The organism is Alkalimonas delamerensis, assembly GCF_030717955.1.
Lineage (GTDB): Bacteria > Pseudomonadota > Gammaproteobacteria > Enterobacterales > Alteromonadaceae > Alkalimonas > Alkalimonas delamerensis.
Map to the genome: position 1 here is coordinate 1 of NZ_JAUZVY010000004.1, position 230,686 is coordinate 230,686.

Annotated in this window: 200 protein-coding genes and 5 tRNA genes (1 of these 205 cut by a window edge); 81 read left to right on the plus strand and 124 right to left on the minus strand. The window is 53.6% G+C overall.

The features are described 5' to 3' along the window. Nucleotides 1–199: 199 nt before the first annotated feature. The 6 genes from Q3O59_RS10195 to Q3O59_RS10220 all read right to left on the minus strand — a co-directional run bounded on the left by Q3O59_RS10195 (nt 200) and on the right by Q3O59_RS10220 (nt 5,531). Nucleotides 200–406, minus strand: a complete 207-nt coding sequence (locus Q3O59_RS10195; protein ID WP_305945485.1) for a (2Fe-2S)-binding protein — start codon at nt 404–406, stop codon at nt 200–202. 274 nt (nt 407–680) lie between these two features. After that, complete coding sequence (locus tag Q3O59_RS10200) at nt 681–1,883, minus strand: ABC transporter permease (protein WP_305945486.1); 1,203 nt, start codon at nt 1,881–1,883, stop codon at nt 681–683. Next, entirely contained in the window at nt 1,883–2,689 is an 807-nt protein-coding gene (locus tag Q3O59_RS10205; RefSeq protein ID WP_305945487.1) for an ABC transporter ATP-binding protein, read from the minus strand. The genes Q3O59_RS10200 and Q3O59_RS10205 overlap by 1 nt, the downstream gene beginning before the upstream one ends. Nucleotides 2,690–3,087: 398 nt before the next feature. Continuing rightward, a complete protein-coding gene (locus Q3O59_RS10210) occupies nt 3,088–3,738 on the minus strand; it encodes a hypothetical protein (RefSeq protein WP_305945488.1) in 651 nt (216 codons plus the stop codon). Between the two features lie 86 nt (nt 3,739–3,824). Then, nucleotides 3,825–4,388: a hypothetical protein gene (locus Q3O59_RS10215; protein WP_305945489.1), complete on the minus strand. Its 564-nt coding sequence runs from the start codon at nt 4,386–4,388 to the stop codon at nt 3,825–3,827. Nucleotides 4,389–4,709: 321 nt separating this feature from the next. Next, nucleotides 4,710–5,531: a DUF3025 domain-containing protein gene (locus Q3O59_RS10220; RefSeq protein ID WP_305945490.1), complete on the minus strand. Its 822-nt coding sequence runs from the start codon at nt 5,529–5,531 to the stop codon at nt 4,710–4,712. A gap of 152 nt (nt 5,532–5,683) precedes the next feature. Here Q3O59_RS10220 and asnB point away from each other — a divergent pair, with 152 nt between their 5' ends. Beyond that, nucleotides 5,684–7,348 (plus strand): asparagine synthase B, encoded by a 1,665-nt coding sequence (gene asnB, locus Q3O59_RS10225; protein ID WP_305945491.1) that lies wholly within the window; start codon nt 5,684–5,686, stop codon nt 7,346–7,348. Between the two features lie 81 nt (nt 7,349–7,429). On the opposite strand, the gene Q3O59_RS10230 is transcribed toward asnB, so the two are convergent. From Q3O59_RS10230 to Q3O59_RS10250, 5 genes are all read right to left on the minus strand, one after another. Continuing rightward, the gene (locus tag Q3O59_RS10230) at nt 7,430–7,870 is read right to left on the minus strand and encodes a helix-turn-helix domain-containing protein (protein ID WP_305945492.1); all 441 of its coding nucleotides are present in this window, start codon (nt 7,868–7,870) and stop codon (nt 7,430–7,432) included. Between the two features lie 10 nt (nt 7,871–7,880). After that, nucleotides 7,881–8,222, minus strand: coding sequence for a DUF4258 domain-containing protein (locus Q3O59_RS10235; protein ID WP_305945493.1), 342 nt, complete (start codon nt 8,220–8,222; stop codon nt 7,881–7,883). A gap of 150 nt (nt 8,223–8,372) precedes the next feature. Further along, nucleotides 8,373–10,325: a methyl-accepting chemotaxis protein gene (locus Q3O59_RS10240; protein ID WP_305945494.1), complete on the minus strand. Its 1,953-nt coding sequence runs from the start codon at nt 10,323–10,325 to the stop codon at nt 8,373–8,375. A gap of 228 nt (nt 10,326–10,553) precedes the next feature. Continuing rightward, the gene (locus Q3O59_RS10245) at nt 10,554–12,587 is read right to left on the minus strand and encodes a S9 family peptidase (RefSeq protein ID WP_305945495.1); all 2,034 of its coding nucleotides are present in this window, start codon (nt 12,585–12,587) and stop codon (nt 10,554–10,556) included. Between the two features lie 66 nt (nt 12,588–12,653). Then, nucleotides 12,654–14,177: a fumarate hydratase gene (locus tag Q3O59_RS10250; RefSeq protein WP_305945496.1), complete on the minus strand. Its 1,524-nt coding sequence runs from the start codon at nt 14,175–14,177 to the stop codon at nt 12,654–12,656. A gap of 138 nt (nt 14,178–14,315) precedes the next feature. Between Q3O59_RS10250 and pabB the strand changes: the two genes are divergently transcribed. The 7 genes from pabB (at nt 14,316) to Q3O59_RS10285 (ending at nt 20,547) form a co-directional block, all read left to right on the plus strand. Continuing rightward, the gene (gene pabB / locus Q3O59_RS10255) at nt 14,316–15,695 is read left to right on the plus strand and encodes an aminodeoxychorismate synthase component I (protein WP_305945497.1); all 1,380 of its coding nucleotides are present in this window, start codon (nt 14,316–14,318) and stop codon (nt 15,693–15,695) included. Then, complete coding sequence (locus Q3O59_RS10260) at nt 15,692–16,291, plus strand: CoA pyrophosphatase (protein ID WP_305945498.1); 600 nt, start codon at nt 15,692–15,694, stop codon at nt 16,289–16,291. Before pabB ends, Q3O59_RS10260 begins: the two co-directional genes overlap by 4 nt. A gap of 66 nt (nt 16,292–16,357) precedes the next feature. Next, nucleotides 16,358–16,834, plus strand: a complete 477-nt coding sequence (locus Q3O59_RS10265; RefSeq protein ID WP_305945499.1) for a YqhA family protein — start codon at nt 16,358–16,360, stop codon at nt 16,832–16,834. A gap of 154 nt (nt 16,835–16,988) precedes the next feature. Further along, on the plus strand, nt 16,989–17,270 hold the full coding sequence (locus Q3O59_RS10270) for a CopG family ribbon-helix-helix protein (RefSeq protein ID WP_305945500.1): 282 nt from the start codon (nt 16,989–16,991) through the stop codon (nt 17,268–17,270). After that, on the plus strand, nt 17,270–17,545 hold the full coding sequence (locus Q3O59_RS10275; RefSeq protein ID WP_305945752.1) for a type II toxin-antitoxin system RelE/ParE family toxin: 276 nt from the start codon (nt 17,270–17,272) through the stop codon (nt 17,543–17,545). The genes Q3O59_RS10270 and Q3O59_RS10275 overlap by 1 nt, the downstream gene beginning before the upstream one ends. A gap of 199 nt (nt 17,546–17,744) precedes the next feature. Beyond that, a complete protein-coding gene (locus Q3O59_RS10280; RefSeq protein WP_305945501.1) occupies nt 17,745–18,965 on the plus strand; it encodes a dipeptidase in 1,221 nt (406 codons plus the stop codon). 205 nt (nt 18,966–19,170) lie between these two features. Beyond that, the gene (locus tag Q3O59_RS10285; RefSeq protein WP_305945753.1) at nt 19,171–20,547 is read left to right on the plus strand and encodes an L-serine ammonia-lyase; all 1,377 of its coding nucleotides are present in this window, start codon (nt 19,171–19,173) and stop codon (nt 20,545–20,547) included. Between the two features lie 59 nt (nt 20,548–20,606). On the opposite strand, the gene Q3O59_RS10290 is transcribed toward Q3O59_RS10285, so the two are convergent. The 5 genes from Q3O59_RS10290 to Q3O59_RS10310 form a co-directional block, all read right to left on the minus strand. Continuing rightward, nucleotides 20,607–23,777: an efflux RND transporter permease subunit gene (locus Q3O59_RS10290; RefSeq protein ID WP_305945502.1), complete on the minus strand. Its 3,171-nt coding sequence runs from the start codon at nt 23,775–23,777 to the stop codon at nt 20,607–20,609. Nucleotides 23,778–23,780: 3 nt separating this feature from the next. Beyond that, nucleotides 23,781–24,983 (minus strand): efflux RND transporter periplasmic adaptor subunit, encoded by a 1,203-nt coding sequence (locus tag Q3O59_RS10295; RefSeq protein WP_305945503.1) that lies wholly within the window; start codon nt 24,981–24,983, stop codon nt 23,781–23,783. A 250-nt stretch (nt 24,984–25,233) separates the two neighbouring features. Next, nucleotides 25,234–26,355 carry a beta-ketoacyl-ACP synthase III gene (locus Q3O59_RS10300; protein WP_305945504.1) on the minus strand — a complete coding sequence of 374 codons (1,122 nt, stop codon included), beginning with the start codon at nt 26,353–26,355 and terminating at the stop codon, nt 25,234–25,236. Nucleotides 26,356–26,447: 92 nt separating this feature from the next. After that, entirely contained in the window at nt 26,448–27,620 is a 1,173-nt protein-coding gene (locus Q3O59_RS10305) for a vWA domain-containing protein (protein ID WP_305945505.1), read from the minus strand. After that, nucleotides 27,620–28,459, minus strand: a complete 840-nt coding sequence (locus Q3O59_RS10310) for an AAA family ATPase (RefSeq protein WP_305945506.1) — start codon at nt 28,457–28,459, stop codon at nt 27,620–27,622. The genes Q3O59_RS10305 and Q3O59_RS10310 overlap by 1 nt, the downstream gene beginning before the upstream one ends. Before the next feature lie 176 nt (nt 28,460–28,635). Between Q3O59_RS10310 and cysK the strand changes: the two genes are divergently transcribed. Further along, nucleotides 28,636–29,604, plus strand: a complete 969-nt coding sequence (gene cysK, locus Q3O59_RS10315) for a cysteine synthase A (protein WP_305945507.1) — start codon at nt 28,636–28,638, stop codon at nt 29,602–29,604. Nucleotides 29,605–29,734: 130 nt separating this feature from the next. After that, nucleotides 29,735–30,175 (plus strand): hypothetical protein, encoded by a 441-nt coding sequence (locus Q3O59_RS10320; protein ID WP_305945508.1) that lies wholly within the window; start codon nt 29,735–29,737, stop codon nt 30,173–30,175. Nucleotides 30,176–30,196: 21 nt separating this feature from the next. On the opposite strand, the gene Q3O59_RS10325 is transcribed toward Q3O59_RS10320, so the two are convergent. Together Q3O59_RS10325 and ggt are read right to left on the minus strand one after the other, a co-directional pair. Beyond that, nucleotides 30,197–30,940 carry an enoyl-CoA hydratase gene (locus Q3O59_RS10325; protein WP_305945509.1) on the minus strand — a complete coding sequence of 248 codons (744 nt, stop codon included), beginning with the start codon at nt 30,938–30,940 and terminating at the stop codon, nt 30,197–30,199. Nucleotides 30,941–30,950: 10 nt separating this feature from the next. Continuing rightward, complete coding sequence (gene ggt, locus Q3O59_RS10330; RefSeq protein WP_305945510.1) at nt 30,951–32,690, minus strand: gamma-glutamyltransferase; 1,740 nt, start codon at nt 32,688–32,690, stop codon at nt 30,951–30,953. Between the two features lie 109 nt (nt 32,691–32,799). Here ggt and rrtA point away from each other — a divergent pair, with 109 nt between their 5' ends. Next, entirely contained in the window at nt 32,800–33,420 is a 621-nt protein-coding gene (rrtA, locus tag Q3O59_RS10335; protein ID WP_305945511.1) for a rhombosortase, read from the plus strand. Between the two features lie 12 nt (nt 33,421–33,432). Here rrtA and Q3O59_RS10340 read toward each other — a convergent pair whose 3' ends face one another. From Q3O59_RS10340 to Q3O59_RS10355, 4 genes are all read right to left on the minus strand, one after another. Then, nucleotides 33,433–34,230, minus strand: a complete 798-nt coding sequence (locus Q3O59_RS10340; protein ID WP_305945512.1) for an NF038132 family protein — start codon at nt 34,228–34,230, stop codon at nt 33,433–33,435. Between the two features lie 177 nt (nt 34,231–34,407). Then, nucleotides 34,408–36,924 (minus strand): S9 family peptidase, encoded by a 2,517-nt coding sequence (locus Q3O59_RS10345; protein ID WP_305945513.1) that lies wholly within the window; start codon nt 36,922–36,924, stop codon nt 34,408–34,410. Nucleotides 36,925–37,022: 98 nt separating this feature from the next. After that, nucleotides 37,023–37,691: an RluA family pseudouridine synthase gene (locus Q3O59_RS10350; protein WP_305945514.1), complete on the minus strand. Its 669-nt coding sequence runs from the start codon at nt 37,689–37,691 to the stop codon at nt 37,023–37,025. A 78-nt stretch (nt 37,692–37,769) separates the two neighbouring features. Beyond that, nucleotides 37,770–38,933, minus strand: coding sequence for a DcaP family trimeric outer membrane transporter (locus Q3O59_RS10355; protein WP_305945515.1), 1,164 nt, complete (start codon nt 38,931–38,933; stop codon nt 37,770–37,772). A 261-nt stretch (nt 38,934–39,194) separates the two neighbouring features. Here Q3O59_RS10355 and acs point away from each other — a divergent pair, with 261 nt between their 5' ends. The 3 genes from acs (at nt 39,195) to Q3O59_RS10370 (ending at nt 42,221) form a co-directional block, all read left to right on the plus strand. Continuing rightward, nucleotides 39,195–41,150: an acetate--CoA ligase gene (gene acs / locus Q3O59_RS10360; RefSeq protein ID WP_305945516.1), complete on the plus strand. Its 1,956-nt coding sequence runs from the start codon at nt 39,195–39,197 to the stop codon at nt 41,148–41,150. A gap of 152 nt (nt 41,151–41,302) precedes the next feature. After that, the gene (locus Q3O59_RS10365; protein WP_305945517.1) at nt 41,303–41,983 is read left to right on the plus strand and encodes a LuxR C-terminal-related transcriptional regulator; all 681 of its coding nucleotides are present in this window, start codon (nt 41,303–41,305) and stop codon (nt 41,981–41,983) included. Next, nucleotides 41,970–42,221 carry a DUF1289 domain-containing protein gene (locus tag Q3O59_RS10370; RefSeq protein WP_305945518.1) on the plus strand — a complete coding sequence of 84 codons (252 nt, stop codon included), beginning with the start codon at nt 41,970–41,972 and terminating at the stop codon, nt 42,219–42,221. The genes Q3O59_RS10365 and Q3O59_RS10370 overlap by 14 nt, the downstream gene beginning before the upstream one ends. Nucleotides 42,222–42,306: 85 nt before the next feature. On the opposite strand, the gene fabF is transcribed toward Q3O59_RS10370, so the two are convergent. The 8 genes from fabF to yceD all read right to left on the minus strand — a co-directional run bounded on the left by fabF (nt 42,307) and on the right by yceD (nt 48,545). Next, nucleotides 42,307–43,545 (minus strand): beta-ketoacyl-ACP synthase II, encoded by a 1,239-nt coding sequence (fabF, locus tag Q3O59_RS10375; RefSeq protein WP_305945519.1) that lies wholly within the window; start codon nt 43,543–43,545, stop codon nt 42,307–42,309. Between the two features lie 168 nt (nt 43,546–43,713). Next, on the minus strand, nt 43,714–43,950 hold the full coding sequence (gene acpP / locus Q3O59_RS10380; RefSeq protein WP_228590370.1) for an acyl carrier protein: 237 nt from the start codon (nt 43,948–43,950) through the stop codon (nt 43,714–43,716). 126 nt (nt 43,951–44,076) lie between these two features. After that, the gene (fabG, locus tag Q3O59_RS10385) at nt 44,077–44,820 is read right to left on the minus strand and encodes a 3-oxoacyl-ACP reductase FabG (RefSeq protein ID WP_305945520.1); all 744 of its coding nucleotides are present in this window, start codon (nt 44,818–44,820) and stop codon (nt 44,077–44,079) included. A gap of 20 nt (nt 44,821–44,840) precedes the next feature. Next, complete coding sequence (gene fabD / locus Q3O59_RS10390; RefSeq protein ID WP_305945521.1) at nt 44,841–45,776, minus strand: ACP S-malonyltransferase; 936 nt, start codon at nt 45,774–45,776, stop codon at nt 44,841–44,843. Nucleotides 45,777–45,825: 49 nt separating this feature from the next. Beyond that, a complete protein-coding gene (locus Q3O59_RS10395) occupies nt 45,826–46,785 on the minus strand; it encodes a beta-ketoacyl-ACP synthase III (RefSeq protein ID WP_305945522.1) in 960 nt (319 codons plus the stop codon). Nucleotides 46,786–46,791: 6 nt separating this feature from the next. Further along, nucleotides 46,792–47,832 carry a phosphate acyltransferase PlsX gene (gene plsX / locus Q3O59_RS10400; RefSeq protein ID WP_228590376.1) on the minus strand — a complete coding sequence of 347 codons (1,041 nt, stop codon included), beginning with the start codon at nt 47,830–47,832 and terminating at the stop codon, nt 46,792–46,794. A gap of 6 nt (nt 47,833–47,838) precedes the next feature. Then, nucleotides 47,839–48,003, minus strand: coding sequence for a 50S ribosomal protein L32 (gene rpmF, locus Q3O59_RS10405; protein WP_091340992.1), 165 nt, complete (start codon nt 48,001–48,003; stop codon nt 47,839–47,841). Between the two features lie 17 nt (nt 48,004–48,020). Continuing rightward, nucleotides 48,021–48,545 (minus strand): 23S rRNA accumulation protein YceD, encoded by a 525-nt coding sequence (gene yceD / locus Q3O59_RS10410; RefSeq protein ID WP_305945523.1) that lies wholly within the window; start codon nt 48,543–48,545, stop codon nt 48,021–48,023. A 133-nt stretch (nt 48,546–48,678) separates the two neighbouring features. On the opposite strand from yceD, the gene Q3O59_RS10415 reads away from it, so the two are divergent. Continuing rightward, nucleotides 48,679–49,275, plus strand: a complete 597-nt coding sequence (locus tag Q3O59_RS10415) for a Maf family protein (protein WP_305945524.1) — start codon at nt 48,679–48,681, stop codon at nt 49,273–49,275. Nucleotides 49,276–49,294: 19 nt separating this feature from the next. On the opposite strand, the gene Q3O59_RS10420 is transcribed toward Q3O59_RS10415, so the two are convergent. From Q3O59_RS10420 to Q3O59_RS10430, 3 genes are read right to left on the minus strand one after another with little or no spacing between them, the layout of a single operon-like run. Further along, nucleotides 49,295–49,978, minus strand: coding sequence for an HAD-IA family hydrolase (locus Q3O59_RS10420; protein ID WP_305945525.1), 684 nt, complete (start codon nt 49,976–49,978; stop codon nt 49,295–49,297). A gap of 1 nt (nt 49,979) precedes the next feature. Further along, nucleotides 49,980–50,933 (minus strand): 23S rRNA pseudouridine(955/2504/2580) synthase RluC, encoded by a 954-nt coding sequence (gene rluC, locus Q3O59_RS10425; protein ID WP_305945526.1) that lies wholly within the window; start codon nt 50,931–50,933, stop codon nt 49,980–49,982. Between the two features lie 51 nt (nt 50,934–50,984). Beyond that, nucleotides 50,985–51,197 (minus strand): hypothetical protein, encoded by a 213-nt coding sequence (locus Q3O59_RS10430; protein ID WP_305945527.1) that lies wholly within the window; start codon nt 51,195–51,197, stop codon nt 50,985–50,987. Between the two features lie 237 nt (nt 51,198–51,434). Between Q3O59_RS10430 and rne the strand changes: the two genes are divergently transcribed. After that, a complete protein-coding gene (rne, locus tag Q3O59_RS10435) occupies nt 51,435–54,737 on the plus strand; it encodes a ribonuclease E (RefSeq protein ID WP_369812384.1) in 3,303 nt (1,100 codons plus the stop codon). A 245-nt stretch (nt 54,738–54,982) separates the two neighbouring features. On the opposite strand, the gene Q3O59_RS10440 is transcribed toward rne, so the two are convergent. Continuing rightward, nucleotides 54,983–56,392, minus strand: a complete 1,410-nt coding sequence (locus Q3O59_RS10440) for a sodium-dependent transporter (protein ID WP_305945529.1) — start codon at nt 56,390–56,392, stop codon at nt 54,983–54,985. 158 nt (nt 56,393–56,550) lie between these two features. Between Q3O59_RS10440 and Q3O59_RS10445 the strand changes: the two genes are divergently transcribed. Continuing rightward, the gene (locus Q3O59_RS10445) at nt 56,551–56,850 is read left to right on the plus strand and encodes a YciI family protein (protein ID WP_305945530.1); all 300 of its coding nucleotides are present in this window, start codon (nt 56,551–56,553) and stop codon (nt 56,848–56,850) included. 9 nt (nt 56,851–56,859) lie between these two features. Next, nucleotides 56,860–57,885: a UDP-glucose 4-epimerase GalE gene (galE, locus tag Q3O59_RS10450; RefSeq protein WP_305945531.1), complete on the plus strand. Its 1,026-nt coding sequence runs from the start codon at nt 56,860–56,862 to the stop codon at nt 57,883–57,885. Nucleotides 57,886–57,888: 3 nt separating this feature from the next. Here galE and rluB read toward each other — a convergent pair whose 3' ends face one another. The 6 genes from rluB to Q3O59_RS10480 form a co-directional block, all read right to left on the minus strand. Continuing rightward, nucleotides 57,889–58,848: a 23S rRNA pseudouridine(2605) synthase RluB gene (rluB, locus tag Q3O59_RS10455; RefSeq protein WP_305945532.1), complete on the minus strand. Its 960-nt coding sequence runs from the start codon at nt 58,846–58,848 to the stop codon at nt 57,889–57,891. Continuing rightward, nucleotides 58,845–59,435: an SMC-Scp complex subunit ScpB gene (gene scpB, locus Q3O59_RS10460; protein ID WP_228590002.1), complete on the minus strand. Its 591-nt coding sequence runs from the start codon at nt 59,433–59,435 to the stop codon at nt 58,845–58,847. Before scpB ends, rluB begins: the two co-directional genes overlap by 4 nt. Then, nucleotides 59,432–60,259, minus strand: coding sequence for a segregation and condensation protein A (locus tag Q3O59_RS10465; protein WP_305945533.1), 828 nt, complete (start codon nt 60,257–60,259; stop codon nt 59,432–59,434). Before Q3O59_RS10465 ends, scpB begins: the two co-directional genes overlap by 4 nt. Before the next feature lie 9 nt (nt 60,260–60,268). Further along, the gene (locus Q3O59_RS10470) at nt 60,269–60,889 is read right to left on the minus strand and encodes an L-threonylcarbamoyladenylate synthase (protein ID WP_305945534.1); all 621 of its coding nucleotides are present in this window, start codon (nt 60,887–60,889) and stop codon (nt 60,269–60,271) included. A gap of 109 nt (nt 60,890–60,998) precedes the next feature. After that, complete coding sequence (locus Q3O59_RS10475; protein ID WP_305945535.1) at nt 60,999–61,868, minus strand: PHP domain-containing protein; 870 nt, start codon at nt 61,866–61,868, stop codon at nt 60,999–61,001. A gap of 316 nt (nt 61,869–62,184) precedes the next feature. Continuing rightward, nucleotides 62,185–62,853, minus strand: coding sequence for a hypothetical protein (locus Q3O59_RS10480; protein ID WP_305945536.1), 669 nt, complete (start codon nt 62,851–62,853; stop codon nt 62,185–62,187). A gap of 401 nt (nt 62,854–63,254) precedes the next feature. Here Q3O59_RS10480 and Q3O59_RS10485 point away from each other — a divergent pair, with 401 nt between their 5' ends. The 6 genes from Q3O59_RS10485 to trpA are packed head-to-tail and all read left to right on the plus strand — an operon-like array spanning nt 63,255 to nt 69,847. Further along, nucleotides 63,255–64,841, plus strand: a complete 1,587-nt coding sequence (locus tag Q3O59_RS10485; RefSeq protein WP_305945537.1) for an anthranilate synthase component 1 — start codon at nt 63,255–63,257, stop codon at nt 64,839–64,841. Then, entirely contained in the window at nt 64,838–65,431 is a 594-nt protein-coding gene (locus Q3O59_RS10490; protein ID WP_305945538.1) for an aminodeoxychorismate/anthranilate synthase component II, read from the plus strand. The genes Q3O59_RS10485 and Q3O59_RS10490 overlap by 4 nt, the downstream gene beginning before the upstream one ends. Next, nucleotides 65,428–66,438 carry an anthranilate phosphoribosyltransferase gene (gene trpD / locus Q3O59_RS10495; protein WP_305945539.1) on the plus strand — a complete coding sequence of 337 codons (1,011 nt, stop codon included), beginning with the start codon at nt 65,428–65,430 and terminating at the stop codon, nt 66,436–66,438. The genes Q3O59_RS10490 and trpD overlap by 4 nt, the downstream gene beginning before the upstream one ends. Continuing rightward, entirely contained in the window at nt 66,431–67,852 is a 1,422-nt protein-coding gene (trpCF, locus tag Q3O59_RS10500) for a bifunctional indole-3-glycerol-phosphate synthase TrpC/phosphoribosylanthranilate isomerase TrpF (protein WP_305945540.1), read from the plus strand. The genes trpD and trpCF overlap by 8 nt, the downstream gene beginning before the upstream one ends. Then, on the plus strand, nt 67,839–69,044 hold the full coding sequence (trpB, locus tag Q3O59_RS10505; protein WP_305945541.1) for a tryptophan synthase subunit beta: 1,206 nt from the start codon (nt 67,839–67,841) through the stop codon (nt 69,042–69,044). Before trpCF ends, trpB begins: the two co-directional genes overlap by 14 nt. Continuing rightward, nucleotides 69,041–69,847, plus strand: coding sequence for a tryptophan synthase subunit alpha (trpA, locus tag Q3O59_RS10510; protein WP_305945542.1), 807 nt, complete (start codon nt 69,041–69,043; stop codon nt 69,845–69,847). Before trpB ends, trpA begins: the two co-directional genes overlap by 4 nt. A gap of 62 nt (nt 69,848–69,909) precedes the next feature. Here the strand turns inward: trpA and recD are convergent, their stop codons facing one another. The 13 genes from recD to rppH all read right to left on the minus strand — a co-directional run bounded on the left by recD (nt 69,910) and on the right by rppH (nt 90,086). Continuing rightward, nucleotides 69,910–71,889, minus strand: coding sequence for an exodeoxyribonuclease V subunit alpha (gene recD / locus Q3O59_RS10515; RefSeq protein ID WP_305945543.1), 1,980 nt, complete (start codon nt 71,887–71,889; stop codon nt 69,910–69,912). Continuing rightward, nucleotides 71,882–75,646 carry an exodeoxyribonuclease V subunit beta gene (gene recB / locus Q3O59_RS10520; protein WP_305945544.1) on the minus strand — a complete coding sequence of 1,255 codons (3,765 nt, stop codon included), beginning with the start codon at nt 75,644–75,646 and terminating at the stop codon, nt 71,882–71,884. Before recB ends, recD begins: the two co-directional genes overlap by 8 nt. Then, nucleotides 75,643–79,302 carry an exodeoxyribonuclease V subunit gamma gene (recC, locus tag Q3O59_RS10525; protein WP_305945545.1) on the minus strand — a complete coding sequence of 1,220 codons (3,660 nt, stop codon included), beginning with the start codon at nt 79,300–79,302 and terminating at the stop codon, nt 75,643–75,645. The genes recB and recC overlap by 4 nt, the downstream gene beginning before the upstream one ends. A gap of 126 nt (nt 79,303–79,428) precedes the next feature. Next, nucleotides 79,429–82,311 (minus strand): ligand-binding sensor domain-containing diguanylate cyclase, encoded by a 2,883-nt coding sequence (locus Q3O59_RS10530; RefSeq protein ID WP_305945546.1) that lies wholly within the window; start codon nt 82,309–82,311, stop codon nt 79,429–79,431. Between the two features lie 270 nt (nt 82,312–82,581). Next, a tRNA-Arg gene (locus Q3O59_RS10535) sits at nt 82,582–82,656 on the minus strand. Nucleotides 82,657–82,704: 48 nt separating this feature from the next. Further along, on the minus strand, nt 82,705–83,322 hold the full coding sequence (locus tag Q3O59_RS10540; RefSeq protein WP_305945547.1) for a FlgO family outer membrane protein: 618 nt from the start codon (nt 83,320–83,322) through the stop codon (nt 82,705–82,707). Beyond that, on the minus strand, nt 83,322–84,035 hold the full coding sequence (locus tag Q3O59_RS10545; RefSeq protein WP_305945548.1) for a FlgO family outer membrane protein: 714 nt from the start codon (nt 84,033–84,035) through the stop codon (nt 83,322–83,324). The genes Q3O59_RS10540 and Q3O59_RS10545 overlap by 1 nt, the downstream gene beginning before the upstream one ends. Before the next feature lie 80 nt (nt 84,036–84,115). Continuing rightward, entirely contained in the window at nt 84,116–84,700 is a 585-nt protein-coding gene (locus Q3O59_RS10550; protein ID WP_305945549.1) for a FlgO family outer membrane protein, read from the minus strand. Between the two features lie 62 nt (nt 84,701–84,762). After that, complete coding sequence (locus tag Q3O59_RS10555) at nt 84,763–85,614, minus strand: thymidylate synthase (RefSeq protein WP_305945550.1); 852 nt, start codon at nt 85,612–85,614, stop codon at nt 84,763–84,765. Continuing rightward, a complete protein-coding gene (gene lgt / locus Q3O59_RS10560; RefSeq protein WP_305945551.1) occupies nt 85,611–86,420 on the minus strand; it encodes a prolipoprotein diacylglyceryl transferase in 810 nt (269 codons plus the stop codon). Before lgt ends, Q3O59_RS10555 begins: the two co-directional genes overlap by 4 nt. Before the next feature lie 16 nt (nt 86,421–86,436). Then, nucleotides 86,437–87,231 (minus strand): sulfite exporter TauE/SafE family protein, encoded by a 795-nt coding sequence (locus Q3O59_RS10565; protein ID WP_228592258.1) that lies wholly within the window; start codon nt 87,229–87,231, stop codon nt 86,437–86,439. 71 nt (nt 87,232–87,302) lie between these two features. Next, nucleotides 87,303–89,561: a phosphoenolpyruvate--protein phosphotransferase gene (gene ptsP / locus Q3O59_RS10570; RefSeq protein ID WP_305945754.1), complete on the minus strand. Its 2,259-nt coding sequence runs from the start codon at nt 89,559–89,561 to the stop codon at nt 87,303–87,305. A gap of 9 nt (nt 89,562–89,570) precedes the next feature. Further along, nucleotides 89,571–90,086 carry an RNA pyrophosphohydrolase gene (rppH, locus tag Q3O59_RS10575; RefSeq protein ID WP_305945552.1) on the minus strand — a complete coding sequence of 172 codons (516 nt, stop codon included), beginning with the start codon at nt 90,084–90,086 and terminating at the stop codon, nt 89,571–89,573. A 419-nt stretch (nt 90,087–90,505) separates the two neighbouring features. On the opposite strand from rppH, the gene mutH reads away from it, so the two are divergent. Further along, nucleotides 90,506–91,168, plus strand: a complete 663-nt coding sequence (gene mutH, locus Q3O59_RS10580) for a DNA mismatch repair endonuclease MutH (protein WP_305945553.1) — start codon at nt 90,506–90,508, stop codon at nt 91,166–91,168. Between the two features lie 32 nt (nt 91,169–91,200). Here mutH and Q3O59_RS10585 read toward each other — a convergent pair whose 3' ends face one another. After that, nucleotides 91,201–92,034, minus strand: coding sequence for a substrate-binding periplasmic protein (locus Q3O59_RS10585; protein WP_305945554.1), 834 nt, complete (start codon nt 92,032–92,034; stop codon nt 91,201–91,203). A gap of 71 nt (nt 92,035–92,105) precedes the next feature. Beyond that, complete coding sequence (locus tag Q3O59_RS10590) at nt 92,106–92,978, minus strand: sterol desaturase family protein (protein WP_305945555.1); 873 nt, start codon at nt 92,976–92,978, stop codon at nt 92,106–92,108. A gap of 75 nt (nt 92,979–93,053) precedes the next feature. On the opposite strand from Q3O59_RS10590, the gene Q3O59_RS10595 reads away from it, so the two are divergent. Both Q3O59_RS10595 and Q3O59_RS10600 read left to right on the plus strand, forming a co-directional pair. Beyond that, entirely contained in the window at nt 93,054–93,620 is a 567-nt protein-coding gene (locus tag Q3O59_RS10595) for a TetR/AcrR family transcriptional regulator (RefSeq protein WP_305945556.1), read from the plus strand. Between the two features lie 152 nt (nt 93,621–93,772). Continuing rightward, a complete protein-coding gene (locus Q3O59_RS10600) occupies nt 93,773–94,756 on the plus strand; it encodes a glutathione S-transferase family protein (RefSeq protein ID WP_305945557.1) in 984 nt (327 codons plus the stop codon). 5 nt (nt 94,757–94,761) lie between these two features. Here the strand turns inward: Q3O59_RS10600 and Q3O59_RS10605 are convergent, their stop codons facing one another. Genes Q3O59_RS10605 through Q3O59_RS10615 form a run of 3 tightly spaced genes read right to left on the minus strand, consistent with a single transcriptional unit; the run spans nt 94,762 to nt 98,811 of the window. Then, nucleotides 94,762–97,194, minus strand: a complete 2,433-nt coding sequence (locus Q3O59_RS10605; protein ID WP_305945558.1) for a putative bifunctional diguanylate cyclase/phosphodiesterase — start codon at nt 97,192–97,194, stop codon at nt 94,762–94,764. A 2-nt stretch (nt 97,195–97,196) separates the two neighbouring features. After that, on the minus strand, nt 97,197–98,414 hold the full coding sequence (locus tag Q3O59_RS10610; protein WP_305945559.1) for a YjjA family protein: 1,218 nt from the start codon (nt 98,412–98,414) through the stop codon (nt 97,197–97,199). Beyond that, nucleotides 98,401–98,811, minus strand: coding sequence for a hypothetical protein (locus tag Q3O59_RS10615; protein ID WP_305945560.1), 411 nt, complete (start codon nt 98,809–98,811; stop codon nt 98,401–98,403). The genes Q3O59_RS10610 and Q3O59_RS10615 overlap by 14 nt, the downstream gene beginning before the upstream one ends. Nucleotides 98,812–99,219: 408 nt before the next feature. Between Q3O59_RS10615 and hemH the strand changes: the two genes are divergently transcribed. Next, nucleotides 99,220–100,296, plus strand: a complete 1,077-nt coding sequence (hemH, locus tag Q3O59_RS10620) for a ferrochelatase (protein WP_305945561.1) — start codon at nt 99,220–99,222, stop codon at nt 100,294–100,296. A 17-nt stretch (nt 100,297–100,313) separates the two neighbouring features. Next, the gene (locus Q3O59_RS10625; protein WP_305945562.1) at nt 100,314–103,406 is read left to right on the plus strand and encodes a transglycosylase domain-containing protein; all 3,093 of its coding nucleotides are present in this window, start codon (nt 100,314–100,316) and stop codon (nt 103,404–103,406) included. Here the strand turns inward: Q3O59_RS10625 and Q3O59_RS10630 are convergent. From Q3O59_RS10630 to Q3O59_RS10640, 3 genes are all read right to left on the minus strand, one after another. Beyond that, nucleotides 103,381–104,385 carry a GGDEF domain-containing protein gene (locus tag Q3O59_RS10630; protein ID WP_305945563.1) on the minus strand — a complete coding sequence of 335 codons (1,005 nt, stop codon included), beginning with the start codon at nt 104,383–104,385 and terminating at the stop codon, nt 103,381–103,383. The two genes, Q3O59_RS10625 and Q3O59_RS10630, sit on opposite strands and share 26 nt — an antisense overlap. 62 nt (nt 104,386–104,447) lie before the next feature. After that, nucleotides 104,448–105,056 carry an HAD family hydrolase gene (locus Q3O59_RS10635; protein WP_305945564.1) on the minus strand — a complete coding sequence of 203 codons (609 nt, stop codon included), beginning with the start codon at nt 105,054–105,056 and terminating at the stop codon, nt 104,448–104,450. A 1-nt stretch (nt 105,057) separates the two neighbouring features. After that, nucleotides 105,058–105,465, minus strand: a complete 408-nt coding sequence (locus tag Q3O59_RS10640) for a cytochrome b562 (RefSeq protein WP_305945565.1) — start codon at nt 105,463–105,465, stop codon at nt 105,058–105,060. A 133-nt stretch (nt 105,466–105,598) separates the two neighbouring features. On the opposite strand from Q3O59_RS10640, the gene Q3O59_RS10645 reads away from it, so the two are divergent. After that, nucleotides 105,599–105,922 carry a ribonuclease E inhibitor RraB gene (locus Q3O59_RS10645; RefSeq protein ID WP_228594402.1) on the plus strand — a complete coding sequence of 108 codons (324 nt, stop codon included), beginning with the start codon at nt 105,599–105,601 and terminating at the stop codon, nt 105,920–105,922. A 116-nt stretch (nt 105,923–106,038) separates the two neighbouring features. Here Q3O59_RS10645 and Q3O59_RS10650 read toward each other — a convergent pair whose 3' ends face one another. After that, the gene (locus Q3O59_RS10650) at nt 106,039–107,274 is read right to left on the minus strand and encodes an Nramp family divalent metal transporter (RefSeq protein ID WP_305945566.1); all 1,236 of its coding nucleotides are present in this window, start codon (nt 107,272–107,274) and stop codon (nt 106,039–106,041) included. 268 nt (nt 107,275–107,542) lie between these two features. On the opposite strand from Q3O59_RS10650, the gene Q3O59_RS10655 reads away from it, so the two are divergent. The 10 genes from Q3O59_RS10655 (at nt 107,543) to Q3O59_RS10700 (ending at nt 117,234) form a co-directional block, all read left to right on the plus strand. Continuing rightward, complete coding sequence (locus tag Q3O59_RS10655; protein ID WP_305945567.1) at nt 107,543–109,555, plus strand: tetratricopeptide repeat-containing diguanylate cyclase; 2,013 nt, start codon at nt 107,543–107,545, stop codon at nt 109,553–109,555. 54 nt (nt 109,556–109,609) lie between these two features. Further along, nucleotides 109,610–111,148, plus strand: a complete 1,539-nt coding sequence (locus tag Q3O59_RS10660; RefSeq protein WP_305945568.1) for a bifunctional GNAT family N-acetyltransferase/carbon-nitrogen hydrolase family protein — start codon at nt 109,610–109,612, stop codon at nt 111,146–111,148. An 8-nt stretch (nt 111,149–111,156) separates the two neighbouring features. Beyond that, nucleotides 111,157–111,531, plus strand: coding sequence for a hypothetical protein (locus Q3O59_RS10665; protein ID WP_305945569.1), 375 nt, complete (start codon nt 111,157–111,159; stop codon nt 111,529–111,531). A 114-nt stretch (nt 111,532–111,645) separates the two neighbouring features. Next, nucleotides 111,646–112,377 (plus strand): carboxy-S-adenosyl-L-methionine synthase CmoA, encoded by a 732-nt coding sequence (gene cmoA / locus Q3O59_RS10670; RefSeq protein WP_305945570.1) that lies wholly within the window; start codon nt 111,646–111,648, stop codon nt 112,375–112,377. A gap of 7 nt (nt 112,378–112,384) precedes the next feature. Then, nucleotides 112,385–113,353 (plus strand): tRNA 5-methoxyuridine(34)/uridine 5-oxyacetic acid(34) synthase CmoB, encoded by a 969-nt coding sequence (gene cmoB / locus Q3O59_RS10675; protein WP_305945571.1) that lies wholly within the window; start codon nt 112,385–112,387, stop codon nt 113,351–113,353. A 31-nt stretch (nt 113,354–113,384) separates the two neighbouring features. After that, nucleotides 113,385–114,308 (plus strand): LysR family transcriptional regulator, encoded by a 924-nt coding sequence (locus Q3O59_RS10680; protein ID WP_305945572.1) that lies wholly within the window; start codon nt 113,385–113,387, stop codon nt 114,306–114,308. Further along, the gene (locus tag Q3O59_RS10685) at nt 114,290–114,697 is read left to right on the plus strand and encodes a hypothetical protein (RefSeq protein WP_305945573.1); all 408 of its coding nucleotides are present in this window, start codon (nt 114,290–114,292) and stop codon (nt 114,695–114,697) included. The genes Q3O59_RS10680 and Q3O59_RS10685 overlap by 19 nt, the downstream gene beginning before the upstream one ends. Before the next feature lie 70 nt (nt 114,698–114,767). Then, nucleotides 114,768–115,808, plus strand: a complete 1,041-nt coding sequence (purM, locus tag Q3O59_RS10690) for a phosphoribosylformylglycinamidine cyclo-ligase (protein WP_305945574.1) — start codon at nt 114,768–114,770, stop codon at nt 115,806–115,808. Between the two features lie 18 nt (nt 115,809–115,826). Beyond that, nucleotides 115,827–116,483: a phosphoribosylglycinamide formyltransferase gene (gene purN / locus Q3O59_RS10695; protein WP_305945575.1), complete on the plus strand. Its 657-nt coding sequence runs from the start codon at nt 115,827–115,829 to the stop codon at nt 116,481–116,483. After that, the gene (locus tag Q3O59_RS10700) at nt 116,458–117,234 is read left to right on the plus strand and encodes a DUF3108 domain-containing protein (RefSeq protein ID WP_305945576.1); all 777 of its coding nucleotides are present in this window, start codon (nt 116,458–116,460) and stop codon (nt 117,232–117,234) included. Before purN ends, Q3O59_RS10700 begins: the two co-directional genes overlap by 26 nt. On the opposite strand, the gene Q3O59_RS10705 is transcribed toward Q3O59_RS10700, so the two are convergent. Continuing rightward, nucleotides 117,231–117,995, minus strand: a complete 765-nt coding sequence (locus Q3O59_RS10705) for a class II glutamine amidotransferase (RefSeq protein WP_305945577.1) — start codon at nt 117,993–117,995, stop codon at nt 117,231–117,233. The genes Q3O59_RS10700 and Q3O59_RS10705 overlap by 4 nt on opposite strands. A gap of 195 nt (nt 117,996–118,190) precedes the next feature. On the opposite strand from Q3O59_RS10705, the gene fadE reads away from it, so the two are divergent. Beyond that, nucleotides 118,191–120,659: an acyl-CoA dehydrogenase FadE gene (gene fadE / locus Q3O59_RS10710; protein WP_305945578.1), complete on the plus strand. Its 2,469-nt coding sequence runs from the start codon at nt 118,191–118,193 to the stop codon at nt 120,657–120,659. 240 nt (nt 120,660–120,899) lie between these two features. Then, nucleotides 120,900–124,070, plus strand: coding sequence for an ExeM/NucH family extracellular endonuclease (locus Q3O59_RS10715; RefSeq protein WP_305945579.1), 3,171 nt, complete (start codon nt 120,900–120,902; stop codon nt 124,068–124,070). A gap of 30 nt (nt 124,071–124,100) precedes the next feature. On the opposite strand, the gene Q3O59_RS10720 is transcribed toward Q3O59_RS10715, so the two are convergent. The 8 genes from Q3O59_RS10720 to agaR all read right to left on the minus strand — a co-directional run bounded on the left by Q3O59_RS10720 (nt 124,101) and on the right by agaR (nt 135,389). Further along, nucleotides 124,101–127,154: an ATP-binding protein gene (locus Q3O59_RS10720; RefSeq protein WP_305945580.1), complete on the minus strand. Its 3,054-nt coding sequence runs from the start codon at nt 127,152–127,154 to the stop codon at nt 124,101–124,103. Between the two features lie 96 nt (nt 127,155–127,250). Continuing rightward, nucleotides 127,251–128,618, minus strand: a complete 1,368-nt coding sequence (locus Q3O59_RS10725; RefSeq protein ID WP_305945581.1) for a sugar MFS transporter — start codon at nt 128,616–128,618, stop codon at nt 127,251–127,253. Then, the gene (gene nagA / locus Q3O59_RS10730; RefSeq protein WP_305945582.1) at nt 128,615–129,784 is read right to left on the minus strand and encodes an N-acetylglucosamine-6-phosphate deacetylase; all 1,170 of its coding nucleotides are present in this window, start codon (nt 129,782–129,784) and stop codon (nt 128,615–128,617) included. Before nagA ends, Q3O59_RS10725 begins: the two co-directional genes overlap by 4 nt. Beyond that, a complete protein-coding gene (locus Q3O59_RS10735; protein ID WP_305945583.1) occupies nt 129,774–130,688 on the minus strand; it encodes an ROK family protein in 915 nt (304 codons plus the stop codon). The genes nagA and Q3O59_RS10735 overlap by 11 nt, the downstream gene beginning before the upstream one ends. Nucleotides 130,689–130,693: 5 nt before the next feature. Then, nucleotides 130,694–131,848, minus strand: a complete 1,155-nt coding sequence (locus Q3O59_RS10740; RefSeq protein WP_305945584.1) for an SIS domain-containing protein — start codon at nt 131,846–131,848, stop codon at nt 130,694–130,696. Next, nucleotides 131,845–133,146 (minus strand): D-tagatose-bisphosphate aldolase, class II, non-catalytic subunit, encoded by a 1,302-nt coding sequence (locus Q3O59_RS10745; RefSeq protein WP_305945585.1) that lies wholly within the window; start codon nt 133,144–133,146, stop codon nt 131,845–131,847. Before Q3O59_RS10745 ends, Q3O59_RS10740 begins: the two co-directional genes overlap by 4 nt. Before the next feature lie 77 nt (nt 133,147–133,223). Further along, on the minus strand, nt 133,224–134,591 hold the full coding sequence (locus tag Q3O59_RS10750; RefSeq protein ID WP_305945586.1) for a Gfo/Idh/MocA family oxidoreductase: 1,368 nt from the start codon (nt 134,589–134,591) through the stop codon (nt 133,224–133,226). Nucleotides 134,592–134,606: 15 nt separating this feature from the next. Next, the gene (agaR, locus tag Q3O59_RS10755) at nt 134,607–135,389 is read right to left on the minus strand and encodes a transcriptional repressor AgaR (RefSeq protein ID WP_305945587.1); all 783 of its coding nucleotides are present in this window, start codon (nt 135,387–135,389) and stop codon (nt 134,607–134,609) included. Between the two features lie 323 nt (nt 135,390–135,712). Between agaR and Q3O59_RS10760 the strand changes: the two genes are divergently transcribed. The 8 genes from Q3O59_RS10760 (at nt 135,713) to Q3O59_RS10795 (ending at nt 147,188) form a co-directional block, all read left to right on the plus strand. Next, entirely contained in the window at nt 135,713–138,511 is a 2,799-nt protein-coding gene (locus tag Q3O59_RS10760; RefSeq protein ID WP_305945588.1) for a TonB-dependent receptor, read from the plus strand. A gap of 158 nt (nt 138,512–138,669) precedes the next feature. After that, nucleotides 138,670–139,938 carry a sensor domain-containing diguanylate cyclase gene (locus Q3O59_RS10765; RefSeq protein WP_305945589.1) on the plus strand — a complete coding sequence of 423 codons (1,269 nt, stop codon included), beginning with the start codon at nt 138,670–138,672 and terminating at the stop codon, nt 139,936–139,938. Beyond that, nucleotides 139,935–141,848: a TonB-dependent receptor plug domain-containing protein gene (locus Q3O59_RS10770; RefSeq protein WP_305945590.1), complete on the plus strand. Its 1,914-nt coding sequence runs from the start codon at nt 139,935–139,937 to the stop codon at nt 141,846–141,848. Before Q3O59_RS10765 ends, Q3O59_RS10770 begins: the two co-directional genes overlap by 4 nt. Continuing rightward, nucleotides 141,845–142,348, plus strand: a complete 504-nt coding sequence (locus tag Q3O59_RS10775) for a YfiR family protein (RefSeq protein ID WP_305945591.1) — start codon at nt 141,845–141,847, stop codon at nt 142,346–142,348. The genes Q3O59_RS10770 and Q3O59_RS10775 overlap by 4 nt, the downstream gene beginning before the upstream one ends. Before the next feature lie 89 nt (nt 142,349–142,437). Continuing rightward, entirely contained in the window at nt 142,438–143,166 is a 729-nt protein-coding gene (locus tag Q3O59_RS10780) for an ABC transporter ATP-binding protein (RefSeq protein ID WP_305945592.1), read from the plus strand. Next, nucleotides 143,166–145,520, plus strand: a complete 2,355-nt coding sequence (locus Q3O59_RS10785; protein ID WP_305945593.1) for an ABC transporter permease — start codon at nt 143,166–143,168, stop codon at nt 145,518–145,520. The genes Q3O59_RS10780 and Q3O59_RS10785 overlap by 1 nt, the downstream gene beginning before the upstream one ends. Before the next feature lie 4 nt (nt 145,521–145,524). Beyond that, nucleotides 145,525–146,727 (plus strand): efflux RND transporter periplasmic adaptor subunit, encoded by a 1,203-nt coding sequence (locus Q3O59_RS10790; RefSeq protein ID WP_305945594.1) that lies wholly within the window; start codon nt 145,525–145,527, stop codon nt 146,725–146,727. A 134-nt stretch (nt 146,728–146,861) separates the two neighbouring features. Continuing rightward, nucleotides 146,862–147,188 (plus strand): TraR/DksA family transcriptional regulator, encoded by a 327-nt coding sequence (locus Q3O59_RS10795; RefSeq protein ID WP_305945595.1) that lies wholly within the window; start codon nt 146,862–146,864, stop codon nt 147,186–147,188. Nucleotides 147,189–147,196: 8 nt separating this feature from the next. On the opposite strand, the gene Q3O59_RS10800 is transcribed toward Q3O59_RS10795, so the two are convergent. Beyond that, a complete protein-coding gene (locus Q3O59_RS10800; RefSeq protein ID WP_305945596.1) occupies nt 147,197–148,087 on the minus strand; it encodes an MBL fold metallo-hydrolase in 891 nt (296 codons plus the stop codon). Nucleotides 148,088–148,198: 111 nt separating this feature from the next. On the opposite strand from Q3O59_RS10800, the gene Q3O59_RS10805 reads away from it, so the two are divergent. The 6 genes from Q3O59_RS10805 to Q3O59_RS10830 all read left to right on the plus strand — a co-directional run bounded on the left by Q3O59_RS10805 (nt 148,199) and on the right by Q3O59_RS10830 (nt 152,557). Continuing rightward, complete coding sequence (locus Q3O59_RS10805) at nt 148,199–148,948, plus strand: sulfite exporter TauE/SafE family protein (protein ID WP_305945597.1); 750 nt, start codon at nt 148,199–148,201, stop codon at nt 148,946–148,948. A 16-nt stretch (nt 148,949–148,964) separates the two neighbouring features. Further along, nucleotides 148,965–149,366: a rhodanese-like domain-containing protein gene (locus Q3O59_RS10810; RefSeq protein ID WP_305945598.1), complete on the plus strand. Its 402-nt coding sequence runs from the start codon at nt 148,965–148,967 to the stop codon at nt 149,364–149,366. Between the two features lie 9 nt (nt 149,367–149,375). Continuing rightward, on the plus strand, nt 149,376–149,777 hold the full coding sequence (locus tag Q3O59_RS10815; protein ID WP_305945599.1) for a YeeE/YedE family protein: 402 nt from the start codon (nt 149,376–149,378) through the stop codon (nt 149,775–149,777). A gap of 10 nt (nt 149,778–149,787) precedes the next feature. Continuing rightward, entirely contained in the window at nt 149,788–150,201 is a 414-nt protein-coding gene (locus Q3O59_RS10820; RefSeq protein ID WP_305945600.1) for a DUF6691 family protein, read from the plus strand. A 79-nt stretch (nt 150,202–150,280) separates the two neighbouring features. Further along, nucleotides 150,281–151,450: a cation diffusion facilitator family transporter gene (locus Q3O59_RS10825; protein WP_305945601.1), complete on the plus strand. Its 1,170-nt coding sequence runs from the start codon at nt 150,281–150,283 to the stop codon at nt 151,448–151,450. A gap of 72 nt (nt 151,451–151,522) precedes the next feature. Beyond that, the gene (locus Q3O59_RS10830) at nt 151,523–152,557 is read left to right on the plus strand and encodes a porin (protein ID WP_305945602.1); all 1,035 of its coding nucleotides are present in this window, start codon (nt 151,523–151,525) and stop codon (nt 152,555–152,557) included. 12 nt (nt 152,558–152,569) lie between these two features. On the opposite strand, the gene Q3O59_RS10835 is transcribed toward Q3O59_RS10830, so the two are convergent. Continuing rightward, a complete protein-coding gene (locus Q3O59_RS10835; protein ID WP_305945603.1) occupies nt 152,570–153,148 on the minus strand; it encodes a hypothetical protein in 579 nt (192 codons plus the stop codon). 127 nt (nt 153,149–153,275) lie between these two features. On the opposite strand from Q3O59_RS10835, the gene Q3O59_RS10840 reads away from it, so the two are divergent. From Q3O59_RS10840 to Q3O59_RS10855, 4 genes are all read left to right on the plus strand, one after another. Further along, nucleotides 153,276–153,719 (plus strand): nucleoside deaminase, encoded by a 444-nt coding sequence (locus Q3O59_RS10840; RefSeq protein WP_228591984.1) that lies wholly within the window; start codon nt 153,276–153,278, stop codon nt 153,717–153,719. A 30-nt stretch (nt 153,720–153,749) separates the two neighbouring features. After that, nucleotides 153,750–154,526, plus strand: a complete 777-nt coding sequence (locus Q3O59_RS10845) for a substrate-binding periplasmic protein (protein ID WP_305945604.1) — start codon at nt 153,750–153,752, stop codon at nt 154,524–154,526. Between the two features lie 78 nt (nt 154,527–154,604). After that, nucleotides 154,605–155,837, plus strand: a complete 1,233-nt coding sequence (locus Q3O59_RS10850; RefSeq protein ID WP_305945605.1) for a methyl-accepting chemotaxis protein — start codon at nt 154,605–154,607, stop codon at nt 155,835–155,837. A 126-nt stretch (nt 155,838–155,963) separates the two neighbouring features. Continuing rightward, complete coding sequence (locus Q3O59_RS10855; RefSeq protein ID WP_305945606.1) at nt 155,964–157,061, plus strand: DUF3083 family protein; 1,098 nt, start codon at nt 155,964–155,966, stop codon at nt 157,059–157,061. Nucleotides 157,062–157,118: 57 nt separating this feature from the next. On the opposite strand, the gene hemN is transcribed toward Q3O59_RS10855, so the two are convergent. The 5 genes from hemN to Q3O59_RS10880 form a co-directional block, all read right to left on the minus strand. Then, on the minus strand, nt 157,119–158,477 hold the full coding sequence (gene hemN, locus Q3O59_RS10860; protein WP_305945607.1) for an oxygen-independent coproporphyrinogen III oxidase: 1,359 nt from the start codon (nt 158,475–158,477) through the stop codon (nt 157,119–157,121). A 201-nt stretch (nt 158,478–158,678) separates the two neighbouring features. Then, nucleotides 158,679–159,863, minus strand: coding sequence for a hypothetical protein (locus tag Q3O59_RS10865; protein WP_305945608.1), 1,185 nt, complete (start codon nt 159,861–159,863; stop codon nt 158,679–158,681). Between the two features lie 364 nt (nt 159,864–160,227). Next, nucleotides 160,228–161,013: a LytR/AlgR family response regulator transcription factor gene (locus Q3O59_RS10870; protein WP_305945609.1), complete on the minus strand. Its 786-nt coding sequence runs from the start codon at nt 161,011–161,013 to the stop codon at nt 160,228–160,230. Further along, nucleotides 161,006–162,049, minus strand: a complete 1,044-nt coding sequence (locus Q3O59_RS10875; protein WP_305945610.1) for a sensor histidine kinase — start codon at nt 162,047–162,049, stop codon at nt 161,006–161,008. The genes Q3O59_RS10870 and Q3O59_RS10875 overlap by 8 nt, the downstream gene beginning before the upstream one ends. 60 nt (nt 162,050–162,109) lie before the next feature. Further along, nucleotides 162,110–162,859 carry a hypothetical protein gene (locus Q3O59_RS10880; RefSeq protein WP_305945611.1) on the minus strand — a complete coding sequence of 250 codons (750 nt, stop codon included), beginning with the start codon at nt 162,857–162,859 and terminating at the stop codon, nt 162,110–162,112. A 139-nt stretch (nt 162,860–162,998) separates the two neighbouring features. Here Q3O59_RS10880 and Q3O59_RS10885 point away from each other — a divergent pair, with 139 nt between their 5' ends. Both Q3O59_RS10885 and Q3O59_RS10890 read left to right on the plus strand, forming a co-directional pair. Further along, complete coding sequence (locus tag Q3O59_RS10885; RefSeq protein WP_305945612.1) at nt 162,999–163,229, plus strand: hypothetical protein; 231 nt, start codon at nt 162,999–163,001, stop codon at nt 163,227–163,229. Between the two features lie 53 nt (nt 163,230–163,282). Next, complete coding sequence (locus tag Q3O59_RS10890) at nt 163,283–164,062, plus strand: PhzF family phenazine biosynthesis protein (RefSeq protein WP_305945613.1); 780 nt, start codon at nt 163,283–163,285, stop codon at nt 164,060–164,062. 11 nt (nt 164,063–164,073) lie between these two features. On the opposite strand, the gene Q3O59_RS10895 is transcribed toward Q3O59_RS10890, so the two are convergent. The 17 genes from Q3O59_RS10895 to aspS all read right to left on the minus strand — a co-directional run bounded on the left by Q3O59_RS10895 (nt 164,074) and on the right by aspS (nt 177,312). Then, nucleotides 164,074–165,324 (minus strand): DUF418 domain-containing protein, encoded by a 1,251-nt coding sequence (locus Q3O59_RS10895; RefSeq protein WP_305945614.1) that lies wholly within the window; start codon nt 165,322–165,324, stop codon nt 164,074–164,076. A 164-nt stretch (nt 165,325–165,488) separates the two neighbouring features. Next, nucleotides 165,489–165,578 (minus strand) — tRNA-Ser (locus tag Q3O59_RS10900). A gap of 99 nt (nt 165,579–165,677) precedes the next feature. Then, nucleotides 165,678–166,736: a quinolinate synthase NadA gene (nadA, locus tag Q3O59_RS10905; protein WP_305945615.1), complete on the minus strand. Its 1,059-nt coding sequence runs from the start codon at nt 166,734–166,736 to the stop codon at nt 165,678–165,680. Nucleotides 166,737–166,831: 95 nt separating this feature from the next. Beyond that, nucleotides 166,832–166,907, minus strand: a tRNA-Lys gene (locus Q3O59_RS10910). 27 nt (nt 166,908–166,934) lie between these two features. Then, nucleotides 166,935–167,010: transfer RNA gene (locus Q3O59_RS10915), tRNA-Lys, on the minus strand. A 26-nt stretch (nt 167,011–167,036) separates the two neighbouring features. Next, nucleotides 167,037–167,112: transfer RNA gene (locus Q3O59_RS10920), tRNA-Lys, on the minus strand. 134 nt (nt 167,113–167,246) lie between these two features. Beyond that, nucleotides 167,247–168,014, minus strand: coding sequence for a tol-pal system protein YbgF (gene ybgF, locus Q3O59_RS10925; RefSeq protein WP_228592570.1), 768 nt, complete (start codon nt 168,012–168,014; stop codon nt 167,247–167,249). 26 nt (nt 168,015–168,040) lie between these two features. Further along, nucleotides 168,041–168,580: a peptidoglycan-associated lipoprotein Pal gene (pal, locus tag Q3O59_RS10930; protein ID WP_228592568.1), complete on the minus strand. Its 540-nt coding sequence runs from the start codon at nt 168,578–168,580 to the stop codon at nt 168,041–168,043. A gap of 39 nt (nt 168,581–168,619) precedes the next feature. Further along, nucleotides 168,620–169,969, minus strand: coding sequence for a Tol-Pal system beta propeller repeat protein TolB (gene tolB, locus Q3O59_RS10935; protein ID WP_305945755.1), 1,350 nt, complete (start codon nt 169,967–169,969; stop codon nt 168,620–168,622). A gap of 2 nt (nt 169,970–169,971) precedes the next feature. Next, nucleotides 169,972–170,880, minus strand: coding sequence for a cell envelope integrity protein TolA (gene tolA, locus Q3O59_RS10940; RefSeq protein WP_228592567.1), 909 nt, complete (start codon nt 170,878–170,880; stop codon nt 169,972–169,974). Between the two features lie 3 nt (nt 170,881–170,883). Beyond that, nucleotides 170,884–171,312, minus strand: coding sequence for a protein TolR (gene tolR / locus Q3O59_RS10945; protein WP_228592565.1), 429 nt, complete (start codon nt 171,310–171,312; stop codon nt 170,884–170,886). Then, entirely contained in the window at nt 171,312–172,004 is a 693-nt protein-coding gene (tolQ, locus tag Q3O59_RS10950; RefSeq protein WP_228592563.1) for a protein TolQ, read from the minus strand. The genes tolR and tolQ overlap by 1 nt, the downstream gene beginning before the upstream one ends. 636 nt (nt 172,005–172,640) lie before the next feature. Beyond that, nucleotides 172,641–173,648 (minus strand): Holliday junction branch migration DNA helicase RuvB, encoded by a 1,008-nt coding sequence (gene ruvB, locus Q3O59_RS10955; RefSeq protein ID WP_305945616.1) that lies wholly within the window; start codon nt 173,646–173,648, stop codon nt 172,641–172,643. Between the two features lie 3 nt (nt 173,649–173,651). Then, nucleotides 173,652–174,272, minus strand: a complete 621-nt coding sequence (gene ruvA, locus Q3O59_RS10960; RefSeq protein WP_305945617.1) for a Holliday junction branch migration protein RuvA — start codon at nt 174,270–174,272, stop codon at nt 173,652–173,654. A gap of 9 nt (nt 174,273–174,281) precedes the next feature. Beyond that, the gene (gene ruvC / locus Q3O59_RS10965) at nt 174,282–174,803 is read right to left on the minus strand and encodes a crossover junction endodeoxyribonuclease RuvC (RefSeq protein ID WP_305945618.1); all 522 of its coding nucleotides are present in this window, start codon (nt 174,801–174,803) and stop codon (nt 174,282–174,284) included. 2 nt (nt 174,804–174,805) lie between these two features. Next, entirely contained in the window at nt 174,806–175,549 is a 744-nt protein-coding gene (locus tag Q3O59_RS10970) for a YebC/PmpR family DNA-binding transcriptional regulator (RefSeq protein WP_305945619.1), read from the minus strand. 2 nt (nt 175,550–175,551) lie between these two features. Further along, nucleotides 175,552–177,312, minus strand: coding sequence for an aspartate--tRNA ligase (aspS, locus tag Q3O59_RS10975; protein WP_305945620.1), 1,761 nt, complete (start codon nt 177,310–177,312; stop codon nt 175,552–175,554). A gap of 153 nt (nt 177,313–177,465) precedes the next feature. Here aspS and Q3O59_RS10980 point away from each other — a divergent pair, with 153 nt between their 5' ends. Beyond that, nucleotides 177,466–178,323: a DUF72 domain-containing protein gene (locus Q3O59_RS10980; protein ID WP_305945621.1), complete on the plus strand. Its 858-nt coding sequence runs from the start codon at nt 177,466–177,468 to the stop codon at nt 178,321–178,323. 4 nt (nt 178,324–178,327) lie between these two features. Here the strand turns inward: Q3O59_RS10980 and Q3O59_RS10985 are convergent, their stop codons facing one another. Next, entirely contained in the window at nt 178,328–178,912 is a 585-nt protein-coding gene (locus Q3O59_RS10985; protein WP_305945622.1) for a class I SAM-dependent methyltransferase, read from the minus strand. A 229-nt stretch (nt 178,913–179,141) separates the two neighbouring features. On the opposite strand from Q3O59_RS10985, the gene Q3O59_RS10990 reads away from it, so the two are divergent. Beyond that, the gene (locus tag Q3O59_RS10990; RefSeq protein ID WP_305945623.1) at nt 179,142–180,125 is read left to right on the plus strand and encodes an amidoligase family protein; all 984 of its coding nucleotides are present in this window, start codon (nt 179,142–179,144) and stop codon (nt 180,123–180,125) included. Then, nucleotides 180,110–180,799 (plus strand): gamma-glutamyl-gamma-aminobutyrate hydrolase family protein, encoded by a 690-nt coding sequence (locus Q3O59_RS10995; RefSeq protein ID WP_305945624.1) that lies wholly within the window; start codon nt 180,110–180,112, stop codon nt 180,797–180,799. Before Q3O59_RS10990 ends, Q3O59_RS10995 begins: the two co-directional genes overlap by 16 nt. Nucleotides 180,800–180,849: 50 nt before the next feature. Here Q3O59_RS10995 and ltaE read toward each other — a convergent pair whose 3' ends face one another. Next, nucleotides 180,850–181,938 carry a low-specificity L-threonine aldolase gene (gene ltaE, locus Q3O59_RS11000; protein ID WP_305945625.1) on the minus strand — a complete coding sequence of 363 codons (1,089 nt, stop codon included), beginning with the start codon at nt 181,936–181,938 and terminating at the stop codon, nt 180,850–180,852. A gap of 153 nt (nt 181,939–182,091) precedes the next feature. Here ltaE and Q3O59_RS11005 point away from each other — a divergent pair, with 153 nt between their 5' ends. Then, nucleotides 182,092–183,156 carry an alkene reductase gene (locus Q3O59_RS11005; RefSeq protein ID WP_305945626.1) on the plus strand — a complete coding sequence of 355 codons (1,065 nt, stop codon included), beginning with the start codon at nt 182,092–182,094 and terminating at the stop codon, nt 183,154–183,156. Between the two features lie 71 nt (nt 183,157–183,227). Here Q3O59_RS11005 and Q3O59_RS11010 read toward each other — a convergent pair whose 3' ends face one another. From Q3O59_RS11010 to Q3O59_RS11020, 3 genes are all read right to left on the minus strand, one after another. Beyond that, nucleotides 183,228–185,744, minus strand: a complete 2,517-nt coding sequence (locus Q3O59_RS11010) for a bifunctional diguanylate cyclase/phosphodiesterase (protein WP_305945627.1) — start codon at nt 185,742–185,744, stop codon at nt 183,228–183,230. A 131-nt stretch (nt 185,745–185,875) separates the two neighbouring features. After that, nucleotides 185,876–187,474 (minus strand): ABC-F family ATPase, encoded by a 1,599-nt coding sequence (locus tag Q3O59_RS11015; RefSeq protein WP_305945628.1) that lies wholly within the window; start codon nt 187,472–187,474, stop codon nt 185,876–185,878. A gap of 114 nt (nt 187,475–187,588) precedes the next feature. Next, nucleotides 187,589–188,197: a hypothetical protein gene (locus tag Q3O59_RS11020; RefSeq protein WP_305945629.1), complete on the minus strand. Its 609-nt coding sequence runs from the start codon at nt 188,195–188,197 to the stop codon at nt 187,589–187,591. Nucleotides 188,198–188,343: 146 nt separating this feature from the next. On the opposite strand from Q3O59_RS11020, the gene Q3O59_RS11025 reads away from it, so the two are divergent. Then, complete coding sequence (locus Q3O59_RS11025) at nt 188,344–189,552, plus strand: iron-containing alcohol dehydrogenase (protein WP_305945630.1); 1,209 nt, start codon at nt 188,344–188,346, stop codon at nt 189,550–189,552. On the opposite strand, the gene Q3O59_RS11030 is transcribed toward Q3O59_RS11025, so the two are convergent. The 3 genes from Q3O59_RS11030 to Q3O59_RS11040 form a co-directional block, all read right to left on the minus strand. Next, the gene (locus Q3O59_RS11030; RefSeq protein WP_305945631.1) at nt 189,549–190,193 is read right to left on the minus strand and encodes a PA4824 family protein; all 645 of its coding nucleotides are present in this window, start codon (nt 190,191–190,193) and stop codon (nt 189,549–189,551) included. The genes Q3O59_RS11025 and Q3O59_RS11030 overlap by 4 nt on opposite strands. Before the next feature lie 57 nt (nt 190,194–190,250). Beyond that, nucleotides 190,251–191,867 carry a methyl-accepting chemotaxis protein gene (locus tag Q3O59_RS11035; protein WP_305945632.1) on the minus strand — a complete coding sequence of 539 codons (1,617 nt, stop codon included), beginning with the start codon at nt 191,865–191,867 and terminating at the stop codon, nt 190,251–190,253. A gap of 164 nt (nt 191,868–192,031) precedes the next feature. Continuing rightward, entirely contained in the window at nt 192,032–192,955 is a 924-nt protein-coding gene (locus tag Q3O59_RS11040; RefSeq protein ID WP_305945633.1) for a M14 family metallopeptidase, read from the minus strand. Between the two features lie 163 nt (nt 192,956–193,118). On the opposite strand from Q3O59_RS11040, the gene Q3O59_RS11045 reads away from it, so the two are divergent. The 3 genes from Q3O59_RS11045 to Q3O59_RS11055 all read left to right on the plus strand — a co-directional run bounded on the left by Q3O59_RS11045 (nt 193,119) and on the right by Q3O59_RS11055 (nt 194,874). After that, nucleotides 193,119–193,508 carry a glutaredoxin family protein gene (locus Q3O59_RS11045; RefSeq protein WP_305945634.1) on the plus strand — a complete coding sequence of 130 codons (390 nt, stop codon included), beginning with the start codon at nt 193,119–193,121 and terminating at the stop codon, nt 193,506–193,508. A 78-nt stretch (nt 193,509–193,586) separates the two neighbouring features. Next, a complete protein-coding gene (locus tag Q3O59_RS11050) occupies nt 193,587–194,429 on the plus strand; it encodes a hypothetical protein (RefSeq protein WP_305945635.1) in 843 nt (280 codons plus the stop codon). A 1-nt stretch (nt 194,430) separates the two neighbouring features. Continuing rightward, nucleotides 194,431–194,874: a hypothetical protein gene (locus tag Q3O59_RS11055; RefSeq protein ID WP_305945636.1), complete on the plus strand. Its 444-nt coding sequence runs from the start codon at nt 194,431–194,433 to the stop codon at nt 194,872–194,874. Here Q3O59_RS11055 and Q3O59_RS11060 read toward each other — a convergent pair. Continuing rightward, complete coding sequence (locus tag Q3O59_RS11060) at nt 194,871–195,599, minus strand: SIMPL domain-containing protein (protein ID WP_305945637.1); 729 nt, start codon at nt 195,597–195,599, stop codon at nt 194,871–194,873. The two genes, Q3O59_RS11055 and Q3O59_RS11060, sit on opposite strands and share 4 nt — an antisense overlap. Before the next feature lie 79 nt (nt 195,600–195,678). Next, on the minus strand, nt 195,679–196,965 hold the full coding sequence (locus tag Q3O59_RS11065) for a serpin family protein (RefSeq protein ID WP_305945638.1): 1,287 nt from the start codon (nt 196,963–196,965) through the stop codon (nt 195,679–195,681). 112 nt (nt 196,966–197,077) lie between these two features. Here Q3O59_RS11065 and gloA2 point away from each other — a divergent pair, with 112 nt between their 5' ends. The 5 genes from gloA2 to Q3O59_RS11090 all read left to right on the plus strand — a co-directional run bounded on the left by gloA2 (nt 197,078) and on the right by Q3O59_RS11090 (nt 203,940). Continuing rightward, entirely contained in the window at nt 197,078–197,461 is a 384-nt protein-coding gene (gene gloA2 / locus Q3O59_RS11070) for an SMU1112c/YaeR family gloxylase I-like metalloprotein (RefSeq protein WP_305945639.1), read from the plus strand. A gap of 149 nt (nt 197,462–197,610) precedes the next feature. Continuing rightward, nucleotides 197,611–197,940: a PadR family transcriptional regulator gene (locus Q3O59_RS11075; protein WP_305945640.1), complete on the plus strand. Its 330-nt coding sequence runs from the start codon at nt 197,611–197,613 to the stop codon at nt 197,938–197,940. Between the two features lie 2 nt (nt 197,941–197,942). After that, nucleotides 197,943–198,872, plus strand: coding sequence for a hypothetical protein (locus tag Q3O59_RS11080; protein ID WP_305945641.1), 930 nt, complete (start codon nt 197,943–197,945; stop codon nt 198,870–198,872). Between the two features lie 137 nt (nt 198,873–199,009). Then, complete coding sequence (gene sbcD, locus Q3O59_RS11085; RefSeq protein ID WP_305945642.1) at nt 199,010–200,251, plus strand: exonuclease subunit SbcD; 1,242 nt, start codon at nt 199,010–199,012, stop codon at nt 200,249–200,251. Further along, nucleotides 200,248–203,940 carry an AAA family ATPase gene (locus Q3O59_RS11090; RefSeq protein WP_305945643.1) on the plus strand — a complete coding sequence of 1,231 codons (3,693 nt, stop codon included), beginning with the start codon at nt 200,248–200,250 and terminating at the stop codon, nt 203,938–203,940. Before sbcD ends, Q3O59_RS11090 begins: the two co-directional genes overlap by 4 nt. An 11-nt stretch (nt 203,941–203,951) precedes the next feature. Here the strand turns inward: Q3O59_RS11090 and Q3O59_RS11095 are convergent, their stop codons facing one another. Next, nucleotides 203,952–205,046 carry a sulfite exporter TauE/SafE family protein gene (locus Q3O59_RS11095; RefSeq protein WP_305945644.1) on the minus strand — a complete coding sequence of 365 codons (1,095 nt, stop codon included), beginning with the start codon at nt 205,044–205,046 and terminating at the stop codon, nt 203,952–203,954. A 292-nt stretch (nt 205,047–205,338) separates the two neighbouring features. On the opposite strand from Q3O59_RS11095, the gene Q3O59_RS11100 reads away from it, so the two are divergent. The 4 genes from Q3O59_RS11100 to Q3O59_RS11115 all read left to right on the plus strand — a co-directional run bounded on the left by Q3O59_RS11100 (nt 205,339) and on the right by Q3O59_RS11115 (nt 209,703). Beyond that, nucleotides 205,339–207,096: a GGDEF domain-containing protein gene (locus tag Q3O59_RS11100; RefSeq protein ID WP_305945756.1), complete on the plus strand. Its 1,758-nt coding sequence runs from the start codon at nt 205,339–205,341 to the stop codon at nt 207,094–207,096. Continuing rightward, entirely contained in the window at nt 207,093–207,830 is a 738-nt protein-coding gene (locus Q3O59_RS11105) for a substrate-binding periplasmic protein (RefSeq protein WP_305945645.1), read from the plus strand. Before Q3O59_RS11100 ends, Q3O59_RS11105 begins: the two co-directional genes overlap by 4 nt. 110 nt (nt 207,831–207,940) lie before the next feature. Next, a complete protein-coding gene (glpK, locus tag Q3O59_RS11110) occupies nt 207,941–209,419 on the plus strand; it encodes a glycerol kinase GlpK (RefSeq protein WP_305945646.1) in 1,479 nt (492 codons plus the stop codon). A gap of 62 nt (nt 209,420–209,481) precedes the next feature. Next, a complete protein-coding gene (locus Q3O59_RS11115; protein WP_305945647.1) occupies nt 209,482–209,703 on the plus strand; it encodes a hypothetical protein in 222 nt (73 codons plus the stop codon). On the opposite strand, the gene hxpB is transcribed toward Q3O59_RS11115, so the two are convergent. The 9 genes from hxpB to Q3O59_RS11160 all read right to left on the minus strand — a co-directional run bounded on the left by hxpB (nt 209,693) and on the right by Q3O59_RS11160 (nt 219,329). Continuing rightward, entirely contained in the window at nt 209,693–210,358 is a 666-nt protein-coding gene (gene hxpB / locus Q3O59_RS11120) for a hexitol phosphatase HxpB (RefSeq protein ID WP_305945648.1), read from the minus strand. The genes Q3O59_RS11115 and hxpB overlap by 11 nt on opposite strands. A gap of 115 nt (nt 210,359–210,473) precedes the next feature. After that, nucleotides 210,474–211,061 (minus strand): DUF1294 domain-containing protein, encoded by a 588-nt coding sequence (locus Q3O59_RS11125; protein ID WP_305945649.1) that lies wholly within the window; start codon nt 211,059–211,061, stop codon nt 210,474–210,476. A 60-nt stretch (nt 211,062–211,121) separates the two neighbouring features. Next, entirely contained in the window at nt 211,122–212,444 is a 1,323-nt protein-coding gene (locus tag Q3O59_RS11130; RefSeq protein ID WP_305945650.1) for a DEAD/DEAH box helicase, read from the minus strand. A 44-nt stretch (nt 212,445–212,488) separates the two neighbouring features. Beyond that, nucleotides 212,489–212,797 (minus strand): DUF6172 family protein, encoded by a 309-nt coding sequence (locus Q3O59_RS11135; RefSeq protein WP_305945651.1) that lies wholly within the window; start codon nt 212,795–212,797, stop codon nt 212,489–212,491. A 187-nt stretch (nt 212,798–212,984) separates the two neighbouring features. Then, the gene (locus tag Q3O59_RS11140; RefSeq protein ID WP_305945652.1) at nt 212,985–216,029 is read right to left on the minus strand and encodes an efflux RND transporter permease subunit; all 3,045 of its coding nucleotides are present in this window, start codon (nt 216,027–216,029) and stop codon (nt 212,985–212,987) included. A 13-nt stretch (nt 216,030–216,042) separates the two neighbouring features. Then, a complete protein-coding gene (locus Q3O59_RS11145; protein ID WP_305945653.1) occupies nt 216,043–216,996 on the minus strand; it encodes an efflux RND transporter periplasmic adaptor subunit in 954 nt (317 codons plus the stop codon). A 107-nt stretch (nt 216,997–217,103) separates the two neighbouring features. Next, on the minus strand, nt 217,104–217,646 hold the full coding sequence (locus Q3O59_RS11150) for a TetR/AcrR family transcriptional regulator (protein WP_305945654.1): 543 nt from the start codon (nt 217,644–217,646) through the stop codon (nt 217,104–217,106). Between the two features lie 240 nt (nt 217,647–217,886). Further along, nucleotides 217,887–218,522 carry a GTP cyclohydrolase I FolE gene (folE, locus tag Q3O59_RS11155; protein ID WP_305945655.1) on the minus strand — a complete coding sequence of 212 codons (636 nt, stop codon included), beginning with the start codon at nt 218,520–218,522 and terminating at the stop codon, nt 217,887–217,889. A 24-nt stretch (nt 218,523–218,546) separates the two neighbouring features. Continuing rightward, the gene (locus Q3O59_RS11160; RefSeq protein ID WP_305945757.1) at nt 218,547–219,329 is read right to left on the minus strand and encodes a ferredoxin--NADP reductase; all 783 of its coding nucleotides are present in this window, start codon (nt 219,327–219,329) and stop codon (nt 218,547–218,549) included. 371 nt (nt 219,330–219,700) lie between these two features. Between Q3O59_RS11160 and Q3O59_RS11165 the strand changes: the two genes are divergently transcribed. Continuing rightward, a complete protein-coding gene (locus Q3O59_RS11165) occupies nt 219,701–220,519 on the plus strand; it encodes a substrate-binding periplasmic protein (protein WP_305945656.1) in 819 nt (272 codons plus the stop codon). A gap of 60 nt (nt 220,520–220,579) precedes the next feature. Here the strand turns inward: Q3O59_RS11165 and Q3O59_RS11170 are convergent, their stop codons facing one another. From Q3O59_RS11170 to Q3O59_RS11180, 3 genes are all read right to left on the minus strand, one after another. Further along, nucleotides 220,580–221,107: a cytochrome b gene (locus tag Q3O59_RS11170; RefSeq protein WP_305945657.1), complete on the minus strand. Its 528-nt coding sequence runs from the start codon at nt 221,105–221,107 to the stop codon at nt 220,580–220,582. Continuing rightward, nucleotides 221,100–222,095, minus strand: a complete 996-nt coding sequence (locus Q3O59_RS11175; protein WP_305945658.1) for a catalase family peroxidase — start codon at nt 222,093–222,095, stop codon at nt 221,100–221,102. Before Q3O59_RS11175 ends, Q3O59_RS11170 begins: the two co-directional genes overlap by 8 nt. 344 nt (nt 222,096–222,439) lie before the next feature. Further along, the gene (locus tag Q3O59_RS11180; protein WP_305945659.1) at nt 222,440–223,414 is read right to left on the minus strand and encodes a sensor domain-containing diguanylate cyclase; all 975 of its coding nucleotides are present in this window, start codon (nt 223,412–223,414) and stop codon (nt 222,440–222,442) included. 635 nt (nt 223,415–224,049) lie between these two features. Here Q3O59_RS11180 and Q3O59_RS11185 point away from each other — a divergent pair. After that, nucleotides 224,050–224,619, plus strand: coding sequence for a gamma-glutamylcyclotransferase (locus Q3O59_RS11185; protein ID WP_305945660.1), 570 nt, complete (start codon nt 224,050–224,052; stop codon nt 224,617–224,619). Between the two features lie 100 nt (nt 224,620–224,719). Here Q3O59_RS11185 and Q3O59_RS11190 read toward each other — a convergent pair whose 3' ends face one another. From Q3O59_RS11190 to gcvP, 6 genes are all read right to left on the minus strand, one after another. Next, complete coding sequence (locus tag Q3O59_RS11190) at nt 224,720–225,775, minus strand: peptidase M42 (RefSeq protein WP_305945661.1); 1,056 nt, start codon at nt 225,773–225,775, stop codon at nt 224,720–224,722. 90 nt (nt 225,776–225,865) lie between these two features. Then, the gene (locus Q3O59_RS11195; RefSeq protein WP_305945662.1) at nt 225,866–227,191 is read right to left on the minus strand and encodes a HipA domain-containing protein; all 1,326 of its coding nucleotides are present in this window, start codon (nt 227,189–227,191) and stop codon (nt 225,866–225,868) included. After that, on the minus strand, nt 227,178–227,447 hold the full coding sequence (locus Q3O59_RS11200) for a helix-turn-helix domain-containing protein (RefSeq protein ID WP_305945663.1): 270 nt from the start codon (nt 227,445–227,447) through the stop codon (nt 227,178–227,180). The genes Q3O59_RS11195 and Q3O59_RS11200 overlap by 14 nt, the downstream gene beginning before the upstream one ends. A gap of 325 nt (nt 227,448–227,772) precedes the next feature. Beyond that, nucleotides 227,773–228,072, minus strand: coding sequence for a HigA family addiction module antitoxin (locus Q3O59_RS11205; protein ID WP_305945664.1), 300 nt, complete (start codon nt 228,070–228,072; stop codon nt 227,773–227,775). 11 nt (nt 228,073–228,083) lie between these two features. Continuing rightward, nucleotides 228,084–228,362, minus strand: coding sequence for a type II toxin-antitoxin system RelE/ParE family toxin (locus tag Q3O59_RS11210; protein WP_305945665.1), 279 nt, complete (start codon nt 228,360–228,362; stop codon nt 228,084–228,086). Between the two features lie 108 nt (nt 228,363–228,470). After that, nucleotides 228,471–230,686, minus strand: the 3' portion of a protein-coding gene (gene gcvP, locus Q3O59_RS11215; protein ID WP_305945666.1) for an aminomethyl-transferring glycine dehydrogenase. The gene runs 679 nt beyond the window's last position; the window shows 2,216 of its 2,895 coding nt (coding positions 680–2,895); its start codon lies off the right edge, out of view; it ends in the stop codon at nt 228,471–228,473.

Sequence of the window (230,686 nt, forward strand, 5' to 3'; positions counted from 1 at the left end):
GAGTGACAAAGAGCAGAGCGTCGCCAGACGAACCCTTCGGGCAGCGCTTGGCTGGCATTTCTACTGCGTTAAAGCTTGTTTCATGTAGAATAACTACACCTTACAACCTTTGCCTTGTATAAATACCAGCCAAGCAGCTGCAAAAACAAACAACAAAGGTCAACACGCCCTCAAAAGAATAGAGTGCATTAGCACTCGGTTAGGCAACCTGATGTGCCAGTTCAATGCCTTGCTGCGCTTGCAGCAGGGTTTCGTTGTGCAGGATCTGACTGGCCTGACAGGTGCACTGACCACAATGACTGCCAAGGCCGGTGCAAGCACGCAGCTCTCGAATGGAGCGAATGCCCTCGGCTACATGGCGTTTAATGGCTTTGTCGGTCACGGCTTTGCACAAACATACGTACATAGGATCACCTCATCAGTTGATGGGGTGATCCTAATCTAATTAATAACTATTATCAATAGTATTTATTGATTAAAAGCGGTAACGGCAGCTATGCTGCCTGGTAACTAGTTGCCAAAGGCAACGGTCACTAACTGGCTTTGCCAGCAGTCACTGCAGCGCAGCTGCTTGTCACTAGCCGCAAAGCGGCGGTCACTAGTTGCCAACGGCAACGGTCACTAGCGGGCTTTGCCAGCGGTAACTAGCCGCTATCCGGCGGTAACCGCAGCTCCACTGCCTAGCGAAACAACACCTTCTCCTGCTGGAACCAGTGCACACAAAATGCCACCAGGGCACCGGCAATCACCACCGTCGAAGCAAAGATCATCATCAGCATGCCGTAATCGACGGTGCCTTTGATCAGTTCCTTGATGGCCAGCGCCACGTTGGTCAAAGGGATCATCGCTGTGGTGGTGGTTAAATTCACCCCGGGCAAAATCGCGGCGACCAGCGGCATCAGTACCACAAAGGACAATGGGCTCATGTAGTTTTGCGCTTCTTTGAAGGTTTTGGCGTAGATGGAAATCGCCAGCAACAAGGAGGCAAAAATAGCCGAAATCGGCAGCAGCATCAGGAAAATCAACAACAGATCGGTTACCGAGATGCTGGCCATCACATTGGTAATGACATCAAAGCCGGTGAAGGAGCTGACAACCGCTGTCCAGATGCCAAAACTCACCACTGTTATTAAGGTGGTAGCAAGGCCTGTGGTTAGCACGGTGAAAAATTTTCCCAACACAATGGCGGTGCGGGTGACCGGGCAAATCAGCAAAGTTTCTAAGGTGCCCCGCTCTTTCTCACCGGCTCCCATGTCGATTGCCGGATAAGACGCGCCCATCAGGCAAATGGGGATCAGGATGTACGCAATAAAAGCGCCAATTTTTTCACCAATGTTTTCCCGGGTGTCGGCGGTGTCGACCCGGCGCAGCTCTACCGGTGTTAAAATGGCCTGCAGCCGATCCGGGTCCACCCCCAGCTGGCTTAAACTGGTCATCTGCAAGTCTTCGGTGTAGCGGCGCATCAACTCGCTAAAGTACTGGTACATAAAATCCAGCTGCGAAGACTGGTTGTAAATCAGTTGCCATTCGCTTTGCTCTACCGCGGCCTGGCGGGCTTGAAAATCCTCCGGGATCACCAGAGCCACATCAAAGTCACCGGCACGAATGGCGGCGATCAGTTGCTCCGGTTCGGTGAGCCCGGAGTCCACCTTCCGAAAGTTTTTATGATAAAACAAGGCTTCAGCAAATTGCGGTGCCTGCTCCGCATTGACAATCACATAGCGGTGTTCTTGCTGCATGGCTTTGCTGGTGGTGCTGGTGAGCACCAGAGCCATTACTCCGAAGAGCACCGGGAAAATCAGAATGGGCAATAAAATCACGAAGATCAGCGTTTTTTTGTCCCGCATCAATTCCATCAGTTCTTTCACGTACACTTGCCACATCAGGCTGCTCCTTGTGCCACAGCCGTTTCTGGCTGGTTAATGACGGATAAAAAAGCTTCACGCAGATCGCCACTGGCAGAGCGCTGTCGAAACCCCTCAATACTACCGGAAAAAGTGCTGATGCCTTGATCGATTACCACCACCCGGTCGCACAAGGACGCCACTTCGTCCAGATGATGGGTGGAGAAAATCACCGGTGTGTTCAGCACTTTCAGCGACTTGATAAAATCCAGCACCGTTTGCACCGTCATGATGTCCAGGCCGGTGGTTGGTTCATCCAGAATCACCACCTTGGGGCTGTGCACCACGGCTCGGGCAATGGCGGTTTTTTGTTTCATGCCGGTCGACATGTTGTCGGCCCGACGGTTGGCAAAGTCGTGCATGTTCAGCAAGGTGAACAGCTCATCGATGCGGCTGCGTAGCGCCTTTTCTTTCATGCCGTACAAACGGCCGAAATAAGCGATGTTTTCAAAAGCGGTGAGTTTGCCGTACAGGCCGGTATCGGCCGACAAGAAGCCAATTTGCTGACGGGCTTTCAGTGGCTGTTTCAGCACATCCACGCCATTGATCAGCACACTGCCGCTGTCGGGTTTTAATGCGGTGGAAAGCATCCGCAAGGTGGTGGTTTTACCGGCACCATTCGGGCCCAGTAAGCCCAATACCTCGCCCTGGTCGCAATGAAAGCTGACATCGCGTACCGAATGAAAGGCCGTTTTGCTGTAGCGTACATCCTGTTTTTCGCTTTCAGACAGCTTGGAGCCCTTGCCAATGGCAAAAGCTTTGGCCAGGTTCTTAATTTCTATCATCCACGAGTCCTTCTGGGTCTGAGTGGCTGAACAAAGATGACTAGCGTCATTTCTGCTGGCACCATGCTTGGTCTAGTCATGTAAACAAGGCTGTATTATTAAAGAGGACGGCATGAATAGCAATTTGCTTTGGCTATTTTCCGACAGCAAAAATGTAAGCAGATTTTAGAAGTTGCGACTTGTGAGAAGTTAGAAGGCACCAATGCTGTCATGGTGCCCTTTGGATTAAAGGTATTTGCAACGGGTGAAACACAGAGGGCGAATGATCCGCCAAATGTGCGTATGTCGGAATGCAAATTAAATTGCAGCGCCTCCTTGCCAAGGTTAAATCTTAATTGGATGTTGAGAGCCTGCTATCAAGTCGTTGTATACTTATCTGCTTACCATACCATTTGAGATCATTCCAGACGGATCGGGTTATCTTGGTATCGCCCTGACCAATGCGTGTTGGGTAATGCAACACACCATTGCCAAAACTTATCACTCACCGCTTCAAATTGCTCCGACGTTAATGTTTGCTGATGCGTCTCCAATAAGCCAAAGAAATACAACACTACATCTTTATCCAGATACCGACCTTTCTGTGCTTTGTAGCTAGCGACACGATCATTGTAATTACGCATTAAAGTTGAGTTTTCGAAGTTATACCCAGCGGCAATGAGCCTCGCTTCCCTCGTGTTTTCATGACATTTTCTGATTTGCATCACGACATTTTCGTTGCTCGATACCTTCTCTAGCTTTGCATGTGCCGTATACATTGCTTGCCAACCAGTCTCTCCCCCCAGTAGCTCTGCTGGAAAGAAGTTCGGATGCGACCAGTGGATCGCATGTTCAGCGACCAGCTCAGCTGCGCTGGTATTCCTGGAACCTGCTTTAACATTGCCGGTTCTATTATCAGTCTCTGACACCTCATGCGCTGCTACCGAAGCACCATTCTGTTCTTGAGGCTTGTGTGCAACATTGCTATCACCACACGCACTAAGCGCTATACAACTTACACACAGCATAAGCAAGGTACCTAGACGAAGTGTTTTTAAAGTAAAAGTCATGCGGTTCTCAATCTATGTTATAAAATTTAATAATTTGCTGTAGCAGAGAAACTCTGCACATGCCGTATTTTGGTTGCGCAGGTCATTTATTTTTTATTCAAAGGCTCCCCTTCACGCAGAAACTCTCGCCAGTTCGCATCGCCATCAGCTCGCCGCTGTGCGGCTTGGGTAAACAGCCAAACATCCAGCGAAATTAAACAATGTGACCAGAACTCATTTCTAACGTGACGTAACGCCGGGTCATTGTCGTTTTCAGGGTCAAGAGAACCGTTGTAGGTCTGATAAATTTTCTCTGCAAAGTTGTATACCAGCCAATCGCTAACCACAACTGAATCAATTGGACTTCCTTCTTTCATATGCTCATCAGGTTCATGACCACCATCTTTAAACAAGCCAATCTGCTCCGGCAAATCATAAATTGTCATCGAAAGACAGGTCATCATTTTTTCGTACATATGCTCATACCCATTCAATCTTGACTGATACAACTCTTTACGCGGAACAGGTTTTGACCAGTGGAAGTTCTGGTAATAACTCATATCTTCCGGTTGCAGTGGCTGGAATCGCCCGGTTACCGTTTGACTTGCGTTTAATGACAACGATAAGACGGTTAGTATCGATAGCGCTAAGAAGACAAGGGTTTTAAGCATTTACATCTCCAATTGCACAACCAGGTTCGCTCACCTGGTGGCAAACTACTGTTACTATTGTTGTTAGTGCGGTTTATTGTTGCTGCGATTGTAACCAAAACATTCTTTCCATGCTAGCCTTACATCAACACAACTCACCAGTTCACTTAACCATTAAACACATACACGTTTTTTTTGATTAACACTAAAGATAGAAGCCAAGTGGATGTTCACCCGCTCATTTCAAGCTATACAGGTGCACTACAGACACAGGGAACTGGCATTGACTATGTCGAAGTTCGTTTAGCAACAGGCACTACAGATGACAACCGGCGGGACGAGCTAACGGTTTCTTTTTGGTCGAAAGTAATCCAGGTTTTGGTAAAACGACAGCTGTTGATTGTCGGCATACCAGCCTGGAACACCCAATAGGGGCAAGGGGGTTAGCTGTGTTTTTTGCAGTAAGCACTCGGGCTGCTTGCCGATGCACTGCGAAAGCTCTGCATCCAAATGGGCGTATTGGCTGATGAGTGGCGAGCCACAAAAATCGTCTGGCACCTCGATAAACCAGCATTTGGCGGTTAAACCAATAAAAGGCTGGGTTGCCATTTCGTAGATGGCATGGCCAAACACCACAGGCCGGACTTGCTGCCACCACAGCGCTCGCCGCTGCCAGAAAACGTCGGTCCACTGATGCTGTTGCAATTGCTGCACCAGGCTGCGCTGAGCTGGGGTGTAGGCAATCAGCACGCCGCATTCATCCAGCAGGGTGATTTTATTGCGCAGTGGTGTGCGTGGGCTATGCCCTGCCCGCTCTATTTCCTGAATATGCAGCTGGTTCAGCAGTGCTTTGGTGCGGGGAAACAAGCACCAAATCAGACCACCAAAGAAATCGTGCCAGTTTTCAGCCCGGGTTGGGATTTGCTGGCTTGCATAAATATAGTCTTCGTAATAACGCCCATCGCGCTCCAGCAAGGCATTGGCGACAAATTCATAGCTGGTATCGGTGCGCTGTTGATTCAACCAGTCAGGGGTGGGCCAGTCGCGGCACCGGGACGGCTGAAACAGCTGCTGCAGATCGGCAAAGATGGGATTGCTTTGAAACAATTCGGCTTGCCAATTCGTCGGTGGCTGAAAACGAGGTTTTATTCGGTTGGACTGCATAAGCTCACTTGGTTGTCGCTGGCACTGAAAGTTTACCATGAAACAAAGCTACAAAAAGCACTTGCTTTTTCTACTGGGCATGGCACATTCAGGGGGTACGGATAGCCGTACATACTGCCAAACGAAATTCAATTAATTCTACAGAGGTGAACATGTGTTCGATATTTGGGGTGCTTGACATCAAGACTGATGTGAAAGCATTGCGCCAGCAGGCGCTGCAGTTATCTAAGTTGTTACGTCATCGTGGTCCGGACTGGTCTGGGATCTGGAATGACAATAATGCCATCCTGGCGCACGAGCGTCTGGCGATTGTAGATACTGAAAATGGTGCCCAACCTCTGATTAATGATCAACGAAATCACATTCTGGCAGTGAATGGTGAGATCTACAATCACAAGCAGCTGGAGAAGAACCTGGTATCGCCCTACGGTTTTAAAACCAAATCCGACTGCGAAGTGATTTTGCCGCTTTACCTGGAGCATGGCGTCAATTTTGTCGATATGCTGCACGGCATGTTTGCTTTTGTGCTGTACGACGCCGAGCAAGAGCGTTACCTGATTGCCCGCGATCACATTGGCATTATTCCGCTCTATTACGGCTACGATGAGCATGGTCAGCTGTTTGTTGCTTCCGAGCTAAAGGCTTTGGTGCCGGTGTGCAAACAAATCAAAGAGTTCCCGCCGGGACACATCTTTGACAGCAAGGTTGGCAAGCTGGAGCCATACTACCAGCGTGACTGGCAAAGCTACGATGCGGTCAAAGACAACCAGGCCGATGTGAAAGCCTTGCGTGACGCGCTGGAGCAAAGCGTGAAAAGCCATCTGATGTCGGATGTGCCTTACGGTGTGTTGTTATCCGGCGGTCTGGATTCTTCATTAATTTCCGCCATTGCCCAGCAATTTGCCAAGCGTCGGGTCGAAGACGACGACCAGACCGAAGCCTGGTGGCCCCGCCTGCACTCTTTTGCGGTGGGCTTGCCTGGCTCGCCGGATCTGGTGGCAGCACAAAAAGTGGCCGATGCCATTGGCACTGTGCACCACAATGTGCATTTTACGGTGCAAGAAGGCATGGATGCGATCCGTGATGTGATCTACTTCCTGGAAACTTACGATGTCACCACCATTCGGGCTTCGACCCCAATGTACTTGATGGCACGCAAAATCAAAGCCATGGGCATTAAGATGGTACTCTCGGGCGAAGGCTCGGATGAGATCTTTGGCGGCTACCTGTACTTCCATAAAGCGCCGAATGCCAAAGAGTTCCATGAAGAAACGCTGCGCAAAATCAGCCGGCTGCACATGTTTGACTGCAACCGTGCCAACAAGGCGATGTCGGCCTGGGGTATTGAGGCCCGGGTACCATTTTTGGACAAAACCTTTATGGATGTGGCAATGCGGCTAAACCCGGAAGCCAAGATGTGCGGCAACGGCAAGATGGAAAAACACATTCTGCGCCAGGCTTTCGATGGCTTGCTGCCGGATGAGATCCTGTGGCGGCAAAAAGAGCAGTTCTCGGATGGTGTTGGCTACAGCTGGATCGACAGCTTAAAAGCCCATGCTGAGCATGAAATCAGTGATCAGCAAATGGCCACCGCCAGCTTCCGTTTCCCGGTCAATACACCGGATACCAAAGAAGGCTATTACTACCGGGTGATCTTTGAAGAGCATTTCCCGCATGCCGGTGCTATTTCCTGCGTGCCAGGGGGCAAATCAGTGGCTTGCTCGACACCAGAAGCGTTGGCCTGGGATGCCAAGATGGCGGAAATGACCGATCCATCTGGCCGTGCAGTTCGTGATGTGCATACCGAAGCTTACTAAACACGGTTTGAAATAGAACAAGGGCGCTGAATCAGCGCCCTTGTTCTATGGTATAAATGGCTGGTGTTCTGACTTGGGTGACTAGATTGCAATTGCCCAATGATCTTCAACCTCCTCCAGACGAATCTCTTTTGCAGCTACTTCAGCCTCAGTATCCGCAAGTAGATCAAGAAAATAACTGACTGGACTATTTTTCTGCAAGCTTTCCATATACAAAGATCTTAAAGCAGCATCTGTGGTACGGGGAATTTTTGTCTGGCCTTTCTCATAACGAGCAATAGTCTGCTCATCCACGCCAAAACGTGTTGCAAGCATTTTCTGAGAGACATTCAGCTCAATACGTAGAAACTTAAACTCTTCATGTGTGAGTGGTTTTCGACTCTCGACAACAGCCTGAGCTATTGTGCTGTGAAGACCGTTCATATCATCAATGCTGGTAAACTCTTCACCATCGATTATTTCAACGGTAAAACCATTCTTAAGATACACATTGGATAAACCGCTTTCCGCGTAGTGGTACATACCAACCTCTTTATTCGATCCAGACAGTTACCAGAACTGACAGCGGACTGTCATGATGATTCTTGAGTGCAACGGTCAATTCAATCACTTTGCCTGCAGATAGCCCCTTCAGGTTAAACTTCCAATCTCCGTTTGCTTCTGGATATGGGCCTTCTCTGAAAACTGAATGCTTACTTTTAAGTAGTGTGATGACCTGCCCAGTAGTCACCCCGCGCTCAATCATGCGCTCCTTTACATGCTTACTCCATCGGATCCTGTGGGAGTAATTTTCTGCCAGATCATTTATTAGCTTTCTGGCTGTTTCTTCCGTAAGTGGAAATTCGTTCACACCTTTAGGCTTGTTCTTTCCCATGAAAAACCTATCAACTTGACACCTATCATTTTGATAGCAAAAGTTAGCACTGTCAACCAGTGCTTTAAGTTCATCCAATAGCTGTAGTTAGCCATTGGATAGGAAGTGATAGCTGGCAACACTGACATCGATGCCAGCCATCGTGGCTAATCAGACTTTAAACTGAGCGACCGAGCGGCCCAATTGATTGGCCAACCCCAACAAGTCGCGGGTGCTGCCCGCCACCTGACTGATGGCGGTGCTGTTTTCTTCGGCCGAAGCGCTTAAACGGCTGATGCCTTCGGCCAGGGTGGCTGAGACGGTGGTTTGCTCCTCGGCGGCACTGGCGGTTTGCCCCATCAACTCTTTTAAGGTGGCCAGTCGCTGATCGATTTCTTCAGCGGAGTCGACCATCAGGCTGGCGTCTTCTGCCGTTTTGGCCGACTCGTTGGCACAAATTTCCGAATGTTTTGCCAGTGATTGCGACTGGCCACGAATGCCATGCAACACCGCTGAGATATCCTGAATGGCATCTTGCACTTTGCCAGCCAGTTGCCGCACTTCATCGGATACTACCGCAAAGCCACGGCCATGTTCACCGGCCCGGGCTGCTTCTATCGCGGCGTTTAATGCCAGCAAGTTGGTTTGCTCGGCAATGGCGTTGATGACCTCCAGTACCTGGCCTACTTTCTGGCTGTCGTTTTCCAGCGCCCGAACCTGCTGATGGATCTCCGCAAAGCTGTCCAGGGTTTTACGAAGACTGCGCTGGCTGCTGCCAAGGTTGTGCTGCAATTGCTCAGATGCACCTTTGCAACCTTGCAGCTCAGTTAAGGCTTTGCTGGTGTTTTGGCCAATTTCCGCCGCAGCATAACTCATTTCCTCGATGGCCGTTGCCAGCATGTCGGTTTCTTTTGCCTGCAGTTGAATGCTGCCATCGGCCTGGGTGATGGCGGCTGAGTTTTGCTCGGCTGTCATTTCCAGTTGCTGACCAACCCCAATCAGTTGTTGCACCAACTGCCGCAAGCTCTGCTGCATCCGAGCCAGCCACCCCATCAGATGTTTGTCTTTGTCTTGCGACTCCAGCGGTGTGGTTAAGTCCCCAGCAGCAATCACGCTGGTCAGGCGGCACATCAGCTCCGGCTCACCACCGAGCGGTCCCAACACAAAACGGCAAACCTGATGAGCCGCAACAAAGGCCAGCACAATAGCCAACAGACAAATCAGCACGCCAACCCACAGCATACGCTGCGCCGGTGCCAGCACTTCGGCCCGGTCAATTTCGGCCAACAGCGCCCAACGGACACCGAAAACATCGAGCGGAGCAAAAGCTGAAACCACCCAATTGCCGTTGTAATCGACCACCGCTTGAACCCCGCTTTGCCCTGCCAATGCAAGATGCACCACCTCGGTATCCACCCCATTGGCCTGCACTGTGCCGGCAAAGGATGCCTGCACCGTTCGTTGTTGTGGATCCAAAAAGGAATCGGAGCGCATGCGAAAATCACTGCCCACCAGGTAGGTTTCGCCGCTTTGCCCCATGCCTTCACGGATCTGCATCACCTGGTTGATTTTGTCTATCGACAGCTGCACCGCTACGGTATAGACGCCGTCATGCAGTTGAAGCTGACGGCCCAGAAAAGCCGCGGCTTCACCGTTGGAGGGAGCGTAAGGAGAAAAGTCTTCCATCACAATGCTGCTGTGCTGCTGGCTGCGCTGCAGCAAACGCGCCAAACCAGATTCCCGGTAAGGGCCGTGCCGCAGATTGGTCTGGTAATCGGATTCACGCTCGACGGTGTAGATAATGTTGCCCTGCGGATCTATCACAAAAATATCGTAAAAACCAAGCTGCTGGTTAAGCTGCACAAACAAGGCATGCTGTTGCTCGATGCCACTGAGTGTCTGCATGGCTTGCACTGTGGCAGCAACCACTTCCAGGCCATCAGCAAACTCCGTGAGCATCGACTGAATCTGTTGTTGCTTAATTTCACGCACGGACGTCAGGCTTGCTTCGGCTTGCTGATACAAAGCACTGTGTGCCAGGTAAGTAATCACGGCAGTGGCCATGATCATTGGAAAGAGCACTATAAACAGACTGATCCATTTGACTTTTGCTGCAAACGACATCGCGTTCTCCTTAAAATCCGTTTTTACCACCACAGGGTTGTGGAGGCTGTGTTTCAGGAACAGTCTGAATCAGGATGATGATTTCTTCTCTGCGGGATTATGATATTGTTATGATAAAAAACAGATAACATTGATATCACATTAGTTGCAATTTACCTAATAAAGAAAAAGCGCCCACAGGCGCTTTTGGTGTTTCCCTGTACCGCCAAGACGGCCGGGAGGAAGCGATTATTCGGCCGTAAAGCGTTTCATCCAGTCGAAGACCTCGTTGTACCAACGTACCCGATTGGCCGGCTGCTGGATCCAGTGATTCTCATCGGGGAAAATCACCAAGCGCGATTCGATGCCTTTGCGCTGCAAATTGGTAAAGGCGCCCAGTCCCTGTGCGTAGGGCACCCGGTAATCTTTTAAACCGTGGATCACCAGCATCGGCGTTTGCCAGTTGTCGGCATAAGCCGCCGGGTTGAATTTGGCGTAATCGGAGTCCTCATCCCAGGCGGTACCGCCCAAGTCAAATTCCGGGAAAAACAACTCTTCCGTGCTGCTGTAAAAGCTTGGCATGTCGTACAAACCGGCATGATTGACCAGACAGCGGAAAGCATCCGGCCATTTGCCGGCAAACCAGTTCATCATGTAACCACCGTAGGAAGCCCCCAGCGCACAGGCGCGGTCGCCATCAATCCAGGGGTAAGCGCTTTGCACGTATTCAAAGCCTTTTTGCAAGTCGACCAAGGGCTTGCCGCCCCAGTCGCGGCTGATGGAGTCGGTAAAAGCCTGGCCATAACCGGTGGAACCATGAAAGTCGACCATCACCACGACATAGCCCTGCGCTGCCCACAGCTGCGCATTCCAGCGGTAATGGAACATATTGCCAAAGCTGCCCTGAGGACCGCCGTGCACCAGGTACGCCAGCGGGTAGCGCTTGCTGGCGTCAAAGTTGACCGGTTTGACCAGGTAGCCGTAGACGGTGTTGCCTTCCCAGCCCGCAAAGCTAAATTGCTCAAAGTCGCCAAAGGCAATGCCTTCCAGCAAGGGGCCGTTGACATGGGTGAGCTGTTGCAAGCGGCTGCCATCGGGCTGAATCTGATAAATCTCCGTCGGCTGGTTCAGACGATGATTGCTAAAGACGATGCGATCAGCCGCCACATTTAAATGGCCGGCGGTACCATCGCCATACACCTTACGCACATCGCCAAAGCTGGTGTTGATGGCGTAAATACTGACCTGGCCGACATCCTGCGTGGTGACATAGATGGTGCGGTTATCGGGTCCAAACTGGTACGAATAGATGGAGCGGTCCCAATCTTCAGTCAGTACCGTGCGTTGATTGGTGACCTGATCGAGCAGCACCAGCCGGCGCCGGTCGGATTCCGCTTGCGGTGTGGTCATGGCCAGGTAGGCCATAAAGCGGCCGTCCGGTGAAAAGGATGGATGCGAGTCCCAGGCCGGGTTGTCGGCGGTGAGATTTTTCTTCTCACCCCCTTCGATGCTGACCTCAAAAATATCGAAGTTGGTGTGCCAGCTTTCATCCACACCCGGCATCTTGGCACTGAACACCAGATGCTGTTGATCCGGTGTGAAGGCCACTTCGTTGATGCCGGCAATGTCGCTGTTCCAATCGGGCATCAGGTTGCGTGCATCGGTCACCGGCTTGGTATCCAGGCTGGCAACAAAAAGGTGCGTGCGGTAGCCATCGAGCCAGCGATCCCAGTGCCGCACCATCAGCTGGTCGTACACCATGGCTGTATCGTCACGGGCGGCATCAGCCGCTTGTGCTTTTAAGGTGCAGGCAATATCGCCGCAGCCTGGCTTGTGCCGAAGCGCCAATGCCAGCAATTTACCATCGGCAGAGAGCTGAAAGCCCTGCACTGGCAACGGCAGATCGGTGACTTGCTGCGCTTCGCCCCCAGCTAAATTAAGGCGCCATACCTGGTTGGAGCCGGTACGGTCGGCCAAAAAATAAATAGCACTGCCATCGGCAGCCCAGCGCACCTGGTGCTCACGGCTGCTGTTTTGTGTCAGCCTTTGCACGCTGTTGTTGCGGCTAAAGTCCATCAGGTAGAGATCATGGCTGCTATCGGCCGGCTTAACACCACCGTTTTTTTGTGCAAACACCAGCTGATTGCCGCCCGGCGCCAACACAATATCGCTCAATTGATTGAACTGCGCCAGATGCTCCACCTGCAAGGGTGTTTTGGTGCTGGCCTGCAGACCAAAGCCGGCTATCAGCATGGCTGAGAGCGTCACGAAACTAATTTTCATAGTAGCTTCCCCTGGTTAAAAAAAACCTGCAAGCAAGGCTTGCAGGTTCGGATGCTTTGCACGCTTTTATTTCGCGTCAGCCATTTCTTCTATTTTTACTTTCCAAATCGCCGGGCCTTGTTTGTGCACATTGTTGCCCTGGCTATCCACCGCCACGGTCACCGGCATATCTTCCACTTCAAACTCGTAGATGGCTTCCATCCCCAAGTCTTCAAAGGCCACCACCCGGGCTTTTTTAATGGCTTTGGACACCAGGTAAGCGGCGCCGCCAACGGCCATTAAGTAGACAGCTTTGTGCTGCTTGATGCTTTCCACCGTGGCATCGCCGCGCTCGGATTTGCCAATCATCCCGAGCAAACCGGTTTGCGACAGCATCATGTCGGTGAATTTGTCCATCCGGGTGGCGGTGGTGGGGCCGGCCGGGCCGACCACTTCATCGCCCACTGCATCGACCGGGCCGACGTAGTAGATAAACTTGTTTTTCAAATCGACGCCTTCTGGCAAACCTTCGCCTTTATTTAAGCGATCGGCAATGCGCTTGTGGGCGGCATCGCGGCCGGTCAGCATCTTGCCGCTGAGCAGCACGGTTTCACCGGCTTGCCAGCTTTGCACCTCTTCCGGGGTGATGGTATCCAGATTCACCCGGCGCACATTGCTGCCAAGCTCCCAGGTCACTTGCGGCCAGTCTTCCAGCTTGGGCGGCTTGATATCGGCCGGGCCTGAGCCATCCAGGTGGAAATGCACGTGGCGGGTTGCGGCGCAGTTTGGGATCATGGCCACTGGCAAGGAAGCGGCATGGGTCGGTACGCTTTTGATTTTAATGTCCACCACTGTGGTTAAACCACCGAGGCCCTGAGCACCAATGCCGAGCTGATTGACTTTTTCGTACAGCTCTAACCGCAGTTTTTCTTCGGCGGTTTCGGCGCCTTTGTCAATCAGCTGCTGAATATCAACCGGGTCCATCAAGGACTCTTTGGCCAGCACGGCGGCTTTTTCTGCGGTACCACCGATGCCGATGCCCAGCATGCCTGGCGGACACCAGCCAGCGCCCATTTTCGGCAAGGATTCCAGCACCCAATCGACGATGGAGTCGGATGGATTCAGCATCACCATTTTGGTTTTGTTTTCCGAGCCACCGCCTTTGGCGGCAATCATCACTTCGACCTGATCACCGGCCACTAGATCGATGTGCACCACAGCCGGAGTGTTGTCGCGCGTGTTTTTTCGGGCGCCAGCCGGATCGGCCACGATGGAGGCGCGCAATGGGTTGTCCGGGTTGTTGTAAGCACGGCGGGTGCCTTCGTCGACCATTTGTTGCACCGTCAAATCGGTTTTGTCCCACTTGACGTCCATGCCGACTTTAACAAAGCAGGTGACAATGCCGGTGTCCTGACAAATCGGCCGATGGCCTTCGGCCGACATCCGTGAGTTAATCAGGATTTGCGCGATGGCATCTTTGGCCGCCTTGTTCTGCTCTTTGTGGTAGGCCTTTTCCAGCGCCTGAATAAAATCCAGCGGATGGTAGTACGAAATGTACTGCAATGCATCTTCAATGCTGTCGATAAAGTCTTGCTGGCGGATGACGGTCATCTGAAATCTGTCCTCTGTCGTAATCACTGCTTCAGGCAGTCGTTCTATCTTTGTTGGTCGGCTGGTATCATACAACGCATCAAAAACAGCGGCCAGAGTTTCATCGATACAACCTTGGTCGTGCAATGGGATATTTGCATGCAGCATTACCATATTATTGGCGACGCCCCGACCGATTTGCTGGATTTTTTTGCCCCGCTGGCCCAGCAGCCCTGGGCAATACTGCTGGATTCGGCAGGTCCGATCGGTAAAAACAACCGTTTTGATGTGCTGGCGGCAGAGCCGGTTTGCACCATCGAGGCCAAAGATGGCCATACAGTGCTGACCGATGCACAAGGCAGCCATCACTACCAGGAGCATCCATTAACCGTGGTCAAGGCCGCCCTGAAGTGCTACTTCCCTACCCCCGCCCCCAAACTCGACTTGCCCTTTCAAGGCGGGGCTTTGGGGTATTTCGGCTATGATCTTGGTCGCTACAGTGAGCAGATACCGGATACAGCGAGCAAAGATCTGCCGCTGCCGGATATGGCCATCGGCATTTACCTCTGGGCTTTGGTGCTGGATAAAGAGAAGCAACAGCTGTGGTACCTCGATTATCGCGGCGATGCCGAACAAAACTGGAGCAAACTCAATAACCGCCTTAGCCAGTACCCGCCCAATTCCACGCCCTTTGCTCTGACCAGTGATTGGCAGGCCAATATGGACAAAGCCGGCTACCAAGCCCGCTTTGAGCAAGTGCATCAGCACCTGCTGGCCGGTAATTGCTATCAGATTAATCTGGCGCAGCGTTTTAGCGCCGGTTATCAGGGCAGTGAATGGCAAGCATATCGAAAACTGCGTGCAGCCAATGCCGCGCCATTTTCTGCCTTTATGCGCTTACCCGAAGGCTGCGTGCTGAGTATTTCACCGGAGCGCTTTTTGCAGCTGCATGGCCGCAAGGTCGAAACCAAACCGATTAAAGGCACCAAACCGCGCCACAGTAATGCCAAACTGGATGCCGAGGCAGCGGAGGCGCTGCGCAATTCGCCAAAAGATCGCGCCGAAAACGTGATGATTGTCGATTTGCTGCGCAATGACTTAGGCCGGGTGGCTGAGCCTGGCAGTGTGCGGGTACCGGATTTGTTTGCCATTGAAAGCTACCCGGCGGTGCACCATCTGGTCAGCACGGTCAGCGCCGAGCTATCAACGGGGCTGGATGCCACCGATTTGCTGCTGGCCGCTTTTCCGGGCGGCTCCATTACCGGCGCACCAAAAATCAGCGCCATGACCATTATTGAACAGTTAGAACCGCATCGCCGCTCGGTGTACTGCGGCTCCATCGGTTACATCGACCAAAGCGGTGACATGGACACCAACATCGCCATCCGCACCCTAGTGGCCTGCAACGGCCAGCTGCATTGCTGGGCCGGTGGTGGCATTGTGGCCGACTCAGAAGCCGACAGCGAGTATCAGGAAACACTGGATAAAGTGCATAAAATTCTGCCTACCCTAAAAGCCACTGCGGAATCGCAGGCATGAATTACTCCACCGATTGGCTGCTGTCCCGCTTTGTCACTCAAATGCCGCCCAAGGCGGCTGTGGGGTTGCGCAATCAAGGCCAGGCTCAGCGGGCTGCGGTACTGCTGCCCCTGCTGGAAGGACCTAAGGGCTTGGAGCTGGTGCTCACCAAAAGAGCGGCACACCTTAAACATCACCCCGGCCAAATCAGCTTTCCCGGTGGTCGCATCGAAGCCGGTGAAAGCAGCAAAGCGGCGGCACTGCGTGAAGCCGAGGAAGAGGTAGGCCTTAATCCCGATGATGTCACCATTTTGGGCCAGCTGCCGCCTCAGGCCACCAGCACCGGCTTTGTGATTGAGCCCTGGCTCAGCCTGGTGCATGCTCCACCCCGCTGGCAGCTGCAACTGGATGAAGTGGCCGATATTTATCATGCCCCGCTGCAAGAGCTGTGGCAAACTGAACGCTGGCAAGCCTGGGATTGGCAGTACCGGGGCAAACGGCATCCGGTGTATTTTCTGCACTGGCAACAGCAGCTGATCTGGGGCGCAACTGCGGCTATTTTGCATCGGTTACGGCAGCAGTTGGGGAGTCCTGTGAGCAGTACTCATCCCCTCTAGGGAACCATGCGATTGGCGCACGTTCAAATCGGACAGTGCCGACGGGACAAATCAAAGGAGTTTTTGATGGAAAAAATTCTGCAAAGCAGCCGCATTCTGGTGATTTTGACCATTGTGGTCTGTGCCGCTTCGGCCTGTCTGCTCTATGCCGCCAGCGTTTCCATTGTGTATGGTGTGATTGTCGATACGGTGGTTCAAATCCCGGTCAAAGCGGATGAAGGCAAACGTTTGGCTGTCAAGCTGCTAAAAGTACTGGATACGCTGCTGATTGCGCTGACCTTTCAAATCATTGCCTCAGCCTTGTACAGACTCTTTTTAACCAAAACGGTCGAGCGGGATAAAGGCCTGCTAAAAGCACTGGACATCAAAAGCTTTCACGACTTAAAAATCACCCTGATGCAGGTCGCCTCGGTGATTCTGGTGATTTTGTTTCTGGAGCAAGCGGTGGAGGTGGGCGCAACACTGGAAACCCTGTATTTTGGCCTGGCCATCGGCTTTGTGGTGTTAACCTCGATGATTGCCGCCCGCTTGATGAATCATTAACGCTTGCTGTGAATGACCGGTTTCTGAGGATAAACCAAGGCCCAAACTACTTTCCAACTTAGGCTGAGATCGTTTTACCAGAGTCTATTGAACAAGAGTCGATGAATCACTATGATTAACTTTGAATCATAATTAATCAGCAGGGGCATGACTTATGAAAAGCAATAGCTCAACTTCAGAAACCAAGGTTTTGACAGCTCATGTGCCTTTACCGCTGGCAGAGAAAGTTGACCAACTGGCAAACCGACTGGAGCGTTCACGCGGCTGGATCATTAAACAAGCCCTGGCTGCCTGGGTTGCTCAGGAAGAAGAGCAGGATCGTCTGACACGCGAGGCACTGGCGGATGTAGATGCTGGCCGGGTAATTGACCATCAGGCAGTGCAGGCCTGGGCGGAAAGCCTTGCTACCGAGCACTCTTTACCTCTGCCCCGATGATGGAGCTGAAGTGGACCAGTAAGGCACTGTCTGATGTGGTGCGGCTGTATGATTTTCTGGCGCAAACCAATCCGCTCGCGGCGGCACGTGCAGTTCAGTCATTGACCGAAGCACCCTCTTGCTTACGCAGTAATCCTCGTCTTGGTGAACAGTTGTTTCAATTCGAACCTCGCGAAGTCAGACGAATATTTCTGGCAGAGTACGAAGTTCGCTATGAAATCCTTGATGCAACCATTTACATCCTCAGGCTGTGGCATACCAGGGAGCATCGCTAGCCAACAACTTTGGAACCGGCAGTACCCGCTGTACTTTGTGCGTTTACACAGCAACTGACATGCACAACCGCCAGCCCCTCACCCGGTTCAACCTTTGCCAACCGTAAATTATCCGATCTATCTGGTACTGCTTTTCCAGCAACGGTATGCTACCTCTGATTTTTTGCAAAATAACAACAATCAGGAACAGGAGCATTCTATGTCAAAACTCTTCAGCGCCTTAGCAGCCAGCTCGTTGCTGCTGATGGGCTCGGCGCTGGCCGAGCGTCAGCCGCGCGAGGTCAGTGAACGCGAAGCCTGGGAGCTGCATTCCCGCGTCATCACACTGGATACCCATGTCGATATTGGCCGCGGCTATGCCACACCACAGTTGGATCCGGGCGTGATGACCCGGGCTCAGGTCGATTTACCCAAAATGCGGGCCGGTGGTCTGGATGCCGCTTTTTTCATTGTCTACGTGGCCCAGGGCAGCTTAACCGAGCAAGGCTACGCCAATGCCCGCCAGCGCGCTGAAGACAGCTACCAGGCCATTAAACGGATGACCCGGGCCTATCGCGACCAAATCGGTCTGGCCCGCACCGCCGATGAAGTGGAAGCCTTGCATGCCGAGGGCAAGCTTGTGGCGCTGATTGGCATGGAAAACGCTTACCCGCTGGGCACCAGCGTCGATGAGATCCCACTTTGGGCCGAGCGCGGCGTCCGCTATGTCGGCATTACCCACATGGGCAACAATCAATTTGGTGGCAGCTCCAACCCACGGTTGGATCAAGGCGATAAACCGGATCAGGGCTTAACCGACTTGGGCCGTGAACTGGTTAAAAAGCTGAACGATTACGGCATCATGGTGGATATTTCCCATGTCGGTAAACGCAGCTCGCTGGAAGCCATGGCATTGTCCCGTGCGCCGGTCATTGCCTCGCATTCCGGCGTGACCGGTGTGCACCCAAACCTGCGCAACCTGGATGATGAGCAGCTTGATGCCATCAAAGCCAATGGCGGTGTGGCGCAAATGGTGGCGTTTCGCAGCTATGTTGCAGCAGTTGACCCACGCATTCAGCGCGGCCAGGACGAATTGCGGCAGCGCTATTTGTCAGCCGGCTGGAGCGGTGCCAGCGATGCCGATGTTCAGGCGTACATGGACGGACTGGCTGAGCTGCGCCGCACCTACCAGGATGTGACCTTAGCCCAGTTTATCGATCACATCGATTACGCTGTCGATCGCATCGGCATTGAGCATGTCGGCATTGTGTCGGATTTTGATGGAGGCGGCGGGGTTGAAGGCTGGGATGATGCCACCGAAACCATCAACGTCACCTGGGAGCTGATGCGCCGCGGATACAGCGAAGACGAGATCCGCGCACTCTGGTCCGGCAATGTGCTGCGGGTGATGCGGGCGGTCGAAGCCGCAGCCAAGCACTAAAAAGGCCCCCCTTGGATCGCGGGGAGACTGGTTCTCCCCGCTTTCAAAAAAATCATTAGAATATTTCATGTAAAGTCCAGCTGACAGTACTGGTGCGACTTTGCAGCCGTAACCTGCCCTGACCAGTTTCAGCATGACTTACAGCCTGACCACCTTTGGTATACAATCGGACTATTCTGTCTGAATTCACTTTATTTTACTTATGATTATCAGCGCCTTCGATATGTTCAGCATTGGCATTGGTCCATCCAGCTCGCACACCGTGGGCCCGATGCGGGCTGCCTACCAGTTCACCGAGCACTTAAAACAAGCTGGGCTTTTGTCGCAAGTCAGCCGCCTGAAAGTAGAGCTCTATGGCTCTTTGGGCCAGACCGGCATCGGCCACGGTACCGGCAAAGCAGTGATTCTGGGGTTAAGTGGTTTTTTGCCGGAAAGCATTGACCCGGACCTGATCCCGGCACTGCTGGAGCAGGTGCACAAAGAGCAAAGCTTGCAGCTGGGCCAACAGCAGGCGGTGAAGTTTCCACGTGAAGGCGCCATTACCTTTCATCGCCGCAAAACCTTAAAAGAGCACTCCAACGGCATGGAGCTGGTGGCCTGGGACGGCGACACCGAGTTGCTGCGCGAGGTCTACTTTTCCATTGGCGGTGGCTTTATTGTCAAGGCCGAGGACTTTGCCCGCGAAAAAGAAGCGGCCAGCCAGTTTGCTGCCGACAATCCGCCGCCCTTTCCGTTTGAAAGCGCCACCGAGTTGTTGGCTCTGTGCAAAGAACACGGTTTGTCGATTGCCAGCCTGATGCTGGAAAATGAAAAAGTGCTGCGCAGCCCGGAGCAAATCAAAAACGAGCTGTTTCATATCTGGCAAACCATGCGCGATTGCATTGAGCGCGGCATTCGCACCGAGGGCGTCTTGCCGGGTGGGCTTAAGGTAAAGCGCCGGGCGCCATCTTTGTACCGACGGCTCAGTGTGGAAAAAAGCTCGGATCCTTTGCAGGTAATGGATTGGGTGAATCTGTTTGCCCTGGCGGTGAACGAAGAAAACGCAGCCGGTGGCCGGGTGGTCACGGCTCCTACCAATGGCGCCGCCGGTATTATTCCAGCAGTCTTGATGTATTACGACAAGTTTATTCAGCCGGTCACTGCCGACATTGCCGTGCGTTATCTGCTGACAGCTGCTGCCATTGGTATTTTGTACAAAAAGAATGCTTCGATTTCCGGCGCCGAAGTTGGCTGTCAGGGCGAGGTGGGCGTGGCTTGCTCGATGGCCGCCGGCGCTTTAACCGAGATCCTGGGCGGCTCGGTCAGCCATGTCGAAAATGCCGCCGAAATTGGCATGGAGCACAATTTAGGCCTGACTTGTGATCCGGTTGGTGGCCTGGTGCAAGTACCCTGCATTGAGCGCAATGCGATGGGGGCGGTGAAAGCCATCAATGCCTCCCGGCTGGCACTGCGGGGCAGCGGCGATCACAAGGTATCGCTGGATAAAGTGATTAAAACCATGTGGGACACCGGCAAGGACATGCAAACCAAGTACAAAGAAACCTCGCGCGGTGGTCTCGCCGTGAACATTATTGAGTGTTAGAGCAACAAGCTCTAGTAAAAAAGCCCCTGAATTCAGGGGCTTTTTTGTACTGCCTATACTCAGCTAAGCTCTCCCAGCCGGGTATCGATTTTTTGCTCTTTGCTACGGAACAAATTCTTAAAGTCTTCCAGAATCACATAAAGCGCCGGGATCAGGATCAAGGTGATCACGGTGGCAAACAATATCCCAAAGGCCAGCGAGACGGCCATTGGCACCACAATTTGTGCCTGCAAACTGCGCTCCAGCACGATGGGGGTTAAGCCCAAAAAGGTGGTCATGGACGTTAGCACGATAGCGCGAAAACGCATGGTACCGGCTTCTTCTACCGCCTGACGAATGCTGTGACCAGCGGCTCTGGCTTTGTTGACAAAGTCCACCATAATCAGGCTGTCATTGACCACCACCCCAGCCAGGGCAATCAGGCCAAAAATCGACATGATGCTCATGCTCAGCCCCAGCAGCATATGACCGACCACAGCCCCAATCAAGCCAAAGGGAATCACGCTCATAATGATCAGCGGCTGACTGTAGGATTTGAGCGGAATGGCCATCAAGGCATAAATCAAGAACAGCGCCAACACCGCCGCTTTCATCATGTCACGCATCGCATCAATTTCATCCTGACTGCTGCCCTCCAGCGCCGTGGTCACGCCCGGGTAACGCAGTGGCAGCTCTTTCATAATGCCCTCACGTAGTTCACGGACGACCAGGCCAGGTTCAATCCGATCTTTGTCGGCGGCGGCAGTAATGGTCACCGCCCGCTCACCATTGACCCGGTTGATGGCATTAAAGGCCGGCTGCAGCTCGTAACTGGCGACCATGCTAAAGGGCACCTCGCCACCATTTGCTGTGCGAATGCGCATTTGCTCCAGATTGCCAAGCGAGCTGCGCTCGTCTTTCGGGTAGCGCACCATCACTTTGACCTCCTCGCCATCACGCTGCACCCGCTGCGCTTCGGCGCCGTAAAAGCCATAGCGTACTTGACGCGCTACATCGGAGAGGGTTAAGCCAAGCAAGTCGGCTTCGGGCTTGAGCAACAGCACCACTTCATCGTTGCCACCGCTCAAATTGTCCTGAATATCAAACACCCCTTGGTATTGCGCCAGCGCATGCTTGAGCTCTTCCGCGGCCGCTTCCAGCATCGCCAGGTTGTCGCCACGAATTTGCAGCGCGATATCGGCGCCTACACCACCGCCACCGGTCGAGGCATTGATGTTGATGGAGCGGACCCCGGCAATTTCTGGCATTTCCTCGCGCCACAGCCGGGCTATTTCAAAACCATCGATGTCACGGCCTTCGGCTTTTTCCAGCTCCAGTACCATTTGACCCCGGGTATCGCTGTTTAAAAACACCAGCCGGTGCTGAATGACATCGGCCTTGTACTCGGTTTTTAGCCGCTCGTTGGCGCGCAGCAATGCCCGCTCCATTTCATCCAGCGCTTGCTGGGTTTGCTGGCTGGAACTGCCCTCTTCCATCACAATGGACGCCTGAATAAAGTCACTGGGAATATCCGGGAAAAACACCCAGCGGACAAAGCCACCGCTCAGCAACCCGATCATCAACAGCATTAAGGAAAAGAAGGTCGCTAAAGTGACATAACGAAACTCAATGCAGCGCCGTATAAAAGGCCGGTAATGCTGATGAATTAGATGCTGCAAGCGGGCAGCGACCCACTCGCGAATGGTCCGTAGAAAGTTGCTAGCCCCCCGGCCGCTGGCATAAAACAGGCCGCGACGGTTGGGATCCCAGGGCTTGGTATCGATGTGGGCAATGTGGGTCGGCAAAATCAGTTTCGACTCAACAATGGAGAACAGCAAGCACAGGATCACCACCCAGGCAATGGATTCCCAAATTGGCCCCTGAGGCCCCCCCACCAGCAACATCGGCAAGAAAGCAGCAATGGTGGTTAGTACCCCAAAGGTTGCCGGCATCGCCACTTTTTTCGCCCCGGCAATCACCGAGTCCATCGATTTGCCTTTTTTCTCAATTTCGCTGTAGGCACTTTCACCGATGATGATGGCGTCATCGACCACAATGCCCAGCACCAAAATAAAGCCAAACAGACTGATCATATTGATGGAAACGCCAAAAGCCGGCAGCGGCATCAGGGCCAGAGCGCCCAAAAAGCACACCGGTATGCCAACCATCACCCAGAAGGCAATGCGGAACTCCAAAAACAGCGTCAGCGCCAGCAACACCAGCAAAACGCCGTACAGCAAGTTGCTGGTCATCAGCTCAATCCGGCCTTGCAGGTAGTAACTGCTGTCACCCCAGTGATCAAGGTAAATGCCCGCGGGCAGGATCTCCCGTTGCTCGTCAACGTACTCTTTCACCTGCCGGGCGATTTTCAGCGTATTGTCATCGCCAACGGCATCCACCCGAATCGAGACCGATGGCATGCCATCAAAGGTGGCCTCGCCATCGCGCTCAATAAAACCATCGTTGATCGCCGCAATGTCGCCCAACCGCAGTCGGGTGCCATCGTTAAAACGCAGCAGGGTAATGTCGGCAAACTCATGCCCACGGTAGGCCTGCCCACGGGTGCGTAGCAGGATATTGCCAGCATCGGAGCGGATGGAGCCACCAGGAATATCGACCGAACTGCTGCGGATGGCTTGCACCACCTGATCGAAGGTGAGTTGGTACTCGCGCAGCACGGCCTCGGACAATTCAATGGAGATTTCGTAATCCCGTGCCCCGACCACCTCAACCTGGCTGATGCCATAGCGCTTTTTCAATTCATCCCGAACTTGCTTGGCCAGCTCTTTCATGCTGCGCTCATCGGCATTGCCATACAAGGACAGCCAAATCACGTTGCTTTGAAAGCGCTGCCGGTAGACGATGGGCCGTTCAGCCTGCTCCGGAAAAGTGGCAATGGCGGACACCTGGGTGTTGATCTCTTCCATCACCTCCATGATGTTGTAGCTGCTGGAGATCTCTGCCCGTACCGTGGCCATACCTTCAACCGCCGTGGAGCGGATGCGCCGGATGCCGTTGACCGAGCGCAAGCGCTCTTCAATTTTATCAATCACCGCCGTTTCCACTTCTTGCGGCGCGGCACCCAGATACGGCACCCGAATGGTCACTTCATCCAGCGCTATCTCGGGGAAAATTTGTTTTTTAATGGTCAGTAACGACGCCACCCCGGCCAGGATCAGCACCACCATCAATAGATTGGCCGCCACATTGTTGCGGGCAAACCAGGCAATTATGCCTTTGTGGGTATCCATGCCTTAATCTCCCGCTTGTGCCGTTTGAGAGGTGCTATCGACCTCTTGCCATTCGCCATTAACCCGGCCAAGCCGCACCTGCATGCCCGCCAGTGGATTGGGTAAGGCCGAAACCGCCAAGTGTTCACCATCGCTTAAACCTGCACTGATGTAGGCGTAGCGCTCATCGGTACGCTGCACCTGCACAGTCCGAAACTCCAGCTTGTTGTCTGCATCGACCAGCAGCAACTGATTGCCAGGCCTTAGCAGATTGCGGGGCACCCGAAAAACTGCGCCGGAAGCGATCCCTTCGATATTGGCCTGGACAAAACGGCCAAAACGCAATGGCGAATCGCCTGGCCTCTGCAACTGGTAAGGGTCCTCAACTTGCACCACCGCGTAAATCACCCGGCTGCGCTCATCAAGCACGCCCTCGGTGCGCACCAGCTTTCCTTGCCATTGCTGCAGCTGCCCGGCAACTACCGCCGACAGCTCAACCGCTGGATAATTTGGGTTGTCGGGCCCTGGCAAGCGCATAAAAGCCAAGTCGTGATCGCTTAGCGGCAGGCGAATTTCCGCCAGGTCAGTGCCAAGAATGTTACCAAGCACCGTGCCACGGCTGATAAATTGCCCCAGGTTCACCGCTCTGCTTTGCAACAAGCCGGCATAAGGCGCACGAATTTCAGTACGGCTTAGATCGCGTACAGCACGCTCGAGCTCGGCTTCGGCCGAGCGCACATTGGCCAGCTCACGTGCCAGCTGCGGCCGACGCAGACCAAGCTCCGGTGCCAGGCCATCGGTAAAAGAGGCCCACTCTTCTTCGGCCACCCGCACCCGGGCCCGCTCTTCTTCCAGCGCCGCCGTTGCACGCGCCAGATTGGCTTCTGCCGCTTTAACCGCCGTTAAATAGTCATCTTGCTCGACTTTGACCAAGAGCTCACCTGCAGCAAAAAAGCCACCTTCGACAAAGTTGGGGGAGACTTCGGTAATGCGGCCGTTCACCTCCGATACCAGATTGGTCATCAGCTTAGGCCGCACCGTACCTTGCGAGCTAACCCGGTAAATCAACGACTCTTGCTGACTGGTTATGGTATCCACCAACACACCGGTTGGCAGGTCTTCACGCTGCTCTGCCGGCTGCCGCCCTTGTTTAAGCAGCATCATTAAGACAATGGCAACGGCTAAAATGGCAAGGGGCAAAATAATTTTGAGTTGTTTGGGCGTCATGAAGATCTCGAGCGCTTTTTATCAGTTATTTCTATACTAACGAAAAAAAGGTCCTAATGGTTGTGTTAAATGTTACAAATCACATCAAGCCGCCTGAGCGATAGCATGCATAACAAGTACGGAAAATAAATTTTTAAAATCAGATAATTAAATAAAAAACCGTCCATTAAAGGGACGGTTTTTGCGTAAAAAAGTGCTTTGTCGACATACTTTGTTACAAAGCAAACGGCTTAGGGCAATACAAGAGACCTTAGTTAAGCTGTTCCAGCACCAGACAACCTATCGAATAACCGGCACCAAAGGAGCACAAAATGGCTTTATCGCCAGCGGCTAAGCCCTGTTTATGCTGGTGAAAAGCAATGATGGAGCCAGCGGATGCGGTATTGGCATAGCGATCCAGCACCAACGGCGCTTCTTCCGGCTCAGGATCCCGCCCCAGAATCTTTTTGGCGGCAAAGATGTTCATGTTGATGTTGGCCTGGTGCAACCACAAGCGCTTCAGCTGATCCGGTGTCACCTGCTGCGCTGCCATTTCAGTGGCGATGACATCGGCCACCAGTGGCAACAGCTCTTTAAAGACTTTGCGGCCTTGCTGACGGAAGAAAGCGATCTCCGGCTCAGGCGTGTCAAAGCAATGCTCGGTGTAGCCAATATCGCAGCGAATGTTGTTGGAAAACTCGGTTTTAAGACGCATGCCCAAAATCCGAAAGGCCGAAGGTGCCTGACAGCTTTCTTCGGCTTCAATAATGGTGGCGGTGCAGACATCGCCAAAAATAAAGTGGCTGTCACGGCTACGGTAATTGACCTGCGGTGAAGCAAACTCCGGGTTCACCACCAACACCACTTTGGCCATACCACCGCGAATGGCATTGACCGCATTGCTAATGGCAAAGGTAGCCGAGGAGCAGGCTACATTCATATCAAAGGCATAACCGCTGGCACCCAGTTGCTGCTGCAGTTCGATGGACAAGGCCGGATAAGGACGTTGCATGTTGGAGGCAGCGCAGATGATTAAGTCGATATCGGCAGCGGTTTTACCGGCTTCGGCCATGGCCTCTTTGGCGGCGCTGAGCGCCATTTCAACCATTTCCGGGATCTCGCCCTCCCCCCGGCGCGGAAAGACCGGGTGCATCACGGCAGGGTCCAGAATGCCCTCTTTGTAGAGCACATGGCGCGACTTTATGCCGGAAGCCTTTTCAATAAAGTCGCAACTGGAGTGGCCTAAAGCCTCTAACTCTCCGCGTTCAATTTCAGCCGCGTGCGCTTGATTGAAGTTATCGACGTATTGATTAAAGCTGGCAACCAGCTCTTCGTTGGAAATGCTTTCACCCGGGGTAAAAACACCGGAACCACTGATCACAACATTTTTCATAATCCAACCTTGTCTTGGGCGACCTGTAGGGTCTGCTCTGTCTTTTATGGGCTTGTTCGATTATAGCGCTGTCAGCAAAGGCTGACAGCTGTTTAACTCAATAAAGTCCGCATTGCTTGCTGCAAACCGTCCAGGGTGAGCGGGTACATGCGCTGAGCCATGATCTGCTGAATAAGACCAATCGACTGATAATGCGGCCACCAGGTTTCGGGTTGCGGATTCAACCACACGGCTTTGGGGTACTGCGCCAGCAGCCGGTTGAGCCAGACATCGCCGGCTTCTTCGTTGTAGTGCTCGACGCTGCCGCCGGGCCAGGCGATTTCGTAAGGGCCCATGGTGGCATCGCCGACAAAGATAAGCTTGTAATCCGAGCCGTAGGTATGAATTAAATCCATCACCTTGGTTTGCTGCTCGCGCCGGCGCTGGTTGTGTTTCCAGACCCCTTCGTACACACAGTTGTGAAAGTAAAAAAACTCCAACTGTTTGAACTCGCTGCGGGCGGCGGCAAACAGCTGCTCGCACTCGTGGATGTAATCGTCCATCGAGCCGCCCACATCCAACAGCAGCAGTACTTTGATGGCATTGTGCCGTTCGGGTTGCCATTGCAAATCCAACAGTCCCCCCTGCTGCGAGGTCGCACGAATGGTTTCCGGTAAGTCCAGTTCCTGGCTGGCACCGGTTCGTGCAAAACGGCGTAATTGACGCAGCGCCAGCTTAATGCTGCGGTTGTTGAGCTCGGCATCGCTGTCGAGATCGCGAAACTCGCGCTTGTCCCAGACTTTGACGGCTCTGCGGGCACCGGAACCCTCCTGCCCCAACCGGATCCCTTCCGGATTGTAGCCGTAGGCACCAAAGGGCGAGGTGCCACCGGTGCCAATCCATTTGTTGCCGCCGGCATGGCGTTTTTGCTGCTCGGCTAAACGCTCTTTAAATTGTTTTAGCAGCTCATCCAGACTGCCAAGGCCTTTCAGGGCTTGTTTTTGCGCATCAGTCAGCTGACGGATCACATCGGGCTTCAGCCAGTCATCCGGGATGCTGCTGGCGATATCGACCGCCGCCACCCCTTCAAAGTACTCGGCAAAAGCGCGGTCAAACTTGTCGTAGTTGCGCTCGTCTTTGACCAGCACCAAACGCGCCAAATGGTAAAATGCCTCGGTGTCGGCAAAGATCACCTGCTGCTTTAAAGCGGCCAGCAAATCCAGCAGCTCCGTCAGGCTAACACTCAGACCATGCTTGCGCAGGGTTTGAAAAAACTGAACCAGCATCAGCGGCGACGCGCCATAAAGGCCAGTTTTTCCACCAAGGCAACGTCTTGCTCGTTTTTCAGCAAGGCACCAAACATCGGCATCAAACCGCCCTTTTGCTGTTTGTCGCGCAATACCTCGGCCGGGATCTCTTCCGCCAGCAGCAGCTTCAACCAATCCAGCAGCTCCGAAGTAGAAGGTTTCTTTTTCAGGCTGGGCAACTCACGCAGCTCAAAGAAGACTTCCAGTGCTGTGCTAAGCAGCTCGGACTGAATGGCCGGAAAATGCACTGAGACAATGTCGCGCAATAAGGCTTCATCCGGGAAGCGAATGTAATGGAAAAAGCAGCGGCGCAAAAAGGCATCCGGCAGCTCTTTTTCGTTGTTCGAGGTAATGATCACGATAGGCCGCTGTTTGGCGGCCACTTCTTCACCGGTTTCATGCACGTAAAAGGCCATGCGATCCAGCTCGTACAGCAAATCGTTTGGAAACTCGATGTCGGCTTTGTCGATTTCATCAATCAACAACACCGGACGTTTATCGGCAGTAAAGGCCTGCCACAGCTTGCCGGGACGAATGTAATTGGCAATGTCGTGTACCTTGTCGCTGCCAAGCTGGCTATCGCGCAAGCGCGATACCGCATCGTACTCGTACAAACCGTGCTGCGCCTTGGTGGTCGACTTGATGGGCCAGCTGATTAGCTCAGCACCCAGCGCTTCGGCCAACTCTTCGGCCAAGCGGGTTTTGCCGGTGCCGGGTTCGCCCTTTATCAATAGTGGTTTTTCCAACGTGATGGCGGCATTCACCGCCAGTGCCAATTCATCGGAAACAATGTAGTGTTCGGTACTTTGAAACGACATAAACAGACCTTTATTGCTCGCAGGCTGCTACTTTACCTTGTTGGCGCTGGTCGTGCCAGTGCTGACAAAGGCAACTCTGGTGCAGGCGGAATAACATATAGCAAAACGCTTCTTTGCTTTTGGCCATCCAGGCGTTAATTTAACGAAAATCTGCTAGCAAACCGGAGCATGCTGTTATGGCAAACATCTTTGAAGACAATTCCTTATCGATTGGCCGTACCCCCCTGGTCAAATTAAATCGTGTGACGGGTGGCAATGTCTACGCCAAAATCGAAGCCCGCAACCCAAGTTTCAGTGTGAAATGCCGTCTTGGCGCCGCCATGATTTGGGATGCCGAGCAAAAAGGCGTGCTGACCGAAGGCAAAGAGCTGATTGAGCCAACCTCTGGCAATACCGGCATCGCGCTGGCCTTCGTTGCCGCCAGTCGTGGCTACAAACTGACGCTGACCATGCCGGCGACCATGAGCCTGGAGCGCCGTAAGCTGTTAAAAGCTTTGGGTGCCAACCTGGTGCTGACCGAAGGGCCGAAGGGCATGAAGGGTGCCATCGAGAAAGCCAAGGAAATTCAAGCATCCAACCCGGATAAGTACGTCTTGCTGCAGCAATTCGACAATCCGGCCAACCCGCAAATTCATTTCGAAACCACCGGTCCTGAAATCTGGAACGATACCGATGGCAAGGTGGATGTCTTTGTTGCTGGCGTGGGGACTGGCGGTACCATTACCGGTGTCAGTCGTTACATCAAGCTGGAGAAAAAGCATCCGCTGACTAGCGTCGCGGTAGAGCCGACCGACTCGCCGGTAATCAGCCAGCAACGTGCTGGCGAAGAGTTAAAGCCTGGACCGCACAAAATTCAGGGCATTGGCGCTGGCTTTATTCCAGGCAACCTGGATCTGGAAATGATTGACCGCGTCGAGCAGGTCAGCAACGACGAAGCCATCGCCATGGCGCATCGCTTAATGAAAGAAGAAGGCATTCTGGCCGGGATTTCCTCCGGTGCTGCCGTGGTCGCCGCCAAGCGTCTTGCCGAGCAGCCTGAGTTTGCCGATAAGAACATCGTGGTGATTTTACCTAGCTCTGCTGAACGTTACTTGTCCAGCCCACTGTTTGCCGATGTCTTTACCGAGCAAGAGCTGCAGGCGTAAAAACTGCAGCGGCATTATTTAACGAATCAATCAAGGTCGCTTTGGCGGCCTTTTTTATTGCCTTTTTGCCTTTACAGCTTAGCGAGAAACAACCACACTTAAGCTTTACAGCTTGCTTGGTACCTCAATCATGGTGCGACAACTTTTCCTGCTTCCTTTATTGTTTTGGTTATTGGCCTGCACAGATTCGAATGACGCCCTTTCTGGCACCTTTCATGCGCCAGAGCATGCTGCCGCTGCTTTTTTTGATGCCATCTACAATAAAAATGATTTGGAGCTGGCGAAAAGCCTCAGCACCAAAGAGCTGGCTGAATTATTGGAGCACTACGGGACACCACGCCAAGTGGGCCGAACCCTGATCAATATGTCGTACGATGAAGTCACCATCAACGTCAATCGCGCCGGACAAAACCTGCGTGAACAATATGGCAATGAAACCAATGTGATGCTGGTATTTCACGGCCCACTGGCAGGCCGCGAAATCACTGAAATGCGCGAAGTACGAATGGTCCGGGTGCGTGGCCGCTGGTTGGTGGCAGAGATCAGACACGACCCTTATAGCCGCGGTTAACCGAATATACCCAAGTAACCTCTATCCGCGACGAAAGAACTGCTGTACTGCTTGCTTGCATTCGTCACTTTGCAACAACTGCTGAAACTCGTTCAGTTCTTCCCGCAGCGTATAATGCAAGGCTTCTTGCTGATTGGCCTTTAATAAGCGCTTGCTGGTCTGCACCGCCTGTGCAGGCAGCGCAGCTAACTGCCTGGCTTTTTCATTGGCGAAAGCCAATAACTCTGCCTTTGGAACTAATCGATTCACCAGCCCCATCCGCTCGGCCGTCTCCCCATCAAATGGCTCTGCCAACAACAGGTATTCACAGGCCCGGTGATAACCTATCAATTGCGGCAACAGCAAGCTCGAAGCTGCTTCCGGGCACAGGCCCAATCGGGTAAACGGCAGTTGGAAGCGGGTGTCTGCAGTGGCATAGACCAACTCGCAGTGCAGCAAAGCCGTGGTGCCAATGCCAATGGCAAGACCCGCCACAGCGGCGACTATGGGTTTCGGAAATTCAGCCAGTTGGTACAAAAAGCGCACCGTTGGGTGCTGCTGATTTAACTCGCCACCGGTTAAAAAGTCCTGCAAGTCATTGCCTGCAGTAAAGCAATCATCCTGCCCCTGCAGCAACACGACCTTGACGTCCGGATCGGTTGCGGCTTCTTTTAAAGCATCAGCCAGCTGCTGGTACATGGCTTGGTCCAGCGCATTTTTCTTTTCAGGTCGCTGCATGCTCAGTGTTAACACACCAGCTTGCCGTTGCTGCTCTACAGATGCCATTCGCTTTCCCTTAATGTCCAAGTACCTGGCCTTCCCGGCGTGGGTCGGCGCCCCCTTGCAAGCCGGATTCTAACAAGACGATACCGTGCAGGCCACTGTTTAGATCAATGACCCGGACCTGATGCCCAAGTTGCTGCAATGCGGCTTGTCGCTGTTCCAATTCGGTGCCTTTTTCCAGCGCCAGGAAGTCGTTGCGGTGCGTCACTCTTGGCAAGTTCATTGCGGATTGAATATCCAACTGCCAATCAATTAAAGCCACTAACGTATGGGCCACGTAGTTAATGATGCGACTGCCACCAGGGGAGCCCAGCACCATCCGAAGCTGCCCCTCAGCATCAAACACCATCACTGGTGCCATCGAGGAGCGCGGACGCTTGCCCGGCTCGACCCGGTTGGCGACCAAAGCGCCATCCGACTTCGGGTTCAACGAAAAATCGGTTAACTGGTTGTTCAGCAGGTAGCCATTGACCATCAGGCCAGAGCCAAAGACATTTTCGATGCTGGAGGTCAGACTGACCGCATTGCCGGCCGCATCCACCACTGAGAAATGGGTGGTAGCCGCCAGCTCGGGACTGTAAGTCGTTTGTCGGGACCACTCAGCACCAAACTCACCCGGAGCGACCTGTTGCAAGGCTCGCTCCAGGGTCAGCAGCTGGCTGCGGCTTTGCAAATAATCGGGCGCCAACAACTGGGCCACCGGTACTTTGACAAAATCACTGTCGGCGACATAGTGATCCCGATCAGCAAAAGCCAACTGTGACGCCATCGCAAACAGATGAATGGCTTCTACGCTATCGGGCGCATAGTTGGCAAGCTCAAAGGCTTCCAGAATCCCCAGGATCTGCAATACGGCAATGCCACCGGAACTCGGCGGTGCCATACCACACACCCGGTAACCGCGGTAGGCCCCACACACCGGCTCTCGCTCAACAACCTGGTAAGCCAATAGATCGGCGGTGCTCAACTGCCCGGGGTTGACCGGAGCCTGCTGCACAGCGCTGACCAGGGCTTTGGCGTTGTCGCCTTGATAAAAGACTTCGGCACCTTCCGCTGCCACCTGCCGCAAAATAGCAGCATAGGCTGGATTTTTAAGCTGTTGCCCGGCCTGCAGTGCTTCGCCATTGGGGAAAAAATACGCCATGGCCTCCTCACTGTGCTGCAATCCCTGGTTCCAACCAGAGGCCAGCTGACGCGCCAAACGATGCGACACCTCAAAACCGTCTTCGGCAAGCGTTATCGCATCCTGAAACAGTGCGGCCCATGGCAACACGCCGTAACGCTGATGCGCCTGCTGCATGGCGGCAAAAAGCCCCGGTACTCCGACAGACTTGCCTCCAACATTGGCTTCACGCCACGCCATAGCCTGATCACCCTGCATAAATAAAGTCTCATCGACGGCTGCAGGCGCGGTTTCACGGCCATCAAAGGAAGTCATCTGTTGCTGCTGCTGATCCCAGTGCAAAATAAAGGCACCACCGCCAATGCCAGAGCTTTGCGGCTCAACCAAACCAAGCACCAATTGCACCGCAATAGCAGCATCCATGGCGCTGCCCCCTTGCTGCAGAATTCGAAGCCCTGCCTTCGAGGCCAGAGGGTGGGCGGCAGATACCATATAATGCTCGGCTTCAACCAGCGACTGCTGATAGCGGCCAGTTGCCGCCTCCGGCTCGCGATCGGCCTGAACGGGTGTCGATGCATCGGCAAAGGATGCGATAAACAAAAAGGAGAAAAGTGGCAACAGAGTCTTCATACGAGCCTAAAACCTGAGGTTGTACCGAACTTTACCCTACCCAGAAGTCTGACAAAGATCAATCGTCAATCTTCATGACTTTCGTCGACAAGCTGGTTACACTTCTCAAATGCCTGCACGAAGTTTTTACCCGGCCTATTTCAAAAGCGCTGCCCTGATCGGTATTGCGCTTTTTGCGCTGCTTTGTCTGCTGCTTCTGAGTCTGCCCGATCATTGGCAACAGACACTGAACTACCAAATCAACCCCGTCAGGCAAGGCCAATTGTGGCGATTACTCACTGCCAACCTTTTGCATACCAACCTTTGGCATTTGTTATTAAACCTGGCCGGCTTGAGCCTGCTGTTGCTACTGCACCAGCAGCACTTTCAAAGCCGACTTTACCTGCTGTGGTTGCTTGTAGCTGGTGTGCTGACCAATGCCCTGCTGTTGCTGTTGTTTCCAGAGTTGGATCTGTTGGTGGGTTTATCCGGCGCTTTGCATGCCATGGTTGTATTGGGCGCTTTGGCCGACATCTGCCAAAAGGATAAAACCGGCTGGCTTTTGGTGGCTCTGGTGCTGGCAAAAGTCAGCTATGAGCAACTGTTTGGGCCTGATCCTGAACTGTCACAGCTGATTGCAGCTCAGGTGGCGGTGGATGCTCACCTGGCCGGCGTTTTTGCCGGTGCTTTGCTTTTTCCGGTTTGGTGGTTGCGAAAAAAAGGCAGGTCAAATGACCTGCCCTCTTCTTAAAAGCAAAGCGATTTACTTTTTACGCCGGGCCAGGCGTGCGCCTAACAAACCTAAACCCAACAAGCCCAAAGTGGCTGGTGTAGGCACTGGATTGGTATCCCCTATCGGTGCCCCTCCAACTGTGATGCCATCAAACGCCATGCCGGATTGATACAGGCTATCAGACCAGTTGACCACCCCAAACTCTAAGAAATAATTGCCAGTGCTGGCAATGTTATAGCTCGAGCTAATCCAACCGGTGTAACCACAGCCAATGTCAAAGCAACGACCGCTGTCACTGCCAAGAGGTGACCAAGTAGGTGCGCCCGGATTCATCAGTACTTCAACCGGATTTAAGGTCGCTGTTGGTTCTGGCATACCAAAGCCAGGAACAATACTGCCACTTGGTGTAGTACGAGCTGTGAATAAAATGGCCACTTCATCGTTCATTTCATTTAATAAACGAGCCCAGGCGTAATCCACGAATTCATCTGAGCCATCGGATGAGACGTAGTTGAAGAAAAAGTTAAGCTCATCACCGGCTTGCGCAGAGAATAAGCTTGAAGTCAGAGTTGAGCCTGTCGTGCCCGTTAAACCGGGCAGGCCAACCCCTGTAACGCCATTGGTGGAAGCAACATAACCGTATTGTGCAGCACCGGTTGGTGCCAATGTTACATCGCCATCCGCCCCCAAAGCGCCACAGGTGCCGACACAATTCCAGTCGGCAGGCAGCCCGCCTTCGAACAAAGATGCGCTGGCGGTCGAGCTTAGCATCAGAGCCGAGAACAAAGCGCTGCTATACAACATAGTTTTTGTTTTTTTCGTTAACATGAAACGTCCTTATCGTTATCAAACCGAAGCCGAAACCAAGCAACAACAATGCCACATAGCGAAATCCATATAAATCAATGACATAAAAAATTCTATTGATTGTAAGCAGGCTCTCTGTAAATTTTTGTGACATAAAAAAACCAGCTTGCGCTGGTTTTTTTTATTTTATGGCACTACTTAGTGGCTCAAGTGTTGCCACCAGTCCGGCTGTTCTTTTAAGTGCTTATCAAACCAGCCCAATAAGTGATCCCACCAGACATAGCGTTTTTCCCGGTCAATGATGTGATGATCTTCACCCGGTATGGTCACTAAGGCGACATCACGTCCCAACAGCTTCAGCGCTGTGTACATTTGGTGCGATTCCCCAGCCGGCACATTGACATCAGAGTCGCCAGTGATCAACAGCAAAGGGGTATTAATTTTGTCTGCCATGTAAAGCGGGCTTTGGCCAACATAAAGCTCATGGTTGTTCCAGGGGAAGCTACCACGGCTGGCAATGCCCGAGTACAAAAAGCCCCACCAGCCCTGACCCCAGTAAGAACTGAGCGCACTGATGCCGGCATGGGACACCGAAGCCGAGAACAAATCGGTTTGCGTTGCCAGGTACATGGTCATAAAGCCGCCGTACGAAGCACCAATGTTGCCGAGTCGATCACGGTCAATAAAATCGTGCGCTTCGACAAAGCGCTCGGTGGCATAGATGATGTCATCGGCGGTGTACTTGCCCCAGGCATTGACATGCAGCGCTGAAAAGCGCTGGCCATAGCCGATGGTACCCCGCGGTTGCACCACATAAACCACATAGCCATTGGCCGCCCAGTGATGGAAGGGGTAACGGCCGGTAAACTGACGGTTGACCGTGGTAGTGCCACCATAGTAGTAAACGATGGTCGGGTACTGTTTGCTGGCATCAAAGTCTGGCGGCAGGTAATAACGCCCTTCGATTCTGTCCCCTGTTGGGTTCTCAACATGAAAATCCCGCACTTCCCCCAGCTGAATGTGCCGATACAACTCACTGCTGCTGTGCAGCACCGTAGCGCGACGCTGTCCCGGCCGCACCATTTCCAGTTGCTGCGGGGTGGCCACACCAGTGCCGGCCGCCAAAACAGTCGCACCACGATCGTTAGCCAGAGCAAATTGTTCAATCACGTCGAACGATAAAGCCAGCTTCTGAAAACGCGAGCGATTCACATCCACACTGTACAGCGCAGAACGATCGCCTTCGCTGACATGCGCAATCACCTGACCTCGGGCATTGACCGCCACTGAGTTGATTGCCGGGTCAAAATTTTCCGACAAGGCCTGAATGTGCTGGCCTTCTTTGTCCATACGATACAGCTGGCCATCGTAATCGTTGGCAATGTACTCGTCGGAGGGAAGATTGATACCGGCACCATCGGCAAAGTTAGGGCCGCCGACCACCAGCAGCTGATCCCGGTGATAGCGCACCTGATTCAGGTGGGCAAAGGTGCCGATGTAACGGGACTCCAGACTGTTTAGATCCAACTCATACAAGGCGGTACGGGCATGCGGCGGCGCGCTGCGGTCATTCACGCGTTGGGTATACAACAAAGCGCGGCTATCGGAGCGAATATCGCTCAGAGCGGTGCTTTGCTCCTTAACAGTTAATGCGCGAACCAGGCCACTTTGAATGTCCAGCTGAAACAAACGACTGATGTCGCGGTAGCCACGCCAGCGGTCTTCCATCGACCGGTACACCTTGGCCTTGGCATTGTGCAAACTGGTGTCACGCTCGGTCCATTGCAGCACAATGCTGTTGCTATCCGGTGCCCAGCGGTAGCCGCCGATATCGGACTGATTCTCCAACAAGGTGCGCAATTCGCCGCTGGCAAGGTTCATCAGCCACAGTGTGTTGTCGGCGATGTAACTGAGCCACTGATTGTCCGGGCTAAAGGCAGCCCGGCTCAGTACCTGACCACTCCAGCTGTGGCGAATTTGATTGCGGCTGACATCGCGCAGCTCAGTACGTTGCAACGGCATATCGCTGGCATCCGTCCGCCCACTGAAGCTTAGCAACATCCAGTTGGTGTCATCCGACAGTGCCAGTTGATGGATGGTCTCGGCATTGGTCAGTAAGCGGTTATTCACCGGCTCCTTGGCCGACAATTTGAATTGTGCCGTGACGTCGTTGCTGCTGGTAAATGTCAGTGCAACGGCTTCATCGTCGCTGCGACCATCGCTGAACAGGATCAGCTGCTGATAGCCGGTTGCCAATGCCAGCTCGCTGCCAGCATGCACCGATTGAAAGTTCAGGTACAGCTGCGGCGCAGCCACGCCTGAAACCGACAAGCTGCCTTTGACAAAGGCCGGATGCTGCAACTGCACAAACCAGATCCCTGGCCCTGCTTCAGCAGCTTGCTCCGGGTTCAGCTGGCGCCATGCTAAGGTTTCGCCAAAGAGCTCAACCGAACGCCCGGCAACCGGCACCGGGTGACGCTCTAACAACCGCAGGACCTGCTGACGCTGCGGCCCGGCTTTGCCCGCTGCTTGCAGGCGCTCTGAAGCCAGCGCAGGTACAGGCCCCAGAAACAACACCGTTTTGGCTTCGCTTGCCGTTTTTTCTGCGCTTGGCGTTTTTGCTGCGCTTGGCTTAGCCTCGGCGCTTGCCGCTACCGGCATGGCCAGCCAGCACAACAACGCGAGGCTGAAAAGATGTACTGAAATTCGTCTCATGGCGTACTCTCAATCAAGGTGAAAACAATGCAAATGGATGGTAACAGTGAATGCAGAGCGGCTCAATCCAGCACCGACCAGCGGCAGCCAGACTGCGATTAAAAATCAGGCTCAGCGTCAAACGACAGCCGCTGCTGGCTAAGCGGATGGTCAAACTCAAGCCGTGCCGCGTGCAATAGCAAGCGATGACTTAGCGCCTGGATTTCGGGCGGTGCGTAAAAAGGATCGCCCAGAATGGGGTGTCCCTGCGCCGCAGTATGCAGCCGCAATTGATGCGAGCGGCCTGTCACCGGATCCAATGCCAGTCGGCTGCATTGCCGGCTGTGATCGATAGCCAGCACTTCAAAATCGGTGACGGAGGCCTTACCCTCGGGGCAAATCTTATAACGAGGACGCTGTGCGGCATCCGGCGCTATCGGCAGCTCAATCCTGCCCCGCTGCGGTTGCCAGAGGCCGGCCACCACGGCCAGGTAGCGTTTTTTCACGGTGCGAGCCTGAAACTGCTTGCTGATGGCAGAGAGAGCTGCCTTGGTCAGTGGCAACACCAGCAAGCCGCTGGTGTCGTAGTCCAGCCGGTGAACCACCGACGCCGTTGGAAAACGCTGCTGCACCCGACTGATCAGGCAATCCTGATTGGCGGGGTGGCGGCCAGGGACGGTCAACAGCTGGCAAGGCTTGTTGACCACCAATAGCGCATCATCCTGATACAGCAGTTGGTAGGCTTGGTCGGTTGCTGGCAAAACGGCAAGTTCAGTGGCAGTTGGCATCTACAGGCATCAAAAAAATAGCGGCATCAGCCGCTATTATTGCAGAAGGACCTGCCTTTTTAAATTGAAAAGCGGCTTTTAAAAATCATACTTGGCCATAAACTGCAGCCGGTTCAGATCGCCATCGGCCCCAGACTCCAGTTTACGGGTGGCATGACGAAACTCCAACCCGAACTGCAAATGCCGCGATGCCTGATAAATCATGTTGGCTGCCAGGCTCTCGGTGCTTTTGGTGGCCCCAGCGCCGGTCAGGTCGGTATCGTTGTCGACCCGCAAAGTGGCATAGATCAAGTTGGTACGCCAATGCGCATCCCAGACATGACGATAAGCGGCGGTAAAACCGGTTGATTTAATGGCATGCAGCTCACCATTGCTATCGAGCACAGCACCATTGACGGTGTTTAAGCCGATGTAACGCCCCAGGCCTTTGCCGGTATTAAAGGTAAAGCGAATGTCGTTGGTGTCGGTCAGCATCACTTTGCCCGTGACCGATAAACCATAGCCCATCACACTGTCATCAATTTGTAAGGCCCGGTCTTCATACGCCAACTGACGCAGCAAACCAGACACCGACAGCGAACCCCAGTCGGCCCGATGGTTGTAGCGTGCCACCAAATCCGGCATGGTGTTGTCGTCCGTCACCACACGGCCTCCGGTCGCATCCGGCGTGACCGTTGTTTCCGGGTTTTCAATCGCAAACTGGAAGTTGCCGTTGGTGTAACGGATTTGCGGCTGACGCACGAAAATTTGTCCATCGGTATTGCCAACAAAATCGACCGTTTCAGGCAAGGAGGTTAAATCCATAAAGGTCGACCAGGTCTGACCAAACAACCAGCTGTCGTAGGTGAAAAAGGCATGACGAATACCCGGTGAGTAACCGTTGGAAATGCGCTGATCGCCCCCGGGAGTCGACATCATATCAAACTCGAGCCGGGCACCTAAGGTCTTGCCATTTTCCAGTTGGGTGCTGGTGGTAAAGAAGAAACGTGACTGACGGGCATGCATGTCAAACTTGGTGCTTTCGCCCTCGCCTCCGACCGGTGTTAAGGATGGTACGTAAAAATCACGCCCAATATTGGTTCCTAAATTACCATCTGGTGTGTCGTTTAACAGCACATCCAGCTTGATAAAGCCGCCGAAGCTGATGTCGGTATTGCCGACGGTAAAAGAGGCCTGAGCCTGACTTAACCCAAGTGTCATGCTGGCAGCCAGCAAGGTACAGGCAAATGGTAGTTGTTTCATGCGGTGCTCCCTGGTGTTCTTGTCGTTGATGCTGTGATTATTTTCTAAACGATAAGCAAGTAGTGACAAGGTTGGTTTAGTGGCTGCAGTTGTGCAATTAGCCTTTAGTCGCATCAGCTGTTACAGTCATTGCATTCAATTTTTACTGCCATGTTGATCGGTACAATTGCCAAAGCTAGACAATGGTCTAATTTCTTTCCGCCCGGCAATTGGTTAGAACATTGGTACTATTTTTTTATAAAAACCAATGGGGACACAGTCATGACACAGCCAAGCCTTTATCCGGTACCAGCTGCCGCCGAATCGCGCTGTTTAATTGATAACGAAGCGTATCAGCGCCTCTACCAACAGTCGGTGCAGGACCCTCAGTCGTTCTGGGCTGAGCATGGCAAACGGATTGACTGGTTCACGCCTTACAGCAAGGTGAAAAACACCAGTTATCAGCCGGGCAATATCAGCATCAAATGGTTTGAAGATGGCGCTCTGAATGCCAGCTACAATTGTCTGGACCGTCATTTACCGCATAAAGCCAATGACATTGCCTACTATTGGGAAGGCGATGAGCCGGGTATCCAAAAAAATGTCACTTACCAGGAGCTGTACGAACAGGTCTGCCAACTGGCCAATGGCATGAAGTCGCTGGGTGTAGGCAAAGGCGACAGAGTGACCATTTACTTGCCGATGATCCCGGAAGCCGTGGTGGCCATTTTAGCCTGTGCCCGAATTGGCGCCGTTCATTCGGTGGTCTTTGCCGGCTTCTCGCCCGACGCACTGGGCAGCCGTATTCAGGATTGCGACTCCAAGCTGGTGATCACGGCCGATCAGGCCCCCCGTGGCAGCCGGTTAACGGCACTGAAAGACAATACCGATCTGGCACTGGGGCACTTGGGCAAAGCCAGCCCGGTGCAGCATGTGATCGTGGTGAAACATGTCGGTGAGAATGTCGATGAACATCCGGGGCGGGATATCTGGTACCACGAGTTGCTGGCCAAACAGCCAAAAAGTTGTGAGCCAGAGCCGATGAACGCTGAAGATCCACTCTTTATTCTCTATACCTCCGGCTCAACCGGCAAACCCAAAGGCGTATTGCACACCACCGGCGGCTACATGGTCTGGGCCTCGATGACCCATCAGTATGTCTTTGACTACCATCCGGGCGATATCTACTGGTGCGCCGCCGATGTTGGTTGGGTGACTGGCCACACCTACATTGTTTATGGCCCTCTGGCCAACGGCGCAACCAGTGTGTTGTTTGAAGGCGTACCCACCTACCCATCGGTGAAGCGGATGGCGCAAATCATCGATAAGTACCAGGTCAATATTTTATACACAGCGCCAACCGCCATTCGTGCCCTGATGGCGCATGGCGACGCGCCGGTTGAAGGCAGCAAACTTAACAGCCTTCGGACACTGGGCAGTGTCGGTGAGCCGATTAACCCGGAAGCCTGGAGCTGGTACCACGAAAAATTTGGCCATGGCAACTGCCCCATTGTTGATACCTGGTGGCAGACAGAGACCGGCGGCATTTTGATCACACCATTGCCGGGCGCTACCGCACTGAAACCTGGCTCGGCAACCCGCCCCTTCTTTGGCGTCAAGCCCGCCATTGTCGACAACGATGGCAAGGTGCTGGAAGGCGCTGCTGCCGGCAACCTGGTCATTCAGGACAGCTGGCCAGGCCAAATGCGGACGGTGTTTGGCGATCACGAGCGCTTTGAACAAACCTATTTCAGCACCTACCAGGGGACTTACTTTACCGGCGATGGCGCTCGTCGCGATGAAGATGGCTATTACTGGTTAACCGGCCGGGTCGATGATGTGTTAAATATCTCTGGTCACCGGCTTGGCACCGCAGAGATTGAAAGCTGTCTGGTGGCGCACGACGCCATTGCCGAAGCGGCCGTAGTCGGTTACCCCCACGACATTAAAGGTCAGGGTATTTACGTCTATGTGACCCCGCGTGTTGGCATTGAACCTTCTGAAGATTTAACCAAGGCCGTGCGCGCCTGGGTCCGGCAAGAGATCTCGCCGATTGCCTCACCCGATATCATTCAGTGGGCTCCGCAGGGCTTGCCGAAAACCCGCTCGGGCAAAATTATGCGGCGCATTCTGCGGAAAATCGCAGCCAATGAGCATGATCAGTTAGGTGATATTTCGACGCTGGCCGATCCATCGGTGGTTGATCAATTGATTGAAAACAGGTTAAATCGTTCCTAGAGGCAGCCACTGCCAGTTGTTTGTTTACCAGAGGCCGCAGATTGCGGCCTTTCGTTCTATACTTGTATCCAACCAGAAACGTGCAACGCCCATGATTCTGGAGCAACATTGCACCAATGCCATATAACAGATAATAAGAAAGACGAGGACTCATGGCTAAATTGATCGTGGCAGACGACCACCCTTTGTTTCGTAATGCGCTGATCAATGCCATCAGCAATACCTTTAGTACCAAAGCAACCATAGAAACAGACTCGTTCGACTCCACTTGCCAGGCGCTGGAACAGCACCCGGATACCGACTTGCTGCTGCTCGATCTGCATATGCCTGGTAATTGTGGCTTTTTAGGCTTGATTCAGCTGAGGAAAAACTACCCCAGCCTGCCCATCGTGGTTATTTCGGCCAGTGAAGAGCTGGATGTGGTCAAGCGGGTGATATCCTTTGGTGCCTCGGCCTACATTCCCAAATCGGCCAATCCGGCACAAATCAGCGAAGCCTTAAAGGAAGTTCTGGCCGGCGAGCTGTGGGTGCCACCATCGATGCAAAAAGCCTTGCACGAGCAAGCCAGTCAGGAGGAAGATTTGGATTTGGCAGCCAAGGTGGCGCAGCTGACCAATCAGCAGTACAAAGTCTTGTATTACCTGACCGAAGGCTGGCTGAACAAACAAATTGCCTACGATCTTAACATTTCTGAAGCCACGGTTAAGGCACACATCACCGCCATTTTCCGCAAACTGGGCTGCACCAACCGAACACAGGTGGTGATTCAGGCACAGCGTCTGACACTTGAGCCGCCGGTGAACAAAGCCCTGTCGTCGCATGAGCAGGATTGAATCGCCCTGCATTGCCTGCTGCAAGCTCGATCAGCACAAAGTCTGCATCGGTTGCTACCGGCACATCGCTGAAATCGCCAACTGGAACCGCAAAAGCGAGGCAGAGCTTGCCGCCATTATGCAGCAGGTCGCTGCGCGCAAGCAGCAGTATGCCCATCTGAACCACCAGACGATTGCAACCAGCCCCATTACCCAGGCGGAGTGGCAAGCTGCGAAAATCAAAGCCCGGTTAAGCTAGGGCGTGTTGACCTTTGCTCAGCAAGAACCGTCCCAAAACAAACAAGCCCGCTGAATGCGGGCTTGTGGTATAACGCTTGCTGGGGCTAGATTTTTTTAAACAAAATCGAGCCATTGGTGCCGCCAAAACCGAACGAGTTGCACAGTGCATACTCCAGCTTGGCATCCCGGGCGGTGTGCGGCACATAGTCCAAATCACAGCCTTCATCCGGGTTATCCAGGTTGATGGTGGGCGTGACCAGCTGATCGCGCAGCGACAAAATGGTAATGATGGACTCAACCGAACCAGCAGCACCCAACAAGTGCCCAATCATCGACTTGGAGGAGCTGACCATGATGCTGTCCTTGTTGGCAGCAAATACCGTTTTAATGGCGCGGGTTTCAGCCACATCCCCGGCATTGGTCGAAGTACCATGGGCGTTGATGTAGCCCACCTGCTCAGGATTGACCCCGGCATCGTTCAAGGCATTTTGCATCGCCATGGCGCCACCACGACCATCTTCCGGTGGTGAAGTCATGTGGTAAGCATCGCCACTCATGCCAAAGCCAGCCAACTCAGCGTAAATTTTGGCGCCACGGGCTTTGGCGTGCTCGTACTCTTCCAGCACCACTACACCGGCGCCGTCACCCAGCACAAAACCATCGCGGTCTTTGTCCCAGGGGCGACTGGCTTGCTCAGGCGCATCATTGCGGGTCGACAGCGCTCTGGCTGCACCAAAGCCGCCCAGCCCAAGTGGCGTTGACCCTTTTTCAGCACCACCGGCCAGCATCACATCGGCATCGCCATAGGCGATCATCCGAGCGGCCTGGCCAATGTTGTGTACGCCAGTGGTGCAAGCGGTCACAATGCTGATGTTTGGACCTTGCAAGCCAAGCATGATGGACAGCTGACCAGCAATCATGTTGATGATGGTCGAGGGCACAAAAAATGGCGATAAGCGCCGTGGGCCGCTGTTCAGCAACTTGGTATGATTTTCTTCAATCAGACCCAGGCCACCAATGCCGGAGCCGATGGCAGCACCGATGCGCCCAGCATTCTGTTCGGTGACTTCGATGCCGGCATCACGAAAAGCCTGGATCCCTGCCGCCACACCATACTGGATAAACAAATCCATTTTTTTGGCTTCTTTGGCCGGGAAATAAGGCTCAACATCAAAATCTTTCACCATGGCGGCGAACTTGGTGCTGTAGGCTTCGGTATCAAAGTGCTCAATCAGACCGGCACCGCTTTTGCCTTGTTGCAGAGCTTGCCAGCTGCTGGTGACATCATTTCCAACCGGGGTGAGTAAACCCAGCCCCGTCACTACGACTCGACGTTTTGACACTGCATCCTCCACAGGAGCTCACGAAAATACATTCCACTGCAGCATGCCCATGCTGCAGTGGAATGTATTCGTCCTTGATTGATTAAGGGCTTAGCCTGGCAGCCAGAAGCTGGCTTAGCCCCAAACAAAAAACGGGTAGCCAGGCTACCCGTTTTGAGCCAGAGCGGCTTACTCTGCGTTGGCTTTCACGTAGTCAATCGCAGATTGTACAGTGGTGATTTTCTCTGCTTCTTCATCAGGAATTTCAGTATCAAACTCCTCTTCCAGAGCCATAACCAGCTCTACAGTGTCCAGAGAATCAGCACCCAGGTCATCAACAAAGGAAGCTTCAGGCTTGACTTCTTCCTCTTTAACACCCAGTTGCTCAACAATAATTTTCTTAACGCGTTCTTCGATGTTGCTCATCTTTTCTTCCTTTTTTCATTTAAATCGCAACAGTTCGTGCAATTTTATGTGGCGCTAGTTTATGCGTAAGGCTGCGTTGTTGCAAGTCGTCCTACCGGCATTTTTTGCTGGTCTGACATGCAGCGCTTACACCATGTACATACCGCCGTTGACATGAATCGTTTCACCGGTAATGTATGCCGCAGGCTCCGAAGCCAAAAAGGCCACAGTAGCGGCAATTTCAGCCGGCTGCCCCAGACGGTTGGCAGGCACCTGACCGAAAATCGCTTCTTTTTGCTCATCCGACAGCTCTTTGGTCATGTCGGTGTCAATAAAACCCGGCGCTACCGCATTGACCGTTACGCCGCGGGAGGCCACTTCACGCGCCAATGACTTGGTAAAGCCCAATACACCCGCCTTCGCAGCTGCATAGTTGGTCTGCCCCGCATTGCCCATGGTACCCACTACGGAGCCAATGGTAATGATGCGACCATAACGCTTTTTCATCATGCTACGCAACACCGCTTTGCTCAGTCGGAACACCGAGGTCAAATTGGTCTGCATGATATCAAACCATTCCTCATCTTTCATGCGCATCAGCAGATTATCGCGAGTAATACCGGCATTATTGACCAGAATATCAATATCACCAAAATTATTTTTGATGCTGCCAAGGCAAGCCTCAATCGAATCGGTATCGGTGACATTCAGCACCAGGCCACAGTTGGGCCCTAGATAGTCCGCAATGGCAGCCGCCCCTTTCTCACTGGTAGCAGTACCAACGACGGTGGCGCCCTGGGCTTTCAATTGTTCTGCGATGGCGCGACCAATACCGCGGCTGGCACCGGTCACCAGAGCAACTTTGCCTTCTAAAGAAAATAAAGCGGTCATAAATAAGATCCTTTGTTGTGTTATTCGCCGGAAAGCGCCTGAGCCAGTGATGCTGTGTTATTGACGGAAGCTGCATGCAGCGATTTATCAATCCGCTTGATCAGACCCGACAAGACTTTGCCAGCTCCCAGTTCCAACACCTCGGTCACCCCCTGACTGGCCAACCATTCAATGGTTTCGGTCCAGCGTACCGGACTGTAAAGCTGACGAACAAGTGCGTCCTGAATGGCAGCGGCATCCTGACAAACGGCCACATCCACATTGTTCACCACACTAAGCTGTGGCGTTTGAAAATCAAGCCCGGCCATGTCGCGTGCTAAAGTGGCGGCGGCTGGCTTCATTAAGGCGCAATGCGAAGGCACGCTGACGGCAAGTGGCAAAGCACGTTTGGCTCCGGCAGCCTTGCAGGCTTCAGCAGCCCGCTCAGCGGCAGCCTTGTGGCCGGCAATCACGACCTGGCCTGGTGAGTTGAAGTTCACCGGCGCCACCACTTCGTCTTTGGCGACCTGAGCACAGCACTCAGCAACGCTTTGATCATCCAAGCCAATAATGGCATACATCGCACCAGTACCAGCTGGCACCGCTTGTTGCATGTAGCGGCCCCGGTTGGCCACCAGCACCACCGCATCGGCCAGGGATAAAACGCCGGCGCAGACCAAGGCTGAGTACTCGCCCAAAGAGTGGCCAGCCAAATAAGCCGGTGTGGCGCCGCCTTGTTGTTGCCACAAACGCCAACAGGCCACCGAGGCCGTTAATAAAGCAGGCTGGGTTTTATCGGTGGCATTCAGTTCCGCTTCTGGCCCTTCTGACACCAGCTGCCACAAATCGTAGCCCAGCGCCTGAGAAGCCTCAGCAAAAGTTTGCTGCACCACCTGGTGCGCAGCGTACAACTCACTCAACATCCCCAGGCTTTGCGAGCCCTGGCCCGGAAAAACAATGGCAATTTTTTTGGTCATTTTTCTATCCTGTCAAACCGTTATTATGGAGTCAAAAACCCGGCAAGGGTTAATAACGGACTAAGGCGGAAGCCCAGGCGAAACCACCACCAAAAGCTTCCAGCAATAGGGTCTGGCCTCGTTGGATCCGGCCATCACGAATGGCTTCGTCCAGTGCTGTCGGCACTGTTGCCGCCGAGGTATTGCCATAGCGGTCCAGGTTAATCACCACCTGCTCCATCGGCAAGTTCAGCTTGCGTGCTACGGCAGAAATAATGCGTAAATTGGCCTGGTGCGGTACCAGCCAATCAATTTCGGATTTGTCCATCTGGTTGGCTGCCAGCGTTTGCTCCACCACTTCAGACAACTTGGTCACGGCAACCTTGAACACATCGTTGCCTTTCATTGAGCCCCAGGAGTTGTGCACCGACTCGACATCGCCACGGATCGGGTTATCGACATAGAGCAGCTCAGAGTACTTGCCGTCGGCATGAATATGGGTCGATAAAATGCCTGGCTGTTCGGACGCTTCCAGAATGACAGCACCGGCGGCATCGCCAAATAAAATCACCATGCTGCGATCTTCGGGGCTCACCAATTGCGACAAGCAGTCCGAGCCTATCACCAGGATACGCTTGGCCATGCCGCTTTTGATGTACTGATCTGCCACGCTCAGCGCGTAGCAAAAACCAGCACAAGCCGCCGCAACATCAAAGGCCGGAATGGCCGGAATTTCCAGCTCGCGTTGCACTTCACAAGCCGAGCTGGGCAAAGAGCGCGCACCGCTGGTGGTGGCAACGATGATCATGTCCAGGGAGTTTTTATCAATATCGGCCGCTGCAATGGCCTGACGGGCCGCTGCTGCGCCCATGGTGGCCACAGATTCGTCTTTGCCGATAATACGGCGCTCACGGATGCCGGTGCGCTCGATAATCCACTCATCGGTGGTTTCGACCATGGTTTCCAGATCGGTGTTGGTTCTTACTTGAGACGGGAAATAACTTCCGGTTCCGATAATGCGAGAATACATGGCAACCTACGCTTTTCCAATTAATACCTGTTCCAGCCGATCTTTGATTTTGGCCGGGACCTGACGTTCAACTTCTCGAACAGCTTGCCGGATGGCACTAAAAAAAGCTTCTTTGGAAGCATTTCCATGACTTTTCACGACAATTCCGCGCAATCCTATCAGACTTGCGCCATTATACTGGTCGGGGTTCACGCCTTTGACCATGCTTTTCAGCCAGGGTTGCGCCAGTTTGCCTGCAATTCGACCAAGCAAGCTGCTGTGCAAGGTGGTGCGGATTTGATTGATGATGAGCTTGGCCACCCCTTCGCAGGTTTTCAATGCCACATTGCCGACAAAACCATCGCAAATAATGACATCGGCTTTGCCAGAAAAAATATCATTGCCTTCTATGTAGCCAATGTAATTGAGCTCTTCGCACTCGCTGAGCAGCAGCGCAGCTTGTTTGATTTGATCGGAGCCTTTAATTTCCTCTTCACCCATGTTCAGCAAGGCAACACGCGGCATCGACAAGGCTTCCACTTCTTCGGCCATCACCGAGCCCATCACCGCAAACTGAAATAAAGTATCGGCATCGCAATTAACGGTGGCGCCCAGGTCCAGCATGTAAACCGGTTGGGTCGCGGTGGAAGGCAAGGTGCTGATTAATGCCGGCCGCTCGACACCGGACAGCATCTTTAATACAAAATGCGCCATGGCAATCAAAGCACCGGTGTTGCCGGCACTGACACAGGCCGCAGCCTGTCCTTGTTCAACCAGGTCGAGCGCTACCCGCATTGAAGAGTCGCGTTTGTTGCGCAACGCAGAGCTGGGTTTCTCGCACATGCTCACTTGCTGAGAACAACCTTGAATACGTAAACGGGGGTGGTTGCCAAAGCCAGCCTGGCTTAAGCCTTGCTGCAATAGCGCAGCATCGCCGCACAGTGTGAGTAGCAGATGAGGGAATTCCTGCACCGCCTGAATGGCTGCAGGTAAAGTAACTGGGGGGCCATGATCGCCCCCCATCATATCCAGCGCAATGTGGATTTGTTTTGGCTGCACCAGGTGCATCCAGAGTTACTTGACTTTACGGCCTTTAAAGAAGCCGCTATCAGTCATGTGGTGACGACGATGCGTTTCACCAGTGGTAGCGTCGACAGACAGCGTAGGGCCTGTCAGGGCGTCGTGTGAGCGACGCATATCACGCCGTGAACGAGATTTTTTGTTTTGCTGAACAGCCATGGCTTTCTCCTAGTAAATCATTTCTTTTTCAATTCTTGCAACACTGCAAAAGGATTCGGTTTTTCTGGCTCATCTTGCACCTGGCCGAAGCTTTGAGGCTGATCCGTTGCAGCGCAAAAGCGCTCATCGTGCATTGGATACATCGGCAAGGTCAGGATAAGCTCATCCTCAACCAATTGCTGCAAATTCACTTCACCGTGTTCGTCAGTGACGACCACGTCGTAGCGCTCGGGAATATGGTCCAGCGCTTTAGTATCGCTGCGAACCGGGGTAAACGCAAACTGGCAGCTCAGTTGAACCGTCATGGGCTGCTGACACCGCTCACAGCGGACCTGCACCTCACAAGCGGCATCTCCTTGCAGCACAACCAGCTTTTGCTCGTCGATTTCGCAATCAATTCGAACGGTTACCTCACCGCTGGTATCCAGCAGTTGCTCACTCAGCCGGGCTAAGTTCTTTAGTGGCACAATGCCATCGTAGGATGACCGTTTTTGTGCCGACCGGACTGGGTCTAAGGTAACAGGAATTTTTACTTTTTGCATAAGGCGCGCATCATATAGATCCACCATCAAAGTGTCAAAGGATTCTGTGTGCTTTCAGGCTATTTTGTCGCATTTACTCAGCCTTTTCTTTATAGTGACGCTCAGAAGATTTGATTCGATGCAGAGTCCCCTGATGCAGACTACCCCTCAGGCCGAGCTATGGCTGGCCTCCAGCTCCCGATACCGCCAGCAATTGCTGCAAAAAACCGGCTTGTCTTTTCAGGTCGCGGTCCCTGCCATTGATGAAAGTCCCTTCCCCGGTGAAGCACCGGCCGAACTGGTGCAGCGCTTGGCACTGGCCAAAGCCAGCAAGATCGCGGGCACATTGAGCCAGGGGCTGGTAATTGGCTCGGATCAGGTCGCTGTGTTCAACGGCGCCATTCTTGGCAAGCCGCATAAAACCGAAGCCGCCATCGCCCAGCTTCAGGCCTTTAGCGGTCAGGAGGTCACATTTTTAACCGGGCTGGCGCTGGTTGATGCAGCCAGTGGCCAAAGCCAACTCTGTTGTGAGCCTTTTTCCGTGCACTTTCGGCAATTGACCGATGCTGAAATTGTCAATTATGTAGCGCTGGAGCAACCGCTGGACTGTGCTGGCAGCTTTAAAAGCGAAGGCTTAGGCATTGGTTTGTTTGAAAAGCTTGAAGGCAAGGATCCAAACAGCTTGATCGGTTTGCCACTGATCCGCTTGCTGGCGATGTTACGCCAGCACGGCGTCAACCCGCTGGCGTAAGCCAGAATAGCGCAGGGATTCAGACCGGAAACGCCATAGCCGGCTGCGTCAGTAAACGCTGCAACTGAGGTAAGTCATTGACCACAGCCACCGGCTGATACTGCGACAGCACCTCAGCACCATGCACGCCATGGGTCACCCCAATGCGCGGTATGCCGGCCTGCTCAGCCATTTTCATATCATGGCTGGTATCGCCAATCATCAGAGCTTGCTCAGGTTGCAAGCGGGTTTCCGCCAGGATTTGCAACAACATATCCGGATCGGGCTTGGATTTGGCATCATCGGCACAACGTGTGGTTGCAAAATAATGCGCCAGGCCGGTTTCGGCAAAAATTCGGTCCAGTCCTTTGCGTGCCTTGCCGGTGGCAACCGCCAGCTGTTTCTGTTGTTGCCGCAACTGGCCAAACAGGGCTTCGGCACCTTCAAACATCGGCGTCGGCGTCGGATCACGCTCGACATACTGCTCGCGGTAATGCTCGAATAACAATTGGTGCTGGGCCGCAGTCAGCTTTGGAAACAAAGTAGTAAACGCCAGATCCAGGCTCAAACCAATGATTTGTTTCACGGCATGGGCTGAAGGGACCGGCAAAGCCGTTAACCGGGCCGCTGTTTGCATTGCCGAGACAATACGGCCCACCGAGTCCATCACGGTGCCATCCCAGTCAAAAATAACCAGTTCAATGCGCTCAAGCTGAAATGTCATGCTAAACCCTCTGCAACTGCGTCAGCAGCCTCGCTAAGTCCTGATCAAGTGGTGCTTCAATACTCAGGGTGGTTTCTGTCACAGGGTGCAGCACCCGCAAACTAAAGGCATGCAAAAATAACCGCGATAGCCCCAGGGCTTTCATCTGGCCGGTAAAGTCGCTGTCACCGTATTTATCGTCACAGGCAATCGGGTGGCCTTTGCACGCTGTATGCACCCGAATCTGGTGGGTACGGCCGGTCACCGGGAAGGCTTCAACCAAAGTGCCTTGCTGATAGCGCTGCAAAATCCGAAAACGGGTTTCCGACTCTTTGCCGTCCACCGCATCAACCCGCACCACCCGCTCACCGGATTGCAGGGTATTTTTTCGCAGCGGCTCGGTCACTTTGCGTAGTTTGGACGGCCAATCGCCCGCCACCAGCGCCTGGTACTTTTTTTCCACGGTTTTGTCACGCAGCTGCTGATGCAGATGCCGCAACACAGAGCGCTTTTTTGCAATCATCAAGCAACCTGAGGTGTCACGGTCTAGCCGATGAACCAGCTCCAGATGGCGCGCATCCGGGCGCAGCGCACGCAGCGCTTCAATCACCCCAAAATTCAAACCGCTGCCACCATGCACCGCCATGCCCGAGGGTTTGTTGATAATCAGCAGATGCTCGTCTTCAAACAAGACTTGCTGTTCCAGTTGCTGCACCACAGCCAACTGGGTTGAAACATGGTCGTTTTGCTGACGGACTGTAATGGGTGGGATCCGCAGCAAGTCACCTGCTTGCAATTTGTACTCAGGTTTGACCCGCTTTTTGTTTATTCGAACCTCGCCTTTGCGCAACACTCGATAAATCACACTTTTCGGAACGCCTTTCAGCCGTGCAATCAAGAAATTGTCTACGCGTTGACCAGAAAATTCCGAATCGATTTCAACAAGTTGAACACCCAATTTAATGTCTTCTGTCATGAAGCCTTTGAACTCTGCTAAAATTACAATTTAGTTGCTATTGCCTGTAAATTAGTGGGATAATGCCCCGGCTAATTCAGCCAGAATAATGGCAATTAGGGCGCTCTGAGCGACATAAGAGATGCTGTGCGGCACCGCTACTGGGCGGATCATACCGAAATCGTGGTGAAAACCAATGTTTTTCCTCCCCCAGCGCAAATTTATCGCCACTTTGTCTGAGGCAATGCTGAGTAATTTATTGCCAATACCGACAAAACACTGCATCCGGTCAGCAGGGCATAAAGATTATAGATAGATGCTATAACGCAGCGCACAACGATGCGGTGTGTTTCAGATTTGATGAATTACAGCGACAACTGTCAATTGTATGCACTAGGTTTATATGGACTAGGTTTCCTCGAGCATTCCAGTCGTGAGACTGCAAGCACGATGCTTGAAAGCGTCTGAGCACCCGTTACTCGGAGTTGTTGCGTTGTGGCTTGAACACAGAGTCACATCACAATGAAAAGAATGCTAATTAATGCAACGCAGGAAGAAGAAATCCGCGTTGCGCTGGTCGATGGCCAGCGACTGTTTGACCTGGATATTGAAAGCCCGGGTCATGAACAAAAGAAAGCCAACATTTACAAAGGCAAAATCACCCGGGTTGAACCCAGCCTGGAAGCTGCCTTTGTCGATTATGGTGCTGACCGTCACGGTTTCCTGCCTTTAAAAGAGATTTCCCGCGAGTACTTCCCGTCCGGTTATAAATTTGATGGCCGCCCCAACATCAAAGAGGTGGTCAAAGAAGGCCAGGAAGTCATTATCCAGATCGACAAAGAAGAGCGTGGCCAAAAAGGCGCAGCCTTAACCACCTTCGTGAGCCTGGCCGGCTCTTACCTGGTTTTGATGCCCAACAACCCGCGTGCCGGTGGTATTTCCCGCCGTATTGAAGGCGATGAGCGTCAGGACTTAAAAGATGCTCTGAGTCAATTAACCTTGCCAGATGGCATGGGTTTAATTGTCCGTACGGCTGGTGTCGGCAAGTCGTTTGAGGAACTGGATTACGATTTAAAGTCCCTGCTCAAGCACTGGTCAGCCATCAGTGAGGCTGCCGCCAATCGGCCAGCCCCTTTCCTGATCCACCAGGAAAGCAACGTGGTATTCCGGGCTATCCGGGATTATCTGCGCCGGGATATCGGCGAAATCCTGATCGACAGCCAAAAAATCTTTGACGAAGCCCGGCTCTACATCCAACAATTCCGGCCGGATTTCGCTCACCGGGTGAAGTTGTACACCGGTGATGTGCCGCTCTTTATGCACTTCCAGATTGAAAATCAGATTGAATCCGCCTTTCACCGCGAAGTCCGGTTGCCATCTGGTGGCTCCATCGTCATCGACAGCACCGAAGCTTTAACCGCCATCGACATCAACTCGGCCCGAGCCACCAAAGGCAGCGACATCGAAGAAACGGCCTTCAATACCAACTTAGAAGCTGCCGATGAAATTGCCCGCCAGTTGCGACTGCGCGATTTAGGTGGTCTGGTGGTGATCGACTTTATCGACATGACACCGGTGCGGCATCAGCGTGAAGTGGAAAACCGGCTGAAAGATGCGGTCAAGCAAGACAGGGCCCGGGTGCAGATTGGCCGGATTTCCCGCTTTGGTTTGCTGGAAATGTCACGTCAACGCTTGCGTCCTTCGCTCGGAGAGTCGGCTGGCCACTTGTGCCCACGCTGCCACGGCCGCGGTACCATCCGCAGCACCGAGTCTTCAGCGCTGTCCATTTTGCGTTTGATTGAAGAAGAATCCATCAAGGACAACACCAGCCAGATTCAGGCCCAGGTCCCTATTTCGGTGGCCACCTACCTGATGAATGAGAAGCGCGATGCCGTGCGCCGCATTGAGAAACGTCATGGCATTGATGTCTTTATCATTCCAAACGAACATCTGGAAACCCCCCACTTTGAAGTGATCCGGGTACGGATTGACGAAGAGCTGGATGAAAGCAGTTATCAGATGGTGAAGACGCCGGATCTGAGCAAAGACTTGTACCAGCCGTTGACGCAGGAAACTGTCAGCCGCGAAAAACCAGCCCTTGCCGCCATCAGCATTCCAGATTCAGCAGCACCACAAGCCCCTGCTGCCAGCCCTGTAGCGACTCAAGCTCCGGCTGTTGTCGAAGCTCCAGGTTTGTTGCAACAGCTTGGCAACTGGCTGAAGTCACTGTTTGCTGGCAGCGACAGCGAGCAAACAGCAGCCAATACAACGAAACCCGCGAAAGCACCACAGCGTGATGAGCAACAACGCCGCAGCGGCCAAAACAACAACCGCCGTCGCAACAATCGTCGCCGTGGTGGTCAGGATGGCAAAGCGCGCCGTGATGATGCCGAGCAAAGCAAAGCAAGCGGCCAGCAAAAGCCTGCTTCACGCCCGGACAAAGCGGCTGAGCAAAACAAAAAGCAAGATGCCAAACCAGGCCAGAAGCAGCCAGCCAAGCAGGAGCCCAAAGCGGCTACTGAGAAAGCCGACGACAAGCCGTCTCAACCACGTAAAGTGGCAGAGCGCCGTCAGCGCCGTAATCTGCAAAAGTCCGTGCGACTGGAAAAAGCAGCCCCTGCTGAGGCAGCAGCTGCTTCTGCAGTGGCCGACACTGCTGCGGCCGAGAGCGCTGTTGCCGACAATGCGGCCGCTGTGACTGCCAACGACAAGGCGCAAAACCGCAAGGTTGAAGCTCCGGTTGCAGAGCAAACCGCGACCGACACGACCAAGGCAGCAGCAACGCCGAAGGACGATAACGCCGCTGCCACTGTGACGGAGCAAGCCGATGCCACAGCGAAGGCTGCTCCCGAGCCGAAAGCTGCAGCGACTGTGTCTGAGTCCGCGGCTGACGCCAGTGCTCAAGTTGCAGCCAATGCTGCGGCCGCACCGAAAGATGCCACCCTTGTTGAAAAAAGCGCTGAGCAGAGCATCGATGACAGCGAACAAGGTTCGGATGACAAGTCGCAAAGTGCGGATAACAAAGAGCAAAGCGCAGAAGACAAGGAGCAGAGCGATCAGCGTAAGCGTGCTCGCCGTTCACCGCGCCATCTGCGTGCTGCGGGTCAAAAGCGTAAAAAAGAGCAAAGCCCTGACGGTGAGGAAGCACAAGAGCAAAGCTCCGAGCAACTGGACTTGTTGCCAGCACAGGATCAGGCCGAGGACAGCGCCCCAGCCACCGACAGCCAGCTGCAAGAAGCCGTTGCTGCTGCAGCTGAGGTGACTGAAGCGGAGACCGAGCAAACTGAAGCAGAGAAAAAGCCTCGCAAGCGTGCACCAGCCCGCAAAGCCAAGGCTAAAACCAAAGCCGGTCAGGATGACAGCGCCCAAGGCGACAGTGCTAAAGCAGAGAGTACTAAGGCTGAAAGCCCCAAGGACGATGCTGCCGCCACTGCACCGAAGAGCCCAGCCAAGTCAGAGCAAACCGAGTCGGCTGCAGCTGCGGTAACCACTGCCAAGCCAGTCAAGACGGAAGCAATGGAGACGAAAGAGCCGGTAGCAGATGCTAAGAGCACTAAGCAAGAACCGCAAGCTGCTCAGCCGTCTGCAACCCCTGCTGCCACCGAGCAAGCAGCTCCAGCAGCTGGCCGCGCCAATCGCTACCAGCAAATGGTGGTGTCCAGCATGGCCAAACCGGTGAAAGTGACGGACGAGCCTGCGACTGAGCTGCCCTCGGCCATGCCTGCAGAGAACCGCCCGGCAGTGCAGAGCTCCGAGCGTCAGGCGGGCAGCCGCTTTGCCCGCCAGGTAGCATCGGCGCCGATGAGCAAGACCTCCACGGACTAATGCAAACCAAGGCTCAGCCCTGCTGAGCCTCACCTGCGGGTCCCTCGGCAACTCCAGCCAACCAGAACAACGTACACAGAAGCAATTTTGTGTACGTTTTTTTGTGCCTCCCTCCGATTGTGCTTCCCTCCGAGGAAATCGAGCGCTCTGCCAGACGGCAAGAGCCTTTCAACGCCCCACAAAAAATAAACCCCAGCAACAAAGGCTGGGGTTTATAAAGTCTAGCGGGTTGTTTGCTAACGAAACTAAAAGAACTGCACGCCGAAGAAGCGCCCCAGCACATTCAGCAGGAAAATCACTGCCAGGATAGCTGGAATAAAGGTTCCCAGTGAGAAATCGATGTACTTCTGCATCAGGCTGCCTTCAAACCCCGGGTTGCCTTCGCGCATCTCAGCGTGCAGATTCACTTTCTGCCAACGGTAAATGACAAACAGACACAACAGCAGACCATTGAGTGGCAGGATGCTGTAATAGAACACATCCATAATCACATCAAAGAACGACTTATCCGCCCCACCATAGCTCAGGAAGCTGGTTAGCCAGTCGACCCGGCCAAACGACAAGGCGGATAGCACCGACAGCGCCACCATCACAACCCCCAAAGTCACCAAAGAACGGCGGCGGGAAATACCCTTGGTATCCATCAGGCTGGCGACCGGCACTTCAATGATGGAAATCAATGAGGTCATGGCGGCAAAAAACACCAGCAAAAAGAAGAACGAAGCCACAAAGGAAGCACCAAAAAAGCCAATGTCCTGCTGCAAAGCCAGGAAGATTTTTGGCAACACCATAAAGATCATGCCAATGCTGGAATCAGTAAGCTGAGATGGGTCAATCGATGGATCCGACCAGAACACCGCTGGCAAAATCAGCAAACCGGCGCAACAGGCAACCAGTAAGGATAAGCCCGCCACCATTTTACCTGCGCCAACAATGTCGTTGTTTTTCTGGATGTAGGAACCGTAGGTAATCAAAATGCCCATCGCCAGCGACAGTGAGAAAAACGCTTGCGCCAGCGAGTCGGTCAGCACCTGCACATTGATCTTGCTAAAATCAGGGATTAAAAAGAACTGCACACCGAGCATGGCGTGATCAAGCGTCAGTACATAGCCGACCAACAACAACAGCATCACGAACAGCGCAGGCATTAAATACGTAGCAGCCCGCTCAATGCCTTGCTTGACCCCACTTTGCAAAATTAAGAAGGTCAGGCCAATCACCACCGCCATGTAGATGTAGAGCTCATTGCTGTTAATAAAGACCCCAAAGGCGCCGTCCTGCGCCAGGGTGTCGAGTTGCCCCATCACCGCTTTGGCCAGATAGCCAAAAATCCACACCGTGATCACCAGGTAAAAGACCCCAATCATAAAGGGCGTGATCACCGCCAGCCAGCCCACCCCATTCCAAAGCGGAGTCTGACCAATTTTACTGTAGGCACCATGCGGGTTTTGCCGGGTGTGTCGCCCGAGGCTCATTTCAGCCAGCATGACCGGCAAACAGATAAAAAACACAAAAAAAGCATACATGATTAAAAAAGCGGCACCGCCATTTTGGCTGGCCATCACCGGAAAGGCGACCAGATTGCCAATACCAACGGCAGAACCTGCTGCCGCCAGAATAAAGCCAATCTTAGAACTAAACAGCTCGCGTTTCATTTTGGTTGGGACTCCCTGACAATTATTGTTAGAATTGTTTTTCGTTTTTTCAGCATGCTAACAGGGCGGACGCTGAAATCCTAGCTTTTCGGTCGCTGGATGCATGCAGCCACCGCATTCGCTGGATCCGATACGGTGCCCCTGCACAAGGATTACCCATGTTTTATATGATTTACTCCGAAGATGTTGCCGATAGCTTAAGCAAACGGCTAGAGACCCGACCCGCTCACCTGGCCAGGTTGGAAGCGCTGAAAATGCAGGGACGCTTGCTGCTGGCCGGGCCCTTACCTGCCATCGACAGTCTGGAACCGGGTACTGCCGGCTTTAGCGGCTCTTTGGTGGTGGCTGAGTTTGATTCTCTGGCCGATGCCCAAGCCTGGGCCGATGCCGATCCCTATCTGGCTGCCGGGGTTTACCGGCAATCGACTGTAAAGCCTTTTAAGAAAGTTTTACCTTAAGGAAGCATCATGTCCGCAATCTTACTGACCGGCGGTGCCGGCTACATTGGCAGTCACACTGCCCTGGCTCTGCTGCGTGCTGGCTTTGACGTCATCAGCATTGATAACTTCAGCAACAGCAGCGATGAAGCCCTGCAACGGGTGCAGCAACTGGCGGGGCGCTCTTTACTCAGCCTGCAAATGGATATTCGTGACGAACAAGCCCTGCAAGGGCTTTTTGCCGAGCATGCCATTGCTGCCGTGGTGCATTTCGCCGGTTTAAAAGCCGTCGGTGAATCCACCGAGCAACCGCTGGCATACTACGACAACAATGTGGCCGGAACCATCACCTTGTGCCGGGTGATGCAGCAAGCCGGCGTGAAGCGACTGGTGTTTAGCTCATCGGCCACGGTGTACGGCGACGCCAAAACCGTGCCCATCCCGGAGACAGCCCCACGCTCGGCCACCAACCCCTACGGCCAGAGCAAACTGATGATAGAACATATCCTGGAAGATCTGGCCGCCTCAGACCCGGCCTGGTCCATTGCTTTGCTGCGTTACTTTAACCCGGTCGGCGCCGATAAAAGCGGCCGCATCGGGGAGGATCCCAATGGCATTCCCAACAATCTGATGCCTTTTATCAGCCAGGTTGCTGTCGGGAAACGCGCTGAACTCAGCGTCTTTGGCAATGACTACCCAACCCCAGATGGCACCGGCGTACGTGATTACATCCATGTGGTGGACCTGGCCGAGGGGCACCTGAAAGCGCTGGAATACGTGCAGCAGCACAGCGGTATCGATGCGTTCAATCTGGGCACAGGTACAGGCTACAGTGTGCTGGAGATGGTGCAGGCCTTTGCCAGGAAAAATGCCGTGCCAGTCCCCTACCGCATCGTTGACCGGCGGCCCGGCGATATCGCCAGCTGTTATGCCGACCCACACAAAGCCAGCACCCTGCTTGGCTGGCAGGCCCGTTTAACACTGGACGATATGGTGCAGGACAGTTGGCGCTGGCAGCAACAAAACCCTGATGGCTACCAGCGCGGTGACAGCTAAAAACTAGCGTCCCTGCCGACTGGGGCGCTTATTGTTGGCGGGCCTGGCAGCCGGACGCTTTTTCGCTGACTCCGAAGCAGGCTTGGGCTTGGGCTTGGCTTTGACAGCCGTGCTTTTGGCCGGTGTTTTTTCGGCAATCTGGTGTTTACGCACCGCCCGGCGAATACCGGCAATGCGGCGACGTCGTTCGCTTCGGTCTTCGGCTTTTAGCAGGCTTTGGGTTTCAGCGGGCAGCTTCACCAACTCGCGCAGGTAATTGACCTCGTCCAGCGTGCATTCGGCATAGCCGCCGGCTGGGATGTGCTTTGGCAGGTGAAGGTCGCCATAGCGCACCCGGATCAAGCGGTTGACCACGGTGCCCTGCGATTCCCACATCCGACGCACTTCACGGTTGCGCCCTTCGGTCAGCATCACATGAAACCAGCGGTTTAACCCCTCGCCTGGCAGTACTTTGATTTTCTTAAAGTGCGCTTTGCCATCTTCCAGCATCACCCCGGTCCGCAGTTTCTGAATGGTGGCATCGGTGACTTCGCCAAAAACCCGCACTGCGTATTCACGCTCCACTTCAAACTTAGGGTGCATCAGGCGATTGGCCAGTTCACCATCGGTGGTAAACAACAGCAAGCCCGAGGTATTGATATCCAGCCGGCCAATGGCAATCCAGCGGCTGCCCTGCAATTTGGGCAAGCGATCAAACACCGTGGCGCGCCCTTCCGGATCATGACGCGAACAAATCTCACCTTCCGGTTTGTGGTAAGCCAGCACCCGGCAGACTTGGGCATCTTCACTGATGGTTTTCACCACATGGCCGTCTACCCGGATCACTTGCTGGGTTTCAACCCTGTCGCCAAGGTAAGCCACCTTGCCATCAACAGAGACTCGGCCGCTGCTGATCAGAGTTTCCATTTCACGACGCGAGCCAACCCCGGCCCGCGCCAATACTTTCTGTAACTTTTCACTCATGCATTGCTCTCCTGTCGTCCCGACGGTAATTCCCCGGCATCGGTGATGCCAAGTTGCTGAAAGGCCATCAGCTCTGGTAGCTGTTCCAACCTCTGTAAACCAAAATAATCCAAAAACTGTGCTGTGGTGGCATACAAGCCAGGTCGCCCCGGTACTTCTTTGTGCCCCACCACTTTGACCCAACCTCTGTCCTGCAGGGTCCGCATGATCTGCGAACTGACACTGACCCCACGGATATCTTCAATCTCTCCCCGGGTGATCGGCTGACGGTAGGCGATCAGCGCCAGGGTCTCCAACACAGCCCGCGAATAGCGTGGCGAACGCTCCGGCCAAAGCTTGGCCAAAAACTCGCTGAGCTCAGGCCGGCTTTGAAAATGATAGCCAGAAGCCGTTAACTGCAATTGTACACCACGGCCGGCATAATCTTGCTCAATTTGCGCCAAAATCCGCTGCACTTTCTTTTTACTCAGGGCAAAGTCTTCCAGCACGGAGTTTTGCAGCTGCTCCAACGACAAGGGCTGCTCGGCGGTAAAAAGCGCCGCTTCCACCAGTTGCAGCAACTGCAGCTCAGAAATCACCCGTTTCATGCTTCAGCTCCGGTTGCCACTTTTAAATGAATGGGGCCAAACAAGGCCACTTGCGTTAGGGTAATCAATTTTTCTTTGCTCAACTCCAAAATCGCCAGAAAACTGACCACCACGCCATCCCGCCCTTCGGCCAGCTCAAAGCAAGCTTCAAACGGCAGGTAATCGTGCTGTTGCAGCAAGGTCAGGATCCGGCTCATCCGCTCGCGGGTCGACATCTGTTCCCGCTGAATATGATGGTGCTGAAAGTCTTTCGCCCGCTTCATAATGTCTTTTAATGCCAACAGCAAATCCTCAACCGCCACGTCAGGCAGGATCACCAGGGGCTGAAAATTGTCTGCCAGGCGGGCCTGGCCGGCAAAGTAGTCACGCTCCTGCCGCGGTAGGGTATCAAGATCGGTCGCGGCTTGTTTAAAGACCTCGTACTCTTGCAAGCGGCGAATCAGTTCGGCCCGGGGATCTTGCTCGTCGTCCTCGCTGTGCTGATGCTTTGGCAGCAGCAAGCGGGACTTGATCTCCGCCAGCATGGCTGCCATCACCAGGTATTCAGCAGCCAGCTCAAAGTTCAGCTCCTGCATCAGATCAATGTATTCCATGTACTGCTGGGTGATTTCCAGTACCGGCAGCTGCACAATGTCGAATTTGTGTTTGCGGATCAGATAAAGCAGAAAGTCCAGCGGGCCCTCGAAGGTATCGAGCAGCACCTCCAGCGCATCCGGCGGGATGTAGAGGTCTTCCGGCCGCTCCAGCACCGCCTCGCCACGAATAAAAGCCAGTGGCAACGGCTGCTGAACCGTTAATGGCGTCAGATCGCTCGGCTCATCCATCAGCAGACATCAACGAAAAGGCTGCACGTCGCCCAGGCCTTCCCGCACGATGACCGGCTCACCATCGGACAAGTCAACTACGGTAGTCGGCGCCTCGGCAATGATGCCGCCGTGCAGGATCAGGTCCACTTGCTTTTCCAGCTGAGACCGCATTTCCTCCGGATCCGACTCGGCAAACTCCTGGCCAGGCAGCAACAAACTGGTCGACATTAACGGCTCGCCAAGCTCTTCAAGCAACGCCAGGGCAATGCGGTTCTGCGGAATACGCAGGCCAATGGTTTTCTTTTTGTCATTGAGAAAACGCCGCGGTACTTCCTTGGTGCCTTTTAGAATAAACGTATAGGCCCCGGGAGTGTTGTTTTTAATCAAGCGAAAGGCGGTGTTGTCGACTTTGGCAAACAAAGACAATTCGGATAAGTCACGGCACATCAGGGTAAAGTGGTGATCGCCATCAATCTGCCGAATACGCAGGATGCGATCATGGGCCGCTTTATCGCCCAAATGACAGGCCAGGGCATAGCCACTGTCGGTTGGATACACCACCACGCCACCGCGCTGAATGATTTGCACGGCTTGCTTAAGCAAGCGTTGCTGTGGATTATCGGGGTGAAGATGGAAAAACTGACTCATGGGATTCTTCTTATGGTTATATACCTAAGTAACTTCAAGATGCGAGTTTCAGCATCTTGAAGTTACTTAGGTATAGCTGCTTATTAGGCTGTGCTCGCTAAGCCTCGGCTCATTCCGACGAAAGCGGCAAAGCCTGTTGGCCGGCAAGAGACCAGTTGGCCCAGACCGGCGTCATGGCATCGGTTAAATATAGATTTTTTCCCAGCTCATTCCAAGGCGTTGGCTGATGAAAATCTGAGCCGACCGAGGCCAACAAGCCATACTGCTGGCATAGAGCCCAAAGCTCTGCCCGCTGCTGCGGTGTCTGCTGAGGGGACACCACTTCCATCGCATCGCCACCGGCGCTGGCGAAATCCACCACCAAACGACGCAGCCACTTGCCCGAAAGCTGGTATTTCAGTGGGTGCGCCAGCACGGCCTGGCCACCTGCCTGCTGGATCCAGACCACGGCTTCCGCCAGCTCGACCCAGTTGGGCGCGACATAACAGGACTTGCCTCGCCCCAGATACTTATCAAAAGCTTTGCCCATGGTATCCACCACGCCTTGCTGCACCAGATAACGAGCAACATGAGCCCTGGTTAGGGCAGCGCCATCGGCCATGGCTTCGAGTTCTGGAAAAACATCGGGCAACTTACAGCGCCGGCTTAACCGCTCGGCAATGGCCTGAACCCGCTCGGTGCGTTTATGCAGTTGCTGCTGCAAACGTTGCTGCAACACCGGGCAATCGGCATCGATGTTCAACCCCACCAGGTGGATTTCAAAACTGTGCCAACGGCTGGAGATTTCTACACCTGGGATCAGCTGCAGGCCTTTGCCATGAGCTGCCAGATAGTCCCGCGCTTCCGGGATCGCCGCCACCGTATCGTGATCGGTAATGGCCAGCACATCCACCCCGCGCAACTCGGCGCGCTGCAGCAGCTCGACCGGCGTTAATAAGCCGTCGGAATGGCGGGTATGGCTGTGCAAATCGATTTTCATGCGAACTCCTGCTTGAGTTCACATTATACCTAAGTAACCTCAAGATGCGAGTTTCAGAGTCGCTGGGCGCTTTCAATGCAAGGCACCCTGGCGACGCAATGTCGACCACCTTGCTCGCCAGGGTAACACCGCAGTGGAAGCGCCCAGCGGCTCCCGTAGGGCGGGGCTAAAAGCACTGTATCCCGCGTTCGCTGTTCTTGCTTTGGAACCACCAAAGCTTCCAACAGCCGCCTTGCCTAAAGTGCTTTTATCTCCCGCTGAATTCTGTATCTTGAGGTTACTTAGGTATACCGCACACTTTGGCGGCAATAACGATTCAAAACATCAGGCTAAGCCGAAGTCCGGCCCCCCATTGGGTGCTGCGAGCAAACTCACCTTTACGCTCCCGATCAAAGCTGGATTCCCTTGGGTCATACGGCCTGCGACTTTCAAAAGAGTACATGGCACCATAGGCATCCAGCCGCAGCAAAGAGCCAGAGCTCTGCCAACTCAGACCGGCCTGGGCATGCAAATCAAGACGCATGTCCTCCACACCATCCAACCACTGCAATGGATTCAAGCCAATCATAGCGTAAGGGCCTATGGGCTGATTCATGGTAAAGCGCACCGTCATAAAGTACCGGGTTTTATCCGGCAGCTCGGCGCCAGCTCGTGGGAGTCGCTGCCCAAGCACACCGATTTCGGTAAAGTAGTCAGCAAAACGGACTTGTGCCGCCAGATAGCCACCCGGGTGCAAGGTATCATTCAACAGATCGGCACTCACCCCCACTACCCCATGAAGACGTTGCTTCTTCTTGATGGGACTTGCCCGATAACGTGAATACGGGGTAATCACATCCCTGGCCTGAAAACCCGGCGTAGAGTCGCTAGATGCAAGTAGGCTCAGTGCCGGCACAGTTGGGCTGGCGTCGGACGAAGCAGCTGCAAGTGACAGCGGCAGCAACAGACAACTGCTCCAAACAAGTGAACGAAACAACACAGACATACCAACAGTTTCCATACAATTGTAAAAAATTGAACCTTAGTTGCTGCTCGCTGAATGGAATCTGAACATTGGTGCAAATTCATAATGGCCATCCAGACATTTATCAGTTTATAATGCCAGCTTGAACTGTTGCGATTTTTTTCATCCGGCCTCTTGACCTGAATGGAAAATCGCGGTTTTATAGCACAAACGATAATTAAGAACGTGATTAAAGCTAATGCAACTTCTCAATGCCTGTTCATTCACTGCAATCAACTGGTGGTGGCACACTCCCAACGGGCGTGTGTTGTAGGCGTTGTTTTAGCTTTAATAACCTCAGCCCGTTTCGATGAAACGGGCTTTTTTTTGCTTCAAATTCAGAGCCTTTCAGAGGCAGAGCGCTTTAAGATGCAGAGAGTATTATGATTTTCAGTCACATAACAGAACAAGCCGGTGAAGTTGCCAGCATTGCCATGGCAATGGACTACCAGCCTGATCCGCTGGTGTGTTACCAGCAACTGGCAGCGGCCAACCCCTGCTCCCTGCTGCTGGAGTCGGCTGAAATTGACAGCAAGGACAATCTGAAAAGCCTGCTGTTGATTGATGCGGCGCTGCGCATTGAATGCCGTGGCCAGCAGGTGGAACTCGAAGCCTTGAGCGCCAATGGCGCAACCTTGCTGCCCTATCTGGCGGATAAACTGCAGCAGCAAGCCCAAATCGAGCTCAGCAGCGAGCGGTTGAAGGTGCAGTATCCGGCTGCCGATCCGCTGCTGGATGAGGTCAGCCGTTTGCAGCTGGCCAATCCTTTTAGTGTGCTGCGATGCATTCAATCGCAGCTGAACAATCAAAGCGATGAGCCTTTTGCCATTTTCCTGGGCGGTGCCATTGGCTATGACATGATTGCCACCGTCGAAACCCTGCCAGAGGTGCCGGATGGCGACAATTGCTGCCCGGATTACCTGTTTTATCTGGCCGAGACCCTGCTGATTACCGATCATCAGGCACAGAGCAGTCGGCTGATTGGCAATGTATTCTGCGGTGAAGGCGCAGCAGCCAATTGCTTTGCCATCGGCAAGCGGCTGGAACAGCTGAAACAAAAAAGCCTGCAAAAGCACAGTTTTCGCCCCACAAAGCAGCCCGCCAGTGACAGCAGCGTGGCCGTGGATATCAGCGATGAAGATTTTAAAGCCCAGGTGCAGCGATTAAAACAACACATTGTCTGTGGCGACATCTTCCAGGTGGTGCCATCGCGTTGTTTTCGTCTGCCCTGCCCCGAACCGCTGGCCGCCTATGCCCGCTTAAAGCAACTAAACCCCAGCCCTTATATGTTTTTTATGCAGGACAGAGGCTTCAGTCTCTTTGGTGCTTCCCCTGAGTCGGCGCTGAAATTCGACGCCAGCAACCGCCAGGTGGAAATCTACCCGATCGCCGGCACCAGACGCCGTGGTTTTCATGCCGATGGCAGCATCGATGCCGATCTGGACAGCCGGATTGAACTGGAGCTGCGCCAGGACGAAAAAGAAAAAGCCGAACATCTGATGCTGGTGGACTTGGCCCGCAACGATGTTGCCCGCATCTCGGTGCCGGGCAGTCGTTTCGTCAAGGAGCTGCTGAAGGTGGATCGCTATTCCTACGTGATGCATCTGGTCTCTCGGGTGATCGGCACCTTAAAACCGGAGCTGGATGCACTGCACGCCTATCAGGCCTGCATGAACATGGGTACCCTGGTCGGCGCGCCGAAAGTCAAAGCCGCCGAGCTGATTCGCCTGGTGGAGCAAAAACGCCGCGGCAGCTATGGCGGCGCGGTCGGTTACCTGCAAGGCGATGGCAGTTTTGACAGCTGCATCGTGATCCGCTCGGCCTTTGTCAAAGACGGTGTGGCCTCGATTCAGGCCGGTGCGGGTGTGGTATTCGACTCCGATCCCCAGGCCGAAGCCGATGAAACCCGCAGCAAAGCCCAAGCGGTGATCCGCGCCATTCAAACCGCCAGCACTCAGGAGGCGCCATGACCACCTTGTACATGCTCGATAACATAGACTCCTTTACCTACAATCTGGTCGACGAATTTGAACAGCTGGGGTATCAATTGAAACTTTACCGCAACACCGTGCCCGCGGCCTTTATTCTGCAACAAATGCAGCAAGAGCAAGGCCCAACCGCTCTGGTGCTGTCGCCCGGCCCAGGCGCGCCAGCCCAGGCTGGTTCAATGCCAGAGCTGATACGGCTGGCCGAAGGGCTGTTCCCGATGCTGGGCATTTGCCTTGGCCATCAAGCCCTGGTGGAGCACTTTGGTGGCCGCGTCGGTCAGGCCGGTGAAACCGTGCATGGCAAAACCTCGGCCATCGCTTTGACGGAGCACCCGGTCTTTGCTGACTTGCCACGCAGCTTCTCGGTGGCCCGTTACCACTCGCTGATCGCCACTGAAGTGCCTGCGTGTCTGAGTGTCATTGCGGCACTGGGCACGATGCCGATGGCCATTGCCCACCAAGCGTTGCCGGTACTTGGCTTTCAGTTTCACCCGGAGTCAATTCTGACCACGCTGGGCAAGCCGCTGTTAAAACAAAGTCTGGATTATTTGCTGTCAAGGAGCCCTGTATGATCACTGAACTGGTGCAAAAACGTTTAAACGGCGGTCGCTTTGACCAGCAAGAAGCCCGGCAGTTTTTTCGTGCTGTGGTAGACGGCCAGGTTGACCCCATCGAATTAACGGCGGTGCTGGTGGCCGGCAAGTTACAGGGCATTGATGCCGCAGAAGTTTCCGGCGCGGCTCAGGCGCTGCGCCAGGCCGCCACGCCTTTTCCGATCGTTGCCAGCGACAGCATTGATTGCTGCGGCACCGGTGGTGATGGCAGCAACACCATCAATATCTCCACCACTGCCGCCATTGTTGCTGCCGCAGCCGGGCTGTCGGTCGCCAAACACGGCAATCGCAGTGTCTCCAGCAAGTCCGGCTCTGCCGATTTGCTGGAAAGTCTGGGCGTCAACATTCAACTGTCGCCGCAACAGGCGGCAACCAGTTTGCAGCAAGCCGGCTGCGCCTTTTTATTCGCCCCGCTTTACCATGCCGGCATCCGGCATGCAATGCCAGTACGACAGCAACTTAAAACCCGAACCCTATTCAATGTGCTGGGCCCTTTGCTCAACCCGGCCTCCCCCGGATATCAGCTGCTGGGCGTCTACGATGCTGCCCTGGGTCCGGTCATGGCCGAGGCTCTGGCGCAACTGGGTGTGCGCCGGGCCTGGGTGGTGCATGGCAGCGGCTGCGATGAGATTGCGCTGCACGGCCCGACAGAGGTCACCGAGCTGGACGATGGCAACATCCGCCAATTTCAATTAACCCCGGCGGATTTTGGCCTGAAAGAGCGCGCTTTAAGCGAACTGGCCGGCGGCAGCCCGGCAGAAAACGCCGCCGCCAGTCTGGCTATTTTGCAGGGCAAAGGCCTGCCGGCGCATCAGGATGCTATTGCCGCCAATGTCGCTGCCATGATGGTTATTTGTGGCCAACATAGCGATCTAAAAGACAACGTGGCCCATATTAAACAGCTGCTGCAAGGCGACCAGGGCTATCAACGCCTGCAACGAATGAAGGAGTTGTCCAATGGCTGATATTCTCAGCAAAATCATCGATGCCAAGCGTCTGGAAGTCGCCCGGCAAAAAGCGGAGCGACCACTGGATAGCTTCCTGGCCGAGGTCAAACCCAGCGAGCGTGATTTTCTAAAAGCACTGCAGCAGCCTGGTCCGCGCTTTATTCTGGAGTGCAAAAAAGCCTCGCCATCCAAAGGACTGATTCGGCCAAACTTCGATTTAAGTGAATTGTCCGCAGTCTATGGCCGCTACGCCGACTGCATTTCAGTGCTGACCGACAGCGAATTTTTCCAGGGCAGTTACCACAACCTGAGCCAGATGCGGGCTCTGGTGGACCAGCCGCTGCTGCACAAAGACTTCATCATCGACCCCTACCAAATGTACCTGGGCCGGCGGCATGGCGCCGATGCGGTGCTGCTGATGTTGTCGGTATTAAACGATGACGAGTACCAGGCACTGCACCAGGTGGCCGATGCGCTGGCCATGACGGTGCTGACCGAGGTCAGCACTGTCGAGGAAACCCAGCGAGCCGTCGCACTCGGTGCCCGGCTGATTGGCATTAACAACCGCAACCTGCGCGATTTATCGACCGACCTGACCACCAGCGTGACCCTGCGCGGCTTTATTCCGCCCGAAACCACCGTGGTCTCTGAATCCGGCATTTACACCAATCAGCAGGTGCGGCAGCTTAGCGAAGTGGCCGACGCCTTTTTGGTCGGCAGCTCTTTAATGGCGCAAGCCGATTTGGCACTGGCCTGCAAGCGCCTGACCCGTGGCGAGCACAAAGTCTGTGGCCTGACCCGGCCCGAAGATGTGTTGGCGGTGGCAGAGGCCGGTGCCTGCTACGCCGGTCTGATTTTCTACCCCAAGTCGCCTCGCGCAGTCAGCCTGGAGCAGGCTCAGCACCTGGTCGCAGCCGCAAAGGCGCAAGCTGCTACGTCCTTGCCCAGCGCGGGCGTCTTGCAGTTTGTCGGCGTCTTTGTTAATGCCGCGCCCAGCGAGGTAGCCAGCATCGCTAAGGCACTCGAGCTTGCGGCTGTGCAGCTGCATGGTCAGGAAGACGATGCCTATATCGACCAACTGAAACCCTTGCTACCGGCAGGCACCGAGATTTGGCGCGCCTACCGGATTGGTGACAGCCTGCCCAACTTTACCAGCAAAGCCGATCGTCTGCTGCTGGATACCTACCAGGCTGGCACTGCCGGCGGGACCGGCCAGGCTTTTAACTGGCAGTTGCTGGACACATTGGACACCTGCGTGCCAGTGATGCTGGCTGGCGGTCTGAACCCAGACAATGTGGTCGCCGCACTGAAGCTGCCGGTAGCCGGGCTGGATATCAACTCCGGCATTGAGCAGGCGCCTGGCATCAAAGATCAGCACAAATTAACCATTACTTTTAACCGGATCCGAGAGTTTTCTTATGACAAAGCGTAGTATATCTGCCTATTTCGGCGACTATGGCGGCATGTTCGTGCCAGAACTGCTGGTACCGGCCTTAAAGCAACTGGAACAGGCTTTTATTGAAGCCCAGGACGATCCGGCCTTTCATGCCGAATTTCAGCATTTGCTGACCAGCTATGCCGGCCGGCCTACCCCACTGACCCTGTGCCGCAATATTTCTCCCAACCCCAAGGTCAAAATTTACTTAAAACGGGAAGACTTGCTGCATGGCGGCGCCCATAAAACCAATCAGGTACTGGGCCAGGCCTTGCTGGCCAAGCGGATGGGCAAGAACGACATCATTGCCGAAACCGGCGCCGGCCAGCACGGCGTGGCCACGGCCCTGGCCTGTGCCTTGCTGGGCCTGAAGTGCCGTATTTACATGGGTGCCAAAGACATTGAGCGCCAGCAACCCAATGTGTTTCGGATGAAGCTGATGGGGGCAACCGTGATCCCGGTCACCTCAGGCTCTGGCACATTAAAAGATGCGGTTAATGAAGCCATGCGCGACTGGTCTGCCACCTACGAAAAGAGCCACTATCTGCTGGGAACCGCCGCCGGCCCACACCCCTTCCCGACGCTGGTGCGTGAGTTTCAGCGCATGATAGGCGAAGAAGCCAAGGCCCAGCTGCTGCAAGAAGAAGGCCGCTTGCCGGATGCCGTGATTGCCTGTGTCGGCGGAGGCTCCAACGCCATCGGCATGTTCGCCGACTTTATCGACGAGACCGGCGTGCAGCTGATTGGCGTCGAACCCGGCGGCCTGGGGCTCAGCAGCCATCAGCACGGTGCGGCGCTGAGCACCGGCAGTTATGGCATCCTGCACGGTGCCTACACCGCCATTATGCAAACCCCGGATGGTCAGATTGAAGAGTCCTATTCGGTTTCAGCCGGTTTGGATTACCCGGCGGTTGGCCCCCAGCATACCCATTTGCAGCAAAGTGGCCGCGCCAGTTATGTCGCCATCAACGACGATGAAGCCCTGGCAGCCTTTCAACTGCTGGCCAAGCACGAAGGCATTATTCCCGCGCTGGAAAGCTCGCACGCGCTGGCCTATGCACTGAAGTTGGCGGCCGAGGCCGAGCAAGAACAAATCCTGCTGGTCAACTTATCGGGCCGGGGCGACAAAGATCTGGCCCATGTCCACAGCATTTTAAACCCACAATCGTCGCAGGAGACCGAGGCATGAGTCGTTACCAGCAGATGTTTCAGCGCCTTGAGCAGCAACAGCAAGGGGCTTTTGTTCCTTTTGTTACCCTGGGGGACCCGTCCATAGCCTTGTCCCGACAGATTATTGAAGCCCTGATTGCCGGTGGTGCCGATGCGCTCGAGCTTGGCATACCCTTTTCCGATCCGGTGGCCGATGGCCCGACCATTCAGGGCGCCAATATCCGGGCGCTGCAAGCCGGTGTCACTCCAGGTCAGGCACTGCAGCTTATCAGTGAGATCCGGGCCAGTTACCCGGATTTACCCATCGGCTTGCTGCTGTACAGCAATCTGGTGATGGCCAAAGGCATTGATGGGTTTTACCAGCAAGCCGCTGCCGCCGGCGTCGACTCGGTGCTGATTGCCGATGTGCCGCTGCACGAGAGCAAGCGCTTCAGGCAGGCAGCGATGCAGCATGGCGTGGCACCGATTTTCATTGTGCCGCCCAACTGCGACGACGACACCTTGCGTCAGGTCGCATCCTATGGCCGTGGTTACACCTACTTGCTAAGCCGGGCCGGTGTTACCGGCACCGAAACCCAGGCGGCCAGTCCGGCGCATCATTTGATCGATAAGCTGGCCGAGTACCATGCTGCGCCAACCTTGCTAGGGTTTGGCATCTCAGAACCAGAGCATGTCAAAGCTGCGCTGGACAGCGGCGCTGCCGGTGCCATTTCTGGCTCCGCCATTGTCAAACGCATTGAAACCTTTCACCATCAACCCGAGCAACTGCTGCAGGAATTAACCCGCTTTGTGCAGCAGATGAAAGCGGCCACACAGCGCTAACTCCGCTCAGCATAGCGTCTACTCTTCCCCGGTGGCTTCGCCCGCTACCGGGGCCTGCTTTGTCAGAGCTCCTGTTCCTCACTGGCTACAAACAAACCACCCAACCGCTCAACCCGACGGGTTAACGCCGTCTGCCAGACCGCAGTATTGGGGATCACCAGGCTCAGTTGTTGCTTGGCCCGGGTAATGCCGGTGTAAATCAGTTCCTTAGAGAGAACCGGCGAATCACGGTCGGGTAAGATCATCACCGCATGGCGAAACTCCGAACCCTGAGATTTGTGCACCGTCATCGCATAGACGGTTTCCACCGCATCCAGCCGGCTGGGTAAAATCCAGCGAACGCCGGCGGGATTGGCCTCGGTGACAGGTGCCGGGAATACCACCCGCAGCCGTTGATCACTGGGATGCTTCAGCACAATGCCGATATCGCCATTGTTTAAATTCAGGCTGTAGTCGTTGCTGGTAACCATCACCGGCCGACCGTGGTACCAGGCACCACTTCCGCTGGCTGAGCCTGAACGCAGCAGCTGCTCCATCATCCGGTTCAACTGCTGCTGGCCCCAGGGGCCGGATCGAAGGGCAGTCAGCAGCTGGTAATCGGCATAGGTCGACAACACCCTGGCCGCCCAGGCATTGATGGCTTCTTCCTCCCCGACTTCCCCTTGATTGCACAGCGCTATAAAGCTTGCAAAGCCGCTGGCAAGTTCACGCCAAAATGCGCTGGCTTTCGGGTCGGCTGCCAGGGCTGGCATGGATTGGCCTGCCACAACCGCAAGTGAAGGTGCAGGCAGCAGCCTGATCTTGGTTAACGCCTGATTGGCCGCGTCGACATCGCAGGCATTCACAGCCAGTGCCAGATCGGCAATGGCGCCCTGAAAGCGCTCGGAGCCTTCCAGCATCACAATGTGATCGTGCAACCCTGGCGCAACGGAGGCAGCTGGCTCTGGGAGGGTTTCACCACTGGCAGCCATCAGCCACTGTCGATGCGCCGCTGAGTAATGGCGATATTTGGCGCCCTGGCATAAGGACGCCAAAATGGAACCGGCTTCCACCGGAGCCAGTTGATCTTTATCGCCGAGCAAAATCAACCGGGTGTGCGATCCAATTGCATCGAGCAGCGCATCGAACATTTCGGTATCGATCATCGATGCCTCGTCCACCACCACCACATCAAAAGGCAGTGGCATGGCACTGTTATGGCGGAAATAACGGCTGTTGCGCTGCGATCCCAACAGGCGATGCAAGGTGGAGGCCTTGCGGCTAAGCGCCGATTTCACCCGCAACAGCGCCGGGTTATCGGTATCGGCTAAGGCCGCATTAACCGACTCTTCCATCCGGGCCGCCGCTTTTCCGGTTGGCGCGGCCAGCGCGATCCGCAAGTGCTCATGAAAGGACAGCAAGGTCGCCAATACCCGCACCACCGTATAAGTTTTGCCGGTACCAGGACCGCCGGTAATGACACTGAAGTGCTGTTTCGCGGCATTGGCACAGGCCAAACGTTGCCAGCTGATGGCATCGTTTTTCGGCGCAATCAGCTGCGCGATAACAGCGCGAAGCGGCTCGGCAGGACCAGCCTGTTGCAGTTGTGCGGTCCGGTCGCCAAGCCATGTGGCAATGCGCTGCTCGTACTGCCAATAACGGCGCAAATACAACAGCTGACGCTGCGGATCCCAGACCAAAGGTTGCAAGGCATCGACTGCATCGGCACCTGCAACACAAAGCACCGAATCACAGCGGTTAAGCGCTGCCACCAACTGCGCCAGATCGGGCATCAAATCACGAAACTGCGTCTCAAACTCAGAGCTGCTGTCATCGATTCCCAGGGTTTTCACCGGATCGCGCAAAAGCTGCGGCAAGGACAAACAGGTATGACCGCGACCAACCTGATAGGACACCAAAGCACCCAGGGCCGCGATGGGCTCCAGAGTGCCTGCACCTTGCAACAAACTGCCAAGCTGAGCGTCGATGGCGCGCAACAGTCCTTGCTGTTGCCAAAGTTCGATGGTGTTTTTGGCTGCGAACAAGCGGCTGGCTTCAGGCATGGGCTTCTCCTTGTGCCAGGAACTCGTTTTCCAGGGCTTCAATCAGCTGCCGAGGTGGTCGGTCAATAAAAGCACCACGGCTGTCGGCATGATGGCCGCGCAAAAACAAATAGACGGCGCCACCGACATGGCGATCGTAGCAATAGGCCTCGCCCAGTCTGGCTTTGAGTAATTTGTGCAGCGCCAGGGTGTAGAGTACGTACTGCAAATCGTAGCGGCTGGCCAGAATTTTGCTGCGCATGGCGTCAAGGCTGTAATCGGTGTCGTGCTCCCCCAACCAGTTCGACTTGTAGTCCGCCACGTAGTATTTGCCGTGGTACTCGAACACCAGGTCAATAAAGCCTTTGAGCATGCCGTTCAGTCGGGTCGCGTCCAGCTTCGGCCGCGGATACGCCGGCTGAATGTGCTGGGCTATCAGCGCGTCCAGCCGTGTGGTGCTGACCTGGCGGGTTTCAAACCAAAACTCAGGCTCGGCTTTGTAGCTGGTCAAACCAGCCAGCGCAACACTGCCGCCTGAAGACTCCGCTGCGCCTGGCAACTCAAAACGAAGCTGCAAAAACTGCTGCAGCCAGCTATCGAGCGTGGCACGGTGCTCTTGCCAAAACGGACTTTGACAGGCTTTATCCAGCATGCTCGCTCGTACCTCTGGGTTTTGCGCAACCTCGGCAAAACCAAGTTCAGCCACCTCTTCCAGCAAAGTGTGCAAAAAGGTACCCGGCCCTGCTCCTTTGGGCAAATGATGAATGCGGCCAGCGCCGTTTTCTGTACGAATCACCTTGTCTGATGCCTGTTCGAACCCGGCTGGTACAGCATGATCATCAGCCACCACCGCTGGCACAGCATCATCCCGTGCTCCCTCAAGGGTGTTCATCTGCAGCGGGCTATCGGGTGTCAGCATCTCAGAGCCGTAACTGAGCGCACTGTAGCTGCTGACCGACCAGTAGCGCGCCTTAAAATCCCCGCTAAATACGCGGGCGGAAAGTGACTCCAGGGACCACACGCCAAGCTTCAGTTGCACCAACTCGGTCTCTTGCATCAAAGAAACCTCGGTATGAAGTACGCCAGCGGGCTGCCAACGCTGGCGCGCTTTTTCCAGCACATCGCTTTGCTTGTTGCTGATGCGTTCATCGCCATACAACAGATAAAACAGCGGGTTGTGCTCTGGATCGCCCAGCGCCTGCAAGGTAACAAAGGTAGCAAATTCGGCCCGGGTTAAAGCCACGTACATTTTACGCACATCCTCTGCCAGCATCTCCCGAAGAATGCAGGACTTTGCCTCTTCGTCACCGGCACTCCAGGCAACTTTTTTAACCCGCTCTCCTTGGGAGTTCAGCACATGGTAGCGCTGCGGGAACCGGTGCTCACTTAACCGATATTTTTGCTCCACGGTATAAGCAGCAAAAGGCATAAACACCAAAGGGTACTGCAAGCCTTTCGACTTGTGGTAGGTAATCACTTTCACCAGTGCTTCGTCGCTTTCAAGGCGCAATTGCAAGGCTTCGCTGTTGGTGCGCTTGCCACTGCTGCCATCCGGGCCAGCCGCAATGCGGTATTCCTGAACCTGCTGCGCAAAGTACGCTTCCAGGCTGGCGATGCCCTCATGCTTGATGCTCTCTTGCTGCAGCAATTCACAGATATGCAGGGCGTCCGCTAATTGACGCTCCCCCTGGCGCGCATCGGCCAGCAACCGCGCCGGCACCTGAAAATCATGCAATAAACCTTGCAGCGCCGCCAAAATGCCAAAACGCTGCCACAGTTCGTGGTAGCCCATAAAGCGCTCGACCGCGCCCTCCCACACCAACTCGTTTTCCTGATAGTCAATCAGACGGGCCAGCGGCTCGGCCAATAACGGCGTTGCCAGCGCACGCCGCACCCGGCTTGGATCCCGCGGCTGCGCGCAGGCCTGCACCAGCGCCAGCAAATCGTTGGCGACCGGCTGCGCATAGACAGAGTCACTTTCCGACAGATAGACACTTCGGATCCCACGTTTGCTAAGCTCGGACCGGATCAGTCGCGCTTCTTTGGCATTGGCCACCAGCACCGCAATATCTTTCGGAGCCACCGCAGTACGAGCATCCCCTTGATAAAAACCTGCTTTATCGCTGTTTAACAGCTGGGCAATCAGGTTGGCATGGTAGCGGGCTGCTGGTTTTTGGTAGGCCTCTTTATTGGCCGCAGGCTCTGGGGCCAGATGCCAGTGCAGCGCGGCAGTTTCGGTGCCATCCAGCCCTTTGAACACCTTATTTCGGCCATTGGCGGCAACTTCGACAAAGGGAATGTCGTCTTTGTACAAAAAAGCCCCGCGGCGGCTGTTGTCATCGGCACGACGAAACAGCGCATTGACCGCCGCCACCATGGGTTCACTGGAGCGGAAGTTTGTCGCCAGATTGTAATGCCTTCCCTCGGTGGCTTGGCGGGCTTTTAGGTAGGTAAAAATATCGGCGTTACGAAAGCTGTAAATGGCTTGCTTAGGATCGCCAATCAGGAAGATACCAGTCTCTGCATCATTGCGCTTTACCCGATAAATGGTATCGAAAATTTCATACTGCACCGGATCGGTGTCCTGAAACTCGTCCACCAGCGCCACCGGGTACTGTTCACGGATGCATTGCGCTAAAAACAGGCCATTGGGCCCCCGCAAGGCATCGCGCAGCCGGGTCAGCATGTCGTCGAAGCCCATGATGGCAGCTTGCTGTTTCAGCTCCTGAAAGCGGGCATAAATATAGCCACTGGCATGCTGCAGCAAGGCCGAGTCGGCCTGTTTTGCGATGGCATTGCTCCGCTCGACATCGGCGGCAAAATCCTGAAACACCACGGCACTGTCTGGCAGCTTGGTTTTGAATTTTTTGACTAGCTCATCGTACTGTAAGTATTTAGCATCTGAACTTTTCTCAATGGCAATGGCAATGGCGTCCGTACTCAGCCAGTGAGTCAGCGCCTGCGCTGCCGCTTTTCGGCCTTTGTTGCCGCTGTCTGGTAATTGCAAAATGGCATCCAACAGCTCCGAAGCAGTGCGATAACGGGCTTTTAGCGGTTGTATCTCAGCTTCGGCTTTGGCGCGCGCTTGCTGACGCGTTGCTGCTAACGGCTGGTAATCCCGGCTTGCCAGCAACTCGCCTTCCGGCGCCCGGCCTATTTTTTTGACCAGCTGCTCCGGGGTTTCGACCAGAGCGATGATGTCGTTGACCAGCTCAGGCTCCAAGCGGTAGATAAAGCGACGAAAATAATCTTCGGCGGCAGCGAGTTTGAGGGCATCTTCGTCGGTGTTGACCTCTTGTTCGAACAAGCTGCCACTGGCAAAGGCATGCTCGGTCAGCATTTTCTGACACCAGCCATTGATGGTGTGCACTGCCGACTCGTCCATCGACTCGGCGGCCAGCTCTAAACGCCGGGCCAGCCGACTCAGCTCAGCATCGCTGCAGCCAGCTTGCAGGTAATCGGCTTTGAGGTTCTGCAAAAAGGCATCCCCGGCGCTCGCCCCATGGTCCCGAAAGTAGCTCGCCGCTTCACTTAACCGGGCTCGGATCCGATCCGAAAGCTCAGCGGTAGCGGCCCGGGTAAAGGTCATCACCAGAATGTCTTTTGGCAACAGCTCCCGGGGAAAACACAACTCAGGGCCGCCATGTTGCAGCACCAGGCGCAGATACAAGGCGGCAATGGTGTAGGTTTTTCCAGTGCCGGCACTGGCCTCAATCAAGCGGCTGCCGCGCAGCGGAAAGTCCAGCGGGTTGGTCAACAGATTGGCTGCCGTACTCATGGCGCACCTCCCTGGCTGTCGTCCTGCTCAAGGGCTGGCAGCTCGCAGCACAGAGCCAGACCCTGCTCCAATCGAGTCATCGGGGCGTATAGAGTTTGCACTGCGGCCACAAAGGCGCTGTCATTTGGCAACAGCGAAAAATCCGGCTCGACCCGGGCTGCGTAGGGGTAACTCTGAGCCAGTTCATCCTGGCCATCCAACGCATTGAGCAGTCGCTCTGTTGCCTCAAGGCTTGCACCATCCGCGTCAAAGGCTGGCAGTTTTTTCCGGGCCAAGGTCAAGTTGCCATTTAACGCCTTCCAGTAAGTGTCGAGCCAGCTAACCGCCAATTCACCCACCACAGCGGATGGGTGCGACAACGACTGGGCATAAGCTGCCAGCAACTGTTCAAGTACCACTTTCGCCTGATCTGAGCTAACCGGAGGCAGACGGTGCAACTCGGCTTTATCCTTGTCTTTGCGGTACAACGCCATGGTGGTCACAACCCCCAACCGCGGATTTTGTCTGCGAACCGCACTGAGCAGCAAGTGCTTTAGGTAGGGCAAAAATCGATGTTTCGCCTCGGGTTTGCTGGCGGTCACCACCAACTGCAACACCTCACCGGCCGCATTGCTAAACAATTGAGTGGCACGCTCTTCAATCATCATCGGCATGGCTGTTGCTGTTCGAAACTCATAAAGCACCGCTTCATCGGCAATCGGCTGCCAGCCGGCCAATTGCGTTGACAGCTCCAGCAAGGGCGCGCTGACACGCTCCAGCGCTTGTTGCTGGATCCCTTCGCTGATGGTGCGGACCCCCAGAGCCCCTTCACGCTCCATCCGGGCAAAGATTGCGACAAAAGCAGGCTGCAAAGGCTGCAAATCGTCCAGCACCTCAAAAGTGCCCGCTTTTAACTGCGCACACAGCTGGGCAATGCCGCTTTGCAACAGTTCGCTGCTAAGCTGCCAGCGCTTAAGGCTATCCAGTGCAAAGGTTTCGCTGTCCCGGGTTTGCAGCTCGTTGCTGCCAAAGTAGGTGCCAAGGCGCTGGTTGAAAAAAGGCTGTGCCGGTTCCCGCAGAAAATTGACCAAAGTGCGCAGATTCAGCTGCAAACGCTGATCGTGCTCTGCGGTCCAGGGGGGCAGCTGTTGAGGCTCGGTTTCGCTGACACTTGGGGCGCGCGCAGCTTGCCACTCGCGGGCATAGGTAAAGAGACCGGTGCCGGCTGTCATGTAGTCCGGGTGAAAAGGCTGCAGTTTGTGCTCGGTTGTCAAAGCGGCCAGAAAGTCTTGCGGCGCCACTCCAGCCGGGCACCAGCCCTTGACCAGATGATCACGCAATTGCGCCACCAGCACTGACGGCGGCCACTCGCTGCCATCCTGAGCACTGCGCCCTACCCAGCTGATAGAAAACTTCTCGCGCGCTGACAACAAGGCCTCTAAAAACAGATAACGATCGTCATCGCGACGCGAGCGATCCCCGGGTCGGTATTGATGGCGCATCAGATCAAAGTCGATGGCCGATTGACGACGTGGGTAAGCGTCATCGCTCATGCCGAGCAGGTAAATCTGCTTAAAAGGAATCGCACGCATCGGCATCAGGGTCGCAAAATTGACCGAACCGGCTAAAAAACGCTGGTTTAAACTGGGCTGATCAATGCCTCCCAGCCAACTTTCCTTGAAGGTGGCCAGTGTTAGCGGTGCCTGAAAACCGCTTTCTTCCACCACGACCAGCAGCTCGACAAGCTGCGCATTCAAATGCCCCATAAGCGTTAAATCCGAGTCACTGGCCGGTTTAAATACCTGCGCCAACAGCGTCTCGGCGGCAGAGGCCCATTCGGTCAGGGCGTGCTCTTCGCTGGCAAAAGTCCACCACTGGTTCAGCAGCTGGATAAAAAGCCCAAGCTTTCCGGCAGCATCGGCAGAAAGGCCCGCCACCTCATGGTAGGGCTCAATGGCGTGCCAGCGCTCTTGGGCATCGTCCGTCGGTCGGCCCATGGCGTAGCCGAACACCATGCGCTCTAATGCAAACCACCAGCTGTTGGTCAGCTCCTGTTCGGGCATATCAAACTGGGCTCGATGCTGAGCGCAAAGGCCCCAGCGGGCGCCAGCTTCGTCCAGCCATTGCCGCAGTTGCAACACCTCTTGTTCGGACAAGTCGAATGCCTGTTGAATCGACGGAACACCTAGCAGGGACAACACATCGGCCTGGCTCAGCCGTGATTGCTCAATGGTCAGCAGTTGCTCCAAAGCCACCATCAGCGGCTGCACATGGCGTTGTCCCTGATCGGCGATGCTGTATGGAATACGGCGATGGTCGTCCAGCCGGCCGAAGACTGCATCAATGTGCGGGGCATAAGCGTTGACGTCAGGCACCATCACCATAACATCGCGCGGCTCAAGACTCGCGTCACGCTCAAAGGCAGCAAGCAGTTGATCGTGCAGGACTTCGACTTCACGCTGAATGCTGTGGCAACTATGAAACTGAATCGAGCAATCAGGCTGGCCGGATGCAGCGTCGACCTGCCATCGCGTTCTGGTTTCCTGCACCGGACGCAAATGCAGCACATCGTTTTGCAGCTGCTGCAGCCTGTTGTGCACCGGTGCTTCGTCGAAAATTTCGAACTTCATGGCGTCAAATGCGCCCTGCTTTTCCAGGGTTTCATCGTACAAGTCCAGCAGATGAATGTAGTCCCTGCCCTGTTTGCCCCAACTGGCCAACAGCGGATGCGCATGCAAATGCAGCACATCGTCCGGTGTCTCCTCAGGCATACCTGGCTTTACAGGATGCCGCTTGTTGCTTGCCTGCTTCAGTACTTCTTTTAGCGCTTCTTTGCCATCGACAATATTGGCCCAATAGTGTTGGCAGGGGTTGTGCACGCAAAGCACAATTTGCATGCAGCCTTTCAGCGCATCCAGCACTTCGAGCGTTTGCTGCGGCAGTGACGAAATACCAAAAATGACCAGCCGCCTGGGCAGCCCGGCAGGTGGCGCCGTCAAGGTTTTGGCTTTGGCAACAAAGCGCCGGTGCAGCTCCGCTCGGTTGGTCCAAACTAAATCGGCACCAATGTCCTGCACCAGAGCTTGCCATAATAGTGGCTGCCAACGACTATCCGAGGAAACCGGCTCGGTTTCAGAGCTTAAGATGGCACGGCCATCAGCCCAGTGCTCGAGCCAATCGGCCCGGTAGTTCTGATACTGATCGAACAAGTCGGCAATGCGGGCACTTAACTGAAAAAGTTTGCGTTCATTGAACTCGTCAGCAAACCCGGAAGCGCCGCTTCCTGTGGTTGCTAAATAGTTCTCCAGCACCCGAAATGCCTGACTGTCTGCATCTTGATGCTGAGCAATCAAACTGGGCAACAACCGCATGATGCGCCAGCTCAGGCGGTCTTTATCAAATGGCGAGGTTTTCGGAATGTCATCACCCAGGATGGTGCGGTAGGCTTTCCACACAAAACGCGCCGGCAAGGTCACATCCAGCATGGCGGCAATGCCTTGCGATTGAGCCAGGTGTATTTTCAGCCACTGGGCAATGCCATTGCTTTGCACCAGCACGGTTTCTTGTTCCAGTGGCGCTAGCGGATAGCTGGCCATAAACTGCACCGCCACTGCGGTTAAGTCTTCCAGACGATGACTGTGCGCCACCACAAAACCAGGAGTGAGATTCTTTGTCAACGCAAATTCCCTGTAAAAGCCAGGCTCAGTGCTGAGCTCGTTGTTGCTGCTGATTACCAGTGTTGCAGCGGGAAGCAACAGCTTAGCTGAATTGCCTGTCTGGTATCAAACCAATACCACGCTCATTTAATGCTTTGATGGCTCAGCCTGGGATGCCAGCACGATCCGATCGCGGCCAAGAGCCTTACCCTGATACAAGGCCATATCCGCTGCTTTCACCGCTTGCTCTAAGGCGTCAGCCTGGGTTGCTACCGGACTGATGCCAAAAGTGGCACTGAGTGGTGTCGTTAGCTCCGGTACATTCAACTGTTGCATGCCAACACGCAGCTCCTCCATAAGGTGAGCAGCTTGCTGCAGATCTGTTTGCGGCATTAACAACAAAAACTCCTCCCCTCCCCAACGCGCAATCAGGTCCTGACCGCGAAGCCGTTTCTTCAAAAAAGAAGCAAAAGTTTTTAGTGCCGCATCACCGATATGATGACCGTGGCAATCATTGATTTGTTTGAAATGATCGATGTCCATCAACACCAGCGTGAGCGGTGATGTTGTTCTGCATCGCTGTGCTTGTAACAGTGCCGCAGCGGCGTACAAAGCCCGCCTGTTCAGCAAACCGGTCAGGCTATCGGTATTCGATTGCAACTTAAGCTGCCGATTGACCTGTTCCAGCTCGGCAGTGCGCTGCGCGACAACCAGGTCAAGCGCTGCTGCTCTTTGTTCCAATCGCCTGGTATGCAAGCGGTGTAGACCAAACAGCAGCATGGCACTGAGTACACCCAGCAAGGCTATACCAGCTGGACGCTGCCAGAAAGGAATTGGAACATGCAATACCAATGGCTCAGTTCTGACCTCTTGACCACCGGCTCTGGCCATAATTTCCAGCCGATGTGTGCCAGGAGCAAGCTGGCTAAGAGTCAAAAGTGCATCCTGCCCCAAAGCATTCCACTCCTGCTGCCCTTGCCAACGAAAAAAGTACTGCACACGAAGATGAGGCTGGAAAGTCAGTAATTGAAATTGCAGCTGCAGCTCATCAACGCTCTTTGGCAATTGAATGCTGCCACTGCTTTGAGTAAGACTAAACAGCTGTCGGTTCAATCGCATGCTGGTCAGATGCAACTGCAGGTTGTCAGGCACCGGGGTCATATCATCTTGACTTAGCTGCCAAATACCTGTGCTGGTCGCTAGCTGCACCTTGTCACCCGACAATGCACGAAGCCCCTTAAGCTGAACACGGTTAAAGTCCAGGCCTCGCCGCCCAGCCATCAGATGCAGCTGGGTGCCATCGGGTTTGAAACTCAACACGCCATTACGGGTTAACACCCAAATAAAATGGTCGGTTCGGGTAATGCCAATCACCCGTTGGTCTGGCAAACCTTCGGCTTGGCCCAGCACCTTTGCTTCGGTTAGATCCTGACTCAGTCGGATTAAACCACGGTCACTACAGAGCCAGAGCACATCCTTCTCAGCCAGCATGCACTGAAAGTAGCCTGTGGCCAGCACACTGTCCGGTTGCCAGACTAAGGTCATGCTTTCCTGCTCCCCCAGATACAATCTGCCTTGACGGCTCAATAACCACAGTCGTTGCCGCGCATCGATCTGGATATCAACAATACCATCCTGTGCCTTGCCACCAGGCTGAAGCTGCACAGCTTGCCAATCCATGATGTGCTGTGTAGCAGCTTCGGCGGGGATTCGAATTACTCCCTCCTCCCATAGCCCAAGCCATAAAGCGCCATCGGCAGAGATGGCCATCCGTTCAATGTTCAAACGGTTGAGAGTAATGTTAAGAGGTACCGGCACAAAGTGGCGCCTATCATTCAGCCTGAACAGGCCTTTGTCTGTGGATGCCAGCGTATGCGGGCCAAACTCCACCACATCCCTGACATAAGCCACCGGATATTCAGCCATAAACATGAGTTCATGCCATTGACCATTTTTGAGTTGCAGCAAGGTTTGCTCCAAGGCCTGCCAGCGGGTGGAAGTTAAAGAAGACGGCCCCAGACGACGCGGTTTGTCTGAGCTAATAAATGCACTTAGGTCGGGCTTAACCGCACGCATCGGTGAGGGCATCAGCGGCAAAAGCCCACTATTACGGCTGCCTAACCAGATCTGGCCAAACTTATCACGCAAGATGTGCCTGACATCAATGGCTGGAAGCAGCAATTCACTTTGCAGTTCGGAGCCTGCTAACCACACCCTGAACATACCGTCGATGGAGCCAACCAACCAGCTGCCTGCTGATTCAGCAAGAATTGTATTCGGGTTACCAAAGCCAAAGAGTTGCAGACTCTCCGGCTTACTGATATCCAACAACGCCAAGTGTGCCCGCAGGCCAACGAGCAACAACTGATCGCTTACTTCAACAGTTCGGATCTCTTGCTGGTTAAACACTTCGTGCTGCAACCAGTCACTTTTTTCAACTGCTGCCGGGAACAACTGATACAAACCATTTGATGTCGCAACCCACAAAGTGCCATTGCCCTGCTCTGCCAAATGCCAGATCCGCTGCCCCGCTAAAGGCTGAAATGGCTCCGCATGCATGCTACCAGAGGCTAATTGATAGAGACCATGGGTGGTACCAATCCACAGTACCTCAGTCGAGCTTAGATGCAACGACTGGATCTGCGCATCCTCAGGGAGTGCTGTGACTTGCTGCCAGTTTTTACGCAGCTCATCCAGCCGCCACAGCCCGCTACCCCAGGTGCCAACCCAAAGTTGGTTTTGCGAATCGCTGATAACTTGGCTGTAGCTCGCACTCTGACTGAGCGCAGGCGGTGCAAAGCGCAGGTACTGCTGACCATCAAAGCGCAGCAAACCATCAAACTCCGCAGCCAGCCATTGAAAGTTTTGCTGATCCTGCGTCACCCCATAGACAACCGCAGGCATAGTCTCTGGCAGCTCCACCTTGGCCGCATGCAACTGGACCGCATGCCCGATGGTTGACCAAAAAACCAGGCCACAGACCAATACGGCCAAAAGCAGCAATAAAATCCGACTTGGGTATGAATGCAACTGCAGTTACCGATTTAAAATCATGGCATTAATGTATCTGAAGCACCACCGGTTTTCCAGATACGCGTGACTATGCTTACCACTATAGCTGTAAATACCAACAATGACCCAACTTCAATTCACTAACCACCACCGAGCTGAATTTGACCGGTGCTTTTTCGTGCAATCAAGGTACGCACCAGCCCAGCAGCTGGCTTCAAAAAAAATTTTGAGGTGGGATGGTCAGGTATTACCGACAAGAGACACTTGAATAAAGAAGGCAACAATTAATGGCTGCCCCAGCAGGAATCGAACCTGCAACTGCCCCTTAGGAGGGGGCCGTTATATCCATTTAACTATAGGGCAACAGCGCAGGATTCTAGCAGAAAATACATCCAGACCGAAAGGCTTGATTTATGGGCGAATTTGATTGAGCACCAGATGAGGAATAAAGCCACTGGCACTGCTGCTGATGGTTTGGGAGTCCAGCTGCACCACCCTGGCCTGAATTTCCATGCCGCGCTCCGTGGTGATCAGCGTGCCGGTGAGAATGGCATCCATCGGCAACTGCCGGGCCAGTAAGCGGGTGTCCCGCGACAAGGCAAAATCGCCATGCGGCCCGACATGAAAGTTGCTGGTCAGTTTGTGCTCGACCACCTGAACGCCATGCTGTGGCAACAAGGTACGCAGCAGCTCTGCCAGTTGATTGCCCAGTGGACTGCTCTTGCTCAAGGTTTCATCCAGCTCCACAAAGCTGCTGATGGCAACCCGCTGCTGCTGCAGGGCCTCAGTTTGCACCAACTGATACGCCAACTGCTCGGCATAGTGCTGCAATCGCTTCTGGCTTTGCGGCCAGTTGGGCATCAGATACTGCTCAGCTTCCGGCTGTACAGCGGAAGATGGCTGCCGGTACCAGGTAGTAGGCTCCGGCAGTTCAGTCAGCTGCTCTGCCTGACACTGCTCGCCATAGCAGGACGCCCAATGACTGCACGCACCGAGTAGTAAAGGCATCAGCAACAGCAACAAGCGCATTAGTCCGCTCCTTGAATCAAGCGAACCTGCTGCGGCCGCTCGGAGGGCTGCAAACCGGCGATCACCGGTTGAGGAATAAAGCCTTGCGCCACTGCCAGCACCCGCTTGGAGTCGATGCCAACCAGACGGGCATTGACCATCACACCGGACTGGTGCCGCACTAAGGTGCCCCCCAGCACATACTCAATGGGCTGTTCTTCCCGCAGTTCCAGAAAGTCCCGACTAAAAACAAAGTCCCCTTGTGGCGTCACCCGAATAAAGTCGGTGGTTTTAAAATCGATTTGGGTTAAGCCAAACTGATGCACTTCGTGCATAAAGCTTTCAGCCAGCTGATTGCCCAGCAAATCAGTCTCATCGTAAGGGCCATCCAGATAGACAAAGCTGGTGACTGCAAAAATAGCATCGGCCATGCCCGGATCCATCACGGCGATCAAGTCATGCATCATGCCTTGCACATAATGATTCAGCGGCATCCGCTGCTCACCCTGATAGCGTTGTTGCAGCCGCGCTTCAGCGCGCCGGTTGCTGCTGTAATTGGCCTGCTGATGCACCAAACTCTGATAATAGCCAACGTCGGTTTCGGTCTGAGCCGGTGCCGGAGCCGCCTGCAGGCTGTGCTCGCGGTACTCCTGCCACTTTTGCTGCGATGCGCACCCAGTGAGCACCATGGCTGCCACCAGTCCTAGCATCGCTGTTTGCCTGATACTGCGCATAAAGTTCCACCTTAAAATCAAGTCGCTTCAATCGGAAAAAACGCTTACGCCATCATCGGCGCCTTGCTGCCGATCTGGCTCTAGTGCGAAATCCGGTACATCCTGCCCTGGCGCAATTGCACCTGCTCTGCTGAACCCAGTACGGCGGTTGGTATTTGATCGGCAGCAGCGGCAAGCACCCTATTGGTTTCTGTATCGACCAAGCGTGCATTAACTATAGTAAAATCTTCATGCTGCGACAGGGTGCCGGCAATGACGTAACGGACCGATTGTTGATTGGCCAGCTCTGAAAGCTGCCGGGTCAGCAGACTGTCGTGCTGCGCATGCAGTTGCAAAGCCTGACCGGCACGAAACTCCGTTACCTGAAAGCCCAGCTGACTGGCAACGGTGAGCATGCTTTCCTGCAACTGCAAGCCAAGATGACGCAAGCGGACATTGGTATTGTCCGGTTGCAAGGTAGCGCTGTCGGTAAAGGTCACCGCCGTCATGCTGCCATGTGGCAGCACAGGCAAGTCCGCCAGCAACTGCTCGGCCAGCCGCTCGGTATAAAACAACACCGGGTCCAGGCGGGGTTTTGCCTCGGAGACGGCACTTTGTTGCCGCAGTTCAGCATGGCTGCAGGCCAGCAATGTCAGTACCATCAGGGGAATTAACCAGTTTTTCACAAGGATGCCTTTGCTGCCAGATTGAATACCAGCATCCATACAAAATCGGTGCCAGACTTACGCTATACCGAGAAGGGATACTGGATCGCCGGGTGGCACTGATACCCTTCAACCTTGAAATCATCCAGCGTGACCCAGGTTTCCAAATCCTGCAAGGATTGAATTTTCGGATTGATGAGCAGTCTGGGGGATGGAAAAGGCTCACGCTTTAGTTGCACATCCCGCATCAGCGCCAGTTGGTCTTCGTAAATATGTGCATTGACAATTTTGTGGTAGGCCTTGCCCGGCTTTAAACCGCAGATCTGTGCCATTAAAGCAAGAAAAGTAAACACCTGTACCTGATTGAAGTTGAGCCCTAAAGGCACATCGCAAGAGCGCTGATAGCTGGTCAGGTACAAAGTGTCCCCCAGCAATGAAAAGTTATGGGTGTGCATGCAGGGGCGCAGACAGCCGCGGTCAAACTCGCCCGGGTTGTAAAAGGTAATGATTTCACCCCGATCGTCTTTGCCCTGCGACAAATCATCCACCACTTTTTTCAGCTGATCGATCACTTGGCCATCCGGCCCGGCCCAGGCTCGGCCTTGCACCCCATAAACCCGTCCCATGTCGTCCGGCCCTTGCCGATGCGGGTTGGCAAGCCAAGCGGCATTGTCATTGGCATTGGCATCCCAGGTTTTGGTACCGAGCGCCCGAAAATCAGCTGCATTTCGATAGCCACGGATATAGCCCAGCAATTCAGCAATGGCGGCTTTCCAGTAACTTTTCCGGGTGGTGATCAGCGGAAAAGCATTGGCAGCAACATCATAGCTTAAATCAGCATTGATGACCGTTAAGCAACGCTTGCCGGTTCGTTCATTGGCAACCCAGTGCCCTTCATCGATAATGCGCTGGCAAAGCGCTAAATACTGTTTCATGCGGCCCCCGCTGTTGTTTTATGACGCAGTTGGCTGTAACCAATAAGGCCAAGACCTGCCAGTATCATCGGCAGACAGAGCCATTGCCCCATGGTCATGCCCAGGGCCAGTACCCCCAGGTGCGCATCCGGCTCACGGAAGAACTCGACGATAAAACGTGCCACACCATAGCCCAGCAGGAAAACGCCCCCTAGCGTGCCTTTGGCCGGTTTGAAATGACGAACCAGCAGGATAATCACGAACAACAGGATCCCTTCCAACGCCACATGATAAAGCTGTGACGGATGCCGGGGCAGTGGCCCGGCACCAGGGAATACCATGCCCCAGGGCACCTCTGTGACCCGCCCCCAAAGCTCGGCATTGATAAAGTTGCCGATGCGCCCGGCCGCTAAACCTAGCGGAATCAGTGGTGCGGCAAAATCCCCCAGCGCCAGAAAATCTTTTCGGGTTTTGCGTGCGAACCAGGCCATAGCCACCAGTACACCCAAAAGGCCACCGTGGAAGGACATCCCCCCTTCCCAAACGCGCAGCAAATAGCTCGGTTCGGCCAAAAAACTGTCGAACTGATAAAACAGCACATAGCCGATACGCCCACCCAGGATCACCCCTAAAAAGCCGTAAAACAGCAGGTCGCTCACTTCCTGCCTGGTCCAGCCCGAGCCTGGTCTGGCCGCTGCCCGGTTAGCCAGCCACCAGGCAATCAAAAAAGCCACCAGGTACATTAAACCGTACCAGTGGATGGCCAGCGGGCCCAGGTTGATGGCGACAGGGTCAATGTTGGGGAAGGTTAAATAGGATTGCGACATGGGCACTCTTTACTCATCAGGCAAAAAACATTCGAAGCGCCACCAGCATCAAAAAGACACCAAAAAAACGCTTAATTTTCATCACAGGCAGCTGTTGCGTTAGCCGCGCCCCCACAGGAGCGGTAAAAATCGAGGTCAGCACAATACCAAGCATGGCGGGCAAGTAAATAAAGCCCAAAAAGCCATCACTTAACTGGTACTGCTGCCAGCCGGCGGTAACATAGCCCAGAGTTCCAAAAAGCGCAATGGCGATGCCGCTGGCTGCGGCACAACCGATGGCACGCTTCATATCCACCGAAAAATAATTCAGCATAGGCACAAATAAGGCGCCACCGCCGATCCCGAGCAGACTGGCGAGGCCGCCAAAAGCCCCCGAAAGGCCAACCATTGCAGGAGCTCCGGGCAACGCACGCTTGCCGACCACAGAACGGGAGCCCAGCATCCGAAGTGCGATTAAAGTGACAGCGACAGCAAAGATACGCTGCAGCACAACGCCGTCGACCAGATGTGCCAGGTAGCCGACACACCAGGCTCCCAGTGCAGAGCCAATCATGATTTTACTGGCCAGTGGCCAGGGGATATTGCCCCATTTGTGATGTGCCCGCACCGAGGAAGTAGCAGTCACCACAATGGAGCCTAAGGAGGTCGCGATGGCGACCAGCATGGCATGCTCAGCTCCAACAATGCCAAAAGCTGGCAACAACACCAAAAGAACTGGCACCACAATAAGGCCGCCGCCAATGCCCAGCAAGCCGGCCAGCAAGCCAACAACGGCACCCATCAATGCAGAAATAACGATGATACTTAGCAAGCAAAGTTCCTTAACTGTACGCTAACGCTTATCTAGCTGACATGGACCAAGGGCATCAGTGTACCAGACAATCAGGAGCGTAGCTGAGAGGTCAGATTTTTTTGTTCTAAGAAACGATGGACTTTTTGACGCACTGCTTTGGGGGATTCACTTTGCAAAGCATCGTGCAACAAAGCCTGCAGCTCAGTCAGCTGTACCCGACGCAGCAACCACTTAATTTTCGCCAGCTGACTGCTGTTCATGCTAAAGGAGTCGTAGCCCATAGCGGCCAACAACAATACACCAGCGGGTTCTCCAGCCAGCTCGCCACAAATGCTGGTGGGCAGCTGCAGGGCTTGAAGCTGTTTCCCCATTTGATGCAGCGCTCGCAGCACAGCAGGATGCATGGCATCGTACAAGCTGGCCACCCGCGCATTGTTGCGATCAACCGCCAGCAAGTACTGAGTTAAGTCATTGGTGCCAACCGAGCAAAAGTCAACTTTGCTGGCCAGCTCGTTCAGTTGGTACATAATGGAAGGTACTTCAATCATAACCCCCACTTTTGGCCGCACCAACTCCAGTCCAAGCTCATCCCCTACTTCAAAACAAGCCTGTTTAATCAGACGCAAGGATTCATCGATCTCCGCCAACTCCGAAATCATCGGCAGTAAAATGTGCAAGTTGTTGGCATGAATATCGGCTTTGAGCATGGCCCGGATTTGCACCAGGAAAATCTCAGGGTGATCCAGCGTTAGCCGAATACCCCGCCAGCCGAGAAAAGGGTTGTCTTCGCTGATGGCGAAATACGGCAAGGCTTTGTCACCGCCAACATCCAGAGTTCGCATGATCACTGGTTTTCCGGGGTAAGTAGCCAGCATAGTGCGGTAGAGCTCGACCTGCTCTTGCTCGGTTGGAAATTGGTTGCGGACAATGAAAGGGTACTCGGTTCGGTACAGACCAACACCATCGCAAATGTCGTTGCTGGCTTGATCGGGATCCACCGCCAGGCCGGCATTTAGCATCAACGCAAAGCGATGACCACAAAGCGACTGGGCGGCTTCGGTGATTTCTGCCAGGTAGTGGGCAGACAGCTCGGCATCTTCGCTGATCAGTTGCTGGTACTCGGCATAGATGGCTTCGGCCGGGTCCAACAAAATGTGGCCCTGGTAACCATCCACAATCAAGCGCTGTCCTTGCCACTGCATCAGGGACAGCCCTTCCACCCCCATCACGGCCGGCACCCCCAAGGCACGGGCCATAATGGCGGCATGAGAGTTAACCGACCCTTTTAACGAGACTATGGCCACCAACTGGGGCCTTGGGATCTCGGCCAGCATTGAAGCGGTCACATTTTCGGCCACCAAAACGACTTTTTCCGGCAGCTTGTGATGCCGTTTTTCGGTATCCAGCAGATGGATCAATACCCGCTCACCCAAATCCCGAATGTCGGTGGCCCGCTCTTTAAAGTAGGCGTCTTCCATGTCTTCAAACTGACGGGCAAATTTCTCGACCACACGTTTTAATGCACTTTTGGCACACCAGCCCTCGGCAATTTGCTGCTCAATTTCCTGCCCTAAACTGGCTGCATCAAGCAATTGCTGATAGACATCAAAAATCGCCAGTGCATCGGCCGGCAAGTGACTCGCCATGCGATCGGACAGGCGTTTAAACTCGGCTTTGGTGGTACGAACAGCCCGGTAAAAACGGGATAGCTCTTTATCCGGTTCTTCGGAGCGCTGCAGCGATACGGCATTAAAATCACTGGCCGGTTGCAACACATAGGCTTCGCCAATGGCAATACCTGGCGCACCCGGCAACCCATTGAGCTGACTGGAGCGACTTTTACTGCCAGATACCGGTGACGCCGCCTCGCGTAACTCGGCATTGGCCAATACCGATGCCAGCTGGGCACCTAATGTGACCAGGAAGGACTCTTCATCTTCGCTGAATACCCGCTCTGTTCCCTGCTGGATGGTAAGCACCCCCAGTACTTTGCGATGATGAATAATGGGACAGCCTAAAAAAGCAGAAAATCGGTCTTCACTGACCTCAGGGGTTACTTTAAAGCGGGGGTGCTGATGGGCCGCCGCCAGGTTAATCGGCTCTTCACGCTGACCAACCCAACCAATCAGGCCTTCAGAAAAACCAATGGCCACTTTACCGACAGCCTCAGGGTTGAGGCCGTCAGTTGCCATCAGCATAAAGTGTTGTTGATCGTAATCCGCCAGATAAACCGAACAGCACTCGGTGGCGAGTGCTTGCTTTACATTCGCCACCAGACCAGACAAAGCCTGTCCCAGAACGGGCTCTTGCGCCACATCCTGAACAATCCGCCTTAGCTGGCTGAGCATGGCCATGGTTTATCCATCCGACTTACCCTTGTGTTTTCCGGTTTTACGGGGAAATGGCAAAGCGATCGGGGCAAACTCTTTCATGACTTTTCGGTAGACATCGCGCTTAAAAGCAACCACCTGACGCACCGGGTACCAATAGCTGACCCAGCGCCAGCCATCAAACTCCGGATGAGTGGTTTTAGCCAGATCTACATCGCCATCAGGGCAGGTCAGACGCAACAAGAACCACTTTTGCTTCTGACCAATGCATACCGGGTTGCTGTCACGCCGAATCAACCGCTTTGGCAATCGATAGCGCAACCAATGCTTGGTTACCGCCAGAATTTCTACATCATCCGGCTGTAAACCAACTTCTTCGTTCAACTCACGGTACATCGCCTGCTCAGGCGTTTCGCCCTGATCGATGCCACCCTGCGGGTATTGCCATGAATGCTGTCCGTAACGTCTTGCCCAAAACACCTGTCCCTGGTGGTTACAAATCACTATGCCGACATTGGCCCGAAAACCTTCGGCATCAATCACATAAACCTCGAGCTTTTTAACTGCAGCTATAGCAAAGATTCTTTCACAAAGTTATCTGAACGGCAATCGCTATTTTTCAACAGCCAGTGCCTTGGATGCTTCCATGCTAACGATCCTTAAGTTATCCACAAAATAATAGGTTACAGCAAGCATATGTGCACTTTTTCACAGCCTCTGTGGATAGCGCTGTGCACAACCAGGTTTTATACCATGAGTAACTTGCCCAAATCACAGACCCCACTAAGCAACACTCAAAAATAACCATCAAAATAAACAACTTAACTTGCATTTTATTCGAAAGCTTTTGTTTAAGCCTGTGCATAACACAGATCGCCGACTTTTTATTCAACGTATAAAAGCCCGTCATGCTATGCTGCTTTGCTAAACAAACGGATAGAAAACCAGGGCGTCTTGACCTAATGACACCACCAAAAAATCTGGATGAGTTGATGCGACGCTGCCATGCCCTGGCCGGACTGACTCTGGGTCAACTGGCAGCGGAAGCCAATATCGCCGTCCCCGACAACTTAAAGCAAGATAAAGGCTGGACCGGACAACTGCTGGAACAACTGTTGGGCGCCAGTGCTGGCTCCAGGGCTGAACCCGACTTTCCCGAGCTAGGCGTCGAGTTGAAAACCCTACCCATTAATCAACAAGGGCTGCCACTGGAAAGCACCTACGTCTGTGTTGCCCCTTTAACCGGTGTCGGTCAGCAACAATGGCAAGACTCTTGGGTCTGCCGTAAACTGAGTCATGTGCTTTGGTTGCCGGTGCTGGCCGAGCGCAGCTTGCCGGTGGCTGAGCGCGTGGTTGGCCGGGGTTTTTTGTGGCAGCCTGATCACGAACAACGGCAGAAACTGCAACAAGACTGGGAAGAGCTGATGGACTTGATCGCGCTGGGTGGCATCGATCAGATCCGGGGCGAACATGGCGAAGTATTGCAGCTTCGTCCCAAAGCAGCCAATAGCAAGGCGGTCACTGCCGCAATTGGCAATGAAGGAGAGCCCATCTTGACACTGCCCCGGGGGTTTTACCTGAAAACTGGCTTTACCCGGCAGATCCTAGCCAAAGCTTTCTGTTAGGATCTGCCGTAATACCTGACACTCAATGGCTCTTAATGGCCATATTTATCCAGAATTTGCTGATACAGGCCGCTGGCTTTAACGGCAGCAAGTCCCTGATTAAAGGCGTTTACCACGGTTTCATCCACCGAAGCCCGACTGAACATCACATAGACTTCTGAGCTTCCCAAGTTAATGCTATGGGGCTCAATGAAATCATCCAGGCCGCGGCGCCGAATAATGGAAGCACCAACAAAGCTGTCTTCCAGGAAACCATCGATTTCCTCATCAATCAGCCGCGCCATGTTCATCTCGCTGATAATGGCGCCAACAAACTGATCATGATAGGCATCATCGGTGTACAAGCGGGTGATTTCATCGCCGTAAAAATACTCGTTGACGATGCCCAGTTTATGACCCGCCTGCACAAACTCAGTAATGTTGGTGTAGGGCAAATTGCCCTCGTAACGCCGAACATAGAGAATAAAGCGTTCTTCGCGATAAGGCTCGGAGAAATACGCAAACTGCTGCCGATCTTCGGTCATGGAAGCACCCAACACAAAGTCTACCTCGCCACGCCGTAAGGCATTCAGCAGCTCAACCCAGGTTGCTTGCTGTATCTCGACGGTACAGCCCATTTGCTCGGCGACCGCATGGACTATTTCTACATCCAGGCCGGTAACAACATTCCCTACCCCGACGTACTGATAGGGCTCCCAGGCATCAAAGCCCATGGTCAACTGACAATCTGACGGCTGAGCCGGCACGGCTGACTCGGTGGTATAGCTTTCCTGCTCCTGAGACTGCGCATCGGGTTGAACCGGTGCCTCAGTGCAACCGAGCATGAATAGAGCAACCAGCAAAAAACCAGGCAAGAAAGGTTTCATTACACACCTCTGCTTTTTAATTCATCCAGTTCAAGCTTAGTGCAGATTGAAAAAATTTCCTCCTGAGTCAACTACTTTTCCGTTATTCGCTCCACAGTTTCAGCAGGCTGGTTTGTACTTTTGGCGGAACTCGTAACCGACAATAACACCAAAGCTTTATTCTTCCAGCCTTGCGCCCGACACCAGTCTAGCCACATCAGGCGCCACTCATCAAAAGTAATCACCAGTGGATTGTTCGATTCAAAATCAGTAGTAATGCCATAACGGCAAGGCTCATCTGGCTGCTCGGCTTCAAAGGTGCCAAAAAGCCGATCCCAAACAATCAAAACTCCGGCAAAGTTTTTATCAATGTACCTCGGGTTCATCGCATGATGCACACGATGATGGGAAGGCGTATTGAAAATGTACTCCAACCATCCCAGCCGCTGAACGGCCTGAGTATGCACAAAGAATTGAAATGCCAGATTGAGCGACACCACAGCCAGCACCAACCAGGGTGAAAAGCCCAACAGCATCATTGGCAACCAGAACAACCACATGCCCGAAACCGGATACATCAGGCTTTGCCGAAAAGCGGTACTTAAATTGAGCTGGCGGGAACTATGATGCACGATGTGTGATGCCCACAACCAACGGATATGGTGGGATGCCCGGTGAAACCAATAATACAAAAAGTCTTGCAGTACAAATGCAAACAGCAAGGTGGAAGCATTGAGAGAAATTTCAAACAGCCGGTGCTGAAACAGCCACCAATAAAAGGGCATTAACAACAACAACGCCAGCAACTCACCGGCCTGATGCATTAAAGCAAGCACTGCATTGGCCAGCGTATCCCGCCACTGATACCAAGGCAAGCGCCGCCGAAACCCTAAACGCCACTCCAGGGCAACCAGTGCTAAAAACACCGGACTTAAGGCCAATAAAATCCACTCTGTTGAGACCATGTCAAGCTGCAGCCTAATTGAACTATGCCATACTTATACCTAAGTCACGTGAAGATGCAAGCAGGAGGCCAGGCAATGAATGAACAAGCAGAGATAATTTTACACCAAGCACTGCAGCTGGCTGAGCGCAGCGATTGGGAGCATGTCCGGCTTCGAGACCTCGCTGCGACTATGGATGTCCCCTTGCTAACTATTTATCAATACTACCCGCAAAAAGATGACTTAGTGGATGCCTGGTTTGATCAGGCCGACAGAGCCATGCTGGCTTGTCAGCAATTACCGGATTTTGAGCACAGCTCTCCACAGGAAAAATTACTCACGGCAATGATGCACTGGCTTAATGCTTTGGCCCCTCATCGTAACGTGACCCGGCAGATGCTGTATTACAAACTGGAGCCGGGCCATGTTCATCTGCAAGCTGCCGCCCTGCTTCGCATTAGCCGTACTGTGCAATGGTTACGAGAAATCGCCGATTTAAAAGCAGATAACCTCAAACGCATTGAGCAGGAGCTATACCTGTCGGCACTTTTTAGCACTGGCTTTATCCGCTGGCTGACGGCATCCGAGCCGGCTTTAACCACCGCCCGCAGTTGGTTTAACCGCGGTTTGCAGCTGGGACGCTGGCGCCGCTTGTGGCATTAGGACGGCCAACTATTCGAAAAACATGAATCATCAAACCCATAATTGCCAATTATTATTCGATTGAGCCGCTGTTATAGTACTCACTGAGCTGCCCACGTTGATTAAGCATCAGAAGATGGGTAACAGTACTGAAGTACAAAAAGGAGATAACCATGGGTTTGTTGGTCAATGGCAAGTGGCAGGATCGCTGGTACGATACCAAAGCATCCTCCGGCCGGTTTCAGCGTCAGGACTCGAGCTTTCGTGATGATATCCAAGCACACAGTCAACCCGATGCCAGCCGCTATCACCTATACGTGTCACTGGCTTGCCCTTGGGCCCATAGGACGCTGATCCTCCGCCAGCTTAAATCCTTGCAGTCGTTGATTCCGGTAACCGTGGTTTCTCCTATCATGCTGGAGCATGGCTGGGAGTTTGATGGCGATGGCGGTGATCGCGAACCACTCTATAACCTAAACTACATGCATCAGCTTTACACCAAGGCAAAAGCCGATTACAGCGGACGGGTCACAGTCCCGGTGCTGTGGGACAGGCTAGTGCAGCGACTGGTTAACAATGAGTCCGCAGACATCCTGCGCATATTCAACCGTGCTTTTAATCACCAGACAGGCAATCGGCTCGACTTTTACCCGGCAGAGTTACGTGACTCAATTGATGAGGTCAATGCCTGGGTGTATCGGGATATCAATAACGGTGTTTACAAGGCAGGTTTTGCCACCAGCCAGGATGCCTATCAGGAAGCTTTTGAAGCTCTGTTTAAAGCACTGGATAAAGCCGAGCAGCTGTTAACTGACCAACGTTTTTTAACCGGTGATTACCTGACTGAGGCCGACTGGCGGCTATTTACTACCTTGATCCGCTTTGATGCCGTTTACGTGGGTCATTTTAAATGCAACTTACGCCGCATTGCAGACTACCCTGCGCTCAGCCATTACCTGCGTTCGTTGTATCAAGTACCGGGCATTGCTGAAACCGTCAATATGGATCATATCAAGCGTCACTATTACATCAGCCACCCGATGATCAATCCGACGCAGATTGTGCCTGAAGGACCAGCACAGGACTTTAGCGCACCACACAATAGAGGTGATTGGCAGTTAGAGCAAGTGGTACTAAAGTCCGACGCTAGAGTGTAAAAAACTTAGATTGGAGCCAACCAGAGACCATCACGTACTTTTTGCTGCAAGACCGCAAAGAGCTCGTGTTCAGGTATCGGCTTAGCAAAGTAAAAGCCCTGAGCAAAATCACAGTGGTATTTTTGCAGGATCCGCAGTTGCGCCCTGCTTTCCACGCCCTCCGCGACCACTTTTAAATCCAGCTTCTGCACCATGGCTATGGTCGAGGTGATAATTTGATAATCGGCATGATTGTCGAGCATGCCAAATAGAAAGCTTTTATCAATTTTGATGGTATCAACCGGCATTTGTTTCAGATAACTCAACGACGAGTAACCGGTGCCAAAGTCACCAATGGCAAAACAAAAACCCATGGCTTTAAGTTGCTGCATGCTGGCCAGGGTATCACTGACACTTTTAACCAGAGTGCTTTCCGTCAGCTCCAGCTCAAACAAACTGGCTGGCAGTTGATAATGCGCCAACTTGTGTTGAAGAAAAGCGATCAGTTGCGGATCAACAAACTGATCTGCCGATAGATTAATGGCCAATTTAACGTCATCATAGCCGGCATCCATCAAGCGACGAGCTACCACAAAGCAACGTTCAATCACCCAATACCCCAGTGGCAGCATTAAATTCGAGTGCTCAATAACACTGATAAAGTCATCCGGTGGTACCATGCCGCGCTGCGGATGCTGCCAGCGCAGCAATGCTTCAAAACCATAAAGCCGGCCTGTCTCAAGCTCTATTTGAGGCTGAAAGCTCAGACTAAACTCTTGTTGCTCCAGTGCTGTCCGAACTTCACTCTCCAGCTGCAAGCGATAGGCAAAAGCCCGATACATTTCCGCTGTGTAGTGATGCCAATTATTGCCGCCTTTAGCTTTGGCCTGATACATGGCTAAATCAGCCTGTCGAATTAAGTCTTCGGTCGGTGTTGCCGGGTCCTGAGTACAGCTGATGCCGATACTGCTGCTTATCTGGAAGCTTTCTCCAGCCACTGTGATTGGCTCTGCAAAGGCTTGCAAAACAGACTCAGAAACCTGTTCAGTTTCCTGTTCATCAGCCATATTGCTAAGAATAATTACAAACTCGTCACCGCCAAAACGACAGACGGTATCGGAGCTATGGACGCATGCACGCAACCGTGCTGCAGCCTCCATCAGGAGCTGATCACCAACTGCATGGCCCCGACTGTCATTCACCTTTTTAAACTGATCCAAGTCCAAAAACAACAAACCAACAAAAGCCGGCGCCTCTTCAAGCATCGCCAGCGATTTCTTTAACTGATATTGCAACATGTTGCGATTTGGCAAGCCAGTCAGCAAATCGTACATAGCAATATTTTCCAGCTCCTTGGTGTGATGCTCGACTTGCTTATTCAACTCTTCAAGCTGCCAACTTAATTTGTTGGCAGCATTATTTAAGGTATCGACTTCATCAATGAATAAAACTGAGCGGGACTCACTGGCAAGGCGAAAGCGGCTGAACTCTTGATTCGCGAGTAAAGGAAGTCGTGCAGCTAAACGGAGCAGTCGGGCACTCAATCGATGTGTAATGCTATAGATAAGCAAGGCAAGAATGAAAAAAGCCAGCACTGCAATGATGATGATTCGCTGCTGATAACGTTGATTGGCCAACACATAATCGCTGATGTCTTCAATCAAAATTAAATGATACTGCCTGGGGAGACGGGTATCGAGTGGTTGCATGTGCGCAAAGTAATGACGATGACCTGACTGGAGCCGCAACCCTTGGCGAACAATACTCGTAACATCCATCAACTGGGGGAGCTGATAATACAAGTCGTGCAGCAAATCAGGGTTGGAGCTGGATAGCAACCGAATGTCAGCGGGCCTGGCGGATGCCTGTTTTTTGTGGCTGACGATGGCGACATCTGCCTGCAAAGAGCGATTTAAATAAAATAAAATGTCAACCAAAGTGGTCGTCATCACCACCACCGCCACTTCACCGGCATCCAGCAGCAGCGGAACAGCCAGCGACTTGACACAATACTGGTCACATAAAATCAGGCTTTGCGGCTGCTGCTGGACCAATGCCTCGCCGGCGAGTCGATCAATCTCTGCCGGAGTGATAGCCGAGCTCTGAAATACCAGCTGACCATCTTGCTGAAACAACCAGATCTCATCAACGTTCAGATGCAAGTTTAGCGTCTCAATTTGCTGACTCAAGGCTCTGGTAAAGCTCGAGAGACCATTTGATGTGTGTTCACCTAAAGTTAACTCCGCATAAGACTCGACCCAGATACGAAGCTGGTTTTCAATCAATTGGCTATATTGAGCGAACTGCTGCTCACCCAGTAATCGTTTCTGCTCTTGTTGCTGCGAAAACTCATCCTGCACCCGGACCAAAGACAAGGTGGTGAGACCTGATGTCATCACAAACAACACCAGCAACATCACCATCAGCAGCTTCCAGGGCAAACTAATAAAGCGACGCATCTTTAGAACCAATACATCAACTGGATCGCCCATAGCTGCCAGTGAGAATGCCTATTTGTTATGAGGTCGGGAACAACAACCGGAGCCAAACGAGCAGTTCCATGAACCCAATGATGTTCCAGTTGCACGCGAACCCTAGGCGCCAGATCGCGACTAACCCCCACACTGAGACTGTGTTGAAAGCCAAAATAATCCGGAATCGCCCCCTGCGTCATCGCCATCAGTTCCTTACCGCGGCGATCGTCTTTGTTGGCTACAAAATAATCGGCCATCGCATGGATGCGTAGATCCGCACTGAGCTGATAAATTCCTTGTAAGTAGCCTCCCTGGCCGAACTGTGCAATAGCAAATTCTGGTGCGATAAAACCACGAATATCCATGCGCTCCTGAAAAAGCTCGCTCGCCAGTTGCCAGCGCTCACGGTGATATTGAGCATTCAACATAAAGCGCTGCAACACAAAATCAGCATCATAAAAAAACTCGGCTGACGCATCACGATAACTAAATTCAGAGTCAAGCAGCGAAACACCAAAGGTCCAGTGACTCATTTCAGGCTGCCAGAATGCGCTGGCCTGATGAACATATTTCTGCCGCGACCGTCCATCCACTCTGTCACCAAGCAGCAGCTTTGTTTGCTGCTCCGACAATGGTGTTGCACCAAGGCTCCAGTTCAACTCCAAGTGACCGTAGCTAGTATCGACGCTGGACTTTAACGCCAGGCCATCACTGCTAACTGCAATATCTCGAAAAGGATCAAAGTACACCGACTGCGGCAGCACGATGCTCGGACGTGTTAGCGGCACATCCCGGGTACTTGAATGGATCCAATGCTGATTTTTAAATCGCCCGACATAGGCATTTAGTTGCCAATCCAGCTGATTTAACAAAGCCCAATCCAGAAATAGGTAATCCAACTTTAAACCTGAGGGATAGCGATTGCCTCCATCCAGATACACCAACTGACCAGCCAGGCGAAAGTTCGGTGATAACTGCTTGGCACCATTGATACCCAACTCAGTTAAAGCAATCGACGGTTTGCCACTCTGATTAATGAAATTGCTTTTATCAGCCTGAATCATGCCTTGTGATAAAAAGCCATGCCACTGCCACTCTTGAGCCGAAGCAGTATTCATTCCACCGACAAAAACTGCCAACACAGCAAGTGATCGTTTTCTCAAGCGGGAAGCCTCTGATGGACAAAAACAATTAACGTATTTCAATGATACGAACCCCTGTGTCATTGGCATTGCCAGCCCGGTAACCAATACCCCCTGGCGTGCTCTGAACCAGCTCAATCAATTCTTGTTCAGTAGAGACTTGTTGAGGCCTGCTACCAATGCCTGAAAAACTTAATCGATTCCATATGTTATCTAATTGATAGGGAAACATCCGAAGCTGCTCTTTGCAAAAGTTTTGGTGCAGTGGATGGTCACTGCTAAGTACAAAGACCCGTACAGCAGAACCATCAGGCCACTGAGTTTGTCGCATGCTAAACAAAGCCCGTAGTTGTGCTGGGCTAAGATGGTGAAGCTCTATTGAAGGATGAGCAATAACTTGCACCGCCTGAACAGGCGCTGTGAAGAAGCATACAATAACAAAAAGCAGATATTTAAACATGCTACACCGGTATCAGAGTGCCTCTAATCAAAGTCCGCCATTGATTGATTGCTTCTGCATACATGTGAAACGAAAATCGAGTTCGAGCAGCAGTTCTTGCTTCCTGCAAGCATTGGCTGTCGACCATTCCATTTCATTTCATAGTAAAGTCAATGATTTATCAAGTCGAAATACTTTTTTATTCGTTTAATATCAGATCCCTGCACTCCAGATGACCAAATAATAACTATTTTGTGTGATTTATCACCAACTTAACTCAGACTTCTTTGGCAAACTAAGCTCGATCGTCGTATACTTAGAATCAGTCATCCATACGGCACGGCAGCATTTTTGCCATTGACGGCATCTGAAACTTTGCCGCAAACGTATCGAGTGCCCCATCGTATTATTCAACAGGTAAACACCACCATGCGCTTTACCAACACAAAAAACTACCAGCACCAACAAGCCGACAAAATAGGGATCTTAGTCACCAACCTGGGCACGCCGGATGCGCCGACACCCGCTGCACTAAAACGTTACCTTAAGGAGTTTTTATCTGATCCAAGAGTAGTTGAGGTGCCCCGACTGCTGTGGTGGCTGATTTTGCATGGAGTTATTCTGCGCTTTCGCCCGAGACGCTCAGCCAAAGCTTATGCCACCGTTTTTAACGAGCAAGGCTCGCCACTGCTGTTTCATACCCAACAACAGTGCGATGCGATTCGTCAACAATTGCAGCAACAGGGCCATCGTAATTTAGAAGTGGCTTTTGCCATGCGTTATGGCAATCCGGGCATCCAGACCGTGTTGGATGAGCTGTTTGCCAAAGGCGTTCGCAAGTTGTTGGTGGTACCGCTTTATCCTCAGTATTCCGCCTCGACCACAGCTTCGACCTTCGATGCCATTGCGAAAGACTTCACCAGACGGCGCTGGTTGCCTGACTTTCGATTTGTCAGTCATTACCATGATTTTCCAGCATTTATTGAAGCAGCAGCTCAGCAAATAGAGACCTTTTGGCAACAACACGGTAAACCTCAAAAGTTGATTTTGTCTTATCATGGTATCCCAAAACGGTACTTGCTCAACGGTGATCCCTACCACTGCGAGTGTCACAAAAGCTCCAGGCTGATTGCACAACGGCTAGGACTCGACAGCGATGAGTACCTGACCACCTTCCAATCCCGCTTTGGTCGCGAAGAGTGGTTGACGCCTTATACCGATGAAACACTAAAAGCCTTGCCAGCACAGGGCATTACCCATGTACAAGTATTTTGCCCTGGCTTTTCAGCCGATTGCCTGGAAACCATTGAAGAGATAGGCGAAGAAAACAGAGAGTACTTTTTAACCGCTGGAGGGGCGCAATACGACTACATTCCAGCTCTGAATGATAACCCTGCGCATATCGATGCCTTGTGTCAGCTGATTGAACAGAATCTGGCGCATTGGCAGGTTCAGGACGATCCTGAGCGTCAAGGCAGAGCCTTGGCACTTGGTGCTAAAACCTAACGCAGCAGGACAAGCCGATGCCGCAGCGAATTGAGCCTGGTTTCAACTCTGCACCCTTGCTAAAGCGCAAGGACTTTAGCAGCACCAGAGAAGAGCGCCACCTCAGCAACCCTGCAGTCAAGCGACGTTACTGGCCCTGGCTGCTGGCATTCGCACTTCTATTGCTTTTGCTTGCGGCTTGGCAGGAAACTCGTACCAGTTTTTATCAATCCCAGCTGTTGCATCGACTCGGACAAAAGCTAAGCAGTGAATTGCAGCCAGGGCCAAGTTCGGCCATTCATTTCCCCGAATCCGGGCCTTATAATCAACAGCGCGGTTATAGCCTCGCAGAGCAGTGGCAGGAGCGGTTAGCCCAACGTGGCTTTGAAGTTGTTCAGCAGCAGAAGTTCTCACCAACTTTGTTGCGTTACAGTCAAATGGGTTTTTTCCCACCCTACGAGGAAAAACAGCAAACCGGCTTGCTGCTGCGTGATTGTCAGCAGCAGACAATCTACCAGTTTAGCTACCCACAACGCCAGTTTGCCAGCTTGCTGGATATGCCTCCCCTGCTGCCTGAACTGCTCACTTACATTGAAAACAAAAGCTTACTAACAGCCCCTTCCCCTTTTCACAACCCAGCTATTGAGTGGCCAAGGCTTGGAGCAGCACTGCTCAGCCAAAGCCAACAATGGTTGGGACACAATGGTAATGCCTCCGGCGGCGGCAGCACCCTGGCAACACAGTTGGAAAAGTACCGCCACTCCCCCGCCGGCCGTACCCATAGCGTTGGCGATAAATTTAAGCAGATGCTTTCTGCCAGTATTCGAGCCTATAAGGATTCACCAGTGACAGCCGCCCATCGCCAACGGCTGGTATTGCATTACCTCAATACAGTGCCCTTGGCGGCTGCTCCAGGTTATGGCGAGGTGCATGGCATTCCGGATGGGCTTTGGGCCTGGTTTGGCGCCGATTACCGGCAAGTCAGTCATTTATTGACTGAGCTTGAAGCTACCAGAGAAACAGCCACCGCGCTGAATCAAGTGCTGGCTCTGATGATTGCGCAGCGACGTCCAAGCTTTTATTTGCTGCAAGGGCACCAACAACTGCAACAATTGGTGCAACTGTATTTGCAATTACTGACAGTGGATGGCGTTATCAGTCAGCAGCTGGCCGATCTGGCCAGCAGAACGCCGCTTAAAATCGATCCAAAGCCTTGGGTAAGCCAACACAGCAATGACGATAGCAAAGCCAGCCACTTAGTTCGGCAACAGCTCGATCAATTGCTGCGTGTGAGTCCTTATCAAAGCGACCGGCTGGATCTCATTGTTGACAGCAGCCTGCATCTTGGGCTGCAACAAGAGCTGGGGGCCTTTTTGCAACAACTCCGCAATCCAGAGCAAGCCGCTCACCATGGCATCATCGGACACCGGCTACTCACACCAGCACAAGCAGCCCAGGTTGAATACAGCTTTGTCTTGTTTGAGCGACAGCCACAGGGGTACCAACTTCGGGTCCAAACCGATACCTCTGCCGCGGCGTTCGATTTGAACAGTCAAAGTAAATTGGAGCTTGGCTCCACCGCAAAACTTCGCGTGTTGGTGACCTATCTGGAAATTGTTGCTGAGTTGTACCAGCGCTATGCCGGTGAACCAGCTGCCGAGCTGGGATTCCTGAACATTGCCCCCCAAGATCACATCAGCCGTTGGGTCATCGATACCTTGCTTAGCTTTCCAGATATTGAACTGAAGCAGCTTTTAGACTTTGCCATGGAGCGGCGTTACAGTGCCAACCCGGCAGAAAGTTTTTTTACCGGTGGCGGACTGCACAGCTTTGGCAACTTTATGGCAGAAGACAATCAACGCAATCCAACCGTGCTGGAGGCAACGCAAGAGTCCATCAACTTACCCTTTGTCCGCTTGCTGCGCGACATCATCAGCTACAGCATTTACCACAAAGACACCCAAGGCGATCGACTGCTGGAAAGCGACGATGACCAACGCAGAGCTCTCTACCTGAGCCACTTTGCCGATCGTGAAGGCGTCGCTTACCTGCAACAGTTCTGGCGCAAACATCGCCAGCACGATGCTGAACAGCGGCTGCAGTTGCTGCAGCAAACCTCACGCCAACGACCCGATCGGCTGGCCGCTATTTACCTTTGGCTCTTTCCAGACGCCAGCGTACAACAACTGGATGATTATCTAGCCAGGGAATCCACAGGTGGTGTCAGTAGCAATCAGTTGCAACGCTGGCATCGCAGTTTTTCAGCACGACAACTCAGCTTGCCGGATCAAGCCTATCATGCCAGAGTCCACCCGCTGGAGCTCTGGCTGGTCGGCACCTTGCAGCAACAACCTGAGTTGAGCTGGCAAGAACTAGTAACTCTCAGCGCCAGCAGTCGACAAGAAGTCTATCAATGGTTGTTCCGAACCCGGCATCGCAGTGCCCGAGACAATCGCATCGGCATTATGCTGGAAGTTGAGGCATTTTGGGATTTGCATTACCGTTGGCAACAGCTTGGCTATCCCTTTGATCATCTGGTGCCCTCGCTGGCTACCGCTTTGGGCAGCTCAGGCGATCGACCAGCCGCTCTGGCTGAGTTGATGGCGATTATCATGAACGATGGTTTGCGCTACCCCAACCAAGCTTTAAATGCACTGACGCTGGGCAAAAACACTCCCTACCATACCCGCTGGCATCAAAGTGCGACGCTAGGGATTCGGGTGATGGAGCCTGAAGTTGCTGCTGTATTGCGCCAAGTGTTGCATCAGGTAGTTCAAGATGGAACCGGACGGCGCTTGCAGGGAGCTTACAGTCAACTTGGTTTGGCTGGAGGAAAAACGGGCACTGGCGATAACCGCATCACCACCGTCGACAGTCGCGGAAACCGCATTGACCAGCGCAGCCTGAACCGCACCGCTACTTTGGTGTTTTATCTGGGGCCAAATTATTTTGGGACCTTAACGGCCTATGCCGCAGGTTCGCAGGCCGGCGAACTACGCTTCACCTCTGCCTTACCGGTACAGGTGCTCAAGAGCATGGAGCCTTTGCTACAGCCTTACCTGCTGGAGCAGGCCTGCCTATCGAGCGCTGATGCTAACATGAGAGCTACTGAGTATGCGCCTGTGCCATAACCACCTGATTTCGGCCACCAGACTTCGCCCGATACAAGGCAGCGTCTGCTCGCGCCAACCAGCTTTGCCAAGCTTCCTGCGGCCCCAGTAACGCCACACCAATGGAGGCGCTAACAGCACCGGTTTGACTTTGCAGTTCAGCGGCGATTCGCTGTCGCAGCTTTTCTGCCACAGCCAGCGCTTCATCGGCTTCCACATCATCCAGCAAAATTACAAACTCTTCACCACCAAAACGATACACCTGGTCACTGAGGCGGGTATGTTTTTGCAGCAGCTGCACTAAATTCACCAACACCTGATCTCCGGCTTGATGACCAGCTTCATCATTGATTTTTTTGAAAAAGTCGAGATCAAGCAGCAAAAGTGCAATGTCTTTATCCCGGCTGCGGCGGCCCGCTCCGGCAGCAAACTCCAGCGCCAGATCCAATTCACGCCGGTTGGCTGCACCGGTTAACGCATCCCTCGCTGCCATCGACTCCAATTCGCGGCGCTGCACCAGCATCCGGTAAGCAAATACGTAGGAAAAAAAGCTGGTGACCGTGGCGGTCACAACAAAGGATGTCAGTTGCACCCTGTCATCAAAGATTGTCCCCGGCAGCCAGGCCGACCACGCCAACAAAGTCACCAATACCAGTACCAGCAACAACAGAGCGCGAAAAGGTGGCACCAGAAAAAAAACGAAAATAATAAACGGATAGGTCCAAAAAAGGCCAACAGGCCCCAGACTTGAGACCACCAGCACAACACCAACACAAAAGATGCTGGCAACAAACAAGCCAGCCCCTTTGGTATTGCCAGTCAACCAGGCATAAAGCACAGCCAACGAAGTCGCCACCACCAAGGTGGCGTCCACATAGGCAACCAGGTAACTGCCTTCCCAATAACGATAGACCGCATAGGGCGTGACACATAGGAAGACTATAAGCCCCACCAGACTGAGCATAGCCAAATGAAAATCTTGTTGCAGTCGAGCGAACAAAAGCACCTCGGGTACTGTATTTTGCTGCTTACTATACGTACAACACCGAGGGTGCTGCAAGCTTAACTTGTCAGAGCTCTGGCCAACTGGCTGTAATCGGCCATCAACCAATTGGCTTGCTGCGCGTATTGCTGATTGGAGTTTGTAAGCAAAAGGCAGGATTGCGCTCCGGCATTGGCAGCCGTAGTCAGGTCAAAGTGATAATCGCCAATGTAGAGCAAACGATGGATTGGTCGCTGATAATGCGCTGCGATACGCAGCAGTCCCTCTGGATCTGGTTTTGCTGCGCAATCTTCACGGGTCAATACCAAGGAAATGGGGATCTTTAACCGGCTCAACATATGTTGGGTTGCAACTCGAATGTTTCGGGTCAAAATAGCGGTGGGAAAGCCACATTCGTGCAACTCATGCAAGGCTTCAAGCACTCCCGGTAGAAGAACTGAGCGCTCTGCAGCCTCCATCTCATGACGGGATATCACCGCCGCTGCATGAGCACGGCTATCATCATCAGAAATGGCCGCCAGGGTTTGCAATAAGTCGCAATTAGATTGCCAACCTAGTTCATGGCGGATAGCAACAAAATCGAGCGGGCTCTCAACCAGAGTGCCATCCAGATCGAAAGCCACCACATCAATTTGTCCCTGTAAAGACGCTGGCTGCAATGGTGTCATACTAGCGGCCACCAAACAGCCATTGCCAAAAACTGCGTTTACGCAGACGATGGTACTCCACTCGCAGCCGATCGATTTGCTGCAGCTTTTGCTCGGCGCTGACCATATCCCCGGCTAGCAGAGCTTGCTCAATCCCATCCAACTTGGCGGCCACTTTTTGAAAACCTTCGACAAAGGTTTCAGCCATATCTTCACGCATTGGCGCCTGCTGTGCTGCAAGGATGCCAGCTTGCATTTCGTGGACATGACGCAGCCGCTGCTCCACAGTCTGAGCTTCAACCGCCTGACGATACTGAAAAGAAAAGGTCTTCATGATAACTTCCAGACTGCCGGTTTGGGCACCATAGGCCCAGACCGGAGCACTTACGCACAGCATCCATCCGAGCAGGGTTACAACTAGGTACTTCATCGCATCAACTCCTGAAAAACACCTCAGTGATCCTACCATGTCCAGGATGGCAAACCTAGCCAACAACAACTGGATATCAAGCCTTGCTAAGAAACTGATATACTGTTTCAAAACCAAACTGGATGAACCAACGATGCAATTCCCTGACGATGCCAACGGCGATATGTTGCAACTGCTGCTGGAGTCTGGCCTGGTGCTGGACCAGCCAACGGAGCTTGATTTCTATGTTTTTTTTAAACGACAGGACAAAGCGGAGTCTGCGCTAACCACCATGGCAGAACGTTACCCGGACGGCCGGCTAAGCCTGGCACTGGACAGTGCCCAACAATGGGAACTAAAACTTACCCAACAAGTTCCACTCAATTATGCGGCAATTACTGAGTTTGAGTCTGGTCTGGAAGCAGACTGCAAGCAATTGGGAGGCAAGTACGACGGCTGGGGCGTGCAAGAGCCTTAAAGACGGCTAAAGTCAGGCAGGGTTCATTCTAGTGATCTCCTGCCAAAACAGTCTTGATCCAAGTTCGCGCATACTTTCTCTGTATAAGGCAGTCAAGCCAGCTCTGTATAAGGCAGTCAAGCCAGCAATGCCAGCCAAAGGCTGCGGCCACTAAGCAACAAGGTCACCAAGAGTACAGCCAGTCCCATTGCATTGTGCCGTGGTCGGTTTTTGTATGCTCCCAGTATAGGAGAGTTTGCCGCCAACAACAGGCTTAGTGCCAGCACAGGCAGCAAAATGCCATTTGCCACTTGCGCAAATAAAATCACCGACACTGGCCGCAGCCCCAGCGAAGACACCACTACACCTATGCCAATCACCACCAGCCAGGTGAGCCGAAACTGACCAGCCGATAAATTCAGCAAACCCCGCAAAGCATAAGCGGCTGCCAAAGGTGCCGTCACCGCCGACGAGAGCCCAGCTGCCAGCAACCCAAAAGCCATCAAATAAGTTGCTAACGAGCCAAATAACGGCTCCAGTGACAGCGCCAGATCAGCCGCATTGTCGATGTGAAGGCCTGTGCCAAAATAGGCGGTCGCGGCGGTTGAGACCACCGCAATCGAGACAATACCACCTAGCGGAATAGCGGTGCGTAAATCGGCATTCGACGCTAGCAGCGCCTGACGCTTATCCTCGCATTGTCGCCACTTTTCAGCCGAACTAGCCGCATGCAAAAACAGCGAATAAGGCACCACAGTGGTGCCAATCAAGGCAATTACCGTCAGAGTTGAGCCGGATGGTAGCGAAGGCCAGACCAGGCCGGTGACTAAGGCTGTATAATCCGGGCGAGTGAGCAGCATGGTTGCCACGAAAGCACCACTCATCAACAGCACCAAGCCAATTAAACTGCGCTCTATCAGCCGGTAATCGCCGCGCCATAGTACCACCGTAGCCAGACCGCCAATCAATAGCGCCCAAGGGTTCAGCCCAGTTAATTCACGTAAAAGCTGAATCGGCCGACTATCCCCCCAGATGGCATCAGCCCCTAAACTGGCCCCAGTGATATTCCCGCCCTGATAGGCGCTATTGCCTATCACCACAGCTGCGATGATCAAGCCATAAAAAGCAACTTTGAGCAGCGGTTGTTGCACCAGCAACCGTAAATTTTCGCCCAGTCCCTGGCCGGTCACAATGCCAAGGCGAGACGCCATTTCCTGCAGCACCATGGTCGCAACTACCGAAAACAGCAAAGCCCAAAGCAAAGCATAGCCATAATTGGCTCCGGCCAAAGAGGCCGTCACCACAGTACCCGGACCGATGAAAGCAGCGGTTACCAGGGTAGCAGGGCCAAGGCGAAACCAATACCGCCTCATAGATGGGTTCCTTAATCGATTCGTTCAGTGATCCAGTATGCCTGCTTTGCGCTTTATACCCAACCAGTCAACAGCACTAACTAATAAAGCATTTACAAATCAAGACGGTTGGCTTTCTTGCTCAGACTTGCTATGTTAAGCGCGGTTACTTTTCCTACAGGCGAATTCAGTGCAGCACAGTGCGCAACCCAGCACCTTTTTGCGTTGTTATTTAACGACAGCGTCCAGAGTATCAAGTCGACTAAATTACTGGCTTGCCGCTTTGTTCATGCTGTTTACTCTATCTGTGCATGCGTCAAACCCACTTGATGCCGATGCAGAAGCCGCTTTGGATGCCTATCTTTTGCTTATTGGGCAAGATCAGCATCAAGAACAGCAGCAGCTTGAAAGGGTTCGTACCCAGCTGCTGAACTCCCCTGCTTACGGCAGTCAAACACGCTATCTTGCCATGCAAGTCCTGCATCATCTGTCCTATGACGAGCAAGAGACCTGGGAGCCAGCCCTGATAAAACTGATGGAACACGCCAGAGCTCACCCCTCTGGCGACGTGATGAGTGAGGCCCTCGCCACAAAAATCTATGCGCTTTTAAGGCAGGATGACTTGAATGCGGCTTACAAAACCATGGTCGAGTTGGAGCTTTTTTTACCCAATGCGGAGCAACCTCGTGTTCGGTACTTTGCTCACAACCTGCTTGGCACCATCTATTTGCGTGATAATCAATTTGAGTTAGCCAGCCAGAACTTGCATGCAGCCATGGAAGCCGTGATTGAAACCGAGGGCGAGCGTGCAGGCATTCGCCGAACACACCTGCAAAGCCAGCTTGCTCAGCTTTATGCCGATATGCAGAATTTGGAACAAGGGCTGGAGTTGATTGAGCAAGCCATTTCTGGAGCAAAAATCTATCTTCCCGATCACCTGCCCGAATACTATCTGAGTAAAGGCTACATCGAAGGTGAACTGGGCCTGCATGAGGCATCGATTCAAACGCACTATCAGGCCATTGCAACTGCCCATGAATATGGCTACCAAGGCATTGTCTTGCTAAGCCTAAACAACATCGGTGCCGCTCATATACTACTGAACCAATATCAGCAAGCGATAGAGCCACTGAAACAAGCATTAGCACTGGCAACTGAGCTGGAAGATGAACTGACCTTGCAGCTAATACAAATGAATTTGGGTTACATCGCTGTAAAACAAGGTTCGGTGGATCAAGGCTTGCAGCAAATGAGGCAAAGTATCGAGTATTTTCGACAGCATGGCCGGCGCAGTGATCTGGAGCGCTTTCTGGGCGATTTTGCCGATGCCCTGCAGCATGCGGGTTATACCAGAGAAGAAGCTGCGGTTTTACGCGAGCAACGCGAGCTAAACCGCGAACTCTTTACCGCTGAACGGGAGCGAACCCTGGCAGAAATGCAGCAACGCTTTCAAGCCAGAGAACAAGCCCACCGGATCCAACGGCTGGAGCAAGACAATGCATTGCAAGAGCGCACCATTGAAAACAAACAGCTGCAAAACCGGCTCTTTCTTTTAGCGACCTTAGCGGCAGCCTTAGCTGGTGTCTTGATGTGGCAGCTGTATCGCAAAGTCCGCCATATCAATCGCCGCTTAAAAGAAGCCAATAAACAGCTGGAGTTTCAATCATTGCGCGATCCTTTAACCGGGCTCTATAACCGCCGGTCTTTCCAGCAGCGCATGGCCAAACGCTGGCAGCATAAAGAGCATCGTCATCAGGGTGAAGAGCGCGATGCCTTGATCCTGCTCGACATTGACTTCTTTAAACAAATTAATGATCAACACGGCCATGCCGCCGGTGATGACATTCTGGTCGAGGTCGCAAAACGTTTGCAGCATTCCTTACGGCATCAGGATCAGGCCATTCGCTGGGGCGGCGAAGAGTTCCTGCTTTACCTGCATCGTATTAAAGCAAAAGATCTAAACGCTTTGGTGGAGCGCACACTCTACCTGTTGGCCGAGAAACCCTTTCAGGCCGGCGGCCAATCAATCGTGGTCACAGCCACAGCAGGTTTTATCACCCTGCCCTTTGCCGATATATCCGAAGAGCAGCTAAACTGGGAGAAAGGGTTGCAGCTGGCCGATTTAGCCCTCTATGCAGGTAAGGCCCGGGGACGCAATCAGGCTTGTGGCGTCACGGGGCTGAAGGTGCCGCTTGAAACACTGATATCCGGCTTTGATCAGCAACAGAGTATTTCCCTGGAACAGCTGGAGTGCTGTGATGTTGCAGGTCCGGAAGTCCAGCGACACCCCCTATCCTCTTGAGCGAGGATCCGGCCTGCCAAAATATCAAGCTTCAAGAAGTAAGGAGAACGTCTGGTGCAAGAAGAACTCCATATTAAAGTCCGAAACTTAGAAGTTGCCGACTACCCACAACTCAAACGTCTAATGGACAGGGTGTACACCGATTTAGGCGGTGCCTGGCCCAGACACACCATTGAAAAGCTGGTGCAGGACTTCCCGGACGGCCAGTTTGTGGTGGTCGATCACGACGACATCGTCGGTGTTGCCCTGGCGGTGCAAGTCGATTACGAGCGCTTTAGCAACCCCCACACCTACGACGAGCTGATCAGTCAACGCATGACCATTTTAAACAACCCCCATGGAGATGCCCTCTATGGTTTGGATGTGCTCATTGATCCAGAGTACCGCGGCTACCGACTTGGCCGCCGCTTGTACGAAGTCCGCAAAGAGTTGTGCCGCCAGCAAAATCTGCGGGCCATTCTAGCCGGGGGCCGGATCCCGAACTACCATCAGCACGCAAGCGAGATGTCGGCTGCCGATTATCTTGAAGCGGTCAAGCGACAGGAAATCTACGATCCCATCCTGACTTTTCAGCTGTCAAACGACTTCCAGCTCAAGCGCTTGCTGAAACAATATTTGCCGGAAGACGAGCAGTCCCAGGGCTATGCCACCTTGCTGGAATGGAACAACATCTTTTATGAGCCGCCGGGCCGTCTGATTGAAAGCCGGAAAACTCAAATTCGAATCGGCGCAGTGCAATGGCAGATGCGTAAAGTACAATCGGTCGATGAAATGCTGCAGCAGGTCGAGTATTTCGTCGATGCGTTATCCAACTACCAAAGCGACTTTGCGCTCTTTCCTGAATTTTTTAATGCTCCCCTAATGGGGTTGTGCGACAAAAATGCCAGCCAAACGGAAGCCATCCGTTTCCTGGCAGGCTTTACCGAGCGCTTTCGCCAGGAAATGTCCACTATGGCGGTCAGCTACAACATCAACATCATTACCGGCTCCATGCCTTTATTGCTGGGGGATAATCTCTACAACGTCAGCTACCTTTGCCGGCGCGATGGAACCGTAGAGATGCAAAGTAAAATCCATATTACCCCGCACGAGCGTCGTGACTGGGTGATCCAAGGCGGCGATCAATTGCAGGTGTTTCAGACCGATGCCGGCCGTGTTGGTATTTTAATCTGCTACGACGTCGAGTTTCCGGAGCTCAGCCGTTTACTGGCCGAGCAGGATATGGACGTGCTTTTTGTGCCCTTTTGGACCGACACCAAAAACGGCTATTTGCGCGTCCGGCATTGTGCCCAGGCACGCGCCATCGAAGATGAATGTTACGTCGTGATTTGCGGCAGCTGTGGCAACTTACCATCGGTCGACAACCTGGATGTGCAATACGCCCAATCGGCAGTCTTCTCCCCATCCGATTTTGCTTTCCCGCACGATGCCGTGATGTCCGAAACCACCCCCAACACCGAAATGCTGATGTTTTCCGATCTGGATTTAGACAGGCTGACACAAATTCGCAATGAAGGCTCGGTGATGAACTTAAAAGATCGACGCCATGACCTCTATCAAGTAAGCTGGCTCAAAAAAGACACTCAAGGATAACCCTCGCTATGAAATTGCTTGTCGGTACATTGCTTCTGTTGTTGCTGCAGGCTGGGCTGGTGATTCAGCTCAGCAGCAGCCTGGTTGGCAGCTCACCGTTGCAGCTGTGGCTGGTACTGCCTACGGTTGCAACCGCCGCCCTTTGCCTGCTCTTGCACTTTAAGTATCAGTTAAGAAAACTCTTTCCACTGGCCAGTGTGCTGATCCACGCCATTGCTTTGCTACCCTACCTTGGCCTTGTCAACAATGAGGCCGAAGGTGAACGGGCCATTCTGATTATGGTGATGATCCCCTTGTACCAAAGCATTGCTATCCTGATGCTGGGCCTAGGTGATTACGTCCGTCGCCGTGAAGCCAATAAGCGTCTGGCAAGCCAAGCCTAGTCTCTTTCAAGTCAGGCCCTTGCACAACCAGTAAGGGCCTGACACCACAAATGCATCGTGTTCTACGCTCGTTTCAGATACACTTAGAGCCTTGTCGTTCGTCATGCAAGTGTTATGTCAAAAGATCAGATTTACGCTGAGCCCTTAGCTCATATTCAGGATTTTCGCTTTGATGAGCAGGTAGCCGATGTCTTTCCGGATATGATCCAACGCTCGGTCCCAGGCTACCAAAGCATCATCCAAACCATCGGCCAGCTTGCCAGTCGCTACCAACAAGACCACAGCCACTTTTACGATCTGGGCTGCTCATTGGGCGCTGCCAGCCTGGCCATGCGGCGTCATATCAACGCCACTGGCTGCAAGATTGTTGCCGTCGATAACAGCGCCGCCATGGTCGAGCGATGCCGGCGACACCTGGAAGCCTTTCGCTCGGATGTTCCGGTCGAGGTGATCGAAGGCGACATCCGCAGCACAGAGCTGAGCAATGCCGCCATGGTGGTGGTCAACTTTACCTTGCAGTTTCTGGCCAAATCCGACCGCACCGCCTTGCTCAACAGAGTCTTTCAGGCGCTTAAGCCTGGTGGCATCCTGCTGCTGTCGGAAAAAATCATCAGCCCCGCCCCCTGCAGCAATCAGCTACTGGTAGAGTTGCACCACGATTTTAAACGGGCCAATGGCTACAGCGAGTTGGAGATCAGCCAAAAGCGCACCGCTTTGGAAAATGTGATGCAACCCGACAGCATTGAACAGCACCAGCAGCGCTTACAGGCCGCTGGTTTTAGCGAAAGCACCGTCTGGTTCCAATGCTTTAACTTCTGCTCCATGATAGCTTTTAAACAGCCGTGAGAAACGCATGAGCGACTTATTTAACTCCTTTTATCAGCAGATCGCTGCCAGCCGGCTGGCACACTGGCTGCAAACGTTACCCGCTCAACTGGCGCACTGGCAGCAGCATGCCTTACACGGCGACTTTCCGCGCTGGCAAAAAATTCTGGCTCAATTGCCTGCAACAACGCCATCCCAGATTGAGCTTGGCGATACCATTACACTAGGCTCACCGGATGATATTGACGCCGGTCAGCGTAAGCGCATCGAGCACCTGCTCCGTCAACTGATGCCCTGGCGTAAAGGCCCTTTTTGCATTCATGGCATCCACATCGACACCGAATGGCGCTCGGATTGGAAGTGGCAGCGCCTGCTGCCTCATATTCAACCCCTGCAACACCGTTATGTATTGGACGTCGGCTGTGGCAGTGGCTATCACCTCTGGCGTATGCGTGAAGCCGGTGCCGACTTTGTGGTTGGCATCGATCCATCGCAGCTCTTCTACAGTCAGTTTGAAGCCATCAAACACTTTCACCCCGATCAATCCGTGCACCTGTTGCCGATTGGCTGTGACGAACTGCCGGAGTTGGAAGCCTTTGATACCGTGTTCTCAATGGGGGTGCTGTACCATCGTCGCTCGCCGCTGGAATTTTTGCAGCAACTTAAAATGCAGCTGCGCCCTGGCGGTGAGCTGGTGTTGGAAACCCTGGTGATACCAGGTGACGAGCAAAGTGTGTTGGTACCTGGTGAACGCTACGCCAAAATGCGCAATGTCTGGTTTATCCCCAGTTGCGCCGCTTTGTGTCACTGGCTCAAGCGGCTGGGCTTTCAAAATCCGCAGGTGGTGGACTGCACGCCCACCAGTTTGCAAGAGCAGCGCAGCACCGACTGGATGCAAAATGAAAGTTTAATTGATTTTCTGGACCCAAATGACCATAGTAAAACCATTGAAGGGTATCCGGCACCACTAAGGGCTGTGATTGTCGCCCGGCGCTAGCCGTCCGGGCCAACAGGAGAGCAAGGGTTTCATGCCATATCGCCCCAAGACGACCATTGAACAATGGCGTATCCTGCAAGCAGTGGTTGATGCCGGCGGTTACGCCCAGGCAGCCGATCTTCTCAACAAAAGTCAATCCTCGCTGAATCATGCCGTTGCCAAGTTACAAAGCATGCTGGGTGTCGAATTGCTGGAAGTCAAAGGCCGCAAAGCCTTTCTGACCGAAGCAGGCGAGGTGATGCTGCGCCGCTCACGCATGGTCACGCAGCAAATTGAGGATCTGGAGCGACTGGCTGACACCATTGATAAAGGCTGGGAGCCTGAAATCCGTATTGCTGTTGAGCTGGCCTACCCCAAGCAGTACCTGTACCGGGCTTTGCAGACGTTTTACCCGCAAAGCCGGGGCAGCCGGGTGCAAATTATTGATTCTGTTCTCACCGGCACCGCCGAAATCATTCAGGAGAAACGGGCTGATTTGGTCATTACCGGCCAGGTTCCCCGTGGCTTTCTGGGCGAGCCTTTGTGCATTACCCGCTTTGTGCCGGTTATTGGCAGCCAGCACCCAATAGCCAGCCAAGGCAAAGTAGAACTGGCCGAGCTCAGTCAACAATTGCAAATTGTGATACGAGATACCGCGCAAAAGCCACAGGAACAAAGTGGCTGGCTAAAATCCGAGCAGCGTTGGACCGTCGATAACTTTTACGAAGCCATTGAAATTCTCCAGCTGGGTCTGGGCTTTTGCTGGCTTCCCGACTTCAGCGTTCAAGCGGGTTTGCACGATGGCAGCCTGCAATTGGTGGATTTGGCCTCAGGCGGTGAAAAACTGGCTCCCATGGCACTGCTCAGCCCTTACGAAGAACAACTTGGCCCCGGCAGCAGATTGCTGCGCCAGTGCATTTTAGCCGCGCATACGAATGAACAATCCAAGGAGATAGCATGCACGATCAACAGTTAAAAGACCTGATGGTCCAGTCGGCAGCGGACGCCGTTCAATATGGACGTGAAGAGTTCCAGCTGGAGCTGGATTACAGCCGCAACAGCCTGGTACAGCTGGACACCTTGATTTCAGCCTTGCATCAGCGGCAAAAAACCCAGGCCCATGCTCAGGATCTGCTGTTTACGCTCTGCACGATTTTAGGCGCCTACACCGGTGAAGTTTTCCGCCGTGAGCTTGGCGGCGACTGGTTTCATGACAAAAGCAGCCAGGATGCACCCTACGTTTGCCTGACCTACCTTGACAAGGAATTTCCATTTGCATCAATAATTTATCACAAGATTGTGCAGGACGACAGCATCAGCATTGCCGACTATGTCCAGCAGGCCATGACAAATGCTACCCAGTAAAGCTTTTGTCCGGCCCATTAAGCAGGTAAAATAGCGCCCATTTTCAGCCCTACCCGAATTGAGGAATGCCGTGAGCAACCAAAATCCATCTTTAAGTTACAAAGATGCCGGTGTCGATATTGATGCTGGCAACGCCCTGGTCGATCGTATCAAAGGTGCTGTAAAACGCACCCATCGCCCGGAGGTGATGGGTGGTTTGGGTGGTTTTGGGGCCTTGTGCCAAATCCCGGCAGGTTACAAGGAGCCAGTGCTGGTATCCGGCACTGACGGCGTCGGCACCAAACTGCGCTTAGCCATGGACCTGAAGCGGCACGAAGGCGTCGGCATTGACCTGGTGGCCATGTGTGTGAACGATCTCATTGTGCAAGGTGCTGAGCCATTATTCTTCCTCGATTACTACGCGACCGGTAAATTGGCCGTCGATACCGCAGCTACCGTGGTCGAAGGCATTGCCGACGGTTGCGCTCAGTCTGGCTGTGCGCTGGTCGGTGGTGAAACCGCTGAAATGCCTGGCATGTACCATGGCGATGATTACGATATCGCCGGTTTCTGTGTCGGCGTGGTGGAAAAATCCGAGTTGATCGACGGCAGCAAGGTGCAAGCCGGCGACCAGTTGATTGCTTTGGCTTCATCCGGCCCGCACTCCAATGGTTTTTCGCTGATCCGTAAAATTTTAGAAGTCAGTGGCCAATCGACCGACACGGAGCTGGCGGGGAAATCCATTGCCGATCACCTGTTGGAACCCACTCGCATTTATGTCAAAAACCTGTTGGCCCTGATCAAGCAGCAGCCCGTGCATGCGCTTTGCCACGTGACGGGTGGTGGCTTTTGGGAAAACATTCCACGGGTATTGCCTGAAGGCACCAAAGCCGTTGTCAATGGCAGCAGCTGGCAATGGCCGGCAATCTTTCAATGGCTGCAACAGCAGGGCAACGTCACCACCCACGAAATGTACCGCACCTTCAACTGTGGTGTCGGCATGATCGTTGTGGTACCCGCCGCACAGCTGCAACCGGCACTGGATCAGCTGCAACAAGCTGGCGAAACGGCCTGGCACCTGGGTGAGATCCAACCGGCAGCCGCCGGCGAAGAACAGGTCATTATTCGTTAAGCACGGCTAAGGGTTGGCATGAAATCCATTGTTGTACTGATATCCGGAAACGGCAGCAACCTGCAAGCAATCCTGGACGCCTGCGCCTCAGGCTTTATTGCCGGCCAGGTGACGGCGGTCATTTCCAGCAAAGCCGACGCCTATGGCCTGACCCGTGCCCGGGATGCCGGCTGTGCAGCCCATAGCCTGAGTCATCAGGACTACCAAAACCGCGAGGATTATGATAGCGCCTTGCAGCAACTGATCGAGCGTTACCAACCCGATGTTGTGGTGCTGGCCGGCTTTATGCGGATCCTGACTGCGAGTTTCGTTACGCACTTTTCCGGAAAGTTATTGAACATTCATCCTTCCCTGTTGCCAAAGTACCAGGGTTTGCATACCCATCAACGTGCGATTGAAGCCGGGGATTCCATCCATGGCTGCAGTGTGCACTTTGTCACCGAGGAGCTGGATGGCGGACCTGTGGTATTGCAAGCCAAAGTACCGATTTTTGCTGACGATGATGCAGAAACAGTGGCTGCCAGGGTGCATGAACAAGAGTACCGAATTTATCCTTTGGTGATCCGCTGGTTTTGTCAGGGTCGTTTGCAACAGCAAGGCAACCATGCCTTGCTGGACAATGAACCTTTACCGCAGTATGGATATGCCCATGATGATGATGAACATGATTTCTGAATGGCGCCTGCGGGCGCCTTTTTTCTGCCTGCCCTGGCTGGCTTTTCCTCTTTTCGCCGAACCAGCGACCACTGAGCTCCCGCTGGAGTTAAAACCCTATCAGGCAAAGTACGTGGTGTATCGTAATGGCCGCAGCCATGGCCAGGGCGAGCGTGAGCTAACCGTAGAGAACGGTACCTATACCCTGCGTTACCGCAGTGAAGTCAGTTGGATGGTGCTGCGTGATCGCCGGGAAGAGCAAACGACCTTTCAACTGGATGGAACCCGGGTCCAGCCATTGCATTATGAAATGCGCCGCAGTGGCACAGGGCCCAACCGTCACCATCAACTGACCTTGGATCCTGTCAAGCAAGAGGTGCGGCAAGGTCGTAAGGGAGAGTTGAAAGAACATGGCTGGAGTGATGCCTGGCTGGATCAGCTCAGTTACCACCAACAACTGGCCATTGACCTGGCCGCAGGCAAACGCAGCTTCAGCTACGAGGTATTAAACCGGCGGGGTGATCCAAGAACCTATCATTTTCAGGTGGTTGGTAAAGAAACCCTGCCATTGCCTTATGGTGAAGTGAAAGCCTGGCGAATAGAGCGGGTCGAAGACGACTCTGATCGACAAATTTATGCCTGGGTCGCTCCAGAACTGGATTACCTGCTGGTGCGGATCTGGCATGGTGAAGACAATGTCGAGCAGGTCGATTTGCAACTGCATGAAGTCCGTTGGCAGCAAAGCGACACCGCAGCCCTGTCTTCGCGTTAAATCGGCTCACCGTAACGAAACAGCTGGCTTTCACCCGGCGCCATCTTGTGCCACTGCTCATTCAGGGTCAGAGGTTCGGTCGCAATCACCGTCACCACATCATTGGGTGTGGTTTCTCTGGCAAAGTCGATGTCCACGTCCACATCCGATAAGCGGGCAATACCAAAAGGTGCCCGCCGGGTAATCCAGTGCAATTTGGTGGTGCAATAAGTCAGCAGATACTCACCATCAGTCAGCAGCATATTGAACACCCCCAATTGTTGCAGACTTTTCGCTTTTTTCTGCAGAAAACGAAAGGCGGCTTTACGCGAGCGCGGCTTAGTTGGGTAGCGTTTGTCCAGCTCACTCATCAGGTAACAAAAAGCCCGCTCACTGTCGGTAGTACCAACCGGCTGAAAGCGTGCCACCGGCAAATCCTTGTAATCATGCAGTTGACCATTGTGGGCATAGGTCCAATAGCGACCCCAAAGCTCGCGGGTGAAGGGATGGGTATTTTGCAGACTGACCCGGCCACGATTGGCCTGCCGAATATGAGCCACCACAGCACAGCTTTTAATCGGATAATCACTGACCAGGCGGGCAATTTCTGACTCGTAACTGGGCAGCGCATCTTTAAAGGTACAGACACCCTTGCCTTCATAAAAGGCAACACCCCAACCATCCCGGTGCGGACCAGTCCGGCCTCCGCGCTCTTTTAATCCCTTGAAGCTAAAACAGATATCCGTTGGGACATTGGCAGACATCCCCAGCAACTCGCACATGGTCTTCACTACTCCCAGAACAATGATTGGCGCCACCGGACGCCAACAGTGAGCCAAACGACTATACTGATTCGTATCAAGGCATGTAAAGCACTTTGTACGTCCAACCATGGCAACCTGACTGAAATACTTGCAACTTGCTGTGGAAGATTATACTCTTGGATGAATAGTGGTCAGACCTCTTAGGAGATAAATATGGAAGGGTTTGTATTTAGCCTGATATTGCTGCTGGTGATTGGCATGCTTGCCTACTACCGAGCCAGCTTAACCTTGTTTACTGCAGCCATAGCCTTAACCTTGGCCGCGGGTACCTTCGCCGGCCCTGTCGGCATGGTCAGCTGGATTATCTTTCTGGTGCTGGCACTGCCGTTAAACATCGCTTTCGTGCGGCAAAAACTGCTGACACAACCCTTGCTGGGCCTGTATCGCAAAATTATGCCGGAGATGTCCAGCACCGAAAAAGAAGCCATCGATGCTGGTACCACCTGGTGGGAAGCCGATCTGTTTCGTGGCAACCCGGACTGGCAAAAGTTGCACAACTTCCCCACCCCACGCTTAAGCCCTGAAGAACAGGCGTTTTTGGATGGCCCGGTGGAAACCTTGCTGGATATGGTCGACGACTGGGAAATAACCCATGAGCGTGCCGATCTGTCACCCGAGGTTTACCAATACCTGAAAGACCATGGTTTCTTTGCCATGATCATCAAGAAACAATACGGTGGTCTGGAGTTTTCTGCCTACGCCCAGTCCTGTGTGCTGCAAAAACTCACCAGCAAAAGCATGGTATTGTCCAGTATTGTCGGTGTCCCGAACTCCTTAGGCCCGGGCGAACTGTTGCAACACTACGGCACTGATGAGCAGAAAAATCACTACTTGCCTCGCCTTGCTAAAGGTGTGGATGTGCCCTGTTTCGCACTAACCAGCCCAGAGGCAGGCTCCGATGCAGGCTCCATTCCTGATTTTGGTGTGGTCTGTAAAGGGCAATGGCAAGGCAAAGAAGTGCTGGGCATGCGTCTGACCTGGAACAAGCGCTACATTACACTGGCCCCTATTGCCACTGTGCTTGGCCTGGCCTTCAAACTGCAAGACCCGGACAAACTGCTGGGAGATAAGGAAGATCTGGGCATCACCTGTGCGTTGATCCCAGCCGATACCCCAGGGGTGAAAATTGGCCGTCGTCACTTCCCGTTGAACGTGCCTTTCCAAAATGGTCCGACGCAGGGCAGCGATGTCTTTGTACCGCTTGATTTCATTATTGGCGGCGCCAAAATGGCTGGCCAGGGCTGGCGTATGCTGGTTGAGTGCTTGTCGGTAGGTCGCGCCATTACCCTGCCATCCAACAGCACAGCTGGCATCAAGGCCGCGGCGATGGCAACAGGCGCTTATGCCCGTATCCGTCGTCAATTCAAGATCCCGGTGGGTAAAATGGAAGGCGTTGAAGAAGCCATGGCCCGTATTGGAGGCTATGCTTACATGGCATGTGCTTCCACCACCATGTCAGTGGGTTCGATTGACCTGGGGGAAAAGCCTTCGGTTATCTCTGCCATCACCAAATACCACATTACCGAGCGCATGCGCCTGGCGATGATCGATGCGATGGATGTGCATGGTGGTAAAGGCATCTGCATGGGGCCTGACAACTATCTGGCCCGTGGTTACCAGGGTGCACCTGTTGCCATCACGGTCGAAGGCGCCAACATCCTCACCCGCAACATGATCATCTACGGCCAGGGCGCCATCCGCTGTCATCCTTACGTGCTGGCTGAGCTGCAAGCCGCCTACAACGAGGACAACCGTGCCGCGGTGACGGCCTTTGATAAGGCGCTGTTTGGCCACATTGGCTTCGCCATCAGCAACTTCTTCCGTACCTTCTGGTTGTCCTTGACCGGTGGCGCCTTTAGCAGTGCCCCGTACAGCGATGCCACCGCAAAATACTACAAGCAGATGAATCGCTTTAGTGCAGCACTGGCACTGATGTCGGATGTTGCCATGGGTACCCTGGGCGGTGATTTAAAACGCCGCGAGCGGATCTCGGCGCGTCTGGGTGACATTCTCAGCATGCTGTATCTGACATCCAGCGTGTTAAAGCGCTACCAGGACGAAGGTCGTCAGCCGCAAGACCTGCCGCTGGTACAATGGGCCTGTGAAGACAATCTGGCCCGGGCGCAACAAGCGCTGGACGAACTCTTTGATAACTTCCCGAACCGGTTGGTCGGTGTGGTGTTAAAGCGCGTCGTATTCCCATGGGGTCGGACGCTGCGCCGCCCTGCCGACAAAGTGGAGCATCAGGTTGCCCGCATTATGCAAACGCCATGCGAAGCACGTTCGCGCTTGGGTCACCACCTGTATCTAGCCGCGAAAGACAACAACCCGATTGGCATGGTCGAGCAGGCACTGCGTGATGTGCTGGCTGCCGAGCCCTTGTTCGACAAAGTCTGCCAAGCAGCCAACAAGCGCCTGCCATTCTTCCGCCTGAACGAGGTTGCAGAACTGGGGCTGGAGCTGAAGATTATTTCAGAGCAAGAAGCCGAGTTGCTGCGTAAAGCCGAAGTCAGTCGTCTGCGCACCATCAACGTCGATGACTTTGACTTTAATTATCTGGCTGCCGACAAAGCCTTGCTGGAGTCCGAGCAAGCCAACACCGCCAAGGTAAACGCAGCTTAAAACAAGCCATTGTTCCAGAGCCCGGTTTTGAACCGGGCTTTTTTATTGCATTAAATGTTAACAAAAAAAACCTCAAGCCATGTTAAAATTAGCATTTACTGAAAAGTTTAATGAAAATGACACATGAGCGCATTATACTAGCCAACTCTTACCGGCCTTTGCGAACCCATGCCCGAGGCCGGTGTTAACCAGGCGTACTGCCGTACCACGTCATAACTACAAACAATACGGAACCGACCCATGAAACAGCTACTGGCTTTGGTGCTGCTGCTCAGCACCTTTGGCTTGTGGGCCCAAAGCCCCATCGCCTACTGGTCACAAAACTTCAATGAACTGCCGGACGGCAGCTTTGGCTTTAGCCCGGACTCTTTTCCACAAGCACCAGACATTGGCAACGGTGTGATTTACCTTACTGACTTTAATCAGGAAACTGCAGCCAATGGCAGTTATCTGACCATCCAGTCTTTCGCAGGTACCACCATCAATGCCCTGCCTGGCTACGCCGCTGGTGGCAGCTTGTCGGTGCAAGGTGGCCCGGCGACCAGCAACAATGGCGCTGCCATCATCATTCAGGTGAGCAGCACTGGTTATCAGGACCTCCGCTTAAGCTGGGCCCAGCGCGGAACCGCCACCGGTTTTAACGAGCGTCGTCTAAGCTGGTCACTGAATGGTGAGGACTTTACCGAGTTTGCAGTGGACTCAGGCGCCCTTGGCAGCAGCTTCCAGTTGCGCAGCTATGATCTGAGCGATATTACGGCGCTCAACAACCAAGAACAGCTCTACTTTCGAATTGAGCTGCTTGGTGCCAGCAACGCGACCGGCAACAACCGCTTTGACAATATTCAGGTCAGTGGTGTCATCAGTGCCGATGCCGAGCGGATTACGGTCTATCAACGCGATTTTGCCAGCAACCCTTTTGACAAAGGTTGGCAGCAGTGGAGCTTAAATGGGGAGCAGCAATGGCAATGGGATGGCGGCTTTAACAACGTCAGTTTTTCTGGCTTTGTTGACGGCAGCTGCAATGCCAATGACAGTTGGCTGGTATCACCTGCCTTTGATGTCGACAGCCAGACCGATGAGCGCCTGGCCATTGATATTGCTCGTGGCTTCGCCGGTGTCAATAACCTGGATATCTATTACTCTACCCAATTCAATGGTACAGAGCTTAATCCTGCAGACTGGGTGTTGCTCACCAGCATCAGCCCGGATGATTTTAGCAGCAACAATGTGCCAGTCCGCTTCGACGGTTTTGAACAGCTGGCTTCGCTCAGTGGTCAGGCCCACCTGGCTTTTCGTTACCAGTTTGACAGCGGTAACTGCAGCACCTGGCGTTTGTCCAATCTGCTGCTGACCGCTGAAAACCCAATTGCAACCGCCCCCTTTGCTTGTGACAACCCGGTCACCCGCATTCATCAGGTTCAGGGCGCCGGCTTCCAGAGCCCGTTGCAAGGTGCTGAAGTTCAGCTGCAAGCGGTGGTGACCGCGGTGTTCCAAAACACCGACAACGGTGGTCTCGGTGGTTTCTATCTGCAGGAAAAGGACCACTACCAAGATGGCAACCCAGCCACGTCCGAAGGCATCTTTGTCTACGACAATGGTTTTGGTGTGCCGGTTGCACCCGGCGATCTGGTTCGGGTTCGTGGTACAGTGGCCGAGTTTTTTGAAGAAACCCAGCTGTCCGCAGTGAGCGAGGTTGCGGTTTGTGATAGCAACCAGCTGCATCAGGTCACACCAGTGCAATTGCACCTGCCTGTCGCTGACTTTGCTCAGCTTGAAGCCATCGAAGGCATGTGGTTGCAAACCGCAGAAAACCTGACAGTAACCGATGTCTTTAATGCGGTTCGTTTTGGTGAGTTTAGCGTGTCCAATGGACGCCTGTACAACCCAACACAAGTTGTCAGCCCTGGTGCAGAAGCCCAGGCTTTGACGGCACAAAACCGACTGAATCGCCTGATTATTGACAACGGTTTAACCGGCGTCAACCGCCAGCCCTTTATCACTGGTGAAGATGGCATTCAGCCGATCTCAGCCAGCAATCCAATCCGCAATGGCTATCAGCTGCAAGCTGGTTTTGAAGGCGTGATGAGCTATGCTTTTGGTGCCTACCGTGCCCGCTACCTCAGCACCCCGGTTTTTCTGACCAACAGCAACCCAAGACTGCAGGCTCCGACTCTGAGCGAACAAGGGGACATCCGAGTCGCCACCTTTAACGTGGAAAACCTGTTCACCACTTTTGATCTGCCAGGCAACAGCTGTGGTCCCAATGCGCTTAGTTGCCGTGGTGCCCGCTCAGAAAGCGAGCTGACACGCCAGCTGGATAAACTGGTACCGGCCATTCTGGCGCTGGATGCCGATGTGCTGGCCCTGATTGAAATCGAAAACGATGCCGATGACGCCACCCTGGCACGACTGGTTGCAGCGCTGAATGATGCACCGGGACAATCGGACTGGCACTACGTAGCCACAGGCTGGCTGGGCACCGACGCCATCAAACCGGCGTTTATCTACCGTGCCACTGCTGTCTCACCTTTGGGTGACTTTGCGGTGTTGGATTCCAGTGTCGATCCCGACTTTGACACCTCGCGTCAGCGCCCGGCCTTGGCCCAGAGCTTTATCACCACAGAAGGTGCTGCCCTTACCGCGGTAGCCATTCACTTGCGGGCGAAAGTGTGCGGCAGTGCCAGTGGGATCAATGCCGATCAGGGCGATGGCCAAGGTTGCTGGAATCACTGGCGTACCCAATCGGCCCATGCTTTGCTGCGCTGGTTAGAAACTGATCCGACTGGAGCCGGAAACACCGATTATCTGGTACTGGGCGACTTTAACGCCTACGCCAAAGAAGACCCACTGGCGGCATTTGAAGCAGCAGGCTTCGTCAATCTGGCAGTGCAGAGCAACGACAACGATTACCGGGTGTACAGTTACACCTTTATGGGTGAATCCGGCAGTCTGGATCATGCCTTTGCCAGCCCTTCCCTGGCGGCCAAAGTGCTGCAAGCCAAGTCCTGGTACATCAACTCGGATGAGATCCCAGCCTTCAACTACAGCGAAGGCCCGCTGCCTGGTGGCCTGGAGAAACCCGATAACTTCTATCAGGCCGATCCATTTCGCACCTCGGATCATGATCCACTGCTGATTGCCATGCAACTCAGTGAACCAGTCCCCCCTGTTGCAGCAGAGCTTAGCCTGATTCGGGTGAACCGTGCCCGCTCAGGCTCAACGCTGGTGCAATTACGACTGGAAGGGGACGTGACAGGACTGGAACTGCGCCGTAATGGCCAACCGGTGACCACTGTGCAGCGAGCCGGCCGTTACAACGATCAGTTCAAAACCAGTGACAACCTGGCTCAGTATCAATTGTGTCGCGCAAGCACTGAGCAGTGCACGGCGGTGCTGCAGGTTGATTTCTAAATCTGACCGAGGCAGTCCCTTAGCAACCAGTTAAGCGGACTGCATCAACGCAGCCAGCGCCTCGCAGTCTTCTGCTGTGATGTGCTGGCCTTTTTTTTGCTGCTGCTCCAAACGAGCAGCGCACTGACTAATAGCAGCCAGCCCAAAGCTGCCGGCAGTGCCTTTGATCCGATGCAGCAACCCCAGAATCTGGGCCTCATCTTGCTTGGCCACAAAGGCTTGCAATTGCTGCAACTGTGCTGGCAGCTGCTGCAGGTAGCTTTGTTTTAGCGCCTCAATCCGCTTGATTGTAGCCTGGGCCTTGTCTGGCTTTGCCTCCACCTTCGGCTGCCCCTGCAGATACTGTTGAACCATCTGATACAACTCAGGTGGGTCAATCGGCTTAGTCAACACTTCATTGCAACCGGCTTGCAAAAACACCGCTTTATCTTCCGGCAGTACATCGGCGGTCAATGCCAAAATCGGCAACTGCAGACCAACCTGTCGCAATCGCCGGGTGGCTTCAGCGCCATCTAAAACAGGCATATTCATGTCCATTAAGATTAGGTCATACCGCTGCTGCTGGGCCAGCTGCGTAGCTTGCTCGCCATTTTCAGCCTGGGTCACGGTTAAACCACTTTGCTCAAGCAAGTCCGCCACCAGCAACCGAATATCCGCCACATCATCGACCACCAGCACCTGCCCTTGCAGTACTGGCACTTGCCAAGAGAGTGGCTGCAAGGACTGCTGTTTAGCCAGCTGCTCAGCTTCAGGCTCCACCAGGGGCAACTCCAACCGGAAATGACTGCCCTGCCCTAACGAACTGCTGACCGACAATTCGCCTTGCATCAATTCCGCCAGCTGATAACTAATGTGCAACCCAAGGCCGGTTCCACCGTATTTGCGGCTGGTGCCCGAGTCTGCTTGCTCGAAAGCCGAGAAAATCTTCTCCAGCTGCTCCATGCTCATGCCGATGCCGGTGTCGCTCACTTCCACCAGCAAGCGGTGAGCCGATAATCTGGATGCTCGCAGCACCACCTTACCCTGCTCGGTAAATTTAATGGCATTGCTTAATAAGTTCAGCAGAATTTGACGCACCCGCTGTGGGTCCAACAGCAGCCAAGCTGGAATATCGTCCGCAATAACGACTTCCAACTGCAGCTTTTTACTTTTGGCCAGTTTGTTGACATCACTGCACAAATCCTGCAGCAAAGCTGCCAATGCCACCGGCTGTCGCACCATGGTCAACTTGCCTTCTTCCAGCTTGGCAGCATCCAAAATGTCGTTAACGACATCCAGCAAATAGCGGCTGTTGCGGGCGATCACCTGCAGCTGATCGTGTTGCGAAGATTCCTGCTTTTGCTGACGCAGCAACTGCTCGGTATAACCGATGATGGCGGTTAAAGGGGTGCGTAGTTCATGACTCATGGTGGCCAGAAAGCGGGATTTCACCTCTGCCAGTTCGGTCGCTCTGTCCCGCTCGGTTTGCAGCTCCTCGGTACGTTGTCTGACCCGTTGCTCCAGACTGCTATTCAGCTCTTCCAGCCGGCTGCCAGCCTGATGCAAGCGCACCACCATGGCATTGTAGGCCTCAAACAATTGTTGCACTTCAAGCCCTGATACGCGATCCGACAGGTCGCAAAATGGAGCTTGCTGTTGCAGTTCCAACCGCTGAATGGACTGTATCAGTTGCTTTAAAGGCCGGGTATAGAGCCGAACCACATAAAAAGAGCTGCGATTAAGCAGCCACAAAGCCAGAATAGCCAGCAAAATCACCATCAAAGTCAGCACGTTGTACCCCAGCAATACCGAGTCCAACCGATACTGCAGCAGCAACAGCCAGCCATCATCGGTTTGATGCTGGCGGATAAAGCTGCGGCCTGGCTGGTTCAACTGAATGCCGCCATCTGGGCTGAGCCAGGACGAAGCAAACACCAGTTTACCGGGCAACAAGTCGGCTCCGATACGGAAGGAGCGGCCATAGGCCTCGGATGATGGCACCGACCAAATCAACTGGTCCTGATTATCCAGTAGCACAGCGCGCATATTCGGGCTGGCTTCAGCTGGCTGCAACTGTTGGATTAAAGAGGACAACAACACAGAGGCTTGCACAATGCCCCGGAATTCTTGCTGCACGCTCAGCATCGGCGCACTCACTGCAAATAGCAGGTCATGCCCCAATCCCCGCCCGACATAGGCATCGCTGACATAACTGCCTACAGGTTTGAGCTTTAGCTGCTGAAAGTAGGCACGATCAGCCACATTCACCGGCCCTTGTAACTGTTCACCGGTTCGGATGCGGTAGTCAGTCACATCGCCAACAACATCCACAATAGCTGTTGAAATAAAATGCGGCTGCATGGCCAGCAAATCAGTTAACACTCCCGCATCCGGCTGCCGGCTGTAACTCAGTGCTGCTTGTTTCACGGCAGCCCGAAACTGCTGCAATTGATTGGCACTGTAATTAAGAAAGTGCTGCTCCAGCCGAATCAACTGTTCATGGCGTTTGCTCAGATCCCAGATCACATAGGCGTGCAAGGCTGCCAAAATCAGTACCAGCGCAGGTACTGCCGAAAACACTGTAATGCGGCCAGCCAATTGCTCTGCTAACGGCTGATGCTGACTTTGACCTTTGCCGATGGCCACATTCAGAATCATTTTGCTGCCAAAGAGGTTGAGCACCCCTCCCAGAGCCAGCACCCCACTGATCAACAGGGCAAATCCAATACCTGCGCCAAGCCAAAGTTGATACAACACAACCGCAGCAGCAAGCAAAGGCCAGCAACACAGGTAAAGGTGGCCGATTTTTTGTTGACCAAGCCGCCAGGCTAAAAACACCAGACAAAATTCGGCCAGGCTCAGCCACCAAAGCCAGGCCCCCAAAAATGGTAGCGTGACTACAGCGAAACAAGCCAGCCCCCAAGCTGGTCCCAATCGGAGCAATAGCACCAAAAATGCCGTATTGCCCAACAACAAGGGAGCCAGCAATGGCAGTTGCAACACCAGCAGATTGATCAGCGCACCCAGCAGGCTGACATAGCTCCATAGCCAAAGCCTTCTGCGACTAAAGCGGAAAAAGTGACTGGGTGTTGGGTAAGGGCTCAACAAGCGGCTTCCTCTGCAAGCAATTCAAATCTACCCCAGAGTATAGCCGCTTTGGTTGAGTTGCGAAGGAGCAAGTTGTTTCTACTCAGTGGTTTATCACCACTGTTTGATTTTATGGCCTTTGACGGCGTAAAACAGGATAAAGGCATAGCAAGGCAACAGCATCCAGTAAGCCGATTGGCTGTTGCCGCTGCTGTGTGCCAGATAGCCATAGACCAGCGGTAATAAAGCGCCGCCGGCAATGCCCATAATCAGCAAGGCTGAGCCAGTCGCCGTTAAACGTCCCAGGCCTTGCAACGCCAACGGCCAGACCGCAGGCCAAACCAAAGCATTGGCAAATCCAAGCAAGGCGACAAAGAGCACCGAGTCCGGCACCGCCGGTATGCCAACCAGGCTCAGTGTCCAATCCGATAACACGGATTGCTCCGTGGAACTGAGCAGAATACCAAGCGTAAAGACCAGACCTGCCAGCGCCGAGCCCAACAAAGCCGAAGATTGCGATAAATAGCGCGGGATCAACAGCACCCCAAGCAGATAACCCGCCACCATAAACGCCATGGTGTAGGAGGTCAGCACGCCAAAATGCGCCACACCCAGCCCCTGACCATAAAGCCCAATGCTGTCACCGGCGATGACTTCCACCCCAACGTAAAAGAACAAGGCAATAAACCCCAGCACCAGTTGCGGGTGACGCCAAATCGCCCGCCAATCCGATTCCATCGATTTTGTAGTCATAGCCGCTTGCTCGGTTTCTGCCACCAGGGTGGTCACCGCATCCGCAGCAGGCTCGGGCTCGGATAAATCCGGCTCCGGCAAGCGGGAAAAGTGCACAAAGGCCATTAACCCCAGCAAGGCCGCCGTCATGTACAAATAGGGCACCACCAGACGATTTGACAGGGCTTGCAGCTCTATCGCTTGCTGCTCGGGTGTCAGCAAGGCCATGGCTTCTTCGGTGTACTGCTCCATCCCGGTCAGGATCCAGGCGGCAAAGATTAAAGGTACAATGAAGCCGGCCCCTTTGTTGACAATGCCCATAATGCTGATGCGCATGGCTGCACTTTCACGTGGGCCAATGCAAACAATGTAGGGGTTGGCAGCCGTCTGCAAAATGGTCAGACCTGTCCCCAGTACAAAGAGCGCCAGCAAAAAGAACGCATAATGGGCGCTTTGTGCCGCTGGGATAAACAACACAGAGCCCAGCACCATGATGCCAAGACCAATGGTCATGCCATGCTTATAACCGAAGCGGTTTAGCAGCACCGACATAGGCAGCGCCATCACCACGTAGGCTATGTAAAAAGCAAAAGCGACCAGCAACGCCTGAAACTCATTCAGCTCACAGACAATTTTTAAAAATGGGATAAGAGCACCGTTCAGCCAGGTCACAAAGCCAAACACAAAAAACAAAATACCAATCAACAGCATCGGAAAGAAGCTGCTCTGTTGCTTAAAGCTCGTTGTCATAACGCTACCTTCGATTGTGGATCCAGATAAAATGGCCGACCGGCGACCCAGCTTTGTCGAACTTGCTGCGAGTCGTCCAGCCAGACCATATCGGCCTGTTTACCCGGTGCCAGACGACCCAACCGGTCGGCACAACCCAGAAAATCAGCCGGGAAGGCCGACGCCATTTCCAGGGCTTCGGCCAGGCCAACACCCAGTTGCTGACTGGCTTGTTGCACTGCGGTGATCATGTCCAGCACCGAGCCCGCCAATGAGCCGCTTGGATCGGTCAAACGGCTGCCCTGGCGCACCACCTGCCCATCAAAGAAATCAAACTGTGTTTGCTCGGTACCAACAGGTGACATGGCATCGGTGACCAAAAACAGTTTTCCTTTTGGCTTGGCCTGATAAGCCAGCAAAGCGGCAAGCGGATGCAAATGGTGACCATCCAGAATAATGCCACACCAACTACGCCTGTCGGTCAAAGCGGCCCCCACCATGCCTGGCTCGCGCGATGTCAGTGGCGACATGCCGTTGTACAAATGGGTGAAGCCTGTAGCTCCGGCATTCAGCGCCGCTTGCACTGTGGCGGCATCGGCATTGGAGTGGCCTAAACAAACCCGGACATCCTCCGCAACCAGCTCGGCTATGAGCTCCGGGGCGACCCTTTCCGGGGCCAATGTCACCACCTTGATGCCTAAATCTTTGCGCTGGTACAAATTCCACTCCGCATCCGTCAGCGAGCGAATATGAGCTGGCGTGTGCACCCCTTTTTTCGCCAGAGACAAATGAGGGCCTTCGAAGTGAATGCCCAGCACGCCGGGCTCTTTGGCGGCAAGTGCAGCTGCAACAGTGTCGGCAGCCTGCTGCATTACCGTTACCGAGTCGGTGATGACCGTTGGCAAGATGCCGGTGCTGCCAAAACGGGCGTGGGCACTCAGCATTTGCCGCAACCCCGTCGGAGTCGGTTGCTGATTAAACAAGACGCCGCCGCCGCCATTGACCTGAACATCAATCAAACCTGGCACCAAGGAGCCTTCCGACAGGCGGTGCAGGGGCCAATCCGCCCGAGGCTCGGCCTGAATGCCGACAATGCAGCCATCGGCAATCTGCAGGTAGTGCTGGTAGCGCCAGCCTTCCGGGGTGAGCACTCTGGGCGCCAGGATCTGGTAAGGATCAGTGTTCATACAAAGCTCCGGCTAAAGCTGCGCCACGCTTGCCACTGGCCGCACCGGCAGCAGCTGCCCGAATAGGCGGTACTTGCAAGCCTGCAAACAGGTGTGGCCGCACCGCGGCAGGTGCGGCTGCAATAATTTCGGCAATATCGGATAAGCCCCCGCCCAGCACAATGACATCGGGATCGTAGGCCAGAATTTGCGCCGCCAACACGGCGCCCAGCGCGTCCATATAGACAGCAAAGGTGGCTTGCGCTGCGGCTTCACCGGCACGGTAAGCGTCCAGCCATTGGTAGGTGCTGGCTTCGTTGCCCTGCAGATGCTGGTACAATCGTTCCAGGCCCCGGCCTGAGACATAGGTTTCTGCGCAGCCGAGCAAACCGCAACCACAGCGGAACAGCGGCAGTTGGTGCTGCTGGATCACCCGGGCAGCCAGGCTTTGATGACCAAACTCCCCCACCAGTTGCTGGGCTCCCTGCTGCAACTGACCATCGGCGTAGAAACCACCGCCACAGCCGGTTCCAAGAATCACCCCCAGCACCCGGTTAAAGTCTTGACCCGCGCCCAGCCGGGCTTCGGATAAAACGAAGCTGCGGCAATCATTCTCGATCACCACAGGGCGTGTTAGCAGCGCTTGCAAGTCGGCTGCCACGGGTTGTTGGTTCAAACAAGGCAGGTTGCTGGAAATCACCAGCCCCTGCGTATCGCTGATGCCGGGCAAAGCAATGCCCAGCATGCCGTGCTGGCCACTCCACTGATCTGCCTGCGCGACCAGTTGCTGCACTTGCTGCAAAAATTCCGGGTAATCGCCCCCTGGGGTCGATACACGCCATTCATGCAGCAAGGTCCAGTTTGCATCGTAGATGGCCATCTCCATTTTGGTGCCACCGATGTCCAGTCCATAATACACGGCCATGGTCTTTACCCCGTACCCAGCGGATAAATGGTGACGCCCTGCACCACCCGATTCACCAAACCGGACGGGCATGGGTTGTCCGGGGAGACGCCCAGCTCCAGCGCTTTGAAAAATGCCAGCAGCTGACCACAAAGCGCGTACGGAAAACACAACCAGATGTCGTCGGCTGCTTGATAATCAGCCACCAAATACTGCGAAGCCAACTGCACCGAGATGGCTTGCTCATCCTGAGTCAGCTCCTGATGCATATCGAGATCATAGCGTCGACTGTAGGGCTGAAAGGCGTCCAGCAGCAGCAGCTGAGTACGGCTATTTACCAGGGACTTGGGCCCATGGCGAAAACCCAGAGCCGTGTCGTAGAAGCTCGGGATTTTACCCGCGGTCAGCTCCAGATACTTCAGCGCCAACTCACGTGCTACCGCTTGCAGCGGACCCGAGCCAAGAAACACCATCCGCTCACAAGGTTGCGCTGACAGTGTTTTTAGTTGCGCCACCCGTTGCTCCAACAACTGCTGGCAGCAGTCAATCATCCGTCTGGCCTCTGAGGGGGCGGCACCGAACAACAACAAGGTGGCCAGCAACATACAGCTATAACTGCTGGTCATGGCAAAGCTTTGATCATTGGCTTCAGGCGGCATTAACCATAGCCGGCTGGCCGGATCGGCCTGCGCCATCAACGCCAATTTGCCTTCGGCATTGCAGCTAAGCACCAGATGATGGCTGCCCGGGTGCAACTGCCTGACCAATTCAGCAGCAGCCACACTTTCCGGGCTGTTGCCAGAGCGGCCATAGGAAATCAGCAATACCGAGCTATCCCCGGCCAGGTAGAGCTCAGGATGGCTGACCAGATCGGTGGTAGCGATGGCGTCTACCCGATGCCGGCTGCCCAGTTGCTGTTGCAGATAAGGCGCCAGTGCCTGCCCAATGAAGGCCGAAGTGCCTGCCCCGGTCAGAATAATGCGCATGCCAGCCTGCTGCTCCAACTGCTGCCACCAGGCCGTTAAACCAAAATGCTCTTGAGCCACCTCGTGCAGCAGCTGTTGCCATAAAGCGGGTTGCTGGTTGATTTCAGTGGCCGTAGCAGTCGCGCCAGCTCGTCGCAACTCGGCGGCAGTGAGGCCTAGGCAGCTGCTCAAATCCCGTTCAAGTATCGTATTCATTGTTGGAGCTCCTGCTGCTGAAAACCACAGGCCTTGGCATAACGCGCCAGCACCCGCTGAATATGTCGGATCACCAGCTGCTCTGGGTCTGTTGTCAAGGACTGCACCGATTCAGGCACCGTATGCTGCGGCAGGAACTGGTGCAACAAGGGCTGGCTAAGCGTACAGCCACGTAAATTGCTAAATAAACGCGCTACCGCCTGTTGCAGCAATGGCTCTGGCCAGTAGTAGCGTATTCGATCACTGTAGCTGTAGAGTTGCAGCTGCACCAGTTCAGCGCCTTCTGCCCGGTAAAACTTGTGCCAGTGCTGTGGTTTTTCGGCCATCAAAGCCAGGCAGGTGGTGACAAGGGCCGAGCTTTGCGACGCAGGTATCAACTGCTGTTCCAGCAAAGCCAAAGCAAACAAGGCCTCACGCAGTGCAAAAGTCAGCTGAGGCCCAACCTTTAAAATAGCAAAATGCCCCTGCACCAGCGCCCGATACGCCATGCTGCTCTGGTAATCGGTTGAATGGGCTTCAAACACCAGCCCCGGTTCAGCTTGAATAAAAGCGGTTAAATCATGCGCTTTGTCTGCATCAAAGGCATGCACCTGGCTATTATCGAACTCAACACCGGGTTGCACCACTACGGCAATCACCCGGGACCAAACTTCTGCAGCCAAACCCGCCGCGGCAAATGCCTGCTTGTGGGCTTGCAGTGTTGCTTTGACGCTCGCAACCGAAGTCGGCGCAATGCCCTGCTCCAGCTCAGCGACGCCGCCAGGAGGCGGTACTTCGGTGCCGATGACATAACACAAAGACCCAGCTCGCCCCTTAGTTGCCGCGCTTTGCTCTGCCACCTGGCAGAGTTGAGCGGCCCGATCAGCAATCACCTCGTCGCTTAACACCGCCGGATCATCGGCGCAGGGCATGCTGGTATCCAGGTGGATTTTTTCAAAGCCTGCCGCAACAAAAGCCGCAATCAACACCTCGGCTTTCGCCATGGCTTGTGCCGCGGGGAGATATTGCCAGCACACCGGCCCCAAATGGTCGCCACCAAAAATCAATTGCTGCTCGTTAAAACCTACCTCAGTGGCAAGTTGACGGACAAAGGCTATAAAATCAGTGGGTGCCATGCCGGTGTAACCGCCATCCTGATTGACCTGATTGGCTGTCGCTTCAATCAGCAAGGGGCTTTGGTCCTGCTTCGCTTGCAGCAAAGCCGCTTTCAGTACCAGGGGGTGGGCAGAGCAAACAGAATATAGTCCTCGTTGCTGACCGGTTTTATTGGCAGCAAGGATGGCGTGCAGTGATTGCATGAGTTCCTCAATCGAATCAAAAAAGCCGGGGACTAAGCCCCGGTAAAGGGCAATAAATGAACGACTAGCTGTCGGGCTTAGCTGACAATGCCAAGCGGCTTGCCAGTTTCCCAGGCACCACGGGTAAAATCCGGTATGTCTTTGGAGTTACCGCGATCAGCAACCGAAGCCACAGAGAGCGGCAGAATCACCGACCAGGCAGCACCATCGTACACATCCTGATCCAGCGGCTCTCCGTTACGGAGGCAGTAAATCATCCGCCAGCACATCAAAAAGTCCATGCCACCATGGCCGCCTTGCTTTTCTGCTTCCTGCCCCATCCGAACCCAAAGTGGATGCTCGTACTTTTTGTACCAGTAATCCATATCATGGTCCCAGTAGTGGAAGTCTTTGCGACCTCCGTTTTCGAGCGCAATCCGGTTGGGGAAACCGGCAAAAACCCCATTGGTGCCTTGAATAAGATTGTGCCGACTGTAGGGCATGGGTGTGGTGGTATCGTGCTGCACCATAATGGTCCGGCCTTTCACCGTCTTGATGATGCTGGTGTTCATGTCCCCATGAATAAAATTCAGTTGATTGCGTGGATGATTCGCAGGAAATTCACGTTTGGCATAGGCCGCCCGACCAAGGGCTGGCGAGCTCATCGAGGTCATGTAGTCAAAGCGGTCACCCCGGTTGATGTTCATGTACTGCGACACCGGCCCAAGTCCATGGGTTGGGTACAAATTGCCATTGTGCGTAGTATGGTAATGGGTGCGCCAGGAACCGGTTTTGCGATCCATCTGCTTCATTTGCCAGCGCAGTTCATGGATGTAGGCCGCTTCGCCGTGCAGCAGCTCGCCGAACAGGCCTTGACGCACCATGTTCAGGACCATCAATTCATCGCGGCCATAGTTGACGTTTTCCATCATCATGCAGTTCAGCTGGGTTTTTTCAGCGGTATCCACCAGATCCCACATTTCAGCCACGGTCAGTGCCAGTGGCACTTCAACAAAGGCATGTTTGCCGGCCAGCATGGTATCTTTGGCCATCGGATGGTGCCATTCCCAGGGGGTGGAAATGATCACAATATCAATATCATCGCGTTCCAGCATGTCGCGGTAGGCGTAAGGATGATCCCCGTACACGGCTGGTTTGTCGCCGCCGAGCGAAGTCACAATCGAGGAAGCCCGCTCCAAAACCAAAGGATCGGTATCGCAAATCGCAGTGACCACAGCGCCATCGATGTGGCAAAAGTGGCGCACAAAGCCGACACCCCGCTCTCCTACACCAATCAGTCCAACCCGAACCGTGTCCATTTTGGGCGCCACCAGGCCCATCACACTCTTGCCTTTGGCTGCCGGGGTATAGGCCCCGCTGGCCTGACTACTGCATCCTGCCATGGCGCCCAATGCTGCGGTTGCCATGGTGGCTTTTAAAAAGGATCGACGATTCAGTTTGGACATTTTCATGCTCCTGTCTTATTTGCTCTGTTTGACCAGATGTAAGCGCACACCCTGTCGTTCTAATGCCTGGACGTACTCAGCCGGAATGCCATCATCGGTTACCAGCGTGTGGATCCTTTGAATAGGGCAAATGCGATGAAATGCCCGGGCATCAAATTTGGATGAGTCCGTCACCACGATAATTTCACTGGCGATTTCGCACATAATGCGATTGAGCACCGCCTCTTTTTCAAAGTGTGTTGCCAGCCCGCTTTTTAAATCAAAGCCGTCAACCCCTAAAATCAACTTGCTAAAGTGAAAGTCCTGCAAACTTTTTTCTGCCAGATGCCCATAAAACGACATCGACTTTTTCCGCAAGACACCACCGGTCAGCATCACCTGCACGTCTTCCGCCTGCGATAGCTCCATGGCAATGTTCAAACCATTGGTCATCACCACCAGATTCTTGCGATCGACCAGGTTGGCAGCTACTTCCTGGGTGGTGGTGCCTGAATCCAGCAGGATCTGTTCATCGTCCCCCACCAACAGCGCCGCCGCCTTGCCAAGTTGCTGCTTCAATGCATGGCGGTGATGGCTTTTTTCTTTCAGTGATAATTCCCGGCTTAGCTGAGAATTCACCATGGCCCCACCGCGCGAACGAACCAGCAGCTTTTTCCGGTCCAAAACACCAAGATCATTGCGAATGGTCACCTCGGATACGGCAAAGCGCTCTGAAAGCTCCTTCACCGAGACCTTGCCATGCTGCTGGGTCAACCTGACTATTTGCTGCTGCCGCTCAATCGTATTTAATCCACTCATATCAAGTCCGCTTGTTGTTATCGCTTCATCATTAACGTCAAGATAACACCTTCACAGACTCTTTCAAATGCTTACGATTCATTCTGCAGTTCACACAGCTTGCATTCGCTTGCCATCAGCCTGCTATTAGATTTACCAGCCCCAAAAACAAAAAGCAAGAATTAATTTTTTTTGGTTTCACTATTGATCAATGAGCAAAAAACAGGCTATAAAACCACAATCGAAATCAATATAGACTTTCGATACCTTTCGAATTGTATGGCAACACCAGGAGAGAAGTACGGTAAATCGTACGGCACCAATAACAAAACACAGGGGACATTATGAAAAAGCAATCCTTTACGCCCAAGCCATTGGCGCTAGCCTTGGCGGGTCTATTCAGTCTGCAAGCGCCAGCCAGCTGGGCCGAACAACAAATACAGGACGATGATGAGATTGAGCGCATCCAGGTGAGCGGTATCCGGGGCAGCATCAGCGAATCGCAGTTTTTAAAACAAAATGCGACCTCTGTGGTGGATGTGGTGGTGGCAGATGACATCGGCAAGTTTCCAGATGAAAACCTGGCTGAAGCCCTGCAACGCATTCCGGGAATCACCATCACCCGCAACAGTGGCGAAGGACAGAACATTTCTGTCCGAGGCTTAAGCGGTGGCTACAACACCACCACCCTGAATGGTCGTAAGTTGGCTTCTGAATTTGCCGGTCGCGATTTTAACTTCGATACCATTGCCTCTGAACTGGTCAATGTTCTTAGCGTGTACAAGTCTCCTGAAGCCCGGCTTATTGATGGCGGCATCGGTGCTGTCATCAACATCGAAACCCGCAAGCCATTGGCGCTGGATGGCCGAACCGTGGCGGCTTCAGTCAAGGGGATCCACGAGTCCCGCTCAGGCGACATCCATCCACATGCCTCTTTTATCATCGGTGATAAGACCGCCGATAGCCGGCTGGGCGCTTTGTTTTCCATGGTGTATTCACGCAAAACGCTAAGAGCAGACACCTACAGGGCCTCAGGCTTTGATGATGAAGACGAGGACGCCTTCCTGAATGTCGATATGAATGGCGACGGTGTGATCAGCGATGACGAGCGCTTTCCTTCTCAAATCCCGATGTACATGTACTTCGCCAATGCTCAGGATGTTCGAACCCGCATTGGCAGCTCGCTGGCCCTGCAATGGCAACCCAATGATCGACTGGATTTAAACCTGGATGCCTTGTATTCCCGCTACACCACCGATGGCAGCTTTTACGAGATCGGCTTTGTGAATTACGATGAGTCCTGGACGCCCAGCACGCCCATCTTTACCGACCCTAATTTTGACGAGTTGGGACGGGTGAATAAAATTCGTCAGACCGGCCCGGAAACCATGGTCGAACTGCTAAATCGCACCACACCAAGGCGCAGCGATACCTGGCAACTTGGCACCAATGCCCGCTTCTACCTGAATGACGAGTGGACACTGGAAGCAGATGCCGCCTACTCCGAAGCCCGCAATAAAAACAACGGCGACAATCGCTTCATTGTTGCCCGTGGCTTTGTTGATGCAATTGATATCGATTACAGTACCGGCCATATGCTGCCGGATGTGGTGATTGAGCCAGGCTTAACGGCCGATCAGCAATACGGTGCCCATTACAGCTTAAGCTCCGGTACCGGAGTGAAAGACAGCGTGACCGATTTAAAGCTGATGACGCAGTACCAACCCTTTGGCGGCATCATGACCCGGTTGGATGCCGGCCTGACCTATTTGCGCCAAGCCAAGCAACAAGACGGCTTTCAATCCCGCAACCCCAGTCAATTTAGCCGCGGCGGCTACTTTCTGGAGCAAGATGGCTATGCATTTGATGACAGTACGGTGTTCCAGCGTGGTGCGTTCGAGCTTTTTGCCATTCCATCCTCGGTTTTTCGCCCAGCAAACTTTGATAACTTTTTAAAAGGTGAAAACAGCTTAACTCCACAACCCTGGCCCAGCTTTGACTACGATGATCTGGTCGATTACTACCGTACCATCAATGAAGACGCCGCCAATGCTGGCATTGTTCCTAGTGTCGTACTACAGAACAGCTACCGGGTAACTGAAGCAGTCACCGCAGCCTTTGTTCAAGCGGATTTTGAAAGTGAACTGGCAGAGATGCCTTATGTGTTGAACCTTGGTCTGCGAGCCAGCCGCACCAGTGTCGACTCCACCGGCTTTAGCTACGACTTTAGCTTGATAGAGCTCAACCCCGAGACCGGCGAACCTGTCAATAACGACTGGCAAGATGAAGTCCGGGATGTCGGCTTCAGTGGCAGCTACACCAATATTCTGCCCAGCATGAATTTCCGCATGCAATTGCGCGATGACCTGCAGCTGCGCGCATCGGCTGCAGAAGTGCTGAGCCGACCGAGCCTTGGCTACCTTCGCCCCTGGGCAGCACCAAACTTTACCAGCCGTGAACAAGGCTTGCCAGTGCTAAGCCGAGGCAATGCCAATGTAGAACCCGAGCGCGCTCGTCAGGCCGATCTGGTGCTGGGCTGGTTTTTTGCCGAAGCCAGTGCTTTAAATGTGGGTGTTTTCTACAAAGATATTCTGTCGTTTATCAGCTCTGAAGGAAAACCTGGTGTGGTTGAAGGGATTGAATACTTCATTTACGAGCCAGTCAGTGGTGATTACGGTGCTTCGATTCGTGGTTACGAGCTGGCCTGGCAACAGTCCTTTGCTGACTTTCTGCCAGCCCCGTTTGATGGCCTGGGTTTCTTGCTGAACTACACCTATGTCGACAGCAACTATGAAGACCCCGAGTTAAAAGCAGCTGGCCTGCCGTTTCAGGGCATGTCGAAAAACTCCTACAACGCCGTGTTGTATTACGAGCAGTATGGTCTGCAGGCCCGGTTGGCGTACAACTGGCGCAGTAAGTACCTACTGAACCCGGATGCCTGGGGCGGTCCAGCCTGGCACGCCGCTTATGGTCAGCTGGATGCCAGCTTAAGCTACGACATCAACGACAAAGTCACGGTGTTTGCCGAAGCCTCCAACCTCACCAATAACAGAGCCTGGCATTACATTGACCGGGACGACCAGGTGTCCTATCTGGAACGTTTTGGTACTCAGCTTTCTCTGGGAGTACGCGCCTACTTTTAGGTAGCGCCTTTGTGGGCGCCATTGCGGCGCCCTTTTTTATGGCACCTGGTCAGCAGCTGTCATCAGGGCGTGCTCTCAGCTATCACAACGACTGGAATGTTTATTTTTTTCAAAGATGTGCCAGACTTAACTGACCTCGCATCAGTTTCTGGCACCTTATGGGACAACCTGAGCGCTATCATTCACTGGCACGGCAGCTGACCCTGCAGAATCTATTGATTATTGCAGTCAGTCTATTGATTGCAGGTAGCCTTAGTTTCTCTTTGTTCTGGACTATGATGATGCAGCGTCTGGAATCCTCCTCCTTGCTGCACGCCACCCAGCTCGCCAGTCAAATCGAGGTGATGCTGGTGTTCGGAGACCGCAGTGCCGCCGTCGGAGAACTCAGCTATCATGCCGACTACCGACCGGCCAATGAAATTGGGGTCTACCAAGCCAACGCAGACCTTTTTGTCTGGTGGCCAGAGACAGCAGTGCCCAGCGCACAACAGCCTCCTACTCTGGATGTTTTACCAAGCCTTAAGCGAAACAACAGGGAGTTGATCATTTGGGTTCCAGTGATTGGTAAAGATAGGGTCGAAGGTTTTGTTTACATTCGCGAGCAACTTGACCAGGAGTATGCCTGGCTAACGCGTTTCCTTGCCGGTCAACTGATGCTCATTGTATTGGTTTTTGTCGGAGCAGGTATCTGGTCGTGGCATGCAAATCGTCGGGCGTTTCGGCCACTCAAAGCTCTGACAGAGCTGGCAACCGAAGTATCCCACAGTCGCAACTTTAAGCTGCGCGCTCCCATCCGGCAGCACGATGACATTGGGCGATTAAGCAGTCATTTTAATGAACTGCTAAAACGACTTGAGTTTTGGCAACGCGATATGCACCAGCAGCTGGTCGAGCAACAGGCCCACAGTGACGCCATGCAAGCACTGGCGCATTGTGATGAGCTTACCGGCATCAATAATCGCCTAACCTTTAACAAGCACTTGGGGCAAGAGGTTAATTACACCCTCACGCAGCAGCAGAAAATTGCTTTACTTTTCATTGATCTGGATAACTTTAAGTTCGTGAATGATACCTTTGGTCACAATGCAGGTGATTTCGTGTTGCAGACTGTGGCTGAGCGGCTGCAAGAATGCGTAAGACAACAGGATGAATGCTATCGCCTGGGTGGTGATGAGTTTGCGATATTGATGCGTTCAATTCCAGATGCTTTGGCAGCTGAGCAGCTGGCAAAGCGTATTTTGCAATCAGTACAAGAACCAATACATTACTTGCAACAAGTTATGCCCATCGGCTGCAGCATTGGCATTGCCTTATGTCCAGAGAATGCAGACAATGCAGCCTTGTTGCTGGAACAGGCAGATCAGGCCATGTATCAGGCTAAACATACTGGCCGCAACCGATTTGTTCGTTATGGAGCCCCGGTATGAAAAACGCTGTCTGGCTATTCACTCTATGCAGTTGCTTGCTAAGTGCAGCGGTACCGGACTTAGAGCAGCTTTTGCAACAGCCTCATCAACAGGTACCGCAGAACATCACCGTCTCGGGACGCTTCTCACAAAGCAGTGCCAACACACCAGGCCCTATCTACATTGTCACCGCCGAGCAGATTTCAGCACTGCAATTACGAAGTCTTGGTGATATTTTACGTTTATTCCCCGGTTTGCATGTGATGCAAGACTCACATTTTACCTATTTAAACTCTCGAGGGATCGGCCAACCCGGTGATTTTAATTCTCGGCTATTGTTCCTGATTGATGGCGCGCGAATAAATGAAAATACCGATGGTGCCGGTCTGCTCGGTGAAGAGTTTTTTCTCGACACCAAACTTATCGACCGGGTAGAGTATCACCCTGGAGCCCCTTCGGCAGCCTATGGAGCCAATGCCATGTTGGGCGTCATTCATGTCGTTACCAAACGAGCAAGAGACCTGTCTGGTGTGCGAGCTCTGACAACAGTAACCAATCATGGACAACAAAAAGTTCAGCTTCTTGCCGGTACTGGCAGCTCGGAAAACTTCGAAGGCTGGCTATCCGCCAGTTTAACCGATCAAAAAAACATACCCATTCTGCTGGAGGACGATCCAGGCCTGGATCCTGCCCTCAACAAAGAGCTTATTCGCAAGTTAAGCGGCAAAATTCAGTGGCGTAACACCAGCTTGTTACTCAGCACAGCAAACCGACAGCGAACCAGCCCGCTTTTTACAGAGAATTTAACTCTGGAAGAGTTGGTCAGCGATGAGTACAACAAAAATTACATGGCATCACTCAGACATGACCATTATTTTTCACCTGAGCTCAGCGGCTATTTCACCTTGAGCTCGTTTCAAACTAAATTTCATCGGACCGATCCTCTTGTGTTGGATCACAACAGTTGGACCCCCTACACCACCGAGCTAAGTGGTCGCTGGACAACCCTCGACGCTCGAATCCATTGGCAACCAGGCCCAACATGGAGCTGGTGGAGCGGCGTTGAGCTGATACGAGACCATCGCCAGGTAACGGAGTTTGCCCTTCCCGAGCTCGACTTTACAGAGCGACTGCAAGGCCAAAACTTCCATCTGGGTTGGTACAGTGAGCTGCACTGGCAACTGAGACCAACACTGAGCGGCCAGGTTGGTATTCGATACGACCAGGACGACTTCGATCTACACCACTACAGTCCTCAGGCAGCCTTCATCTGGCACCCTACCCCCAAACTGCAACTAAGTCTTCGTCATGGCCGTGCTGCAAGAGCTGCCAGTTTTATCGAGCGCATCTACAACGATGAGCTCGAGGTTGCACGCCCAGAGCCAGAACGCATCCAGTCTACCGATCTGTTACTGCGCTTCCGCGTCAGTGATCAATTGCATCTGTTCAGCAATCTGTATCAAGCCCGGTTAAAGCAACTTATCTTTGAACCTCATCCTTTGCCATACTTTGTCAATGCCATGCCTGCCGACTCCAAAGGTGCCGAATCTGGTTTCGAGTGGCGCCGTAAAGCACTTCGCTGGCAGTTGTCTGCCAGCATCCAACATTCATCTCAGGCTAAATCGGCTCGGCTTGATAACTCGCCAGCCCGCCTGCTCAAGTCTCAACTGGAATGGGCCATCCATCCGAACTGGCAGCTGCATTGGCAAGTCTATGGCGTGTCAAAGCGTCGCTATGATGAGCTGAGCCTGCCAGGTTATCTGCTTCATCAGTTGGGGCTGCAATGGCAACCGTTGCCTACGCTGACGGTGGGGCTGTCACTCAACAACAGCACGAAACAACATGCCTTGGAAATCCCGGCTATTTTCTATGAAGCCTACCAACAGCAACCCCGGAGCCTAGCTTTACAATTGCAGTGGAGGCTAAGATGAAGGCAATACCGCAAAGCATCTCGGTACTGCTGCTTTGCAGCATCTTTTGGCTTCCAGCCCCAGTGAATGCTGATACCGAGCGGCTGGCAGCTTTACTGATCCGCTTTAGTCAGTATGCCGAGCTGCCCACTCAGTCAGACCGTGCTCGACTGTGCGTATTGCATGATCAAAAAATGATGGAACCGCTCAATCGCTTATTGCCTGATTTCAGTCAGTTTGAACCAGAGGCATTGCTGCTGACGAGCCCTGACCAGCTCCGGCAATGCCATATCCTTTGGTCTGGCTTTCCCTACTGGCCACCCGATGAGTGGCTGGGACAACTGCACCGACAGCCAATGCTGTGGATTTCGGATCACCCGGATTTATTCCGACGAGGTGTACTGATTTCTGTGCACTACACTCCCCAAAGTATGCGTTTTCGGGTTAACTTAACTCAGGCAAGAAGCCAGCAAATTCGTTTTAACTCCCGGCTACTGCAACTAGCCCATGAAATCATTTAATGACTTCTGTTGCGCACGATCAACGTCTTGTTCCCCGCTTCAGCTACACTGTTAAAAAATGAAATAATCAAACCGCATGGAGCAGCTGGATGCAAGCTGGCAGAGCAACGACCAAAGAACTTGTTTTTTCGGCTTACCAATTAACCCGACACTACCAGATGGGCGATGTGCTGATCCAGGCACTGCGAGGCGTAGATCTGAACCTGTACCGCGGTGAATTTGTGGTGCTGCTGGGCGCTTCCGGCTCGGGCAAGTCCACTCTGCTCAATATTCTGGGCGGGCTGGACAGCGCCAGCTCGGGCGAGTTGCGCTATGGCGATACCGTACTCAGCCAGGCCAACGATAAAGCCCTGACCCGCTACCGCCGCGAACAGGTTGGCTTTGTGTTTCAGTTTTACAATTTAATTCCTAGCTTAACTGCCCTTGAGAACGTCGCCCTGGTGACCGACATCTGCCCGGGCGCAATGACACCAGCTGAGGCTCTGGCGCTGGTGGACTTAAGCGAGCGTTCTGATCACTTCCCATCCCAGCTCTCCGGTGGCGAGCAGCAGCGAGTCGCCATTGCCCGCGCCATCGCCAAAAAACCGAGGGTGTTGCTGTGCGATGAACCTACCGGCGCACTGGATTCGAAAACCGGCAGCAAGGTGATGGCAGTGTTGCATCAAATCAATCAGCAGCTCGGCACCACCACCTTGGTGATCACCCACAACGAAGTCATCGCCGACATGGCCGATCGGGTGATACGGTTAAAAGACGGCCAGATTGTCGACATAACGCGCAATGATGCGCCTAAATCCGCTGCCGAGCTGCATTGGTAATGCAGGCCCTGCAACGCAAACTCTGGCGCGATCTGCTGGCAATGAAAGGCCAGATAGCCGCCATTGCTGCGGTCATTGGCGCCGGTGTCATGGTGCTGTTTTTGTCCGTCACCACCCTGGATATGCTGCAGCGCGCCCAGCTCAATTTTTATCAGCAAAGCCACTTTGCCGATGTCTTTGTCGAATTGACGCGAGCTCCCGAGCACCGGCTGGCCCAGCTACAGCAACTGGATGGCGTGCATCAGGTGCAAAGCTCGGTGCGGGCGCCGGTGCGGCTGGAAGTGGCCGGCTTTAACGAGCCAATCCGTGGGCTGATGCTGTCGCTGCCCGAGCAAGGCTTGCCCTTGCTGAATCAACCGCTGCTGCGCCAGGGCAGATTGCCTGAGGCAGCCGATGAAGTGGCCATTAGCGAGCCCTTTGCCAAGGCCCATCAGCTGCAACCAGGCGATCAGCTAAGCGCCATCATTCAGGGCCGGTTGCAGCGCCTTCGGATCAGTGCCATCGTGCTGTCGCCAGAGTTTATTTACCAGCTGGGGCCGGCCGACTTGCTGCCCGACTACCACCGTTTTGGCGTACTTTGGATGCCGCGACGGGCACTGGCCCATGCCTTTTTGATGGATGGCGCTTTTAATCACCTGAGTGTCAGCCTGCAACGCGGTGCCAACCCGCTGCAGGTATTGGATGAACTGGATCTGCTGCTGGCTCCCTACGGCAGCCGCGGCAGTTATTTGCGCAGCGAGCAAAGCTCTCACCGCTTTTTAACCGAAGAGCTCGAACAACTGCAGGTGATGGCGGTGTTTCTGCCGACGCTGTTTTTGGGCGTCGCCGCTTTTTTGCTCAATGTATTGATTGGGCGCCTGGTGCGCAATCAACTGCAACAAATTGCAGTACTGAAAGCTTTTGGCTACAGCCATTGGGCCTTGCTACTGCATTACCTGCAGCTGGCAGCCTGCATCGTGGTGCTGGGCGTGTTGGTTGGCATTGGTCTTGGGCTCTGGGCAGCCAATGGCCTGGCAGAGCTATACGGTCGTTACTTTCATTTTCCCGAGCTGGAACTTCGGGTGCAGCTGCAGCATCTGGCGCTGGCCTTGCTGGTGGCGCTGGGTGCAGCGCTGCTCGGGGTGTTCAATGTATTGCGACTGGTGGCCAAACTGCAGCCGGCTCAGGCAATGCGCCCTCCGGCACCTCCACGTTTTCGGCGCAACCGGCTGCAAGCCTGGCTGCTCGGCCCCTGGCTCGGTCAACTGAACCGGATCATCGTCCGCAATCTCTGGCGTCACCCTCTACGAAGCCTGCTGTCGGTGCTGGGGATAGCCCTGTCCTCCGCTTTGCTGCTGGTCGGCAGTTTTCAGTTTCATGCGTTACATGCTTTGTTGGATATTCAGTACCGCCAGATCCTGCAGATGGATACCCAGCTAACTTTCACCGAAGCCAGCCCGGATCGGGTATTGGCAGAGCTGCGGGCAGAGCCAGCTGTTTTGGCAGTGGAAGGGTTTCGCCTGGTGCCGGTGCGCCTGCACCATCAGCGCAGCAGCTACCGCACCGTGATCCAAGGCATGGAAGCCGAGCCGCAGCTGCGGCGATTGCTTGATGCCGAGCTAAACCCAATCCGGCTGCCACCCGACGGACTGGTGCTGACCCGTTACCTGGCTGATTACCTCGGCGCCTCGGTTGGCGATGCGCTCGAAGTCGAGTTGATGGAAGGGGCTAACAAGCGGCTGGCCATCACACTTGCCGCTGTCGTGGATGAGCCTGTTGGGGTCAGCGGCTACATGGAGCGCCGGGCGCTGAATCGCTTGCTGCAGGAGGGGCCAGCCCTGTCGGGTGTCTGGCTGTTGACCGATGCGACCAAGCGCCAGGATTTGCAGCAACGGCTACAGCGCCAGCCCAACCTTGCTGGTATCAGCCTGATGAGCGACATTGAAAGCCAGCTGCGCGATTACATTCAGGACACCCTGCTTGGCATGATGGCCATTCTGGTGTTGATGGCCGCTTCCATTACCTTTGCGGTGATCTACAACAATGCCCGCATCGCTTTGGCGGAGCGCTCACGCGAGCTCGCCACCTTGCGGGTTCTCGGATTTGAGCGCTATCAGGTCGGCTGGGTGCTGGCCGGTGAGGTTTTGCTGCTGACCTTGCTGGCCATTCCGCTTGGTTGGTTATTGGGCACCGGCTTTGCCTGGTCGATGCATCAGGCGCTCAGCATGGATTTGTTCCGGCTGCCTTTTGTGCTGAAGCCATCCAGTTACGCGCTGGCGACCCTTGGGGTCCTGCTGGCTACCTTGCTGTCATTGAGCCTGATGCTAAAACGCTTCGCCAGACTTGATATGATTACCGCCTTAAAAACGGAGTAATGCCATGAACAACCCCCTTAAACGCAGCCTGTGGACGATCCTGGCCCTAGGCCTGCTGCTGGCGCTGTTTTGGGCGCTGCGACCTGCCCCGATGCAGGTGCGCATCAGCCCGGTGCAGCAAGGCTACTTTGCCGAAACCATTGAGGATGAGGGCCGTACCCGCCTGCGGGAAACTTACAGCATATCGGCCCCCATCGATGGCTATCTGCATCGGGTGGTGCTGGAGCCGGGAGACAGTGTGCAAGCCGGCCAGGTGTTGTTTTCATTAGAACCCGCCCCAGCCCCGGCGCTGGATGCACGCAGTCTGGAGCAAGCCCGTGAGCAGGTATCGGCAGCCCAGGCACGCTTGCTGGCTGCCAAAGCCGGTCTTGACAGCAGCTTGCAAGAGCGCCGCTACGCTGAACAAGAATATCAGCGCCATCAGGGCCTGCAGCAACAAGGTGTGATTTCCGCCACCCAGCTCGACCGGCTGCGCCATGACTGGCAACGGGCACAAGCGGCTGAACGGGTGGCCACCGCCGCCGTGGAAGTAGCCCGCTACGAAGTGGAAAATGCCCGAGCTGTGCTGGCTATTACCGATGGGAGTCGCAGCGGTGAAGAGCGCCTACTCAAGGTACTGGCGCCGGTCAACGGCCTGGTGTTGCAGCGTCAGCGCTGCTGCGAAGGCGTCATTATGGCAGGAGCCCCAGTGCTTACCCTGGGCGATCTGAATCAGCTGGAAGTGCAGGTGGACTTGCTATCGGCCGATGCGGTGCGGGTAAGGCCAGGCATGCCAGTCGAGCTGGAACGCTGGGGCGGCGACAGCAGCTTGCAGGGTCTGGTTCGCCGGATTGAACCAGCCGGCTTTACCCGGGTGTCGGCGCTTGGTGTCGACGAGCAGCGGGTGCCGGTGCTGGTAAGCATTGAGTCCGGCCCTGAACTATGGCAGCAGCTTGGCGAAGGCTACCGGGTCGAAGCCCGCTTTTTACTCTGGCAACAGCACGATGCCATCAGCATACCAAGCAGTGCACTCTTTCGCGAACAGTATCAGGGCGAAAGCCGCTGGGCTGTTTTTGTCGTTGCCAATGGCAAAGCCAGGCTGCGCTGGGTGACGCCGGGGCGACGCAGTGGCCTTAGCACACAGATTGAAGCGGGACTCACTGCCGGTGAAAAGGTTATTACCCACCCACCGGCCAGTTTGCACGATGGGGATGCTGTGCGTTGGTGATGCTGTACGCTGGTGATATGGCTTGTTGGCAATAAGAGGCGTTGCTAAGGCCCTTGCGCCAGATCAAGGCGCAGCCCGCAAAACAAGCTACACTGGGTGGGATCGTCAGCGTAAACCAGAGCGGAGGAGATGCCATGCCCTTGCAACAACTGAAACAAGAATTGCTGCAACGAAAAATGAAGCTGGAGCGCCAAATTGCCGCAATCGAGCATGATTTTCGTCAGGGCCGTAGCTCCGATCTGGCCGAGCAGGCACAAGAGCGGGAAAATGATGACGTCCTAAGTGCTCTGGAGCAAAAAGCCGAGCAAGAGCTGCAACACATCAACCGGGCCTTAACCCGGATGGAGCAAGGTAGCTACGACCGCTGCTCGGTGTGCCAGGATGTGATTGCCATCGAGCGGCTTAGCGCCATTCCTTACACCACCCTGTGCATTGAATGCGCGAATCGCCAAAGCCAATAACTTTCGGCTCAGTCAAGCTGAGCCGTTCCTTTCAGTGGGATCTTGATGTACGCCGTGCCATTGCCTTCTTTTGATGGCAACTGCCCGCCGCGGATATTTACCTGCACCGAAGGATAAATCAGCCGCGGCACGGCCAGAGTGGCATCGCGCGCCGTGCGCTTTTGCACAAAGTCCTGCTGCTGTGTTTGTGCCGCAACATGGATATTTTGCTGTTTTTGCTCCCCCACCGTGGTTTTGTAACGCAATTCACGGCCATTGGGCTGGTAATCATGGCACATGTACATCGGAGTCTCATCCGGCAATTGATACAGCCGCTGAATGGACTGATAGAGCACAGCTGCATCGCCGCCTGGAAAATCGCAACGTGCCGTGCCTGCATCCGGCATAAACAAGGAGTCACCCACAAAAAGATGACCGGCTATCAGATAGCTGACGCTGTCGTTGGTGTGCCCCGGTGTGTTGATGACCCGTCCGGTCAGAGCGCCAATCTGGAAAGTCTCGTCATCATGGAACAGATGATCAAAACAGTCGCCCTTGGCGGTCAGCTCTTCATCGCCGATATTAAACACCACCTTAAAGGTCTGCTGCACCTTGCGAATGCCTTCACCAATGCCAACCCGGGCGCCGGTTTTTTGCCGCAGGTAATGCGCAGCAGATAAATGATCGGCATGGGCATGGGTTTCTAAAATCCATTGCAGCTTCAGCTCATGCTGCTTCAGGTAGGCCAATACCTGATCGGCACTGCGGGTATCCACTGCGCCGGCAGCGGCATCGTAATCGAGCACAGGATCAATCAATGCCGCCACTTTACTGCTCTCGTCCACCAGCAAATAGCTGAAAGTACTGCTATCGTTATCAAAAAACATCTCAATGTGCATCGGCTGCTGTTGCGTGGTCATCGGGGCACCTCTTTTAAATTAGACTTCACTAAATAGTGATTGCATCATAGCTGAGCACAGTTTAAAATGCAATTCAGTTATATGCATATTCTTTTTTGGAATATATGAATTATGTTAGCACTCTTAGGCGCACTTATTATAGGTCTTAGTCTTGGTTTATTTGGCTCAGGCGGCTCAATTCTTACCGTCCCGGTGCTATTGTACCTGTTAGGCATGCCGGCAGAGTTAGCCATTGCTTCATCACTGCTTATCGTCGCAGCCATCAGTGCTTTTGGCTCTTTTCACAATGGTTTTAAGCGACTCATCAGCTGGCGTCATGTCTTTTGGTTTGGTATCCCGGGCATGTTTGGAACCTATCTGGGGGCATGGGCCGGGACTCTGGTCGACAGCCGTTGGCAGTTGCTGGTGTTTGCCCTCTTGATGATCGTCGCTGCTTTCTTTATGTGGCGCAGCCAATTGAAAGATACCGCGAACCAACTCGCTTTTAACAAGGCCAAAGTCTTGGCTGATGGCCTGGTGGTAGGTGCAGTGACCGGCTTTGTCGGCGTCGGTGGTGGTTTTCTTATCGTGCCAGCATTGGTGCTGATGGGCGGCTTACCCATCGTCATTGGGGTTGCCACCAGTCTGGTGGTGATCGCCTTAAAATCCTTTGTCGGCTTTGCCAAATACTACGTGGTCTTTACCAATCAGGGGTTAAGTTTCGATTGGACCGTCATTGCGCTGATGATCGTGGCAGGTATTGCCGGCAGTTATTTAGGTGCCTGGATAGGCCGCCGTTTACCTAAAGAAAAACTGCAGAAGGGTTTTGCGGTATTTTTAGCCGTTATGGCAGTGGTTGTCGTAACTCAATCCGTTATCTAACAAGTTGGAGATACAGATGAAAACAGCACAACAATTGGTAGCAGAAGCCAAAGCAGGCATCCAGGAAGTCGACCTTGATCAGCTTTCAGATTACCTGAAAACACATCCTGAACCCAGATTGATTGATGTGCGTGAGCCAGCCGAGTTTGCTCAAGGCCATATTGCCGGTGCGGTCAATTATCCCCGCGGCGTGCTTGAAATGCAGTTGGCCAACCATCCAGCCGTCGCAGCCAGTGGCTGCGCTGCAGAGGTTGCACTGGCGCAACTGGCGGCAGAGCCACTGTATTTAATTTGCCGCTCTGGTGCGCGCTCCGCTCTGGCAACCGAGTCATTGCAACGCATGGGCTTTTCAAAGGTGTACTCCGTTGCACCGGGCATGCAGGGCTGGCTGGACGCAAAACTCCCTATTGTGAAATAAGAGGTGATCATGGAAAACTTTACTCCGCTATCCGCTTTGATTGGTGGCACCTTTATTGGCTTGGGAGCTTTATTGCTGATGGCCGCGCTTGGCAGAATAGCTGGGATATCCGGTATTGCCAGCCAGGCCATTTTCCAAAAGCAAGACCGCAGCTGGCGGCTGGCTTTTGTTGCAGGCTTGCTACTCGGGCCTTTGCTGGTGGCACTGGTTATCAGCGATTTTAGTTTCAGCACCCCTGAGCTTGGCCCACGAACCCTGATTGCCGGCTTGCTGGTTGGCCTTGGCACGGCCTGGGGCAGTGGCTGCACCTCAGGACATGGCGTTTGCGGCATTGGCCGTTTCTCGCCACGCTCCATCACTGCCACCCTTGTGTTTATGGCTGTTGGCGTTCTCGTCGCCAGCTTGTTTTAAGGAGCCCTCCATGCAACTCATCATCGCTTTTGTCGCCGGTTTGTTGATGTCCATCGGCATCGCCGTTTCCATGATGATCGATCCGGCCAAGGTATTGGCATTTTTGGACCTGTCTGGCAACTGGGATCCCAGTTTGGCTCTGGTTATGGCCGCTGCTCTTGCCGTGTACAGTGTCGGTTTTCGGTTGGTCCGCGGCAAACCGGCACCTTTATTGGCGGAAAAATTTCAGCTGCCTACAGCGACCAAGCTCGACAAGCCTATCCTGATTGGAGCTGCGGTATTTGGTCTTGGCTGGGGTCTGGTCGGTTATTGTCCGGGGCCCGCATTGGCCGCTCTGAGTTCAGGCAGCTTTGCCACCCTAAGTTTTGTCCTTGCTATGGTTGTTGGCTGGTATTTAGCAAGAAAATGGCCATTGCCTCATTAGCACTTTGGGCGCCTCTTGACGCGAGGCGGCTTGGTGACTAACACTGAAGGCATCTGTCTCGTTATAGCAGCGCTCTGACATGAGGCATTCACATATTGGAGTCACATCCCTGCAGCAGGATGCAGCGCACGCCAGCAAAGTAACGCTGGTCGGTGCGCTGTTTGATGCGCTGCTTGGCGTAGTGAAAATCATCACCGGCCTGCTCGGTCACTCCGCTGCCCTAGTGGCCGATGGTGTGCATTCTTTGTCGGATCTGGCAACCGATCTGGTAGTCCTTATCAGCATCCGGCTGGGAGGGCGAGCCCCCGATCAAAACCACCCTTTTGGTCATCGCCGTATTGAAACCCTCGGCACGATGATCCTTGGCTTAATGCTGCTGGCCGTTGCCATCGGGTTGGTCTGGCAGAATGCTTTCAGCTTATGGCAAGGCCAGAGCAGCACTGTACCGACCTGGCCGGTATTGCTGGTAGCAGGCCTTTCCTTTGGTATCAAAGAGGGACTGTACTGGTATACCATCAAAACTGCCCGCTCATTGCAGTCAGAGCTGCTGAGCGCCAATGCCTGGCACAGCCGTAGTGATGCGCTCTCTTCCATCGTGGTGCTGCTAGGGGCTGGCGGTGCCATGCTGGGTGTCTGGTGGCTGGATGCAGTCGCCGCGATGCTGGTGGCCGTATTGATTGGCTGGATCAGCTTGCAGTTGCTAACAGGCAGTCTGGCCGAGCTGATTGATACTGCCGTCTCCATCGAGCAGCAACAAGCCTATCGGGCACAGATCCTGCAAACTCAAGGCATCCTTGCTATCAATGCCCTTCGTAGCCGCACCAGTGGCGGTAAGGTGCTGCTGGAGCTCAAGCTGGAAGTCGCGCCACGACTCAGTGCCTCCGAAGCCCACTGGCTGGGGCAACAGGTCAAACAACAGCTTAAAAAGCAGTTCACTGAAATCGGCGATATCCTGGTGCACATCAACAGCCCGGCCAGCACCCTGCCTGAACAGCTGACAAGCAGCTCTATTCGCCCAGCTCTGCAGCAAGCTATGGAAACTTTGCTGCAGCGCTATCAACTCGAAGCAGCCGATGCTGAGGTTTTTCTCTACTACCAGCAACCTATACGGGCCGATATTTTGCTCAGCTCCCAAGCGCAAGCAAGATTCGCTAAAATAAGCACAAGACAACTGCTGCATCAATTGCAACACATCTGGCCGCAGAGCAGGCAACTGCAAATTCGGTTTTATCAGCTAAAAGCAGACTAGCCTGACGAATAGTCTTTTATTCCAGCGCAGTCCCAACTACCATAATGACAAAATTATGAAGAGAATCCTTTGATGAAAAAAAGCCGCCTTATCCATGCCGCAGCCGTTACCATGGCACTGCACAGCACTATGGCCATCGCAACTGAGTTTGGCATTTATGGCCGGGCGCATCTATCTGTTGATCAGCTGGACAACGGCAACGACAGAGGCCTGAATATCTCCAGCAACGCCAGTCGCTTCGGTATCCGCGGCTCCCAGCAAGTGCAGGACAATCTGACGGTATTGCTGCAAATTGAAAGCCTGATCCGCCTGGATGAAGGCAGTGGCGACTGGGCCTCGCGCAACAGCTTTTTGGGACTGCAAGGTGACTTTGGCCTGGTGCGGGCCGGTTTTTTTGATACCCCACTAAAAAATGTCCGCAGCCGAACCGACTTGTTTGGCGATCAGGTCGGTGACGCCCGCAACATTGTGCGTGGTGGCGGGGTCGATATGGATCGGCGTTTTCGCAATGGCTTGCATTATCAGACGCCGGCTTTTCAACAGCTCACCTTCGACCTGCACTATTCACCGAACGACCGCAGCGGCAGCAACACCGACAACAAAGACGATGCCATCAGCAGTTCCGTTACCTTTGACAACAAAGAACTGATGTTGATGCTGGCCTATGAACGGCGCAGCCGTCCAGAAAATAATGCTCTGAGCGGATATCGGGCCGGTGCAAGTTATCGCTTAAACGACCAATGGCGGTTAACCGCCTTTTGGCAAAGCAGTGAAAACTTTAATGGGGGTAACCGGGATGCGTATGGCATTGGTGCTGCTTATCGAGTCAGTGACGCCTACAGTGTAAAAGCCCAGCTCTACCATGCCGGCGATGCCAATGCTGACAACAGCGGTGCCACCATGCTGTCGCTGGGCCTGGACCGGCGCTTTGGCCGCCAGCTCACCCTGTATGCAGCGGCAGCCTTTACCAACAACGCCGACAATGCCAGCTTTAATGTCTCGGCCGGTGGTGGCCATGGCAAGCAGTTGGCGATTGAACCCGGCCAGGATCCCTATGCACTGTCGCTCGGTGTGGTGTACAACTTCTCGGCCAACTTTGGCGGCTAACAGACTTGTAGCCTATGGATGCCCCCATGGCGCTGGGGGCACTTTCTCCAGCGGCTGGCTCAGATCAAAGTCGAGCCGCCAGGTCCAGTTGTCACCGCTAAAAGTGCCGTAGGTGTAGCGCTTACCTGGCACGATTTCGATGCGCCATCCCAGTGCAGAGCCATCTTCGGCGGTCCGCTCAGTAAATAGAAAAGCTTGCTGCTGTGGTGTACCCCTGTCTATCGACAAACCACCATACATGGTATTGCTCTTATCGGGCTCCCCCGAGCTTAAGCGGTGATCATGCCGCAGCTCCAACTTGCCATCCTGCCAACTGTAGCGCCAGGTACGGGAGCGATCCCAACGGCCATCTGCATGGCCGATATGAAATGGCAATGCCAACAGCTCGCTGGAGCATTCACGAAAATGCACAATCAAGGTTTCATCCCCTTGCAACAAATCCGGCCGGTCGTCCCGCGCAATGACGCGCTTGCCTTGATAAGCCTGGCCGCAATGTTGCGCCATATTTAGCCAAAACTGTGCCGCCGCTTCATTGTCGGTTGCTACCGCAGGATTTAAGGCTCCAACCAGCAGCGTCATGATACTCAGCATTTTTCTCACCTTGTGACAAACATAAAGAAAGGCAATCTAGCACAGCCCCAGGCCAGAGAAAACCAGCTCGCATCCACCAGCGAAAGCATCTATGCTCTTTAAAAGCCAAACTAAGGAGTAACCAGCGATGCGCGATCCCTTTATGCAAGCAGCTATCGACGAAGCGAAAAAAGGCCTGGCCGAAGGCGGCATCCCCATCGGCTCTGTGCTGGTGATCGATGGCAAGATTGTCGGCCGTGGCCACAATCAACGAGTGCAGCAAGGCAGTGCCATTTTGCACGCCGAGATGCATTGCCTGGAGCAAGCAGGTCGCCTTTCACCGGCTGATTACAAAAAAGCCACCCTCTACTCTACCTTGTCGCCCTGCGATATGTGCAGCGGCACCGCCTTGCTGTATGGCATTCCTAAAATTGTGGTAGGAGAAAACAAGACTTTTCAGGGACCAGAAGAGTATGTCCGCCAGCGGGGTGTCGACGTCACCATTTTGCAAGACGATGAGTGCATTAAACTGATGGAAGACTTTATTGCCAGCGCTCCCGAACTGTGGTACGAAGATATAGGAAAGGAGTGAATTAGCTGTCGCTGTTAAAAGGAATCGATTATGCGGTTGGTTGTGATTTCTACATTAATTTTTGTAATCACACTTTTTAATCCAGCGTTTTCAAAAACCCTGGTTCGGGTCGGTGCTTACGAATTTCCTCCTTACATTCAATTGGAGCATGGTTTAGCCAAAGGCTTTACCGTAGAACTGATCCACCAGCTCAACCAACTGCAGCAGGACTATCATTTTGAACTGGTACTCACCACACCAGTTCGGCGCCATCAGGATTATCAACAAGGTCTATTTGACACCATTTTCTTTGAAGATCCCTACTGGGGCTGGGTACAACGCTCCATTACCATCGACAACTCACCGGCCTTCGCCAAAGACGATGAGGTCTTTATCGCCCTACGCAGCAAAGCACATTCCGAGCAGTGGTTTGACGATCTTAGCAACAAAACCATCGCCGGTATCCTTGGGTATCATTACCAAATTGCCAACTTCCAAACAGATCCGGCCCTGCTGGCCGAGCAATACCAAATGACCCTGGTCAGTGATCATCAGGCAAGTGTCGAACTGGTGTTAAAAGGACGAACCGATACCGCCATAGTGACACGCTCATTTTTGTATCAATATCTCAAGCAACACCCGGGAAGTGCTGAAAAGTTACTGATCTCTGAACGCATTGATCAAAGCTATCGTCACCAGTTACTGCTGAACCCCAACCATGAGCTCTCGATAGAAACACTCTACCTCTGGGTACGGCAACTGCTGGAAAAAGAGCAAATGCATCTGGAGTTGCAGCGCTTTGGTTTGCAACTGCTGCCATCTGAGTAAAAATGCACAAAACCTGCGTTACAACAATAGCCTGCCCGGGCAGTTATGCTATGCTGCTGGTATTGTGCGTGAAACTGAATGGCTGGAATGACGATGGGGAGTTTTGGCAACGTGTACAACTTTATTGAGCAAACTTTCTTTTACACCCTCACCCGGAAAATTATTGGCAACATCGGCTTTCTGGCGTTGTTTTTTGGGCTGGCACTGTACCTGGCTTACCCGGCCGGTGGCGCTGGAACCGGCTGGTGGCTGCTGCTGCTGTTGGGCGCTTCGGCCTTTGTCTTCACCATCTTTTACATGCACCACCTGATCGTGCGACCGGTTCAGGCGCTGGTATCAGCACTGCAGGAAACCAATAGCAAAGGCACCGATTTGCAGCACCGGCTGCCCGCTTTTACCCATGATGAATTCCGCACGCTGTCTGAGCATTACAACGAATTTGTCAGTCAACTGGGTAAACTGCTTGGCGATATTCATCAGGAAGCCAAGCGCACCCACGAAACCAATGAGCAAGTATCCCAAGCCGTCCGTACCACCCGCAGTCATTTGCAGGATACTGAAAAACGTAGCCATCAGATCCGCGGTGAGAGCGATCAGGTGCTGGAGTACCTGGCCGATATCGTGCAGCATGGCGATCAAATGACAGAAGTCGCCTCAGTGACGGTAAAAAGCGCTCAGGGTGCCAGCAGCCAAATGCAACAGCTCTCCGGCCAATTGGCCAGCATCGTTAATTTGCTGGATACCTTTGGTCAAACCATCAATGGGCTGCATCAAAATGCAGAGAATGTCCGGCAAATTCTGGTGATGGTGGAGAACTTTTCCGATCAGACCAACCTGCTGGCTCTCAATGCCGCCATCGAAGCCGCCCGGGCCGGCGAAGCTGGCCGGGGTTTTGCCGTGGTTGCAGATGAAGTTCGCACCCTGGCCGCCAAAGTCAACGATGCCACCCGTCAGATCTCAGGCTTTTTGAATGATATGGAGCGGCTTGTGCAGGAAACCCGCTCCGAGTCGGAAAGCCTGAATCAACAGGCACGGCAAGCGCAAGAGCAAACTGGCGTAACCAGCGAAGAGTTTAGCGGTTTACAACAACAGCTGGCCGATGCAAAAACCCGGGTTCAAAGCATCAATGACACCGTCGGTGCCCTGGAAAAACGCTACCAGCAAACTCACCAGCATTTGTCGGCCATTGAGCATGTCACCAATGAAGCCAACAGCCAGATGACATCCATTGATGACGCCGCCAAGGCCTTGCTGGAAGGCACCGCCAGAACGCAGCAACAGCTGGGTCGCTTTGCCCGCTCCGGCCATTAACGCCAAGGCTCCGCTGCTGGCGGAGCCTTTTGCTATCTTTGTGAAAAATCAACAAAAATGATAAGTCCAGCTGGTTAAATTTTGCTACAATAGCCAGCGATTTAGTACAGCATCAACGGGGGAGTTATGCCAGTCAGCAGCCAACACAAAGTTTATATTCCAACCAGCTCCAGGGACAATCAGTACCTGCTTGCCGAATTCAGTCTGACCGATGCGATCCTCGCACGCTTTGGCGCCCCTATGGTCGACAGCCAAGAGCCGTACAAAGAGTTCTACCTGCAACTGGGTAAAATATTTTTTGAGCTGGCCGATCAGGCAGGCCTTCGCAACGTGCACCTGATTGCCAATGGCAAAACGCCTGTGGTGCGCTTCCACAGCGAGGCCTACACCCTGCAAACAGCGGAGCAAATCCTGTTTTTCTACAATCCGGCGTATCACGAAGCGCAAAACAGCTTTTTCAACCCGGCGGAAAAAGCCCGTAAGATCTCTTTGCTGTTTTTAGCCACCGATGCCAACATTCGCGCCAATGCGGCTGAGTTCCACAACAAAGTGCGCGCTTTGTTGCAGCGATTCAGCGACGAAATCAACAGCCCTGAGCTGAAAATCAAGGTTCGGGATCACCAGCACCTGACGTACGATCTCTTTGCCAAAAGCAAAGGCGTGAAAGAAAGTTACGGCTATAAGCTTCGCTCGCTGGATGCGCGCTACAAAGCCCGCAACTGCGAACTGCCGTCTGAGCACAGCGCCCTGACCTACGCCATTATCAATTTGCCACTCAGTCGCTACATCAAAGAGCAGGTGCAAATTGATGCTAAATCCGATCGTCCCTATACCGCCCTGTACCAGCACATTCAGGACCAGTTTGTTGAAGCCACCAGTCTGAACAAACTGACCCACAGAGCGGTGCTGGCCAATGGTTTGCTGCCGCTGGTGCGTAACAGCAAATTCGATAAGATGAGCAGCGGCAAAGAATTGCAAATGATTGGTTTTGATCCAAGCATTAGTGAAGGGCAGCTGATCGCCGATTGGGACGACAGCAACCTGGTTGAGTCCGCTCAACTCATTATTTTTGCCAACAAAGACGATTACACCGATATGGGCTATGGCCGTTTTATGAATCAGGTCGAAACCGCATTGCGTCGTTTTGCCAAAGGGGTCAACCTGAACCCGGAGCGTGATGATCTGCTGATCCGTTTTCACCAGCACATCAGCTACCATCTGTAACCGGACTTCAGCTACCAAAAAGCCACCCTCGGGTGGCTTTTTGCTGAGTGTTACACTTTAAACCACTTTGGAATAACGCTGCTGTCCCTGCTGCAAATAGACATCAAAGGCACTGCAAATACTGCGCACCCACAACCGGCCTGCATCGGTTATTTTAATGCCTGCCGGGCTTAGCTCAACCAGACCATCCTCGATAAAGGGAGTCAACTTGGCCAGACTATCCGCAAAGTAGTGGTCAAAATCAAGCTGCCACTTCTGCCCAAAAGCTGCAGTATCGAGCGCAAAATGACAAATAAGCTGAGCGATCAATTCCGCACGAATGCAATCGTCTTTGGACAAGACAAAACCTTTGGCCAGCGGCAACTGCTTGGCTTCAATCGCCTGATAGTAATCCGGCAATTCTTTTTCGTGTTGCCACAGCACGCCATCCACCTGACTGATCGACGAGACCCCAAGGCCCAGCAGCGCATTCTGACCATGGGTGGTATAGCCCTGAAAATTACGTTGTAACTGCCCTGCCCGCTGCGCTTTGGCCAGGCCATCCTCGGGCCTGGCAAAGTGGTCCATGCCAATAAACTGATAACCGGCCTGACTAAAGGTGGCGATGCCTTGCTGCAATAAGGCCAGCTTGGTTTCAGCGCCGGGCATAGCGGCCTCCGGCAACTTGCGCTGGGCAGCAAAGCGCGCTGGCAAGTGCGCATAACTAAATAAAGACACCCGATCCGGCTCCAGCGCCACCACCTGGTCCAGCGTCTGCTGAAACGAACCAGCTTGCTGGTACGGTAAACCATAAACCAAATCCAGGTTGATTGACGCAAATCCAAGCTTTTTGGCTGCCTGCACCAATTGGCGCACCAAATCGGCATCCTGCACCCGGTTGATGGTAATTTGTACCTGCTGATCGAAATCCTGCACGCCAAAACTGACCCGGTTAAAGCCAAGCCCACGCAAATGTGCCAACTTTTCCAGGCTGCAACTGCGCGGGTCGATTTCAATACTGAGCTCATCCAGCGCTGTACAATCAAAGTGCCGATGAAACAGCTGCATCAAGCGGCTTAACTGCTGCTCGGTTAAAAAAGTCGGAGTGCCACCGCCCAGGTGGATTTGGCCGATGGGCCGGTGTGCCACCAAGGGCTGATACATGGCCATTTCCTGCTCCAGTGCATCCAGATAGCGATCCGCCTTGTGCTGATGGCGGGTGACCACCTTGTTGCAGCCACAGTAGTAACAGAGCTGGTGGCAAAACGGCAGATGCAGATACAGGCTCAGCTCACCGGTCGATGCCAGCAGGGTGTCCTGCACTTGCTGGCTGTCAAAAGGCGCCTGCAGCGCCAGCGCCGTCGGGTACGAGGTATAACGCGGGCCATGGATGTTGTATTTGGCAATCAAAGCCGGATCCCATTGGATGCTTGGCATAGGAATTCTCTAAGCTACAGACTCTGCGCTAAGTGTACCCAAGCCTGTGCAACAGGCATTGATCTGACGCAACAACCGTCTTGGTTTGCATTAGCCGAAAGTATTTCGTCGCAAAACTCATCATTATTACCAAAAAAAATCCCCTGGGCAGGCCAGGGGATTGAGCGTCAGGATGCAAGACTCAGCTGAAAGCTTTAGCGATTACAGAGTGCCTACCCGAATGGTACCAATCAAGTCAACAGCCACTCTCCGCGACAACTGATTCCGGGTATTATTGACTTCATCAGCACTGCGATCTTTTACTGTGCAGCTTACTCCAGAAATTTGTACCGGACCAGTCAGCTCTTCTCTGTATTGAAATGATGGAACCTGAACGAAATCGCCTCGATTTTCACGGACATGTGGTAAGTTTTGTTGATTGACAAAATTGCGGATCTGCTGCTCATTGGCAACATAGCGCCGGTAGCGTAACTCAAGCTCCATATTGGATTGCCCAGATTCAAGCTCTCCCACAGAATGATTGCCAATCCAAACCACATTGCCAGTACGAACATGAATCAACTTGGCATTTAAAGTCGCTTCAAGGCTTTGGCAGTCGAAGAACTGTCGTTGCTGGAATTGATTGGCGATACCAGGATACTTTGCCATAAAATCTCGCAGCTCTCCTGAGTTAAACAGGTTTAATCGCTCTTCACGGGCACGAATGGTATTGAACTCCGGAATTTGCAAGATGTAATCTGCCTGCACATCACTGGCACTGGCTGCCCGGATTAACTCTGAGATATCGGACAGTTCATGCTCACCTTCGGCCCGGTTCCGGGTAGCTGAACCCACCCGGCATTGTGTTCTTAGGCTATCAAGTTCTCTGGCATACTCCGATGCACTAAGCGCATTGCGGTTAAACCGCTCCTCTAACTGAGCCAGTATCGGGTGGCAACCTGGGTCATAATCACGCAGATCAAAGCCGGTTGTACTGATGGAGCCGATGATTTCTCGATTACGTCGATCACGCTGATCGCGCAAAATCGCTTCGAAAATAGAGCGATCAATCAATTGGAAGCCATTCCTCAACAGTGTACGTTCAATTTGTTGCTCTGCGACGTTAAAGAACCCATCGGTACGAAAATCGGCATTGTCGGATAAGCCGTCATGACGTGTCATTTGATCCGGAACCGCAATTACCACCGAACTTCCCACCGGAATTGGAAAAGCCGTGCTCTGAACCACGTTATCGTCCAGCTGTTCTCGCGGCAGTGTAAACACACTGAATCGAATCGTGTCGACTTCATCCTGCGGAACCGCAGGCATCGGTACAATGGCTCCAGGCGACGAACATCCCATAACGATGAAACTTACCACAGCACTCAGAATCCACTTACTCTTCATGAACACACCTATTCTTATTCAGTTTATTGTTTAATGTATAGTTTGTTACTTTCATAGTCGCCACTTTTTATACTTTCTTATAGCGCCTAAGCTCCATACTAGTAGAAAAAATTGCATTAGACCATGCTAAATGTAAATGTCCGACGGTCCGTAGAAAAATGCTAACAGGAAATTGGCCTCCTATACCCTGCAAAGTGCCAGCGCCGTCGGGTAGGAGGTATAACGCGGGCCATGGATATTGTATTCGGCGATCAAAGCCGGATCCCTCTGGATGCTTGACATAGGCCCCCTCTAAGCAACAGACTCTGCGCTTAGTGAACTCAAGCCTGCCTGGCGGGCCTTGATCTGGCGCAATAGCTGGCTTTTAAACGCCGAGCCATGCGGTAAAAGCGGCTGTTCTGCTTTGGCTGGTTTTAAGCTGAACAGTACCCAGCTTCAGGTGAATCAATAATGTATTTTTACAATACCGCTCCAGGCGCTCAATGTACTTTAACTGCACCAGCTCACTGCGGTTAATGCGGAAAAAACAGGCAGGATCCAATATTTCCATCAATGCCTGCAAGGAAGTAAAAGGCAGAAAGTGACGTTTGCCGGTGATGTCGTAGCCAAGCAGTAAACCTCCGTCAGCCTGGATATAGACCAAATCACTGACAGTAAGAAAATAAATCTGTTGCTGCTGCCGGATGGGCAGCCGACTTGGGTATTCGGGTGCTTTGACTTGCGCTGGTAATTGGTTCAGTAGGGCCTGCAATTGGTGTAACGCGGGCTGGGACAGGGTTTCAGACGAAGAGGACGTCAGTTGCCGGAACTTCTGCCAGACTTGCAACAACTTTTCCAAGCTGTAGGGCTTTAGCAAATAACCAATACCATGGGTTTCAAAAGCGTCCAGCATAAACTGATCATAAGCCGTAATAAAAATTACCGGACACGGTGGCGTATAACGTTGAAAGCTTTGAAACACATTGCCATCGGTTAATTCAATATCCGAAAAAATGAGATCCACTGCTGGCATTTTAGCCAGGTAGGCATCGACTTCAGTAACACTGGTTAATTCAGAGATAATTTCTGTTTCATCAGGAAGTTCCTGCAGTAGGCGCTTTAACTTGTTTCTGGCCAATGGCTCGTCTTCAATGATGACCAACTTATGCATCTGCCACCCTTTTGATCAGCGGTAATTTTACAGTAAAACTATCATCGGTTTGTTCCACCGTCACTCCCTGTCCGGTCAGAAATAAAAACTGCTTGGCTAAATTTTGCAATCCAATACCGTGGCCATTTTTTGCCTGCAAGCGCCGTTGCATGGGGTGTGTGATCACCAGCTGATCCGATAAATACATTCGAATGACCAGCGGCTGCTCTGAGCTCCCCTGGTTGTGCTGCAGGGCATTTTCCAATAATAGCTGTAGGCTGAATGGCGGCAGTACATAGTGCTCAACGTCATTGGCCTCGATGCTAAGCTGGTAACCAGGCCCTAACCTCGCTTGCAACAACTGAAAATAACGCTTGGCAAATTGCAGCTCTTGCATCATCGGCACCAACTGCTGATCGGTATTTTGCAACGACAAGCGGTAGAGCTCGGCAAAATCGTGCAAGTATTGGCTGGCATGATTGGGATCGGTCGCAATCAGCTCATCCAGGGTATTTAATGAGTTAAAGACAAAGTGCGGATTCAGCTGAGCTTTTAGCTGTTGAATTTTTAACTGGGCCAGCTGCTGCTGATAATCAGACAACTGCTCGCGGTAAGCTTCCGCCTGTTTGCTGTGTGTATAGGCCAGGTAAATACCGGAGTAAATCACCATATCCGCAACATAACCCAGGTTTATCTGCAGCAGGGTATCGGCATTGAAGTTCAGTGCAACCGTATCAAAAGCGATCGCAATCAACAAACTGATGCCATTGCTAAAGAGCAGGTAACACACTAACGCAATCAAACAGATGAAGCCATAATGGTGCCAGCCAAGCTGCGGCTTCTGACTGAGGGCTTGTCTGTTCAACCAAAACCGGACCAGGCTAAAAATAAACAGAGCGGCAATAAATTGAAAAATGGGCCCGTCTGGTACAACCGTATACCAGGATATCATCCCCGCACCAACACGATTGCTAATCACCAGAAAATAGCTAAATAAAAAAACCAGCACCAAAAAAGTGCGATCTACCTGCAAATACATCATCCATCGCCGTAGCATAAGCTGGTATTACCTTATTAAAAGTGCAGGCGCTTATGAGCGCCTGCGGTAGACATCACATCATTCATGGCTTTGCGAGCCAGACCAGGTATGCGTGAGCTCTCCCTCACGATTGAAAAACTGTAACTGAACTTCATCTTGCTCGTCGACATAAAACTTGGCACGAGGCGAGCCATCACTGGCAAACAAAAATAACCCGTTGTTACTTTCGTGGGTTTTACCCAATAAGATCCGCTGTGTGCCACCAATCAAACCTTGCTCTTGATAGGCAATAGCGGTTTCCCGCCATAGCTCTGGATCCTCAATCTGATTTAACTCATGCATAATCCGGCGCATCCCGTCTTGGGTTTCATGCTCTGGGCGATCATTAAATGCCAACCCGGAACTCACCACTCGCTTGCCATCCCGCATTTCATCCATAGTCAGCAGTTGCATCACCTGATCACCGTCGTATTTATCAAAAGCCAACATCATACCAGCACTGTGACCATGTTCATTTTTGCTGCCATCGTAAATAAAGCCGCCTGCCTCTATCCCTTCCTCATTAAAAAACAGCATGCCGGAGCGCTTTTTTCGATGCTCATTTAATACAGTACCATTGACCTGCTCAGTGGTCGGAAAGCGCGCTGTATTGGTCAGGAGCATTTTTACCGTACCATCCGCCTCGACAATGTTAATCCGCTCTACCGTCAAGGTATCAAATCGGACATCCTTGTTTGCTCTCATACCCGTGGTCACCAGTACCGCTGATAATGCCAGACACGCCACCACAGCACCACGTAACACTTTAATTTCTTTTTCAATTTTCATAACTTACTCGCTTTTCCTGTTGATGTTGACTGCAGTATCAACCACTCAGAAAGCACGGACAAAGGCTAACTGACAAGCTAAGGAAATTTGTTGCTGAGTAAAGGAATAATGATGTTTAATCAGCCTCAGTTCCAAGCTGATGCTGCTGGAACAGGATGCCGGCTTGCATCTAACCTTATTGCTACCCGGACTTCGTGACGATGTAAAATTATGCGAAGCACTCAGGCAGCACGGCTTTAAGGTTCAGCCCTTTAGCCGCTATTGTTTTTTAAACGAGCCTGAACAAGGACTTGTTATCGGCATAGCTGATGCCGATCAGGCAACGATCAGACAATTGATTCAGCTCGTCAAACAGAAGCTAAACGGTTAATCTGCTAGCCATTTCAATCAGGAGTAAACCCAGTGAAGCTACAAATTTTTTAGGTGGATGCTTTTACCGATCAAGTCTTTAGTGGCAACCCAGCGGCGGTCTGTCCGCTGACCCACTGGCTGGACGATGGATTGCTGCAACGCATTGCCGAAGAAAACAACTTATCGGAAACCGCATTTTTTGTGCCGGAAGGCGATGGCTATCGATTGCGCTGGTTTACCCCGGAAGCCGAGGTCGACCTCTGTGGCCACGCCACTCTGGCCGCTGCCCATGTGCTTTACCGTCATTTGGGGTATAACCAAGCTACACTGGAATTTGCCACCCGCAGCGGGCCTTTGCAGGTGACCCGTTCGGACAACGGCTACCAGATGGATTTTCCAGCCAGTAGGCCACAACCGGTTGCAGCGCCGGCTAAGCTGCTTGCCGGGCTTGGCAAAGCGCCAAAAGACGTGCTGGCGGCCTTTGATTACATTGCGGTGTACCACAGTGCCGAGGAAGTCGAAGCACTGGCGCCCGACTTCGAGCAGCTGAGACAACTGGGCTTGCGTGGTGTGGTTGCTACAGCTCCAGGCCCCAGCAAAGACAAAGATGTTGATTTTGTCAGCCGCTGCTTTTTCCCCAAGCTTCGGGTAAACGAAGATCCAGTCACCGGCTCAGCGCACTGCCAGCTGGCCCCCTACTGGGCCAACAAGCTTGGCAAAGAGCAGCTAAGCGCCTACCAGGCCTCCAAAAGAGGTGGCACCATCCACTGCCAGCTTGCCACCGAGCGGGTGCTGCTCAGCGGTCAGGCCGTGGATTTCATGCAGGGGGAGATCAGCTTGGTATCGCTGTGAACTGCGTTAAGTCAGCGAGCAAACAATGGTCGCTTGCGGTAAGTCAGGCTGCGCCACAACCACTCCATCGGCCCATAGCGATAGCGCTGCAACCACCAATGACTAAACCAAAGCTGGCTGCCATAAAGCAACAGGGCCCAAAAGGTTGCGGCAGCCCGCCCCAAGTCGCCGTAAAGCCCGAAACCATAGCCGTAAAACAGCAGGGTAAAAACAATGGAGTGCAGTAAATAGTTGGAGAGCGCCATTCTCCCTGCTGGTGCAAGCCAGCCAATCAAACGGCTTTTGTGCAGGTACAGCTGCACCAATGTCGCCAGATAGGCCAGGCACAATGCCAGATTCGAAAAGTTTTGGCAGGTCATCAACACTGCATTGCGCATGCTGGCTGTCACCATCTCCACGTCCGTCCCATAAATGCCCCAGGTCAAGGTTAATGGCAACCCGATGGCATAACCCAACCACATCAGCCGCCAGAAAAAGCGGGCATGCTGCTGGGGTTCTTGCAAGATACCAGAGCGACCCAGCGCAGCACCCAGCAAAAAAATACCCAGGATCATCGGCACAAAGAGTACCAACGCAGGGCTGAGGTACATGGCCTGAAACTCATAAAGCCGCCACTGCACCAGCTGCCAATAACCTCCCGTTGCATAGAGCAAATCTCCACGGGCGATATCTGCCAGCAATTTTTCTTTATCGGCGGCAAAGCCAGCTTCGAGCTTTGCAGCCTCCTCAGGCACTTGCATCGCCATCTCGAGGAGCTGTGTAGCAAGCAAAATCAGCAGAATGGGGGTCAGCAACAGCACCACAGACCAGATAAAGAGCCGTTTCACCGAGGCATTGACAAAGAGCAGCAGCAAAAAACCGACCAGAGCATACAAGTGCAGTATATCGCCACTCCAAATAAACAGCAGATGCACTACACCAATGGCCAGCAGACCCCACAAACGGCGACGGAATAAAGCAGTAGCTGCCGCCCCCTTTTGCCTGGCCCGGTCAATAAACACAATAAAACCAAGGCCAAACAACAAGGAAAACAGCGTATAAAACTTGCCCTGGATAAAAGTAAAAGACAACCAGGCCACCGCATAATCCAGCCCGCTTTGCTCGGAGTTAAATCCCAGCATCAGCGCCTGAATGGGCCGCTGAAAAAACTCGATGTTCATCATTAAAATGCCAAAGAGGGCAAAGCCACGGATCGCATCCAGGATCAGCATGCGCTCAGCCGGTGCTACCGGACTGGGTAAATCTGTTGTCGGGGTTGTCATGATAGTAGCCAATCCATGCAGAGCTGCCGGCCAAAGGGTTTGGTGTATTGAAGATAGCTTAGATTTGTTGGAAGTAAATAGGGTAAGGTTTCGAACCAAGTCCGCCCTGCTCCGCAGTCAAACAAAAAGCCCCCAGCTTTCGCTGGGGGCTTTTTGTTTGAATATGGCGGAGAGGGAGGGATTCGAACCCTCGTTAGGGGTTAACCTAAACACACTTTCCAGGCGTGCGCCTTCAGCCACTCAGCCACCTCTCCGATACTCGCCGTAGCGAGCGCCGCTATACTAGGTAAAAAGCGGACTTGTTGCAACAGTTATCTGTTGCTTTGCAACCTTCTGCTGCTAAATTAAGCAGCTTAGGCATTGCCCTTTACAGCAACCTGCTGCTCTTTGGCGAAATTCAGCATCCGATCCAGTGGCAGCAAGGCCCGGTGACGCAGGCTGTCGTCGACAAAGATTTCATGGCCGTCACGGCTCACCAGAGCTTCTTCAATCGCCTGTAAGCCGTTCATCGCCATCCAGGGGCAATGGGCGCAGCTGCGGCAGGTGGCGCCGTTGCCGCCGGTTGGGGCTTCAATAAAGGTCTTTTCCGGGGCCTGCTGCTGCATCTTGTAGAAGATGCCCTTATCAGTCGCCACAATAAAGGTGTCGTTGGGCAGGGTTTGACTGGCTTTGATCAGCTGGCTGGTAGAGCCGACTGCATCGGCCAGTTGCACGACGGAGTCTGGCGACTCCGGGTGCACCAGCACCGCAGCGTTGGGGTATTGCTGCTTAAGCTCAACCAAGGCCTTGGCTTTGAATTCGTCGTGCACAATGCAGGCGCCGTTCCACAGCAGCATGTCGGCACCGGTTTGCTTTTGCACATAGGCGCCTAAGTGCTTGTCCGGGCCCCAGAGGATTTTCTTGCCCTGGCTGTCCAGGTAATCGACCACATCCAGGGCGATGGACGAGGTGACCACCCAATCGGCTCTGGCTTTGACCGCGGCGGAGGTGTTGGCATAAACCACCACCACCCTGTCCGGGTGCGCATCGCAAAACGCCGAAAACTCTTTGGCCGGGCAGCCGAGATCCAGCGAGCAGGTGGCTTCCAGCGTCGGCATCAAGACGGTTTTTTCCGGACTTAAGATTTTGGCCGTCTCGCCCATAAAGCGCACACCCGCCACGATCAACGTCTCGGCCGGATGCTCTTTGCCAAAGCGCGCCATCTCCAATGAATCAGAGACACAGCCACCGGTTTCTTCTGCCAGTGCCTGGATTTCAGGATCGGTGTAGTAGTGAGCAACCAACACGGCGTTGTGCTGCTGTAATAAGGCTTTAATACGCGCCTTGTACTCTGATGCTTGCTCCGCATTCAGCGGCATCGGCTTGCGCGGAAAAACAAACTGCTGTTCGTCGAAATACAAACTTTGTTCCATCGTGCCAGTCTTCATTACCGAAAAAAGGGCGCTATTATAGCGTGAGACAACGCGAAATGACAAAAATTAACGCTGGAGGAAGAAAACAGGGAAAGTGGTGGGTCATGATGGATTCGAACCATCGACCAATGGATTAAAAGTCCACTGCTCTACCAACTGAGCTAATGACCCACTAAAAAATGTGTGCACAACGGAACCTGGTGGGTCATGATGGATTCGAACCATCGACCAATGGATTAAAAGTCCACTGCTCTACCAACTGAGCTAATGACCCGGTTCAGGGTGTGACAAAAGAGGCGGTGGTGGGTCATGATGGATTCGAACCATCGACCAATGGATTAAAAGTCCACTGCTCTACCAACTGAGCTAATGACCCTCGCCGCGGACGCATATCTTACTGATTTCAGGCGTCAGTGCAACCAAAAAAATAAAAAAAACACCGTCACTGCTGTTAAACGCTTAAATAGGAAGCAACTTGCTGAAAATCACAACAAGGGTGCAACCTTTTTCTTAATTCAGGCTGTCGAGCCGCCCCTGAGCCAAACGCACTGCCGGTGCATTGGGATGCTGCTCCACCACACGCTGGTAATACTGCCGGGCTGCCGCAACATTGTTTTCCCGCTCGGCCACTTGCCCCAGTTTAAAGAGCGCATCCGGCACCTTGTTGGAGTCGGCAAAGTTTTGCACCACGCGCTGAAAATAGGTTTTCGCTTTTGACAGCTCGTTATCACGCAACACCAGCTCACCTAACCAGTAATTGGCGTTGGCGGCATAGACAGAGTTTGGGTAGTTCTGCAAGAACCGCTCAAACTCGGTAATGGCTGCATCGTAACGACGGTCACGCAGCACCATCTGTACTGCGCGGTCGTAGGCATCATTTTCAGACACATCGGACGAGAAAGGCGTTTGCACTGGATCGATGCTGGTTTCAATTTGCATCTGAGCCGGTGCAGGGCCTGCGCTCATTCGACGCTCAATTTCCTGATAAATGTCGCGTTGGCGTTGCACAATTTCTTCCAACTGATGGCTGTGCAGCTCGGTCTGTCCGCGCAGTTCAGAGACCTCATCCAGCAACTGCTCTAAATGTTGCTGCATACGCATCTGCGCATTGCCCCTCGCCTCAACCACCCGCTCCAGAGCCTCCAATCGTTGCTCCAGACTGCCAGAGCCGGCTGCAGGCGCAGCGCCCCGGCTACGGCTGATGTCGGAAACCGGGGCCGGGTTTGCCATTGCCACAGCAGAGACCAAACTGACCAGCACTATCCATTGTTTTTTCATTGCACAACGCTTCTCTTAGCTAGATATTAATACACCAGAACGGCACGACGGTTTTTGGCAAAACCAGCTTCGGTGCGCGACATATCGACTGGACGCTCTTCACCGTAGCTGACAGTTCGCATCTGGCTGGCCGGAACCCCCAGGTTTTGCAAATACTGGACAACGGCCTGAGCACGACGCTCACCCAAAGCAATGTTGTACTCTGGGGTACCACGCTCATCGGTATGGCCTTCAATGGTTACCCGCACCGATGGGTTGTTGCGTAGGAACTCGCCATGAGCACGCAGGCTTTCAACAAACTCCTGCCGGATGGTCGAACGGTCAAAATCAAAGTAAATCACGTTTTCCTGGCGCAGCGCTTCCATTTGCTGGCGCACGCGCTCAGCCGGCGTTAACGCCTGCTCGGCTCGCTCAACCTGAACCGCAGCATCGCGCTCCATCTGAGCACGGCGCGCGGCCTCTGCCTCCGCTTCGGATACCGAGGTTTGTGAGGTGGAACTACAGGCCGCAAGAGTCAGGATGGGTAAAGCAATCAGTAACCCTTTCAACGCAGGATGAAGGTTCATAGCAACATATCCTTACTAATTAGTAATTAAGAGTTTTGGTTATAAAAATGGCGACCAGGCCGGGGATTTAACTTCCCCTTCGGCGGCAGGTAGCCGGGCTTTAAAACGACCATCCATAGAGACCAATGCCAGCACCTGTTTCGACCCATGCATGGTGCTGTAAATCACCATAGACCCATTCGGGGCAATGCTGGGCGACTCATCCAGGCTGGTGGTGGTCAGAACCTGCAAAAAGCGGGTCTGTCGATCCATCCGGGCAATCTGGTAACGTCCTCGGTTACGGTGAACCATGACAATGGACTGGCCATCCGGGGTAAAGGTCCCGGATAAGTTCATCTCACCTTCAAAGGTCAACCGCCTTGTAGTTCCAGTTTGTAAATTTACGCTATAAAGTTGCGGATTACCACCGCGCTCCGAGCTGAAAATGATCTCTTTGCCATCGGGCGACCAGGCTGGCTCAGTATCGATGGCACGATGATTGGTCACCCGGGTCAATTCTTTTGTTGCGATGTCCATCACATAGATTTCGGGGTTGCCATCTTTCGACAACACCAGCGCCATTTTTCGACCATCCGGGCTCCAGGTTGGGGCCCCATTAATGCCCGGGTAACTGCTAAGAACGCTGCGCCGGCCAGTGTAGATGTCCTGGATGACAATTTGTGCTTGCCGCTGTTCAAAGGTGACATAAGCCAGTTTGGTGCCATCCGGTGACCAGCTTGGTGACATCAAAGGCTCCCGTGAGCGCAGTAAAATTTGCTGATTGGCACCGTCGTAATCGGCAACCGCCAACTGAAAAGGAAACTCGGCATCATGCTGCACCAATACATAAGCTATTTTGGTCAGGAAAGCGCCACGGGTGCCGGTTAAACGTTCATAGACAATGTCGCTGATGCGGTGACCAAATTGACGCACCTGATTGCTTGCAATGGAAGTGTCTCGTGCGTCCAGCACATAGTCCTGACTTTGCACCAATTGGCCCTGGTTCAGCATCTGCTGGCTCAGGCCTGCATTGCCACGCACCACATCAATCAACTCGAAAGAAACCGTGTAACGATCAGGACCAGTTTCACGGATGCTGCCTATCACCAGATGCTCGACCCCTTCTTTTAACCAGGCCGCAAAATCAACATCACTGGCCTGATAGGGTTGTTGCGGCATCCGCACCCGTGGGATCGGGTTAAACTGACCGCTGCGCATCAAGTCCGCTGCGATCACCTCCGTGATGGTTTCCGAGGGCGGATTGGTTCCTTCGAATCGAAAAGGCACCACCGCAATCGGCTGCGCCGAATCAATGCCTTCGGTAATCACAATTTCAAGGGCACTGCGCGCCTGCACGGTTAGGCTGAGCAATAGCGTCAACAACAAACTGAATTGGATCAAAGTTCTCATCATCAAAATTCCGGGATCACCGTTAAGTTAATATTACGAAGCTGCTCGTACACGGCCGGGTCGGACGACACCGGCAAAGTGCCGGCACGTTCTACCGCGCGAATGGCCGCATCACACACCAGCTGATCGCCACTGACCACACTGGAGTTGGTCACAAAGCCATTGCTGGCCAAACGAATGTTGATACGACACTGACGACCGCGCATCCGCTCATCCACCCGCAAATTTTGCTGAATGCGGTCGCGGATCATCGCAGTGTAACGCTCAACCTCGGTCACCGTTTGCCGCTGACGGGCCGCTTGCCGGGCCTGAGCCTCACGCTCCAATCGCTCCTGCAACTCACGCTCCTGCTGAGCACGTAATTGCGCCTCACGCTCACGCTGCTGCCGCTCTGCTTCAGCTCGCTCAGCAGCTTCTTGCTCTTGCCGACGGCGCTCAGCAGCCGCTCTGGCTTCAGCTTCTGCCTGCTGACGCTGTTGCTCAGCCTGACGAGCACGCTCGGCCTCCTGCTGTTGCTGACGGCGCGCTTCAGCAGCCGCGGCAGATGCCTGACGCGCAGCTTCATCTTGTTGGCGTCGTTGCTGTTCCAGCCGTCGAATGCGCTGTTCTTCCTCGGCTCGGGCTTGTTCGGCAGCCCGGGCTCTTCGCTCCAGTTCGGCAATGCGCTGCTGCTCAGCACGCTGAGCTTGCTCACGCTGATCGCGCAGCTGCTGTACCCGCTGATCAAATTGCTGCTGGTCAATGGCAACGGCTTCTATAGGCGCAGCCGGGGCTGAGCTGGCAGTCACCGTCACCGGCGTAGGCTCAAGGCTGGGTCCGGGTGCAAAGTTACTGGCCACCAGAATCAGCACAAAACCAAGATGGAGCAACAGCGACTTCTTTAAAGCTGTTTTAAACTCCGGCTGCATCATGGTTTAGCCCTCCCCCGGATCGGTCATCAGACCCACCGATGGCGCACCTGCATTTTGCAATAAGTTGATCAAACGGATCACGGCGTCGTAGCTGACGGTGTGATCGCCCTTCACAATCACCTGAGTACCGGGCTCTATCGTCAACCAGCTGGCGACTTCATTAACCAGCTCGGCCGAGGTGAAAGGACCGTGTTCAGTGCCGTCGTGGTCAAAATAATAAAGACCTGCTGCATCAACCGTTGCCACCAAGGGCAGCTTGCCGTCGGTCATTTGCTCCAGCGGCTCGGCCGATGAACGGGGCAGCTCGACCTTGACCCCTTGGGTCAGCATCGGGGTAGTGACCATAAAGATAATCAATAGCACCAGCATCACATCGATGTAAGGCACCACGTTGATCTCTGCCATCATGCGCCGCTTTTTACGGATGTACATCAGGCCGCTTCTCCGGTATTGCTCACCGCCTGCCGGTGCAAAATATTGGCGAACTCTTCGACGAAGTTGACGTAGCTGCTTTCCAGCAGCTCAACCTGGTGTGAAAATTTGTTGTAGGCAATTACTGCCGGGATGGCCGCGAACAAACCCATGGCCGTTGCAATCAAGGCCTCAGCAATACCGGGCGCAACCATGTTCAGGGTGGCTTGCTGTACCGCACCCAGCGCAATAAAGGCATTCATAATGCCCCAGACGGTGCCAAATAAGCCGATGTAAGGACTGATCGAACCAACCGTCGCCAGAAACGGCAGATGGGTTTCCAACCGTTCGACTTCGCGCGATAACCCCACCCGCATGGCGCGCTGGGTCCCCTCCATCACAGCACCGGGCTGACGGCTGCTTTTGTGCAAGCGGACAAACTCTTTAAAACCGGATTTAAACAAGGCTTCAAGGCCGGTCACCTGGCTACGGGCACTGACTTCGGTGTACAACTTGGATAAATCAATACCCGACCAAAACTTATCTTCAAAGCGTTTGGCTTCTACGCTGGCCAGCTTCAGAACCTTCTTACGCTGGAAAATCATCGCCCAGGACACAATGGACATGCCCACCAGAGTTAACATAACCGCTTGCACAATAATGCCTGCTTCAAGCAACAAGCCTAGAACTGATAATTCACCGGAACCGGACACTGGATATTCCTCTGAGAGTTGACGATGTTGATTTATAATTTTGGTTGCTGGAGGCTGAGGCCGCGCAGCACCTATCATAGGGCAGGCCTTTTACGAACTCAACAGCTAGCCGGGCATCCTTGTTAAATACTTCCAAACCCGGATAGCAAGGACTTTGCGGACTGAAAAAAGTTGCATCGACTGCGCTGAAAACGCGTGAAAATACGACCAGCTTCAATGGCTGCTTTATTACCGCTTCATGAATTATATTGGCACCACTGTGGCTTTTTATAAAAGGCATAGCAAGGCTCAACAATTGCACTATGGGCACTCTAACGATCAGCTTACCTTGGCCGCATGAACAACAGATGAATAAAGCATTATTTTTTCTAATCTGAAAGCGGCAATTTTTCTCGTTTGAAGTCTTTACTCTAACTCCCTAGAATACCCTCGTGTTCTGAGCTAGCGCAAAGTGCAAGGTTCCTGACCTTGCATTAGACCAGTTCACAGAGTGGTAGAGGTTGGATCTCCCAATCCACTTTATTGCTCGCAGATGTTCCCTGGATTTTATTGAAGCACTTCCTTCAACTTGTTGCATTCGCCCGCTCACTGAGCGGGCTTTTTTTTAGCTGCCATCTGTACGAAACAGTTCTTATCTTAGCTCTCGGGCAAATCAAAGCCAAAATGCTGGTAAGCCCGCGGCGATGCAATGCGCCCTCTTGGCGTGCGTTGAATAAAGCCTTGCTGAATTAGGAATGGCTCAATGACATCTTCAATGGTGTCTTTCTCTTCACCAATGGCGGCGGCCAGGTTATCCAGCCCGACCGGGCCACCCATGAACTTTTCGATAATGGCCAGCAACAACTTGCGATCCATGTAATCAAAGCCTTCAGCGTCCACATCCACCATTTGCAGCGCATCGGCGGCCACCTGCTGCGTCACCTGACCATTGGATTTAACCTGAGCATAATCGCGCACCCGGCGCAGTAGGCGGTTGGCGATACGGGGGGTGCCGCGTGAACGGCGGGCAATTTCAGTAGCACCGGCCTCATCCAGTACCAGATTCAAAAAGCTGGCTGAGCGCAGGATAATTTGGGTTAGCTCTGAGACTTTGTAAAACTCCAGCCGCTGCACGATGCCAAAGCGATCTCGCAGCGGTGAGGTTAAGGCACCGGCCCTTGTAGTGGCGCCCACCAGGGTAAAAGGCGGCAAGTCCAGCTTGATAGAGCGGGCGGCAGGGCCTTCGCCAATCATAATATCGAGCTGGTAATCTTCCATCGCCGGATAGAGTATTTCTTCCACCACTGGGCTTAGCCGGTGGATCTCATCAATAAAGAGCACATCGTTGGCTTCCAGGTTGGTGAGCAGTGCTGCTAAATCGCCGGCTTTTTCCAGCACCGGGCCGGAAGTGGTTTTGATGTTGACCTGCATTTCATTGGCGACAATCATTGCCAGCGTCGTTTTACCCAACCCCGGCGGGCCAAAAATCAGCAAATGATCCAGCGGCTCACCACGGCCCCGTGCCGCCTCAATAAAAATCGCCATTTGCTCGCGGACATGCTGCTGACCGGTGTAATCCGCCAACAATTTGGGACGAATCGCCCGGTCAATGGCTTCATCTTCCCGGCTGGCAGTCGGCTGAATAAAACGGTCGGCTTCAATCATGGCTTACATCATGCTCCTGAGGGCGGCTTTGATCAGCATCTCGCTGCTCATGTCGTCGGTTTTCACCTGCTGCACGGCTTTGCTGGCTTGCTGCTGAGTATACCCAAGGCTGACCAGGGCACCAAGCGCATCCTGTTCGGCTTGTTCGCTGGCGGTCAGACTGACCGCAACCGGTTTTAACTGCAAAGTACTGAAAGCACTGTCGGCTGCTGCCATGCCCCAGTCTTTTAATCGGTCTCGCATTTCCACCAGCAAACGCTCGGCGGTTTTTTTGCCGATGCCCGGTAATTTCACCAGAGTGGATAAATCGTCCAGCTGCACACAGCGCACAAAATCATCGGCGGTTAAACCGGATAAAATGGTCAATGCCAGCTTAGGTCCAACGCCATTGGCTTTGATCAACTGGCGAAACAAAGCACGCTCGGTCGCGCTGTGAAAACCATACAACAGCTGCGCATCTTCACGCACCACGAAATGGGTGTAGAGCACCACTTCCTGCTCCAGCTCCGGCAACTGGTAAAAACTGGTCAGCGGCAGCTGCACTTCGTAACCCACACCGCCGACTTCCAGCAGCACATCCGGGGCTTGTTTTTCCAGTAAGATGCCACGCAATCGTCCTATCATCAGGGTTCCTTATCTTAAGCGGCCACGCACGGTTTTGCGGGCCTGGCCGGCCAGACTGATTAAACTTTGCTGAGTATGGCCATGACAAAGCGCCACCGCCAGCGCATCGGCCGCATCAGCCTGTGGCGTGCCGGGCAGTTTGAGCATGGCTTTGACCATATGTTGCACCTGGGCTTTGTCGGCCGCACCGGTACCAACGACGGCTTGTTTGACCTGACGAGCGGAGTATTCAAACACCGGAAGCGCAGCATTGGTCGCAGCCACAATGGCCGCTCCCCGCGCCTGCCCCAGCTTTAACGCCGAGTCGGCATTGCGGGCAATAAAGACCTGCTCTATGGCAAAGACCGTGGGTTGATGCTGGCAGATAAGCTCGGTCACGGCCTGAAAAATGACTTGCAGGCGCTCGGCCAAATCCGCTTCGGGTAAACGAATGCAGCCGCTTGAGCGGTACTCAAAGCGGCTGCCTTGCTGTTGCACCACCCCATAGCCGGTGATACGGCTGCCAGGGTCAATGCCCAGGATAATGGCCACCCTTAGTCCAGGCTCGCCAGCACATCGTCGCTGATTTCGGCGTTGTGAAAGACGTTTTGCACGTCATCCAAATCCTCCAGCGTATCCAGCATTTTGAGGAATTTTTTCGCTTGCTCCAGATCCAGACTCACCTTGGTGCTGGGCACCTGGGTGATCTCAGCATTGGCCGGGGCAAAGCCTGCCGCGACCAGCGCATCTTTGACATCGGAGTAGCTGTCCGGCGTGGTCAGCACATCGAATGAATCATCCTCGTTGCGTTGCACGTCTTCGGCACCGGCCTCAAGCGCGGCTTCCATCAGCGCATCTTCGTCGGTGTCGCTGTCGTACGACAACACCCCCTGCTTGCTGAACAAGTAGGCCACCGAGCCATCGGTACCCAGGTTGCCGCCATTTTTACTGAAGGCATTGCGTACATCGCTGACGGTGCGATTGCGGTTGTCGGTCATGGTTTCCACCAGCACCGCCACCCCATTGATGCCGTAACCCTCGTAAAGCAGCTCGTCGTAATTGTCGCCCTCGGTCGCGCCGGCACCCCGCTTAATAGCGCGATCGATGGTATCGCGGGTCATGTTTTCCGACAGCGCCTTATCGACCGCAATCCGTAACCGGGGATTGGAGCTCACCTCAGGGCTGATCCGGGCAGCAACTGTCAGCTCCCGGATGATTTTGGTAAAAATTTTGCCTTTTTTGGCATCTTGTCTGGCTTTGCGGTGCTTAATATTCGCCCACTTGCTATGACCTGCCATGCTTACTCCTTGGTTAGCTCTATCATCAACTCCGCCAGCTGAGCCGGATTGGCCAGACCCGGTGCATCGGTCAGAGGACAAGCTGCAGTGGTGGTTTTGGGGAAAGCCATCACGTCACGGATTGAGCTAGCACCGGTCATCAGCATCACCAAGCGATCCAGGCCAAAAGCCAGACCAGCATGCGGCGGTGTACCGTATTTCAGGGCTTCCAGTAAGAAGCCAAATTTCTCGGTGGCTTCATCGTCGCTGATGCCAAGCAGGCGGAATACCGTAGCCTGCATCAGCGGATCGTGAATACGGACCGAGCCGCCACCGAGCTCAGTGCCATTCAGTACCATATCATAGGCATTCGAAAGCGCTTCTGCCGGTGACTGCTCCAGCGCCGCCGGATCCGGATTGACCGGTGAAGTGAAGGGGTGATGAATGGCCATCAGTTGGCCGTCGTCATCCTGCTCAAACATTGGGAAGTCAACCACCCACAGCGGTTTCCAGCCCTGCTCGGTCAGACCATGTTGCTCACCCAGCTTCAGGCGCAGTGCGCCCATGGCTTCACACACCACCGAGTAGCGATCGGCACCAAAGAACAGGATATCACCAGCAGCAGCCTCTGTACGACTCAGGATCTCATTAACGATGTCATCGCTTAAAAACTTGGCCACTGGCGACTGCACCCCTTCGATGCCCTGCCCCACAGTTTTCACTTTCATCCAGGCCAGGCCCTTGGCACCATAAATGCCGACAAAATCGGTGTAACCATCAATGTCTTTGCGGGAAATGGCCTCGGCCTTGCCCGGTACTTTCAGTGCGACCACGCGGCCTTTGGCATCGTTGGCAGGGGCAGAGAAGACTTTAAACTCAACCTCTTTCACCAGATCGGCGACATCGACAAACTGCATCGGATTGCGCAGATCCGGCTTGTCGGAGCCATACAGGCGCATCGCATCGGCGTAGGTCATGCGGGGAAAATCGCCGAGGTCGACCTGCAATTGCTGCTGAAACAGCTCGCGGATCATTTGCTCGGTCACCGCCATCACCTGATCGGCGGTCATAAAAGAGGTTTCGATATCGATCTGAGTAAATTCCGGTTGGCGATCGGCGCGCAAGTCTTCATCACGGAAACACTTGACGATTTGGTAGTAGCGATCCAGCCCAGACATCATCAGCAATTGCTTAAACAACTGCGGCGATTGCGGCAGCGCAAAAAATTTGCCCTTGTGGGTACGGCTGGGGACCAGATAATCGCGTGCACCCTCCGGCGTGGCCCGGGTCAGCATCGGGGTTTCCACATCCAAAAAGCCGTGACTGTCCATAAAATTGCGGACAAAGCTGGTTACTTTGGCACGAAACTTTAATCGCTCCGTCATCACCGGGCGACGCAAGTCCAGGTAACGGTACTTCAGCCGCTGCTCTTCGCTGTTGTTCTGGTTGGAGTCCAGCGGAATTGGCGCCGACTTGCTGAGGATTTGCAGGGTTTTGGCATAGACTTCGACTTCACCGGTCGCCATCTCTGCATTGACCTGAGAAGCCGGCCGAGCCCGAACTTTGCCGCTGACCTGAATGCAGAATTCGTTGCGCAGGGTATAGGCTGTTTCGAACAGGGCTTTTTCATCGGGATCGAACACCACCTGCACCAGGCCTTCACGGTCACGCAAGTCCAAAAAAATCAGGCCACCCAGATCGCGGCGACGATTGACCCAACCACACAATGTAACTTCTGTATCGACCTGCGACGCGGTTAAGGAACCGCAATAATGACTGCGCATGCATTCAATCCTTTCGAAAAACTGCCAAAAAAGCCTGCCGGGCGATGAACGCGCACTCAGGCATGGATGGGACGGTATTATAAAGAAAACAGCAGCAATGTCACTGCCTGCGCCTTCTGCTATGATGGCATTTTTTGTCAGAAGGAGCCGCGGATGCTCTACCTTGGCTGCCCGATGTGGGCCAATGCCAGCTGGAAACAAAGTCTGTTTTCCCCAAGCTGTAAAACCGCCGATTTTTTGCAGCAGTACAGCCAGGTGTTCAACACTGTGGAAGGCAATACCACTTTTTATGCCGACCCCAAGATTGAAGCCTTGCAGCGCTGGGCCGCACAGACTCCGGCTGATTTTCGTTTTGTACTCAAAGTGCCTTCGCGTATCAGCCATCAGGCCAATGCCGATGCCGAGGCAGAGCTAAAAAACTGGTGGCAGTCGCTGCAGCCGCTGCACAGCCGCATCGGTCAGGTGCATCTGCAACTACCAGCCACTGCTGGCCCTGAGCAACTGGCATGGATTGCCGCAATGCTGGATGCACTGGTCGCTGATGTCCGCTGCTGTGTAGAAGTCCGGCATCTGGCATTTTTTGATAAAGCGGAACACGAAGTGGCCTTAAACCGGCTGCTGCGTGATTACGGCGCTGAGCGGGTGGTCTTTGACAGCCGGGCTCTGTTTGCGGTGCCGGCCAGCCATCCGGCGCTTCTCGATGCTCAGCGCAAAAAGCCACGTTTACCGGTGCATGCGATTTGCCTGACCGATGCACCGGTGTTGCGTTTTATCGGCTGCGACGATGCCGCCATCAACCGTCAGCATTACCAGCCCTGGCTGGCTAAAATCCGCCAATGGCTGGATGAAGGCAAAACACCTTACTACTTTTTCCACACCCCGGATAACGCCTCGGCGCCTCAGTTGTGCCGGGATTTTATCGCCGATCTGGGCATTGCCCACCCGGTGCTTAATCCCTGGCCAGGTGAGCAAAACCAAGCTGACAACCATCTTCAGCCGGAGCTTTGGTAAGGCTTTAGCCAGCTGGCTTTTGCAGCAACACCACATCCGGGCCGCAGAACTCCAGCTGCAGCTGGTAGCGTGCAGCCAGCCAGCGAAAGCTGTTATCGGCAAAAAAGCTGATATGAGTGGGGTCCAGCGTATAGTGCCAGTTGGCGAAAGCGGCATCCGTCGTCAACCGTTTGGTCATCAGCCCCAGCCAGCCACCGGGTTTGAGCAGCCCAATCAATTGCGCAAGTACCTGGCCGGGCGCGCTTAAGTGCTCCACCACCTCAGTGCTGACAATAAAGTCGTAGGGTCGGCTTAAACACTCAGGCTGATGGCAGTAGTAGAGATCGTAATTGGCGCATTGAAATCCCGCCTCTGTAAACATCAGCGCCAGCGTCGGCCCCGGGCCGCAACCAAAATCCAAACCTTCCGCTTCGGGTGCCAATCGTTGCCGCAAAGGTTCAAATACACGGCCTAAAAACTTGCGGTACCCCGGGTCATCCGGCTGATTCTGGTGCTGATCGTACACCTCCTTTTCTGCCACAGCATCCAGATGAAAGGCCGCCGGCACAAAGACCAGTGCGCACTGGTCGCAGCGCCAATAATCGCGCACCAGCACCTTTGGTCTCTGCTCCGTATGGTACCGATGGGTTTGGTTGGATTGGCACAGCGGACAAAGCGATGGAACAGCAATCATTGATAGATGCACTTATTAAATACTGGCATGAGCCTTTGATTTGACATCGAAAACTGCTCGCTCTAGGCTGGTAATAATCAATTGGCGCTAAGCCTAACCGAACCAGCCTTGTCTGACAACTCGGCAAACACCTGTGGGAGCCATCATGACTGAACAAGTTCGCTTGTTACCACTGCCTTTTGCCAACAACCATCAGGGTAACCCGAGGCGTATTGGAGTAGAAATTGAACTCAGTGGCCTTGAACTGAACGAGCTCGCTGAATTGGTCGCAAAAGAACTCGGGCTGAACACCGAGCAAAAAGGCCGCTACGATCTGCGCCTAACCGGCGATCCAGCCGGCGATTGGGTGGTGGAGCTGGACTTTCATTTACTCAAAGAGTTGGGGAAAACCGAGCAGGAATCCGGCAGCTTGTCCGAAAGTGCCGAACAGCTGCTGGCGTCATTGGCCAACCAACTGGTACCGCTCGAGCTAGTGAGCCCACCCCTGCCATTTGAGCGCTTAACCGATATTGAGCGTCTTATTCAACAGCTGCATCAGCGCGGGGCCAAGGGCTCTTCCGATGAATTCCAAAATGCCTTTGGCTTGCAACTGAACCCGGAGATCCCATCCAAAGACCCGGCTGTTTTGCTGCGCTTTTTGCAAGCCTTTGTCTGCCTGCACGACTGGCTGCTGCAACAAGAGCAAATCGACGTCACCCGCCGCCTAACCAGTTACATAAACCCTTACCCCAAAGCCTATCAAAAGTTGATTCTGGCTGCCGATTACCAGCCGGATTTGGCTCAGCTTATCGACGATTACCTGAGATACAACCCAACACGCAACCGAGCACTGGATTGCTTGCCGCTCTTTATGGAGCTGGATGAAAGCAGAGTCAAAGCCACCGTCAAAGACGAACTGGTCAAAGCCCGGCCAACTTTTCATTACCGTCTACCCAGCTCCGAAATTCAGCTAGCCGACTGGGGCTTGCACCGGGCCTGGAATGGCTGGATTCAAGTAGAACAACTGGTCGCCAATCCTGACCAACTGAGCGCCTGCGTAGCCGCCTACCTGGCCCTGCTCAACAAGCCGCTGGGTAAATTGCTGCAAGACTGGCCACACCAACTGGAGCAACAATGGCTAAACCGGTAATTGCCATTACGGGGCCAGAGCGTGGTGCTTTTGGACCACGCTTTTTGGTAGCGCTGGCCGTGCGCTTCTATGGTGGAGTTCCTCTGCAGTTGCGGCCATCCCAGCACGAGCAAGCCGTCCACTTCGATGGCGTAGTAGTTACCGGTGGCCATGATGTCGATCCGGTGCTTTACGCTGCTGAGCCTGAAGTCCATCCTAAGTATGATCCGGAGCGGGATACTCTGGAAATGGCGGTAATCAAGCAAGCTTTGCAGCAGCGCAAACCTCTGCTTGGGATCTGTCGCGGTGCCCAGCTTTTAAATGTCAGCCGGGGCGGAAACCTGCATCAGCAGCTAAAAGAGCATCGCTACAAAACCTCGCATCGCTGGACCGTACTGCCGCTGAAAACCTTGTGTTTAGAAGCAGGCAACTCACTGCTGGCGAAGCTGCTGCAATGCCCGAAATGCAAAATCAACAGCCTGCACAACCAGGCCATCAATCAAGTCGGTGATGGTTTGAAGGTAGTGGCGCGGGATCTGGATCAACTGGTGCAAGCCATCGAAGATCCCAACTACCCTTACCTGCTGGGGGTGCAGTGGCACCCGGAGTTTTTGCTGTTTCTTCGTCGCCAGCGCCACCTGTTTAAAGCCTTAGTGGCAGCAGCGCTTCAGCAGCAAGCGGACGAGCATGAATAAGGGCATGAAAAGCACTTCATGCCCTTACTGTCATCCATAGTTCATCATGGCTAGCTTTCTTGCTGCTTGCTGAAAGTTTCCAGCAACTCCAGCGTGCGGGCAATCGCTGCAGCACTGAGATCCAGATGGCATACCCAGCGCAAACGATGCCACTGAGTCCCGGAATGACTGTAGTTGCTGCCGCTAAGGAGTACGCCCTGCTGCTTCAGATAAGGCAACAACTCAGCTGCCAGCGCTGGTGCCACATCGCAAAATAGAATATTGGTTTGCACCGGCTGCAACCGCAGCTTGCCCTGCCAACAGGCGTAGCGCTCTGCCAGCGATGTCAAGCCATCCGCCAACTGTTGGCAATGCCGGTGATCATCGTCCAATCGTTCAACCTGGTGCTGTAACGCATAAAGCCCTGCTGCCGCCAACAGGCCGGTTTGCCGCATCCCGCCACCCAGCATTTTTCGAAGACGTCGAGCCCGCTTGATGACCTCACTGGAACCCAACAACAATGAACCAATTGGAGCACCCAAGCCTTTCGACAAGCACAAGGACAGGGTGTCGTAGCCCTGGCACAGCTGGCGTGCCATCTGCCAGACATCCTGTTCGCGTTCCGCTGCAAGCTTGGTGGCGGCATTCATCACACGGGCCCCATCAATATGACAAGCCAACTGATGCTGTTTGGCCAAACTGGCGACACTGGCCATGTATTCAGGACTTAAAACTTTACCGGCAATGGTGTTTTCCACCACCACCAAGCGACTGCGAGCAAAATGAGGGTCGTCCGGTTTAATCGCGGCAACGATGTCTTCCAGCAACAAGGAGCCATCGGCCTGCACGGCTAATGGCTGTGGTTGAATGGAACCCAATACGGCAGCACCACCACCTTCCCAGCGGTAGGTATGCCAGTCCTGGCCCAGGATCACTTCATCACCCCGTTGGCAGTGGCTCATCATCGCCAGTAAATTGGTTTGGGTGCCACTGGATGCAAAAAGCGCGGCTTCAAATCCCAACTGCGAAGCCGCCCAGTCCTGCAGAGCGTTGGTGGTTGGGCAGTCCTGAAACACATCGTCGCCAAGCTCTGCTGTCATCATGGCCGCTCTCATCCCTGCAGTGGGTTTGGTCACGGTATCGCTGCGAAAATCAATCATGGAAGATCCTGTTATGTGGCACTTCGGCTCAGTGTCCCCCGAGCCAAGCCCCGACACAATCAAAAAATCGAACACTCAACTGAATTTTATGCAATTTAATCGCAAGGATCCCGCCCCCATAGTGTTCAAAAGTGATCAACTAAGGATCTTCTTATGACTGACTTATTCACCCCACTGGAACTTGGCAAACTCCGCCTGCCAAATCGTGTTTTGATGGCCCCACTGACTCGCTGCCGGGCCGATGCCGACCATGTACCTACCGACATCATGGCCGATTACTACGCGCAGCGCGCCAGTGCCGGCTTGCTGATTGCAGAGGCGACTATGATCACCGAAGGCAACTCAGCGTTTTGGCGCGAACCAGGAATATACTCAGAGGCTCAAATCAGCGCCTGGCGTAAAGTCACCGATGCGGTGCATGCCAAAGGCGGTCGGATTTTCCTGCAAATTTGGCACGGTGGCCGGGCTTGTCATCCAGCCTTGAATAACGGAGCCACTCCGATCGCTCCATCCGCCATTGCCATTGATAATACGGTGCATACCCCGGAAGGGAAGCTACCTTATGCGGTACCACGTGCACTTGAGCTCAGCGAGATCCCAGCCATTGTCACCGCCTTTCGCCAGGCGGCTCTCAATGCTGTGGAAGCAGGGTTTGATGGCGTTGAAATCCACGGTGCCAACGGTTACCTGCTGGATCAGTTTTTACGCAGCAGCTCCAATCAGCGTAGCGATGCCTACGGTGGCCCTCTGAAGAATCGTGCCCGTTTATTGTTTGAGGTGATTGCTGCGGTGACCGATGCCATTGGCCCTGATCGTACCGGCTTGCGTTTATCACCGCTCAATAGCTTTAATAGCATGCTGGACGATAACCCAATTGAGCTGATGCAGTATCTGGCCAGTGAGCTGAACCGCTTTAAGCTGGCCTATTTGCACCTGATGCGGGCCGACTTTGCCGGCATTCAACAGGCGGATGTAGTCTCCGTCACCCGTGAACACTACCAAGGCACCCTGATTGGCAATATGGGCTACAGCTTCGATGAGGGCAGCTCTGCGGTGGCTAGCGGTCAGTTGGATGCGGTTGCCTTTGGCAGTGCTTATATTGCCAACCCGGATTTGGTGGAACGTTTTGCTAAGCAATTGCCACTGGCCGAACCAGACCCAGCCACTTTCTATACTCAGGATGCGAAGGGCTACAGCGATTACCCAGCCTATGCTTAAACACTAAAGTTTTGGGTACGATGGCTTCGCACAAATGAAGCCATCGAATCATAAAACTAGCAGCAATAACATCACAGTTGGCGTTGATGTAGCCAGTGCTCAAAATCAGTCACCGGCTGAGGGCGGGCAAACAAGTAACCTTGATAGCAATAACAACCGCTGGCATGCAGCAACTGCTGTTGGCTTTTGTATTCTACCCCTTCAGCTACCAGCTCCATGCCAAAGGTATTGGCGATACCAATGATGGCGTCCACTATCACCCAGTCTTTTGGCTTGTGGCCATCCCGGCACTCCCGAACAAAATGTTGGTCAATTTTCACTTCATCAAAGGGCAAACGCGACAAGTACGACAAGGATGAGTAACCGGTGCCAAAGTCATCCATAGCAAAGCGCAGTCCCAGCGCTTTTAGCTGTTGCATCCGGGCAACCGCATCGTCTAAATCGGTCAAAACCAAACTTTCGGTCAACTCCAGTTTTAGTAAGCCAGGTGCTATGCGGTAGTGCTGCAACAGACCTGCCACCATGTCGACAAAGTCAGGCTGATAAAACTGACGTACACTAATGTTCACTGCTATCGTGAGGTCGGCAAACAAAGTCTGCTGCCAACGTTGCAACTGCTGGCAAGCCTGTTGCAATACCCAGCGCCCGATAGCTTCTATCTGGCCCGACTCTTCGGCCAGCGGAATAAAATAAGCAGGTGAAACCAGGCCTCGCTCTGGATGTTGCCAGCGGATCAGCGCCTCAACCCCAAGCACTTTGCCAGCTTCGGTGACCTGCGGCTGATACACCAAAAGAAACTCCTGCTGTTGCAGTGCCTGAGTCAGGGCCTGCTCCAGCGCAAAGCGCTGCTCCACCTCAGCCAGCATGTCCGGTTCAAAAAAGCACACGTCATTGCCATCGGCCTGTTTGGCATAACTCATCGCCAGATCCGCCCGTTTAAGGCACTCGGCTGGCTGTTCGGCCTGTTCAAAAATATAGACGCCCACACTGACGGTGCTGCAATACTGATGGCCGCTGATGCTGTAGGGACGCTGCAACACCTGCAGCAACTGCTCAGCTTGCTGACCAGCCAGTTCTTTAGCAAGGCGCAAGCTGGCGGGTAAATAGCCCAGCAACACCACAAATTCATCGCTGCTAAGGCGACCATAAAAAGTGGTTACCGGAACTTCTTGTTTGATCCTGTCTGCGACCTGCTGCAACAGCTGATCGCCAGCCTGATGCCCCAAAGTGTCGTTTAAACGTTTAAAATCATCCAGATCCAGATAAATCACAGCTGCATAGTGCTGACCGAGCTCCATATCCAGCAGCAACTCCTGCAAACAAAGCAGAATTTTTTTCCGGTTGTAAAGACCGGTCAATTCATCGTAGAAGGCCAGCCGATGCATGGTCTCTTCCGTTGCTTTTCGCTCAGTAATATCGGTGATAAAACCATACCAACTGATACCATCCTCTTCCCGTTCTGGCAGGGAGCTGCCATACACCCAGCGACTGTTCCCAAGTGCGTCCAGCACCCGGTACTCGTACTGCCAAGGGGTTAGCTCTTTAGCAGAGCGCTCGATGCTGCTAAGCATGCCTTCCAAGTCATCAGGATGAATCGCCGCCATCACCGCAGCCGCATCCTCGGCGGCCTGCTGTGGCGTCACTTGGTAAATATCCCGGATGGCGTCACTGGCGTAGGGAAATGAATAGCTTCCATCCTGATGGCGTTTAAACTGGTAGACCAAACCAGGTACCCGCTCGGAGATACGTTGCATGCGCTGAGCCCAGAGCGTTGCCATGCGCTCAGACTGCTGAGTGCGTTTTTCCACCCGCTGCAGCCGCAACCGCATCATTACGGCAACGGTAGCGACCAGCAAAATAGCCACTGCTACCATCACAGCCAGATCACCCAAGGTTTCTGAGCTGATGCGAAAGCCCGCGATACCTTGCACATGATCAGCAGCCAAATAGACAGTAGCATGCATCGCCATATAATGCATGCTGGCAATCGCCAGCCCCATCACCATCGCACTGATGGCTTTGACTACCTCAGCTTGACGGATCAATGGACTTAACAAAGGACGTATAGACAGTGCCAGCGTCGCCAACGCCACGGCCACCAACACCGAGCCGAGAAACCAATCCAGCCGGTACAGTCGCTCGGCTTGCAGCACCATAGCAGCCATGCCGGTGTAATGCATGACACCAATGCCTGCCCCCATCAATAGACCGCCAAAAGCAACAGAGTGCCACTGCGTTTGAGGCATCGCCACCACTTGCAACAACACCGCTGCAGCCAGCACTGCCGGCACAATAGAAGCCAGGGTCAACCAAAGCTGGTACTCCACAACCACAGGCAGTGTAAACGCCATCATGCCGGTAAAGTGCATGGCCCACACCCCGGTACCAAGCGAAAATGCGCCCAGCACATGCCAAAGCAGGCGGATCTGATCCGATGTACTGGAACGCATTAGTTGAGCAAAGTTAAAACTGGTATGGGCAGCTAAAATGGCAATAGCCAATGACAACAGCACCAGCTGCGGCTGATGCGAGCCGCTGAGGGCCAGACTGAAGTCGGTGCTTTGATCGGCAAATGCCAACAAGGACATAGCAATTCCTGCGGTAGTAGGCGAACAGCCAGATGCCAGAAAACATGGCGACTGCCCCTATCTAAGCACAGGATATCAAAAGCGTCGAGCCTTAAACGACAAACCCGGCCGAAGCCGGGTTTGAATGCAGTTTAGTTGCGCTGCTGATCCTGCTCTTTTAAATAGTCATCGTAGCTGCCAGCAAAGTTGCGAATGCCATCGGCGGTGATTTCGATAATGCGGGTCGCCAGCGAGGACACAAACTCCCGGTCATGACTGACAAAAATCAGCGTGCCCGGATAGTCCAGCAGCGCCTGGTTCAGCGATTCAATCGACTCCATATCCAGGTGGTTGGTCGGCTCGTCCATCAACAGCACATTCGGCCGTTGCAGCATCAGCTTGCCAAAGATCATCCGGCCCTTTTCACCACCGGACAAAGCGGTTACCGGTTTTAAGATGTCGTCTTTGGAAAAAAGCATCCGGCCAAGCACGGCTCTGACCGCCTGCTCATCTTGCTGCGGTTGCTTCCACTGCAGCATCCAGTCAAACACCGACATTTTTTGCTGGAACAAATAGGCGTGATCCTGAGCGTAATAGCCGATTTCGGCATTTTCCGACCATTTCACCAGGCCAGAGTCGACCGGGTATTCGTTCATCAAGCACTTGAGCAAGGTGGTTTTACCGATGCCGTTGGCACCAATCACCGCGACTTTTTCGCCCACTTCAATCAGTGCCGAGACGCCTTTTAATACCGGCAGCTCATCGAAGCTTTTCTTCACATCCTGCAGCTCCAGCGCCAACCGGTACAGCTGCTTGTGCTGCTCGAAGCGGATAAATGGATTAACCCGGCTGGAGGCTTTGACTTCCGACAACTGAATTTTTTCAATCTGTTTGGCACGCGACGTGGCCTGCTTGGCTTTGGAAGCATTGGCCGAGAAACGACTGACAAAGCTTTGCAGCTCGGCAATTTGCTCTTTTTTCTTGGCATTTTCGTTCAGCAGCTGCTCTCGGGCCTGGGTGGCGGCAAACATGTACTGATCGTAATTGCCAGGATACAGCCGGAGCTCGCCGTAATCGATATCGGCCATATGGGTGCAGACCCGGTTTAAGAAATGCCGGTCGTGCGAAATGATCACCATGGTGCTGTTGCGTTCGGCCAGCACGTTTTCCAGCCAGCGAATGGTGTGAATGTCCAGATTGTTGGTGGGTTCGTCCAGCAGCATGATATCCGGATCGGAGAACAGCACCTGCGCCAACAGTACCCGCAGCTTTAAGCCCGGTGCCAGCGTCGACATTAAGTCAAAGTGCTGTTCCACCGGAATCCCCACACCAATCAGCAATTCGCCGGCACGGGCTTCGGCAGTGTACCCATCCATTTCACCAAACTGCACTTCCAGATCGGCTACCCGCATGCCGTCTTCTTCGCTCATCTCGGCACTGCCGTAGATGCGATCACGCTCGGCTTTCACCTGCCACAGTTCTTCATGGCCCATAATCACCGTATCAACAATGCTGTACTGTTCGTAGGCGAATTGATCCTGGCGCAATTTACCAACCCGCACATTCGGCTCAACCGACACATTGCCGCTGGAAGGCTCCTGCTCACCGCTTAAAATCTTCATAAAGGTCGACTTACCACAGCCATTGGCCCCGATCAGGCCGTAACGGTTGCCCTGGCCAAACTTGACGGAAATGTTTTCAAACAGTGGTTTGGAGCCAAACTGCATGGTGATATTGGCGGCAGAAATCATGCGTTCTCGTTTCTCAGTAAATTGCAGCAAAAAGGGGCGCTAATCTACGCGAGTTAGCGCCGTTGTGCAATCTTCTGTTCAAAAAAGGTGCCGCTAAAAAAGCTAGGGCATACCTTAGTCATGCCCCCAAGGTGCCGGCGGTAACTCAGCAAGCGGCTGGGTTAAATCAAAATCGATGCGCCAGCTCCAGTTGTCACCACGCACGGTGCCGTAGGTGTAACGCACCCCTGGTTCAATTTCGATGCGCCAGCCGCGAAAATAGCCGGACTCCTCGGTACGTGGGATGGATTGAAATTGCTGGGTGATGTCAGAGCCTTCGCCAACCGTGAAGCCGCCATACATGGTAGTGGTGTCATCACTGCCATCAGCCTTGCGATGATCATGGCGCAGCTCCAGGCCATCGGCATGACGACTGATGATCCAGGTGCGGGAGCGATCCCAGCTTTGCGTGGCTTCTTGCTCGATATGAAACGGTAATTTTAGCTGTTCATTACTGCACTGCCGAAAGTGCACGATCAACAGCTCGGTGCCGGTCAGCATCTCGTCGCCTTCGGGCTCCAGCGTCAGGCCACCAGGGTAAGCTTTGCCGCAGTGCTGAGCCAAGGCTGTAAAAAATTGCTCAAAAGCGGCGGCTTCCGGGGTGTTTTGTGGTGCGCTTTGCTCAGCAGGCTGGCAGCCCATCAAAGCGATAGCTCCAAACGCCAGTAGTAGTTGTGGCTTCATAAGTTCTCCTTATTTTGCTACAGCCTAAGGCATGCATCTGCCTGATGCAATTCATCCATGTCATTGCAGCAGGCAATTGCTTTGCATCGCAGCTGCGCCTGGTGTACAAATTACTTTAAGTACTTTTCAATCGAAGAGAAAGCAGCATGCTGTTTGCACTGGAAAAAATCGTCTTACGGCTCTACATGGCGGGCTTTAAACTGGCCACCGCCTTGCTGCCCTTCCGCTGGCCCAAGGTTTTTCGTGGCGCCAACAGCAGCCAGGCTCTGTTATCTTACATGGCGACTCAGCAACACAACGCTATTCTGGTGATAAGCGATGCAGCGTTAAGCAAGCTCGGTGTGTTAGCCCCCATTCAGGCAGAGCTCGAGCGGCTGCAGCTCCCTTACCAGCTGTTTGACCAGATCACGCCAGACCCAACCAATGCGCACATCGAAGCCGGTTTCCAGGTACTGCAACAAAGCGGTGCCACTGCGCTGTTGGCCGTGGGCGGCGGCTCGGTGATGGATGCCGCCAAGTTGATTGCGGCAAGGGCCAAAAATAACAAACAGGTCCTTAAGATGAGCGGTTTGCTGCGGGTATGGCGCGGCATGCTGCCGGTGTACGCCATTCCGACCACGGCGGGTACCGGCTCGGAAGTCACCATTGCTGCCGTGGTGTCCGATCCGGCCAACAAACGCAAACTGCCGTTGATTGATGTGCGTTTGCTGCCGACGGCGACGGCGCTCGATGCCCACCTGATGACCGGCCTGCCGCCCGCCATCACCGCCAGCACCGGCATGGACGCCTTAACGCACGCGGTCGAGGCCTTTGTCTCACGCAACGCGACCCGAACCACCGATCAGCAGGCACTGACCGCAGCCAAAGCCATCTTTCAATACCTACCGCGAGCCTACCAGAACGGAGCTGATCTTGCAGCGCGCCAGCAGATGGCCGAAGCGGCGCATTTAGCCGGCAAAGCTTTTACCGTAGCCGGTGTCGGTTACATTCATGCCATTGCCCATCAGCTGGGGGCCTATTACCACCTGCCGCACGGTCTGGCCAATGCCATGGTGATGCCGACGGTGCTTCAGTACTCCGAGCCCAAAGCCCGCCGAAAAATGGCGCTGATGGCCAAGCACTGTCAGCTGGCAGACGCTGAAGCGACTGAGCAGCAAGCAGCCCAGGCCCTGATAACAGCCATCCGCAGGCTCAAGCAGGATTTTGGCATTGCCGACAAGGTCACCGAATTGCAATCGACCGATATCCCAGCCATCGCCCGCGCAGCGCTCAAAGAAGCTCGTTTTACTTATGCTGTGCCACGCTATTTGAATCAACAAGGCGCCGAGCAGCTGTTAAGGCAGCTGCTGCCTTAAAAAGCTAGGTTAAAACCCACGGCAAGATAGTTGCTGGAAGACTCCAGCTCGCGGCCAAAGGACAAGTCCAACTCCCACTGCTCCATGGGCTGCCAGCGCAGCCCTGCAGCTAGGGTTGGGTCTTCCCGGCCAATGCCGGCACTTTCAAGAATGACGGCCAGCTCAGGCCAAAGTGCCGCTGTGACCGCCGCTCCCCAACTGAGCGCCAGGTCGCGTTCCTGGTACTGATAGAGAGCCCCCAGGTTCACATGCAGCTCCAGCCAGGGCAACCACTGCTGACTGAAAGGCAGATTGATGAAGACTTCTTCCAGCCGGTGTCCATCCCTGGCCAACATCAGACCAGTAGAAAAGGCCAAAGCACTATCCGTTGTTGGCGCTGCCAACAGCGTCTTGGCCTCTAGGCCATAAGCGGTGATACTGCCAGAAGCAAAGGTCAGCGGTAGTCCCCACTCAAAACCCGAGCGGGTACACATCGGGATCACCGTACCGGCACCAGCCCCCTCCTGCCGGGTCCACCAGGCATCCAGGCTGCATCGCCCTTCATCGGTGATGGCGGCATCATCCACCAGAAAAAGGCCGCCGTTGGCGAGCGTCTGAGCACTGAATAACACGGCAGGCAAGATTAGCAAAGTACGCGTCATGCTGTCCTCCGGTTGGGTTGGTTGGCAACTAGTTTCCAGGAAAAAACGCGGTATTTCCTAGCTCGCAATTTTAAAGCGATTAACATGGTCTTTTAACCGCTGCGCTAGCTCCGATAATTCGGCGCTGGCCTGGGCACACTGATTGGCACCGGTCACTACCTCCGTCACACTGGAAGCCATGGTGTTCACGCTTTCCGTAATATCATTGGCAACATTGGCCTGCTCTTCGGTGGCTGTGGAAATTTGTACATTCACATCCACCACTTGACGAATGGCCTTGCTAACCGATTGGAAAGAGCCGCCGGTTTCTTTCGACGATACTAAGCTTTCATCGGCTTGCGTCGACGAGCTTTGCATGGCTTCCACCGCTTCATTGGCACCACGGCGCAAACGCTCCATGGTTTGTTGAATGCTTTCGGTCGACTGTTTGGTATTGGAAGCCAGCGCCCTAACCTCATCGGCGACCACCGCAAAACCACGCCCCTGCTCGCCAGCTCTGGCCGCTTCGATGGCGGCATTCAAAGCCAGCAGATTGGTTTGCTCGGCAATGCCCTGAATCACTTCAATCACTTTGGCAATTTCCTGAATGCGCTCATCCAGAATTTTGAGCCGCTCTGCAGTACCCAAAATAGAACCTGATAGCAGCTCCATAATTTCCATATTTTTTTCCACCGCATTAAGCCCATCAGAGGCTTGCTCATTGGCGGTTTCGGTGGACTCCAATGCGACTTGAGCACTGCGCGCCACTTCCTGCACCGCTGCCGCCATTTCGGTAATGGCGGTGGCTATCTGGGCGGTTTGCATCTCCTGACTGGCAGCTATTTGACTGACTTCCTGACTGACACTGCTGAGCTGCTCCGATGCCGCCGCTACCTGGTTGGAAGCGCCCTCGACATCAAAAAGCACCTTCTGGAAATGCCCCATTAAGCGGTTAAAGCATTGAGCCAGAGTCGATAGTTCATTACGGCCATCCTGATTGGCTCTTAGAGTCAGGTCCGAGCTGTGCTCAACTTGCTGCATCACCTGATTTAGCTGCTCCAACGGATGTTGGATGGAACGGTAAACCAACAAGGCAAGTGCCACAACCACCAAAAGAATAACGGCAATGATTATAAAAAAAAGTCGCATATTGCTCTGGTATTGGTGTTGAGCCTCGGCAGCAAATTCATTGGCGTCCGCCATCTGAATTTCGAGCAATTCGTTGAGTGGGCGTTGCAAGCGTTCGGACTGCCCAACCAGTGCGATGACTAAAGCACTGTAATCCTCGCCACTTTGCAGCGCCTGGCTAAAGGCTGTCAGACTATTGCGAAGGTCAGGCAGTACTTGCTCAGCTTGACGCACAAACACCATTTCATTGTCTGGCAGCTCAACGGCTCGAAACTGTTGCCAGGTCCGTTCGCTTTGCGCTAAGCCCGCTTGCAATTGACGCGCCGTTTCTGCTGCAGATTGCTGGCCTTGCTGGTAACTCAACAGCGCCAGCATCGGCTGTGCTACCAGGCTCTGTCTGACTTCGGTGAGCATTTGCTGCTCTTGCATTTCAAAGTGCAATTCCTGCGTCGATTGATTGATGCTTTGCATGCTCGACAATGACAAGGCCACCATCAACAGCATGGCCAACAATGGGATCCCAATTAGCAACAACAACCGATAACGGATCGACAAATTCGCCAACATAACGCCTCCAGCCTAAAGATATCTGCTGCAACAATTTTAAACGCTTAAAAAACGCGGCCCTATTAACAACTAGCTGAAATTCGGTAAGCTGGCAACCTGTGAGGAGGCATTGCAGCAGAACCGGGCTGTTGCTAACAGCTCTGCTGCAACTGGCAGATAGGCTGTTAACCTTTGAGCAGGTAATCCAGGGCACCACAGATGGCTGCCTGCTGCGCCTGAATGCAGTTTTCCGGTGTGCTGCGCGGGCTATCCGGGTAGACTTCGGTGGTGGTAACAAAAGCAGCATCCGTCATGCCAGCACAAAGACCAGCTGCTTTGGTGTCGTACAAGATCACGCCTGGCTGCACCACCGGCTCCCCAATCAAACAGCCCTGTTCATCCGGCTCGGCTATATGGGTTACTTTGGCCACCGCCTCATTAATGGCTTGCTGAAAATCAGCGGCCGGCTGTTTGGTATCGCCGACCAGATAAAAACCATCCGGAATGTTCCAGTTGGTATTCACAGTGCCGTCACGGGCGGCTTTGGCCGGGCGAAACTCGCTGTTGTCGCTGTCGGTGGTTTCGTGCAAGTCGATATGCGCCAGCCAGTGCTTGCTTACCGAGTGCACATAGGCCATGGCCAGCGCCGATTCAGCCACCGGGCTATTGCTGATAAAAGAACGGTTTGGGTCCAGTGCTTTGGGGTTCCAGCGGTTGATGGTTTCATAGCCCCAGGGGCTTAAACATGGCAGCACCAAAAGATTGAATGCCTGGCTGTACTCAGACGCCTGCTGCTGCAAAAACGCCAAAGCACCCTGCACCCCACTGGTTTCATAGCCATGCACGCCCCCTGTCACCAACACAGAGGTTTTGGCCGGATCCCAACGCTTGCTTTTCACTGCATACAGCGGGTATTCGCTGGCATCAAAGCGACGGTAATCGAGTTGGCCGTAACAAACCAGCTCAAAACCATCCGGCAATGCGTCCAGCTCACTGGCCACTTGCTGCAGATAGCTGCGCTTAATGCTTTGCTGGCTTAACCACAGCGCTTTTTCCGCCTCACCCCAGGGGGTGCCTACCGTGCCAATGGCATAAATCGATTCGGTCATCACAACTCACTTTTGCCAAAAAAGCCAATGCTACACCATGATGCATGCCAGAAACAGAGGGCAAGCTACCTACTCGATGACCACTTAACTGGGTTTCAGCTGCCTGCCATGATAAAATGCTGCATCTTGAACAATTCCCTCAAACCACCAACAGAGTTCTGCTATGCGCGTGCTGATCCGGTCCTTTTTTCGTGTTGTCCGTCTTATCCTCACCCCCTTTATGCTTATCGCTGAAAAGCTCAGCACACCCGCTCCGATAAAACGGCAGCCCGAAGCCCAGGCTGAGGTCGATGCCGCCTGCCAGCAACTGGCACTGTATCAGTTTGCGGCCTGCCCTTTTTGCATCAAGGTCCGCAAAGAAATCGCCCGACTTGCCCTGCCCATCGAAAAGCGCGATGCGCAACACAACACAGCTTTCAAAGCTGAGCTTGAAGCCGGTGGTGGCCGGGTGAAAGTGCCCTGTTTGCGCATTGAGCAAGTACAGGGCGAGGCAACATGGCTGTATGAATCCAACGACATTATCGCCTACCTGCAACAACGCTTTGCCGCGTAACGCCTGACTCCCTGCCCGGTTGATCTGGCCATCCTTTGTACTAAGATTGAACGATTCCGTTAAATTTTGGTGCTTTTTATGGCCGTTGACCTTGGCAAGCCGCCACGAATTCTGGTGGTGCATGGTGTGCAAACCGGCAGCAACGCAAGCATTCAACTGGCGCAACAGGTGCAAGCCCTGATTGATCCGGTGTTAGCCGCCAGTCATATTCGTGAAGACTACCAGGTGCTGCAATACCTGTACGAAGATACCAACGACGCGCACCCGACGGTGCAACTGGCGAAGCAGCTGGCTAGCGCGATTGCCAAAGGCCGCCCACTCCGCCGTCGGGCCTTGACCATGACGGTGGACTTAATTGGTGATGTGGTGATTGCCGCTGGCCAGGGCAGCACAGCCGCCACCATCCGCGCAGGCCTGCGGCAGAAAATTCTGGACTCGCACCAACAAGGGCACCGTGTGTTGCTGCTGGCACACAGCTTAGGCAGCTTTTATGCCTTGCAGGTGCTGAATGAAATGCTGGCAGAGCCCGGCTTGTTTGCCGGCGAGGATCGCCGCCTCTGGCCCGTACAGGGTCTGGTAACCCTGGGCAGCCCGCTCGGACTGGCACTGACGCTGGGCCCATGGCAAATTTTCCCCAAAATTGAGCTGAACCCTGTGCCTGCTGCGCATGAGCGTCTGCCCTGGCACAATTTTTACAGTCGGCATGATCCCATCGTCAGTGGCCGGGTGTTTGGCAATAAAGTTCAGGTGGCAGGCACCGAGGGGCCCGTCGAGTTACGCTACCGCCAGGGCTGTGATGCCAAAGGTTGGTTGCTGCATGGTCACTATGTCCATACCGGCCAGCGCTGGTTACTGGCCCATACCGCCTACTGGCAGGATCCTTCGTTGGCTATGCGCCTGGTGGCAATGCTATGGGGGTAAGATGAAAATTGTGTTTTTAGCGGTATTACTCAGTGTATCGGCTTGCAGCATTGTGCATTACACCGCCGAGACAGACTTCCCCGATACCGAGCCAAGCGCGGCTGTTTTGCATTACCGTCAGGGCGATAGCATGGTGCATATCCTGCGTTGCCAGGCCGTGCCGCTGATTTTGGTTCAGGGCCTGCAAGGCGAGCAAGGGCTGCAAAGTCAGGACTATCGCGATAACAGCGGGGCCAGTTGCATCTTGCTGCAACAAGAAGGGCAACCAGCCCGCTTCACGCAGTTTGAACAGGGCCAGATTTATCAGCTGGAGGTTCAATGCCAGCAACGGCTGCTGCCTGCCCCAGACCGCTATACCTTCAGTCCGCTGCAGCGACAACGGCAATGGCTCTGGCCCGGGCGTGCCAAGCCATGGAGCCCGAGCCCCTGCCCTGACAACCCTTAAGGCTGCAAACGGTAAAGTACCTGCACCGATTGTTGAATGCGAATGTGTTTGGGCAGCACCAGGCTGCTTTCGGCTCTATCGGCATTGGCCGTTCGCATCACACCATAGACACCGCTGCCCGCCCCAAAACCAAAATCAGAGCCCAAATTTCCCCAGCTGCGATGGCCTTCATTTATGGCAAAGACCGAGTGGATTTCCGCACCCTGGGCTCTTGCCAGTCGCTCTGCCCGCTGACGGGCATCGGCGCCGGCTTTGGCCATCAGCTCTTGCTCCAGCTGCTGTTTTTGACTGGTTTCAAACTGGCCCTGAATGGAAAAAATAGCCGGCTGCCTGAACAGATGATCCATCACGTCGACGTAATGCTCCAGGCTGCGCAGTTGCACCACCACCGGCTGCGTTGCCGCATAGCCGGTAATGATGCGGCTGCTGTAGTCCTTATAGGTCGCCTCTTTGTTGATCTGAGCCGCTTCAATATCGGCCAAATCCACGCCTTTGCTGGCTAAATAGTTCAGCAGGCTACGACCTTGCTGATAGACCGAGCTGGTGGCGGCATCTGCGGTTTCGGCGTTGGCCCGGATCATCAGCGTAATGCGGGCCGAATCTGGCGCCACTTCCATCTCAGCCGTGCCGGTAACGGTCACAAATGGAAAGTCCGGCAAGGGGCTGGCCTGGCTGCTTAACGGCAGCGCCAACATCAGAATGGCGGTTAATAGCATACTTTTCATGGATAGTCCTTATTAACTGGAAAGAACACTAATTCAGACCACAGCTTAGCCGGACCGGGTGAACGCCAACTGAACTGCATCAAGGGGCCAGCACCCGGCCCATAAACACAATGGCGCCGGTCTCGTGCTCTTCAATCAGATAGATAAATGGCCGGTTCAGCGCCAACTCGGCCAAAGGTGGCATGCTGGTTACCTCAAAGGTGATGCCTGTCGCTGCCGCCGCTTCGGTGCCAAATTCATCAACCGCAATAACGGCCTGATGCACAACCCCGCCTATAAACAACGACATGCTGTCACTGATGCCGCTGAAATCGGCCACATCGGCTTGAAATGCCTCCTGCATACCAAAATCCTGCAGGGCGGATGTCAGATTAAGCTGCTGGTTTAATTCAAACTTTGGCATTTCCAAATCCACCAAATGCTCGGATAACTCGGCACGGATAGCATCAAGGCGCGCGGTGGTCAGCTGCTGCTCAAAAGCATTAAAGTTGCCTTCGGCGGGTAACAGCAGCAGCATCGAAAAGTTTGGATTGGCGTAGGGCAAACGCATGGCCTGATAACCAGCCCCCTCGCTGTAGCCGGCACGAATGGCTGTCTGACGCATCATAGGCACCTGCTCGCTGCTGCCGCTTAGTTGGTAAAAGGACGCGGCTTCGGTTGATTCAGGCGCAAAGGGTTGCGCCCAATTGGCTTGAAAGTAGATGGTATTAAGAAGTGCCAGCCGGGTATCCGGGCTGACACTGCCCTCTGGTAGCAGCTCATTGATTTTATCTTGGGTTTGCTCGGCGACCCACTGGTTAATGGCTTGTCTGGCTTGCTCTGGTTGCTGGATAAAGTCGGTCTGATAGACACCGGCACCATAGTAGAGCGCCAATTGATCCAGGTAAGTTGGCAATAGGGTTGTCGTTTGCTCCAACCAACTGGCTTGATTGAGCTGCAGCGACATCGGGTGTTCGCCAGCAGAGACATCATCGAAATGAAGCAACACTTTGTTCAGACCACTGTGCAGCTTCGAGTCAGGCAAGCGAAAGCGCAGTGCCGAGGCCATTTCAGTCGCCGTCTGCTGCCTGGCACCGGCAAAACTCATGGCCATGGTCAGCGAAATGGACAAAGGCGAGAAAAAAACGTTGTCCCTGCGTTCGGCCTGCCACTGATACAGCGCCAGGGCAAACTCGGTGTTGTCCTGAATCAACTGGTCAAATTCGGCAGCCGTTAGCTCTGGTACCAACTGACGTGCTACACTGGACTGACTGTATTGGTAACCAGCAGGTTCTGGTTGCTGCTGCACGGGTGGTGTGGTCGTATCGGAATCACCACAGCCAGCAACGAACCCCAGCAATAAAACCACATAAAAAACACGCATCATAAGCTCCCCGGCACAAGTCATGGCGAAATTATAACCACTTCGACACTAAAGACTGTGACCAATTGTTAAAGAGCCTGTTGCACTTTGTGTTCTTAGAAAGGAGCAAGCCGCTGTGCTAAAAGCCATTCACCATGTTGCTATTATTTGCTCGGATTACCAGCGCTCGAAAACCTTTTATCATCAGCTGCTGCAACTGCCCATTCTGGCCGAACACTTCCGAGCCGAGCGCAACTCCTGGAAGCTGGATTTGCAACTGCCGGATGGCGGTCAATTGGAGCTGTTCTCCTTCCCATCCCCGCCGCCAAGGCCGAGCCAACCCGAAGCGCAAGGCCTGCGTCATTTAGCCTTTGTGGTGGAGGATGTCGCCGAGGTGAAAGCTTATCTGGAACAACAAGGTGTCGCCGTCGAGCCCATTCGCATCGATCCCTTCACCGACAAAGCCTTTACTTTCTTCCAGGATCCGGATGGATTGCCGCTGGAGCTGTATCAGGCTTAACAACGCATATTCACTCACTAGCCGGCCCTGCGCCGGCTTTTTTGTGCAAAAAAACCACAAAACAACCTTGACACCTTTACTGTGTGTCACCTAGTATATTTTTACTGTGCCACATACAGTATGTGGCACACAGTAAGCAGGAATCAACGATGACCTCAGCGCAACTGGACAAAATGCGGCTGGAACTGCGGCGCGGTGTGCTGGTACTGGCGGTACTTAGCTCACTGAAAGCCCCGCACTACGGCTACTCGCTGCGCAAGCAACTGCAGGATGCCGGTATTGAGATCGACGAAGGCACCCTCTACCCGCTGGTGCGCCGACTTGCCGATCAGGGCCTGCTGGACAGCGAGTGGCGTCAGGGCGAAGGCCGGGAGCGGCGCTACTACCAACTGTCAGAAGTAGGCGCCGATTTGCTGACGCAGTTAACGCAAGAATGGCAACAACTAAACAGCGCCTTAGGGCCACTACTGGAGCACTAGCCATGGACTTATTAGAACGCTATCTGGCCGCCGTGCAGCAAGAGCTGCCAAAAGAAAAACAGCAGGATGTCACTCGCGAATTAAAAGCCAATATTCTCGATCAGCTGGATGCATTGCAAGAGCAAGCGCCCAGCCTAACGGATGAAGAACGAATACACAGCGTATTGAAACAGCTTGGTCCGCCGAAACAAATGGCGCATCAGTTTGCCCCGCCAACCCCTTTAATCCCAATCGGGCTGATGCCGTTATTTAGTTACACCCTGGCCATGGTGTTTGGCATTCTGTTCCTGATCCAGGTCATTCAATCCAGCCTGCTTTGGCTTGGCAATGAACAGGTTGGGCTATTGTTGATGTTAAAGCATATGGCAGGCGGATTTATTCGCGATGCGACCTTTGCTTTTAGTGTGATCACACTGATTTTTTGGATGATTGGGAAAGAGCAAGGCAGTGCTTGTAAGTCTACAACCAGCTGGGATCCTGCCAAGCTGCCTCAATTAGCGAAACCTTGGCAACAAATTGAACTAAGTGATATTTTCACCGATCTGGCGACGTACTTGTTCCTGTTGCTGCTGATTTGGTACCCGGTTTTTGGGCAGAACCTTGCATCGGTAGAGCTCAGCATCACCAGTCGTTTCTTGCTGCAGGCCTTTAGCCCTTTGCTGCTGCTGGGTATTGCCCTAAGTGCATGGCAACTGAAGCAGCGTTACTGGTCAGCTGCCCTGCTGAAATCCAACCTGGCACTCAATGCCCTGCTGGTAACAGCCATTGTTATTCTGGCATGGACCAGTCCTTTCTTAAGCGGTGTGCCGGCCCAACTGCCCTGGCTGACGACGGAGCAGCTGGAGCGCAGCATCACCATCACTTTACTGATTATCGCTCTGTTTCCGGGCTGGGAAGTCATTCGTGACTGGCGACGCTTGCAACGCATGTGAATGCATATATCTAAGTCAGGAAGCAACAGGCAGCCCGCGCTGCCTGTTTTTTTCAGCAGAAACCAGCAAAGGTCCCTTAAAAATGAAGCCATTATGGTAGTCTAAGGCTCTGTCTATCGTTCATCAGCATGCCTTGTATGAAAATTATCCACACCTCCGACTGGCACCTCGGCCAAAGCTTTTTTACCAAAAGCCGTAAAGCCGAGCATCAGGCGTTTTTGCACTGGCTGCTGGCACAGGCAGAGCAGCAGCAGGTCGATGCCATCCTGGTGGCCGGTGATGTGTTTGATACCGGCACCCCGCCCAGTTATGCCCGCGAGCTGTACAACGAATTTGTAGTGGCCTGCAACCGGCTTGGTATCTGCCTGGTGGTGCTGGGCGGCAACCACGATTCAGTATCGGTATTGAATGAATCGCGCCAGTTGCTGGCTTGCCTCAATACCTATGTGGTGGCCAGTGTCACGGATGAACCCGAACAACAACTGCTGACCTTGCCAAAACGCGATGGCAGCCCTGGTGCCCTGCTGTGCGCCGTGCCTTTTGTCCGGCCGCGCGATGTGCTGCAAAGCCGTGCCGGCGATAGTGGTCTTGCCAAGCGCCAGGCGCTGGGCACCGCCATTTCGCAGCACTACCAACAGCTGTACCAGTTGGCCCTGACCAAGCGCCAGGCGTTAGCACAGCCACTGCCGATCGTGGCGACAGGCCACTTAAGTGCTTTAGGGGTCAGCCAGTCCGAGTCGGTGCGCGATATTTACATCGGCACCTTGGATGGCTTTGCCGCCGATGCATTTCCACCGGCCGATTACATTGCCCTTGGCCATATTCACCGACCTCAAATCGTTGGTAAAAAGCCACATATTCGCTACAGCGGCTCGCCGATTCCACTCAGTTTTGATGAGCTGGGTAGCAGCAAGCAGGTGCTGCTGGTGCAATTTGCCGATGACAAACTTGAGGAAGTGACACCGCTTGAGGTACCTCGCTTTCAGCCCATGGCGCTGCTAAAAGGCAATTTGAGCGAATTGGAACAGCAACTTAGCCAGTACCCAGAGCAAGCCGACCAGCCTACCTGGCTCAGCATTGAAGTCACACTGGATGATTACCTGCCCAATCTGCAGCAGCGCATTCAGGCGCTTTGCGACGGGAAAGCGGTGGACGTACTGCAGCTGCGCCGGGCCCGCAGCAAACAGCGCCAGTCGCTAAGCCAGCAGCAACAGGAAACCCTGACCGAGCTGACTCCGCAGCAGGTGTTTGAGCGCCGGCTGGCGTTGGAGCACTTCGACGATGAAAACACCTGCGCCCGAAAAACCCGGCTGGAGCAGCTGTTTACTCAGATACTGGATGATCTTGCACAGGGAGATAGCGGGGAGAGCCCGGCATGAAAATTCTGAGTTTGCAATTTGCCAACCTCAACTCCTTAAAGGGCCAGTGGCGCATTGATTTTACTGAGCCGCCTTTTGCCGACAATGGCCTGTTTGCCATCACCGGCCCAACCGGCGCTGGCAAAACCACCATTTTGGATGCGATCTGCCTGGCGCTCTATCACCAAACGCCACGGCTAGGTCTTATCACCCAAAGCAGCAACGACATTATGACCCGCGGCTGTAGTGATTGCCTGGCCGAAGTGGAATTTGAGGTCAAAGGCACCGTCTACCGCGCTCACTGGAGCATGCGCCGCGCCCGCGGCCAGGCCGATGGCAAGCTGCAACCGGCCGATGTGGAGCTGGCGGAAGTTGCAAGCGGTAAGGTACTGGCCAGCCAGCTAAAACAAAAAAACGAACAAGTCGAGCAACTGACCGGGCTGGACTTTGCCCGTTTTACCCGCTCGATGATGTTGTCGCAAGGCCAATTTGCCGCCTTTTTACTGGCCAATGAAAGCGAGCGCGCCGAACTGCTGGAAGAGCTGACCGGCACCGAAATCTATGGCCAGATCTCGATGCTGGTGCACGAGCGTTTCAGCCAGGCCAAACAGCAACTGGACACCTTAAGCGCCAAGGCCGATGGCATGCAGCTGCTAACCGATACCCAGCAAGCTGAACTGAAAACGCAGCAACAGAGCCTGCAGCAACAACTGCAGCCACTGCGCCAGCAGCAAGACAAGCTCCGTGCTCAACTGGCCTGGCATAAGGCCTGCCAACAGGCACAACAACAGCAACAAGCAGCCCAGGCCGCTTTGCAAGAAGCCGAACAGGCGCAGCAGCAAGCCGCCCCGGCACTGCAGCGGCTGGCCGACAGTGAGCCCGCCGAGGCGCTGCGTGGTCTGTATCAGCGCTGGCAAGACAGCCAGCAGCATGCACAGCAAGCCGAAGAGCAGTTAAACGAGCGCCAACAGCAGCAGCCCGAGCAGGAAGCCCGGCTCAAAAGTGCAACCAGCGAAATGCAGCAACAGCAGGCAGCGCTACAAGCAGCCAAAAGCCAGCACAAAGCACTGGAGCAACTACTAAGCGAGCAAGTTGTGCCGCTGGATCTGAGCCTGAAGCAACGGACAGCTCAGCAGCAACAACAGCAGGCAGAGTACAGCAGCCAGCAGCAAAAGTTGCAGCAACTGGAGCAGCAACTTAGTGACAAAACCCGGCAATTGACAGAGCTGACCAAAACCTTGCAGCAACTGGATAGCTATCTGCAGGAGCACCAGGCCGATGCGCAGCTTGGCCGTGAACTGGGCCGCTTGCAACAGCTGCATCGAAGCTGCCTGCAACTGCAACAACGACTGAGCGAAAAGCAGCAACAGCGGACGGACTGCCAACAGCAACTGGCAAGCAGCAGCACCAAAGCAGCGGAACTAAGCAACCACTGCCAGACGCTGGAAAAACAGCTGCAGCCCGCGCAGCAACAAGTAGCAGAGACAAAGCAGTTGCTGCAGGATATCGGGCAAGGCCGTCCACTGGAGCAGGACGAAGCCGCACGGGATGCCATCAACCAGCAGTTGCCTCACTGGCATGCCTTGCAGCAAGTGCAAAAGCATGACCAACAAAACGCCGCCCAGCAGCAGGAAAAGCAGCTGAAGTTGCAGCAAGTGAGCCAAAACCTGCAAGCATTGCAGCAGCAACACCAAAACCTGACAACACAATACCGCCAGCAGCGCCAACTGAGCGAGGCTCTTAGCAAGCTGGTGACGCAAGATGAGCAACTGGCGCAGTACCGCTCGGAGCTTGCACCCGGCAGCCCCTGCCCGCTCTGTGGCAGCGAGCAGCACCCGGCGCTGGATGGGCATGCGTACAACCCGACGGAGCACCTTCAGCAGCGCGATCAAGCCCTGGCTGAGCTCAAAGCCCTGGAAGAGCAAGGCAAACAACTGCGGGCTGAACTGGATAGCTGCCAGCGCCATCAGGCTGAGCTTCAGACGGCCTGCGAGCAACTGGTCACTGAACAACAGCAATTGCAGCAGGAGTGGCAGCAGTGCCTGGCCAGGCAGGCCGCCGTACCAGCGACGATGGCGATTGACGACGGTACAGCGCTAAGCGCTCTTTTGAGCAGCAAGCAGGCAGAGCTCGAGCAGCTAAGCGGCCGTATTCAGCAACTGCGCACACTGAACCAGCAATTACAGCAACAACAGCAGCACTGCCAGCAACTCGAACACCAGTTGCAGCAAGCCAGGCAGCAGTACCAGGCGTGCCATCAGCAGCAAACAGAGCAGCAAGAGCGGCTGACCAGCGAGCAAGCCGCGCTCAGTAAGTTGGAACAAGAGCTAAGCGCCGAGTGGCAACACATCAGCCAACTGCTGCAGGCACAGCAGCAAAGCATGCCAGCGCCGGCTGAATTTGCCGACTTCCTTGTAAAAAAACAGCAGGATGCTGAGCTGTGGCAACACAAACAACAACAGCTGCACGAGTTAAAACCGCAGCTGGAGCGCCAGCAAAGCGAACAGCAGTATTTGCAGCAACAACAGCAGGAGCTGACAGAGTGGCTGCAAAGTCGCAGTGCTTCTTTGAAAGCAAGTGACGCAGAGCTCAGCCAATTACAAAAGCAACGGCAGCAGCTGTTTGCCGATAAAGATCCCGCTGTCGAGCGCCAGCAAAGCTTGCAGCGGCTGGAGCAAGCTGAGCACCAGCTGCAGCAAGCCGAGCAGCAACGTCAGCAGCAACAACAGGCCTGGGATCAGCTAAGCGCCAGCATCCAAAGCCTGCAACAGAGCCAACAGCAATGGCAAGAGCGCAGCCAGCAGCAGCGACAGGCATTTGAGCAGGCCTTGCAGGCTTCAATTTTTGTCGACGAGCAAAGCTTCCTGCGCGCCCTGCTCACCCCTGAAGATAAGCAGCAACTGCAGCAACTGCGTGAGCAATTGCTGCAGCAAAAGCAACAAGCAGAATTTGCCAGGCAGCAGCTCGATCGGCAGTGGCAGCAATTGCAGGATGATGCCCATGCCAGCCAGTATGCCCAAACCGATGCCAGCGACACCGAGCAGCAACTCGATAGCCTGCACCAGCAGTTGGATGCCCTGAACCAGCAGCTTGGCGGCATCAGCGGCCAGTTGCAGCAGGATGAGCGGCTGCGCAGCGAGCAGCAGCAGTTGCTGTCAGACATCAGCACCAAGCGCGAGCAGCTGGACGATCTCAGCTATTTGCATGGGTTGATAGGCTCACGCGATGGCGCCAAATTCCGCAAGTTTGCCCAGGGGTTAACGCTGGATCATTTGATTTATCTGGCCAATCAGCAGTTGGAGCGGTTGCATGGCCGCTATCAGTTGCAGCGCAAAGCCGGCGAAGGGCTGGAGCTCTGCGTACTGGATACCTGGCAAGGCGATGCGGTGCGCGATACCCGCACCTTATCTGGCGGCGAAAGCTTTCTGGTCAGTCTGGCACTGGCGCTGGCGCTGTCCGATCTGGTCAGCCATAAAACCAGCATCGACTCGCTATTTTTGGATGAAGGCTTTGGCACTTTGGACAGCGAAACGCTGGATATTGCACTGGATGCGCTGGATAACCTCAATGCCAGCGGCAAGATGATTGGCGTGATTAGCCATATTGAAGCGATGAAAGAGCGCATCCCCACCCAGCTGGTGGTCACCCGCAAAAGTGGCCTGGGTGAAAGCCGGCTGGCCAGCCGCTATGCGGTGGCCGCTGCTGATTAGAGCGCAAGGTCTTAGACTCCAGGTGCCTTAGAGTCCAGCGGCTCAGGCGCAGGTTCTGATTCCGCATCGGCTTTTGGGGCATCCGCTTGCATTTGCGCAGCCACCAAGCGCTCGCCAGCCAAACGGGCGCCAAAACGGCGCAGATGCTCAAAGCCTAACAGACAAATCGCCACCGCCAGCAAAGCCACCGCCATGCCACCGAAGCCCAGTACGCTTTGCTCGGAGTACAGAGTCCAAACAAACTGACCAACACAAAGGGTGGATACCACCAGCAAGGTCGGCTTGCGGCCAATTTTCGCCACAATATAGACACCGAGTGGCGCCCCCAAAGCCACTACAGGGGCAGCGGCCAGCCAGTTTTCAAACACACCGGGCGCCAGGCCAGGGCCAAGCGTTACTTTAAACAGCACACCCAGTACCGAGGCAAAGGCCATAATCAGCACCGAAGTAGGGATGGCGATTTTCAGATCGGCCCGGCTGATCAGCACCAAAGCGGTATAGAGCACCATATCAATGCCAACACCGGTCACTGAGACCACCAAAGCTCCGGCCAGTACCCCGATATTCAACCCCAGTCGAAAGTCCCAGCGCTCGTCAAATTCGGTCATGCCGCTATGGCCGGCAATCTCCTGCAAGCGCCACAGGTGCAGCACGCCAAAGCTGGCCCAGACCACGGCAAACAGCAGCTTGATCCAAAGTTCCGGCACCAGAGGGGCCAGCAAAAAGATCCCTAGCGGTAAGCCAAGCAAACAACCGAGCATGGCGCCTTTCAGCATGGCCCAGGCGATGGGCTGGCGCCTGGCCAGAATAAAAATACTGGCGCTGACCATGCCAATGGATTGAATGGCAAAACTAAAATCACGCCCCAGACTCGCTGGCAGTTCAAACAACAGCACCAACACCGGGAAGCCAACGGTGCCACCGCCCATCGGGGTAGAGCCGGCAGCGTAACTGCCAATGGCCATGGCAAATGCCATCGGCCAGTGCTCCAGCGCCACCGGCCACAGCCCCCGTCCCAGCACCAAATAGAGCCAGGCACTGAAAAACAGCACCAGCCACAGCAACCAAAGCCACAGTCGGGGTTTGCCAGCGGCATGCATCGTCATAGCAAAGGTTCGTTTCAACCACAGAAGACAGTCATCATAGAGTAAGGCTGCCAGCCTGACAATGGCGCAGGACAGGCTGAAGTTCAGCGAACAGGTGGAGCATTGGCGCTTATACTGGAAAGCACGGTTAAACATGCTTGGCCGCTGATAAGTCATTAACCTGTCATAATCACCAGTTAAGGTACACATCGATACCAAAGGAAGGGTGATGCATAGCTCAAGGTAGACTTGTATGAATTGAACATTTTTGTGAGCCAAAACCTTGGGATTAAGTGATTTTCACCGCATCGAGTTGCTTCGAATTCTGGAACACAAACTACTGGCACCTTTGTTTCAGCCCATCATTACTTTACAAAGTGGCGATGTCTTAGGCTATGAAGCCTTGATCCGGGGCCCCTCGGACAGCCCGCTACACTCACCGCTGCTTCTGTTTAAAACAGCCCAGGCATTTAGCCTACTTGAAGAGCTCGAGCTGCTGTGTCGCGAACTCAGCATTCGAGCTTTTGCTGTTGAAGCCTTTTCAGGGTTGCTTTTTCTGAATGTGAATCCTTTGGTATTGCTTGCATCTGATCACCCTACCGGCATGACCAAACAACTGATCGCACAAGCTGGCTTAAAACCAGATCAAGTGGTTATTGAACTGTCAGAGCAGTTTCAGGTGGAGGATACTGAGCTGTTCGTCAATGCCGTAAAACATTACCGTGATTGTGGCTTTAAAATTGCTATTGATGATCTGGGCAGTGGCTTTTCCGGCTTAAAGCTCTGGTCCGAGTTGCAACCCGATATTGTAAAGATTGACCGCTATTTTATTGACCAACTGCACCGCGACCCGATTAAGAAAGCTTTCGTTCGTAACATCATAGAGCTTGCCGGCAATACTCAGTCACTGATCATCGCCGAGGGCATAGAAACATCCGAGGAGCTGCTGACATGCAGAGAACTCGGCGCTGACTTCGGCCAGGGCTACTTACTGGGACGCCCTTACCCAACCTGCCAGATCGACCCTATCCACTTAACACAATTGTTGAATATCGATACTGAAATCGCGTTGAGTGACTCATTAGAATCCATTCTGTGCAAAACCCCTGCTTTCGCGGAGCATACACCAGCCTGGGAAGTGGCCGATTTTTTCGCCTTTGATAAGCAACTATCCTGTGCAGCCATTATTAACCGGCAAAATGAGCCTATTGGAATAGTTACCCGGAGTTTAATTCAGGAGAAATTCTCCCATAAGTTTGGCCATGCTCTGTATGAACGAAAATCCATTAGTCACTGCATGGAAAAGTCACCGGTGGTGGTAGAAAAACATTTATCCATTGATCATGTCAGCGCTATTTTAAGTGATGATGAGAATGACGATGCCAATCAATTTTTTATTGTCACCGAGCAAGGTAAATACTATGGCCTTGGATCTGTGCGTAAAGTCTTAAAACGCATCAGCGAAAATAAAATACAGCTCGCCCGCTACGCCAACCCACTGACCTTGCTGCCGGGCAATGTACCAATCAATGCGCATATCGAAAAGCTGTTGAAATGCGAACTCGACTTTACCATTGCCTATCTTGATATTGATCACTTCAAGCCTTTCAACGATCACTACGGTTACAGCAAAGGTGACTTAGTCATTGAACTGCTTGCTCAGATCATTCAAACCGAAGTAAAAAGCCCGCACGACTTCATTGGTCATATCGGTGGTGACGATTTTATTGTGGTATTCCATGGAACCGATGCCTACCAGACATCCGGTCGTATCCTCAGCACCTTTGAGCAACGCGTACGCCACTATTATCAACCTGAAGATCTAAGCCAGGGCGGTTTCACGGCCACGGATCGGCTCGGTGCTGAGACATTTTATCCTATCCTCACCTTATCCATCGGCATAGCTACGCCCAATATCGCGGCCTGCCGAAACCATCATGATGTGGCCGACTTGGCTACTGCGGCAAAACAGCAGGCCAAGAAAATTTCGGGATCTGCCATTTTTGTTAACAAGCGGCAGCTGCCTGAGACCGTGCAAGTAAAAGCAACTCAGTTAAGACATCAACCATGATAAACACCATAGCTTATCTTTTCATCGCATTACTTAGCTTTCCAATCATGGCTGAGACCTTACGCGCTATCATCAGTGAAACCAATACGCCACCCTTTATTATCAACAGTGAGTCCTCACCAAAAACCGGCTTGGTAATCGATATAAGCAAAGAAGTCGCAAATCAGCTTGGCTGGGATCTTGAGTACCTTACTATCCCGAGGGCCAGAACTGAGCAATGGATCCAAGGTGGTCAGGCAGATCTCTGGTGCTTTACCAGCCCTAAATGGGTCAATGAACCTGAACTCATGCTTTGGTCTGAGCCCTTGTATACAACCGTTGATTTGCTCATTCGAAAAACCTCTACATCACCATTCCGGCAGCTGAGTGATTTATATCGCAAGAAAGTAGGCACCTCCAGAGGCTTTAATTACCCTGAGCTGGATGCTTTATTTTCAAAAGGAGATGCCAGCAGAGATGATGCTTTAAGCCTTAGAGAGAACTTACAGCGTCTGCAGCTGGATCGAGTGGATGTTGTGATTTCAGACAGTTTTTCATACAGCTACTATGTCAACGTCAATAAATACTCCGAGGAAACACAGGCCTTAGTCGCCGACCAGATAGGGTTTGAAGCCCAACCCAGTTATTGTGCAATCAGTCACAGCAATCCACACAAAGCAGCCGCTATTCGACAAGCATTAACGACCATCCACGCACATGGCTATATTGATCTTTGGCTGCAAAAGTACTTTTAACATCATCAACAACCTGCATCTCCGACTTCTTTTTAACTTTTCTTTTGGGCAGGCCCTAATACTGCTAGGCTAAACACATTCGAGCTAAGTATTCAAAGGACAGCAAAAGCATGTCGGATTTTATTATCGCCCTTGATCAAGGCACTACCTCTACCCGGGCGATTCTTTACAACCGCGAGCTCAGCCCCATCGCCAGCATCAGTGAAGAGCTGCCACTGAGCTATCCGCAAGCTGGCTGGGTCGAGCAGGATCCGGAGGCAATCTGGCAAAGCGTGCTTCATTGCATTCAGCAACTGCTGCAACAAAACGGCATTCTTCCCGAGCAAGTCGCAGGCCTGGCACTGACCAATCAGCGGGAAACTACCTTGCTGTGGGAAAAAGCCAGTGGCCAAACACTGTACCCAGCGATTGTCTGGCAGGATAGACGCACCGCTGAGCAGTGTCAGGCACTAAAACAACAGCATGAAGCCAGCATTCGTGCCAAAACCGGATTGCTGGCCGATCCCTACTTCTCTGCCAGCAAACTGCAGTGGCTGCTAGAGCAAATCCCCGGGGCGAGGCAGCGCGCTGAGACCGGGGAACTTTGCTTTGGCACCGTTGATAGCTTTTTGCTGTGGCGCTTGACCGGTGGCCAGGAGCATGCCACTGATGCCAGCAATGCCAGCCGCACTTTGTTGTTTGATATTCATCAGCAACGCTGGGATCCGGAGCTGCTGACACTTTTTCAGATCCCAAGGGCAATACTACCCGAAGTCCGCGACAGTGCTGCCGACTTTGGCCATTGCAGCGCCAGGCTGTTTGGTCACCCCATTCCCATTATCAGCCTACTGGGCGATCAGCAAGCCGCCTTGCTGGGCCAGGCTTGCATTCAGCCCGGCATGGGCAAAAGCACCTACGGCACCGGTTGCTTTGTCATGGTCAATACCGGCGGCCAGGCGCTGTGCAGCCAGCACCAACTGCTAAGCACCGTCGCCTGGCGTATTCGTGGCGAAACCTGCTACGCGCTGGAAGGCAGCATTTTTATGGCTGGCGCTACGGTGCAGTGGCTGCGCGATAAACTGGGCATCATCCAGCAAGCCAGTGATACCGAAGCATTGGCTGAGGGAGTTGACGCCCAACAAACCGAGCTGCTGATCCCTGCTTTTACCGGCCTGGGCGCTCCCTACTGGCAGCCCGAAGTCAAAGCCGCGTTGTTTGGCTTAACCCGAAACAGCGGCAAAGCCGAGCTGTGCGCCGCCGCTTTGCGCAGTGTCGCCTACCAGACACAGGATTTATTGCTGGCCATGGCCGACGATGGCATCCGGATTGCTGATTTACGGGTCGATGGCGGTATGACCGTGAATCGCTGGTTTTTACAGGCCCTGGCTGATATCACACAACAAGCCATCACCCCAAGCCAACACAGCGATGCCACTGCGTTTGGCACGGCATTTTTAGCGGCCTGGCAGCTGGGTTGGTACCCACAGCTCAGTGACGTCGCCTCCTTGTGGCAGGGCTCGGCACCATTCACACCCAAGCTGACTAAAACGCAGCAACAAAGCTGCTACCACTACTGGCGCACCAGCATTGCCCGCTTGTTGGTTAACTAAGACTTGAAATCACCCCCTACAGCCCTAATGTACCGCTCTAATGCAAAACCAATGACTTTATGATGACCAACGAAATTTGTTACCGCTTTCCAAACACCCAAATTGCCTCACGCTTTTTGCACGGGCTGAAACACTGGCCGGTGGCCGATGTCGCCACCCGGTTGCTGGATGGCGGCCTGGTGGTACAAGTTCGCTACCAATTTGATGAGCGGGGTTTTGATTATACGCTGGCAGAGCTGGATGAACTGGCAATTGGCATGCAAGGAGAAGAGATTAGTTTATAACGTCATCGCTTAGGTACTGCATCAACTCAAAGGATAAAAGCGAGCGCAACTTGCCATCAGCCAGCTTGAATTTTTCATGCTGCCAGTCTTCTTCTGAAGGCAGTGCTATCACCTGCATACCTGCGGCCTTGGCGGCACGGATGCCGGTAATGGAATCTTCAAACACCAGGCAATCGGCCGGAGCTACCCCGAGCTGACTGGCAGCCAGCAGGTAAATATCTGGTGCGGGCTTGCCCTGCTCAACCATTTCGATACAACAGTGCGCCGCAAAGTAATCGCGAATGCCCAGGGTGTCCAGGGTGGTATCCATCAACACCTGAGCAGAGTTGGTCGCCACCGCAATGGGGAGCCTCTGCTGCTGCAATTGCTGCAGCAATGCCACAACACCGTCCTTGGCCTGGCCATTTCGGGCAATCGCCTGTCTTACTTTCGCAATAATGGCCGCTTCGGTCTCGGCCAGGCTCTGCCCCTGCCAGGGGCTTTGCCGGTACCAGAATTCAGCCACGTCTTTGGTGGTCATGCCCACCGTTTGTTTGGTATCGGCCAGTTGCAGCGGTACCCCCAGTTGGCGGAACACCTGATACTCGGCTTGTTGCCACATGGGCTCGGAGTCAATCAGCACTCCATCCATATCAAAGATAACGGCTTTTACCACTGGGTCTCCCTATGCAATCAATGGTACGGTTGCAAATTCATCCCTCAGATTTTAGTTTGAGATGATGGCTATGCAATCGATGTTGGTATCGCTACTTGCCTGACAGCCAATTGCTTCACAGCAAAAAAGGCTGACCTGCCAACCAATACAAAGCGGCGAGGTTCACTACCACCGTCAGCCAAAACACCGTTAAGAAGCTGGTTTTGGCTGATTTATGCCGCAAGCGACTCTGAGCCAGTAAGGCTCCGGGCCAGCCACCTGCCAGTGACAACAGATGCAACGTAGACTCGGGGGTACGCCAGCTTTGGCGCTTGGCTTTGTGCTTATCCCATGCATAGCTTAGAAAGGTCAGCAGGCTCAGGCCAACATAAGCCGCCAAAAAATAGGGATGCAGTCGGCCGGCCCAGCACGCCAGTGCCAACAGCAGGAAAAACACCACCGAAACGGACAGAGGCACATTGGAGGCGGAGCGGGCTTTTTTCACCTTCAGCTTTTCGCCGGCAAAAGTGACGGCCTGGGCCTGCAAGCGCCCTTGCCCATCTTTGGCTACCGAGTAAGTAACTACCTCGTTGAGTACAGGCCGCCGGCTGCGATTTTGCACGGATTTTATGTGGAAAAACACCTTTTCCCCACTTTGCATCGGCTGAATAAAACCAAAGCCTTTGGCATCATTCCATTGGGTTATTTTTCCTTTAAAGCGCATGATCTTTCCTTGTATCAACTTAGACGTGCTGCCATGCAGCAACTACAATCAGGGCTAACGTTACTTTCTGCGGCCCGCTTTGGCTTTTGGCCTGGCGTTAGCTTGTGATGAAACAGCGCCTTTCGGCTTAGCCTTGGCTTTCGAACCAGCCTTGCCTGAGCGCTCCAGGTCGATGGTGGTTTCGGATGCCTTATTGGCCCGCCCGGTCAGCACTTTACGCGAAATGCTTTTTAACAACGAATCGCGGGTGCTGACTTCAAAACCTGGTTTGCTAATGCGCTTAATGGTGCTGCCCATTAATTTTTGAATGCGCTCCAGGCTTTGCTCTTCTTCACGACTGACAAAGGAAATCGCATGCCCCTTGGCCCCTGCCCGACCAGTACGGCCAATGCGGTGCACGTAATCTTCCGGCAAATACGGCAGATGAAAGTTGACCACATAATCCAGCCCCTGAATATCCAGGCCCCGGGCGGCGACTTCAGTGGCAATCAACACCTGCAATTTGGCCGATTTAAAATCCGCCAGGGCGCGGCGCCGTGCACCCTGGCTTTTATCGCCGTGGCACACCGCTGCTTCAATGCGGCGCTGCTGCAGGCCGGCTAATAAACGGTCTGCCTGCTCTTTGGTGCTGGTAAACACCAATACCTGAAACCAGTTTTGCTCGGCCAGCAACTGCTCGAATAACTCGATTTTGCGGCTTTCTTCCACCGGATACACCACGTGGTGGACTGTATCCGCCGCACTGTTGGCTTTGGTGACCCGGATTTGCTGGTGATTCTTCAGAATTTTATGCGACAACTCATTGACCGCCGGCGAGGTGGTGGCAGAAAACAACAAGGTTTGCCGGTTGCGTGCCGTCATCTGCAGCAATTTCAGCACATCGGTGCTAAAGCCCATATCCAGCATGCGGTCGGCTTCATCCAACACCACGAATTCCACATCGCCTAACATCACGTTGCCAAGCGCCATATGCTCCAGCAAACGGCCAGGGGTACTGATGACTATATCGACGCCAGCCGCCAGTTTACTGGCCTGGCCGCCCATTTTGACGCCACCGTACAATGCGGTCACGCTTAGCGGCACAAACTGCGCGTAAGCCGTGATGGCTGTGGCGATTTGTTCAGCCAACTCGCGGGTCGGCGTTAAAATAAGAGCCCTTGGACGGCGCGGCTGAGTAGCCTTAGGCGTATCCAGCATACGCTGCAGCAATGGGATGGCAAAAGCGGCCGTTTTACCGGTACCGGTTTGCGCCGTCACCTGCAAATCCTTGCCCCGACGAGCCGGCACGATAGCCTGGGCTTGCACCGGCGTCATCTCACTGTAACCGCATTCGGTCAGAGCGCGCTGTAAATCTGCCGCTAAATCTAACGATGAAAATTGCATAGGCGTTCCTCTGCAGAATGATCCCCCTTTAGCAGGGACAAAAATTAGTCACTGGCGTCGTCGTGATGATCGCGCGGCTGGTGCTGACAGGCTCTGGCCAGAATTTCAACATAAAAGCCCGGTAAGTCTTGCGCCACCGCAGCATCGATCTGTTGATTGATGTCTGAGGGGAAAATTTTGACGGCGACGTCTTCGGTGGCGCCAAAACGGCAATCAAAGGTCCAGTAGTCCATGCCAGCTGGCAGTGCTTTGCGCCGCTCCCGCTGCAGATACTTTTTAATTTCATGCTTAATCGCATCGACCCAACGAGCGGGTTTTAACTTGGGGTGCGTTAACGAGAATGTCTTTTTCATACCTATCCTACCCATGTGCACGACTCAGAAAAGCTGACCGCGCTTAGAAAACGCGCATTCTACATGGAAGCGTAGAAGATAACCGCCACTATCTGCAATTTTGACAGAACTAATGAAAATTAGCCGTCACAGCCAGGCTAGTCATTTAAGACGTGCACCATGCCCGGCAATAACCGGAGCATGGTGCTTAACTGTTTTTTGCGCTTCGAATGTTAAACACCACCGCATACAGCACAGGCACGGCCACCAGCGTCAGCACGGTAGCAAAGGCCAGGCCGCCCATAATGGTCACCGCCATGCTGTTAAAAAACGCATCCCACAGCAGTGGCAGCATGCCCAAAATGGTGGTGAGCGCCGCCAGGATCACCGGACGGATCCGGCTGATGCTGGCCTGGACAATGGCTTCTATTTTATCTGGCAACTGCTGCAGTTGCAGATCGATTTCATCCACCAGCACAATGGCATTTTTCATCAGCATGCCCGATAAGCTTAAAAAGCCCAGCAAGGACGTAAAGCCAAACGGCAGGCCGGACAACAGCAGTGCCGCCGTCACCCCGCAAATCGCCATCGGCACAATCAGCCAAATCACCAGTGGCTGCTTGAACGAGCCAAACAACAAAATGCTAATCACCAGCATCACCAAAAAGCTCAGCGGTAACTGATTGGCCAGCGATTGCTGGGCTTCGGCCGAGTCTTCGTATTCACCGCCTAAGGTTAACCGGTAGCCGGTCGGCAGCGGTAATTGCTCGAGCTGATCTTTAATCTGCCGCAGCGCCTGATCGGCGGTAACGCCAAGCACAGGCTCGGCTTCCACCGTCAAGGTGCGAACCCGGTCGCGGCGATGAATACGGGCTTCTTCGCTGCGGGTGTGCAGGCCATCAATCACCTGGGTAATGGGAATGTAACTGTTGTCGACCGAACTCCAAATCATCCGATCCTGCAGGTTATCGACACTCAGCCGCTCATGCGCCGGTGGCCTCACCACAATCGGAATTTGCCGATCGGCTTCACGGTAGACCCCGCTTCGCACCCCGGTCGTGGCAAGTTCCAGCGTTTGCGCTAAATCAGTGCGGTTCACCCCGGCTACCCTGGCCCGCTCTTCATTGAAATCCGGTACAATCACCAGTTCACGCTGCCGCCAGTTTTGCCGGATATCGGTAATCACGCCACTGGCCCGCATGATGCCTTCCACCTGTTGGGCATAGCGGCGCAGCTCGGCTTCATCGGCACCGGATAGTCGCACCTGCAACTTGGCACCGGCGCCCGGACCAAACATCAGTTGCTGCAAATAGATGGTGCCTTGCGGCAACTCGGGCGGCATTTGCTCGCGCAGCCGCTGCATCAGCGGTGGAATTTCATCACGATGCCCGGTGCGCACAATCAGCTGGCCATAGGCCGGGTTGGGCAACTCAGGAGCATAGGTCAACATGAAACGGCTGGCACCAGCACCGACAAAACTGCTGACAGACTCGACCTCGGGTTGCTGCAGTAAAAAATCTTCCAGGTGGCCAATATCCCGCGATGTGGCCTGGATATCCGAGCCTTGTGGCAGGTAGTAATTGACGTAGAAAATCGGCGTGTTCGAGGCCGGAAAAAACACCTGCTGCACCTTGCCAAAACCAAGCACACTAATCAGGGTGAGTAGCACCAGTCCGCCCAGCGTCAGCCAGCGATGACGCAGCGCCCGCTGCAGCAAAGCAGCGTAGTGGCGATAAAAACGACCGGCATAAGGCTCGGCCGAAGCCCCGCTGGCCGGCTTAAACAGGTAATGGCCAAACAGCGGCGTCACAGTGACGGCCAGCACCCAGCTTAGCAGCAGGGAAATGCCAATCACCGCAAACAACGAAAACAAAAACTCACCGGTGGCATCTGGCGACAAGCCAATGCCGGCAAAGGCCATAATGCCAATCACGGTGGCGCCGAGCAGCGGGATCTGGGTTCGGCCAGCAGCTTCCCGAGCGGCCTGGCGTGAACTAAGACCTCGCTGCCTATTGATCAACATGGTTTCAGCCACCACGATGGCATTATCAACCAGCATGCCCATGGCGATGATCAGCGCTCCCAGCGAAATCCGCTCCATTTCAATGTGCCAGAGCCGCATAAAAAATACCGTACCAAGCACCGTCAGCAGCAAGGTTGCTCCCACCACCAACCCAACCCGCCAGCCCATGGCCAGGCAGAGCACGCCAATCACAATCAGCACCGACAGCGCCAGATTGACGATAAAATCGTTGATGGCTTTTTCCACCACCAGATGCTGCTGGTAAATCGGCTGCAGCGTCACCCCAAGCGGAATTTGCGCCTGCAACAGCTCAAGATGCTGATCAACGGCTTTACCGACATCGACAATATTGGCATCGCTTAAACCGGCCACCGCCAGGGTAAAGGCCGGTTTGCCGTTAAAGCGAATGAGTTCGCTCGGCGTTTCCACCGCATCGCGCCGCACCTCGGCCACATCGTAGATACTGAGCTGCTCGGTCGAGCCCGGGTTGCCAATACGGACGTTTTCAATGGCAGCCACAGAATCAAGCCCAGGCTTGCTGACCAGCCGCACCCGCTTATCGCCAACCAGCACCGAGCCGGCGGAGGCCACCGCATTTTCTGATTGCAGCGTATCGACAATCACCCCTGGCGGTAAGCCCAGCCCTAGCAGGCGCTCGTGCGGGATTTCAACGTAAATGGCTTCTTGCGGCTCACCGGCAGTTTGCACCTTAGCGACCCCTGGTACCGTTAGCATTTCGCGCCGTAAAAAGCTCGCCAGCTCGCGGACCTCCCGATCGCTGAAGCCTTCAGCGGTTACCGCATAGAAAATGCCAAACACATCGCCAAAATCATCATTGACCATCGGAGTCAGCACACCCCCGGGTAACTCTGGCTTAATATCAGTGACTTTGCGCCTGAGCTCATCCCAGATCTGTGGCATCTGGCTGCCATCGTATTTGTCCTGGATTTCGACCCTAATCTCCGACATGCCCGGCATGGATTTCGAGCTGATACGCTTTAACTGCGACAGCTGCTGAATGGCCGACTCCATTTTTTCCGTCACTTCGCGCTCGACTTCCTCGGCGGTCGCCCCCGGGTACGGCGTCATCACAATGGCTTCTTTTAAGGTAAAGGCCGGATCTTCCAACCGGCCAATGGTAGCAAGGGCCCACAGGCCGCCCAGAAAACACAGCAACACCAACAACCAGGTGTTGATTTGCTTGTCAATGGCGTAACTGGCAATGTTCATCCGTTATCCCCGCTCAGTACGCCTGAAAGGGGCGCACCCGTTGCCCCTGCTGCAAATGCACGTGACCAGCCGATACCAGTTGATCGCCATGCTGCACGCCGCTGAGGATATCAACTTGCTGGCCATGAATTTGGCCAAGCTCCACCTGAACCCGCTCTACTGTCTGGCTGTCACCAAGGTAACGCCAGACATAAAACTGCTCCGGCGTACCAGTATCAATCGCCGACAAAGGCACCGATAAATTGCTTTGCTGCAAGCTACGCTCGGTCACCACATTCACTGTCATCCCCGGCAACAGATTCACCCCGGCCACCGGTTGCAAAGCGAAGGAAACCCGATAAGTCTGGGTGATGGCATCGGCCTCAGTAGCATGCTCGCGGTACTGCAGCACCACCCCGTCATCCAAACCTGGCAGGCGCAACGAAACCCGGTAATCAGCGCTGTCGTTCACCAGGCGCATCAACTGCTCCGGCACATTGATATGCACCCTTAGCTCACTGATGTTCTGCACCCGCAGCACCGGCGTCCCTGCCGCCACCGTGGAATAGCGCTCAATCAACCGGCGGGTGATCAGCGCATCAAAGGGGGCTTCCAACCGGGCGTGCTCGACATTGCGCCGGGCATTATCCAGCGCTACTTTGGCCAGATCGTAACTGGTTTGCAGTTGCTCAAAATCGGACGGCGTTAAAATGCCCTGCTCGCGCAGCGGCCTGGCTCTTTCCAGATCGCGCTTTGCCTGCTCCAGCTGCACCCTGGCCTGTTGCAACGCCAGCTGGTAATCGGCAGGATCCAGCGCAGCCAACAGCTCACCGGCCGGCACTACCTGACCTTGCTGCACCGCCAATTCCGTCACCCGGCCCCCGACCTGAAATGCCAGATCAACGGTGCTGACCGCATCGACCCGGCCGACAAAACTGCGGCTGCTGTGCTGGGTATCGCCATTGACGGTCACCAGCCTTACGGTCACTGGCGCCTGCTGGTCTGTATCATCCGGAGCTTTTGAGCAGCCTGTCAGCCCAAGTGACAGTACTAGCAACAAGGTCAAAGTACCTGTTGTTTTTACGAAGAAAGCTTTCATGGCATCAGCTCCTTAGCGCGGCGCTGCATGTACTGCAGCAACTGCTCTTTTTGCTGGGCAGTAAAGGGAGAAATGGACAGCATGTCCTGAAACCAGAGCGCATCGCAGGCCAGCATCAGCAACACCGCTTCCGGGTTATCGCCACTGTCGGCATTGATATCTTGCACCAACACCTGACAGGCGTGTTGCACCGGGCTCAGCAAGCCAGGTTGCTCGGCCGCTGCCGCCAGAATGGCCATGGCGGTATTGCCCTGCACCTGCTCGGATAAGCGGGCATGGGCCTTGATCATGGCGGTCAGTGCATTGTCACCCTGCGCCAGCAGTTGCTGCCGGCCAGCTTCGGTGTCATCCACCAACTGTTGCACCATGGCGCTGATCAGCGCTTCTTTGCTGGGGAAATGGTACAGCAGGCCGCCTTTGCTAAAGCCACTGACTTTGGCCACCTCATCCAGCGTGACCTTGCCCGCGCCCTTCTCGGCCGCCACGCTTAGCGCCGCTTCAATGATCTGCGCTTTGGTTACTTTGGCTCTTTTGTTCATTACCCGCCCTCAAAAAACCGTCTGGTTGGTACAGTAATACCAATAATAAACCGTCTGGTTGGTACAGTAAATAGCCAGGAACGAATTCAGTTATCAGAAATGCAAGGCTTGAACGATCAAAAGCTCTGCTGCAATGGGGTGGGGTTTGCTGAGATACACCATGCATTTGATAGCTTGCATGGTGTATCTGAACGTTGTGAATCCTGGGTTTAGCTACTTCTGAGCACTCAGGCCAAAACTTTATTGTATAAATTCGGCCCGAATGGCCGGATTGGTTTTAAAGAGGCCGCCAAGTACAGTGGTTTCAGTCACTGACTGCGCATCCATCACGCCCCGGGCTTTGACACAATAATGGGTTGCACAGATGTGCACCGCGACATTGTCGGTATCGAGCAAGCTTTGCAGTGCCACCAAAACCTGTTGCGTTAAACGCTCTTGCACCTGTGGTCGCTGGGCAAAAAAACGTACTACCCGATTTAGCTTGGATAAGCCAATGATGCGCTTAGCCGGAATGTAGGCGACTTTTGCGACGCCATCAATGGTAACAAAGTGGTGCTCGCAGGTACTGTTCACCGCAATGCCGCGAACTTTCACCATTTCGCTGCTGCCCATTTTGTTGTCAATCAATGCGATTTTTGGGAAATTGCTGTAATTGAGGCCAGCAAATAGTTCGTGCACAAACATTTTCGCGATGCGATGCGGTGTTTCCTGCAAGCTGTCATCGGTTAGATCGAGCCCAAGAGTGGTCATAACCTCAGTCATCAACCGGATAATCTGCTGGTACTTTTCTTCCGGACTAAGCCCATTTTCAATCATTGGCGTCTCAAGGCCAAGCTGCATCAGCGCTTGCTGAACGGTTGCTGCGGCTTCACTCATAACACTATTCCTACAAAAAATGGTCTATTTTTCCAAAAAAGCCTGCTCGATGACGTAGTCACCGCGCTGACGTGAGTTGGCTTTACTGAAGCCTCGGGCATTTAGAATGGCCATGGTTTCATCCAGCATGGCTTGATTGCCGCAGAGCATAAACCGATCCCGCTCCGGGCTTAATGGCGGCATGCCAAGGTGCTCGGTGAAGACATCCGATTCCAGTAAGCGAGTGATACGCTGCTGATGCAAGGCATGACGATAGGGTTCACGCGTCACTGTAGGGTGGTAGACTAATTTCTCCCGTACCCAATCCCCAAAAAACTCATTGTTAGGCAGTTCATTGCAAATGACATCCTGGTACGCAAGCTCTGACACTGTCCGCGTGCCGTGCACCAGAATCACCTTATTGAATTGTTCGTAAATGGCTGGGTCCTTAATGATGCTCATAAATGGTGCCAAGCCGGTTCCGGTCGCCAACAGGTACAGGTTTTCGCCGGGTGTCAGGTGCCCTGCGACCAGGGTACCCGTTGGGCGGGTTGAAATGTGCAACGGCTGACCCACTTCTATGTGTTGCAAGCGCGAGGTCAAAGCGCCATCCGGTACCTTGATGCTGAAAAACTCCAGCTCATCTTCGTAGTTCGCGCTGGCAATGCTGTACGCCCGCAGCAATGGTTTGTTGTCCACTTCGATGCCAATCATCACGAACTGACCGTTTTCAAAGGTGAAGCTAGGACGTCGTGTGGTTTTAATGCTAAAAAGCGTGTCATTCCAATGATGAACCTGAGTCACCGTTTCAGTGATGGTACCGCGCATAAAGCCCTCATAACCAATTTGCTTAAAACAACCACCAAACAAAATCACAGCATGCGCTGTATTCGTTAGCATTGTTTGATAATCAAAGAACTCTCCAGAAAAAGCGATGGTACAATACCTGACTAAAACACTCAACTATTTATCCGAGTATTTTAGTCAAGTATTACTAAGGAGTTTACGAAAAGGTTCAGCAAATGGACCAAGAGGCCATCGGGTTAGCCTAACTCCAGGAAAGATGCGATCGATCCAAGCTCTGTATCAGACCTTAATTATCGCTAAGCAAATTATCCTTGGTGATTGCATCAGTCTGCACTACCATCAACCAAAATGACTGCTGTAGCAGTTCTTTCACGAACCACACAGGTGTTTGCATGGTATACCGATTTGTGCTGGCGTTACTTTTAGGGGTTAGCGGTTCACTGCACGCGACCAAACCAGACCCAGCGCCAGCGTTGCAATTTCTGACCGAGCACAGCCCGCCAGGCGAGTACCTGGATGAAAACGGCGAGCTGGCCGGTGTGACCTTCGAACTGCTACGTAGCATCTCAGAGCAGCTCAATGAAAACGTCCACTTTGAACTCATGCCCTGGGCAAGAGCCTTTGCCATTGCCACAACAGAACTGAACACGGCCTTGTTTGAAACCACCCGGACTCCGAGTCGTGAACCCTTATTTCAATGGGTTGGCCCGCTAAAAATTCACCGCATCGCGCTTTATGCCAGAAAGGATCGCTTTAATGTGGCAGTGCCCCCAGCCTATTGGCCTCAGCACTATATCGCCTGCGAGTACATTCAATCGGTGTACCTCGATAAGCTTAACGAGCTGGGGTTTAATGAAGAGCACAATTTATTCCAAACAGTGCAGCATGGCGACTGCTTTAATTTGCTGTTGCGGGGTCGGGTCGATATCATTTTGCTCAGTGAGACGTCGGCAGCGCTCAGAGCACAAGAAGTTGAAGAGCTGGGTATTGAACTGGTGCAGTTGAACGGCTTTATCGAAACCCGCCAGTACCTGGCGTTTAGTCGTGATGTACCTGTTGAGCGTGTAGCGCGCTGGCAGCAGGCGCTGCTGCAAAGTTATCGGGATGGCCGCATGCGGGCCTTGTATCACTCGGTTTATCCTGAAGAAATGATTACCGCGCTGGAGCAGGTCGCCCTGGAGCAGTTGCTACTGCTGCAGAATCCAGACTGACTCTTTTCCGAAAAAGGTCACTGCACCAAGCGATGCCGAGACCTTTTGGCACGCTATGATTTATTTTCGGACCATACTGCGAAACACTCCATCCCGCTTAATCAAGCCGTGATAGAGCGCGGCACAACTATGCACCACAATCAGCAGCACCAACAGCAGTGCTGCCCAGCCATGAATTTCACGGAACAAGCCGTACAGGGCTAAATCGGTATCAAGCAAGGCTGGCAATGGCAGCCCAAACAAGCTCAGTGGCCGGCCGGCGGCGTTTTGCATTAAATAGCCGGATAGCGGCATCACAAAGAGCAACAGATAAAAGCCAAGTTGCGTGAGCTTCGCTGCCAGTTGCTGCATGTTCGGTACACTAGCAGGTAATGTTGGCGTATCTGAGCGCAAACGAATGATAAGGCGCACCACAATCGCCAGCAAGGCAATCAACCCCATGGCTTTGTGCCAGGCCAGCAGTTGCTGCTGCCAGGGCCCCAGTGACTTGACCATGGTTAAACCGGCAAACAGCAGGCTAAGCACTAACGCTGCCATCAGCCAATGCATTACCCGCATGGCAAGGGGATAAGTCTGCGGCTTATTCATTGGCACCTCCAGCAACCTGCTGCATCAAGACTTCGCGGGCCCGGCGCCGATGCGATTCGGCATAGGCGGCTGCGCGGGCGCGTAGAATCGGGTCTGCCGATGGTGCAAAGCCAGCGGGCAGCACTAGGGGATCGAAATTAAGCGCATTGCAGGCGCCCTCTTGCTGCAAGCTGGCTTGCTCAATTACGATAGTCCCGGCACTGAGCTGGGGGTTGCTTTCAGCCCAGGGAATGGTGGCATCGGCCGGGTTATCCTTGGCGGTTGCCAGGGTAAACTGCATATCAAAGCGCACTGGCCCATGCTGCAGCCGACTGAAAAACTCCTGCTGCAATGCATCGGCTGCCTCTTCGTCTGCAATAACGCCAGCTTCATCCGTCAGTGGCAAGGCCGCCCAGCGCACAGCTTGCTGATTGCCTTGCCGGTCAACCAGATAAAAAGCATTAATGCTGTGATAGCGCTCTGTGGCATAACTTTGGGTTGGCTGATAGTGGCTACGCCATTGTAAAAAATGCGCGCTTTCCGGGTGATCAGCAAAAAACTGCGGCACGGTATTGCTTTGAATGGCCAACAGCTGTTGATAAAACTTTTCCGGCGTTGCTACCGCCATCACCGGCGGTGTATTCATCGCCGTGCGCCATTGATGCACGGTATCAGGCAAAATGGTTAAAGCCAGGCTGCGTACTGGTGCGCGTAAATCAGGTGCCGTTGGGTTGCTCCCGGCAATTGAAATACGGCCAATAAAGGGGTAGCTGCCTGGTTGCAATGCTTTGGCACTGGAGTAAGCAGCTAATTCACCGGAGGCCTGAAACTCGCCACTGATGCAAAACCCCTTGGCATGAGCGCGCCTGAAACCCGCCTGAATTGAGTCGCCTTGTTGTAAATTGACAAAATCCTGGGCACTGACCGGTGCCCGGCCACTCACAGTAACTGCATACAAAGCAGCCGCTACCACGGCTCCCGCTGCCGCAGCAAACAAAACATAGCGCATAAGCATGACTTCTTTTGGTTAGACATTCGGATGGTGCAAAAGACCAATAAATCATTACGCCCCAATGGCAGATACGATCACTGGTTGCAGCTTGAATTATAGAATGAATAGCACTTCCCATTTCGGCTCACCCAAAACGGCGGGAATGCCGTTTCAGGATGAAAATGAGATAGGATGTAAAATTAACCAGATACGTAGTGCTCTCTTTCCCCATAGCACCACAAAAACGCAATTGATGGGGCCGTGCCAGATCGATACGAAGCCAACACCGCCAGCCGGTTACGGGCAGGATCCCGGCTGTGCTGCGAATATCCGACAACTGATAGTGGCTGCTTTACTGCAGGTCAGTCCTCTACGCTGTTGCGCCCCGACTGTTTGGCTTTGTAGAGGGCCTTGTCTGCCCGATTTAGCAGCTCCTCGAAGGCCGGGATATTGCTGCCGTCGCAAGAAGCAGCGCCAATACTGACGGTGAATTGGGCATGGTCGCCCTGTGCATTGGCGACCACCTCGCGTTGCGCGATAGACTCCCGGAGCACTTCGGCAAGCTGGTAAGCCCCCTTCATGTTCGTTTCTGGCAACAGCAGGATGAACTCTTCCCCACCAAATCGCGCAACGGTATCGACGCCTTGCCGCACACGCTCTTTGCAGACCTCGGCCACGGCACGAATCACCTGATCGCCTACCAGATGCCCCCAGGTGTCGTTGATCGACTTGAAATAGTCAATATCGAGCATCAACACGGACAAGGGATGCCGGAAACGTTCTGCCCGTTTGCACTCCTGCAAGCCCAGCTCCATCAGTTTGCGGCGGTTGGTCAGTCCGGTGAGGGAATCGGTGGACGCCAACAATTCCAACTGAAGATTGAGGTTTTCGAGCAAGGCATTTTTTTCGGCGAGCAGGCGATTCATCTGCTCGATTTCGTGTTCTTTGCGCTTGCGATCGTCAATGTTGAAAGTAACTCCCACAAAGCGCCTGCCCTCGGCCGTTGCAGTGCCGTCCATGACCTTGCCAAAGTTGGCAAACCAGATCCATGCGCCATTTTTGGCACGCAGCCGAAACTCACAGCGGTATTGCGGCGTTATGCCATCCACATGGTCTTGCACGGCTTGTTGAAGGTGGGGCTGGTCATCGGGATGCACGAGGCCTAAGAGCTCCTCGACCGTGCTAGCCATCTCAGAGCTGTCATAGCCCAGTTGATCCAATGTCTTCAGGGCCTTGAACGTTACCTCGCCGGTGACCAGATCGTTTTCCCACAGATCAAGGCCAGCGGCTTCCAGCGCCAGTGCTAAACGCTCCTTGTTGCGATTCAGTTCATTCATAAACTGCCAAGCGGCAAGCCCCCACTGGCCAAAACCGCTGCGCCCGCAGCCACTGCATAAAAGTCCGCCAACTCAAACGTCTGCACTTCCATCACCTCTCCTGCAACGCACCATGACACACCATCACTGGGATGGCATAGGGCTGGAGGAAGTATTACACACATCTTCCCATTCAGTTCAAGTGGCTTACCCAAAACTCACCAAGGTTTCTACTACTAAAACTCAGTGTTCAGCTGTGAAGCGCCACAATATTAAATCCATTTTAGTCGATGAGACTAAAAATTGCCTGACGAATGGCGTTTAAGCCAAAAAGCAGTTCAAGCTCGATGCCAGAGTTCGGACTGCAAGCCTAAAGCACATCACAGAGGTTAATTTTTATCTGCCCCTAGTTTTAATATCGACCTGTGATTAGGTTGACATAGAATATTGAACACCCTCGCGGACGGGAGCAACTACAGATACCTCGAGTTTTGTTCACTGTGTGTCGATAGCATCGCGTCGCTATTTATAAGGATGGGCAGCGAAAAAAAGCGCCAGCTTTTTAGCCAGCAATGCAGTTGCCTGATCACGACTGGCGATAAAATTGTTACTATGTCAGGCACCAGCCATGATTTTGTCTGCCAGAGTGGAGCTTTATGTCGCACAACACCATTGCCCTGAACAAACAGCTACAGCCATTGGATCACCTTGATTCCGTCTGGTTGTTTGGTTATGGCTCGCTGATTTACAAGGCGGATTTTCCTTATCTGCAGTGCAAACCAGCCTGCATTTATGGCTGGCAACGCCGTTTCTGGCAGGGATCGCATGATCATCGTGGCACGCCACAGGCGCCAGGCAGGGTGCTCACTCTGATTGAGGCTCCAGGCGCCCGCTGCGCTGGCATGGCCTATGAAGTAACACCCGATACCTTTGAGCACCTTGATCACCGTGAAAAAAACGGCTACCTGCGGGTATTTACTGAGTTGCATTGGCTGAACGAACCAGGGCAAACGCAAGGCCTGGTGTATTTAGCCAGCGCTGATAATGAGGCTTATCTTGGCCCGGACACAGACGCCGCTATCGCCGCCCATATCGCCAGCAGCGAAGGCCCAAGCGGCCCCAACAGCGACTACCTGTTGCAACTGGCACAAGCACTGAGGGAGATGGACGAGCAGGACGAGCATGTATTTGCCATTGAGCAGCAGCTGTTAAAGCTGCTTAAATAGCTGCCCCCACCTGTTCCGGGGGCTTAACGTACACTGCCCCCGAAATACATCATTCTGCCCCCTTGGCTTTGCGCTGGATGTTTTCGATAGGGTCAGAAATTCACGAAGCCAGGCCTGCCAGACGCTTAAGCAGGATCAGAAATCCCTCGCAGGATGTCAGTGACGCGGTTTCTTCCATGGTATGGTAGCCAGTCGTGGGGATCTGCAGTGTGGTACCGGTGACTGCGCCCGCTGAGGCGGCGATAATCCTGCCCATTTCGGTACTGCCAAGTGACTGAGCCGATTGCCCAGGTGCTAACAACGCATTTTTCTGTTCAATGTATTCATCCTTGAAGCTGTAACTAACCCCAGATGCCTGGCACAAAGCGGCCAGAGTGTCGGTCAGTTGCGCATCGAAACTGGCGTTGGCGTCTTTGTGTCGCAATACCAGTTGCTGGCGATCTGCCTCCTTTCTGTCCGGGTAGGGGCTGGTATCCACCACGACCAGCCGGTTGGTGGTGTTCCCAAAGCGCCGGAACCATTCCAGCAGATAGCGCCAGCTCTTACCGGCCTCTTCCTGCGCCGTAAAAAAGGCGGTGCCCTGAAAACCTAAACTGAACAAGTGCACCAAATAGGCGGCAGTGAGCACGTTATCCAGCTGACCACTGATGCTGTTTTCATCAATTCTGAGTTTGTCGGCGAAAGCCACCGGCGTGCCGGCGACCAGATGGGACATTCCCTCAAGGGTGAAAATCAGGTTGTTGCGCCGCTCACAGACATAACTTGATGCAATTTTACCGCTACCGCGGTAGGCACCGGACCAGGGTTCATACGCCATCACTGGCGTAGTATCAAAGCGGTCCACAATTTTATTGATCAACTGCTCGGATACGGAGTTTCCCAGCAAATCGGAGCGGTTTCCTGCCACAAAAGCAGCATACTGAAATTCATCGGGACCCGTGCAGATCAATCCGTGCCGATCAATATGCGCAGAAAACATGGTGCTAAAGGGGGCATTGCCCTGTGCGACCAGTAAGCCTTCATACCAGGTAACCTTTGCGCCGCGCTCCTCCAGTTCCCGTTGCAGCACCCTGAAAAAACTATGTTCAGCGCCCACCACACTGGGCTCACGGATCAATATTTTCAGTAAATCCAGCAGTTCATTTAACTCAGTCATGGTGGTATCCGGACAGAAAATTGTGCTGCTATATTCAGGCCAATCGCCGCTCCGTGCAAATAAATCTGCTTTAATACTCTATGGCTGATATCAGCGAAATGCGTCGCGATAGACCTGTTTGAACTGTCGGGCTTGCTTCAACAATTCGCCGCTACGCCTGACCACTAAATCAGCCAATTCCCTGACATGCCTTTCTTGTTGAGTGGCCAGATCATCTTGGCTAAAATCCAAACGCTGCGCCTGCCCCTGAACCCGAAGCACGATGCGCTCAATTCGGCGCTGCAAAAAGTCGAACTTGATCCCGGCATCAAATGCTAAGCTCAGTAAATCAAACGCAGTGATGGCATGAATATCGAAGTTATCGTCGATCGCCATGGCAAGGCTGGTGTCTAATTGTGGTTGATGCACAGCCTCATAAACAACCGACACCAGATCGTAGAAAGGCGTGACTGCAAGCCCTCCCTGACCAGAGACATAAAAACTGATGTTTTTGCCATGCGCATCGCTGTTACCAATAATCAGATTAAAAATCATCCAATCAATAATTTTCTGGGTGCTTAGTGCAGGAACCGCCGTTGCTGCTGCAAATGCGAACAGTTTCGCAAAGCTTGCACCATCCCGAATATGCCGCACATCCTTACTGCTGCCGAAGTTTTGCTCATACTTGTATTCCGGTGGCATATCCAGCGCCTGACAGCCATCAATTATATGCCGTTTGGTGACCCCATTCGGGGTCACTCGCCGGTCAAAACGCGTCACGGCTAACGCATGGAAATCACCCAGCCGAACCAATCGGACAGCAGCAACATCCAGCCCTACCGCTTTGGCAAGGCGCATGCAATACAACTCATTCACCACCACCGTTGGATACTGTGCGGATGAAAACTTCAGAATGTGACTACTGGCGAAGCGACCTGCTGCCAAATGCATCGCACCATCTGCATCGATATAAATATTCAGCTTTTTCTGCACACCCGCAACTGAGAGGCGGTATTTCCCGTCCCAGAAGGTCATATCGGCATTGTTTTGTAGTCGCTCAATAAGTTCGGCTTTTGTGACTCTACGCAAAGGCGTGCTTTCAGTGGATACAGCCTTTGGGCCAAACGTCAGAACACCTGTGGTATCTCCACCAATGGTATTTAAAATCGCATAAACATTGTTTTTAGATAGGTTTTCACTTTCGAGCAAGCGCTCAAATGCACTGCCTTCAGGAAACAGGTTTCTTAAAAACCGCACTACCACAGCACTATCGCATGGCTCGTTCAATGGAATATGAGGTGATATGGGGTAACCTTCCAGCCGCCAGCTCTGGGTGTATTGAAACTCGCAGCTATGCGGTGCGCTAAAGGTTAAGGTTCCTACCTGCCTATCCTGTGCATAGACCTGAATACCAGGCTTTTGCTCAAACCCAGTCATCACTGCCCTCCGATGGCTCTTGCAGGAATAACGCAACACCGAAAGCCGATAACACTTTAAATAAAGTATCCACCTTGACGGTCAGCAGCCCCTTTTCAACATTGTTGTAGGCCTGCTTGGATAAACCACAAAGACCAGCGGCATCTTCAAGGGTCATACCGAGTGATGTTCGCCTGTAACGCACCATGGCTCCCAGTGTCTTCATATCAACCGGGTTGCTCAGATCGGGTTTTGTACTTTGGGTAACCTGCCGCACGATAAATCCTATTGCAATGGGATTAAAGAAGGACCAAGCGCTGGTAGCGCTTATTATCCTAACAGAATAGGATAATAAGCGCGTAAAGCTCAAAAATCAACCATTATCCTACTGCAGAAGGATTTAATCGAGAAGATAAAAAAGAGTCGTAATAAGTGTTGGTTAAGCAACTCGGCCGCTGGTTTGTGATCCGGCTAATGCCTTAGATAGACAAAAGGTGGTAGCAACAAGGGTTATCTCAGAATATCTGCTATGCAACAGATTTGCTTTCGATATCCCAACCAGGAAAACACCAAGACCGCCGGGTGGCAACGAAAAAATGACCTTAAGCCGCATGCGGCGAAATATCTTTGTTGATTTTATCACCACTTTCCTGCTCAGCTCGCTTCAGATCATAGATGGCCTGTAAGTTAAGCCAGCTTTGTGCATCCCCGCCAAAATAGCGTGCCAGCCGCAGTGCAGTGTCAGCTGTGATCCCGCGTTTCTCACGCACGATCTCATAGATCCGCGCTGGTGTCACCCGCAGCGCTTGCGCCAGGGCATTCGCACTCATATTTAGTGGCTCCAGATAATCTTCACGCAATACTTCACCAGGGTGTACTGCGCGCATGCCATTTTTAAACATAACTCCCCCTGTTAGTGATAATCCACAATCTCAAGATCCCATGCATTACCGTCTTGCCAACGAAAACACAAACGCCACTGATCGTTGATACGAATGCTGTATTGCCCCGCCCTGTCGCCTTTTAGCAACTCCAGCCGGTTGCCTGGAGGGCTGCGTAAAAATTCAAGGCTGGTCGCTGCATCCAGCTGAGTCAGCTTTCTGGTGGCAACCTTGGTAATCGCAGACCACCGCCTGGTTTTACCGGTTTCATACAGCTGCTGCGTTTCTGTGCATTTAAAACTTTTAATCATGATTAATCATATATCGATAATCGATAAAAAGCAAAGTCAGTGCTCACACATAAAAAACCCCAGCACAGAGGCTGGGGTTTGCTTTGTGGCTTTACTGACTAGCCAGAATTAACGATACGCTTCCGGGCTTGGGCAAGCACACATCAGGTTGCGGTCGCCGTAGACATCGTCGATACGGGTCACGGTTGGCCAGAACTTGTTCTCGGCAACGTAAGCAGCCGGGAAGGCAGCGACCTGACGGTCGTAGGCGCGGTTCCAGTCGTTGCTGAACACATCCTGCATGCTGTGCGGGGCAAAGTGCAGCGGGTTGTTGTCCAGTGCCCATTCACCGGATTCTACCTTGGCGATTTCAGCACGAATGGTGGTCATAGCTTCGATGAACTTATCCAGCTCGGCTTTGCTTTCCGACTCGGTCGGTTCAATCATCAAAGTACCAGCGACCGGGAAGCTCATGGTCGGTGAGTGGTAACCAAAGTCCATCAGACGCTTGGCAATGTCCATCTCGGTGACGCCGCTGGCTTCTTTCAGTGGGCGAATATCAATGATGCACTCGTGCGCCACCCGGCCGTTGCTGCCGCGGTACAGTACCGGGAAGTGCGGATCCAGCTTCTTCGCCATGTAGTTGGCGCTCAGGATAGCGATTTCAGTGGCCTGCTTTAAGCCCTCGCTGCCCATCATGGCAATGTACATCCAGCTGATCGGCAAAATACCTGCGCTGCCGTAAGGCGCGGCCGAAACCGCACCGTTTTGCTCGCCGGTGCCTGGGATTTTCACCACCGGGTGATTCGGTAAAAACGGTGCCAGATGGCTTTTTACACCAATCGGGCCCATGCCCGGGCCGCCGCCGCCGTGCGGGATGCAGAAGGTTTTGTGCAGGTTTAAATGCGACACGTCCGAGCCAATAAAGCCAGGCGAAGTTAACCCCACCTGAGCGTTCATATTGGCACCGTCCATATAGACCTGGCCACCGTGCGCGTGCACGATGTCGCACAGTTCACGGATGCTGGCTTCAAACACGCCATGAGTCGATGGGTAGGTCACCATAATGGCTGCCAGTCGGTCCGACACTTCCTCGGCCTTGGCTTTTAAATCGGCCATATCGATGTTGCCGGACTTGTCGCAATCGACCAGCACCACTTCAAAGTTGGCCATGGCCGCTGTCGCCGGGTTGGTGCCGTGAGCAGAGACCGGGATCAGACAGACATTGCGGTGGCCTTCGCCACGGCTTTCGTGGTACTTGCGAATGGCAATCATGCCAGCGTATTCACCCTGAGCACCGGAGTTCGGCTGCATCGAGATGTTGTCGTAACCAGTGATATTGACCAGCCAATCGCCCAGCTCAGTGATCATTTGGGCATAACCTTGCGCCTGATCAAGTGGGCAGAACGGGTGCAGCGCGCCAAATTCCGGCCAGGTGACCGGGATCATCTCGGCGGTGGCGTTCAGTTTCATGGTGCAGGAGCCCAGAGAAATCATCGAGTGGTTCAGTGCCAGATCTTTGTTTTCCAGCTTTTTGATGTAACGCAGCATCTCAGTTTCTGAGTGGTACTGGTTAAACACCGGGTGCTGCAAAATTGCATCGTGACGCAGCAAGCTGGCAGGAATTGAGCTAGAACCCTGTTGCACCAGCTCAGCATCGAGCGCTGCCACATCCAGACCATGGTTGTCTCCCAGCACAATGGCGAACAGCTCAGCGATATCGGCCGCTGTGGTCAGTTCGTGGAAGCTGATTGACAGGCTATCGGCCAGATCAGTACGCAGGTTCACTTCTTTGGCCAGCGCGCGGGCAATAACGGCAGCGCGGTCGGCCACTTTAAAGCTGATGGTATCGAACCAGTGGTTGTGCAGCAGCTCGACGCCTTTGGCTTTAAGGCCAGCAGCAAAAATATCGGCAGAGCGGTGAATGCGCTCGGCAATGGTTTTCAGGCCGTCCGGGCCATGGTAGACGGCGTAGAAGGACGCCATATTGGCCAGCAGCACCTGAGCGGTACAGATGTTGGAGTTGGCTTTTTCGCGGCGGATATGCTGCTCGCGGGTTTGCATTGCCATCCGCAGGGCATTGTTATCAAGCCGGTCTTTCGACACACCGATAATACGGCCTGGCATCGAGCGCTTGTACGCATCGCGGGTGGCAAAGAAAGCGGCGTGCGGGCCGCCGTAGCCCATCGGCACACCAAAACGCTGCGCCGAGCCCAGCACCACATCGGCGCCCAGCTGACCCGGGGATTTCATCAGTACCAGCGCCATAATGTCGGTGGCAACGGCGACGATGGCCTTCTTGGCCTGCAAATCGGCAATCAGGGCGCTGTCGTCACGCACTTCAC

What these genes read in the sequence shown, in the direction of transcription:
- Q3O59_RS10415 (WP_305945524.1), top strand. Translation starts at nt 48,679, where the DNA reads ATGCAGACTACCCCTCAGGCCGAGCTATGGCTGGCCTCCAGCTCCCGA.
- Q3O59_RS10855 (WP_305945606.1), top strand. Translation starts at nt 155,964, where the DNA reads ATGCCAGTCAGCAGCCAACACAAAGTTTATATTCCAACCAGCTCCAGG.
- tolB (WP_305945755.1), bottom strand. Translation starts at nt 169,969, where the DNA reads ATGAGAACTTTGATCCAATTCAGTTTGTTGTTGACGCTATTGCTCAGC.
- ybgF (WP_228592570.1), bottom strand. Translation starts at nt 168,014, where the DNA reads ATGAAAAAACAATGGATAGTGCTGGTCAGTTTGGTCTCTGCTGTGGCA.
- Q3O59_RS10220 (WP_305945490.1), bottom strand. Translation starts at nt 5,531, where the DNA reads ATGCAGTCCAACCGAATAAAACCTCGTTTTCAGCCACCGACGAATTGG.
- Q3O59_RS10585 (WP_305945554.1), bottom strand. Translation starts at nt 92,034, where the DNA reads ATGAAACCTTTCTTGCCTGGTTTTTTGCTGGTTGCTCTATTCATGCTC.
- galE (WP_305945531.1), top strand. Translation starts at nt 56,860, where the DNA reads ATGTCCGCAATCTTACTGACCGGCGGTGCCGGCTACATTGGCAGTCAC.
- Q3O59_RS10320 (WP_305945508.1), top strand. Translation starts at nt 29,735, where the DNA reads ATGGTGCGACAACTTTTCCTGCTTCCTTTATTGTTTTGGTTATTGGCC.
- Q3O59_RS10645 (WP_228594402.1), top strand. Translation starts at nt 105,599, where the DNA reads ATGCAATTCCCTGACGATGCCAACGGCGATATGTTGCAACTGCTGCTG.
- pal (WP_228592568.1), bottom strand. Translation starts at nt 168,580, where the DNA reads ATGAACCTTCATCCTGCGTTGAAAGGGTTACTGATTGCTTTACCCATC.
- yceD (WP_305945523.1), bottom strand. Translation starts at nt 48,545, where the DNA reads ATGCAAAAAGTAAAAATTCCTGTTACCTTAGACCCAGTCCGGTCGGCA.
- Q3O59_RS11090 (WP_305945643.1), top strand. Translation starts at nt 200,248, where the DNA reads ATGAAAATTCTGAGTTTGCAATTTGCCAACCTCAACTCCTTAAAGGGC.
- Q3O59_RS10640 (WP_305945565.1), bottom strand. Translation starts at nt 105,465, where the DNA reads ATGAAGTACCTAGTTGTAACCCTGCTCGGATGGATGCTGTGCGTAAGT.
- sbcD (WP_305945642.1), top strand. Translation starts at nt 199,010, where the DNA reads ATGAAAATTATCCACACCTCCGACTGGCACCTCGGCCAAAGCTTTTTT.
- Q3O59_RS11010 (WP_305945627.1), bottom strand. Translation starts at nt 185,744, where the DNA reads ATGTCCTTGTTGGCATTTGCCGATCAAAGCACCGACTTCAGTCTGGCC.
- Q3O59_RS10615 (WP_305945560.1), bottom strand. Translation starts at nt 98,811, where the DNA reads ATGTTTAAATATCTGCTTTTTGTTATTGTATGCTTCTTCACAGCGCCT.
- Q3O59_RS11160 (WP_305945757.1), bottom strand. Translation starts at nt 219,329, where the DNA reads ATGCGCGGTACCATCACTGAAACGGTGACTCAGGTTCATCATTGGAAT.
- Q3O59_RS10770 (WP_305945590.1), top strand. Translation starts at nt 139,935, where the DNA reads ATGAAAAACGCTGTCTGGCTATTCACTCTATGCAGTTGCTTGCTAAGT.
- Q3O59_RS10820 (WP_305945600.1), top strand. Translation starts at nt 149,788, where the DNA reads ATGCAACTCATCATCGCTTTTGTCGCCGGTTTGTTGATGTCCATCGGC.
- Q3O59_RS11205 (WP_305945664.1), bottom strand. Translation starts at nt 228,072, where the DNA reads ATGTTTAAAAATGGCATGCGCGCAGTACACCCTGGTGAAGTATTGCGT.
- Q3O59_RS10275 (WP_305945752.1), top strand. Translation starts at nt 17,270, where the DNA reads ATGGAGCTGAAGTGGACCAGTAAGGCACTGTCTGATGTGGTGCGGCTG.
- Q3O59_RS11190 (WP_305945661.1), bottom strand. Translation starts at nt 225,775, where the DNA reads ATGACTGAGTTAAATGAACTGCTGGATTTACTGAAAATATTGATCCGT.
- trpD (WP_305945539.1), top strand. Translation starts at nt 65,428, where the DNA reads ATGATCACTGAACTGGTGCAAAAACGTTTAAACGGCGGTCGCTTTGAC.
- Q3O59_RS10840 (WP_228591984.1), top strand. Translation starts at nt 153,276, where the DNA reads ATGCGCGATCCCTTTATGCAAGCAGCTATCGACGAAGCGAAAAAAGGC.
- trpCF (WP_305945540.1), top strand. Translation starts at nt 66,431, where the DNA reads ATGGCTGATATTCTCAGCAAAATCATCGATGCCAAGCGTCTGGAAGTC.
- Q3O59_RS11060 (WP_305945637.1), bottom strand. Translation starts at nt 195,599, where the DNA reads ATGAAAAGTATGCTATTAACCGCCATTCTGATGTTGGCGCTGCCGTTA.
- Q3O59_RS10880 (WP_305945611.1), bottom strand. Translation starts at nt 162,859, where the DNA reads ATGAAAATTGAAAAAGAAATTAAAGTGTTACGTGGTGCTGTGGTGGCG.
- Q3O59_RS11140 (WP_305945652.1), bottom strand. Translation starts at nt 216,029, where the DNA reads ATGAACATTGCCAGTTACGCCATTGACAAGCAAATCAACACCTGGTTG.
- Q3O59_RS10260 (WP_305945498.1), top strand. Translation starts at nt 15,692, where the DNA reads ATGAATTACTCCACCGATTGGCTGCTGTCCCGCTTTGTCACTCAAATG.
- Q3O59_RS11210 (WP_305945665.1), bottom strand. Translation starts at nt 228,362, where the DNA reads ATGATTAAAAGTTTTAAATGCACAGAAACGCAGCAGCTGTATGAAACC.
- Q3O59_RS10555 (WP_305945550.1), bottom strand. Translation starts at nt 85,614, where the DNA reads ATGAAACAGTATTTAGCGCTTTGCCAGCGCATTATCGATGAAGGGCAC.
- Q3O59_RS10195 (WP_305945485.1), bottom strand. Translation starts at nt 406, where the DNA reads ATGTACGTATGTTTGTGCAAAGCCGTGACCGACAAAGCCATTAAACGC.
- Q3O59_RS10210 (WP_305945488.1), bottom strand. Translation starts at nt 3,738, where the DNA reads ATGACTTTTACTTTAAAAACACTTCGTCTAGGTACCTTGCTTATGCTG.
- Q3O59_RS10290 (WP_305945502.1), bottom strand. Translation starts at nt 23,777, where the DNA reads ATGGATACCCACAAAGGCATAATTGCCTGGTTTGCCCGCAACAATGTG.
- acs (WP_305945516.1), top strand. Translation starts at nt 39,195, where the DNA reads ATGACACAGCCAAGCCTTTATCCGGTACCAGCTGCCGCCGAATCGCGC.
- Q3O59_RS10885 (WP_305945612.1), top strand. Translation starts at nt 162,999, where the DNA reads ATGCTGCTGGAACAGGATGCCGGCTTGCATCTAACCTTATTGCTACCC.
- Q3O59_RS11095 (WP_305945644.1), bottom strand. Translation starts at nt 205,046, where the DNA reads ATGACGATGCATGCCGCTGGCAAACCCCGACTGTGGCTTTGGTTGCTG.
- Q3O59_RS11040 (WP_305945633.1), bottom strand. Translation starts at nt 192,955, where the DNA reads ATGACCGAATCGATTTATGCCATTGGCACGGTAGGCACCCCCTGGGGT.
- Q3O59_RS10370 (WP_305945518.1), top strand. Translation starts at nt 41,970, where the DNA reads ATGAGCAGGATTGAATCGCCCTGCATTGCCTGCTGCAAGCTCGATCAG.
- Q3O59_RS10745 (WP_305945585.1), bottom strand. Translation starts at nt 133,146, where the DNA reads ATGCAATCACTGCACGCCATCCTTGCTGCCAATAAAACCGGTCAGCAA.
- Q3O59_RS11050 (WP_305945635.1), top strand. Translation starts at nt 193,587, where the DNA reads ATGGCCGTTGACCTTGGCAAGCCGCCACGAATTCTGGTGGTGCATGGT.
- nadA (WP_305945615.1), bottom strand. Translation starts at nt 166,736, where the DNA reads ATGGAACAAAGTTTGTATTTCGACGAACAGCAGTTTGTTTTTCCGCGC.
- ptsP (WP_305945754.1), bottom strand. Translation starts at nt 89,561, where the DNA reads ATGCTCAGCCAGCTAAGGCGGATTGTTCAGGATGTGGCGCAAGAGCCC.
- Q3O59_RS10835 (WP_305945603.1), bottom strand. Translation starts at nt 153,148, where the DNA reads ATGCTGAGTATCATGACGCTGCTGGTTGGAGCCTTAAATCCTGCGGTA.
- Q3O59_RS10655 (WP_305945567.1), top strand. Translation starts at nt 107,543, where the DNA reads ATGCTGTTTACTCTATCTGTGCATGCGTCAAACCCACTTGATGCCGAT.
- Q3O59_RS10990 (WP_305945623.1), top strand. Translation starts at nt 179,142, where the DNA reads ATGACTGAACAAGTTCGCTTGTTACCACTGCCTTTTGCCAACAACCAT.
- Q3O59_RS10625 (WP_305945562.1), top strand. Translation starts at nt 100,314, where the DNA reads ATGCCGCAGCGAATTGAGCCTGGTTTCAACTCTGCACCCTTGCTAAAG.
- Q3O59_RS10980 (WP_305945621.1), top strand. Translation starts at nt 177,466, where the DNA reads ATGCTCTACCTTGGCTGCCCGATGTGGGCCAATGCCAGCTGGAAACAA.
- rluB (WP_305945532.1), bottom strand. Translation starts at nt 58,848, where the DNA reads ATGAGTGAAAAGTTACAGAAAGTATTGGCGCGGGCCGGGGTTGGCTCG.
- hemN (WP_305945607.1), bottom strand. Translation starts at nt 158,477, where the DNA reads ATGCCAAGCATCCAATGGGATCCGGCTTTGATTGCCAAATACAACATC.
- Q3O59_RS10600 (WP_305945557.1), top strand. Translation starts at nt 93,773, where the DNA reads ATGGGTTTGTTGGTCAATGGCAAGTGGCAGGATCGCTGGTACGATACC.
- cmoB (WP_305945571.1), top strand. Translation starts at nt 112,385, where the DNA reads ATGAGCGACTTATTTAACTCCTTTTATCAGCAGATCGCTGCCAGCCGG.
- Q3O59_RS10830 (WP_305945602.1), top strand. Translation starts at nt 151,523, where the DNA reads ATGAAAAAAAGCCGCCTTATCCATGCCGCAGCCGTTACCATGGCACTG.
- Q3O59_RS10310 (WP_305945506.1), bottom strand. Translation starts at nt 28,459, where the DNA reads ATGTCGTTTCAAAGTACCGAACACTACATTGTTTCCGATGAATTGGCA.
- Q3O59_RS10805 (WP_305945597.1), top strand. Translation starts at nt 148,199, where the DNA reads ATGTTAGCACTCTTAGGCGCACTTATTATAGGTCTTAGTCTTGGTTTA.
- Q3O59_RS10795 (WP_305945595.1), top strand. Translation starts at nt 146,862, where the DNA reads ATGCCCTTGCAACAACTGAAACAAGAATTGCTGCAACGAAAAATGAAG.
- Q3O59_RS10780 (WP_305945592.1), top strand. Translation starts at nt 142,438, where the DNA reads ATGCAAGCTGGCAGAGCAACGACCAAAGAACTTGTTTTTTCGGCTTAC.
- Q3O59_RS11130 (WP_305945650.1), bottom strand. Translation starts at nt 212,444, where the DNA reads ATGCAATTTTCATCGTTAGATTTAGCGGCAGATTTACAGCGCGCTCTG.
- mutH (WP_305945553.1), top strand. Translation starts at nt 90,506, where the DNA reads ATGACACCACCAAAAAATCTGGATGAGTTGATGCGACGCTGCCATGCC.
- Q3O59_RS10700 (WP_305945576.1), top strand. Translation starts at nt 116,458, where the DNA reads ATGATGATGATGAACATGATTTCTGAATGGCGCCTGCGGGCGCCTTTT.
- Q3O59_RS10740 (WP_305945584.1), bottom strand. Translation starts at nt 131,848, where the DNA reads ATGAATACGATACTTGAACGGGATTTGAGCAGCTGCCTAGGCCTCACT.
- Q3O59_RS10750 (WP_305945586.1), bottom strand. Translation starts at nt 134,591, where the DNA reads ATGTCCAAACTGAATCGTCGATCCTTTTTAAAAGCCACCATGGCAACC.
- Q3O59_RS11055 (WP_305945636.1), top strand. Translation starts at nt 194,431, where the DNA reads ATGAAAATTGTGTTTTTAGCGGTATTACTCAGTGTATCGGCTTGCAGC.
- ggt (WP_305945510.1), bottom strand. Translation starts at nt 32,690, where the DNA reads ATGAAGACTCTGTTGCCACTTTTCTCCTTTTTGTTTATCGCATCCTTT.
- Q3O59_RS10765 (WP_305945589.1), top strand. Translation starts at nt 138,670, where the DNA reads ATGGGACAACCTGAGCGCTATCATTCACTGGCACGGCAGCTGACCCTG.
- hemH (WP_305945561.1), top strand. Translation starts at nt 99,220, where the DNA reads ATGCGCTTTACCAACACAAAAAACTACCAGCACCAACAAGCCGACAAA.
- Q3O59_RS10725 (WP_305945581.1), bottom strand. Translation starts at nt 128,618, where the DNA reads ATGACAACGAGCTTTAAGCAACAGAGCAGCTTCTTTCCGATGCTGTTG.
- Q3O59_RS10735 (WP_305945583.1), bottom strand. Translation starts at nt 130,688, where the DNA reads ATGGCCGTGTATTATGGACTGGACATCGGTGGCACCAAAATGGAGATG.
- glpK (WP_305945646.1), top strand. Translation starts at nt 207,941, where the DNA reads ATGTCGGATTTTATTATCGCCCTTGATCAAGGCACTACCTCTACCCGG.
- Q3O59_RS10845 (WP_305945604.1), top strand. Translation starts at nt 153,750, where the DNA reads ATGCGGTTGGTTGTGATTTCTACATTAATTTTTGTAATCACACTTTTT.
- Q3O59_RS10785 (WP_305945593.1), top strand. Translation starts at nt 143,166, where the DNA reads ATGCAGGCCCTGCAACGCAAACTCTGGCGCGATCTGCTGGCAATGAAA.
- Q3O59_RS10875 (WP_305945610.1), bottom strand. Translation starts at nt 162,049, where the DNA reads ATGCTACGGCGATGGATGATGTATTTGCAGGTAGATCGCACTTTTTTG.
- Q3O59_RS11035 (WP_305945632.1), bottom strand. Translation starts at nt 191,867, where the DNA reads ATGTTGGCGAATTTGTCGATCCGTTATCGGTTGTTGTTGCTAATTGGG.
- Q3O59_RS11150 (WP_305945654.1), bottom strand. Translation starts at nt 217,646, where the DNA reads ATGAACAAAAGAGCCAAAGTAACCAAAGCGCAGATCATTGAAGCGGCG.
- Q3O59_RS10680 (WP_305945572.1), top strand. Translation starts at nt 113,385, where the DNA reads ATGCCATATCGCCCCAAGACGACCATTGAACAATGGCGTATCCTGCAA.
- Q3O59_RS10345 (WP_305945513.1), bottom strand. Translation starts at nt 36,924, where the DNA reads ATGAGACGAATTTCAGTACATCTTTTCAGCCTCGCGTTGTTGTGCTGG.
- recB (WP_305945544.1), bottom strand. Translation starts at nt 75,646, where the DNA reads ATGAGTACGGCAGCCAATCTGTTGACCAACCCGCTGGACTTTCCGCTG.
- Q3O59_RS11045 (WP_305945634.1), top strand. Translation starts at nt 193,119, where the DNA reads ATGCGCGTGCTGATCCGGTCCTTTTTTCGTGTTGTCCGTCTTATCCTC.
- Q3O59_RS10270 (WP_305945500.1), top strand. Translation starts at nt 16,989, where the DNA reads ATGAAAAGCAATAGCTCAACTTCAGAAACCAAGGTTTTGACAGCTCAT.
- rne (WP_369812384.1), top strand. Translation starts at nt 51,435, where the DNA reads ATGAAAAGAATGCTAATTAATGCAACGCAGGAAGAAGAAATCCGCGTT.
- Q3O59_RS10685 (WP_305945573.1), top strand. Translation starts at nt 114,290, where the DNA reads ATGCACGATCAACAGTTAAAAGACCTGATGGTCCAGTCGGCAGCGGAC.
- Q3O59_RS11065 (WP_305945638.1), bottom strand. Translation starts at nt 196,965, where the DNA reads ATGATGCGTGTTTTTTATGTGGTTTTATTGCTGGGGTTCGTTGCTGGC.
- Q3O59_RS10340 (WP_305945512.1), bottom strand. Translation starts at nt 34,230, where the DNA reads ATGTTAACGAAAAAAACAAAAACTATGTTGTATAGCAGCGCTTTGTTC.
- Q3O59_RS10205 (WP_305945487.1), bottom strand. Translation starts at nt 2,689, where the DNA reads ATGATAGAAATTAAGAACCTGGCCAAAGCTTTTGCCATTGGCAAGGGC.
- Q3O59_RS10970 (WP_305945619.1), bottom strand. Translation starts at nt 175,549, where the DNA reads ATGGCAGGTCATAGCAAGTGGGCGAATATTAAGCACCGCAAAGCCAGA.
- Q3O59_RS10300 (WP_305945504.1), bottom strand. Translation starts at nt 26,355, where the DNA reads ATGAAAAATGTTGTGATCAGTGGTTCCGGTGTTTTTACCCCGGGTGAA.
- tolA (WP_228592567.1), bottom strand. Translation starts at nt 170,880, where the DNA reads ATGATGCAGCCGGAGTTTAAAACAGCTTTAAAGAAGTCGCTGTTGCTC.
- Q3O59_RS10815 (WP_305945599.1), top strand. Translation starts at nt 149,376, where the DNA reads ATGGAAAACTTTACTCCGCTATCCGCTTTGATTGGTGGCACCTTTATT.
- Q3O59_RS10775 (WP_305945591.1), top strand. Translation starts at nt 141,845, where the DNA reads ATGAAGGCAATACCGCAAAGCATCTCGGTACTGCTGCTTTGCAGCATC.
- Q3O59_RS11080 (WP_305945641.1), top strand. Translation starts at nt 197,943, where the DNA reads ATGGACTTATTAGAACGCTATCTGGCCGCCGTGCAGCAAGAGCTGCCA.
- Q3O59_RS10545 (WP_305945548.1), bottom strand. Translation starts at nt 84,035, where the DNA reads ATGCGCAGTATCAGGCAAACAGCGATGCTAGGACTGGTGGCAGCCATG.
- agaR (WP_305945587.1), bottom strand. Translation starts at nt 135,389, where the DNA reads ATGAGTGGATTAAATACGATTGAGCGGCAGCAGCAAATAGTCAGGTTG.
- tolR (WP_228592565.1), bottom strand. Translation starts at nt 171,312, where the DNA reads ATGTACATCCGTAAAAAGCGGCGCATGATGGCAGAGATCAACGTGGTG.
- Q3O59_RS10865 (WP_305945608.1), bottom strand. Translation starts at nt 159,863, where the DNA reads ATGAAGAGTAAGTGGATTCTGAGTGCTGTGGTAAGTTTCATCGTTATG.
- Q3O59_RS10265 (WP_305945499.1), top strand. Translation starts at nt 16,358, where the DNA reads ATGGAAAAAATTCTGCAAAGCAGCCGCATTCTGGTGATTTTGACCATT.
- Q3O59_RS10605 (WP_305945558.1), bottom strand. Translation starts at nt 97,194, where the DNA reads ATGCGTCGCTTTATTAGTTTGCCCTGGAAGCTGCTGATGGTGATGTTG.
- Q3O59_RS10280 (WP_305945501.1), top strand. Translation starts at nt 17,745, where the DNA reads ATGTCAAAACTCTTCAGCGCCTTAGCAGCCAGCTCGTTGCTGCTGATG.
- cmoA (WP_305945570.1), top strand. Translation starts at nt 111,646, where the DNA reads ATGTCAAAAGATCAGATTTACGCTGAGCCCTTAGCTCATATTCAGGAT.
- Q3O59_RS10295 (WP_305945503.1), bottom strand. Translation starts at nt 24,983, where the DNA reads ATGACGCCCAAACAACTCAAAATTATTTTGCCCCTTGCCATTTTAGCC.
- Q3O59_RS10540 (WP_305945547.1), bottom strand. Translation starts at nt 83,322, where the DNA reads ATGCGCTTGTTGCTGTTGCTGATGCCTTTACTACTCGGTGCGTGCAGT.
- plsX (WP_228590376.1), bottom strand. Translation starts at nt 47,832, where the DNA reads ATGCACCTGGTGCAGCCAAAACAAATCCACATTGCGCTGGATATGATG.
- ruvB (WP_305945616.1), bottom strand. Translation starts at nt 173,648, where the DNA reads ATGATTGAAGCCGACCGTTTTATTCAGCCGACTGCCAGCCGGGAAGAT.
- Q3O59_RS10635 (WP_305945564.1), bottom strand. Translation starts at nt 105,056, where the DNA reads ATGACACCATTGCAGCCAGCGTCTTTACAGGGACAAATTGATGTGGTG.
- nagA (WP_305945582.1), bottom strand. Translation starts at nt 129,784, where the DNA reads ATGAACACTGATCCTTACCAGATCCTGGCGCCCAGAGTGCTCACCCCG.
- fabG (WP_305945520.1), bottom strand. Translation starts at nt 44,820, where the DNA reads ATGACCGCTTTATTTTCTTTAGAAGGCAAAGTTGCTCTGGTGACCGGT.
- Q3O59_RS11015 (WP_305945628.1), bottom strand. Translation starts at nt 187,474, where the DNA reads ATGATTTCTGCCGCCAATATCACCATGCAGTTTGGCTCCAAACCACTG.
- Q3O59_RS11195 (WP_305945662.1), bottom strand. Translation starts at nt 227,191, where the DNA reads ATGACTGGGTTTGAGCAAAAGCCTGGTATTCAGGTCTATGCACAGGAT.
- Q3O59_RS11125 (WP_305945649.1), bottom strand. Translation starts at nt 211,061, where the DNA reads ATGCGCTTTAAAGGAAAAATAACCCAATGGAATGATGCCAAAGGCTTT.
- scpB (WP_228590002.1), bottom strand. Translation starts at nt 59,435, where the DNA reads ATGAAACGGGTGATTTCTGAGCTGCAGTTGCTGCAACTGGTGGAAGCG.
- Q3O59_RS10895 (WP_305945614.1), bottom strand. Translation starts at nt 165,324, where the DNA reads ATGACAACCCCGACAACAGATTTACCCAGTCCGGTAGCACCGGCTGAG.
- Q3O59_RS10325 (WP_305945509.1), bottom strand. Translation starts at nt 30,940, where the DNA reads ATGGCATCTGTAGAGCAGCAACGGCAAGCTGGTGTGTTAACACTGAGC.
- Q3O59_RS10350 (WP_305945514.1), bottom strand. Translation starts at nt 37,691, where the DNA reads ATGCCAACTGCCACTGAACTTGCCGTTTTGCCAGCAACCGACCAAGCC.
- cysK (WP_305945507.1), top strand. Translation starts at nt 28,636, where the DNA reads ATGGCAAACATCTTTGAAGACAATTCCTTATCGATTGGCCGTACCCCC.
- Q3O59_RS11115 (WP_305945647.1), top strand. Translation starts at nt 209,482, where the DNA reads ATGACCAACGAAATTTGTTACCGCTTTCCAAACACCCAAATTGCCTCA.
- Q3O59_RS10665 (WP_305945569.1), top strand. Translation starts at nt 111,157, where the DNA reads ATGAAATTGCTTGTCGGTACATTGCTTCTGTTGTTGCTGCAGGCTGGG.
- Q3O59_RS11165 (WP_305945656.1), top strand. Translation starts at nt 219,701, where the DNA reads ATGGTATACCGATTTGTGCTGGCGTTACTTTTAGGGGTTAGCGGTTCA.
- Q3O59_RS11170 (WP_305945657.1), bottom strand. Translation starts at nt 221,107, where the DNA reads ATGAATAAGCCGCAGACTTATCCCCTTGCCATGCGGGTAATGCATTGG.
- Q3O59_RS11185 (WP_305945660.1), top strand. Translation starts at nt 224,050, where the DNA reads ATGTCGCACAACACCATTGCCCTGAACAAACAGCTACAGCCATTGGAT.
- Q3O59_RS10465 (WP_305945533.1), bottom strand. Translation starts at nt 60,259, where the DNA reads ATGGATGAGCCGAGCGATCTGACGCCATTAACGGTTCAGCAGCCGTTG.
- Q3O59_RS10235 (WP_305945493.1), bottom strand. Translation starts at nt 8,222, where the DNA reads ATGGGAAAGAACAAGCCTAAAGGTGTGAACGAATTTCCACTTACGGAA.
- Q3O59_RS10485 (WP_305945537.1), top strand. Translation starts at nt 63,255, where the DNA reads ATGATTTTCAGTCACATAACAGAACAAGCCGGTGAAGTTGCCAGCATT.
- Q3O59_RS10650 (WP_305945566.1), bottom strand. Translation starts at nt 107,274, where the DNA reads ATGAGGCGGTATTGGTTTCGCCTTGGCCCTGCTACCCTGGTAACCGCT.
- Q3O59_RS10250 (WP_305945496.1), bottom strand. Translation starts at nt 14,177, where the DNA reads ATGACCGTCATCCGCCAGCAAGACTTTATCGACAGCATTGAAGATGCA.
- rpmF (WP_091340992.1), bottom strand. Translation starts at nt 48,003, where the DNA reads ATGGCTGTTCAGCAAAACAAAAAATCTCGTTCACGGCGTGATATGCGT.
- Q3O59_RS11105 (WP_305945645.1), top strand. Translation starts at nt 207,093, where the DNA reads ATGATAAACACCATAGCTTATCTTTTCATCGCATTACTTAGCTTTCCA.
- Q3O59_RS10800 (WP_305945596.1), bottom strand. Translation starts at nt 148,087, where the DNA reads ATGACCACGCAACAGCAGCCGATGCACATTGAGATGTTTTTTGATAAC.
- trpB (WP_305945541.1), top strand. Translation starts at nt 67,839, where the DNA reads ATGACAAAGCGTAGTATATCTGCCTATTTCGGCGACTATGGCGGCATG.
- ruvA (WP_305945617.1), bottom strand. Translation starts at nt 174,272, where the DNA reads ATGATAGGACGATTGCGTGGCATCTTACTGGAAAAACAAGCCCCGGAT.
- Q3O59_RS10215 (WP_305945489.1), bottom strand. Translation starts at nt 4,388, where the DNA reads ATGCTTAAAACCCTTGTCTTCTTAGCGCTATCGATACTAACCGTCTTA.
- Q3O59_RS11025 (WP_305945630.1), top strand. Translation starts at nt 188,344, where the DNA reads ATGCTGTTTGCACTGGAAAAAATCGTCTTACGGCTCTACATGGCGGGC.
- Q3O59_RS10790 (WP_305945594.1), top strand. Translation starts at nt 145,525, where the DNA reads ATGAACAACCCCCTTAAACGCAGCCTGTGGACGATCCTGGCCCTAGGC.
- acpP (WP_228590370.1), bottom strand. Translation starts at nt 43,950, where the DNA reads ATGAGCAACATCGAAGAACGCGTTAAGAAAATTATTGTTGAGCAACTG.
- Q3O59_RS10810 (WP_305945598.1), top strand. Translation starts at nt 148,965, where the DNA reads ATGAAAACAGCACAACAATTGGTAGCAGAAGCCAAAGCAGGCATCCAG.
- Q3O59_RS10590 (WP_305945555.1), bottom strand. Translation starts at nt 92,978, where the DNA reads ATGGTCTCAACAGAGTGGATTTTATTGGCCTTAAGTCCGGTGTTTTTA.
- purN (WP_305945575.1), top strand. Translation starts at nt 115,827, where the DNA reads ATGAAATCCATTGTTGTACTGATATCCGGAAACGGCAGCAACCTGCAA.
- Q3O59_RS10995 (WP_305945624.1), top strand. Translation starts at nt 180,110, where the DNA reads ATGGCTAAACCGGTAATTGCCATTACGGGGCCAGAGCGTGGTGCTTTT.
- lgt (WP_305945551.1), bottom strand. Translation starts at nt 86,420, where the DNA reads ATGTCGCAATCCTATTTAACCTTCCCCAACATTGACCCTGTCGCCATC.
- Q3O59_RS10475 (WP_305945535.1), bottom strand. Translation starts at nt 61,868, where the DNA reads ATGAAAATCGATTTGCACAGCCATACCCGCCATTCCGACGGCTTATTA.
- Q3O59_RS11020 (WP_305945629.1), bottom strand. Translation starts at nt 188,197, where the DNA reads ATGAAGCCACAACTACTACTGGCGTTTGGAGCTATCGCTTTGATGGGC.
- Q3O59_RS10420 (WP_305945525.1), bottom strand. Translation starts at nt 49,978, where the DNA reads ATGACATTTCAGCTTGAGCGCATTGAACTGGTTATTTTTGACTGGGAT.
- Q3O59_RS11135 (WP_305945651.1), bottom strand. Translation starts at nt 212,797, where the DNA reads ATGAAAAAGACATTCTCGTTAACGCACCCCAAGTTAAAACCCGCTCGT.
- Q3O59_RS11075 (WP_305945640.1), top strand. Translation starts at nt 197,611, where the DNA reads ATGACCTCAGCGCAACTGGACAAAATGCGGCTGGAACTGCGGCGCGGT.
- Q3O59_RS10395 (WP_305945522.1), bottom strand. Translation starts at nt 46,785, where the DNA reads ATGTATTCTCGCATTATCGGAACCGGAAGTTATTTCCCGTCTCAAGTA.
- Q3O59_RS11175 (WP_305945658.1), bottom strand. Translation starts at nt 222,095, where the DNA reads ATGCGCTATGTTTTGTTTGCTGCGGCAGCGGGAGCCGTGGTAGCGGCT.
- Q3O59_RS10870 (WP_305945609.1), bottom strand. Translation starts at nt 161,013, where the DNA reads ATGCATAAGTTGGTCATCATTGAAGACGAGCCATTGGCCAGAAACAAG.
- Q3O59_RS10440 (WP_305945529.1), bottom strand. Translation starts at nt 56,392, where the DNA reads ATGAAACGCGAGCTGTTTAGTTCTAAGATTGGCTTTATTCTGGCGGCA.
- Q3O59_RS10470 (WP_305945534.1), bottom strand. Translation starts at nt 60,889, where the DNA reads ATGAGTCAGTTTTTCCATCTTCACCCCGATAATCCACAGCAACGCTTG.
- aspS (WP_305945620.1), bottom strand. Translation starts at nt 177,312, where the DNA reads ATGCGCAGTCATTATTGCGGTTCCTTAACCGCGTCGCAGGTCGATACA.
- Q3O59_RS10480 (WP_305945536.1), bottom strand. Translation starts at nt 62,853, where the DNA reads ATGTCTGTGTTGTTTCGTTCACTTGTTTGGAGCAGTTGTCTGTTGCTG.
- Q3O59_RS10240 (WP_305945494.1), bottom strand. Translation starts at nt 10,325, where the DNA reads ATGTCGTTTGCAGCAAAAGTCAAATGGATCAGTCTGTTTATAGTGCTC.
- recD (WP_305945543.1), bottom strand. Translation starts at nt 71,889, where the DNA reads ATGCCTGAAGCCAGCCGCTTGTTCGCAGCCAAAAACACCATCGAACTT.
- Q3O59_RS10715 (WP_305945579.1), top strand. Translation starts at nt 120,900, where the DNA reads ATGAAACAGCTACTGGCTTTGGTGCTGCTGCTCAGCACCTTTGGCTTG.
- rluC (WP_305945526.1), bottom strand. Translation starts at nt 50,933, where the DNA reads ATGACAGAAGACATTAAATTGGGTGTTCAACTTGTTGAAATCGATTCG.
- Q3O59_RS11180 (WP_305945659.1), bottom strand. Translation starts at nt 223,414, where the DNA reads ATGAATGAACTGAATCGCAACAAGGAGCGTTTAGCACTGGCGCTGGAA.
- Q3O59_RS11030 (WP_305945631.1), bottom strand. Translation starts at nt 190,193, where the DNA reads ATGACGCGTACTTTGCTAATCTTGCCTGCCGTGTTATTCAGTGCTCAG.
- ltaE (WP_305945625.1), bottom strand. Translation starts at nt 181,938, where the DNA reads ATGATTGATTTTCGCAGCGATACCGTGACCAAACCCACTGCAGGGATG.
- asnB (WP_305945491.1), top strand. Translation starts at nt 5,684, where the DNA reads ATGTGTTCGATATTTGGGGTGCTTGACATCAAGACTGATGTGAAAGCA.
- Q3O59_RS10230 (WP_305945492.1), bottom strand. Translation starts at nt 7,870, where the DNA reads ATGTACCACTACGCGGAAAGCGGTTTATCCAATGTGTATCTTAAGAAT.
- Q3O59_RS10355 (WP_305945515.1), bottom strand. Translation starts at nt 38,933, where the DNA reads ATGAAACAACTACCATTTGCCTGTACCTTGCTGGCTGCCAGCATGACA.
- folE (WP_305945655.1), bottom strand. Translation starts at nt 218,522, where the DNA reads ATGAGTGAAGCCGCAGCAACCGTTCAGCAAGCGCTGATGCAGCTTGGC.
- Q3O59_RS10365 (WP_305945517.1), top strand. Translation starts at nt 41,303, where the DNA reads ATGGCTAAATTGATCGTGGCAGACGACCACCCTTTGTTTCGTAATGCG.
- Q3O59_RS10490 (WP_305945538.1), top strand. Translation starts at nt 64,838, where the DNA reads ATGACCACCTTGTACATGCTCGATAACATAGACTCCTTTACCTACAAT.
- Q3O59_RS10760 (WP_305945588.1), top strand. Translation starts at nt 135,713, where the DNA reads ATGAAAAAGCAATCCTTTACGCCCAAGCCATTGGCGCTAGCCTTGGCG.
- Q3O59_RS11005 (WP_305945626.1), top strand. Translation starts at nt 182,092, where the DNA reads ATGACTGACTTATTCACCCCACTGGAACTTGGCAAACTCCGCCTGCCA.
- fabD (WP_305945521.1), bottom strand. Translation starts at nt 45,776, where the DNA reads ATGACCAAAAAAATTGCCATTGTTTTTCCGGGCCAGGGCTCGCAAAGC.
- Q3O59_RS10705 (WP_305945577.1), bottom strand. Translation starts at nt 117,995, where the DNA reads ATGTGCGAGTTGCTGGGGATGTCTGCCAATGTCCCAACGGATATCTGT.
- pabB (WP_305945497.1), top strand. Translation starts at nt 14,316, where the DNA reads ATGCAGCATTACCATATTATTGGCGACGCCCCGACCGATTTGCTGGAT.
- Q3O59_RS10305 (WP_305945505.1), bottom strand. Translation starts at nt 27,620, where the DNA reads ATGCTGGTTCAGTTTTTTCAAACCCTGCGCAAGCATGGTCTGAGTGTT.
- rrtA (WP_305945511.1), top strand. Translation starts at nt 32,800, where the DNA reads ATGCCTGCACGAAGTTTTTACCCGGCCTATTTCAAAAGCGCTGCCCTG.
- Q3O59_RS10445 (WP_305945530.1), top strand. Translation starts at nt 56,551, where the DNA reads ATGTTTTATATGATTTACTCCGAAGATGTTGCCGATAGCTTAAGCAAA.
- Q3O59_RS10825 (WP_305945601.1), top strand. Translation starts at nt 150,281, where the DNA reads ATGAGGCATTCACATATTGGAGTCACATCCCTGCAGCAGGATGCAGCG.
- Q3O59_RS10200 (WP_305945486.1), bottom strand. Translation starts at nt 1,883, where the DNA reads ATGTGGCAAGTGTACGTGAAAGAACTGATGGAATTGATGCGGGACAAA.
- Q3O59_RS10595 (WP_305945556.1), top strand. Translation starts at nt 93,054, where the DNA reads ATGAATGAACAAGCAGAGATAATTTTACACCAAGCACTGCAGCTGGCT.
- trpA (WP_305945542.1), top strand. Translation starts at nt 69,041, where the DNA reads ATGAGTCGTTACCAGCAGATGTTTCAGCGCCTTGAGCAGCAACAGCAA.
- Q3O59_RS10430 (WP_305945527.1), bottom strand. Translation starts at nt 51,197, where the DNA reads ATGCAGTGTTTTGTCGGTATTGGCAATAAATTACTCAGCATTGCCTCA.
- Q3O59_RS10850 (WP_305945605.1), top strand. Translation starts at nt 154,605, where the DNA reads ATGGCTGGAATGACGATGGGGAGTTTTGGCAACGTGTACAACTTTATT.
- Q3O59_RS10245 (WP_305945495.1), bottom strand. Translation starts at nt 12,587, where the DNA reads ATGAAAATTAGTTTCGTGACGCTCTCAGCCATGCTGATAGCCGGCTTT.
- fadE (WP_305945578.1), top strand. Translation starts at nt 118,191, where the DNA reads ATGGAAGGGTTTGTATTTAGCCTGATATTGCTGCTGGTGATTGGCATG.